Raw genomic sequence first — 169,964 nt, 5'->3', positions numbered from 1 at the left:
TTGACCGTAGCAACGACGGCCAGGACCACACGGTTTTGCCGTACGCACGGCCCGCCATTTCGCCGCAGTTTTTCCAGCCCTGTCGACGGAGCCGGAAACTTACAGACGAGACGAAGCCTGGCAGCGCCGTCGTCCGCACGAAGCCTCGGGCTCACAGGGACTACCCGCCCTGCCCGCACCTCTCATGCCGACGCTGCCGCGTCCACCGCAACCCCGGCTCGCGACAGTGACGACACATAGTCGCCCCTCTTGGGTGAGCCGGGATGGGCGACACATACGCCGAAACCGAATTTCGGTAAAGCGGAATATTTTCGGCAACGCGGATTGACAGCGGGCGACACAGGCACGGTGCAACTGCCGCCGATGTGAGGCACGATCCGATCCATGCCTGTGGGTATCATTGTGCAGCGTCCGGCGGACGCGGATCAGAACGTTGCGAATCTGCAACGGTTCCCCACGATCTGAAGCCGGACAAAACAAACTCCCATTCCGGCCACGAACCGCTCTCACAAGGCCGTGAGTTAGCAGGGGAACGACGATGCGTGCACAACGCGTTTGGAAAGTGAATGGAGACGCCAGCATCGGGCAGCTCCAATCGAGACTGGACGATCTGAACAAGCGTCTCGTTCAGCTCGAAAACCAGCATCCGGAGACTTGGAAACTCGAAGAACTGAGAGCGAGCGCGCTCAGCCTGTCGCGCGAGATCGACGACATCCGCTGCGCCGAGGCGACGGCGGCATTGAGCGAGTTGCTGCGGAAGTAAGTCCGGCCGATTCGCTTCTTGCGCACAGGAACCAAGATCCATCGCCGCCATTTCCATGCAGAGCATGGAGCACGATCATGACCAGGCACCTGACGCGAACCCATCTCGCACGCGGCGTCGCCGGCGCGGATTCCACGCTGGTCCTGCGCGCGACAGCGGCCTTCGCCCTCGCGCGCCATCTCGCGCTGTGAGGGATTTCGCATGACGTCCGATCCCGAGGAGCAGGTGCGGCTGCAAGGTTTTGGCGAGATGACGTTGCGCACGGCGATCGCGACGCTGACGGCGCTCGCGCCGCGCGAGCGATCGGAGGCCGCGATCTACCGCGTGCGTGACGGCGTGCGCCTCGCGCAAAGCGAGATCGCCGAATTCGCATCACACTGGGATATCGAGCCCGCGCCCAACGTGCGATCGCCAGGACTGGCCCCGGAGCAGCACTGGCCGGACATTGTGCGCGGCATGGTGCGCGAGGCCCCGCTGCCGGCGCTGATGGTGGCGTTTCTGGTCGGCGTGGTGGTGGCGCGGCGGTGACCTGTAGGATGGCAGAGCGAAGGGAAACCCATCCTACAAGCTACGAGCGGTAGTCCTCTGACCTACCCGGCAATGTCGGAGCGACGTTAGCTCTTGGAGAGCCATGCTCCCACAGCCAGCGGCCCTGCCCGGCCAAATCGGCCGTGGACCCGATCCCGAAATCGTTGCAAAAAGGCGTTCCGAGGTGCCGGCGGCCGGTCCGCCAAGCCTTTGGAAAACGTCGACTTTTGGAAGAATGGTCGGAGTGGCAGGATTCGAACCTGCGACCCCTGCGTCCCGAACGCAGTGCTCTACCGGGCTGAGCCACACTCCGACAAGAAGGCGGCTTATAGCGTCGGGTTTGGCGCACCGCAAGCGGCCGGCATGAGGAATTTTGTCCCTGTGAAAACGGGTCTTGAAACGCTGATTTTACCGGCCGGCGCGGCCGGCGCCGAGGCCGCGGCCCGCACGCTGGCCGCCGGCGGGCTGGTCGCGTTTCCGACCGAGACCGTCTACGGGCTCGGGGCGGATGCGGCCAATGCCGCCGCGATCGCCCATCTCTACGCCGCCAAGGGGCGGCCGGCGTTCAATCCGCTGATCGCCCATGTCCCGGACATCGCCGCCGCGCGGCGGATCGGCCGGTTCGACGCGCGCGCCCTGAAGCTCGCGGAAGCGTTCTGGCCGGGACCGCTGACGCTGGTGGTGCCGAAGACGGAGGGCTGCCCGGTGGCCGATCTCGCCACCGCGGGCCTCGACACGGTCGCGATTCGCATTCCCGCGCACCCGGTGGCGCAGGCGATCCTCCGCGCCTTCGGCGGCGCCGTGGTGGCGCCGTCCGCCAACATCTCCGGCCATGTCTCGCCGACGCTGGCCGCTCATGTCGAGAGCGACCTTACGGGACGGATCGACCTGATCGTGGACGGCGGGCCTGTTACGGTCGGCGTCGAATCGACCATTGTCGGCTGCCTCGACGCGCCGATGCTGCTGCGGCCCGGTGGGCTGTCGCGCGAGCGGATCGAGGCGGTGCTGGGTACGCCCCTGGCGCGGCCGCCGGTGGAAGCCGAGAGCGACGACAGCCAGCCGCTGGCGCCGGGCATGCTGGCCTCGCATTACGCGCCGCGCGCCCATGTGCGGCTTCGCGCGCAGGACGTTGCGCCCGGCGAAGCGCTGCTGGCGTTTGGCTCTGAGCGCCTGCCCGGCGTTGATACGGCCGTCGCTGTCATGAATTTGTCGCCCACCGGTGATCTCGATGAAGCCGCCGCCAATCTGTTCGGCTATCTTCGCAGCCTCGACGCGAAGAGCCCGCGGGCGATTGCGGTGATGGCGATCCCCGAGGAAGGACTTGGCGAAGCGATCAACGACCGGCTGCGACGGGCTGCAGCAGCGCGATAAGAGTGGAAGTAGAGACGAGACAATGAACATCAATCAATCCGCCACGCCTCCGCTTGCGCCTGAGCTGATCGAACAATTCCGCAAGATCGTGGGCGAGCGCCATGCGATCACCGATGCGACCGACATCGAGCCCTACGTCACCGAGGAGCGCAATTTGTTTCACGGCCGCTCGCCGCTGGTGCTGCGGCCGGGCTCGACGGCGGAGGTCTCCGCGATCTGCAAGCTCGCCTCCGAACATAAAATCGCGCTGGTGCCACAGGGCGGCAACACCGGGCTTGTCGGCGGGCAGACGCCGCACAACGGCGAGGTCGTGGTGTCGCTGCGGCGGCTCGACAAGATCCGCGAGGTCGACACCGCCTCGAACACCATGACGGTCGAAGCCGGCGTGGTGCTGCAGATCGCGCAGCAGAAGGCGTCCGACGTGGACCGGCTGTTTCCGCTCTCGCTCGGCGCCGAAGGCAGTTGCACCATCGGCGGCAATCTCTCGACCAATGCCGGCGGCACCGCGGCGCTCGCCTATGGCGTCGCGCGCGAGATGGCGCTGGGGCTGGAGGTCGTGCTCGCCGACGGCCGCGTGCTCAACGTGCTGTCGAAGCTAAAGAAGGACAATACCGGCTACAATCTGCACAATCTCTTCATCGGCGCAGAAGGCACGCTCGGCATCATCACCGCGGCGACGCTGAAGCTCTTCCCGAAGCCGCGTTCAGTCGAGACCGCCTATGTCGGGCTGAAATCGCCGGCGGCGGCGCTCAAGCTGCTGACGATTGCGCAGAGCGAAGCCGCCAATGCGCTGACGAGCTTCGAGCTGCTGTCGGAGATGGCGGTCGATTTCTCGGTGCGCCACGGCATCGACGTGCGCGATCCGCTCGCTGAAAAGCATCCCTGGTACGTGCTGATGGAATTGTCTTCCCCCGGCGACGATGCCCGCACGCCGTTGGAGACGATTTTGGCCCGCGCCCTGGAGGATGAGATCGTCGACGACGCCGTGATTGCGGCCAACCTCACCCAGCGCAACGGCTTCTGGAAGCTGCGCGAGGAAATGTCGTCGGCGCAGAAGCCCGAGGGCGGCTCGATCAAGCACGACATTTCGGTGCCGATCGCCACCGTGCCTGCGTTCATCGAGGAAGCCAACGCCGCCGTGGTGAAGCTGATCCCGGGCGCGCGGCCGGTGCCGTTCGGCCATCTCGGCGACGGCAATCTGCACTACAATGTCAGCCAGCCGGTCGGCGCCAACACCGCGGATTATCTCGCGCGCTGGCACGAGATGAACGCCGTGGTGTTCGCGATCGTGCTGCGCATGGGCGGCTCGATCTCGGCCGAGCACGGCATCGGCGTGCTCAAGCGCGACGAGTTGCCCGAGGTCAAGGACAAGACCGCGATCGAGCTGATGCGCGCCATCAAGGCGATGCTCGATCCGCACGGCATCATGAATCCGGGGAAGGTGCTGTGACCGTGCTTGCGATCGACGCCATCAAGGACGCCGATATCGAGACCGTCGTCGCGCTGTGGCAACGCTGCGGCCTGACGCGGCCATGGAATGATCCGCATGCCGACATCGCGCTGGCGCGGCGGCGCGAGAACTCGACCGTACTGATCGGCCGCGATGATGACGCGATCGTCGCTACCGTGATGGTCGGCCATGACGGCCATCGCGGCTGGGTCTATTACGTCGCGGTCGATCCCGACGGCCGCAAGCGCGGCCATGGCCGCGTCATCATGGCCGCGGCCGAGGACTGGCTGCGCGCGGCGGGAATTTCGAAGCTGCAACTCCTCGTCCGCCGCGAGAACGCGCAGGCCAATGCGTTCTACGGCTCGCTGGGCTTCGAGCTATCGTCATCCGTGATGTTCCAGAAGTGGCTCGACGGCCGCGCGACCACGCCAAGCAACTGAGATCAAGCAAATGACCATTTCCGACCGCGTCCGCATCAAGGACGTCCGCGTGCTCTCGGACGGCTGGACCACGCTGAAGAACACCACGTTCGAGTACCGGCGCGCCAGTGGCGAGTGGCAGACGCAGCACCGCGAGACCTATGAGCGCGACAACGCCGCCGCCGTGCTGCCGTATAACCGCGCTGGGCGTACCGTGATCCTGGTGCGGCAGTTTCGCCTGCCGGCCTTCATCCGCGGCTACGACGATCTCCTGATCGAGGCCGCCGCCGGCGTGCTTGACAACGCCGAGCCCGAAGAGCGCATCCGCGCCGAGGCCGAGGAGGAGACCGGCTACCGCCTGCACCACGTCCACAAGGTGTTCGAGGCCTTCATGAGCCCCGGCGCGATCACCGAAAAGCTGCATTTCTTCGTCGCCGAATACGAGCCTTCGATGCGTGTCAGCGACGGCGGCGGCCTCGAGCACGAGGGCGAGGACATCGAGGTGCTGGAGCTCTCGATCGACGAGGCGCTGGCGATGATTGCCGACGGCCGCATCATCGACGCCAAGGCGATCATGCTGCTGCAATATGTGGCGCTGCACGTGTTCAAGTGACTTACCCTCCCCTGGAGGGGGAGGGTCGATCGCGCGAAGCGCGAGCGGGGTGGGGTGATCTCTCCACTCGGGCACTGTTGGATGTGGTGAGACCGTCACCCCACCCCGTCTCACATTTTCGCTGCGCTCAATGTGAGCCGACCCTCCCCCTCCAGGGGAGGGTAAGTGGCACCGCGCGTGCCGCACCATCCTCACCTGCAATTCTGTCCTGCATCCTCCCTTCCCCCCGTTGAGCAACCCCAAAACTATCTCTAGTCTGTCGCCAACCAAGAACCAGGAGACGCGCCCATGTCCACGCCGCGCGACGACGAATTCGGCTTTGCGCCCGACTACGACTCCCCCGTCCCGTACATGCAGCGCACCCGCGACTATTACGCGGCGATCGGCTACACCACCGCGTATCGCTGGGCGCATTATACCGAAGCGCCGTTCCAGCCGCTGAAGAAGCCGCTGGCAAACTCGCGCGTGACCATCATCACGACCGCTGCGCCGTATGATCCCGGCAAGGGCGATCAGGGGCCGGGCGCGGCGTATAATGGCGGCGCAAAGTTCTACCAGGTCTATGACGGCGACACGTCGAAAGAGCACGATTTGCGCATCTCGCATATCGGCTACGACCGCAAGCACACCTCGGCCACCGACAACGGCACCTGGTTTCCGCTGCCGCAGCTCCTGAAGGCCTCCGCCGCCAGCCGCATCGGCGAGGTCGCCCCGCGCTTCTTCGGCGCGCCGACCAACCGCAGCCATCGCGTCACGCTCGACACCGACGCACCGGACATCCTGGCGCGCTGCCTCGCGGACAAGGTCGATGTCGCGGTGCTGGTGCCGAACTGCCCGGTCTGCCACCAGACCACCGCGCTGGTGGCGCGGCACCTGGAGCAAAACGGCATCCCGACCGTGATCATGGGCTGCGCCAAGGACATCATCGAGCACGCCGCCGTGCCGCGCTTCTTGTTCTCCGACTTCCCGCTCGGCAATTCCGCCGGCAAGCCGCACGACGTCGCCTCGCAGGCGCAGACGCTCGAGCTGGCGCTCAAGCTGCTGGACAGCGCGAGCGGCCCGCAGACCACGATGCAGTCGCCGCTGCGCTGGAGCGAGGACGCCTCCTGGAAGCTCGACTACAACAACGTCGCGCAGCTGTCGCCGGAAGAGCTGGCGCACCGCCGCGCCGAATTCGACAAGCAGAAGGAGATCGCGCGGGGCAACCGCGCCGCCTGACGTCCTCCGATAACATAATCAAAAAGGGGAGAGCGACGTGACGCGACCGTTCGAGGGCGTGAAGATTCTGGACTTCACGCAAGTGCTCGCCGGCCCTTATGCGAGCTACCAGCTCGCGCTGCTCGGGGCTGAAATCATCAAGGTCGAGCGGCGCGAGGGCGAGGACATGCGCCGCACGCCGCTCAGCCGCGAATGGGCCGACCGCGGCCTCGCGCCGGCGTTCCAGGCCGTCAACGGCAACAAGCGCAGCCTGACGCTCGATCTGCAGAAGCCGGAAGCGATCGCGATCGTGAAGAAGCTCGTAGGCCAGGTCGACGTCGTCATGGAAAATTTTCGCCCGGGCGTGATGGACAAGCTCGGCATCGGCTATGAAGCGCTCTCGGCGATCAATCCAAAGCTGATCTATTGCGCGGTCTCCGGCTTCGGCCAGACCGGCCCGGATCGCCTGCGGCCCGGCTATGACGGCAAGATGCAGGCGCTGTCCGGCATCATGGCGATCACCGGCCATCCCGAGACGGGGCCGACGCGCGCGGGCTTCGCAGTGTGCGACGTGCTGTCGGGCGCCACGGCCGCGTTTGGCGTGTCGAGCGCACTGTATCAGCGCGACCGCACCGGCAAGGGGCAGTTGATCGATGTCTCCATGCTGGAGGCGACGATGGCGTTTCTGTCGGGACAGATCGCGGACTGGTCGGTCGCCGGCCATCGCCAGACACTCTCGGGCAATCAGGCGGTGAGCCGCAGGACGACGGCGAATTTGTTCAAGTGCGGCGACGGCCACATCCTGCTCGCCGTCAACAACGAGAAGCAGTACCGCGCGCTGATGAGCGCGCTCGGCCGCGAGGACACGCTGTCAGATCCGCGCTTTGCCGACTGGTTTTCCCGCAACGATAACGAACCCGCGCTGCGCGCCATCATCGAAGCGGCACTCGCGGCCAAACCGGCGCGCGAATGGGAGACGATCCTGGAAGACGCCGGCGCGCCCTGCGCCAGCATCTGGAAGGTCGAGGAGGTGATCGACCATCCGCAAATCAAGGCGCGCGGCGCGATCCAGGAGCTGGACACGCAATACGGACGCCTGCGCTTTGCCGGCAGCGGCTTCAAGCTCGCCCATGGCGGCGGCAGGCTGGACCGGATGGCGCCGGAGCTCGGCGCGGATACGGACGCGGTGCTGGGCGAGCTGGGGTTTGATGCGGCGGAGATTGCGGCGCTGAGGGCGCGGGAGATTGTTTAAGACTCCGCTGCCGTAGGGTGGCTAGAACAACGAGCCCTGCCCGTCATCGGATGAGCTGGCCGCCGCTTTCCGCGCTGCCTTCTTTGGTTTCGCCGCTTCTGCTTCTGCCGCCATCTCCTCCGCGCTGATCGGCAGCAGCAACTGATCGTCGTCATTGGCGACGCGGTTGACGCGGGTGGAGACCGGGTGCCAGGCGAACTCGCCGATGCGCGGTGCCGTCATCAGCGGCAGGATCGCATCGACCTCGTCGCCCCTGATGTCGAGCCAGCGCTCGAAATCCCGTGGGCTGATGGTGACGGGCACGCGGTCATGCAGGGCGGCGAGATCCTCGCCCGCCGCGGCCGTGACGATCGCGACCGTGTCGAGCTCCTCGCCGTTCGGCCCGGCCCAGGTCTCGAACAATGCGGCAAAGCCGAGCGGCGCACCGTCGGCGCGGTGGATGAAGAAAGGCTGCTTGCGGCCGTCTTCCACCTTCCATTCGTAATAGCCATCGGCCGGGATCAGGCCGCGCCGCCGGCGAATCGCGCGTTTGAAGGCGGGCTTCTCCAGCACCGTCTCGGAGCGCGCATTGATCAGGAGTGTAAAGCCCTTGGGGTCCTTGACCCAGCCCGGCAGCAATCCCCAGCGCATCAGGCGAAAATGCCGCGCGCCGTTCTCGGCCAGAACGACCGGAATCGGTTGTGTCGGGGCCACATTGTACCGGGGCGGGAAATTCGGCTGCTCGACATAGCCGAACAGTTGCCGCAAAGCCGCGGGGGCCGAAGTTATGACGAAGCGTCCACACATCCCAGGGTATCTATATAGGGTCCGTTCAGGTCCTTTTAACCCCGAACGTTAACACTGCGGCAGATGAGCTCAACGGCCTCCCAACCCGCGCGGACGCATGTACAGACGGGCCCCGAGGCCGCCGCCTGGGCCGAGCGGCTGCGCGTGGCCAATATCAACCCGCGGACCGGGCTTGCCACCGACTATCTCAACCATTTCAATGAAGCCGTGATGCTGCTGGAAATGGTTCCGGACATGCCGGAATGCGCGGAAGATTTTTTGACCTGGTCGCCGCTGTCCTATGCCGAGCATTTCACGGCATCGAATTTCAAGGCGCGGGACCTGGCCATCGAGGCCTATGAGAAGGCCAACCCCAACGTGCGCGCCCAGTTCGACCACATCACCGATACCATGACCTCGATCCTGACCGCGGTCGGCTCGGCCATGCGCGAGGTCGAGAAGGACACGACCCGCGTCCGCCTCGCCGAGCAGGCCACGCTCTGGGTCAAGCCGCTGATCGCCGCCTGCGGCGGCATCATCAATGGCGGAGCGGAAGCCGACGTCGACACCATCATGGCGAACTGAGCCAGGTCCTTAAGAATTAGGTCCTTTAAGAATCAGGTCCTTCAAGAAAATGGCTTCGGTCGTCCAGCCCACCCATCCCCAGCTCGCCGTCAGCGCCGCGATTTTCCGCGACGGCAAGGTGCTGCTGACCCGCCGCGCCCGTTCGCCCGCCAAGGGCTTCTATTCGCTGCCGGGGGGCCGGGTCGAATTCGGCGAATCGCTGCACCAGGCCCTGAGCCGCGAGGTCGACGAGGAGACCGGGCTCGACATCGCGATCGTCGGCCTCGCCGGCTGGCGCGAGGTGCTGCCCGCCGCGCCCGGTGCCGGCCATTACCTGATCATGTCGTTTGCCGCCCACTGGGTGGCGCGGGAGCCGATCCTGAACGACGAGCTCGACGACTTCCGCTGGATCTCCCCGGATGCCCTGGCTGGCCTCGGCGACCTCAAGCTGACCGGAGGGTTGGAAGAGGTCATTCAGTCCGCTGCGCGGCTGATTGGAGCCTGACCGAGCCGCGGGCCCCGCAGGCGGGAGACGGAGCGCACCGCCCGCGTGGCTCACCTTGCGTCCCCAGCCCCGACGGGGCATACACCCCGCCGATGTCCACGCGATTTCTGGCCATTTTTGCCCTGATTCTCGCCTGCGCCTCCGGACCCGCGAGGGCCCAGGACGTGGCGGCGCCGTTCGACGCCGATTTGCAGCGGCTGGCGGAGATCCTCGGCGGCCTGCACTATCTGCGCGGCATCTGCGGGTCCAACGAGGGCAACAAATGGCGCAACGAGATGCAGGCGCTGATCGATGCCGAAACTCCCTCCGGGGAGCGCCGCACCCGCATGATCGCCGGCTTCAACCGCGGCTATAACGGCTTTCAGCAGACCTATCGGAGCTGCACGCCGGCCGCGACGGTGGCGATCCGCCGCTATATCGAGGAAGGCTCGAAGATCTCGCGCGATCTCACGGCGCGCTACGCGAACTGATTCCTTTCGGCCTCACTCCGGACCGTAACTCCCTCATCGACTGCCGCAGCAGGGCCTGCACGGTTCGAGACGCGCGCGAAGAGCGCGCTCCTCACCATGAGGGCTTGGCTGTCGAAGGCGCGACGGGAACCCTGTCATCGACTTTGTTCACAGCCGTTAACCGTTCCTAAAGATGTGGCCTAGCGGTCGTTAATGCGCGTGCTACACCTCTCGCACAGCGCATCGCCGTGGATCGCGCCCCAGCCCTGATCGAGTTTCATGAGCCAGCCGATTTCCTACGCCCCCGACCGCGCGCCGCTGCCCGATCACGAGCAGAAGCAGGCCGCACTGAGTTATCTCAACGAGGCCTGGGCCGAAGCGCGCCACGAGGGCGTCGACGGCGACTGCCTCGCGCAGGCGAGCCTGTTTGCGGCCTTTGCCGAGCTCGTCGGCACTTATGGCGAGGACGCGGTCGCTAAGTTCGTCGAGGGTTTTCCGGGCCGCATCCGCAACGGCGAGTTCTCGGTCACCCTCGCAAGGCAGTAAGCTTTACGCGAAAATGACCCCGCCACACGGGCGGGGCCAGTCAACGGATGAATGACTTTGCGAACGGATTCGGCGAAAGCCTTCGCGAAGTCTGCCGTGTTTATCGCATAGAAGCCGCTTGCCGCGGACAAGCATTAGTCTCGCAATGGCCGGGAGATATTCCCGCGGCAATCAGGAACCTGCTCCCTCCCCTCACGGCTCGACCTTGAGAGTCGCTTTCATGTTGGGATGATAGCGGCAGTAATAGTCGGTCACTCCCGCCTTGTTCAGAACGGATGTCGCCGATTTCTTCGGCGGCAGTGTCACGTCGAAGTCGCCGTTCTTCGCCGTGGCGGTGTGGGCGAAGACGTCCTTGTTGATCCAATTGATGGTGTCGCCGACCTTGGCCGTCACATCGGCCGGAGATATCTCGAGATTCTCCATCGTGATCTCGATGGTCGCGGCATGCGCCGGGGCGACCATCGCCGCAAGGACAAGTGCTATGGCGATCGAAGCCAGTCGCTCCAGCATCATGGCCTCTCCCCTATTTCAGCTCGGCCGCGACGTGCTCGGCGTGCTGCTGATGTCCCTGGAAGATCTTCAGCCCGGTTTGTAGCAGGCTCTTCAGCTCGGCATTGTTCGCGGACGGAATCAGCTGGGTCTCCAGCGCGCCGTTGACCGCCTTGTGGTAGGCGATCTCGTTGGCGACATAGGCCTTGTCGAAGGCGGCGCCGTCCAGCTTGTCGAGCTCGGCCAGCTTGTCGCTCGCCTGCTTCGACAGCGCCTTGCTGGTGTCGTTGTCCTCCGGCGTGACGTTCAATTTCTTGACCAGCGCCAGCGCCTGCTTGTTGACCGCCTCGTGGTCGCGCAGCATGTCCTCGGCAAACGCTTTGACGTCCTTGCTCTTCGCCTTCTTCTGAGCCTGTTTGGCCGCGTTGATGTCGATCACGCCGGCGGTGTAGGCGATGTGGGCGATCTGCGGATCGGTGGGCTTGTCGGCTGCGCTGGCGCCTTGCAGCAGCGCGGGGCTCGACAACAGAATTGCCGCGGCGACCGCCGCGCTCCGTCGGGTGAACATGGCTCGATACTCCTGTGGTGCCGGACGTTCGCCGGCGCGTTGCTTCACAGGGATTGGATGCGAGTTTCGCGCGAACGTTCCCGAAAAATTACGCGCCGAAGCCAAGGCGCCTGAGCACGGCCTCCGTCAGGCGCTCGCAGCGCTGTCCGGCGAACGGAAACGCATCCATCACGACGGGGCCGATCTTCTTCTCGACGTTCTCGCGCAGCAGGGTGCGCGCACGGTGCAACCGCGTCTTGACGGTCTCGGTCTTGATGCCGAGCAGCTCGGCCGTCTCCTCCATGCTCATGGCTTCCATCACCCGCGCGATGAAGACCATGCGGTAGACGTCGGGCAATTCATCGACCGCGTGTTCGACGACGCGCTGGATCTCGCGTTGGGCCATGGATTTTTCCGGATCGGTTGCGGCAGACGAAAGGGGAAACCGGATGATCTGTGCTTCCAGCGTTGCCTCCGGGACCGATCCCAGCTCGACCTGCGGCTTCCGACTGCGCAAGCGTCCGAGCGCCTCGTTGATCGCAATGCGCGACAACCAGGTCGACAGCGCGGCTTCACCCAAAAAACCGTCGAGATGCGTGAAGGCGCGGACGTAGGTTTCCTGCACCACATCCTCGGCCTCGCTGTCGCCGCGTAGGATGCCGCGGGCGAGCCTGTAGAGCCTGCGGTTGTTGGCCTGCATGATCTCGCGGAGCGCGGCCTCGTCACGGCGCCGCGCGCGATCGATCAGCTCGGATTCCGACGTCCTGAGGCCGGCGGACAGGCCGGCTGCGGTCCCTGGCATGGCGGCACCTCGATCTCCATTGGTTCCGGACATTGGATGCCGGCTCAGGGGAAAGGTTCCCAGATTTCTTGCCCCGGATCTTACCCTCCCCTTGAGGGGGAGGGTAAGAAAGGCGCATCTAATCCGTCTCAATCGGCAGCGCCGGATCCCTCGCCCATTCGCCCATCGAGGCGTCGTAGAGCGTCAGTCTGTCGTAGCCGAGCTGCGTCAGCAGGAACAGGTCGATCGTCGCCGAGATGCCGCCGCCGCAATAGAGAATCACGCTCTTGTCGCGCGTGACACCCTGCGCCGCGAATTTCGCTTCGGCGTCCGCAAGGCTGGTCAGCGTCTTGTCGGCGTTCACGAGCGTTGCGGCTGATACGTTGATGCTGCCGGGAACGCGGCCCGGCCGGCCGTAGCGGCTCGGCTCGAGGCCGCGATGAAACTGCGGCCCGAGCGCGTTGACGATGACCGTCGAGGGATCGCCGATCCGCGCCTTCACGGTCGTCTTGTCGACGAAGAAGCCCGCGCGCGGCGCGGCCTTGAAGGTGGTGGCCGGATATCCCCTCGGGGCGCCTGTCTCAATCGGCCGCCCCTCTTCCTTCCATTTGTCGAGACCGCCGTCGAGCACATGGGCATCGACGCCGAGCGAGCGCAGCATCCACCAGAACCGCGTCGCCCACATCATCGTCCCGATGCTGTAGAACACGATGGTCTTGCCCGCATCAGCGCCGTGGCGGCCGAAGGCGGCCTCCAATTGGGCGACGCTGGGCATCATGAAGAATTGTTGCGCGGAGGTGTCGGAGAACTCGCCCTGCAGGTCGAGGAAGTCGGCTCCCGGAATGTGTCCGGCTTCGAACGTCTTGTCGCCGGGGACTGCGCGATAGGGTACGTCACTGCCGGGTGGGACAGCCTCGTTGTAGGTCGTGCAGTCATAGATGCGCAAGTTTGGATCGCCGAGGATGGCGGCGAGTTGCTCGCTGGTGATGAGGGCACTCTGGCTCATTGGATAGTCTCCCATCATACGCACACTATCCCCGTCACCCTGAGGTGCCGGAGCGTAGCGGAGGCCTCGAAGGGCACGGCCACTAGCGGGGCCGCTCATCCTTCGAGGCTTGCCACGCAATGCAAGAGCATTGCATGGCGCGCACCTCAGGATGACGGATCACAACGAGCGCGGCAAGCTACCGCTTCAAGGTCTCCAGAAACCGCACCGGCTCGCCCTGCGCAGGCGTCACCAGCTCGCCCTGCCACATCACGCGGCGGCCGCGGATGAAGGTGCCGACGGGCCAACCGGTGACGCGAACGCCGTCATACGGCGTCCAGCCGGCCTTGGACGCCACCCATTTGTTGGTGATGGTCTCGCTGCGCTTCAAATCGACGATGGTGAAATCGGCGTCGTAGCCGGCGGCGATGCGGCCCTTGCAGGCCATGTTGTAGAGGCGCGCGGGGCCGGCGCTGGTGAGATCGACGAAGCGCGCCAGAGAAAGCCGACCCGCGTTGACGTGATCGAGCATCAGCGGCACCAGCGTCTGCACGCCGGTCATGCCGGAGGGCGAAGCCGGATAGGTCTTCTGCTTCTCCTCCAGCGTATGCGGGGCGTGGTCGGAGCCGAGCACGTCGATGATGCCCTGCTCGATGCCGCGCCAGATACCGGCGCGGTGATCGGCGCCGCGCACAGGCGGATTCATCTGCGCCAGCGTGCCGAGCCGCTCGTAGCATTCGGGCGCAACCAGCGTGAGATGGTGCGGCGTCGCTTCGCAGGAGGCGACGTCCTTGTGGTCGCGCAGGAACTCGATCTCTTCCTTGGTCGAGATGTGCAGCACGTGGATGCGCTTTCCAGTCTCGTGCGCGAGCTTGACGAGGCGTTGCGTCGCCATCAGCGCCGCGGTCTCGTCGCGCCACACCGGATGCGAGCGTGGATCGCCCTCGATGCGCAGCGATTTGCGGTCGTTGAGGCGGTATTCGTCCTCGGCATGGAAGGCCGCGCGGCGGCGGATCACCTGGAAGATGCGGCGCAGGCTTTCGTCGTCCTCCACCAGCAGCGCGCCGGTCGAGGAGCCGATGAACACCTTGACGCCGGCACAGCCCGGCGCGCGCTCCAGCACCGGAAGGTCCTGCACGTTCTCACGGGTACCGCCGATGAAGAAGGCGAAATCGCAATGCATGCGGTGATGGGCGCGCTTCACCTTGTCGGTGAAGGTGGCCTCCGTCACCGTCAATGGCGAGGTGTTCGGCATCTCGAACACGGCGGTGACGCCGCCCATCACGGCGCTGCGCGAACCGGTCTCGAGGTCTTCCTTCTGCTCCAGCCCGGGCTCGCGGAAATGCACCTGCGTGTCCATCACGCCGGGCAGGATGTGCAGGCCCTTGCAGTCGATGACCTCCGCGGCCGAGGCTTGCGACAACGGGCCCAGCTCGGCGATGCGGCCGCCCGTGATGCCGATATCGCGAACATTCTCGCCGTCCTGGTTGACGACCGTGCCGTTCTTGAGGATCACATCGAAACGCTGGGTCATGGCTGAAGGCCCTTGTCATCCCCAAGCGCAGGGCTCGAGGTCTTGTCGTTTATGCCTCGCGGGCTTACGTTCCGGAGCAACATGTCGCAAGAGATTTTCGCATGAAATCAGCGTTTCTTCCCGACCGGGGCGTGGTCAAGGTCGCGGGCGAGGATGCGCGCAACTTCCTCAACGGCCTGGTCACGACCGACCTCGACAGGCTGAAACCGGGGCTGGGGCGATTCGGCGCTCTGCTGACGCCGCAGGGCAAGATCATCGTGGATTTCCTGATCACGGAAGTCCCCGCGGGTCACGGCGGCGGGTTCCTGATCGACTGTCCGAAGGCGCTCGCCGAAAGTCTCGCCACCAAGCTGAAATTCTACAAGCTGCGCGCCAAGGTCACGGTGGAAAACCTCGATCTCGGCGTGCTCGCCGCCTGGGACGGCCAGCCTGCGGCGCAGCCCGATCTTGCCTTCGCCGATCCGCGCGATGAAGGGCTCGGCTATCGCATCCTGATCCCCGAAGATCTCAAGGAGAAGCTCTCCGACCTCATCGGGGCCGAACTGGTCGAGGCGACCGACTACGAGGCGCACCGCATCGCGCTCGGCGTGCCGCGCGGCGGGCTCGATTTCATGTACAGCGATGCGTTTCCGCACGAGACCAACATGGACCGCCTTGCCGGCGTCGATTTCGACAAGGGTTGCTATGTCGGCCAAGAGGTCGTCTCGCGCATGCAGCATCGCGGCACCGCGCGCACCCGCAGCGTGAAGATACTGCTCGATGGCCCCTCGCCCGAAGCCGGCGCGACCATTCTCGCCGGCGACAAGCCGGTCGGCACCATCGGCTCGACATCAGGCGGCAAGGGCATTGCCCTGGTGCGCATCGACCGTGTCGCAGACGCGCTCGATGCCGGCCAGCCCCTCACCGCTGGCGGCCTCGCCTTGAAGCTGGCAGAACCTGACGTCGTTCGCATTCCAGCGAAGCAGCCCACCGCATGAGCCGAGCCCCTCGTCTGCATCCCGACGGAAAGACCCGTTGCCCCTGGCCGGGCGATGATCCGTTCTATGTTGCCTATCACGACACCGAATGGGGCGTGCCGGAGTATGACGACCGCGCGCTATACGAAAAGCTGATCCTCGACGGTTTCCAGGCCGGCCTGTCCTGGATCACGATCCTGCGCAAGCGCGACAATTTCCGCAAAGCCTTCGACGATTTCCAGCCGGAGAAGATCGCGCGCTACAATGCGAAGAAGGTGCACGCGCTGATGAACGATGCCGGCATCGTGCGCAACCGCGCCAAGATCGACGGCACGATCGCCAGCGCGAAGTCGTATCTCGACATCATGGAAAAAGGCCCGGGCTTCTCAAAACTGCTGTGGGACTTCATGGACGGACGGCCGCTCGTCAATCATTTCAAGACCACCGCGAGCGTGCCGGCCTCGACGCCGCTGTCGGTGCAAATCTCGAAGGATCTGTCCTCGCGCGGCTTCAAATTCGTCGGCCCGACCATCGTCTATGCCTTCATGCAGGCAACCGGCATGGTCAACGACCACCTCGTCGACTGCCACTGTCACGCCAGCTGCAGCAAGACGCAGCGCAAGCCGCGCCTCAAGGTCAAATGACGGCCAAGAAGACCGCACGCGACGTGGCGTCCCGCGCCTGGCAGCGCATGCTGTCGGGACGGCGGCTCGATCTGCTCGATCCCTCCCCACTCGATGTCGAGATCGCCGACATCGCGCATGGGCTGGCGCGCGTCGCGCGCTGGAACGGGCAGACCGTTGGCACACACATCTTCTCGGTCGCGCAGCACACGCTGCTGGTGGAAACCGTGATGCGGCACGAGATGCCGCGCGTCGACCAGCGCGTGCGGCTCGCAGCGCTGCTGCATGATGCGCCCGAATATGTCATCGGCGACATGATCTCGCCGTTCAAGGCGGTGCTCGACGGTCATTACAAGGCGGTGGAGAAACGCCTGCTCGGTGCCATCCATGTCCGCTTCGGACTGCCGCCGGTGCTACCTGAGGAGGTCACGCTGGCGATCAAGGCCGCCGATCGCGGGGCGGCCTATCTGGAAGCGACCGAGCTTGCCGGCTTCAGCGAAAGCGAGGCGCGGCGTCTGTTCGGCAAGGATCCCGGCCTCTCCGACAGCGTCCGGCGCGACTATCTGACGCCGTGGACGGCGGCCCGGGCCGAGAAGCAGTTTCTGGAGCGGTTTGGCGCGGTGTTCGCGTGAGCATCATCCCTTCGTAGGGTGAGCAAAGGCGCGCTTGCGCCGTGCCCACGTGCTTTCGCGTTTGCGACAAAGATGGTGGGCACGCTTCCGCCCTCGCTCTTCGAGCTACGGCGGACATGTCGCTTTGCCCACCCTACGGCACCGGCTATAATCGCGGCAAAAAGGTCCGCCATGATCCACGTCTGTTCCCTCGCCGCGCTTCCCGAAACCGTCCGCCTCACCAGGGCCAGCCACGTGCTGACCGTGATGGCCAATGTCGAACAGGTGGCACGGCCGGTGTCCGTGCTGCCCGCCAACCATCTCAAGGTGTCGATGGACGACATCACCGAGGAGATGGACGGTTTCGTCGCGCCGTCCGAGACCCATATCGATCAGGTGCTGAACTTCGTGCGCGGCTGGGACCGCAGCGCGCCGCTGGTGGTGCATTGCTATGCCGGCATCAGCCGCTCCACCGCGAGCGCGTTTGCGGCGGTCTGTGCACTCAATCCGAACCGCGACGAGCTCGAGATCGCCAGGAAGATCCGCACAGCCTCGCCGATCGCCTCGCCGAACCGGCGCATCGTCGGCCTTGCCGATCGTGCGCTGGGACGCAACGGCCGCATGCTGCGCGCGCTCGACGAAATCGGCCCGGGCGCGATGATGGTCGAGGGCCGCCCCTTCGTGATCGAGCTCGAATGACAGCTGCGCGCCACATCGCAGGTGCGCCCCCTCTCCCGCTTGCGGGAGAGGGTTGGGGAGAGGGTATCTCCGCATTGGGACAACCCCCTAGAGGAGAAAGCCCTCACCCGGCGCTACGCGCCGACCTCTCCCGCAAGCGGGAGAGGTTACAGCGAGTCTGCGGCGAGATCTGCTCAACCAACGAAGACATTCTTTCCGCAACCCCCGCGATATCAGCCGCATGAGCGAGACGCTGCTGACGCCGATCGAGATCGGCCTGACCGCGGCGATCGTCGCGATCGAGGGGCATGAGCCGCTGATCCTCACCGCGCGTGGCAGTGACGGGCTTGCCGGCCTGCCGTTCGGCCCGTTCGACGCGCTCGCGCACCGCACCTTCGACATCGGCCTGCGCGCCTGGGTCGAGGAACAGGCCGGCTTGCGCCTCGGCTATGTCGAGCAGCTCTACACCTTCGGCGATCGCGGCCGCCATGCCGAGGCCGGCGACACCGGCGCGCATATGGTGTCGATCGGCTATCTCGCATTGACGCGCGCGGTGGACGGCGAGCTTGCGGCCAATGCGGCGAGCTTCGCGCCATGGTATCGCTTCTTCCCCTGGGAAGACCGGCGCGAGGAGCCGCCTGCGATCATCGCCCGCGACATCATTCCCGCGCTGACCGAATGGGCTGCGGAGGAGACGCCGGAGACGACGCGCGCGCTGCCGCGCAAGGATCGCGTGCGGTTCTATTTCGGCCTTGACGGGGCGGCCTGGGACGAGGAGCGCGTGCTGGACCGCTACGAGCTTTTGTACGAGGCCGGGCTGGTCGAGGAAGCGCGACGCGACGGCCGCCCTGCGGCATTAGCGCGCAAGACGCTTCCCCCGCTCGGGACCTCGATGCAGTTCGACCACCGCCGGATTCTCGCCACGGCGATCGCGCGGCTGCGGGCAAAACTGAAGTATCGTCCTGTCGTCTTTGAACTTTTGCCACCCGAATTCACACTTACCGAACTGCAGCATACGGTCGAGGCAATCTCCGGCCGGCACCTGCACAAGCAGAATTTCCGCCGCCTGGTCGAAATGGAAGCCCTGGTCGAACCGACCGGGGTGATGTCGACACAGACGGGCGGACGGCCGGCGGCGCTCTATCGCTTCCGGCGCGACGTACTCCAGGAGCGGCCCGCGCCGGGCTTGCGCGTGCGCTCCCGGCGCTAACCCGACATACTACGTGACCGGCCCCTGCCCGCCGGTCGCCTGGAGGCTTTATGTTCGACGGCCCGTTTGACGTCTTTGCGTGGATCATTGCGATCGCGGCCTTCCTGATCGCGATCAAGGCCTCCAGCCAGGCGGCCGAGCTGCGCCGGCGACTGAATTCGCTCGAAGAGATGTTCTACGCGCAGCGGCAGGTGCAGCCGCCGCCGCTCATGCCCGTGCAGGAGCAGGCCCCCGCGCCCGCGACGACGGCCGCCGAGCCGCCGCCGCTTGCGCCCGAAGCCGAAGCGGCGCCGCCTCCACTCGTCACCGAAGAGCTTTCACCGCCGCCGCTCGAAGCGAGCCCCGCGGCTGCCGCACCACCTCCGGTGCCGGCCGCGGCCCCCGGCTTCGAGGAGCAGCTCGGCACCCGCTGGGTGGTGTGGATCGGCGGCCTTGCGCTCGCGCTCGGCGGCTTCTTCATGGTGCGCTATTCGATCGAGGCCGGCCTGCTCGGCCCGGGCGTGCGCGTGTTCCTGGGCGGCCTGTTCGCAGCTGCGCTGCTCGGGGCCGGCGAGTGGTCGCGGCGCAAGGAGAGCATTTCCAACATCGAGGCGCTGCCGATCGCCAACATCCCGGCGATCCTCACTGCGGCGGGTACGGCGGTGGCGTTCGCGACCATCTATGCCGCCTATGCGCTCTATGGCTTCCTCGTGCCCGCGACCGCCTTCGTGCTGCTCGGCATCGTGGCCATGTGCACGCTCGCCGCCGCGCTGCTGCACGGGCCGGCGCTGGCCGGCCTCGGCGTGGTCGCCGCCTTCGTGACGCCGCTCCTCGTCTCCAGCGGTAAGCCGGACTATTGGGCGCTCTACATCTACCTCGCCATAGTCACCGCCGCGAGCTTCGGCCTCGCGCGCATCCGGCTATGGCGCTGGCTCGCGGTCACGACGATCGCCTTTGCCGTGCTCTGGATCTTGCCGGGTCTCGACACCGAGCAGGTCCAGGTCGCGCCGCACGCCTTCCATGCCATTGCAGGCTTCGTGCTCGCCGCGCTGCTCGTGGTCTGCGGCTTCATGTTCGGCCCCAGCATCGAGGACGGCGAGATCGAGCCGGTCTCCTCGACCTCGCTCGGCGCTTACCTGTTCGGCGCCATGCTGATCGTGCTGTCGAGCGCACACGCGGATCTGGCGCTGATCGCGTTCACGATTCTCGTTGGCGCGACGCTTCTCGTCGCCTGGCGTGCGCCGGCGGCCACCGGCGCGCTTGGCGCGGCCGCAGCGACCGTCTTCATCGTGTTCGCCGAATGGGCGGTGCGCGCCAACCCTGATATGCTGGTGCTTCCGGGCGGCGCGATGTCCGGTATCGGGCCGACCGCGACCGACAGCTCGGTGACGCTGCATCTGGTGATGGCCGCGATCTTCGCCGTCGGCTTCGGCGTTGCCGGCTTCCTCGCGCAGGGCCGCTCGAACTCGGCAATCATTCCCGTGGTGTGGTCGGCGGCAGCCGTCGCTACGCCGATCGCGATCCTCATCGCGCTCTATGCCCGCATCGCCCATCTCGACCGCTCGATCCCGTTTGCGATCCTGGCGGTGCTGCTCGCCGCCGCCTTCGGCGCCGCAACAGAAGCGCTGACCCGCCGCGAAGATCGACCGGGCGCGGCGACCTCGACCGCCCTGTTCGCGACCGGCACGCTCGGCGCGATGGCGCTGGCGCTGACCTTCGCGCTGGAGAAGGGCTGGCTCACGATTGCCCTCGCGCTGATGTCGCTCGGCACCGCCTGGATCTCGATGCAGCGGCCGATCCCGTTCCTGCGCTGGCTCGCCGCCATCTTCGCCGGCATCGTCACCGCGCGCATCGGCTATGATCCGCGCATCGTCGGCGACGCCGTCGGCACCACGCCGATTTTCAACTGGCTGCTCTGGGGTTACGGCCTGCCTGCGGCCTCGTTCTGGGCCGCGAGCATCTTCCTGCGCCGCCGCGCCGACGATGCGCCGCTGCGCATGGTCGAGACCGCGGCGATCCTGTTCACCGCGCTGCTCGCCTTCATGGAGATCCGACACTTTGCGACCAATGGCCGGATGACCTCGCCGCCGTCGCTGCTCGAATTCGCGCTGCAGGTCTGCGTCACGCTCGCGATGGCGATCGGGCTGGAGCGCTTGCGGCTGCGCAGCCGCAGCATCGTGCACAATGTCGGCGCGGTCGTGCTGACGGCGATCGGCGGGCTCATCAGCGTGTTCGGCCTCCTGATCCTGGAGAACCCGCTGATCTGGCGCGTCGACGTCGGCGGCGCCGTGTTCAACCTGCTGCTGCTCGGCTATGCGCTGCCGGCGGTGCTGATGCTGCTGCTGTCCTACGCGGTGGTCGGGATGCGCGGCAAGGTCTACGCCAACACCATCGTCGGCGGCGCGCTCGTGTTCGCGCTTGCCTATGTCACGCTGGAGATTCGCCGCTTCTATCACGGCCCGATCCTCTCCACCGGCGCGACGACGGGCGCCGAGCAATACACTTATTCGATCGGCTGGCTCGCCTTCGGCGTGGTGTTGCTGGGCGTCGGCATTCTCGTCAACTCGGAGCGTGCACGGCTGGCCTCGGCTGCCGTCATCGCACTGACGATCCTGAAGGCCTTCGTCATCGACATGTCGACGCTGACAGGCGTCTACCGTGCGCTGTCGTTCATGTGCCTCGGCGTCGTGCTGGTCGCCATCGGCTGGCTCTACCAGCGCATCCTGTTCCGGCGGCAGGTCGCACCGCCGCCGGCTCCGCAGGCGAGCGCGTAAAGATCAGGCCGCGCGGACCGATTCCAGGAACTGCGCGACCTCAACCTTCAGGCGGGTGCTGTCGGTCGCCAGCGATTTCGCCGCCGAGAGAACTTCGCCTGAGGCCGAGCCGGTGTCGATCGCGCCGCGCTGCACGTCGGTGATGTTGGAGGAGACTTCCTGCGTGCCGAGCGAGGCCTGCTGGACGTTGCGCGAGATCTCCTGCGTCGCGGCGCCCTGCTCCTCGACAGCGGCGGCGATGGCCGAGGACACCTCGGACAACCGCTCGATGGTGCCGCCGATCTCCTGGATGGCACTGACCGATTCCTGCGTCGCAGCCTGGATGCCCGAGACCTGCGCCCCGATCTCGCCGGTGGCCTTCGCGGTCTGCTCGGCCAACGCCTTGACCTCGGAGGCGACCACGGCAAAGCCGCGACCGGCTTCGCCGGCGCGCGCCGCTTCGATGGTCGCATTCAGCGCCAGGAGGTTGGTCTGGCCCGCGATGGTGTTGATGAGCTCGACGACGTCGCCGATGCGGGAGGCCGCCTGCGACAGCGCGTTGACGCGGTCGTTGGTCCGCGCCGCCTGCTCGACGGCTTCCGCGGCCATCCGCGCCGAATCCTGCACGCGGCGGCTGATCTCGGTGATCGAGGACGACAGCTCCTCCGAGGCGGACGCCACCGCCTGGACGTTGGTGGAGGCTTCCTCGGACGCAGCGGCAACGACGGTTGCGAGTTCCTGGCCGCGCTGCGCCGTGCCGCTCAGCGTGGCCGCGGAGGCCTCGAGCTCGGTCGAGGCCGACGACACGGTCTCGACGACCTCACCGATCATGGCCTCGAAATTGCGCGTGATGGCATCGACGCGGCGGCCGCGTTCGATCTTGGCTTCGGCGTCGCGTGCGGCCGCCTCATCGGCGGCTTTCTTGGCGATCAGTGCCTCCTTGAAGATCTGGAGCGCATCCGCCATCGAGCCGATCTCGGTCTTCTCGCCGCGATGCGGCACTTCGGCCGAGAGGTCTCCCTGGCCGAGCGACTGCATCGGACGAATGATCGAGGCGATGCCGCGAGAGACGTCGCGCACGAGATAATAGGCGGCGCCGATCGCGATCACGACCGAGAGCACGATGATGCCGACCAGGACGCGGAAGATCGTGGCGTAACTGTCGGCCGCCTGCTTGGTCTCCAGCTCGGCGCCCTGGTTATTGAGCTCGATGCCCTTCTGAAGCAGGGGATCGGCGGCCTGGGCCATCTTGGCGACCTTGGTCTGCAACATCTCGTTGGCGTCGGTCGGGAAGCGGCCGACGCTCTTGCGCGACAGCGCCATGGTCTCCTGCACGCCGTTCAGATATTCGCCCCACGCCTTGCTCCATTGCTCATAGAGCGCGCGCTCTTCGGCGGCAGTGATCAGCGGCTCGTAGACCTTGCGCGTCTTCTCGATGCGCTCACGCAACGAGCCGAGGCGCTTCTCGGCGGCTTCCTTGCCTTCGGCGGTGTCCTGCATCAGGTGCAAACGGAGCGCGACGCGCAGCTCGTTGATGTCGGCGCGCATTGAGCCGAGCGCACGCACGCTCGGCAGCCAGCTCTCCGCGATCTCGACGGTATGAGCATTGATGTTCTGCATGGTGCCGATCGCCGTCACGCCGACGCCGGCGAGTGACAGCACGAGGACCGATAACACGGCCAGAAGCTTGAAGACGATTGACAACTTCGACATCACACAAATCCCGATGATACCTAGCAACGCGCAAATGACCTGCGCCGCTGTCGTCGCGACGGACGAGAGGGCGGAAGTCAGTTCAACAATGCTGGCTGGTTCTTATTCCGTGAGACTAGGCCCATGATTGCAAACACGCGTTAACAGGAACCTACGTAAAACTACGGCATGGCCCGCGCGGTCGCTATTATGGTTGCAACCTCCTGCGGCTGCACGGGCCTCTGCGCTGCAGCCCAGGCGTACCGCGCTTGATGCGTTGCAGCATTCGACCGACGCAGTTTGCGCCGTTATGCCGCCCGCACCGACTCCAGGAAGCGCGCGACCTCGCTCTTGAGCCGGTTGCTCTCCTGCGACAGCGACTGCGCGGCCGAATGCACCTGCGCCGAGGCAGCCCCGGTCTCGCCGGAGCCGCGCTGGACGTCGGCGATGTTCGACGAGACTGCGGAAGTACCTTGCGCGGCGTGCTGGATGTTGCGGGAGATCTCCTGCGTGGCGGCACCCTGTTCCTCCACCGCAGCGGCGATGGTCGACGAGATCTCCGACATCCGCGCGATGGTGTCGCCGATCTCCTTGATCGCGCCGACGGATTCGTCTGTCGCGGACTGGATCGCGCCGATGTGCTGACCGATCTCGCCGGTGGCTTTCGCGGTCTGCTCGGCAAGCGCCTTCACTTCGGTCGCGACCACCGCAAAGCCCTTGCCGGCCTCCCCCGCCCGCGCCGCTTCGATCGTCGCGTTCAGCGCCAGGAGGTTGGTCTGGGCGGCGATGGTGTTGATCAGCTCGACGACGTCGCCGATGCGGGAAGCGGCCTTGGTCAGCTCGGCGACGCGCGCATTGGTGCGCTGGGCCTGCCCGACGGCGACGTCGGCGACACGCGCCGATTCCTGCACCTGGCGGCTGATCTCGGTGATCGATGACGTCATCTCCTCGCTCGCGGCCGACACCGACTGCACATTGGCGGACGCCTCCTCCGAGGCCGCCGCCACGGCGGTGGCAAGCCCGTTGCCGCGCTCGGCGGCGTGGGTCAACGTGTTCGACGACGCTTCGAGCTCGGTTGCCGCCGACGACACCGTCTCGATGATCTCGCCGACGGCGCCTTCGAACGTATCGGCGAGCCGCTGCATGTCGAGCTTGCGCTGCTCGCGCCGACGCGCGTCCGCTTCGGCCTGCTCGGCGCGCAGCCGCTCGGCTTCCGCCATGTTGGTCTTGAAGACCGCGACCGCGCCAGCCATCTCGCCGATCTCGTCCTTGCGGCCGACGCCTGGGATTGCGACTGAGGTGTCACCGCTTGCCAGACCGGTCATCGACCGAACCATGGCGATCAGCGCGGTCGAGATCGAGCGGCCGGTGAAGAAGGACACGCTCCCCACCAGCAGGATCGAGCATCCGAGTGCGACCCACATCCACAGCTTGATCGAGGCCCGCATCGACTCTTCGGCGGCCTTCGCCGCGTCGTATCGCTGACTGACGGTCTTTTCGATCTCGTCGAGGACGGGCTCGATGGTGCGGAACTCCTTGGACATCGCCGAGCCGTGCGCGGCCAGATCCTGCGCGCCGGCTGCCCACGCCACGAAGTCATCCCTGTATTTGGAGAGCTTCTTGCCGATATCGGTCTTGAGCGCCGGCAGGATCGCCGAAGCCTCGACTTGCCCGGAGAATTCCGTCGCCGTCTTCTTCAGGGCGTCGAGATATTTCGGGTCGCGGCGCAACATGAAGTCTTTCTCGTGACGACGCATCGTCAGCATGCCGCTGGTGAGCCTGGGATCGTCGACCTCCTTGAGCTTGGTCTCGATGTCGTGCACCGCCGTGCGCAACGAGCCTGACAACTCCAGGGTTTCGTTCAATCCAAGCTTGACCTCGGCCCGTTCGACGGCCGCGAATTCGCTCACATATCTCTCGAATCCGGTGCGGACCAGTGACGCCTTTTCCCCGACCGCCGCGTATCCTGCCGCACGCGCCGCGCTGCCGAGGCGATCAAGATTGCGGGTAATGTCGGAAGCAAGTTCGGCATGACGCTTCGCAAAAGACTGATCGCGGCGGAGCTGGAAATCCTTCTCGGCCCGGCGCGCTTCGAGCAATTGCTGCGAGATCCGCTGGTTCAGATCGGACAGCCGGCGCGCGTCTTCAGCAGCGTCTCGGGACGTGTCCTGGGAGAGGCTGCCAATCTGGTAGATCGTGCCGAAGGCGACGAGCCCGATGAGGCCGAACAGTCCGATCGCCATGACCTTGTGAGTGAGGCGAATGGAAATGCCACTCATGAATGTGCTCCAACGATTGAGACGCAGTACGCGAAGGACGACTCAGCATCCGGGAAATTGCGGCAATCATGACTGCGCCGCTTTTCCGGAAGGTTAACCCTGCGCGCGACGGTCGCGGCGACGAGATACGCGCGCGAGCAGCCGCCACGCATTCACGCGCGATGGTTGCAAGCATGACTTGCCGAAAGACGCCACCGTCAGGCGGCGCGCACGGTGCCGAGAAACTTGCCGACCTCGAGCTTGAGGCGGTTGCTGTCGCCGGACAGCGATTGCGCCGCCGCCAGCACCTGCGAGGACGCCGAGCCGGTCTCGCTCGCGCCGTGCTGCACGTCGGTGATGTTGGACGACACCTGATGAGTGCCCTCCGCCGCCTGCTGCACGTTGCGGGAAATCTCCTGCGTCGCCGCGCCCTGCTCTTCGACGGCAGCTGCGATGGTCGAGGAGATCTCCGACAGCTTCTCGATGGTGTCGCTGATGTCCCTGATGGCGCCGACTGAATACTCGGTCGCAGTCTGGATGCTGGCGATCTGCTGGCCGATCTCGCCGGTCGCCTTCGCAGTCTGCTCGGCGAGCGCCTTGACCTCGGAGGCGACAACGGCAAAGCCGCGGCCCGCCTCGCCGGCGCGCGCGGCTTCGATGGTCGCATTGAGCGCCAGGAGATTGGTCTGGCCGGCGATGGTGTTGATCAGCTCGACCACGTCGCCGATCCGCGCCGCCGCCTTCGACAATTCGCCGACGCGGTCGGTCGTGGTGCGGGCCTGGCTGACCGCTTCGCTTGCGACGCGAGCGGATTCCTGCACCTGGCGGCTGATCTCGGTGATCGACGACGACAGCTCCTCGGTCGCCGACGCCACCGACTGCACGTTGGTGGACGCCTCTTCGGAGGCGGCAGCAACCATGATGGTGAGCTCCTGTCCGCGCGCCGCAGTCGACGTGAGCGTCGACGCAGACGCTTCCAGTTCAGTCGCGGCCGATGACACGGTATCGACGATCTCGCCGATCGCCGCCTCGAAGCCATCGGCCAGCTTGGACATCTCGGCCTTGCGTTGCGCGGCTGCAGCCTGATCCTGCCTGATCTTGGCCTCGGCCTCCTCGCGCGCCTTCTGTTCGGACACGATCTTGAACTTCTCGACAGCCGCCGCGACACCACCGACCTCGTCCTTGCGGCCGAGACCGGGCAGCACCACGGAAAAGTCGCCGCCGGCGAGCTTGTCCATGGCCACCGTGAGCGCGCGGATCGGCCGTGCGATGGTCAGGAACGACAGCAGCCAGGAGCCGAGGAGGACGAGCGCCGTGAAAGCGCCGATGACCATTGCGATATGCTCGCTGGACGCCATCTCCCGCGCGGAGGCCGCAACCTCCTCTTCGCTTCTGTGCCTGGCGACGTCGGCAATCTGATTGGCAGCCTGGTCCATCTCGCCTGCGATCGGCAAGGTGACCTCGCGGGCAAGACGCGTCCCCTCATCGACGAGCTTGGCGAGGCGAGCAGCGGCATCCTCGCCCGTGAGAGCCAGGGCGGCACCGCGCACGGATGCGAGCTGCTGAGCTCCCTTGAGATAGTTCGCCGTGAGCACCTTGAGCTTCTCGATCCTCGCGCGGTTTTCCGGCACGCGCGAGAGCGTGAGCATTGCGTCGGCAACCTTCACCAAATGACCGGCGCGTTCGGCCAGCGCGTCGCGCGCCTTCTGCAGTTCATCTGAATTGTTGGCGAGGCGGATGTCGCGTGCGGCGAGCTGCATGGTGCGCGCCGCGAGCTTGGATTCGACTGCCTCGCGCGCCAGCTCCTGCTGCTCGGACGCCGTCTGGCTGGACCGGCGCACGTTGCCGTTTCCGATCACCTGACCCGCGATCATCGCGAGGACCAGGAGGATGCCGAGCGCCGATGAGATCGCCAGCTTGGTCCCAATCCGCAAATTCTGAACGAGGCTCAACATGGGCATGCTTCCCCCTAGGGAATGCGCGGCCGAGTCATTGCCAGCCGCCCTCGGCGTTGATCGCCCTTGTCCGAAAAGTATGCGTTCGCCATTCCAATTTGGTTAACGCGACCTCCGGGCAAATACTGGATCGGTAGGAAAACCCCTTGAATTTCAGCACGGTATGCGCGCTTAACAGGTTAATCACACGCAGTGATAGGAGCCCCGCTCTGCTGCGTTACGCTCTCGCCGACGAGGCTGATGCGAAAGACCGGCTTCTTGTCCTCGTCGAGCAGCTCCATGCACCACTCTGCGTTCGGCTTCAGGCCTCGCGCGATGCCGCCGAGCAGATTGGCGCAGACCTCGGTCATCTCGGTCCAGGCGGCTGTGCGATCCTCGAACTCGTACGGCTGGTCGGCGGCGCCGGAATAGCGACCGGTGCTGATGCGGAAGAAGTACAGTGACATCGTTGAACCCTTTTATCGGGCCGCGCCCCCCGGCCGTCCGCAAACTGGGGCGCGAACAGCTACCAACGCATGAAAGCCGCCGTCCGTAGGACTACGGCGCGGCGGCTTGGCGTTCGATGGACGTCTTCAACGACAAAGTGCGCGGACCGTCCCGCGCAGCCCTCTCACTGGGTGGAACGGCGCAGCTCCAGCGGGCCCTCGTTCCTGGCGGGCTCCGACTTGATCTCCGACTTCACCGGCTCGAGCCGGCTGCTCTCGACACGCGGCGTCTCGACGCGCGCGGCGACTTCGGTGTTGGTCGCGCCGACGGAACCGGTGTGCTCTGTCCTGTGCAGCGAGCGCGGACGCGCCGCAGCGCGCGCCATCAGCATCTGGTTGCCACCCTGGTGATGGAAGTCGCAATAGGCGAAGCCCATCCCCGACACCGAGCCGCGGAAGCTGCGATCGTCGGTCTTTTCCAGGTTGAAACACGGCTCGAACGGAATGCCCTTGATCGAGGCGCAGACGTTCTGGCCACGGATTTGGAGCGTATTGCCGGGCAGGCGGAGATGTTTGACCGGGCCCGCGCCGGAGAACTGCACCGCGCCGGCCGCGCCGAGATCGTCCAGGATGCGGCCCGCGCCGCGGGTGCCGTCGAAACAGGTGAAGGCAAACACCTTGCCCGCCACGAAGCGACGCGCCTCGTCGGCGTTCATGCCTCCGGCAAGGGCCGGCGCAAACGTTGCTGCCGCCGTGACAGCCCCCAACACAATACGCGCAAGCATGCTCAACTCCGAACCAACCCCCGCAGCGGGCGATGCCTTATCTCTTTACCCGCTGCTTACCATACTAACCATGGCGACATTGAAGCAGCTTGGTTGGTAAAGTCTGAACGCCGTTAGACAATTTTTACCACGGTGCGGCCGCGGACCTGGCCCGCCAGGATTTTAGCGCCCCACTCCGGCACCTCATCAAGAGGGATTTCGTGAGTGATTTCAGTTAGTTTGGTCCGATCCAGATCTGACGCCAGGCGCTGCCACGCGGCTTTCCGCGGCTCGATCGGGCACATCACGGAATCGATGCCGAGAAGGCACACCCCGCGCAAAATGAAAGGTGCGACAGACGACGGCAGGTCCAGGCCGGCGGCCAAGCCGCAGGCCGCGATCGCCCCGCCGTATTTCGTCATCGACAGCAGATTCGCCAGTGTGGTCGAGCCGACGCTGTCGACGCCACCCGCCCAGCGCTCCTTTGCGATCGGCTTGGCCGGCGCCGACAATTCATTGCGGTCGATGATTTCGGCTGCTCCGAGATGCTTCAGATAGTCAGCCTCCGAGGCGCGGCCGGTTGAAGCGATGACGTGGTAGCCGAGCTTCGAAAGCACGGCGATCGCGACCGAGCCGACGCCGCCCGCGGCGCCCGTCACCACCACAGGGCCGCTCTTCGGCGAGAGACCGTGCTTCTCCAGTGCCAGCACCGACAGCATCGCAGTGAAGCCGGCGGTGCCGATCGCCATGGCATCGCGTGCCGACAGGCCTTGCGGCAAGGCCACCAGCCAGTCGCCCTTCACCCGCGCCTTCTCGGCATAGGCGCCGAGATGGGTCTCGCCCATGCCCCAGCCGGTGCAGACGACCTTGTCGCCGGCCTTCCATTGCGGATGCGAGGATTGCTCGACCGTGCCGGCGAAGTCGATGCCAGCGATCATCGGGAAGCGGCGCACCACCGGCGCCTTGCCGGTGAGCGCGAGGCCGTCCTTGTAGTTCAGCGTCGACCATTCCACGCGGACGGTGACGTCGCCGTCCATCAGCTCGGCTTCATCGAACTGCGTCAGCGCGGCGGTGGTGCCCTTGTCCGCCTTGTCGATCCGGATCGCCTTAAATGTGGCCACGACTGAACTCCCTGACTTTGTTTGTCGGGGATGTTTAGCCGATCACACAGGCTGCGCAACCGCCCGAACGACAGGTTTCTCCACGATCGGAAGATTGATCAGCGCGGAAAGCACGCCGAACAGGATCGAGAGCCACCAGATCGGCGTATAGGAACCGAAGCGCTCGAACACGATTCCCCCTAACCAGACGCCGAGGAAGCCGCCGACCTGATGGCTGACGAAGGCAAAGCCATACAGCGTCGCAAGCCAGCGCGTGCCGAACATCAGCGCCACCAGCGCCGAGGTCGGGGGCACCGTGGACAGCCAGGTCAGGCCGGAGACCGCACCGAAAGCGATCGCCGAGAACGGCGTGATGGGGAACGAGATGAAGGCGAGGGTCGCGAGCGCACGCGTGAAGTAGATGGCCGAGAGGATGTAGCGCTTGGGCAGCGAGTTCTGGAGATAGCCGACGCTGAGCGAGCCGATGATGTTGAACAGGCCGATCGCCGCGATCACCCAGCCTCCGATTTGCGTCGAGATGCCGCGATCGACCAGGAAGGCCGGCAGATGCACGGTGATGAAGGCGAGTTGGAATCCGCAGGTGAAGAAGCCGAGCACCAGCAGCACATAGGAGCGGTGACCGAAGGCTTCGGCGAGCGCCCTGGTGATGGTCTGCTCATCCGCCGGCGTCGCATTGGCCGTCGTTGCGGCCGGCGGCGTCGAGAGCGCAAGTGACAGCGGGATGATCAGCAGCATCAGGAAGCCGAACACGGAGAGCGCCTGCTGCCAGCCGAAATTGTCGATCAACGCGACGCCGATCGGTGCGAACAAAAACTGCCCGAACGATCCAGCCGCCGTGCCGGCGCCAAGCGCGAGGCCGCGCTTCTCGGCGGGCAGCAGCTTGGTGAATGCCGACAGCACCAGATTGAACGAGCAGCCGGCGAGTCCGAAGCCGACCATGACGCCAGCGCCGATGTTGAGCGACAGCGGCGTCGAGGAATAGCGCATCAGCAAGAGGCCGCCGGCATAGAGCAGCGCGCCGACGCACATCACCCGGAACAGGCCGAAGCGATCGGCGACCGCGCCGGCGATGGGCTGGCCCAGTCCCCACAGCAAATTCTGAAAGGCGATGGCGAGGCCAAATACGTCGCGGCCCCAGGAGAATTCATGGCTCATCGGCTGCACGAAGAAACCGAGCGCCGAGCGCGGACCGAAGCCGAGCATACCGATCGCACAGCCGCAGAGAATGATGACGGCGGGGGTACGCCAGCTGGAGGACCGTGAGGCCGGCGCGAGTTCGCCCACTGATGTCGACATGGTAGTCCCCGTCTGTCATTGGCGGACTGCAAAGAGCCGACCGCGAACGCGTCATTTAATGCATTTGCATGAAAACCCCAAATCAAAAACGATTGCATTCCACGGGGAGCTGCCGCGGGAGCATTGCATTTCAATCTGGCCTCGCCCGACGCGTCGGACGACGATCTGACGAGATTGTGTGCGGCAGGGCCTAGCCGTCCTCGGCAGAGCGTGCTATTTCTGATTTACTCATATTGAGCATATATGAGGATCGATGAAACCCGCTCCGGCCCCTCGGCCGGATTACTCAGGCTCTACATATACTCATATTGAGTATAAATGACATGCGAGGGATGCTTTGATGCCGATCACTGAAATCTACGGTCCAGACGATTTTGCCAACCGGCCGCAGGGCCATCTCGCGTCCTCTCCCCGCCCCGCACCGGCGCCCACAGCGCGCGCGCTGCCGACGCCCTCGCTGGAATGGACGGCGGAGGTCGAACGCGCCACCGCCCCGCTCTATGAGCGCGTGAAGCACGTCATCCCCCCGATCGAGTGGCCGCTGATGGCACCGACGATCCTGGCGATCATCGAGCTGAAGCGCGCGCGGGGTGCGGTGATCCTCGCGCACAACTACCAGGCGCCGGAGATCTTCCACTGCGTCGCCGACATCGGTGGCGACTCGCTGCAGCTCGCGGTGGAAGCCACCAAGGTGGAGGCCAATGTCATCGTCCAGTGCGGCGTGCACTTCATGGCGGAGACATCAAAACTGCTCAACCCGGACAAGACGGTGCTGATCCCGGACTCGCGCGCCGGCTGCTCGCTGGCCGCCAGCATCACCGGCGCCGACGTTCGGCTGCTCCGCGAAAAATTTCCGGGCGTGCCTGTCGTCGCCTATGTCAATACGTCCGCAGAGGTGAAGGCCGAGGTCGATATCTGCTGCACCTCGTCGAACGCGGTGCAGGTGGTCGAGAGCCTGAACGCGCCAACCGTGATCTTCCTGCCCGATCGCTATCTCGCCACTTACGTGGCCTCGAAGACCGACGTGAAGATCATCGCCTGGAAGGGCGCCTGCGAGGTGCACGAGCGCTTCAAGGGCGAAGAGCTGCGCGCCTTTCGCGAGGCCGATCCGTCCGTCCAGATCATCGCGCATCCGGAATGTCCGCCGGACGTGCTGGCGGAAGCCGACTTCACCGGCTCGACCGCGCACATGATCAACTGGGTGCGCGAAAAGCGGCCACGGCGGCTGGTGATGATCACGGAATGCTCGATGGCCGACAATGTGCGCGCCGAGCTGCCCGACGTCGAGATGCTGCGCCCCTGCAATCTCTGCCCGCACATGAAGCGCATCACGCTCGCGAACATTTTGGACAGCCTGCTGACGCTCCGCGAGGAGGTGACGATCGATCCCGCGCTTGCGGATCGCGCAAGGCGCTCGGTCGAGCGGATGATCAATCTGAAGAACTAGCGACACATGCAGCGTCACACACAGCTGTCGCCCCGGACAAGCGAAGCGCAGATCCGGGACCCCCGCGCGAGCGCTCGCGCTCGTCGCGCTGACCACAGGGAAATGCGCTGCGAAGAAAGCCAACGCGCAGCTTCGCATCACAACATCCGCCGCGGCGTATGGGTCCCTGCTTTCGCAGGGACGACAGTGGAGTGAAAGGATAAAGCCATGACCAACACCATCCGCAAACTCACCCGCACCGATGACATCGTCATCGTCGGCGGCGGCCTTGCCGGACTGTTCTGCGCGCTGAAGCTGGCGCCGCGGCCGGTGACCTTGATCTCGGCCGCGCCGCTCGGACAGGGCGCATCATCCGCATGGGCGCAAGGCGGCATCGCCGCGGCGGTCGCCGAGAGCGACACGCCCGAAGCCCACGCCGCCGACACCATCGCGGTCGGCGGCGGCCTCGTCGACGAGGCGGTTGCACTTGGGATCGCGCGCGAGGCCGCGCCGCGCATCCACGATCTCTTGAGCTATGGCGTCCCCTTCGATCGCGATCTCGAAGGCAGGCTCGCCGTGGGACGCGAAGCGGCACACTCCGCACGCCGCATCGTGCATGTGCGCGGCGATGGCGCGGGCGCTGCGATCATCGCGGCCTTGAGCGAAGCGGTGCGCCGTACGCCGTCGATCCGCATCATCGAAGGGCTCGTCGCCGAAGCCCTCTTGACCGAGAGCGGTACCGTCGCCGGTCTACAATTGCGCGAAGCCGACAATCCCGCGGCACGGCCGTTCCTGCTCGCTGCGCGCGCGGTGGTGCTTGCCACCGGCGGCATCGGGCATCTCTACGCCGTCACGACCAATCCAATGGAAGCCAGCGGCTCCGGCCTCGCCATCGCCGCGCGTGCCGGTGCCGTGATCGCCGATCCGGAATTCGTGCAGTTCCATCCAACCGCCATCATGGTCGGCCGCGATCCGGCACCGCTCGCGACCGAAGCACTGCGTGGCGAAGGCGCGACGCTGATCAACGGCAATGGCGAGCGTTTCATGATTGCGCGTCACCCGCTCGCGGAGCTTGCGCCACGCGACATCGTGGCGCGCGGCGTATTCGCCGAGATCGCGGCCGGTCGCGGCGCCTTCCTCGATGCGCGGCAGGCGCTGGGCGCGCGCTTCGCCGACAAATTTCCGACCGTGCATGCGAGCTGCATCGCCGCCGGCATCGATCCGGCGGCGCAGATCATCCCAATTGCCCCGGCCGCGCACTATCACATGGGCGGCATCGCGGTGGACGGACGCGGCCGCAGCTCGATCGACGGACTCTGGGCTGGCGGCGAAGTGTCGTCGACCGGCGCGCACGGCGCCAACCGGCTCGCCTCGAATTCGCTGCTGGAGGCGGTGGTCTACGCCGCGCGCATCGCCGACGACATCGCCGGCCGCTCGATCCCCGCGCCTGCCCGCCTCCCCGACGCATTGGTGACACTGCGCGGCGGCGCATCGTCAGCTGCGGCCGTGAAGCAACTGCGGGCGATGATGAGCGCCCATGTCGGCGTAATCCGCGAGGGCGATGGCCTCACCGAGGCCGTGCACCACTTCGCCGCGCTCGAACGCGAGGCAACCAGCATCGCGCTGCGCAATATGGCGACGTCCGCCCTGCTCGTGGCCGCCTCGGCGTGGAGCCGCCACGAGAGCCGCGGCGCGCATTTCCGCTCCGACCATCCGGCTGAGGTTCCTGCGCGGGCGCAGCGAACGATGACGACGCTCACGGCGGCGTGCGAGATCGCGGAAAGCCTGAACTTCCTGCCGCGCGTTGCGCAACCCATGATCGCTTGATGGAGTCCCCATGATCACCCCGACCTCACTGCTCAACCCCGACGCCTTTCTCTCGCCGCTTGCGATCGACGAAGCGGTGCAGCGCGCGCTCGACGAGGACCTCGGCCGCGCCGGCGACATCACCTCGCTGGCGACGATCCCGGAAGCGACCAGGGCACAGGCGATCCTGGTCGCCCGCCAGTCCGGCGTAATCGCAGGCCTGCCGCTGGCACTCGCGACATTGCAAAAGCTCTCCTCCGACATCGAGGTGCGCGCGCATGTCCGTGACGCCGCACGCGTTGCCCGGGGACAGCAGGTGCTGACGATCTCCGGCCCTGCGCGCGCCATTCTCACAGCGGAGCGGACGGCGCTGAATTTCGTCGGCCGCCTGTCGGGCGTCGCGACGCTCACGGCCGACTATGTCGCCCGCACCGAAGGCACGAAGATGCGCATCTGCTGCACGCGCAAGACCACGCCGGGGCTGCGCGCGCTGGAGAAATACGCCGTGCGCTGCGGCGGCGGCTTCAACCACCGCTTCGGCCTCGACGATGCGATCCTGATCAAGGACAACCACATCGCGGTCGCCGGCGGCGTTGGTGCGGTGCTGGAGCGCGCCCGCACCCATGCCGGCCATCTCGTCAAGATCGAGATCGAGGTCGATACGCTGGCGCAATTGCGCGAGGTGCTCGATACCGGACTTGCTGACGCCGTTCTGCTCGACAACATGGACCTTGCAACATTGCGCGAGGCCGTGCGGATCAACGAGGGCCGTCTCGAGCTGGAGGCGTCCGGCGGCGTGACCCTGGACTCGATCGCGGCCATCGCGGCGACCGGCGTCGACTACGCTTCGGCGGGCGCGCTGACGCATTCGGCGCCGAACTTTGATTGCGCGCTGGATATTGAGATGTGAGATCACCGCTCTGAGCCCAGGGCTGGCTGCACCTCTCCCGCTTGCGGGGGAGGTCGGCGCGAAGCGCCGGGTGGGGGCTCTCTCCACACTGGGTTCTCGCCTGTGGAAACACCCCCTCCCCGCAAGCGGGAGAGGGAGCGCACCTTCACTGCCGCGACGATTGATTGCCTCAGCGCCGCTCGCTCGCGCCCATCTCGGCAGAACTCTTGGCTTCCTGCGCGAGCTCGGCTGACAGCGCGGCGGTCTGGGCCGGGGTGCCCCAGCTTGGTTCCTCGCTGCCGTCGCCCCAGGCGCGTGGCCGATAGAAGGTGTGCACGCCGGTCTTGTACATCTTCTTCATCTCGGCGACCCAGGACGGACGCACCCAGTAGGCATGATAGTGCGTGGACTTGCCGACCTCGGGCAACCAGATCTGGCCGTCGAGCATCGCCTTCGCGATCTTCTTGGCGCGCTCCCACATCTCGGGCTCGCGGATCACGTCGGCATTGTTGTCGCAGGCGAAGGTGAACTGGCAGGCGAGATGGCGGTGCTTGTTCTGATAGACCGCTCCGCACACGGTGTCGGGATATTTGCCGGAGAACACACGGTTCATCACGACTTGCGCGACGGCCATCTGGCCGCGCACGGCCTCGCCGCGCGATTCGAAATAGACGGCTTCCGCAAGGCACTTCTCGGACTTCGCGCGCGACTTGTCGTCGAGCGCGAGACGCTCCGCCGGCGATCGGGCGCGCTGGTTGTCGGCGTTGACCTCGCCCTTCGGCGCGACGCTCTCGCCGCTCTCGATATCCTTGGCGATGTCCACCGTCGGCGGCGACAGCGAGGCCGTCACCTTCATGTCGGGATCGGGCATCACGATCAGCGGCTCGGCGCCGGGCTGCCAGCTCTCGATACTTTCGAGATTGCCGCCGAGCGAGGAGCTGCCGAAGAACAGGTTGGAGGTCTTGACGCTGAAGGGATCCCGCACCGGCGTCGTCGGCGCAGTGGTCCGCTTAAGCGCCTCGAGCGGCTGCACCGCGAACGCGCGCGCGGCGTCGCTGGCGCGCGGTGGATTGGAATATTGCGGCAGCGGTGGCGCGCGGAGCGCTTCCTGGAGCTCGGGATCGAGCGCGGCCGCGGATTCCGGCGACATCGCCTGCGGCAGCGCGGCGGTCTTGGCGCCGAACACCGAGCTGTTCGACGTCGCGGGATCTTGCTGCGCCGGTGCCGCAGCGGGCGCTTCGAGAGTCTCGGTCGGTGTCACGGTGGCGAGGCGATCACCCTTCATGGAGCGATCGACCTTGGGAAAGTCGGAAGCCTGGTAGCGCGGCGCAGCCTGCAGCGCCGGATTGCGGCTGATCGCGCCGGTGACGTCGCGACCATCGAGGCTCGCCAGGCGAACCATCGCGCTCTGCGGAACCGAGGTGCCGATGGGGCGGGAAAAACTGTAGGTCGCGAGCTGGATCGAGGACGCCGCGGAGAACACCTGCTTCTGCCAACGCTCGGCGACGCCGGGTTGGCGCGCCAGCAAAGAGGCAATATCCTGATAGCCGGTCTCTCTCGGCATCAATGCGAAGATGCAGAGACCGATGCCGAAGGACGCGAACCGCGCGCCCTTCGGATGGTTACGCAACACAGACATCGATACGCTCACGCTACGCTTACGCCAGAAAAATCGAAACGCAGTACATCCGTGCAATTCGATCTTTATCGTAAGTATCCAATTTAGGTTGCCGGGGCGTTAATCGGCGTTGCGCGTGCGGCACACTCAAGCGATTGCAGGTGTTTTCACGGGGTGATCGCGCACGGTGGTAAATGCGTCGTCACGCGAAGCGGTAAACAACCAGTCAACGCGAATGGTGAAGGAACTCTTGCTGGCGCGTATCATTACGGGACGCGCGCGTGGTTCTTAGTTCCACCTCGTCATTGCAAGGAGCTCTTGCGACGAGGCAATCGAGGCTGCCGCCGTGGAGAGATTCTGGGTTGCTTCGCTGCGCTCGCCATGACGGGTTGGCGAGAGCATCGCGAAAACAAAAAGAGGCGGGGTTTTGGCCCCGCCTCTTTCATCCCAGCATTCTAGTTCTGCTTACGCCTGGCTGGCGATCGCCTTGCCGAGTGCGGCTTGCGCCGCTGCGAGCCGGGCGATCGGCACGCGGTAGGGCGAGCAGGAGACGTAGTCGAGGCCGATGTTGTGGCAGAAGGCGACGGAAGCGGGATCGCCGCCGTGCTCGCCGCAGATGCCGACCTTGAGCTTCGCCCGCGTCTTGCGGCCGCGCGCGACGCCAATCTTGACGAGCTCGCCGACGCCTTCCTGGTCCAGCGCGACGAAGGGATCGACCGACAGGATGCCCTTCGCCACATAGGGACCGAGGAAGCTCGCCGCATCGTCGCGGCTGATGCCGTAGGTGGTCTGCGTGAGGTCGTTGGTGCCGAACGAGAAGAACTCGGCCGACTCTGCGATCTCGGCCGCGAGCAGACAGGCGCGCGGCAGCTCGATCATGGTGCCGACCTGATAGGTCAGCTTGGTGTTGGTGTCGCGCATCACCGCCTGCGCGGTCGCATCGATCCGCGCCTTGACGAGGTCGAGCTCCATCTTGGTCGCGATCAGCGGCACCATCACCTCGAGGCCGACGGCCTTGCCGGTGCGCTTCTCGGCTTCGACCGCCGCCTCGAAGATCGCACGCGCCTGCATCTCGGCGATCTCCGGATAGGCGATCGCGATGCGGCAGCCGCGGAAGCCGAGCATCGGATTGAACTCCGAGAGCTCGCGCGCGCGGTCAGCCAGGCGCCGCGGGTCGGTATTCATGGCGCGTGCCACTTCCTCGACCTCGGCGTGGGTGTGCGGCAGGAACTCGTGCAGCGGCGGATCGAGCAGACGAATCGTGACGGGCAGGCCCTTCATGATCTCGAACAGCTCGACGAAGTCGGCGCGCTGCATCGGCAGCAGTTTTGCGAGCGCCGCGCGGCGGGACTGCTCGTCCTCGGAGAGGATCATCTCGCGCACCGTGCGGATGCGGGTCTCTTCGAAAAACATGTGCTCGGTGCGGCACAGGCCGATGCCTTCGGCGCCGAACTTGATCGCGGTGCGCGCGTCGTCGGGCGTGTCGCCGTTGACGCGGACGCCGATCTTGCGAACCTGGTCGGCCCAGGCCATCAGCGTGCCGAACTCACCGGACAGCTCCGGCTCGATCATCGGCATGCGGCCGGCCAGCACCTGGCCGAGCGAGCCGTCGATGGTGATGACGTCGCCGGTCTTGAAGGTGCGCGAACCGATGCTCATGGTGCCGCGGCCGTAATCGACACGGATGGTGCCGCAGCCGGAGACGCAGGGCTTGCCCATGCCGCGCGCGACCACCGCCGCGTGCGAGGTCATGCCGCCACGCGTGGTCAAAATGCCTTCGGCGGCGTGCATGCCGTGGATGTCTTCCGGGCTGGTCTCGATGCGGACCAGAATGACCTTGCGCCCGTCGGCCTGAAGCTTGGCGGCCTCGTCCGAGGAGAACACGATCTCGCCGGAAGCAGCACCCGGGGATGCCGGCAGGCCGGTCGCGATCACGTCGCGCTTGGCGTTGGGATCGATGGTCGGATGCAGCAGCTGATCGAGCGAAGCCGGATCAATCCGCGTCACCGCTTCCTTCTTCGAGATCAGGCCTTCATTGGCGAGCTCGACCGCGATGCGCAGCGCTGCTTTCGCGGTGCGCTTGCCGCCGCGGGTCTGCAGCATCCAGAGCTTGCCGCGCTCGACGGTGAACTCCATGTCCTGCATGTCGCGGTAGTGCTTCTCGAGCTGCGTGTAGATCCGGGTCAGCTCCTTGAAGGCCTCCGGCATCGCCGCTTCCATCGACGCCTTGTCGGAGCCCGATTCCTGGCGCGCTTCCTCGGTGATGTCCTGCGGCGTGCGGATGCCCGCCACCACGTCCTCGCCTTGCGCGTTGATCAGGAACTCGCCGTAGAGCTTGCTCTCGCCGGTCGAGGGATTGCGGGTGAAGGCGACGCCGGTCGCCGAGGTCTCGCCCATGTTGCCGAACACCATGGCCTGCACGTTGACCGCGGTGCCCCAGGATTCCGGAATGTCGTGCAGCTTGCGATAAGTCACCGCGCGCGCGTTCATCCAGGATGAGAACACCGCGCCGATCGCGCCCCAGAGCTGATCGTGCGGGTCCTGCGGGAAGTCCTTGCCGGTTTCGCGCGCGACGGCGTCCTTGTACTTGCCGACCAGCTCGACCCAGTCCTCGGCGGAGAGGTCGGTATCGAGGGTGTAGCCCTGGCCGTCCTTGAAGGTGTCGAGGATTTCCTCGAAGTGATGATGCTCGAAACCGAGCACCACGTCCGAGTACATGGTGATGAAGCGGCGATAGCTGTCATAGGCGAAGCGGCGGTCACCCGACAATTCCGACAGCGCTTCCACGGTCTGGTCGTTGAGGCCGAGGTTGAGAACGGTGTCCATCATGCCCGGCATCGAGGCGCGCGCGCCGGAGCGCACGGAGACGAGGAGCGGGTTCTTGGCATCGCCGAAGATCTTGCCGGTCAACTTGCCGACATAGTCGAGCGCCTTCTCAACCTGCGACTGCAACTCCTTCGGATAGGATTTGTCGTGGGCGTAGAAATAGGTGCAGACCGAGGTCGGTAGAGTGAAGCCCGGAGGCACCGGCAGGCCGAGATTGGCCATCTCGGCAAGGTTCGCGCCCTTGCCGCCGAGCAGGTCGCGCATCTCCGTGCGGCCTTCGGCCTTGCCGTCACCGAACGTGTAGACCCATTTGCCGGCCTTGCCCGCGGCTGGCGCCGCCTTGGCTGGTGCAGCCTTCTTCGCTGCAGGCTTCGCGGCGACCTTCGGCAGAGCCGCCTTGGTCACAGCCTTCGCAGCCGGCTTGGCAGCAGCTTTTGCGGCCGTTTTGGCGACCGGCTTTGCCGCAGCTTTGGCGACAGGCTTGGGTGCGCTCTTGGCAAGCGTCTTGCGGGCTGCCGGCGCGGCTTTCGCCTTGGCGGAAGACTTTGATTTCGCTGGAGTTTTATTGGGCTTCGAGGCGGCTTTGGCCATAGCTTGCACACAACCTGCGAGAGGAATGGGAATTCGCGGGCCTTACACCATTTTGGGCGGGCCCGCGCAAGTCGGACAGTTCCGGAAAATGAACCCCTAGAGGCGGAGCCATTTCAGGAGCCCGAGCCCGATCGCACCGTTCACAATAAGGAAGATCGCGACGATCAGGTTGAGGAGTCGCGGCATGATCAGGATGAGCACGCCCGCAATCAACGACAGGATCGGCGAAATGTGGGCGACGGTGATGTGCATGAACTATCTTTCTGTGGAGGTGGGGCGAATCGCGGGCGGATCATAGCCCTCCCGGTTCCGCGAGTAGAGACGCGCAAGACGCGTTGCGAGTTCCGGCACCCACGAAAACTGCCTGAAATTGCCGCGAATGCGGCAGGCCTTTTCCCGGAACATTGCCAAGGGTGCATGCATTGGCCAACCGGTCGCGCCATTGACGCGTCCGAAAATAAAATCACGTCGAAGGAGTTGTCCATGCGGAACAGGATTCTCGCTCTTGCAGCGCTCGCGGCCGCGATCGGCTCGCCACTTGCGGCGCAGGCGCAAAGCGGTGTCACCGTCGGACGCGCGCCCGCCGTGGTCGACAGCGCGCCGACCATTGCGGCCGATCAGCGGCCGGCCTTCCGCGACTATGTCGTCGAGCAACGTGTGCCAGCCTTCCGCATCCCGGATCGCATCGTGGTCGGCGCCACCCTACCCGAAAGCGGCGTCACTTATTATGACGTGCCGCAACGCTTCGGTGCCACCACCTATCGCTACACCGTCGTGAACGGCGAAACCGTGCTGGTCGAGCCGCGCTCGCGCCGCATCGTCGAGGTGCTGGACTGACGCCGACTGGCTGACATCGACTAGATGTCCGGCGCGTCACATCAGGCTGGCGCGAGCAGTGTTAAATCGGACATCAGGCCCCGCCCGGTCTTCCCCCCGCCGGGCGGGGCTCTTTTTGGGCAGGCGTTCGTGTTGACGCTCGTGTCCCGGACAAGGCGCAACGCGCAAGCGATGCGGCGCAGAGCCGGGACCCAGAAGCTCCGCGTACGCGGCCGGCATGGGCCCCGGCTCTGCAGCGCACCGCCAAGTGGCGCTGCGCTGCGTCCGGGGCACGAGAGCGCAATCGTCGCGACCTCAATCCTGGATCTTCGAGAAATCGGCCACCGCACGCGTGGCGCTGCGGATCTCGTTCAGCAGCTTGAGGCGGTTCTCGCGCACCTTCGCATCGTCGTCGTTGACGCGAACCTTGTCGAAGAACGCATCGACCGGCGGACGCAACTTGGCCATCGCGCTCATCGCGGCGGCGAAGTCTTCCCTGGCGACGGCGGCGCTCGCTTCCGCCTGCACCTCGCCGATCGCCTTCGCCAGCGCCTTTTCCTCGGCCAGGCTGTAAAGCGCAGCATCCGGCGCACCGTCGAAGCTGCGCTTGTCCTTCTTCTCCTCGATCGAGAGGATGTTGCTGGCGCGCTTGGTCCCGGCGAGCAGGTTCTTGCCGTCGTCGGTGTCGAGGAATTTGCCGAGCGCCTCGACGCGGCGGACGATCATCAGCAGATCATCCTGGCCGCCGAGCGCGAACACGGCGTCGACGAGATCGTGACGCGCGCCCTGCTCGCGAAGCTGGACCTTCAGGCGGTCGGCGAAGAAGGCGAGCAGGTCGCTTGGGAGCCTCTGCGCATCGGCAGGCTTCACCAACAAGCCCGCAAGTGCGGAAGCCGCGACTTTCGTGAGCGAGAGCCGCAGGCCGTTTTCGGCGATCAGCCTGATCACGCCCAGCGCCGCACGGCGCAACGCATACGGGTCCTTGCTGCCCGTCGGCTTTTCCTCGATCGCCCAGAAGCCAACAAGCGTATCAATCTTGTCCGCCAAAGCCACCGCAACACTCACCGGATCGGTCGGCACGCGATCTGCAGGCCCTTGCGGCTTGTAGTGCTCCTCGCACGCCGCGGCGACGGAGGCATCCTCGCCCTGCGCCAGCGCGTAGTACTTGCCCATCAGGCCCTGCACTTCAGGGAATTCGCCGACGACTTCGGTGAGCAGATCCGCCTTGGCCAGATGCGCGGCGCGCGTCGCCTTGGCGACATCGGCACCGACCAGCGGCGCGATCTCGGCGGCGAGCCGCTCAATGCGCTTGATACGCGCGGCCTGCGTGCCGAGCTTCTCGTGGAACACGATCTGCTCGAACTTCGGCAGACGATCTTCCAGCTTCGTCTTCAGGTCCGTCTCGTAGAAGAATTTCGCATCCGACAGGCGCGGACGGATCACGCGCTCGTTGCCTGATACGATGACCTTGCCGCCGTCGGTCGCCTCGATATTGGCGGTGAGGACGAACTTGTTGGTCAGCTTCCCGGTCTTTGTATCCTTGACCACAAAGCACTTCTGGTTGTTGCGGATGGTGGCGCGGATCACTTCGTCCGGGATCGCGAGATATTCCGCTTCGAACGAGCCCATCATGACAACGGGCCATTCGACGAGGCCCGAGACCTCGTCCAGCAGCACCTGATCTTCGACCAGTTCGAAGCCTTGTGCGAAGGTCAGCTCCTTGGCGTCGGCGAAGATGATGTCCTTGCGCGCCTGCGGATCTAGAATGACCTTGGCGGCTTTCAGCTTCGCCTCATAGTCCTCGAAACGGCGCACGGAAATCGCGTCCGGCGCCATGAAGCGATGGCCGTAGGTGGTCTGGCCGGTCGCGATGCCGTCGACCTCGAACTTCACGACATCAGGCTCTTCCGTCTCGAGCCCGAACGTCGCGGTGATCGCGTGCAGCGGGCGCACCCAGCTCAGCGATCCCGGCTTGCCCGAGCGCGCGCCCCAGCGCATCGATTTCGGCCAGGGGAAGGTGCGGATGATGACGGGCAGGATTTCCGCGAGCACGTCGATCGCATCGCGGCCGGGCTTCTCGATCAAGCCGATGTAGAAATCACCCTTGGGGTCGCGCTGGATTTTTGCTTCATCCAGCGACTTCAATCCCGTCGCCTTCAGGAAGCCCTGCACGGCCGCGTCGGGCGCGCCGACTTTGGGTCCGCGGCGTTCGGTCTTGAGGTCAGGCTGGCGCGCGGGGATGCCGTGCACGGTGAGCGCGAGGCGGCGCGGCGTCGCGAACGCCTTGGCGCCCTCATAAACCAGGCCTTCGGCGACGAGCTTGTCGGTGACCATGCGGCGCAGATCGTCGGCCGCCTTCCCTTGCATGCGCGCTGGGATTTCTTCCGAGAACAGTTCAAGCAAAAGTTCGGGCATCAGGCCGCTCCGCCCGCTTCAGTATGGATCCAGGCCTCGCCGCAGGCTTTTGCCAATTCGCGTACACGCAGAATGTAGCTCTGCCGCTCCGTCACCGAAATCACGCCGCGCGCATCCAGCAGGTTGAAGACGTGGCTGGCCTTGATGCACTGGTCGTAGGCCGGCAGCGCCATCAGATGCGCCTCGCGCTTGTCGTCCTTCCAACCTGCATCGAGGTACTTTCGGCAGGCCGCTTCCGCCATCTTGAACTGCTCGAACAGCATCGCGGTGTCGGCAACTTCAAAGTTGTGCTTCGAATATTCCCGCTCGGCCTGCAGGAAGACGTCGCCATAGGTGACCTTGGCATCGCCGTCGCGGCCGTTGAAGTTGAGGTCGTAGACGCGGTCGACGCCCTGCACATACATCGCGAGGCGCTCGAGCCCGTAGGTGAGCTCGCCCGCGACCGGCGCGCACTCGAAGCCGGCGACCTGCTGGAAGTAAGTGAACTGGCTGACTTCCATGCCGTCGCACCAGCACTCCCACCCGAGGCCCCAGGCGCCCAGCGTCGGGCTCTCCCAATCGTCCTCGACGAAGCGGATGTCGTGCACGGCGGAATCGATGCCGATCGCGGCGAGCGACTTCAGGTACAGCTCCTGAAGGTTCGGCGGCGACGGCTTCATGATCACCTGGAACTGGTAATAATGCTGCATCCGGTTCGGATTCTCGCCGTAGCGGCCGTCCTTGGGCCGGCGCGAGGGCTGCACATAGGCGGCGTTCCAGGGCTTTGGCCCGAGCGCGCGCAGCGTGGTCGCCGGATGGAAGGTGCCCGCGCCCATCTCCATGTCGTAGGGTTGCAGGATCACGCAGCCCTGCTCGGCCCAGAACCGCTGGAGCGCGAGGATGAAGCCCTGGAACGAGCGTTCCGGGCGCATATGGGCGGGCAATGAGGCGTCCATCGTCAGATCAGGCTCTCGCGGGGGGTTTTGAATCGCGCGGGACCGTATCGACGGCGGCAGTGGGAATCAAGGCAAAGGGGGCTTTCTTACCTCTCCCGCTTGCGGGAGAGGTCGGCGCGAAGCGCCGGGTGAGGGCTTTCTCCTCTCGGGGGTTCTCGCTTGTGGCAAGACCCCTCCCCAACCACCGAGCGTGCGGAGAGAGCCGCAGCCAGGCGGCTAACCCGGCCGGTAGGCTCCGGTCACGGGGTCACGTTTCAGCGTCTGGATGTTCCCCATATGGGCGGCCTCGGCGACACGCGACAAGCGCATCTCCTCCAGCTCCTGGTTGATCCGGACAGCGGTCTTGTAGGCCCAGCGGACCACGGCAAGCCCACCCAGGACGCCCGCGAAAGCGACGAACGGCGGCATCTGTCGATCCTCGTCTAGTGCTCAGCCCCCACGCACATTGTTGCGCAGTCGGGGCTGCGCCGCAATCGGCAGGCCAAGAGGCCAAATGGCGCGGGAGGGCTCGGCCTAGAACCCGAATTTCGCCCAGATCGCCCGCGTCTCAAGCGCCGAGATCAGATCGTCCGGCAGGCCGGCCATTGATTCCATGGCCGAAAGCTGCCCCGCGCCGGGCGATTTCCGGCCCAGAAAGCCGGAGAGTAGCCCGGTCGGCTGCGCGATCACGGGGGTGAGAACCTTCTCGCCATAGCGGGCACGAAGAGTTGAGCGGAGATCGCCGATGCTGTCGGCGAGCCCGAGCTCGATCGAACTCTCGCCGGCCCAGTATTCGCCCGTGAACAGCGTGTCGTCCGCGCCCTTGAGGCGCGCGCCGCGGCTCTCCTTCACCAGGGAAATGAAGATCTGATGGATTTCGCGCTGGAGCGCCTTCAGCTTGGCGACGTCGTCGGGGTTCTCGGGCAGGAACGGGTCGAGCATCGCCTTGTGCGCGCCGGCCGTATAGAGGCGCCGCTCGATGCCGAGCCGCTTGATCGCCTCCTGGAAACCAAAGCTGCCGCCGACCACGCCGATCGAGCCGAGGATCGAAGAGGGATCGCAGATGATCTCGTCGCCGGCGCAGGCGATCATGTAGCCGCCGGAGGCTGCAACGTCCTCGACGAACACCAGCACCGGCAGCTTCTTCTCCGCCGCGAGCTGCTTGATGCGCAGATAGATCTGGCGCGACTGCACCGGCGAGCCGCCGGGCGAGTTGATCACCAGCGCCACCGCCTTGGCGTGCCGATACGAGAATGCGCGCTCCAGCACCCGCGCAACGCCCGCCAGCGTCATGCCCGGGCGCAGCGGCGTCACCGCACCGATCACACCGGACAGCCGCACCACCGGCACGACCGCGGTACCGGGGCGGAAGCGCGCCGGCAGATATTGCATGAGCTTGTCGGCCAGGCCGGAACTCTCACGATCTTTCAATTGTTCGGCCATGCCGTTACCTCTGATTAACCATTTCTTATCACGCGACTGTCATTGGAAGTGCCTGGAACGTGTTTTGCAGATTTCCCGTCGGGAGGCTGCAATGAGGCAGCGGAGAACACCATGAAAATCTATCTGCTGATGCTGCTGGTCGGTGCGCTGTTCATGGCGATCCGCTTGACGTCCCCGCAAGAGCAGCAGCCGGAATCGCTTCCGCAGTAGGCCGTCACGGTTCCACCAGCGGCAAGACCGCTCTCCCCTCCAGAATCTCCGTCACCTCTTTTTTGGACGCGCCCGACTCGTCGTTCAGCATGAGGCCCGGCAGCAATCGCGTCGGAGCCCGGCCACCTTTGACCGCACGCACCAGCACGCGGATCGCGGGCCGCCCCGCCTCACCGTGAACCGGCAGGATCGAAAGGCTACCGAAGCCGCGTGACAGCGCCGCCAGGACATCGACGATGCCATCTGCGCGCCAGATCAATGTCAGCACACCATTCGATCGGAGGATGCGTCGCGCTGCATGCACCCAGGCATGCAGGGTCTCCTCCGTCGCCACATGCGCGGTGTGACGCGCCTGATCCGGCGAGCCGCGATGCCGGGCCGGATCGTTGAAGGGCGGATTCATCAGCACCGCGTCGACGCTGTCGGGCGACAGCCCGTTTGCCGCAAAGGCCGTGGCGTCGGCAGTGACATCGAGCAGGATGGTCTCGGCGGCAAGCGCATTCGCGGCCGCATTGGCGCGAGCGAGCTCGGCCAGCTCCGGATCGATCTCGACCAGGCTCAGCCCGATACCAGCGACGCGCCGGGCCAGCGCCAGCCCGGCCGTGCCGATGCCGGCGCCGAAATCGACCACGCGGTCCCCAGGACGGGCCTCCGTCGCCGCCGCAAGCAGAATGGCGTCGTGCCCGGCTCTGTGGCCACTCCGCTTCTGCCTCAGGCGCAATTGCCCGCCGAGAAAGGCGTCCTCGGTAATATCTGCGGCCTCACTCATCGCCGCGCAGTTCGTGGCTGAGGCCGGCTTCGGTGAGGAGCTCCCTGGCCTCCTGGGCGTCGTCCTCATGAACAAGGATCCGCCGCGGCAAAATGCCGAGCGAGCCCTCGATGATGCTCATGTTCTGGTCCAGCACCAGGTGATGGATGTTGGCGCCGTCGAGCAGCGCGCCGATCGCCGACACCAGCACCATATCGTTGGTCCGAACCAGTTCACGCAAAACGCAGGTTTCCTTGCCTGAGAGGGGGCTAAAGCGGCAAATGTCAATGGTTCCGCGGGCCTTGCCGCATCCGCCGCCAGTTTCTATTGTCTTTCCGTCAGAATAGCCCCTCCGGGGCAAATATTGGAGACCGGCGTGGCCGTCATCGTACCTTTCGAAACTCCCGGCGCGTCGATCGAAGAGCTGGTTGCCCTTGTCGCCCCTGATATGGAGCGCGTCAACGCCACGATCCTGTCGCGGACCGGTTCGGACGTGACCATGATCCCAGAGGTCGCCAACCATCTGATCTCCTCCGGCGGCAAGCGGCTGCGGCCGATGCTGACGCTCGCCATGGCCAACCTCGCCGGCTACACCGGCGACGGCCATATCAAGCTCGCCGCCTCGGTCGAGTTCATGCATACCGCCACGCTGCTGCACGACGACGTCGTCGACGAGAGCGAGATGCGCCGCGGCAAGCTGTCGGCGCGCATGCTCTGGGGCAACGAGGCGAGCGTGCTGGTCGGCGACTTCCTGCTCGGCCAGGCCTTCCGCATGATGGTCGAGGTCGGCTCGCTCCGCGCGCTCGACATCCTCTCTGCGGCCGCCGCCACCATCGCGGAAGGCGAGGTGATGCAGCTGGCCGCCGCCAAGAACACCGCGACCACCGAGGACGAATATCTCGCCGTGATCCGCGGCAAGACCGCCGAGCTGTTCGCCGCCGCCTGTGAGGTCGGCCCCGTGATCGCCAACCGTCCCAAGGCCGAGCAGACCGCGTGCCGCTCGGTCGGCATGAATCTCGGCATCGCCTTCCAGCTCGTCGACGACGTGCTCGACTATGGCGGCAAGAGCGCAAAGCTCGGCAAGAACACCGGCGACGACTTCCGCGAGGGCAAGATCACCCTGCCCGTCGTGCTCGCCTTCCGCCGCGGCAACGACACCGAGCGCGCGTTCTGGATCCGGGCGCTCGAGCGCGGCGAGATCGGCGATAGCGACCTCGATCACGCCATCGGGCTCATGAACAAGCACCGCGCGCTCGAGGACACGCTCAGCCGTGCCCAGCACTACGGCGCCATGGCGGTGGACGCGCTGGCGCTGTTCCCCTCCTCGCCGATGAAAAGCGCGCTGGAGCAGGTGGTGGCGTTCTGTCTGGCACGATCGCATTAAGCTTTTGCGCTTAGGCGCACGCTCGTCACACCACCGGTGTCGTCCCGGCGAACGCCGGGACACATACCGCGTGATCTATCGATAGGTCACTGGTGCTAGTACCGGTAACAACCAGTCTTCGCCAAACCATTCCCTGTGGTTATGGGTCCCGGCGTTCGCCGGGACGACAGCGGTGAGTTAGGCCCCGACTGTCTCCACATCGTCATTGCGAGCGCAGCGAAGCAATCCAGAATCCCTCCGCGGAAACAGTCTGGATTGCTTCGCTGCGCTCGCAATGACGGGTGTGGCGCGAGACCGCGCACCCCTCTCTCGTGTCGCGGACGCGCCAGCGTGCAACGCTGCTGCGCAGAGCCGGGACCCACGCGACACCCAACTGTCAGCAATCTGGGCCCCGGCTCTGCAGCGCACCGCTGAAGGAGCGCTGCGCTGTGTCCGGGGCACGAGAGCGATTCAGCACGCACTCCGCTGCGCACCTGACTGCCAGCCTCATCTCCATATTTTGACCGCACCTTCCATCCAGGCGGCCCCTGCCTACCCAGTTACTTGCTTTTTGCAAGTTACTACCCTACCTTCCCGCCATGCAGCCCAAATCCCCATCGATCCTGGAATGCCCGGTCGGCCGTGCCGTGGAGACGGTCGGCGAATGGTGGAGCATCCTGATCCTGCGGGATGCGTTTCAGGGCGCGACGAAGTTCGACGAGTTCTCGCAAAGCCTCGGCATCGCGCCGAACATCCTGTCGCGGCGGCTCGCCCATCTCACCGCATCAGGCATGTTCGTGCGCCGCCGCTATCAGGAGCGGCCGCCGCGTTACGAATACGTTCTGACCGACAAGGCGCGGGATTTCTTTCCTGTGATCGCTACGCTGCTCGCCTTCGGCAACAAGCATCTCGCGCCCAAAGGCGAATCCATTCTGCTGGCGAACCGGAGCGACGCTCGCCCGTTCGATCCGGTCGTGGTCGACGCGACCGACATGCAGCCGATCACGCTCGCCAATACGGTCGTCGTCGCCGGTCGCCGCGCCAGCCGCGGGATGCGCGCACGGCTCGCTTCACTCAAGGCCATGAACCCGGCCGTCGCGCCGGCTGGAGAGTAATATGCGTCGGATCGTCGTGACGGGAATGGGCGCGGTGTCGCCGCTCGGCTGCGGTGTCGAAACCTCATGGCGCCGGCTGCTCGCCGGCCAAAGCGGCCTGCGCCCTCTGCCCGAATGGGCGCAGGCGCTGCCGGCGCGCATTGCCGGGCTCGTGCCAGACAAGGCCGACGATGCCGATGGCGGCTTCGATCCCGCGCAGGCCGCCGCACCAAAAGACCAGCGCAAGATGGATCGCTTCATCCTGTTCGCGCTGCTCGCGGCCGCCGAGGCGATCGCGCAGGCGAAATGGACGCCGCAGGATGCTGCCGCGCTGGAACGCACCGCGACGATCATCGCCTCCGGCGTCGGCGGTTTCCCGGCGATGGCGGAGGCGGTGCGCATCACCGAGCAGCGCGGCGTGCGCCGGCTGTCGCCATTCACGATCCCCTCGTTCCTGGCCAACCTCGCCGCCGGCCACGTCTCGATCAAATACGGCTACAAGGGCGCGCTGGGCACACCGGTCACCGCGTGCGCGGCCGGCGTGCAGGCGATCGGCGACGCCGCGCGCATGATCCGATCAGGCGAAGTCGACATCGCGATCTGCGGCGGCGCGGAAGCCTGCATCGACATCGTCAGCCTCGGCGGCTTTGCGGCAGCGCGCGCGCTGTCGAGCGGGTTCAACGAGGAGCCGACGCGCGCCTCGCGCCCGTTCGATCGGGACCGCGACGGCTTTGTGATGGGCGAAGGCGCCGGCATTCTTGTCATCGAGGAACTCGAACATGCGCTCGCGCGCGGCGCCACGCCGATCGCAGAGGTGATCGGATACGGCACGACGGCGGACGCCTACCACATGACATCAGGCCCGCCCGACGGCGACGGCGCGCGTCGCGCCATGGAGATCGCGCTCCGGCAGGCGGGCCTTGCGCCGGCGGATCTGCAGCACCTCAACGCCCACGCAACATCGACGCCCGCCGGCGACGAGAGCGAGCTTGGCGCCATCGCTGCGCTGTTCGGCCGTAACCGCGGCGTCGCGGTCAGCGCGACCAAATCGGCCACCGGCCATCTGCTCGGCGCCGCCGGCGGCCTCGAGGCGATCTTCACCGTGCTCGCTTTGCGCGACCAGATCGCGCCGCCGACGCTCAATCTCGAAAACCCCGATGCGAGCGCTGAAGGCATCGACATCGTCGCCGGCAGCGCGCGGCCGATGCCGATGCAGCACGCGATCTCAAACGGCTTTGGCTTCGGCGGGGTCAATGCCAGCGTGATCTTCCGCCGCTCGGGCTAAACGAGAGCCTTGCAATCGCAGCCCGCTCCGTTACCAAAACAGGATGATCGAAACGAATTTCTGGCTGTTCCTGGCCGCAGCCTGTCTCATCGCCGCTGTTCCCGGCCCCGGCATCTTCTACGTCGCGGCACGGACCTTGTCGGAGGGACGCGCCAGCGGCTTTGCATCGACCGCAGGCACGGCGCTGGGCGGGCTGGTTCATGTCGTTGCGGGCAGCCTCGGCATCTCCGCAATCATCCTCGCCAGCGCCGAATTGTTCGCCGCCGTCAAATTCGTCGGCGCGCTCTATCTGGTCTGGCTCGGCATCAAGACTTTTCGGAGCGCCGGCCGCGCACTGTCGCTCGAGGGAGAAGCCTTCGGCGACAAGCGCGCGTTCCGCGACGGCGTGCTGGTCGAGGCGCTGAACCCGAAGACCGCCGCGTTCTTCCTCGCCTTCATTCCGCAATTCCTCGATCCCGCGGGATCGAGCCCCACGCTGCAATTCATCATGCTCGGCGCGATCTCGGTGGCGTTGAACACGCTCGCCGACGTCGTCGTGGTGCTGATGGCCTCCGCGACACGCACGCAGCTGATTGGACGGCCGCATCTGATGCGGCGTCTCACCCAGGGCTCCGGCGTCTTCATTGCAGGCCTCGGCCTGTCGCTGGCACTGGTGCGGCGGCCGGCGAATGGATAGTGCCCCGGTGCTCGCCCCGCAAAGCCGCTTCTACGAGTCTCATGGCCTGCGGCTGCATTATGCCGATTGGGGCAATGAGGGCGCGCCGCCTCTCATCCTGGTCCATGGCGGCCGCGATCACTGCCGGAGCTGGGACGTCATCGCCCGGTCGTTACGGCCGCATTTTCATGTGGTGGCGCCCGACCTGCGCGGCCATGGCGATTCCGACTGGACCAGGGGCGGCAGCTACGCGCTGACCGAATATGTCTACGATCTCACCCAGCTCATCCGCACCATCGCAGCGCCTCAGGTGACCCTCGTCGGCCATTCGATGGGCGGCATGGTGAGCCTGATCTTTTCAGGGTCATTCCCCGAGCAGGTCTCGAAGCTGGTCGTGCTCGACGGCGTGACCATGCTGCCGGACACGCCAAAACCGCCGGCGCATGAGCGCATCGGCAAATGGGTGGCCCAGCTCGACAAGTTGCACGACCGCTCGCCGCGCCGCTATGCGACCCTCGAAGACGCGGCCGCACAGATGGTGCTTCACAACAGGCGCCTGTCCCGTGACCTCGCGCTGCATCTCGCCACCCACGGCGCACGGCAGAACGAGGACGGCACCTATAGCTGGAAGTTCGATCCCTATCAGCGCGCCTCCGCGCCGCACCGGCTCTGGCCGGACGATCACGTCGCGCTATGGTCGCACATCACCTGCCCGACGCTGCTCTTGAACGCCGGCGAGAGTTTTCTCGCCGGTGCCAGGGCAGCAGGCCTGGAGCGGTATTTCCAGAACGCGCGCGTCGAGACCATTGCCGGAGCGGGACACTGGCTGCAGCATGACAAGCCGCAGGAGGTGTTGGGCCAGATCCGAAAGTTTCTCGGGCTGACCGAGGACTGCGGCGACTAGCTCGACTGCCGTAGGGTGGGCAAAGGCGCGTCAGCGCCGTGCCCACGTTCTTGAAAGTGGTGGGCACGCTTCCGCCTTCGCTCTTCGAGCTACGGCGGACAAGTCACTTTGCCCACCCTACGGCACTGTCGCCGGGGAAATATCTAGCTCAACGTCCCCGCATGCACCCACCAGCCGGGGTGGTCGCGCCGGATCTTTTCGGCCGCGGCATGCGTATCTGCGGGCGAGCCGTAGATCGCAAAGCACGTCGCGCCTGAGCCGGACATGCGGGCGAGCTTGACGCCGGCGGAGCCGCGCAAGGACTCCAGCACGTCGCCGATGACAGGTTCGATACGCAGCGCAGGCTTTTCGAGATCGTTGGCAACGGTTTCGAGAACGTCGACCCAATCGGCAATCGATCCGCCCTCCTCCGGCCAGGCCGGAGCTCCCAGAACCGAGGTGGCGCCGACCAGGAGCTCGCCGTTGCGCAGGCCCAGCTCCTGGAAAACATCCTTGGTCGCCACAGGCACGCGCGGATTGACCATCACGCAAGGCATGCTCGGCAATGCGAGCGGCAGCAGCTGCTCGCCGACGCCGGTCATGTCGCAGGCGCGCGAGAGCAGGCACACCGGCACATCGGCGCCGGTCGCGAGCGCGACCTTCTGCAGGCGCGGATCGTCGAGCGACAAATTATTCAGACGCGCCAACAGCCGCAGTGCCGCTGCCGCATCAGCCGAGCCGCCACCGATGCCGGCGGCAACCGGCAGCACCTTGTCGAGCGCGAAGGCGCCGAGCTTCAGGTTCGGCACAGCATCGGCCAACAGCCTGGCCGCCTTGAAGACGAGATTGTCCGCGGTATCGCCGCAAGCCGCGGCAAGCGGTCCGGTGGTGGCGAGCTTCAGCTCGCCGCCCGGCTCCAGCGTCAGCCGATCGGCGCAATCGGCGAACGCGACCACACTTTCGAGATCATGATAGCCGTCGGCACGACGGCCCACGACGCGAAGGCTAAGATTGACCTTCGCCCGTCCTTCTTCAATCAACGCAGGCATCGGCGACACGCCCCCAACTTCAGTTAGACTAGCCGCCCTTGCCGTCGTCCTTCCTCTTGTCCGCCTGCGCGGCCGAAGAGTTCGAATTGTCGTCGGCGAGGCCATTGGCGATCTTGGCCTCGATCTTCGGCAGCTCTTCCGGCTCGGGCTTGAGATCGCGGGCGTGCGACCACTGGAATTTGGCTTCCAGCGTGCGGCCGACGCGCCAATAGGCGTCGCCGAGATGGTCGTTGATGGTGGGATCCTCGGGCTTGAGGTCGATCGCGCGCTCGAGGTTCTTCACCGCTTCTTCGTAGTTGCCGATGCGGTAATAGGCCCAGCCCAGGGAATCGACGATGTAGCCGTCGTCGGGACGCTGCTCGACGGCGCGCTTGATCATCTTCATGCCTTCGTCGAGGTTCACGCCCTGGTCGATCCAGGAATAGCCGAGATAGTTGAGGACATGCGGCTGGTCGGGCTGGAGCTCGAGCGCCTTCTTCATGTCGGCTTCGGCCTTGGCCCACTGCTTGGAGCGCTCCTCGCAGATACCACGATAATAGTACCAGACGCTGTTGGCCTTGTCGTTGCCGGGCGGCAGCACGTCGACGCCTTGCGAATAGGTCGCGCCGCAGTCGCCGAACCTCTTGCGGCCGCGCTCGATGTTGCCGAGCGCCATGATCGCTTCGAGGTCTTTGGCATCCTCCGATGTCACGCCCTTGAGGATCTTGATCGCCTCGTCGGTGCGGTCGGCGGAATCCAGATCGATGGCAAGCTGGATCTGCGCGTTGCGCTTGAGCGGCGAGGTCGACGGCACGCGCTCATAGACCTTGATCGCCATCTGCGGCCGCTTCACGGACTCGTAGAGATCGGCCAGCGAGAGCAGCGCCAGCGGATGGGTCGGCTGGAGGTAGAGCGAGAGCTGGAGATAGACCAGCGCCAGGTCCTCGCCGCCGCGGCGGGTCAGCGTGGCACCGATGCCGTAGAGCGCTTCGGCGGCGCCGGCCTGGGCGGAATCGACCAGCGGCGGCATTTTCTTGCCGGCCTTGGTCTCGCGCAGGCCTTCCTGGATCAGCGGATGGCGCGCGAGCTTCTTGTCGAAGGCCTGATAGACGGTGGTCGCGGCGGCGGAATCCTTGTTGCGCGACAGCCAGCGCGCATAGGCCTCGGTCACGCGTAGCATGGAATCGTCGAGCTTGTAGGCGCGCTCGAAGCGGGTACCGGCGTCCTTCTCCTTGCCGGAGAGCTCGAGGATCATGCCGGCGTGAAGGTCCTTGAACAGCGGGTACCATTCGGGACCTGCCAGCTTGTCGATGGTGGCGACACCGCCCTTGGCATCGCCCGCACCATAGGCAGCCCAACCCGACAGCAGCGTGGCGACGAGATCGGTGATTGGACCGCGGATCGACTGGTTGATGTTGGTCTGCGCGGCCGCGTACTTCTTCACCTTGAGATCATGCACGCCGACGACGAGACGCGCGACGCGGTTGGTCTTGTCGATGGTGAGGACGCGTTCGGCGAGCTTGACCGCTTCGTCGATGTCGCCGTCGGCGACCGACGAGATGAAGGCGCGGTCGAGCAGCTCGTTGTTCTTGGGATCGGTGCGCAGCGCCGAGCGGTAGAACGCAGCGGCGGAGGCCGCGTCGCGCTCGACGCTGGCATGGCGGGCGGCGAGATAGCTACCGGCACCGGTGAGCGACTTCAGATCGTTTCGGGTCGGAAACTGCGCCGCCGTGTTCTCGGGGTGATCCGGCGTCTGCGCCAGGACCCTGCCGGGGACGGTCGCGATCGCTGTGCCCATGAGGGCGATGGCGGCAACAGTCCAGCGGTTGAAACGATTTGAAAACATCAGGGCTCGCCTTGAGTTGGTAGTGCCTGGGTTTGCAGCAGAGGGCCGTATCGCATGCGAACGCGGCCGGTGGCATCGGGACCCGGAACCGTCCGGCGGACAATGCCGCTTTTGGCGCTTCGCCGCAAGGATTCGGGCCGGGCGATCCCCTCCGCACGCCTTAAATCAGCCAAGAGCGGTCCCAAGACGCTGCCAGTATGGCCTTATCGTGGCCGCGACCGGTGGCCGCAGCGGTGTCCTCACGCGAACGTGCGCCGGATCACCCTCGTGATCAGGTCATTTTGCTTGGCCGGCTCTACATCGCCTCATAGTTCGGACCGCCGCCGCCCTCGGGGGGAACCCAGGTGATGTTACCGTTGGGATCCTTCACGTCGCAGGTTTTGCAGTGGACGCAGTTCTGGGCGTTGATCTGGAAGCGCGGGCTCGTGCCCTCCTCGACCCATTCATAGACGCCGGCCGGGCAATAGCGATTCGAGGGACCGGCGAACACGTCGTGCTCGGAGGTCTTTTGCAGGTTCATGTCGGTGACCTTGAGATGGACCGGCTGGTCCTCCTCATGGTTGGTGTTGGACAGGAACACCGAGGACAGCTTGTCGAAGGAGATCTTGCCGTCCGGCTTCGGATAGTTCTTGGGCGCGTGGCTCTTGGCCGGATCGAGCGTGGCGCGATCGGGCTTGGCGTGCGCCTGGGTGCCGAACAGCGAGGCGCCAAACAGCGTGTTGCACCACATGTCGATGCCGCCGAGTGCGACGCCGAGCAAGGTACCGAACTTCGACCACAGCGGCTTGACGTTGCGGACCAGGAACAGATCCTTGCCGACCGACGAGGAGCGCCACGCATTTTCGTATTCGACGAGTTCGTCATTGGCGCGATCGGCGGCCAGCGCCGCCGCGACATGTTCAGCCGCGAGCATGCCGGTGCCCATCGCATTGTGCACGCCCTTGATGCGCGGCACGTTGACGAAGCCGGCCGCGCAGCCGATCAGCGCGCCGCCAGGGAAGCTCAGCCTCGGCACCGACTGGTAGCCGCCCTCGGTAATGGCGCGCGCGCCATAGGCGAGACGCTTGCCGCCTTCAAAGGTGCCGCGGATCGAAGGATGGGTCTTGAAGCGCTGGAATTCGTCGAACGGCGACAGGTACGGATCGTCGTAGTTCAGATGCACGACGAAGCCGACGGCGACGAGATTGTCGTCATAGTGATAAAGGAACGAACCGCCGCCGGTCTTCAGGTCGAGTGGCCAGCCGAAGGAATGCTGGATCAACCCCTTCTGGTGTTTGGCGGGATCGATCTGCCAGACTTCCTTGAGGCCGATGCCGAACTTCGCCGGCTCGCTCTTGGAGTCGAGCGCGAACTTGGCGATGAGCTGCTTGGTCAGGCTGCCGCGGGCGCCTTCGGCGAACAGCGTGTACTTGCCGAGCAATTCCATGCCGCGGGTAAAGGAGTCCTTCGGCTTGCCGTCCCGACCGATGCCCATGTCGCCAGTGGCAATGCCCTTGACGTTGCCGGCGTCGTCATAGAGTACCTCGGCCGCGGCGAAGCCCGGATAAATCTCGACGCCGAGCGCTTCGGCCTTGCGTGCCAGCCAGCGGCAGACATTGCCGAGCGAGCCGATGTAGCAGTGATGATTGTCCATCAGCGGCGGCATCATGAAGTTCGGCAGCTTGATCGCGCCGCCAGCCGTCATCCAGTAGAAGCGGTCGTCCTTCACCTGCGTTTTCAGCGGGCAGTCGGAATCCTCGCGCCAGTCCGGAACGAGCTTGTCGAGCCCGGCGGGGTCGATCACGGCGCCGGAGAGAATGTGCGCGCCGACCTCCGAGCCCTTCTCCACCACGACGACGTTGAGATCGGCATTGAGCTGCTTCAGCCGGATCGCGGCCGACAGGCCCGAGGGGCCGGCGCCGACGATGACGACGTCGAATTCCATGGATTCGCGCGGGGGAAGTTCTTCGGTGCTCATCTGATCTCAGCCCTTGAGACGGTCCTTGGTCATTTGCGCCCTCTTGTTTCCGATTTTTCCGGGTAGGACAACCACGGAAATGCGTTTCGCCGGGGTGCAAGGCGCCCTAAACGGGACCTCTCCGGTTCTGGTAGGCCAGAACCGGGGAAGTCCCATCTTTTTTGACGCGTTTTCTTCACGCGAACCGGGTGCCCACTTCGCTCGAAAACGCTATGCTATAATAGTCAGACTTTCCCATGATACCCGAACCCGCACCCACCGTCCGCGAGCTTCTTGCCTTCTATCTGGAGGCCGGTGTCGATTGCGCGCTCGCGGAGGAACCGATCGACCGCCTGGCGGAATTGGATGCCCCGCCGCCTGCCCCGCGCGCGGCACCTCCGATCGAGGCACCGCGGCCGGTCGCCGCGCCGGCGGTGATGCGCGGCGAGGCCGCACCCGCGCCCGACATCGCGATCGCCTCGGCGCGCGAGGCTGCACGCACGGCGCCGACGCTGGAAGCGCTGCGCGAGCTGATGCAGAGCTTCGAGGGCTGCGCGCTGAAGCACACCGCGACGCGATTGGTATTTGCCGACGGCAATCCGCAGGCGCGCATCATGTTCGTCGGCGAGGCGCCGGGCCGCGACGAGGACATCGAGGGTCTGCCCTTCGTCGGGCGCAGCGGCAAGCTGCTCGATCTGATGATCGGCGCGATCGGCCTCAACCGCGGCACGGCCTACATCGCCAACGTGATTCCGTGGCGGCCACCCGGCAATCGCACGCCGACGCCGCAGGAAACGCAAATCTGCCTGCCCTTCATCCAGCGCCAGATCGAGCTGGTGAATCCCGACGTGCTGGTGACGCTCGGCAATCCCTCGACGCAGACGCTGCTCGGAACGCGCGACGGCATCATGCGCACCCGCGGGCGCTGGTTCGACTACGAGACGGGCGCGCGCACCATCCGCGCGCTGCCGACGTTCCATCCGGCCTATCTGCTCCGCTCGCCGTCCTACAAGCGCCTAGCCTGGCAGGATCTGCGCGCGATCGCCAAGGTGCTGGCGGGCTGATCCTCTCGTGTCCTGGACGCGGTGCGGCACGCAGTGACGCTCCGCAGAGCCGGGATCCAGAGGGCAACACGGTACAATGCGGAGAGATGGGCCCCGGCTCTGCAGCGCACCGCCGAAGAGGCGCCGCGCAGCGTCCGGGGCACGAGACCTATCCTACGTCCCCTTCGGCCGCACGATGGCCCAGCCGACGCGCAGGAGCTGCTGACGACCGGTCACCAGCCACTCGAAGGCGCGCGGCACCTCCGGCACGATGCCGGGAAAGCGCTTGAGGATGTCCGGCGGCGGCGTGCCGGCGGTATCGGAGGCGCGCCAGACCACGACGCCGCCGGTCTCGCTGAATTTTGCCTGATTGATCCACGGCGTGCGCGCGGGGTCGGCGTCGATGAAGAGATGCGGCCGGCCGGAATGCAGCGTGATCAGGCTCGCAAGCGATGCCTCACCGGCCACCGCACGCAGGCGATGGTTGGTGCGGCGGGCAAAGCTCTCGTCGAAGAAGTCCGAGATCGCACGCGCCGGCATCGAGGTCGCGATCTCGTTAGTGCCGGTCCAGGGCAGCAGCAGGACGGCGAGCACGACGCCCACGGCCGGCGCCACGATGGCGGCGGCCCATACCGTCCGCAGCATCCGCGCACGGCGCATCGCGATGAGATCGCCGGCTGCGACCACCACGGCAAGCCCGGACACAACCAGCACGACGCCGGCGCCGCCGACCACGGATTCGAGCCCGAGCAGGCCGGAGATGAGCACCGCGCCCAGCGCCGGCGCCAGCGCGAAGAAATAGACGAAGTTGCGCGCCAGCGGCTCGACCGGCGGCCGATAGATGATCGGCGGCTCTTCGCCCTTGCCGGCGAACAGCCCGGTGTTGAGGAAGGTCAGCGCCGGGATCGCGGCGGCCCCGAGCACAAGGCCGCCGAACAGCCAGGCCGCATGCAGGGCGCGGGCATTCAGCTCCGCAACTTGCGGCAAGGCCGGCATCACCAGTGTCTCGGCACGCATCAGCCAGACCGCATAGGGCAGCGCCAGCACCGCGACGACAACAAGCGCGAACAGCGGATCGAGCGCGCGCAACGTCCGGCGGCCGCCGGCGGTCGAGACCGCGAAGACGACGAGCAGCAGCAGCAGGAAGATCGCCGCAGGCGTCGTCAGAAGCAGGAGACCGGCCTCGATCGACCAGGCGAACCAGGCATTGCCGCGGCGCTGGCCGATGATCTGCCAGGAGTGCAGCAGCAGCAGCGCCCAGAGCGGCCGGGCCAGGACAAGCGGGCCGAAGTCGAGCGCCGACGAGGAGAAGGCGAGCACCGTCATGGTCAAGAGCACGGCGAGCACCGCCTGCTGCGAGCCGACCACGGCGCGGGAGAGATGATAGAGCGCAATGAAAGTCGCGATCTCGCAGAGCTCGGCGAGCACATAGACGCCGAACATGTGGCCGCCGGCGGCGCGATAGGCGATGTCGGCGAGCCAGATCGGCAAGGGCGGACCGAGATCGGTGCCGACCTGGTATTCGCGTCCGAAAGCCAGGAGCGTCGCCAGCGTGCCGGGCGGGCTGCGGTAGAACACCAGCGCCACAAACAGCCACATCGCGGCCTGCAGCAGCACGGCGATCCAGACGATCAGCCGCGGCCGGGCGCGAATGAGCTCGATGACCAGGGAGGTAAACCGCATGCAACGCCCGAAAGATGCAGCCAACCCGTCCAGCCGGCCGTATTCGCTCACAAACACTTTGATAAGGGGCACTGCGCGTCGTGGCAACGACGGTTTGCTCGTCATGCCCGGCTTGTCCCGCCTGCGCGGCCGAAGCCGCTTCGGCGCGGCGAAGGCCCGGGCATCCACGCTCGTCGTGCCGCGGGAAAGACGTGGATGGACGGGTCAAGCCCGGCCATGACGGATGGAGAAGCTGTGGGACCAACCCTAGAGATTCGCCGAGAGGTCGACCCCGACGCTCGCTTCCACCTGCACCTCGATCTCGGTGACCGTAAACAGATCCTGCACCGGCTCGACGGTCCAGGGCATGTGCTTGGCACGCGCTGCGGCGACCGGGGCGAAGAAGCGGCGGTGATGGACGGAGGGGCCGAGGCGGTCGAGCGCGTCGAGGTGCTCGGGGACGGCGTAGCCCTTGTGCTGCTCGAAGCCGTAGCCGGGGCAGTCCTGCGCCAGCGCGCACATCAAGCGGTCGCGCGTCACCTTGGCGATGATGGAGGCCGCGGCGATCGACAGCACGATGCCATCGCCGCCGATCACGGCTTCGCAATTGCAAGGAGTGTCGAGCCGGTCGCGGCCGTCGACGAAGACGTGCCTCGGCGCCTCCGGCAGCGCCACGACGGCGCGCTTCAGCGCCCACAATGAGGCGCGCAATATATTGTCGCGGTCGATTCGCGAGGGCGAAGCGACGGCGACCGAGACCTGGGCAGTGGCGCAGATCTTGTCGAACAGTTTTTCGCGTTCCTCGGCGGTCAGGCGCTTGGAATCGTCAATGCCGCGCGGAATCCGGTCGGGGTCGAGAATCACGGCCGCGGCTACCACGGGGCCGGCGAGCGGCCCGCGGCCGGCCTCGTCGCAGCCGGCGACCGGCCAGACGCCGCGCTTGATCAGCGCGCGCTCGCGCCGGAAGCTCGGCGGTGCGACCGCGATGATGCCTTTCTTGCCTGCGGGAACGGTCGTTGTTTTGGCCGCAGGCGCTTTGCCGGCCTTGGCGGGCGCTGCCTTCTTCGCAGCGTCCTTCTTTGGCGCGTCTTTGGCCGGTGTCTTGGCGGATGTCTTGGCGGACTTGTCCCGAATCATGGCGGAGATCGTGCGCAAGCGGCCCGGCCGGCGCAACCGGGAACCCCGCGCAATTCCCGTTATTCAGGCCGCCCTATTCCGCCAGGTGCACCCGCCGGTCCTCGCCGACCCCGATACCGGGTGCGACCACGACCTCCCAGGGATGGCCGTCGGGATCGGCAAAATAACCGGAATAGCCGCCGTAATCGGTCTCGTGCGCGGCCTTCACCAGCTTTGCCCCCTTGCCGAGGGCAAAGGCCAGCACTGCATCGACCTCCTCTCGGGTCCGGCAGTTCCAGGCGATCGTGATGCCGCGGAAGGTCGATGGCCTCGGCTGATCCGGCAACGCCGCGTCGGCCGAGAGCTGATCCCAGGGATACAGCGCGAGCACCGGACCACCGGTATCGTAGAAAGCGACGGCCTCGCCGGTCGCCTTTAGCCGGCGCGAAAAACCGAGCGCGTCGTAAAAAGCGATGCTGGCACGGATATCGCTCACGCCGAGCGTGATGACAGTGAGCCGCGGCACCGGCGGGTGAAGTTCCTTGACCATGCGATGCCTCTTCCGCTTCCCGATCAGAACAGGCTGAGCTGATCGCCGTTCCGCTTCGGCCGGGCAAAGTGATCGGTCGTCAGCTTGGAGCGCCGCTTGTTGAGGCCGAGCCTGTCACAGGCGATCTCGAAGCGGCGGCCGATGGTCCAGGCCATTGGTCCGGTGCCCTTCATCCGCTCGCCCCATTTCGCATCGTAGTCGCGGCCGCCGCGCATGTCGCGGATCAGCGTGAAAACGTGGCGATAGCGGTCCGGATAGTTTGCCATCAGCCATTCGCGGAAGAGATCGCGCACCTCCAGCGGCAGCCGCAGCAGCACATAGGAGGCTTCCTTGACGCCGGCATGGGCGGCGGCATCGAGGATGCGCTCGATCTCGGAATCGTTCAGTGCGGGGATCACGGGCGCGACCATCACGGTAGTCGGGATGCCGGCATCCGAGAGCTGCTTCAGCGCCTCCAGCCGCTTCGGCGGCGTCGAGGCGCGGGGCTCCATGGTGCGCGCGAGCTTCGGATCGAGCGAGGTGACCGATATCGCGACCTTGGCGAGGTTGCGCTTGGCCATGCGCGCGAGAATGTCGATGTCGCGCACCACCAGCGCCGACTTGGTGACGATGCCGACGGGATGGCCGGCACCCTCGAGAACCTCGAGGATGCCGCGCATGATTTTGCGCTCGCGCTCGATCGGCTGATAGGGATCGGTGTTGGTGCCGATCGCGATCATCCGGGGCTCATAGCCGGTCGCGGCGAGCTCTTTCTCCAGCAGCGCCGGCGCCTCGGGCTTCACGAACAGTTTCGACTCGAAGTCGAGCCCTGGCGACAGGCCGAGATAGGCATGTGTCGGGCGCGCGAAGCAATAAACGCAGCCATGCTCACAGCCGCGATAGGGATTGATCGAGCGATCGAAGCCGATATCGGGGGAATCGTTGCGGGTGATCACCTTGCGCGAGGTGTCGACGCCGACACTGGTCTTGAACGGCGGCAGCTCTTCCAGGCTCTGCCAGCCGTCATCGAAGGCGACGCGCGCCTCGGCCTCATAGCGGCCGCTGGCATTCGACTGTGCACCCCGCCCTCGCCTGCGCGCGCGGTCGATGGCGACGCCCAGCTCCGGAAAGTCAGAGTCCACACCCGCCGGCTCGGAGGGCGCCGTGACCGGCGGGTGCTTGAGAGCATGAGAGGATGCTGCTGGACTCATGAAGCCAAGATAGCACGACACCGGAACAAATCAAGAACACAAACAAAAAATGGGAAAACAATCCCATGCACAGTAGCCGCCCAAATTTCGAGCGCGGTCCTTTGACCTCACGCAACACGCCGGTCGCAACGATTTCGTTTGATGCCGGCCAGGGATCAATCGTCGTGGAACAATGTTGGTGACGATCGGCGGGTGAAGGTCAGCAGGAACATGACAAATCAACAACAATCGGCCGCGGCAAGCAGCAACCTCGACCTGCTCGATCGCTACTGGCGCGCCGCGAACTACCTCTCTGTCGGGCAAATCTACCTGCTCGACAATCCGCTGCTGCGCGAGCCCTTGCGGCCCGAGCACATCAAGCCGCGCCTGCTCGGCCATTGGGGCACAACGCCCGGCCTGAATTTCATCTACGCCCATCTCAACCGCGTCATCCGCGCGCTCGATATCAGCGTGCTCTATATCTGCGGTCCCGGCCATGGCGGGCCAGGCATGGTCGCCAACACCTATCTGGAAGGCAGCTACAGCGAGATCTATCCCGACATCGCGCGCGACACGGACGGACTGCGCAAGCTGTTCAGGCAGTTCTCCTTCCCAGGCGGCATTCCGAGCCACGCGGCGCCGGAAACGCCGGGCTCGATCCACGAGGGTGGCGAACTCGGCTACGCGCTGGTGCACGCCTATGGTGCGGCATTCGACAATCCCGACCTGGTCGTCGCCTGCGTCGTCGGCGACGGCGAAGCGGAAACCGGCCCGCTCGCGGCCTCCTGGCACTCCAACAAGTTCCTGAACCCCGCCCATGACGGCGCGGTGCTGCCTATCCTGCATCTGAACGGCTATAAGATCGCCAACCCGACCGTGCTCGGGCGGATGCGGAACGAGGAGATCCGCGAGCTCTTCCGCGGGTTCGGCCACGAGCCGCTGTTCGTCGAGGGTGATGATCCCAAATTGATGCACCAGGCCATGGCGGACGCGCTCGACGTCGCGCTCGCCAGCATCCGCTCGATCCAGCAGCACGCACGGGACGGGCGCAAGGCAGTCGAGCGGCAGCGCTGGCCGATGATCGTACTGCGCAGCCCGAAAGGCTGGACCGGCCCGAAAGAGGTCGACGGCAAGAAAGTCGAGGGTTTTTGGCGCGCGCATCAGGTGCCGGTGGCGGGCTGCCGCGAGAACCCGGCGCATCTCAAAGTGCTCGAAGACTGGATGCGCAGCTACGAGCCCGAAAAGCTGTTCGACCAGAGCGGCGCGCTCATTCCAGAACTTCAGGCGCTCGCGCCCGAAGGCATTCGCCGCATGGGCGCCAATCCGCATGCCAATGGCGGCCTGCTCAAGAAGGAGCTGAAACTGCCGGACTTCCGCAGCTTCGCCATCGAGGTGCCGCGGCCCGGCGGCGCCATCGGGGAAGCGACGCGCGAGCTCGGCAAATTCCTGCGCGACGTCATCCGCCTCAATGCGAAGGAGCGCAATTTCCGCATCATGGGACCGGACGAGACCGCGTCAAATCGGCTCGATGCGGTGTTCGAGGCGACCGAGCGGGTCTGGATGGAGCCGATCGAGCCCTATGACGTGCATCTCGCGCAGGACGGCCGCGTGATGGAAGTCTTGAGCGAGCATCTTTGCCAGGGCTGGCTCGAGGGCTATCTGCTCACCGGACGCCACGGCTTCTTCTCCTGCTACGAGGCCTTCATCCACATCGTGGATTCCATGTTCAACCAGCACGCCAAATGGCTGAAGGTGACGCGGCATCTGCCATGGCGGCGCCCGATCGCCTCGCTCAATTATCTCCTGACCTCGCATGTCTGGCGGCAGGACCATAATGGCTTCAGCCATCAGGATCCCGGCTTCGTCGACCTCGTCGCCAACAAGAAGGCCGATATCGTTCGTATCTATTTCCCGCCCGATGCCAACACGCTGCTGTGGATCGCCGATCACTGCCTGCGGACCTATAACCGCATCAACGTCATCGTCGCCGGCAAGCAGCCGGCGCCGCAATGGCTCTCGATGCAGGAAGCAGCCACGCATTGCGATGCCGGCATCGGCATCTGGACCTGGGCGGGAACGGAAGATGCAACGGGTGAGCCCGACGTGGTGATGGCCTGCGCCGGCGATGTACCGACGCTGGAGACGCTCGCCGCCGTCGACCTCTTGCGCAAGGCGCTGCCGGACCTAAAGATCCGCGTCGTCAACGTCGTCGACCTCATGACGCTGCAACCCAGGGATCAGCATCCTCATGGGCTTTCGGACCGCGACTTCGACAGCCTGTTCACGACGGACAAGCCCGTCATCTTCGCCTATCACGGCTATCCCTATCTGATCCATCGGCTGACCTATAACCGCACCAACCATGCCGGCATGCATGTGCGCGGCTTTGCCGAGGAAGGCACCACGACGACGCCATTCGACATGGTCGTGCTCAACGAGCTCGACCGCTACCACCTCGCGATCGAGGCGATCGAACGCGTGCCCGGGCTCGCGGCCAAGGCTGCGCAGGCCAAGCAGCAATTCCGCGACAAGTTGATCGAGCATTCGCGCTACGTGCGCGAGCACGGCGAGGACATGCCCGATGTCCAGGGATGGGTCTGGCCCAACAGCTCCGGCGGCAACACCCCCGCCGAAGCCGGCGATTAGCCATGCCGGACACGATCCTCGTCCTCAACTCGGGATCGTCGAGCATCAAGTTCGGCCTGTTCGAGATCTCGGCTGTTGAACCCAGCCTGCTCTGCAAGGGGCTGCTCGACGAGCATGAGGCAAAACCCCGGCTGGTGGTGAAGAGCCCCGCTGGCGAAGACCTGTTCGAGACACGAAGAGAAGCGGCGGATGCCGATGGCGGCCATCTGTTCGCCGATGTGCTCGCCTTCATCGAGGACCGGTTTGTCGGACATCATCTGCGCGCCGTCGGCCATCGCATCGTTCATGGCGGGCCGGACTATTCAGGCCCGGTCGCGCTGACGGACGACGTCACCGCGAAGCTGGAGGCATTGACGCCGCTGGCGCCGTTGCACCAGCCGCGGTGCCTCGCGCCAATTCGCGCGCTCGCGGCGATCCGGCCAGCGCTGAGGCAGATCGCGTGCTTCGATACCGCGTTCCACCACGGCCTGACGCCGCCCGCGAGCCGCTTCGCGATTCCGAGGCGCTACGAGGAACGAGGCGTGCGACGCTACGGATTTCACGGCCTCTCCTTCGAATATGTCGCGGGACGCCTCGCCGAGATTGCGCCGGAGGTCGTCGCCAAGCGCACCGTCATCGCGCATCTGGGCAACGGCGCCAGCCTGTGCGCGTTGCGCAACGGCCGCAGCGTCGACACCACCATGGGACTGACGCCGCTCGACGGCCTCGTGATGGGCACGCGCTGCGGCACGATCGATCCCGGCGTGATGCTCTATCTGCAACAACACGAAAAGATGTCGATCGAGGATGTCCAGCACCTGCTCTATCACCAGTCGGGCCTGCTCGGCGTCTCCGGCATCTCCGCGGACATGCGCACGCTGCTTGCGAGCGGCGAGATTGCCGCGCGAGACGCGGTCGATCTCTTCACCTTACGCGCGGCGCAGCAGGTCGCGATGATGGCGACCACGCTTGGCGGCCTCGACTGCCTGGTCTTCACCGGCGGCATCGGCGAGCACGCCAAGGAGATCCGCAGCGCGATCGGCGAACGTCTCGCATGGATGGGCGTGCGCATCGATGCGGCGGCGAACGAGGAGGCACGTGAGCGGATCAGCGCTGGCGACGGTGCGGTGGAGGTGTTCGTCATTCCGACGAACGAGGAACTGGCGATCGCGCGCCACTGTGCAGCGGTGCTGCGAACTCAAGGGACAATATCGTAGGGTGGGCAAAGGCGCAAAGCGCCGTGCCCACCCTACGACACCCGACTCGTGGAGATGCGAGGCACAACAGCGCGCGGAAAAAAGCGCTCAATGCGTTCCCGACCATATCTGAAAACACCCGATCGCGACCTCGATCACGATCAGGACCACGACCGCGATCTCCAGGCGGAGCGAGCGCTGGGTGTCGATGATGTCGGTCAGCGCGTTGGCGGTCTCCGACACCGCGGTGAGCTTGCGCTCCAGCGTGTCGAGGCGTTCTTTCAGCTCGTACTCGTCCTCGAGGCGGGAATAGAGCCGGTCGAGCTCGGGCTTCTCCCAGAGCACGTCGGGCTTCTCGGCGATCGCGACACGCCCGGCGACGCGCTGCTGCACCAGCAACGCATTGCCGATCAGTTGCAGGATGCCCTTGCGACGGCGCGGCGTGCGGCCGTGCTCGGCGAGCTCCCGCGCAAACGGCTCGATCACATCGAAGACCGCGGCGACGCGGCGCTCGTCGCGCGCCAGCGACGTGCTCTTGGCGAGCGCATCCGCAACCAGCAGCAGCCGGTCGTCCGAGAACTTTGCGAGGCAGATCGGCCCGCCCGGCTGGATGGCCTCGGCGCTTTCATCCTTGCAGAGCTGTGCCTGCGCAATCTCTTCCTCGTACGGGCTAAGCTCGCCGATCACCCGCGGCTTCAGGCTGTCGATCAGCACCTTCTCCTCGGACGGGAGCAGACCGATCAGCACCACGACGCCGTAACGGAAGATCACGGCAAGGCCGGCATGGACGCGGAAGGCGGCGGGCGTCGACGAGACCAGCGCGCCGATCTCGAGACCGGCGGCGTTGATGCGGTCGCCCAGCATCAGCGCACGGATCCGCAAGGTCGGCACTGCCTCCGGCTTCGGCGATGTCGACGCCGTGCCAACAGCGAGTTGATCGGCGTTCACAGGAAGCCTCCGCCGGCACCAAAGTCACACATTTCGCGTTCGAACCTTTCTTGCAGGGCGCCCCATCCCTGCAGGAGCCGACTACCCGCGCGCCGCGCAATGTCGCCGTAAAACTCCGGATTATTACCCCCGGGACGAGCTTGTGCCGAAACATTCGGCAACATTGCCAACCCGCGCGCGACACATTTGGCTGCGAGGACTGGCTGCAGTTTACCATCGCACGCCGAAGCGCGGCCGGAAAGTTGCACTCGGCAACGCCACGTGTTTATGACAACATCATAACAAGCTACGCTTCTCCCGAAGTGCAGACATTGAAGCCTCAATCATGCTGAGCGTCATCATTCCGACCGAAGGCGTCGAGCAGACCGCGGTGGCGACTCTGTCCGCGCTGGTCCCCGGGGCCGCCGCCGGCGTCATCCGCGAGGTGCTTCTGGTCGACGGCACCCGCAACGGCGTCATCGAGCGCGTTGCGGACGTCGCAGGCTGCCGTTTCGTCGGCTTCGAAGGATCCTCGCAAGGCGCCGCGCTCGCGGCCGGCGCGCTCCAGGCCCGCTCGCCGTGGCTGATGTTCCTGCCCGCAGGCGCCGTGCTCGAAACCGGCTGGATCGAGGAAACCACCCAGTTCATCCAGGCGGTCGCGACCAGCGGACGGGACCGTGCTGCTGTGTTCCGCTATGCGCGCTCGCCTTACGCCGATACCGGATTGCGCGACGTCCTCCGGGCCGTGGTGCGCCGGCTGATCGGCCCGCTCGGCGATCAGGGCCTTTTGATTGCGCGCGATCATTACGACCGGATCGGCGGCTACCCGCCGCAGGCCCGCCGGTCCGAGGCTCGGCTGCTCCGCCGGCTCGGCCGCTCGTCCCGGACCGTGCTGCGCAGCCAGATCGTCATGGTCGGCTGAAGCCACCTGATACTTGCCAAAGTCAAATAATTATTTGACAATGGCAAACATCGAGGTGCCGTCATGCCATCAAGCTCTCCCCCATCAGCCCTTGCGATCGAACAGGTCGCCGACGATCGCATCGCAGCGGTCCGCGCCTTCAACCGCTTCTATACCCGCAAGCTCGGTGTGCTCGACCAACATCTTGGCAAGAGCCCGTTCTCGCTCAGCGAGGCCCGGGTCCTCTACGAACTCGCGCATCGCGACGAGCTCGCGGCAAAGGAGATCGGAAACGAGCTTGGCCTCGACCCCGGCTATCTCAGCCGCATCGTGCAAAGCTTCGACGAAAAGGGGCTGATCACGCGAAGGCCCCTGCCGGCAGATCGCAGGCAATACCAGCTCAGCCTCACCGCCAAGGGCCGCCAGACCTACGCCAAGCTAAACCTGAGCTCGCAAAACGAGGTCGCCGCAATGCTGGCCCAGCTTTCGGCCAGCGATGCAACGCAGCTCACGCAGGCCATGGCGACCATCGAGGCCGTGCTGGAGCAACGTCGAACCCAGCCTGCGGCCTTCATGCTGCGCAGCCATCGCGTCGGCGACATGGGCTGGGTCATCTCCAAGCAGGCCGCCGCCTATGCCGCGGACTACAACTGGGACATCAGCTACGAAGCGCTGGTCGCCGAGATCTGCGCACAGTTCATCAAGAACTACGATGCCGCGCGCGAACACTGCTGGATCGCGGAAGTGGGCGGCGAGCCGGTCGGCTCGATCTTCCTGGTCAAGGCCACCGACGAGATCGCCAAGCTGCGCCTGTTGCAGGTGGAGAAGAAAGCGCGCGGGCTCGGTGTCGGCCGCGCGCTGGTCGAGCAATGCATCCAGGGTGCACGCGAGCGCGGCTACAGCAGGATGACGCTGTGGACGCAAAGCATCCTGGTTGCCGCACGCGGCATCTATCAAAGTGCGGGCTTCAAGCTCGTGAAGGAAGAGAAGCACCATAGCTTCGGTGCCGATCTGGTCGGCGAGACCTGGGAGCGGGATCTCTGATTTTGCGTCGAGCGCGATGCGCATGAATGTGCCCTCGCCCCTTGTGGGAGAGGGCAGCGACGCCGGCAGACACAGGCTCACTTGGGTGAGGGGTGTGTCTCAGCGTATTCCGTGCGGATAGATACCCCTCATCCGGCGCTTCGCGCCACCTTCTCCCACAAGGGGAGAAGGGAGAAAGCAATCACACCGTCGCGCCTTGCGCCTTCGGCCTTCGCAGATGCTCGTCCAGCCGCGGCATGATCTCGACAAAATTGCAGGGGCGCGTGCGGTAGTCGAGCTGAGCGGCCAGGATGCCGTCCCAGCCGTCGCGGCAGGCGCCGGGCGAGCCTGGCAGACAGAAGATGTAGGTCGCACCCGCGACGCCGGCGGTGGCGCGGCTCTGGATCGTCGACGTGCCGATCTTGGCGTGGCTCAGCAAGTGGAACGCGATCGAGAAACCGTCCATGCGCTTTTCGAACAGCGGCTCGATCGCCTCCGGCGTGACGTCGCGCCCGGTGAAGCCCGTGCCGCCGGTGGTGATGACGACGTCGATGCCGGCATCCGCGATCCAGCGGCGAACGACGGCGCGGATCGCTTCGACATCATCGGTGACGATCTCGCGGGCGGCGAGGCGATGGCCGGCCGCGGCAAGGCGGTCGGCGAGCGTCTGGCCGGACTTGTCATCCGCGAGCGCACGGGTGTCGGACACGGTGAGCACTGCGATGTCGAGCGGGATGAACTGTTTTGCTTCGTCGATGGAGGCCATTGCTCGCTCCTATTTCCCCAATCACCGCCGTCATCCTGAGGTGCGCGCCGTGCGGTGCAAGCGCACCGGTCGGCGAGCCTCGAAGGATGGGCCTGGGCCTCGTCCTCCTCCAGGGCTCGCCGAAGAGACGAGCACCTCAGGATGACGCCACTACTTCTGAATCCCATGATGCGCAATGGCGCATCATAATTCACGCTGCGCCCGGGGCGCGGACGCTTGTGGCAACTACTGCCCGCCGCCGAACGTGTTGCAGGCCTGGACCGTGCCTTGCTGATAGCCGGTCATGAACCACTGCTTGCGTTGCGCGGCCGAGCCGTGGGTGAAGGAGTCAGGCACGACGCGTCCCGTGGCCTGGCGCTGCAGCGTGTCGTCGCCGATCGCGCTCGCCGTGGTCAGCGCGGCGTCGATGTCGCCGGGCTCGAGGAAGTTCGGACGCTTCTTCGACTCGCGATTGACCCAGACGCCGGACAGGCAATCGGCCTGCAATTCGACCTTCACCTGGAGCGCGTTGGCCTCCGCCTTCGAGCCCGCCTGCTGCTGCAGCCGCGTCACGCGCGGAATGATGCCGAGCAGGTTCTGGATGTGATGGCCGGCTTCGTGCGCGATGATGTAGGCGGTGGTGAAATTGCAGGCGGACTTGCCGGAGCAGCCGCGGAAGCGCGTCTCGACCTCGCGGAAGAACGAGGTGTCGAGGAAGATGGTGCGATCCGGCGGACAATAGAACGGCCCCATCGCCGACTCTGCCCGGCCGCAGCGGCCGCCATTGGTGACGTTGCGGAACAGCACGACCTTCGGACCGGTGTAGGACTGGCCCGAGGCCTGGAAGATCTCGCTCCAGCGATCGTCGATCTCGCCGAGAATGCCCGAAATCATGCTGCCCATCTCGTCCGTCGGCGCGCCACGCTTGGCGGTCGAGGACGACTGGCGGTCGGTCTGGTAGCTCGGCGCCTGGCCGCCGCCGGTGAGAATCTCGGCGCCGCCGATCAGGATGCGCGGATCGATGCCGAAGGCATAGCCGACGAGGCCGAGCACGATGATGGTGCCGATACCGAGCCCGCCGCCGCCCATGGGCAGGCCGAACCCGCCGCCTCCACCGCCGCCACCACCTTCGTCGCGACGATCCTCGATGTCGTCGCTGCGGCGGAAGTCATCGTAACGCATGGCGGCCTTCCCTTTGGAGCCCCCGATCCCCGGGGCCTCTGATTCAGTGTCGTCGGCTTCGTCGGCGCGCAGGAGCGCGAAAGCTCAACGCGCCACACACGTAAAATTTCCGTTGCCTTTATCAATATCGTGGCCGGCAAAAATTGCCTAGTGCGGCAACATGCCGATGCCAGCAATTTTTTCCGAGGGTCGAGCAATTTTTTCCGAGAGAAATTTGGACCTTTTTTGGCGCCCGGGCTGATCCCGCAACGCGAAGAATTGCGAAATACACTGCAAAACACGATAAACGCGCGCGACGATCGGCGCGCCGGACGCGATGCGGGGACTGCTCACGAAAGCGGCGGGTTAAGTCGATTTTTACTTTGCCGCTTCAATGTAACGGTCAGTCGGTTGTTTGGTCCCGCGTCGCCGACAGCGTCGCCTGAGTCAGAGTTCTTGAGTCATGGTAGAGTCGCGTCGCGGGGCGTCTGCAAGGGCGCCCCGCACAAATTTTGAGTCTCCGTCGCATCGTATCATTCTGGGCGATTGCGTCGCCGAGATGTCGAAGCTTCAGGCTGGTTCGGTCGATCTCGTGTTCGCCGATCCGCCCTACAATCTCCAGCTCAAGGGCGATCTCAAGCGCCCCGACGAATCCCATGTCGACGCCGTCGACGACGACTGGGACAAGTTCGATTCGTTCTCCGCCTATGACGACTTCACCCGCGCCTGGCTGCTTGCCGCGCGCCGCGCGATGAAGCCGTCGGCGACGATCTGGGTGATCGGCTCCTATCACAACATCTTCCGCGTCGGCGCGATCATGCAGGACCTCGGCTTCTGGCTCCTGAACGACATCGTCTGGCGCAAGTCGAACCCGATGCCGAATTTCCGCGGCCGTCGCTTCACCAACGCGCACGAGACCATGATTTGGGCCGCGCGCGACGAAAAGGCCAAGGGCTACACGTTCAATTACGAGGTGCTGAAGGCCGCGAACGAGGACGTGCAGGCACGTTCTGACTGGCTGATCCCGCTCTGCACCGGCGAGGAGCGCCTCAAGGGCGCCGACGGCAAGAAGGTGCATCCGACGCAGAAGCCGGAAGGCCTGCTCGCGCGCGTGCTGCTGTCCTCGTCCAAGCCCGGCGATCTCGTGATCGATCCCTTCAACGGCACCGGCACCACCGGCGCGGTCGCAAAACGCCTCGGCCGCTCCTATATCGGCTTCGAGCGCGACAGGACTTATGCGAAGGCCGCGGAAGTCCGCATCGCCAAAGTCGAGCCGCTGCCGGAGGAGAGCCTCGCCCCGTTCATGACCGCGCGCGAAGCGCCGCGGGTCGCGTTCTCCGAGCTGATCGAGCGCGGCATGATCATGCCCGGCACGAAGCTGTTCGACGCCAAGAAGAAGCTCGGCGCGCTGGTGCGAGCCGACGGCGCCATCATGTTCGGCGACAAGGTCGGCTCGATCCACCGCATCGGCGCGGTGGCGCAAGGTGCGCAAGCCTGCAACGGCTGGACCTTCTGGCACGTCGAGACCAAGAAGGGTCTCAAGCTGATCGACGAGCTCCGCGCCGAAATCCGCGCCGGAATGGCGGCGGAGTAGGTTCCTCTCTCCGTCATTCCTGGGCTCGCGAAGCGAGAACCCGGAATCCACCCAACCGCGTCCAATGCCGCCCAATGGATTCCGGGTTCGCGCCAAAAGGCGCGCCCCGGAATGACGGCGGCAGTGGTTGAATGCCGTCGCAGCCAGGACTAAACTTCCCCGGTCAGCCCCCGTCCAGACCGGTCCGGCTCCCATGCGACGACAGTCCGAGACATTGCTGTTGGTGCCGCTGCTGCCGATCTTCCTGCTCGGCATGTTTCCGATGTTCCTGATCGCCCTGCTCGGATTCTTCGGCCTCGCGCTGTTCGGCGTGCTGGTGATCTGCGTCGGGCTCGCCAGCAGCAACGAGGCTCACGACAATTTCAATCACGACGTCATCGTTCACGGCTATGCGCGCGGATCGGAGCGCGCGGCGCGGGCCTCCGACATGCATCTGGCCACGCGGCTCGGCCTGCGGCTTGAGGCGGTCGGCGCCGCGATGGTCATTACGGCGGCAATCGGCCTTTGTTACGCCGGCTGATCTGCGTGGCGCGCAGATACCGCCCGGCAAACTCGCCGGTTGCCCACCCGCAACGGGTTCAGGCAAGACAGGCGGCGCGGCCATGACGCTGCGTTCGCGCCTTGCAACAAACATTGGGGAGATCGATGCTCAAATTCTATTTCAACGGATCGCCGAACCCGACCAAGGTCGCGCTTTATCTGGAGGAGTCCGGCTTGGCCTTCGAGCCGGTGAAGATCGACACCCGCAAGGGCGAGCAGTTCACGGCGGAATTCCTCAAGATCAATCCGAATGCCAAGGTGCCGGCGATCGACGATGGCGGCACCATCGTGTTCGACAGCAACGCCATCTTGCTCTATCTCGCCGAGAAGACCGGCAAGTTCCTGCCCGCCGCGAGCGTGCGCGGCGAGACGCTGTCATGGCTGATGTTCATCGCCACCGGCGTCGGGCCGTATTCGGGTCAGGCCGTGCACTTCAAGCATTTCGCGCCGAAGGACCAGAACCACGATTACGCCCATAACCGCTACCAGTACGAGACCGATCGCCACTACAAGATTCTCGACGCTCACCTCAAAGGGCGCAGCTACATGGTCGGCGACAGCTATTCCATCGTCGACATGGCGCTGTGGGGCTGGGCACGGATGCTGCCGTTCAAGCTCGGCGACGACGCCTTTGCGCGCTACCCGAACGTGAAGCGGCTGGTCGACGAGATCTCGGCCCGCCCGGCGGCTGCGCGCGCGATCGCCCTGAAGGACAAGTTCACCTTCAAGGCCGAGATGGACGACGAGGCGCGCGCCAACATGTTCAGGCACATGGCGACCAAGGTCGCCTGATCGCGCCCCGCCGTTCTTCGAGGCCACGCGCATGCGCGTGGCCTTTTGCGTTTGAGATTCAGGCGGCGTGGACCGAGTTCAGGAACTTGGCCACTTCGAGCTTGAGGCGGTTGCTGTCGGCCGACAGCGAGCGCGCTGCCGACAGCACCTGCGATGAGGCCGACCCGGTTTCGGAGGCGCCGCGCTGCACGTCGCCGATGTTGGACGACACCCTCTGCGTGCCATGAGCCGCCTGCTGGACGTTGCGGGAAATCTCCTGCGTTGCCGCGCCCTGCTGCTCCACGGCGGCCGCGACCGTCGACGAAATCTCCGACAGCCGCTCGATGGTGCCGCTGATCTCCCTGATGGAACCGACCGATTCCTCCGTCGCGGCCTGGATGCCGGACACCTGCTGGGCGATCTCGCCGGTGGCCTTCGCAGTCTGCTCGGCGAGCGCCTTGACCTCGGAGGCGACCACGGCGAAGCCGCGGCCGGCTTCGCCCGCGCGCGCCGCCTCGATGGTGGCGTTCAGCGCCAGGAGATTGGTCTGGCCGGCGATGGTGCTGATCAGCTCGACGACGTCGCCGATCCGCGCGGCCGCCTTGGAGAGCGCGCCGACCCGGTCATTGGTCCTGCTCGCCTGACCGACGGCCTCGACCGCGATACGGGCGGATTCCTGCACCTGGCGGGCGATCTCGGACACCGAGGAGGACAGCTCTTCGGTCGCCGAGGCAACCGCCTGCACATTGGCCGAGGCCTCCTGCGAGGCGCTGGCGACCTCCGTCGACAGGTCCTGGGCCCGCGAGGCGGTCGTGGTCAAGGTGCCGGCGGAGGCTTCGAGCTCGTTCGATGCCGACGACACGGTGTTCACGATCTCGCCGACCGCCTGCTCGAACTGATCGGCGAGCCTGACCATGTCAGCCTTGCGGCTTTCCTCCTGCCGCGCCTCGACCTCGGTCTGCTCGGCGCGCAGGCGCTCGGTCTCGACCATGTTGTCCCTAAACACCTGGATCGCCTTGGCCATGTCGCCGATCTCGTCGGCCTTGCCGCGTCCGGGGATCTCGACCTCGAGATTGCCGCCCGCGATCAGTCCCATCGCGCGCGTCATCGAGGTCAGGGGACCGACGATGCTGCGGGCGATCAGGAAGGCGACGATGCCGCCGAAGAGGATGGCGAGGCCGCCGGCGATCTCCTGAATGGTCGTCGTACCGGCGATCACGGCTTCGGCGGTCATACGCGATTCCTGGTAGTCCTTCTTCAGGGTCGTTTCCGCGGCCTTGAGCCTGCCGACGCTGTCGACGATGAGGGGCGCGAGGCTCTTGTGGTAGATCTCGTCGGCCTGAAGCATCGCGGCGGATGTCGTCTCGAACGCCGATTTGTAGATTCCAAGCGAGGTCTTCACCGGCGCGAGCGTGGATCGCAATTCCGCTGCCTGCGGGCTCTTTTCGAGAGCCGCGAGCCGTTGCGCCGCCCTGTCTACGCTCGCCCTGAAATTCGCGGGTCCCTGCGCGTCGCGCAAGGCCAGGAAACGCCAGTTTGCGACCCGAACAAGGAGGATCCTGGATTCGAGGTCAGCGACGAGGGCCGCGGTGTCTTCGTCGACGGCTGCGCGCGCCGCATCGACCAGCTTGCCCATCTTGACGGCCAGCTCTTCGCCGCTCGGCAGCAACGTGGCCTTGCCCGTCCTCGCCTCGTTGACGGCGTCGCCGAGGTTGTCACGCAAGCGTCGCATCTTGGCAATGTCGTCGATGAGGCCGCTATAGAGCGCTCGCCGATCCTCCGAGAGCGTCCCCTTGGCGCCGACCCGCAACAGCTCGGTCGCCGCGGTTTCCCGCTCTTGCGCCTCCTTCATCGCGGGCTCGTTGGCGTCGTAGACGTAACGCAGATTGGCCCGCTGGATCGCCTGAAGATGGGTCGATATTTCCAAAACCCGCGCCGTGCTGTCCGAAAGTGCGGATTGTCTCGCGACCTGATCCTGCACCGCCCGCAAATTCCAGACGGCAACCACCGCCATCGCGAGACCAACCGCCACCAAGGCCATGAAGCCTGCGTACAGGCGTCCCCCGATCCGCAAACGAAACTTCGGCATTCCCACTGTCCACCCAGATGCATTTCACTTCGAGCGGCCGAACAAGTCCGGCAAATCGTCACGACCACCCTGGCAGCCGCGCGTCTTTGCGACCCACGCTGCACCGCGACACAATGGGGGACACTCGTTAATTGAACCTTCAAATTTTTCGCGCGATCTGGATCTGCGGGCGCGAAAACTGCTGCTTTTGTCAGCAGCTATGCAAAGTTCGCGTACGAATCCCGAGCGACATGCAGAGCGCTGCATGCGTTCACAGGACGAACGACTATGGGGCGCCGGCCTGTTGCAACTTGCCGAGCGCGTTCTCGACGACTTCCAGCGTGTACGGCTTCTGAACCACCGGCGCGGAGGCCAACTCCACCGGAAGCGGCGCGCGATCGCCATAGCCGGTTGCGAAGATGAAGGGCACACCAATCTCCTTCAGCTTCTGCGCCACCTTGATGCTGCTCTCGCTGCCGAGGTTGAGATCGAGCAGGGCAAAGCTCGGCCGGCTGCGCTCGATCGAGCGCAGCGCCTGGTCGACGGTCGCGGCGATGTCGACATGACGCGCGCCGAGATCGAGCAGGATGACCTCCGCCGCCATTGCGATGATCAGATTGTCCTCGACGATCAGCGCGGTCTCGGAGATCCGGGGCCGGCTGGACTGTTGTTCCTCAAGACGCATGGCGGCTCCTGCTATCGACGGCACCAGCTCGACGAAATTGGGGGGAATGACGAAGGTCGCCTGCACGCCCAGAAGGTCGAAGCGGATTTCCGCATCGCCTTTGAGATCGAACGGCACCGAGCGCTCGATGATCGTGGTGCCGAAGCCGCGCCGCGACGGTGGTTGCACCGGTGGCCCGCCGCTTTCCTTCCATTCGATCACGAGGCTCGACGAGGGATCGAGGCGCCAGATCACCTCGACGCTCCCTGTGGAATCGGCGAGCGCGCCATATTTGGCGGAATTGGTCATCATCTCGTGGACGACGAGAGCTAGCGTGGCAAACGCCTTGGGATCGAGCGCGACGTCCGGGCCGCCCATCTTGATCCGGCCTGCGCGCGCCCCGAGATAGGCGCCGGCTTCGGATTCGAGGAGGGTCCGCAGCGCCACCGGCGCCCAGTTCAGGTTGGTGATCTGGTCATGGGCGCGAGCCAGGGCCTGGATGCGGCCGCCGAGAACGCTCGCAAACTCCTCCACGCTCGTCGCCGTGTCCTTGCTCTGCGCCACCAGCGCGCGGACCAGGCTCAGGATGTTGCGGACGCGGTGATTGAGCTCGGCGATCATCAGCTCCTGCCGCTCCTGCGCGCCGCGGCGCTCGCGCGCGGCGAGATCGGACAATTGCAGGATCACTTCCAGCAGTGTGACGCGCAGGCTCTCGGCGATGCGGATGTCGGCTGCCGACCACGGTTTCGACTGGCCCGCAACCGTCTCCTGCCAGAGCTCGAAGCTCTTGCGCGGCGTCAGGCGCGGCCCGTTCGGACCTTCGTCGTAGACCTTGTCGGGAGCGCCGGCCCAGTTCACGGAACGCGTGACCTCGCGCCGGAAGAAGATCAGGCAGTCGCGCGGGGTCCGCGAGATCGGGATGGCCAGAAAACCCGCCGCGCGGTCGCGAAAGGCCTGGCCGGCGGCATAGACCTTGCCGATCTCGGCGCTGGCGAAGATCCGGCCGGGCGAGGTCCGGTTGATGAAGGCGACGAGGTCCTTCACCTCGTCTTCGGTCGGCGTGTCGCCCTCAAGCGCGATCTTGTTGTCAGACCAGACCGCGACGCCGTCGCACCCGATCATCTTGCGGTAGTCGCCGAGAAAGTCGACGATCGCGCGCCGGCTGTGCTCGTGCGAGGCCGCGATCTCGATCAAGCGCTCCTGGACCTGGTGGGCTCGCGTCTCATAGGCGACATCGCCCTCGCGCTCGCGTCCCTCGACGATCCAGGAGAACATCTGCCCGAACAGCTCGGAGGCTGTACGCTTGTCGAACGAAATGTACCGCGGCGAATAATGATGACAGGCGAACAGACCCCACAGCTTGCCATCGCGCAGGATCGATACCGACATCGAGGCCGCCACCCCCATGTTGCGCAGATATTCGATATGGATCGGCGAGACCGAGCGCAGCACGCTCATCGAAAGGTCGAGCAATCCCGCATTGTGCGTGGCGGTCGACATCAGGGCGGCCGGCCTGGCATTGACGTCGGCGATGATGCGCAGCCAGTTGCGCTGGTAGAGGGCGCGCGCCTGCCTTGGGATATCCGATGCAGGATAACGCAGGCCGAGGAAGGATTCGAGCCCTGCTTCTGCGGTCTCCGCGATCACCTCGCCCGATCCATCCGGGTGAAACTGGTAGACCATGACGCGATCGAATCCGGTCAGCACCTTGAGCTGGCGCGCGGCCTCCCGCGCGAGCTCGGTCATGCCGCGTGTCTTGCGGATCCGTTCGAGCATCAGGCGGACGAGCTCGCCGGAATTGACCCCGGGCTCGTGGACGCTCGGCTCCGCCTCGACGATGAGGTAGACGCCGGAGAAATGGATCGAGAGATCGTAAAGCGGCTTGCCCGCCTGGAGCTCGACGCCGAACAGGCGCTCGGTCGCATCCGGCCCACTCAAATAGTCGACGCGGCCGCGGATGGTCTCGACAGCGGCTTCGGAGATGACGCTCGTCAACGGCTGCTGGAGGAGATCGGCGATGTCGCTTCCGAGGAAGCTACCGACATTGTCCGAGGCCATGCAGATCGTGAAATCCGAGAGCACAGCGAGCATGAAGCCAAACGGCTGCACGCTGCCGGGAACGTGGATCGGCTCGCGATCGCAATTGGTGAGATTGACCACCTCGTTCATGCCCGGTCCGCCGCCTGCTCGAATGCGGCAAAGGCATTACGTGCCGCCGCGATCACCTCGACCTCATCGCAGGCCTCTTCGCTTTGAAGCTTCGACAGGAAACTCTGCCACAGGCGCTTGCCTGCACCATGACTGAGATAGCTGGTGGCCTCCGTCATGCGCAGGTCGGCGGCCTCTGCGACCTCTTTCAGCAGGAACTTGGCCCCGAGCCGAGAGCCCTCCAGCACGTACATCGTACCGAGCACACCGCTGGGCGTCAGCGGCGGCACCGATACGGTGGATTGCGCGGCGCTGCCGAGCCGCCCGAGGTCGGCCGCGATCGCGGCGCTGCGCGACCGCTCCGGCCAGTCCGGGAATATCCTGGCGACGCCTGCCGCGACAAGCGCGGCCTCGAGCGGAAGAAGCGCTCCGGCGCTGGCTTGCAGAAAGCGGCGATAGCCCGCCAAGACAGTGAGATCGAAAGACGAAAGTTGCGCATCGAGCTCCCGGTGCGCAGCCGCAGTCGCATCTCTCAGTCGCTCACGCAGTCCATGGAAGCCGGGGTTCACCTGTGTCGAGACGTCCGAAACCCCAGCCAGCATGAAATTTCCAAGTGCACGCAATGTAGGGGCGCGATTGCCCCGGAAGCGAGAAAAACGCCGGCGGAACACGAAGGTTCCGCCGGCTCTGGAAAATCTGGAGAAGCGCGGGCCGTCGACCTTCTATCTCCATCGACGGGGCTTGTGCAGCTCGTACGTGATCTCCGCCCTGGTCATGCCGCAGTCCAGAAGCTCCCGCGCGCTCATGGCGGCGAGTTGATCCCGAGCCCGGGACCGTTCGCGCCTGATACGGACCATCTCGACCAGCGCCCGCCACGCCCGCACGACCATCGCCGGCTCCGCCTGATGAAATCGGCCGGTGGACGTGACGTGCAATCCGCTCAGCTCGCGGCCCTCACCGGCGCCTGCGGAAAAGAACCGAGCGCCCGCTCGGTCAGGATCGAGTCGCAGTACTCGCGGATCTCCTTGATCTTGCCGTCCTCGAGACGAAACACCAGGCAATAGTCATTGTCGTAGCGCACGCCTTCGGGCGTGACGTTGTCGCCCTTGGCCTCCACGACGACCACATCGCCGTCGGCGATGAAGCGGTGCGCGACCGTGCGCGTGCGGTCGCGCAGGCGGGTGCGCACATAGCCGTGCAGATCGTTGAGGATCGACTCCCTGCCTGAGAAGGTGCGCGACCAGGAATACTGGCCGGTCACGACCCATTTGGCATCTTCGGCAAGGCTTGCAGCGAACAGGGCGCGATCGCGCGCAGCCGGATCTGGATTGGCGGCGGCGGCGAAAATATCCTGCATCAGCTTCTTGTTGGCGCTCGCGTTCATGGCGGCATCTCCGTTTGGTGGGAACGCGGAGATCATCGCCGCAGCATCAGAATTCTTCAAATCGATAGAGAATATGATATCTATTCGCCCGATGAATTTGAATTCGCTTGACCTCAACCTGCTGACCGCGCTCGACGCCCTGCTGCGCGAGGCCAGTGTCAGCCGCGCCGCGCTTCGGATGGGCCTGTCGCAGCCGGCGGCCAGCCACGCACTGCAGCGCCTGCGCGACATCCTTGGAGATCCGCTGCTGGTGCGCACCGGTGCACGGATGGAGCTGACGCCGCGGGCGCAGGCCCTGCGCGCGCCGCTGGCGCAGGCGCTCGATCAGGTGCGCGGCCTGTTCGTGCCCGATGACTTCGATGCCGCACGCAGCGAACGGCAATTCCGCCTGATGATGCCGGATCTCGCAGTCGAGCTGCTGATGCCGCCGCTGATGGAGAAGGTGACGCGGGCCGCGCCCAACGTCCGCATCGACATCGTGCCATGGCGGGGATCGGCGATTTTCCACGCCGAGTTCGCCCGCACCATCGACCTCGTGATCTCGATCGGAAACGCCTTCAAGGGCTTTCACCGCCAGCTACTCTACGTCGACAGCGACGCGCTGGCGGTGCGGCGCGGCCACCCCTTGGCCGCGAAGCTGAAGCGGCGCGAGACGTTCCTGGCCGCGCGCCATGTCGGCGTGATCATCCGTGGCAGCAACGAGGATCTGATCGACACCTGGCTGCGCGCCAAGGGCATCGAGCGGCACATCTCGCTTGTCGTGTCAGGCTATCTCGAAGCGCTGCACGTCGCCGCCCGCACCGATCTCGTCGCCTTCGTGCCGAGCCGGCTGATCGCTGCGCTGTCGAAGCAGCTCGGCCTCGTCACAGTGACGCCGCCGCTCGACCCCGGGATCGACGAGCAGTTCATGTTCTACCCGACTCGCGCGCAGATGGACCCCGGCTCGATCTGGCTGCGGCGGCTGATGCTGGAGACGGGGCGGGAATTGGAGAAGCGGAAGGCTGGGTAGGATGCTGCTTCACCAAACACGGCGTCGTCCCGGACAAGCGCAGCGAAGCGGAGCGCCGATCCGGGACCCATAACCACAGGATGCGGTTTAGCGAAGACTGGTCGTTCGGGATTGCTACCGATCGCAATCGATAGATTCCGCGGTATGGGTCCCGGGTCTGCGCTTGCGCTTGCCCGGGACGACACCGCGTATTTGTCACGCCTTCTGCGCGTCCATCACCTTGCGCACCGCGGGACGATCCGACATGCGCTTGAAATGGTCGGCGATCTTCGGCGTTGCGTTGATGTCGACGCTGTCGCCTTCGAGCCAGGTCGAGAGTGTGTAGAGATACGGATCGCAGATCGTGAACTGATCGCCCATCACCCAGGGCCCCCGAAACATCTTCTGCTCGATCAGGGCGAAGCAGGCGGCCATGGTCTTCGGGACCATCGCCTTCATGTCGGCGAACGAGCTCTCCTGCGTCGCCCAGCGCGGACCGCGCATCTTGTGGGCATGATTGATGTGCACGGTCGAGCAGAGGTAGGAGTTGAACGACTGCACCTGGGCGAAGTCGAAGGGATCATCGAGCGGTGCGAGCTTCGCCTTGGGAAACGTCTGCGCGAGATAGGCCAGCATTGCCGGCGTCTCGGTGAGGACGCCGCGATCGGTCACCAGCGCCGGCACGCGGCCCTTCGGGTTGATCTTGAGATAGTCCGGGCTGTTCTGCTGGTTGTCCTTGAAGCTCAGCCGTTCAGCCGCGTAGTCGGCGCCGGCCTCCTCCAGGGTGATGTAGGTGGCGAGCGCGCAGGTGCCGGTGGCGTAGTAGAGCTTGAGCATGTCGGACCTCATGGGAAAGCCCGAGGTTAACGGCCCTCCGCCGCCCCGTCCATAGGGGACCTCTTCGCAGTTGCCCACGGCCGCCCGGCCGTGCGAAGACGCCGTCAATCGGAGGGGATTTTGTCATGACCGTACTCATCGCCGGTGGCGGCATCGGCGGGCTGACGCTTGCGCTCAGCCTGCACCAGATCGGCGTTCCCGTAAAAGTGTTCGAGAGCGTCGCGGAACTGAAGCCGCTCGGCGTCGGCATCAACGTGCTGCCGCATGCGGTGCGCGAGCTGATCGAGCTCGGGCTGATGGACAGACTGGACGCCAGCGGGGTGCGGACGCGCGAGCTCGCCTATTTCTCCAAGCACGGCAAGCCGATCTGGAGCGAGCCGCGCGGGCTGGAGGCCGGCTACAAATGGCCGCAATTCTCGATCCATCGCGGCACGCTGCAACAGCTCCTGCTCGACACCGCGATCGAGCGGCTCGGCCGCGACAACATCCTCACCAGCCACCATCTGACCGGCTGGACCGAGACGGCAGACGGCGTGCGCGCCGACTTCATCGACCGGGCAACCGGCAAGGCCGCCGGGACTTACGACGGCGCGATCCTGATCGCCGCCGACGGCATCCATTCCGCCGCGCGCGAAAAGCTCTATCCCAATGAAGGTCCGCCGATCTGGAACGGCCGCATCCTCTGGCGCGGCGTCACGCCGTCCAAGGCCTTCCTGACCGGCCGCACCATGATCATGGCCGGCCATGAGATCCTGAAATTCGTCTGCTATCCGATCAGCAAGGCGCCGGACGCGGCGGGCAACCATCTAATCAACTGGGTCGCCGAGCGCCACATGCCGCCGACCTATCAGTGGCGGCGCGAGGACTATAATCGCACCGCGCGGCTGGAGGAATTTCTGCCCTGGTTCGAGAGTTGGCAATTCGACTGGCTCGATGTGCCCGGCCTGATCAAGAACTGCCCGCACGCCTATGAATATCCGCTGGTCGACCGCGATCCGGTCTCGCAATGGACCTTCGGCAAAGTCACGCTGATGGGCGATGCCGCGCATCCGATGTATCCGATCGGCTCGAACGGCGCCTCGCAGGCCATCCTCGATGCCCGCACCATCACCCGCGAGATTCTCGCGCATGGACCGACGACCGCGGCGCTGCTCGCCTATGAGGCCGAGCGCCGGCCCGCGACCACCGACCTCGTCCTGCTCAACCGCAGGAACGGACCCGAGCAGGTCATGCAACTGGTCGAGGAGCGCGCGCCCGACGGCTTTGAGGTCGTCACCGACGTGCTGTCGCAGAAGGAACTGGAAGACATCGCCGCCAACTACAAGCGCGTTGCGGGCTTCCAGGTCGAGGCGCTGAACGCGAAGCCGCCGATCGTCAGTGGAGATGCGAAGCGCGCGAGCGCCTGAAGGCGGGGCGGTAAGAGTTGTCCAACCGCCCCGCGTCCGTCACGGCCCATCAATATCCATACTGTCCGGAACACACCCAATTGCCGTAGGCATCGTAGCAACGGTTATTGTAGTAGCCGTATGCACCAGCCGCCGCCGCTCCAACTCCGACTGCCGCGGCTCCGTATGCGGCTCCCCGGTAGACGCCTCTACGCGCCGCAGTACGTGCTACGGGGTAACCTGCTATCGGCCGGGAGACGTGAGCGCGGCCGTAGCGACCAGCGTGAACGGCACCGCCTCTGTAGTGCGCGCCTCCTCCGTGAAACCCCCCTCCCCGATAGGCGCCACCTCCTCCGCGGCCGCCGCGGGCGAGTGCGTCATCGGGAACAAGGCTTGCGCCGACAAGAGCGGCTGCGGCCAAGCCAACCAGAGCATATCGAAACATGGGCGTTCTCCCGTCATTGGAGTGCCGGTTCTATCCGCAGGGTGATGCCGTCAACGGGACAGGCACTTGCCCCATCATTTGGCGCGCCCTGCATGTCCAATTGACCTAGATCAACGCCTGTCTGTTTCAAAGACCCGAATTGGTCCAGCGCTTTCAGGCCGAGGCTGAAGACCATGAGCGGCCGCAACCGCCCGCTGGTGCGCTTCGATCTAAGCCAATCCTTGGATGCGAGAGAAATTTGTCCATTCGATAGACGCGAATAACCGAGGCTGCGATCATGAAGTTCCGGGCGGAGTTGCTTGCGGCGGCTATCTTGCTGGCCGAAATGCACGCAAGTCATGCGGCGATACGGATCGCCGGCGATCGTGGCGGGCTAATCGACACCTATGTTGACAGATATGAACGCCTGCGCACTTCCGGCGAGACCGTCATCATCGATGGACTTTGTGCCTCATCGTGCACCATCGTTCTCGGTGCAGTTGCCGCTGACAAAATCTGTGTGACCTCGAAGGCCGCTCTCGGCTTCCACGCTGCTTGGGATTTCGGTCGGAAGGGAAGGACGATTACCGACCATGACGCTACCAATTACCTATACTCCATGTATCCCGGGCCGGTGCAGCGTTGGATCGCGGCGCGCGGCGGGTTGAGGCGGCAACTCATCTTGCTGCGCGGCAAAGCACTTCAGGCGCTGTATAAGCCTTGCGCGCAGCACTCCGCGACACGGCCCCGACGGTAACGACTACCGCACCACCCTTGCCGCTTCCAGCAGCCGCTCGGTCGCGCTTGCCGTTGCCAGCACCGTGCCGTTCTCCGCCATCAACTTGGCCTCGACGAACGCAATCGTCTTGCCGAGCTGCGTCACCTTCGCCTCCCCGATGATCGGACCGGGCTTGGCGGGGCTGAGGAAATTCACGGTCATGCTGATGGTGGTGGTGTAGAACCGGCCCTCACTCATCACCAGCACCGCCGGGCCCATGGTGTCGTCGAGCATGGCCGAGAGCATGCCGCCCTGGATGAAGCCCGCCGGATTGCAGAACTCCGGCTTGCCCTCGAAGCCGAGCTTGATCCAGCCCTCCTCGGGGCGGGCATCGAGCAGGCGCCATCCCAAGAGCTCCGCACAGGGTGGCCTTGGAAAATTGTCGAGCGCGGTCTTGACCATTGGCAGCCTCCGTTTCGCACCCCGATAGCGTAGCCCTGCTGCCAGCGTGCTGTCAGGAGGACGAGCCCGCTGAAAGGTTGAGCGCGTGCGCAATGACCTTGCGCATGACATTGGGCAGCGCCTCGTCCGCAAGGGTGGCGAGCGGCACCCAGCGCATACCCTCGGGCGCACGGGTACGGGCTGCGGCCTTCGCCGTGTAGACCACCAGCTCCAGCGGAAAATGTGTGAAGACGTGGGTGACGACGCCCATTTTGCGCTGCCAGCGCGACAGCCCCTTCAGCGCCGGCGCCTGCAGCTTCGCCGCCGCGTCGTCCTGGCCGGCGAGCCAGTCCGAGCCGGGCACTTCGGTCATGCCGCCGAGCAGGCCCTTTTCGGGCCGGCTGCGGACCAGCAGCTCCTCACCGCGTGTGACGACGAAGGCCGCTCCGCGCCGCAACGTTCCGCTCTTCTTCGGCGCCTTGCGCGGAAAGGTCTCCTGCGTGCCTTGGTGGCGCGCCGTGCAATCCTCGTTCAGCGGACACAGCGAGCAGGCCGGCTTTTTCGGCGTGCAGATCGAGGCGCCCAAATCCATCAGCGCCTGCGCACTGTCGCCGGCGCGGGAGTTTGCAAGCAGCGTCGCCGCCAATTGCTGGATCAGAGGTTTCGCCTGCGGGAGCTCATCTTCAACTGCAAAGAGCCGCGACACCACGCGCTCGATATTGCCGTCGACCGGCATGGTGTGGCGATCGAAGGCGATCGCAGCGATCGCCGCCGCCGTGTACGGCCCGATGCCCGGTAGCGCACGCAGCCCCTCCTCGGTGTCGGGAAAGATGCCGCCATGCTCGCGCGTCACCGCGACCGCGCAGGCGTACAGGTTACGCGCGCGCGAGTAATAGCCGAGCCCGGCCCACATCCGCAGCACATCATCCTGCGAGGCCCGTCCGAGCGCAGTGACATCCGGCCAGCGCGCGACGAATTTTTCGAAATAGGGCCCGACCGCCTTCACCGTGGTCTGCTGCAGCATGATCTCCGACAGCCAGACGCGGTATGGGTCCGAGGTCTCGCCGGGCGCGGCCCGCCACGGCAACCGGCGCCGGTGGCGGTCGTACCAAGCGAGCAACGCCACCGGGCGCGACGAGGTCTCCGCCTGACTGGGTTCCGATTTCGCCTTCAGCGCCGATTTAGGGCTCATGCTCCCACTGTAGCGGTGTGACCTCAATCTCTCCACGTCATGCCCGCGCTTGTCGCGGGCATCCACGTCTTTCTTCGCAGGGGAACGTGGATGGCGGGGACATAGGCGGACGGAAGCGACGCCGTCCTTCGGACGGCTATGCCCGGCCATGACGACGAAGTCTCTGCGGCCGGCGCGTCAGAAGTGCTATAAGGACCCATGTCCAAATTCCCTCCCAAACCGGGTCCCATCAGCGCCAAGCCGCTGGGCGTCCTGCTCAACGACGTCTTTGCCGAGGCCTATGCCAAGCAGGGCTTTGCCGCACGCGAGCTGGTGACGCGGTGGGCGCAGATTGCAGGCCCCGAGATCGCGGCCCATGCCGAGCCGCTGAAGATGCAATGGCCGCGCCCGGTGGAGGGCCAGCCGCAGGAGCCGGCGACCCTGGTGCTGCGGGTCGAGGGGCCGATGGCGCTGGAGATCCAGCATTCCGCCGACATCATCCTGGAGCGCGTCAACCGCTTCTTCGGCTGGAGCGCGGTCGGCAAGCTCGCCTTCCGCCAGGCTCCGCTGTCGCGCGCGCGCCGGCCGGTGCGACCCGGCCCGCCCGATCCTAAATCGGTGGCCAAGGTGGCGGAGAGCCTTGGTGACATCGAAGATGAACAACTGAAGACGGCGCTGGCGCGGCTGGGGGCCGCCATCAAGCGAAATTGAGCCTTATTTCGCGGTCAATCTGAACCCGTCTCTACCGCTCGCCATTGCCTCAAGCTACGTTTCAAGCTAGCGACAGGCCGCCCGGGCGGGAACTTCATAGACCCTGGGGCGACATTTTTGCCAATTCGGGAGCCGACCTTGATCATCACCCGCCGCGCCTTCACCACGATGCTGTCGCTGACCGGGCTTGCCGCCGTCGCCGGGTTCTCGCCGCTGCGGCTCATCTCCGACGCCATGGCGCAGTCGGCTGCCGACGTCGCCAAGCCCGTGTCGCTGCCCGACATGGCGCTCGGGCCCAACGATGCCGCCGTCACCATCACCGAATACGCCTCGATGACCTGCCCGCACTGCGCCGCCTTCAACGAGCAGGTGTTCCCGAAGATCAAGAAGGAATACATCGACACCGGCAAGGTGAAGTACATCTTCCGCGAGTTCCCGCTCGACATCAAAGCCGCCGCGGGCTCGATGCTGTCGCGCTGCATCGCCAATGGTGATGGGCCGAAATACTTCGCCGTCACCGACATGCTGTTCCGCCAGCAGAACGACTGGGTGGTGAAGAACACCACCGAGACCCTGACGCGGATCGGCAAGCAGGCCGGCCTCACCCAGCAGCAGGTCGAGGCCTGCCTGAAGGACCAGGCGCTGCTCGACAAGATCGCCGCCGACCAGAAATATGCCAGCGACGTTCTGAAGGTGGATTCGACGCCGACCTTCTTCATCAACGGCGAGAAGATCAAGGGCGAGGCCTCGTTCGAGGAGTTCGCCAAGAAGATCAATCCGCTGCTGAAGAGCTGATTCGCTCGTCAAGATCCTGATTCGCATCTCGAAAGCCGTATCTTTCCCGGCATAAATCCCTTGGGAAAAGCGGCTTTGGCCGGTTGCCCTCGCGGGGCACCGCGGCCATTGTCCAGCCGCATGAGGCGCCTCGCGCGACTCACCCCGGATAGCGACACTGTCTTCCATGGTAGTGTCCCGGCAGGGGGATTCGCGCCTGCCAACAGAGATGCGTGCTTATGAAAATCACCCGCCTGCGCCTTCACGGCTTCAAGTCCTTCGTTGAGCCCACGGACTTCGTCATCGAGCCCGGCCTGACCGGCGTGGTCGGACCCAACGGCTGCGGCAAGTCGAATCTCGTCGAAGCGCTGCGCTGGGCGATGGGTGAGACCTCGTATAAGTCGCTGCGCGCCGCCGACATGGACGCGGTGATCTTCGCCGGCTCCGGCAACCGTCCCGCGCGCAACCACGCCGAAGTGACGATGACGATCGACAATGCCGATCGCACCGCGCCGGCGGCGATGAACGACAGCCAGCTGCTCGAAATCTCCCGCCGCATCGAGCGCGAGGCGGGGTCGGTCTATCGCATCAACGGCCGCGACGTACGCGCCCGCGACGTGCAGATCCTGTTTGCGGATGCCGCCACCGGCGCGCGTTCGCCGGCTCTCGTCCACCAAGGCAAGATCGGCGAGATCATCCAGGCCAAGCCCGAGCAGCGCCGTCGCGTGCTGGAAGACGCTGCCGGCGTCGCCGGTCTGCACGCCCGCCGCCACGAGGCCGAGCTGCGGCTGAAGGCGGCCGAAACCAACCTGACCCGCGTCGAGGACGTGATCGGCCAGCTCGCAGGACAAATGGAAGGCCTGAAGAAGCAGGCCCGCCAGGCCGTGCGCTACCGCGAGGTCGCGGCCAAGGTCCGCAAGGCCGAAGCTACGCTCTTTCATCTGCGCTGGATCGGCGCGCATGCCGACGTCAACGAATCCGGCCAGACCCATGACATCGCCGTCCGCGAGATGGCCGAGCGCACCCAGCACCAGGCCGAAGCCGCCCGCATCCAGGCGATCCGCGCCGCCGAAATGCCGGCGCTGCGCGATGCCGAGGCGCGCGCCGCCGCAGGCTTGCAGCGCCTGACTAATGCCCGCGAGCTGCTCGACCGCGAGGAAGAGCGCGCCAAGGAGCGCGTCGCCGAGCTCGAGCGCCGCCTCGCCCAGTTCGAAGGCGATATCTCGCGCGCCCAGCAGCAAACCATGGACGCCGACGTCGCGCTGCAGCGGCTCGACACCGAAGATTCCGCGCTGAAAGAAGAGATCAAGTCGCGCGTCGAGAAGCGCTCCGGTGTCGACGAGCGCGTCGGCGAAGCCGAGGCGGTGCTGACCGAAACCGAGCAGCAGTTCGCCGAGCTCACCACCGCGCTCGCCGACCTCACCGCCAAGCGCAACCAGCTCGAGGCCAACGTCCGCACCCACCGCGACAAGCTCGCCCGGCTCGACCAGGAGATCGCGAACGTCGCAGCGGAAGAGCAGAAGCTTGCCGCCGAGACCGGCGGCTTCGGCGATCTCGACGAGCTGACCGCGACGGTCGAGACCGCGGAGCAAACGCTGGCCGCCTCGGAAGCCGCAGCGCAAGCGAGCGAAGCCGCCCACGTCGCGGCACGCCAGACGCTGGAATCCTCGCGCTCACCGCTGGTCGAGGCCGACAAGCGCGCACAGCGGCTCGAAACCGAGGCGCGCACGATTTCCAAGATCCTCAACGGCGAGACCAAGAATCTGTGGCCGCCGATCATCGACGGCATCACCGTCGACAAGGGCTTTGAAAAGGCGATCGGCGCCGCGCTCGGCGACGATCTCGATGCCCCGATCGACCCGTCGGCGCCGATGCGCTGGACCAATGTCGGACAGACCGACGGCGATCCGGAGCTGCCCGAAGGCGCCGTGCCGCTCGCCAATCATGTGCAGGCGCCGGCCGAGCTGACGCGCCGTCTGGCCCAGATCGGCGTGGTGCCGCGCGAGCGCGGTGCCGAGCTGGTCTCTCAGCTCAAGACCGGCCAGCGGCTGGTTTCGCCCGAGGGCGACGTCTGGCGCTGGGACGGTTTTGTCGCGGCCGCTCACGCCCCGACCGGCGCAGCGAGACGCTTGGCCGAGCGCGCCCGCCTCGTCGACATCGAGAACGAGCTGGAACAGGCCCGCATCGACGCGCAGATCAAGCGCCAGGCGCTGGAGAACGCCGAGTCCGAGCTGCAGATGGCGGCCAGCACCGAAGGCGCCAGCCGCGAAGCCTGGCGCGCCGCGCAGCGCGAGCTGAACGTCGCGCGCGAGCGTCATGCCACCGCCGAACGCGAGATCAGCCGTCACGCCGCGCGCAAGGCGACGCTGTCGGAAGCCCATAGCCGTCTCGCCGCCGACCGCGCCGAGGCCGAAGCTGCGTATGAATATGCCGAAGCCGGCATCTCCGAGCTGCCGTCGAGCGAGGACACCGAGACCCGTCTCGCCGCGGTCCGCAGCGACATCGAAGGCCATCGCCGCATGGCCGCCCAGGTCCGCGCCGAGGCGCAGGCGCTGGCGCGCGAGGCCGAGCTCGCCGACCGCCGCGTGCAGGCAATCCTGGCCGAACGCACCGAGTGGCAGAACCGCAAGGAGAGCGCGGCCTCCCACATCGACACCATCCAGGCCCGTATCGCCGAGCTCACGATCGAGCGCAGCGAGCTCGAAAACGCGCCGCAAGTATTCGCGGAAAAGCGCAGCGCGCTGATCACCGAGATCGAATACGCCGAGAACGATCGCCGCATGGCCGCCGATGCGCTCGCCACCGCGGAGACCGCGATGGCAGAGACCGATCGGGTCGCCAAGCTGACCTTGGAGGCACTCTCCAGCTCGCGCGAGGCTACCGCCCGCGCCGAGGAGCGCATGGAAGGCGCGCGGCGCCGGCTCGAGGACATCGAGCGCGAGATCCGCGACATGCTGGAAGTCGAGCCGCAGGCCGTTGCCGGCCTCGCCGAGATCGAGCCCGGCGCAGAGCTGCCGCCGCTGCACGACATCGAGGAAGACCTCGAAAAGATGCGCCGCGACCGCGAGCGCCTCGGCGCCGTCAATCTGCGCGCCGAGGAAGAGCTGCGCGAGGTCGAGACCCAGCACACGGGTCTCGTCACCGAGCGCGACGACCTGGTCGAAGCCATCAAGCGGCTGCGCCAGGGCATCCAGAGCCTCAACAAGGAGGCGCGCGAGCGGCTTCTGACCTCGTTCGAGGTGGTCAACAACCACTTCAAGCGCCTGTTCGTCGAGCTGTTCGGCGGCGGCGAAGCGGCGCTGCACCTGATCGAGAGCGACGACCCGCTGGAAGCCGGCCTCGAAATCATTGCCAAACCGCCGGGCAAGAAGCCGCAGACGCTGTCGCTTCTCTCGGGCGGTGAGCAGGCGCTGACCGCGATGGCGCTGATCTTCGCGGTGTTCCTCACCAACCCTTCGCCGATCTGCGTGCTGGACGAAGTCGACGCGCCGCTCGACGACCACAACGTCGAACGGTACTGCAACCTGTTGCACGAGATGACCGGCTCGACCGACACGCGCTTCATCATCATCACGCACAATCCGATCACGATGGCGCGGATGAACCGCCTGTTCGGCGTCACCATGGCCGAGCGCGGCGTCTCGCAGCTGGTGTCGGTCAGCCTGTCAGAGGCGGTGGACATTCTCGACCAGAACGTGGCGTGATATCCTTGGCGTCATTCCGGGGCTCGCGAAGCGAGAACCCGGAATGACGTGAGGTTGACGATGATCTCGCCCACGCTCCCTCCTGAACTCAAGGCCGCCCTCGACGGCAAGCTGCAGGGCTTCTCCCGCACCGACGCTGCACAACGGTCGCAGAAAATCTCGACCGCCTATCGCGCCGGCGGCGGCTCCGGCACGATCAAGTCGGACGCCGATGCGCTTGCCTATGCGCTCGCGCGCATGCCGGCGACCTACGCGGCCGTGGCCGCCAGCCTCAATGCGCTCACCGAGATTGCGCCCGATCTCGCCCCCGAAACGTTACTCGATATCGGCGCGGGCCCGGGCACCGCGAGCTGGGCCGCCGCGGAGGCGTTTTCCTCGCTGCAAGATTTCACCCTGCTCGACGCCAACGCCACGCTCAGCCGGCTCGCGCTCGAGCTGGCGCGCGACAGCTCGCGATTGGCGGAGTGCCGTTATTTGCCGGGCGATGCAGGCGCGAATCTCGCTGAAGTTTCCGAAGCCGATCTCGTCGTCGCGAGCTACGTCATCGGCGAATTGAGCGAAGCCGATCAACGCAAGCTCGCAGAAGCCATGTGGACCAAAGCGCGTCACGCGCTGGTCGTGATCGAGCCCGGTACGCCCGCCGGCACCGCGCGCATCCTCGCGCTGCGGCAGCAGCTGATCGCGGCTGGCGCTTACGTCGTCGCCCCCTGCCCGCACGAAAAGCCCTGCCCGCTCACCGCCCCCGACTGGTGCCATTTCAGCCAGCGCCTGCCGCGCTCGCAGGCCCATCGCCAGATCAAGGGCGCCGACGTGCCATTCGAGGACGAACGTTTTATTTACGTCGCGCTGACCCGCGCGCCGCCGACTACCCGCGCCGCGCGCGTGCTGGCCCCGCCGGATGTCGCCAAGGCCGAGATCGCGGCCAAGCTCTGCACCGAGGATGGCGTCGCCATCACGAGGGTGCCTCGTCGCGACAAGACCGCCTATGCTGGGGCACGGCGCTGGCGCTGGGGCGACGCCATTCTGTCCGAAAGTTAACCTCGTTCCGGACTTTCGCCTTGAACTCGGGCGGTTCCTCATTCGACCAAGTCTTACCTTCCCTCTGCGCCGGGCTCTCATCTCGCGCCGATTTGGTCTACCCTAGCGCCCTGCTTCTTCCCCCCTTCAGGAGTTCTCCATGTCGACCGGCTGGATCGTTCTCGGCGTCATCGTCGTCCTCGCGCTATTCGCCTTCAGCGCCTACAACCGCCTGGTGGCGCTGAGCCAGCGCGTCGGCCAGGCCTTTGCCGATATCGACGTGCAGCTCAAGCAGCGCCACGACCTGATCCCGAACCTGGTCGAGACGGTGAAGGGCTACGCCTCGCATGAGCGCGGCACGCTCGACGACGTCATCAAGGCACGCAATTCGGCGATGTCGGCGCAGGGGCCGGCGCAGGTATCCGCGGCCGAGAACCAGCTGTCCGGCGCGCTCGGCCGGCTGATCGCGCTGTCGGAGGCCTATCCCGACCTCAAGGCCAACGCCAATTTCCAGCAACTCGCATCCGAGCTTTCCGACCTCGAGAACAAGATCGCGGCGAGCCGCCGCTTCTTCAACAACGCGGTCCAGGAATACAACACCGGCATCCAGCAGCTGCCCGCCGCTTTGTTCGCCGGCATGTTCGGCTTCACCAGGAAGGACTTCTTCGATCTCGGCGCCAGCCGCACAGAGGTCGAGGCCGCGCCGCAGGTGAAGTTCTGATCTTGAGCCGATAGGCCGGCAGGGCACCCGCGTCATGGCCGCGTATGGTCTCTACACGCACATCGCCTCGAACAAGTTTCGTTCGATGCTGCTGCTCGCCGGCCTGTTCATGCTGGTCTACGTGCTGGTCTATGCTGGCGCGTTGGTCGCCGAAGTCGTCATCAACGGCAATGAGACCGTCGTCTTTTACCTGAGGCGCGCCCTCCACGATCTGATCGTGGCCGCACCGGTTGCGACGATCGTGGCGGCGGTTTGGGTCGTGATCGCCTATTTCTTCCACCAGTCGATGATCGACGCGGTGACCGGCGGCCACGACGTCACGAGGCAGGAGGAGCCCCGGCTCTACAATCTGCTGGAAAACCTCTGCATCTCGCGCGGCATCACCATGCCGAAGCTGAAGATCATGGAGAGCCCGGCGCTGAACGCGTTCGCGACCGGCCTCAATCCCAGGCAATATTCCATCACCGTCACCACGGGTCTCCTCAACGCGCTGAACGACAAGGAGATCGAGGCGGTGCTGGGACACGAGCTGACCCACATCAAGAACGGCGACGTGCAGCTGATGGTGGTCGCCGTCATCATCGCCGGCGTGGTCGGCTTCTTCGGTGAATTGTTCTTCCGCCTGTTCACCAATTTCAATTGGAGCTCCGGCTCCGGCGGCTCATGGTCCTCGGGCTCCTCCTCGTCGTCGCGGTCGTCCTCCTCGTCGAGCGACAACAAGAGTTCCGGCGGCGGCGCGGTAATCGTGATCATCATCGCGATCGTGCTGATCGTTGTGGCCTGGCTGCTGTCCCAGGTGGTCAAGCTCGCACTGTCACGTTCGCGCGAATATCTCGCCGACGCAGGCTCCGTCGAGCTGACGAAAGATCCCGATGCGATGATCTCGGCGCTGCGTAAGATCGAGAATCGCGGCGAGCTGCCCGGCGCAACCTCGGCCGTGATGGAGCTCTGCGTCGACAATCCCCGCGAGGGCTTTGCCGATCTGTTCGCGACCCATCCATCCGTGCAGTCCCGAGTCGACGCGCTGGTCAAGTTTGCCGGCGGCCACGATCCGGGCCCGCTGCCGCCGACCGAGGAAACGGACGAGCCCGAGGCGCAAGCAGACCAGCAGGACACCCCACCGCCGCTGCGTCATGGCCCGTGGGACGACGCCAGCGGCCCGGCCGCTCCTCCGCCGCCCCTGCCCGCACCCGGCTCCTCGGAGACCGCGAGCAGCAAGCCTACAGGCGATCTCATGGGTCCCTGGGGCCGTCATTAAGCACGCAATGTCCCGCCATGCGCGGCGCGTTTCACCGCGATTGGGAAAAACTTCGGGAATTGCCGTATCGACATGCCGAGGATTTGAATTCTCCCTTGTTTCTGCCATGTTCGCGCCCAACAGCAGACTTGGGACATCCTTGGGGCATCCTTGGGACATCGATTTGGGGCCCGGCCGATTGCGACCTCGCGATCGGGGGCGCGCGTTAGGGGACAGCAATGGCAAAGCCGGCAGTGGTTGTGGTGGGCGCGGACAAGGGCGGGGTCGGCAAGACCACGGTATCGCGCACCTTGCTCGATTATTTTTCCGCCAACAACGTGCCGACGCGCGCCTTCGACACGGAATCGCCGCGCGGAACCCTGAAGCGCTTCCACCCCGACATCACCGAGATCGTCGACATGACGACGACATCGGACCAGATGAAGATCTTCGACACGCTCAACGCGGTGAGCCCGTCGGTGACCGTGATCGACGTTCGCGCCGGCCTGCTCTCGCCTGCGCTGGCTTCGCTGCGCGACATCGGCTTCCTCGACGCCGCCAAGGCCGGCCAGATCACCTTCGCAGTGTTCCACATCCTCGGACCCTCGATCGCCTCGCTGGAGGAGATCGCCGAGACCGCCGGCTTCATGACCGGCGCAAAATATTTCCTGGTGAAGAACTTCATCAACGACACCCAGTTTTTCCAATGGGACCAGGCGACCTACAATTCCTACTTCCACCGCATCAAGGACGCGACCGAGCTGACCATCCCCAAGCTCAACGAAATGGCCTATGAGCAGGTCGAGGTTTCGTCCGTCCCGTTCCTGAAATTCGTCGCCAACAAGGGCATCAGCGACGAAGCCGCGAACTATTCGTTCGTGCTGCGCGGCTATGTCCGGCACTGGCTGGCGAATGTCTGGAGCGAGTTCGACCGGATCCGGCTGACCGATATCGTCGGCTCGAAGCCCGTCACCCGCAACAGCGAAAAATAGTTGCGCAAGCAGGGCTGATACGGCTGGATTGGTCGCCAGGTTCGACTGATATAGCTGCCGATGCCCGCAACGCCCGTCTACATCATCTGCTCGCCCCGCCCGCAGGTCGGCAAGACACTGCTGGCGCGGCTGCTTGCCGAATTTCTGCTGCTCAAGAACGGCAATGTCGCGGCCTTCGACGTCAATCTGAAGGAACCGTCGCTGCTCGACTACCTGCCAAAGATCACGGAGACCGCCGACGTGATCGATACCTACGGCAAGATGCAGCTGATGGACCGCGTCATCGTCGATGACGGCATGGCCAAGGTGATCGACCTCGGCTTCCACGCCTTCGACGAGTTCTTCAAGATGACCGACGAGATCGGCCTCTTGAAGGAGGCCGCCCGCCGCCATGTCGCACCGCAGATCCTGTTCGTCGCCGACACCGACCGCGCCTCGGCCCGCGCCCACGAGATGCTGCGCGGGCAGATCCCGCGGATGAACCTGATCACCGTGGACAATGAGTATGTCGTGCGCGGCGAGCTGCCGGCCGCGATGGCCGGCGGCCGGCTGTTCCGCCTGCCTGCCTTGCCCGGCTTCCTCAAGACCTATGTCGACCGGCTGAACTTCTCCTTCACCGGCTATCTGCGCCAGGAGAAGGACGCCTCGACCGAGCTGCACCAGTGGACCCGGCGGAATTATTTTGCCTTCCGCGAGCTCGAGCTCAGCCTGATCCTTCAGCGATCCTAGATAATTTCACCCGGATAATATTGACTGGGGGCTGAAGCGAGCTTATTGAGGCGGGCATCGGTATCCCCTCAGCAAGGCCCGTCACCGTGAGCATCGACCGGAAAGCAGCGATCGCCGCCTACAAGGAGCGAAAGACCATCGCGGGCATCTTCGTCGTGCGTTGCGCGGTCTCGGGCGAGGCCTGGGTCGGCCAGGCGCCGAACCTGGAGACGATCCAGAACCGCATCTGGTTCTCGCTACGCCAGGGCAGCCACACCTGCCGCAGCCTTCAGGCTGCCTGGAATGCGCATGGCGAGGCCGGCCTGACCTTTGGCGAATGCGAGCGCCTGGAGGATGAGGAAACCGCCTATGTCAGGAACGCGCTCCTGAAGGAGCGCCTGCTGCATTGGCGGGATGAACTGAAGGCCGAGGCGATCTGAAGATCGCGGCGACCTCTCAGTGTCCCCCGAACGTCATCAGCGTGCGCACAGGCACGTCCATGGCGCGCAGCTTGGCGGCGCCGCCGAGCTCAGGCAGATCGATGATGAAGCAGGCGGCGACGACGTTGGCGCCGATCTGGCGCAGCAGCTTCACCGCGCCTTCCGCGGTGCCGCCGGTGGCGATGAGGTCGTCGACCAGGATAACGCGCTCGCCGGGATGGATGGCGTCGACATGCATCTCCATCTCGTCGATGCCGTATTCGAGCGAATAGGCGATGCGCACGGTGGTGTGCGGCAGCTTGCCCTTCTTGCGGATCGGCACGAAGCCGGCCGAGAGCTGGTGCGCCACCGCGCCGCCGATGATGAAGCCGCGCGCTTCCATGCCGGCGACCTTGTCGATCTTGTTGCCGGCCCAGGGATTGACGAGCTCGTCAACCGCGCGGCGGAAGGCGCGCGCGTCCGCGAGCAGGGTCGTGATGTCGCGGAACATGATCCCCGGCTTGGGGTAGTCGGGGATGGTCCGGACGCTCGCCTTGATGTCGTGGTCAAAGGTCATTGGTGCCTCTCAATCGACACGCGCATCCAACCGGAACGCGTTTTCAACAATACGCAAGCCCACCTCATTGCCGAGCGACATCAGCGATTCCGGGTGGAATTGCACGCCGGCGACCGGCAGGGTCTTGTGCTCCAGCGCCATGGCGACGCCGTCCTCGGTGCTGGCGGTGACGGACAACACCTCCGGCATGCTGTCGCGCTCGACGAAGAGCGAATGATAGCGGCCGATGACGATCTCGTTCGGCAAATTGCGCATCAAGCGTCCGCCGCGCACCTGCACCCGCGAGGGACGGCCGTGCGCAGGATGGGTGAGCTGGCCGAGCTCGCCGCCGAAATATTCGCCGATCGCCTGCACGCCGAGGCAAACGCCGAACATCGGCAGCTTCTTCTCCAGCGCCGCATCGATGGTCTTCTTGATCCCGAAATCTTCCGGTCTGCCGGGGCCCGGCGACAGCACCAGCAAATCCCATGTCTTCCGCTTGAGCATGTCGAGTGCATGCACATGCCGGACAACGGTGACGTCGGCGCCGACCTGGCGGAAATAGTCCGCGAGCATATGGACAAAGCTGTCGTCGTGGTCGATCAGCAGCACTCGCTTGCCCGAGCCGGTCGCATCGGGGGCAAAGGTCGACAACGGCTTCGGCGGATCGCCGCGCAGCGCCTGGAACAGCGCGGCGGCCTTGACCTGGCATTCGCGGTCTTCTGCGGCCGGATCGGAATCGAACAGGCAGGTGGCGCCGACGCGCACTTCGGCCAGACCATCCTTCATGCGGATGGTGCGGATGGTGAGGCCAGTGTTGATGCTGCCGTCGAAATTCACCGCGCCGATCGCGCCGGCATACCAGCGCCGCGGCGAGCGCTCATGGTCCTCGACGAACTGCATCGCCCACAGCTTTGGCGCACCGGTCACGGTGACGGCCCAGGCGTGGGTGAGGAAGGCGTCGAGCGCGTCGAAGCCGGGACGCAGCATGCCCTCGACATGATCGACGGTGTGAAACAGTTTTGAATAGGTCTCGATCTGGCGCCGCGCCAGCACCTTGATCGTGCCGGGCACGCAGACGCGCGCCTTGTCGTTGCGGTCGACGTCGGTGCACATGTTGAGCTCGAACTCGTCCTTTTCCGAGTTCAGGAGCTGGCGGATCTGCTCGGCGTCGCCGATCGCATCGGTGCCGCGCGCGATCGTGCCCGAGATCGGGCAGGTCTCGACCCGGCGCCCGTCCGAGCGCACGAACATTTCCGGCGAGGCGGAGACGAGAAATTCGCCCTCACCCAGATTCATCAGCGCGCCGTAGGGCGACGGGTTGATGACGCAGAGGCGCTGGAAGACTTCGGCCGGCGAGCGGTCGCAGGGCTCGGCGAACAGCTGCCCCGGCACCGCTTCAAAGAGATCACCGCGGGCAAAGGCCGCGCGTGCGGTCTCCACCGTCGCCTGATATTCGCCGGGCGCGTGATCGGCAAAACCCTGCCGCGGCGTCTTCAGGTAAGGACTATCGGCGGTCTCGCGCGGCAGGCCCTCGGTGGACTTGCCCTTCCAGGCAAAGTCATAGCTCAGCACGACGCCGCGGCCGGTGGCCCGGTCATAGGCCAGCAGGCGATCGGGCACGTAGAGCACGATGTCGCGCTGGTCCTGCTCGCGCGCGCGCTTCTGCACGAGGTCCTCGATCTGGAACACGAGGTCGTAGGCGAAGGCGCCGAACAGGCCGAGCAGCCCGTCGTCATTGGCCGAGAAGGCGGCGACGAGATCTCGGACCAGCGACATCACGCTGGCACGCCGCGTGCGTTGATCTTCCTCGACCGGTGCATCGCCGCGGATGATGTGGCCGGCCAAGCGCGTCGCGGTCTTCTCGGAGATCACGACGCAGGGCTCGCGCAACACATCAGTCAGGAAGGCGATCAGCACCTGCCCACGCTCGTTCAGCGCTTCCAGCTTGAAATTGACGCCTGATGTTTCGAGCTTGAGCGGTGGATCGGAGAAGCCGAGGTCGAAGCTCTCGTAGCGGCCGGGTACAGTCGTGCCCGAGGACAGCACCACGCCGCGGCGGCGGTCGAGCAGATTGATGAGGTCGTCGAGCCGGCTGGCGCCGCCGGTGAATTGCTCGGCCACGCGCGTGATCGCGAGACCCGCGCGGGTCACGTAATCGCTTCTGGCCGGGAGGGCAAAGACTGTCCTGTTCATGTGATCCTCTTGGGGTCCTCTTACGAGACTTGCCGAGGAAACGCCACACAGGACAAACGATCGGGCCGCCGCACTGCGTTGGCGACCTCAGACGATTTGGGAAAGGAAAATCGCACCGGCCACCTCGTTAGGAGGTGCGCCACCAAAGACGGGCTGGGCGGACGGCGGTGCTCATGGGGCGGATACTCACCATGGCGCGGGGGCGGCGTCAAGGGTGCGCGTCCCAGCCAAAAGTCGTCGTCCCGGACCGCAGATCCGGGACCCATCACCACAGGAAGCGGTTTGACGAAGACTCGTGGCTCCGAGCCCGAACCATCACTTTTCCCTGGGGGTATGGGTCCCTGCTTTCGCAGGGACGACACCGAAATTGCAGCGCTCCTTGCGCTCCTAGTTACCCCAAATGCTTCCGGAAAAACTCCGTCGCCCTGCCCCAGGCGAGCTCGGCGGCCTCGCGGTCGTGTACGGCCTGGCGCTGCTCGTTGACGAAGGCGTGCTCGGCGTCATAGCGGAACAGCTCCAGCGACTTCCCGGCGGCCTTCATGGCCTTCTCGAAGCCGCCCACCAGCTCAGGCGTGCACCAATCGTCCTTGTTGGCGAAATGGGCCTGGAGCGGGATCTTGACGTCGGCGGGCTTGGCCGCCTGCTCCGGCGGGATGCCGTAGAACACGACGCCGGCCGCGAGCTCCGGCACATGCACCGAGCCGATGATGGTGACGGCGCCGCCGAGACAGAAGCCGGTCAGCCCGACCTTGGCGCCGTTACGCGACAGATATTGCGCCGCGCCGCGCACGGTCTGCGTGGTGGCGTCCATGAAGTCGAGCGAGTTCATCTCCTTGTTGGCGCTGTCCGTGTCGTGATACGGCACCACCTTGCCCTTGTAGAGATCAGGCGCCAGCGCATCGAAACCGGCCAGCGCGAAGCGGTCGCACAGGCCCTTGATCTGGTCCGACAGGCCCCACCATTCCTGGATCACGACCACGCCCGGCGCGTTGCCGCGCGCGGCGTTGGCAAGATAGCCCGAGGCGTCCTTGCCGTCCGGACGCTTGAAGGTGATGGCGGTTCCCATGGTGTCCTCCGATGAGTTCTTGGGGGAGCGGTTGGTGGCATTTTGGCGGGTGCATGCGAATGACGCAATCACCGCGCAAACAAACTCTCGTGCCCCGGATGCTGCGCAGCGCGCCGCCCCTGCGGCGTGATGCGCTGCTGATCCGGGGCGCAGCTACGAGCATTCCGGGTCCCGGCTCGCGCTTCGCGCGTCCGGGACACGGACCCAACAAAAAAGCCCCCTTGCGGGGGCTTCTTCATTTCTCGTCGCATCAGAGCGCTCAGTGGGAGCTGGCCCAGACCTTCTTCTTGGTGAAGTACATCAGCCCCGCGAACAGGATCAGGAACACGAAGACCTGGAATCCGAGGCGCTTGCGCGCTTCCATGTGCGGCTCTGCGGTCCACATCAGGAAGGTGGTGACGTCCTTGGAATATTGCGCGACCGTGGTCGGCGAGCCGTCGTCATAGGTCACCTGGCCGTCGCTGAGCGGCTTCGGCATCTTGATGGCGTGGCCCGGGAAGTACTTGTTGTAGTACGAGCCCTCCGGAATGGTGACGCCTTCCGGCACCTTGTCCTCGAAACCCTGCAGCAATGCCGAGACGTAATCCGGGCCCTGCTCCTGGAACTGGGTGAAGAAGTCGAAGATGAACCAGGGAAAGCCGCGCTTATAGGAGCGCGCCTTGGTGATCAGGGACAAATCGGGCGGCGCCGCGCCGCCGTTCGCCGCGCGAGCGGCCTGCTCGTTCGGGAACGGCGAGGGGAAATAATCCGCCGGACGCCCCGCACGCTCGAACATGTCGCCGGCATCGTTCGGACCGTCCTTGACCTTGTATTCCGACGCGAAGGCCGCCGCCTGCGCCACCGAATAGCTGGGCCCACCGGGCTCGGCGAGGTTGCGGAAGGCCACATAGGACAGGCCGTGGCAGCTGGCGCAGACCTCCTTGTAGACCTTCAAGCCGCGCTGCAGCGCGCCGCGGTCGAACTTACCGAAAGGGCCGGAGAACGACCATTTGTTGCCCGGAGGCGTATCGCTGCCTTCAGACGCCTTCGCGCTGTCGACCGAGCCTGCGAACAACGAACCGGCGAGCGCCAGCATGATCGCGGTCGAGACCATCGGCGTCGATCGGCTGCCGGTCTTGGCCAGCACCGCATCCGAGATCGAGTTCGGCACCGGCCGCGGCTTCTCGATGCGCGAGAGCAGCGGCAGCACGATCAGGAAGTAGGCGAAGTAGCAGACCGTCAGGACCCGGCCGGCAATGACGTAGATGCCTTCCGGCGGCTGCGCCCCGAGATAGCCGAGCAGGATGCAAACCACGACGAAGATCCAGAAGAACTGCTTGGCCAGCGGGCGATACTTCGACGACCTCGTCTTCGCGGCGTCCAGCCAGGGCAGGAAGCACAGGATGATGATCGCACCGAACATCCCGATGACGCCGGCGAGCTTGTTCGGGATCGAGCGCAGGATCGCGTAGAACGGCAGGTAATACCATTCCGGCACGATGTGTGGCGGGGTCACGCCCGGGTTCGCCGGAATGTAGTTGTCGGCGTCGCCGAGATAGTTCGGCATGTAGAAGATGAACCAGGCGTAGAGCAGCATGAAGCAGGCGACGCCGAACATGTCCTTGATGGTGGCATGCGGCGTAAACGGCACCGTATCCTTTTCCGTCTTCGGCTCGACACCGTCGGGGTTGTTCTGACCGGCGACGTGCAGCGCCCAGACGTGGAGCACGACGACGCCCGCGATCAGGAACGGCAGCAGGTAATGCAGCGAGAAGAAGCGGTTCAGCGTCGGATTGCCGACCGAATAGCCGCCCCACAGCAGCGTCACGATGCTCTCGCCGACATAGGGTATGGCGGAGAACAGGTTGGTGATGACCGTGGCGCCCCAGAAACTCATCTGGCCCCAGGGCAGCACGTAGCCCATGAAGCCGGTCGCCATCATCAAGAGGTAGATGATGACGCCGAGGATCCACAGCACCTCGCGCGGCTCCTTGTAGGACCCGTAATAGAGGCCGCGGAACATGTGAACGTAGACGGCGACAAAGAACATCGATGCGCCGACCGCATGCATGTTGCGCAGCAGCCAGCCGTAGTTCACGTCGCGGACGATCAGCTCGACCGACTTGAAGGCGAGATCGGCATGCGGCGTATAGTGCATCGCCAGGATCACGCCGGTCAGAATCTGCATCCCCAGCATGAAGGAAAGGATGGCGCCGAAGGTCCACCAATAGTTCAGGTTACGCGGGGTGGGATAGGCAACGAACGAGGAGTGCATGAGGCCGAGGATCGGCAGGCGCCGCTCGATCCATTGCAGGGCCGGATTGCTCGGCTGGTAGTCGGATGGTCCGCTCATGATGCGATCCTGAGGAAATAATACGACGAGACGGCGCGAAGCTTCGGACGAGGGTCCGAGGCTCAGCCGATCTGGATTTTGGTGTCGGAAACGAACTGGTACGGCGGCACCGGCAGGTTCGCGGGCGCGGGCCCCTGGCGGATGCGGCCGGACGAATCGTACTGCGAACCATGGCAGGGGCAGAAGAACCCGTCGTAATTGCCCTCATGAGCGATCGGGATGCAGCCGAGATGGGTGCAGATGCCGATCACGACCAGCCACTGCTCATGGCCGGACTTGACCCGGGCCTCGTCGGACTGCGGATCAGGCAGGCTCGCCACGTTGACGGCGCGCGCCTCGTCGATCTGCTTCTTGGTGCGGTGGCTGATGTAGATCGGCTTGCCGCGCCAGAACACCTTGATGTCCTGCCCCTCGGCGACCGGGCTGAGATCGACCTCGATCGGCGCACCGGCGGCGATGGTCGAAGCGTCAGGATTCATTTGGGAGATGAAGGGCCAGAGCGCAGCTGCGCCCCCTACTGCTGCAGCTGCCCCCGTTGCAACGAATAAGAAATCACGGCGTGTCGGATGGTCCGCCGAAGACGCTGTCGTCACGATTCCAACCCTTTCTTCTTATGCCACCGGTGGAACCGCTCCAGGAGCCCCCAAGGTCCCCGGAACAGTCTGCCAGCGCCCGCGGCCCCCCGCGGCGGCAGAACTTCGCCCATTCACCTCTAAACGGGTGAAACAGCAGTCCAGAATCGTTCTATTGGCACCCTTGCCGGGCGAGCGCAAGCCCGCTATCGGCGCGGGAGCGTGCAATGCACGAATTCCGCGGCCAGCGATGTTTTATTGAGACATTTCCGGTCCGCATCGCCCTCGATACAGCCCTCGCACAGCCCATGCAGATAGCGCTTTTCCAACCCGACATCGCCCAGAACACCGGCACGATTCTCAGGCTTTGCGCCTGCCTGGGCGTCGCCGCCCATATCATCGAACCGGCGGGTTTCCCGGTCTCCGACCGCTTGTTCCGCCGGGCGGGAATGGACTACCTCGACCATGTCAGCCTGACCCGCCATGACTCCTGGTCGAAATTCGAGGACTGGCGTGCGGCACATGGCTACCGCCTGCTGCTGTTCACCACGAAAGCTGCCACCGACTACCGCGATTTCCGTTACCAGACGTCGGACATCCTGCTATTCGGGCGCGAGAGCGCCGGTGTCACCGACGCGGTGGTCGAGGCCGCGGATGCGCGGCTGGTGATCCCGATCAAGGCGGGGCTGCGGTCGCTCAATGTCGCCATGACTGCGGCCATGGCCGCCGGCGAGGCGCTGCGGCAGATCCGGAACCCGCAAGTCTGACAGATTGAGGAGAGACGATTGAGTTACGCGGTCAAGGAAATCTTCCTGACCCTGCAAGGCGAAGGCGCCCATGCCGGGCGCGCGTCCGTGTTCTGCCGTTTTGCCGGATGCAACCTCTGGAGCGGCCGCGAGGCGGACCGCCTTGAGGCCACCTGCAAGTTCTGCGACACGGATTTCGTTGGAACCGACGGCACCCTCGGCGGCCGCTACGGCTCGGCCGCGGACCTCGCCGATACCATCGCCGCGCAATGGACTGCGGCCGCCGCCAACCGCTACGTGGTGCTGACCGGCGGCGAGCCGCTGCTCCAGGTCGACGCCGCGCTGATCGAGGCGCTCCACGCCCGCGGCTTCGAGATCGGCGTCGAGACCAACGGCACCATCGCAGCGCCGGAGGGGCTGGACTGGATCTGCGTCAGCCCCAAGGGCGGCAGCGAGCTGGTGCAGCGCGAGGGCCACGAGCTGAAGCTGGTCTATCCGCAGGCCCTCGCCGCGCCCGAGACCTTCGAGCACCTCGCCTTCGAGCGCTTCTCGCTGCAGCCGATGGACGGACCGGAGGTCATCGAGAACACCGCGCGCGCGATCGACTACTGCCTGCATCATCCGCAATGGCGGCTCAGCGTGCAGACGCATAAATCGCTCGGCATCAGATAGAACGCGACCGGGAATGCAGATGGATATGTCAACGATCGACGACCGCAAGGGCCGCGCCCGCACCTGGTTCGAGGCCTTGCGCGACGACATCTGCGCCAGCTTCGAGCGGCTGGAAGATGACGCGCCGCAAAGTCTCTATCCGGGCGAGGCCGGCCGCTTCAAGCGCACGCCCTGGCAGCGCACCGACCATACCGGCGCGGCTGGCGGTGGCGGCGTGATGTCGATGATGCATGGCCGCCTGTTCGAGAAAGTCGGCGTGCACTGCTCGACCGTACACGGTGAGTTCGCGCCCGAATTTCGCGCCCAGATCCCCGGCGCCGCGGACGATCCAAAATTCTGGGCCTCCGGCATTTCGCTGATCGCACATATGCGCAATCCGAACGTGCCCGCCGTGCACATGAACACCCGCTTCGTGGTCACCACCAAGGCCTGGTTCGGCGGCGGCGCCGATCTCACACCGGTGCTCGATCGAAGGCGCAACCAGGACGATGCCGACAGCATCGCCTTCCACGCCGCGATGAAGCAAGCCTGCAATCAGCCGAACGGCGTTGCCGACTACGACAAGTACAAGAAATGGTGCGACGAATATTTCTACCTGCCGCACCGCAAGGAGGCGCGCGGCATCGGCGGCATCTTCTACGACTGGCACGACAGTGGTGACTGGGACGCCGATCTCGCCTTCACCAAGGACGTCGGCCGCGCTTTCCTCAAGATCTACCCTGACATCGTCAGGCGCAATTTCGCGGCAGGCTGGACCGCCGCAGACCGCGAGGAGCAACTGATCCGGCGCGGCCGCTATGTCGAATTCAACCTGCTCTACGATCGCGGCACCATCTTCGGGCTGAAGACCGGCGGCAATGTGGATTCGATCCTGTCGTCGATGCCGCCGGAGGTGAAGTGGCCATGACTGTTTCGAGGCCGCTGCCGCGCGCCATGCTGATCGACATGGATGACACCATCCTGTCGGCCTATGGCCGGCCCGAGATCGCCTGGAACACGATCGCGAACGAGTTCGCCGAAGAGCTGGCGCCGCTGCCGCCGCCGCAAGTCGCAACCGCAGTGCTCGCCTTTGCGCGGCAGTTCTGGTCGACTGCGGAGCCGATCTGGCGGATGAAGCTCGGCGAGGCGCGGCGGCTCACGGTGCGCGGCGGCTTCGCCGCGCTCGCCGCAAGCGGCCATCGCGCCCTGCCCGACGATCTCGCCGATCGCATCGCCGACCGCTTCACCACCTATCGCGAGGAAGCAATCTTCGTCTTCCCCGGCGCGCACGATGCGATCGACGCGTTCAGGGCACGCGGCATCAAGCTCGCGCTGGTCACCAACGGCGCCGCCGACATGCAGCGTGCCAAGGTCGAGCGGTTCGAGTTGACCCATCGCTTCGACCATATCCAGATCGAGGGTGAGCACGGTTTCGGCAAGCCGGAGGAGCGCGCCTATCTGCATGCGATGGAGGCGCTGGGCGTTGCCGCAAAGGACACCTGGATGATCGGCGACAATCTGGAATGGGAAGTGGTGACGCCGCAGCGCCTCGGCATCTATTCGATCTGGATCGACGTGCACGGCGACGGCCTGCCCGAAAGCTCGACGGTCAGGCCCGACCGCATCATCCGCTCGCTGACCGAGCTGGTGCCGGGCCGGCCGTAACCCGGGCCCGAAGCAAAATATCGAAAAACAACCCCATGCACAGTAGACGGCCCTTGCAAAAACAAGGGCTTACGGATTTTACGAACGCCTCCGGTCCATCAGGCAAAGCAGGGCTATGATGGCATCATTGCGGGACTGGCGATGAAGGCCTCTGTCAACAGCTCGTCTGATTCCAAATCATGCTGGAGCGCGTGTCGCTAAAGCGATCATTCGCTCTCTTCGGCAGACAAGGGCGACAGTTTGACGCGACTGTGAGCCGCAATTTCGGACCGCGGTGGATATAGTCGAACACAGCATGCACGCACCTGCGATGGAACAATCGAAACGTTCCGCCACATCGCGTCACACCGCTCCGAATTTCCGCCACAACGCGATGAGTGGCTGGCGCACATCGCGCTCCGGGGCTTCTATGCTTTGCCTTGCGCGGCGCTCGCGATTGCCGCTCCCCGCTCAAGTCGGCACCATCGCGAAAATCTAGCAGTGGAGATATCCGCCTGCGTCGGCTAAGCAATTGAGAACCAGCGGACGACCTCTCTCCACCTCGCAGTTTGGGGCAATGAACGCAAATGTTCCTCCTTGCCGTTCTCGTCCTTCCTTTCGCCGGAAGCTTCGTTGCCGCCCTCTTGCAGGTCAATGCGCGCAACGCCGAGGCATGGCTTGCCGGGGGAGTCGCACTCGCCGCGTTCGGCCTCACTGCCACGGCTTATCCCGATGTCGCGAATGGTGGCGTTATCGTATGGCGGACGGAGTGGGTCGCCGAACTGGGACTCGCGTTTGCGCTGAGACTTGATGGCTTCGCATGGGCCTTCGCAATGCTGGTCACCGGGATTGGCTTTCTGGTGGTGCTGTATGCCCGCTACTATATGTCGCCCAGCGATCCCGTTCCGCGCTTCTTTTCCTTCCTGCTCGCGTTCATGGGCGCAATGCTGGGGATCGTATTTTCCGGCAACCTGTTGCAACTGGTTTTCTTCTGGGAACTGACCAGCCTGTTTTCGTTTTTGCTGATCAGCTACTGGCATCACAATTCGGCTGCAAGGGACGGCGCAAGAATGGCGCTGGTGATCACTTCGAGCGGCGGACTTTGCCTCTTCGCCGGCGTGCTGCTGATCGGTCACATCGTAGGCAGCTATGACCTGGACAAGGTGCTCGCTTCCGGAGACGCGATCCGTTCGCACGCGCTCTATGTCCCTGCACTCGTGCTGATCCTGCTAGGCGCGCTGACCAAGAGCGCCCAATTTCCGTTTCATTTTTGGCTGCCACACGCGATGGCGGCTCCGACGCCCGTATCCGCCTATCTCCATTCGGCAACGATGGTGAAGGCCGGCGTGTTTCTTTTGGTCAGGCTCTGGCCGGCCCTGGGCGGATCGAACGAATGGTTATGGCTGGTGGGCTCGGCTGGTTTGATCACCTTTCTCTTGGGCGCATTTCTCGCGGTGTTCCAGCAGGATTTGAAGGGGCTGCTGGCCTACTCGACGATCAGCCATCTCGGCTTGATCACGCTCCTGACCGGACTGGATACGCCGTTCGGGCAGATCGCAGCGATCTTCCACATCATGAACCATGCCACGTTCAAGGCGTCGCTGTTCATGGCCGCGGGCATCATCGATCACGAAACGGGCACGCGCGACATTCGCCGCTTGAGCGGTCTCTGGGCGTTCATGCCGATCACGGCGACTCTGGCCATGGTCGCCGCCGGGTCGATGGCCGGTGTGCCGCTGCTGAACGGATTCCTGTCGAAAGAGATGTTTTTCGCCGAAACGATCGAGATTCATGACAACTCGCTGGTCGATCGCGCGCTTCCCTATATCGTCACCGCCGCGAGCACTTTCAGCGTGGCCTATTCGCTCCGGTTCATTCGCGACGTGTTCTTCGGCCCGGCCCCCGTCGGCCTTCCGCGCACGCCTCACGAGCCCCCGCTCCTGATGCGACTTCCGGCCGAGCTTCTCGTGCTTGCATGTATCGTCGTGGGCATCGCCCCCGCGTTAACCGTTGCACCTATCCTCGATACCGCTGCTGGAGCAGTTCTCGGTTCCCAGATGCCGGAGTACAGCCTGAGAATATGGCATGGCTTTACCCCCGAGCTGCTGATGAGCATCCTGGCGATGGTGGGTGGGGTGGGCGTCTATATGATGCTGCGCTCCTACCTCCTCGTCAACGAAGGGCCGCCCTTGCTCGGCCGTATCAGCGGCAAGCAGATTTTTGACTGGATGATGGTGACGTTATCCTGGCGGCTTGCACGCTGGCTGGCGAGTAAGCTCGGGACGCGACGCCTCCAGCCACAGTTGAGGATCCTGGCCGGCGTAGCATTCGTCGCTGCCCTGCTGCCACTCTATTCACGTGGCATCATGCTGACGAATCCCCTAGGGGCCAAGTTTGACCTCGCCTTTGCACTGCTCTGGTCGGTGGGCGCTGCCTGCGCCATCGGCGCGGCGGTCCAGGCCAAATTCCATCGCGTCGTCGCGCTGATCCTGCTCGGGACCGCCGGTCTCGTGACCTGCGTCAGCTTCGTGTGGCTGTCCGCTCCCGATGTCGCACTGACGCAGATCGTCGTCGAGACGGTGACGACGGTCCTCCTGCTGCTCGGCTTGCGATGGTTGCCGAAACGCGTCGCACCGGTCGGCGCGAGCCAGGCCTCCGGCAGGCTTCGATGGCACCGCGTGCGTGACTTCGCCATCGCGCTCTTCGCCGGCGTCGGGCTTGCCGCGCTCGCGCTGGCGGTCATGCAGCGCCCGGATACTGACAGCATCTCGCGATACTTCGTCGAAAACGCATACACGAAAGGTGGCGGAACCAACGTGGTCAACGTCATCCTGGTGGACTTCCGCGGATTCGATACGCTGGGTGAGATCACGGTGCTCGCGGTCGTTGCACTGACCGTCTACGCGCTGTTGCGCCGCTTCCGTCCGGCGCCCGAGAGCATTCCCGTTCCGGAACAGCAGCACGCCCAGGATAGCCACGACGAGGCGCATCCCGATCGACAGAAGGGAGACACGGCCAAGGATACGACGGAGACTGCGGCGCTGATGATGGGGCTGCTGTTTCCGGTGATCGGCGTCGTGGCGATCTTCCTCCTGTTGCGCGGGCATGACCTTCCGGGCGGAGGCTTCGTGGCAGGCGTCGCAATGGCGACCGCATTCATCCTGCAGTACATGGCTCGCGGCACGGCATGGGTGGAAGCTCGTCTTCACGTCATGCCCGTGCGCTGGATGGGCTTCGGGCTCCTGCTGGCGGGGTGCACGGGAGCCGCCGCCTGCGTCGTCGGATACCCCTTCCTGACCTCGTACTTTGCGTATGCCGAGCTGCCTCTGGTCGGCCGCGTCCCGATGGCCAGCGCCTTCCTTTTCGACATCGGCGTGTTCTCGCTCGTGGTCGGTGCCACGGTGCTGATGCTCATCGCACTCGCGCATCAATCGCTGCGTCGCTACGGAGGTCCACTCCAGACCGGCCAGCGCCTGCCGGGCGAGCGGTCGAAGGAGGAACTGGTCTGATGGAGCTCGTGCTGGCGATCGGTATCGGTACACTTGCGGCATCCGGCGTGTGGCTGATCCTCCGGCCGCGCACGTTTCAAGTCATCATCGGGCTGTCGTTACTCTCTTACGCCGTCAATCTCTTCATCGTGGCCATGGGGCGGGTGCGAAGCGGGGCTCCGGTGCTCATCGCAAAGGAGATCGGCGATGTCGCCAAGCATGCCGATCCGCTCCCGCAGGCGCTCGTGCTGACTGCAATCGTCATCAGTTTCGCGACCACCGCGCTGTTCCTGGTGGTCCTGCTCGCATCGCGCGGCCTTGCACGGACCGATCATGTGGACGGCCAGGAGCCGGAAGCGTGAGCGGCGCTGCAAGTCTGGTCATCGCGCCAATCCTCCTGCCTTTGCTGGCAGGTGCCGGCATGCTGCTGTTCAACGGAGAAAGACACCGGGCCATCGTCGCTGCCCTCAACGTCGCCGGAACCGTCGCACTCGTTTGCATCGCGGTGATCTTGCTCGGAATGTCCGATGCAGGAACCAGGGAAGTCTATCGTCTGGGCAATTGGCCGGCTCCGTTCGGAATCGTCCTCGTTCTCGATCGGCTGTCCGCTCTCATGCTGCTCCTGACCAATGTCCTGGCGCTGGCCTCGGCCGTGTTCTCTCTTGCCCGTTGGCACCGGGCAGGCGCGCATTTCCATTCTCTGTTTCAATTCCTGCTGATGGGCCTCAACGGTGCCTTCCTCACGGGCGATCTTTTCAACCTGTTCGTGTTCTTCGAGCTGTTGCTGGCGGCATCATACGGCCTTCTGCTGCACGGTTCCGGCCTTGCACGGGTGAAGGCGGGGCTGCATTACATCGTCGTGAACCTGGCGGCGTCGCTGTTGTTTCTGATCGGGGTCAGCCTGATCTACGGCGTCACCGGGACGCTCAACATGGCTGATCTCGCGGCAAGAGTGCCCGCCATCGCCGCCGAGAACCGGGGCTTGCTGGAAGCAGGTGCCGGCGTGCTGGCGGTCGCCTTCCTGCTCAAGGCCGGCATGTGGCCTCTGAGCTTCTGGCTGCCGACGGCCTACGCAGCCGCAAGTCCGCCGGTGGCGTCGATCTTTGCGATCATGACGAAGGTCGGGGTGTATATTTTGCTGCGTCTGTCGCTTTTGCTTTTCGGCGAAGGCGCCGGCGCATCGGCCGGCTTCGGCAGCGAGTGGTTGTTGTGGGGCGGCTTGGCGACGACCCTCTTCGGAGCGATCGGCACGCTGGCATCGCAGGATACCGCACGCCTCGGCGGTTTCTCGGTGCTCGTATCCTCCGGAACGGTGCTGGCCGCCACGGGGATGGGACAGGTCGGCATCACCAGTGCAGCGCTCTTTTACCTGGTCAGCTCGACGCTCGGCATCAGCGCCTTCTTCCTTCTCGTCGAGCTCATCGAGCGCGGCCGCGAACCTGGAGCGGACATGATCGCCGTCACCCGGGAAGCCTATGGAGAAGAGGACGAGACAGACGAAGCGGAAGAGGATGTCGGCACCGCCATCGTAGCCACGATGGGCTTACTCGGCATCGCATTCATCGGCTGTGCGCTGGTCATCGCCGGGCTGCCTCCGCTGTCCGGCTTCATCGCTAAATTCGCGCTGCTCGCGGCGGCGCTCAATCCGGCAGAAACGCAGCAAAACGGCGCCGTTCCCGGCAGCGGATGGGCGCTTCTCGTCGTGCTGATCTTCTCTGGTTTCGCGACGTTGATCGCGATGGCCCGCGCGGGAATCCGCATCTTCTGGGCCTCGCCCGATCGCACTGTGCCGCGCGTGCGCGTGATCGAGATGGCGCCGATCATGTTCCTGCTGATCATCTGCGCCGCCCAAACGGTCCTGGCCGGTCCCGTCATCCGTTTCATGCAGGCTACGGCACAATCTCTGCACGCGCCGGCAGGCTACGTCGACGACGTCCTGGAGGCGGCCCCCCAAGGCAGCCGAAAAGCGGAGGGCAAATGACACGCTTTCTGCCTTTTCCGATCGCGAGCTTCTGCCTTCTCGCATTGTGGCTGCTGCTCAATCAAGCAGCCACGCTCGGGCACATCCTCCTTGGCTGCATTATCGCGCTCGTCGGCGGGCGGATCCTCACCGTGCTGGAGTTACCGAGCATGCGGGTCAGACGCCCCCGCGTCATCCTGCGACTGTTGGGACTGGTAACGCTCGACATCGTCCGCTCCAATCTGGCGGTTGGACAGATCGTTCTCGGTTTTGGACGGCGACAGCGAAGGTCGGGGTTCGTGAACATTCCCCTCGACATGCGCAACCCCTACGGGCTGGCCTCGTTGGCTTGCATCATCACTTCGACCCCAGGAACGCTGTGGGTGAATTTCGACGCTCAGAAGGGTTCGTTGATGATCCATGTTCTGGACCTCGTCGATGAAGACGAGTGGATCCGCACAATTAAGGACCGCTACGAACGCCATCTGCTGGAGATATTCGAATGAGCCAGCTCATGCTGACCTACTCGCTCGTTGTCGCGCAAGTGCTGCTGGGATTGGCGATCGGCTGCGGCGCTTTCCGCATCTTCTTAGGGCCGCGGGCACAGGATCGCGTCCTGGGCTTCGACACCTTGTCCGTGAACGCGATGTTGTTGCTTCTGACGATCGGGATTCGATCCGGCGAAGCGCTTTATTTCGAGGCGGCCCTGGCCATGGCCCTGTTCGGTTTCGTCGGGACGGTTGCCCTGGCCAAGTTTTTGCTCCGCGGCGAGGTGATCGAATGAACGGCATCGAACAATTGCCGCCCTGGGCTGCGGTTCTCACGGCAGCTCTTCTGCTCATCGGCGCGGGCGTCACGCTTGTCGGTTCGCTCGGTCTGTTGCGGCTCGGCACATTTTACCAGCGAGTCCATGCGCCGACGCTCGGGACGACGCTCGGCACCGTCTTCATCGCGGCCGCTTCGATGGTCTACTTCTCGGTGCTGCAGAGCAGGCCGGTGTTGCACGAAATCCTGATTGTAGGGCTTGGCGTCGTGACCACTCCTATCGCGTTGACTGTGCTGGTCGGCGCAGCCCGATTCCGCGACACCGCCGAACAAAGTGCGCCGGCGCGCGAACGAGAGAATAATTAGGACGAAGCGCACGGCCCCGCACACGACCACGCGCTGATTGCAGGCGGATCGGCCAAGGCCGGCTAAATGTCGCATTCAATTCTCGCGGCGAATGCCTACGTCTAGTGCGTGGATGATGCTGAGCTGCACGACACGCCAGCAATGCAGGATGCCGCTCGGCAATCGGCGACATTCTCAACAGAGGCCGTGATGACCAAAGTGCGACGAGATCGAATTCAAGGGAACCGGCTGCAGATCGGCCGGTGACCCGGGCGATTGCGGATCGCCCGGGTGCGGCAACTCGACGATTCCAAACCAAGCCGGGAGTTCCTCATGTCGGTATTTTCAGCGCTGCTCGTCCTGACCTCGTGGATGATGTTCATCTGGATTTGTGATCCCGACGGATTCCGCGCGGCATTTGCGCGCCGTCCGCCGCCGATCCCTCGCGATCCGAAAAGGTGACGTTGGAGGGTGCTTTGTCCCCTCCCGCCGCCGTGCACACCATAAGCTTTTGACCGTGACGCGTTGCAGCGCTCCGCAGCTTGCGGCGCGCCCGCGCGTTCCGGGTCATGAGCTGCTCCCAAAGCAATCCGGTTGCCATCGAAGGCGCGAATTCGGCGCGCCATCGTTGGCCAATATGAGGGTCCTGACATGATCATCGTCGCTGCGACGGATTTCTCTACGCGCTCCCATCGCGCTCTCCGGCAAGCCGGCCTTCTGGCTCGCTCGCGCCGTGCCGAGCTGCACCTCGTTCACGTCGTTGACGAAGACCAGCCGGCCGATCTGGTGCGCATGGAAGAGCGGGAGGCACAACGGGTGTTGGTGGAGCAGATCGGGTCCATGCCCGAGCTGCATGACGCTCGCTGCCATCCAACCGTCGTCAAGGGCCATCCCTTCGACGGGATACTGCGCGCGGCCGCGGCAGTCGGCGCAGATCTCATCGTGATGGGCGGCCATCGCAAGCAATTTCTGCGCGATATCTTTACAGGGACCACCATCGAACGTGTCATTCGCGGAGGAAAATATCCCGTGCTGATGGTGAACAACGAGGCCCAGCGGCGCTATGAACGGGTTCTGGTGCCGGTCGACATGTCAGAAACATCGGCTGAAGCAATCCGCATCGGCCTGTCCACCGGACTTCTGGAAGAAGACGGAGCGACGCTTCTTCACGCCTTCTCGCCGATGGCAAAGACGCGATTGATCAGCTCTGGGGCTAGCTCGGCCGTCATCACCGGATATGTCGAGAGCGAGCGCCACAGGGCCATGGAGGAACTGACCAGTTTTCTGGTGACCAACGAGTTCGGCACGCGGCGATGGTCGCTTCGGGTCGGCGAAGGCGGACCCATGCAGGTCATCACCCATGCCGTCGAGGAGAAGCGGCCCGACATGCTCGTGATGGGTACGCACGGCCGATCCGGATTGCTTCGGGCGTTGATCGGGAGCGTAACGGAGGAAGTCCTGCGCTCGCTGAACGTGGACGTCCTGGTGGTGCCCCCCGCCAGCCCCAAGCTCGGGATGGCGAAGGAGGCAGTCGCGCCCGAACCGAAGGCGTGAGACGTGCCGTCGCTCATCCATCGTGCAGTCCACAGGGCCGAGAGGGGCGCCGAACCTAGCGGCGTCTTCGTTCGGCGTCGCGGGTAGCCGACCTTGGTGAGGTTCGTTTGATCGGCCCGCGCGTGATTTTCGGCGGATCGCTGGCTGGAAACGTTTGCTGCAATTGTCGATCGAGTTCCTCGTCGAGTTCACGCTTCTCCCGCTGCTCCGGCGTCTCGTACTGCTTGGGCATAGCCTGATCTCCACGTCTGGCGCTTGGCTACCAACCGGGTCTGCCACCAAGATTGTGACGTCAAAGTCCAAAGTCAATGCGACGAAGCGAAGGTCGTTGAGTTCAAGCGTCAACGATATTCAGACGCGTACTCGGCCCTGAAGGAGGCGGCTACCCGATCAGCTGCCTCGCAGCCGCCGAGATCATCACCAGCCCGCCCGTGATCACCGCGACGTCGAGGATCGCGGCGTGGATGTGCAGCGGCATCCGCTCGACGAAGGCCTTTGCGAGGAACGCGCCGGGGATTGCGATCGCGCCGATCAGCAGCGCGAAGGCGAGCACCTGCGCGGTGACTGCGCCGGCAAGACCAAACACCGAGATCTTGATGAGGCCGGTGCCGAGCGAGATCATCGCGTCGGTCGCGATCACGGCCGCGCCCTCGAGGCCTGCGGCCATCAGCAGCGACAGCAGGATCACGCCGGAGCCCGAGGTGCCGCCGACCAGCACGCCATAGCCGACCGAGCCGGCGGCAAGGCCGCTGTCGCCGATCTTGACCTTTCGGCGGCGGAGCACGCGGCCCAGCGGCACGCTCAGGATCAGCATGGAGCCGATCACGAGCGCAGCGCCCGCATTGGTGAGGCGCGTGTAGCCGTAGGCGCCGAGTGCGGTCGTCAGCGCGGCGCAGGCGAGCACGATCAGCGCGCGGCGGCGGTCGGCGTAGCGCAGATAGGCAACGGCTCGGCTGGAATTGGTGAAGAGTGCGGAGATCGCGATGATCGGCACCACGGGCTCGGCGCCGACCAGCGGCACCAGCACCAGCGGCATCAGGGCGCCGGTGCCGTAGCCGGCGAGACCACCGATGATCGAAGCAAACAACGCCATCAACGCGACCAGCAGGAGCTGAAAGATCGAGATGTCGGCGAAGCCTGAGACGATGGTCACGTTCTCTCGTCGCGGCTGATGCGTGCCGCAGCTTGATCGGCGATGGAGGCGAGTGCGGCTTCCTCTAGGGGAAAATCCGCCGCAAGCCAAGCGTCCTCGGCGAGCGTCAACACATGTCCGAGCGCGGGTCCTTCGGCCAGACCACGCGCGATGAAGTCGGCGGCCTTCAGCGGAAATTTCGGCGCAGTCCAGCGCTGCGGCAGTTCGGCGAGCGCGCGCCACCGCATCGAGGTGACGTCGCCGCCAGCACGCGCCCAGCCGAGCAACACGCGATCGTGATAGCGCTCGGGGCCGAGCCGATAGAGCAGCCGCCGTGCATTGGCCTCATCCTTGGTGGCGAAGCGCCACCAGCGGTGGCCCATCGAATCCAGTGCCTTGGTCTCGGCATTGGAGAGCCGCAGGCGCGCGGCGACGCGCTTGGCATCCTCGGTCACGGCGACGGTCAGCGCGGCGAGGCGCCGCGTGCTGCTTGCAGCGAGGCCGAGTTCGCGCTCGATCGCGATCATCGCCGACAGCGGCCCGGTATAAGCAACGCCGCCGATCAGCGCTTGCAGCAATCCGCCCTCGGCCATGGCCAGCACGGCCGCGGATGCGCCGCCGGCCACCAGCAGCTTCAGCATCTCCATGCGCACCCGCTCGGCCGAGAGGCTGGCAAGACCAGCACGCCCCCGGATGCAGGCGAGATAGCCGTCGCGGTCGGGATCGCCGGCACCAAAGGCGGCGTGAATGCGGAAGAAGCGCAGGATGCGCAAATAATCCTCGGCAATGCGCTGGTCGGGATCGCCGATGAAGCGCACGCGACGCGCCTTGGCATCCGCGATGCCGCCGACATGGTCGTACACGACGCCGCGCGCATCAACCGACAGGCCGTTCATGGTGAAATCACGCCGCTCGGCGTCCTTGACCCAGTCGCGGCCGAACGCGACCTTGGCCTTGCGGCCGAAGGTTTCGGTGTCCTCGCGCAGCGTCGTGACTTCATAGGGGTGGCTGTCGATCACCAGCGTGACGGTGCCGTGGTCGATGCCGGTCGGTACGCTCTTGATGCCGGCGGCCTTGGCGCGCCGGATCACCTCCTCCGGCCGCGCGGTGGTCGCGATGTCGATGTCGCCGGGCACAAGACCGAGCAGCGCGTTGCGTACGGCGCCGCCGACCACCCGCGCCTCCTCGCCGTCACAGTTGAGCAATTGCAGGACACGCGCGGTCCCGCCTGCGGTCAGCCAGGGCGCATCGGCAAGAATCGGCGCAAATATCGGCTCCGCGCTCATCGTGCGGCCCCTATTTTTCCACGCCCGGCACCAGCCGGCCATTCTCGATATGGGCGGGAACGTAGGTCGAATCCGGGGCGGCGCCGGAGAAATGCGCAAGTCCGATCAGGCCCGCGATCACCAGCACGATCGCCGCCAGCGCAAGGCGCGCGACGACCGCGACCGGCCAGGAGGAACGCGCGAACAGGCCGGACCGCGTCGCGGCCAGGAACAACGCGTAGACGGCAAAGGGAATGAGGAAGATTCCGATCTCGGTCAGAACCGTCCGGATCATGATGAATAGATCCGCTCATACAGCACACGCAGCATGCCCGCCGTCGCACCCCAGATGTAGCGTTCCGCGAACGGCATCGCGTAGTAGAACCGCTCCATGCCGCGGAATTCCTTGCTGTGCACCTGATGGTTCACCGGGTTCATCAGGAAGGATAGCGGCACCTCGAACGCATCATCAACCTCGGAATGGTTGATGGTGAGCTCGAAGCCGGGCCTGACCCTGGCGACCGTCGGCAGGATGCGGAAGCCGAAGGCGGTGCCGTAGAGATCGAGATAACCGATCGGCTCGACGAAGTCTCTGGACAGCCCGACCTCCTCCTCGGCCTCGCGCAGCGCCGCATCCAGCGGCGAGGAATCGGTGGCGTCGATCTTGCCGCCGGGGAAAGCGATCTGGCCGGCATGGTCGTTGAGATGCGCCGAGCGCTGCGTCAGCAAGATGGTCGGCTCGGGATGATCGACCACCGCGATCAGGACCGCCGCGGGGCGCACCGGCTGCTCGCGCGCGACGATCTCGAGCATCTTGTCGGTGCCGGGATCGCCCGAAGCGGGAATGATGTTCGGATCGTAGAGGCCGAGCGGAACGTCGAAGCCGAGCTTCGCCCTGGAGCGGGCGAAGAAATCCGCCGCGCCGAGCGGGACCGGATCGGTCGTTAGAATAGGCTTGTTCAAAGCGCGGCCCTCACCTGCTCCGCATCGGCCATGGGGAAGAATTCGCCTGATGATTCGACGCCGAACATCGGCTGGCCATCGACCATCCGCTCCTCACCCATGTCAACCAGATCGTAATAGAGCGCCCTTGTGACCTTGGCCCAGAGCTCGGCGCGAACGTGCAGATATGGCGTCAGCCCGCCGTCCCTGGCCTGCTCGAAACGCAGCCGGTGCGCGGCATCGCAGGTGACCCAGTCGTCGACATTGGTGCGGAAGCGCAGCACGCGATGGTTGCCCTCGCCGTCCTTCTGCATCTCGACCGCCATGAAGGGCGCGTCGTCGACGCGGATGCCGACCTTCTCCACCGGCGTGACCAGGAAATGCTTGTCGCCCTCGCGCTTCAGGATAGTCGAGAACAGCCGCACCAGAGCGGGGCGCCCGATTGGCGTCCCCAAGTAGAACCAAGTACCATCGGAGGCGATTCGGATGTCGAGATCGCCGCAAAACGGTGGATTCCACAGATGCACCGGAGGCAAGCCCTTCTTGGGGCCTTCGGCATTGGCAGCACTTTTGGCGGCGGCAGTCAGCCCCTCAAGACCGCGATCGGCGCTCTGCCCTTGGTTCGCCATGGTTTGCCCTGACTTTGTCCTTTGGCACGATTGGTGCAGGTCTACGTTGTGATCGGGTGCACGGTTCCACCCCGGATTAGTCCAGTGGGGGAGGTCGCCACTTCGTGATGCCGTACATAACCCGAAGCCGATAAGGTGGGGATAGGTTAATTCAACGAATACATGGCCTTCCTGCAAGTCTAGCATAGGCCCATGAATTGACGCGATGATCTGACGTGATGATCCGTGATGTGGTGACGTGACGACGTAAGCAAGCCGCGTGGCAGGCTGAAGGAGCTAAACGGATGGCGGAGAGTGTCGAGAAACTCGAGGACGGGATCGTTCGTTCGGCCGAGCAGGTGTCGAGCCAGATTCGCGCGGCGAAGGATGCGATCGCGTCGGTCATCTTCGGCCAGGATCGCGTGATCGAGAACACGCTTGTCACCATTCTCTCCGGCGGCCATGCGCTGCTGATCGGCGTGCCCGGCCTTGCCAAGACCAAGCTGGTCGAGACGCTCGGCGTGACGCTCGGCCTCGATGCCAAGCGCATCCAGTTCACGCCCGATCTGATGCCGTCGGACATTCTCGGCGCCGAGGTGCTGGATGAGAGCACCGCAGGGAGGCGCGCCTTCCGCTTTATCGCAGGTCCGGTGTTCGCGCAGCTCTTGATGGCCGACGAGATCAACCGCGCCAGCCCGCGCACGCAATCGGCGCTGCTGCAGGCGATGCAGGAGCAGCACATCACCGTCGCCGGCGCGCGCCACGATCTGCCGAAGCCATTCCACGTGCTCGCGACGCAGAACCCGCTGGAGCAGGAAGGCACCTATCCGCTGCCCGAAGCGCAGCTCGACCGTTTCCTGATGGAGATCGACGTCGACTATCCCGACCGCGACGCCGAGCGCCGCATCCTGTTCGAGACCACCGGCGCCGAGGAAACGCTGGCGAGGGGTTCGATGACCGCGGACGCGCTGATCACGGCGCAGCGGCTGATCCGGCGCCTGCCGGTCGGCGATTCCGTCGTGGAGGCGATCCTGTCGCTGGTGCGCTCGGCCCGCCCGGGTCCGGACGCCGGCGAAGCCGGCAAGTTCATCGCCTGGGGCCCCGGCCCGCGCGCCAGCCAATCGCTGATGCTGGCGGTGCGCGCGCGTGCGCTGATCGACGGACGGCTGGCGCCCTCGGTCGACGACGTGCTCGACCTCGCCGAGCCCGTGCTGAAGCACCGCATGGCGCTGACGTTCCAGGCGCGCGCCGAAGGCCGCACGATTCCGGACGTGATCCGGCAATTGAAGACACGGATCGGTTGATGGCAGCGGAGAACGGGCACACAGCGAAGGAGATCATTGCGATCCGACGTGCCGATGGCGAAAGCCGCACGCTCGCAGCTTCCTTGCCGCGCCTGGTGCTCGAAGCCCGCCGTATCGCCGCCAACGTCATCCACGGCCTGCATGGCCGCCGCCGCGCCGGCTCCGGCGAGAATTTCTGGCAATACCGCCGCTTCGTCTCCGGCGAGCCGGCGCAGAACGTCGACTGGCGCCGCTCGGCGCGCGACGACCATCTCTATGTCCGCGAGCTCGAATGGGAAGCCTCGCACACGGTGTGGATCTGGCCGGATCGCTCGCCGTCGATGGCGTTCGCCTCGAAGACCGCGCGCGAGTCCAAGCTCGAGCGCACGCTGATCGTCGCCTTCGCGCTGGCCGAGCTGCTGGTGTCCGGCGGCGAGCGCGTCGGCATTCCCGGCCTGATGGCGCCGACCGCGAGCCGCAGCGTGATCGACAAGATGGCGCAGGCGATGCTGCATGACGATGCCGACCGCCTCAGCCTGCCGCCGTCCTTCGTGCCGGCGGCGCTGGCGGAGATCATCGTGCTGTCGGATTTCTGGTCGCCGATCACGGAGATCAAGACGACGCTCACAGGTCTCTCCGGCTCCGGCGCGCATGGCACCATGGTGCAAATCGTCGATCCCGCCGAGGAATCGTTCCCCTATTCCGGCCGCGTCGAGTTCGTCGAGCCGGAAGGCTTCGGCGTGATCACCGCCGGCCGTGCCGAGAGCTGGGCGCAGGATTACACCGCGCGGCTCGCGCTGCACCGCGACCAGATCCGCGCAGAGACCAACAAGCTGGACTGGCTGTTCACCACGCACGCCACCGACCGCTCCGCCGCCGAGCTGCTGCTGTTCCTGCATGCCGGCATGCAGGTGAGCAAGTCGGGCGCCCGCACCACGACGATCAAGGTGGGGCCGGCCGCATGATGGGACTGCCGCTCGCCTTCACCGAACCGCTGCTCCTGATCGGCCTCGTCAGCCTGCCCGTGCTGTGGTGGCTGCTGCGCGTGATGCCGCCGCGGCCGCGCCGCATCGAGTTTCCGCCGACGCGCCTGCTGTTCGACATCGCGCCGCGGGAGGAGACGCCCTCGCGGACGCCGTGGTGGCTGACCGCGTTGCGTCTCCTGGCTGCGGCTCTCGTCATTTTCGCGGCCGCCGGCCCGATCTGGAATCCGCAGACAGGCGCAGCCGACAGCAAGGCGCCGCTGATGATCATGCTCGACGACGGCTGGAGCGCGGCGTCACACTGGGACGTCAGGATCAGGGCCGCCGACGAGCTGATCGCCAATGCCGACAACGACCGCCGCGCCATCGCGCTGGTGCCGCTGTCCGAGCCGAACCGCGACATCACCCTGATGCCGGCGGGCGCCGCGCGCGTCGCGCTGCGGCAGCTCGCGCCAAAGCCCTATTCGATCGACCGCGTCGAGACGCTGGCTGCCGTCGACCGCTTCCTGAAAGCCACCGGCGATTGCGAGATCGCCTGGCTGTCCGACGGCGTCGACACCGGCCGCGGCGAGGACTTCGTGGCTGGCCTCGGCAAGACCATCGGCGATCGCAGCCTGACCGTGTTCGAAGGCGGTACCTCCGCGCCGCTGGCGCTGGTCGCGGCCGAGAACGCCGCGGCGAAGATGACGGTGAAGGTGCTGCGCACCGACAGCGGCGTCGCCATGGGCACCGTGCGCGCGCTGGACCAGAAGGCCTCGCCGATCGGAGAGGCCCGCTACACGTTCGGTCCGCAGGACAAGGAGACCGACGCCGCGTTCGATCTGCCGGTCGAGCTGCGCAACGACATCACGCGGCTCGAGATATCGGGCGAGCGCTCCGCCGGCGCGGTGCAACTGCTCGACAAGCGCTGGCGCCGCCGCGCCATCGGCATCGTCTCGGGTGCTACCAGCGAGACTGCGCAGCCGCTGCTGGCGCCGACCTTCTACCTCACCCGCGCGCTGGCGCCGTTCGCCGACGTCAGGCTCGCCGACAAGGGCTCGCCGCAGCAGGGCATCACACAATTTTTGGACCAGAAGCTGCCGATGATCATCCTCGCCGATGTCGGCACCATCGCGCCGGAGCTGCGCGAGCGCCTCAATGCCTGGGTCGACCAGGGCGGCGTGCTGGTGCGGTTCGCCGGTCCCCGCCTGGCGCAGGCCGAGGACGATCTCGTGCCGGTCAAGCTGCGCAAGGGCGGCCGCACGCTGGGTGGCAGCCTGACCTGGGAGAAGCCGCAGCATCTTGCGACCTTCGCGGCCGACGGCCCGTTTGCCGGCGTCGCCGTTCCCAAGGACGTCACCGTGAGCCGCCAGGTGCTGGCCGAGCCCGATGCGGTGCTCGCCACCAAGAGCTGGGCCTCGCTGGAAGACGGCACACCGCTGGTCACCGGCGAGCATCGCGGCAAGGGCCTCGTCAGCCTGTTCCACGTGAGCGCCGACATGCGCTGGTCGGATCTGCCGATGTCGGGCACCTTCGTCGAAATGCTGCGGCGGGTCGTCGACATGTCCGGCTACACGTCCAAGCCCGGCGCCGGCGTCGCCAGCGAAGCGACCACCGAGACGGTGGCGCCGCTGCACATCCTCGACGGCTTCGGCGCCTTCGGTCCGCCGCCGGCCACCGCAAAGCCGTTGCCTGCGGATTACCGCTACCGCGCCACATCCGATCATCCGCCGGGCTTCTATGGTCCCGCCGAAGGACCGCTCGCCGTGAACACGCTTGCCAGCGCCGACCGCATCGCCGCGCTGAACACCGCGGGCCTGCGTGCCCGGCATGCCACCTACACCAATGCCGAGCCGCGCGATTTGCGAGGCTGGCTGCTGTCGACGGCGCTGGCGCTGTTCCTGGTCGACGCCATCATCGTCGCGGTGCTCGGCGGCGGCATCGCCGCGCTGCTGCGCCGACGCGCAGCGCCCGCAATGATCATCCTCGCTTTTGTGCTCGCAGGCCTTACCGCGCTCTCGCCGACGCCCTCGCGCGCCGACAGCGCCGCCGACGAGTTCGCGATGAAGGCGACGTCGCAGACCCGCCTCGCCTATGTCGTGACGGGCAATGCCGATGTCGATTCCATCGTCAGGGCCGGCATGTCCGGACTGACGCTGTTCCTGGCGCAGCGCACCGCGCTCGAGGCCGGCGATCCCGTCGGCATCGATCCCGCGCGCGACGAGCTCGCCTTCTTCCCGCTGATCTACTGGCCGATCGTGCCGGGCGCGCCGAAGCCGGCGCAGGACGCCATCAACAAGATCGACGCCTACATGAAGCAGGGCGGCACCGTGCTGTTCGACACCCGCGACGCGATCGAGGCGCCGCCCGGCGCCAACGGCGCCGCGCAGACCCCGGGCATGCAGACGCTGCGCGAGATCCTGTCCTCGCTCGACGTGCCCGAGCTCGAGCCGGTGCCGCGCGAGCATGTGCTGACCAAGACCTTCTATCTGCTGCGCGACTTCCCCGGCCGCTTCGTCACCGGCCAGACCTGGGTCGAGACCCTGCCGCGCGACGAGGACGAGGACAGCGCGCAGCGGCCGGCGCGCGGTGGCGACGGCGTCTCGCCGATCATCATCACCTCGAACGATCTTGCCGGCGCCTGGGCCGTGCGGCCCGACGGCCAGGCCATGCTGCCGGTGACCGGCGGCGACACCCGCCAGCGCGAATTCGCCTACCGCGCCGGCGCCAACATCGTGATGTACACGCTGACCGGCAATTACAAGGCCGACCAGGTGCACGCACCGGCCCTGATCGAACGGCTGGGGCAATAGGATTGAGATGAATTACGGCATCGCATTCACGCCGCTTGTCCCCGCGATCGTGCTGTGGCTCGCGCTCGCCGCGATCGTCGTCATCGCGCTTCTGCTGCTGGTTGCGCGCGCGCGCGGCGCCGCCGTGCGCGTGGCCGCGCTGGCGCTGTTCCTGCTGGCGCTCGCCAATCCCTCCTTCACCCGCGAGGACCGCGATCCCCTCACCTCGGTCGCGGCCGTCGTCGTCGACAAGAGCCCGAGCCAGAATTTCGGCAACCGCAATCGCGAGGCTGCGCAAGCGCAGGAAGCGCTGGTCGACAGCCTGAAGAAGGTCAAGGGGCTGGAGGTCCGCGTCGTCGAGGCCGGACAGGCCGACGGCGAGACCGACGGCACCAAGCTGTTCGGTGCCCTCGCCTCGGCCTTGTCGGACGTGCCGGTCGACCGCGTCGCCGGCGCGTTCCTGATCACCGACGGCCGCGTCCACGACATTCCGGCCAGCGCCGCCGCGCTCGGCTTCCAGGCGCCGGTGCATGCGCTGATCACCGGCCAGAAGGACGAGCGCGACCGCCGCATCGCGATCACGGCGGCGCCGCGCTTCGGCATCGTCGGCCAGACGCAGACCATCAGCTATCGCCTCGACGACCAGGGCGTCACGGGCGAGCGCGCCAAGGTCACGATCCGCAGGGACGGCGAGGTCATCAACGAGCGCACGCTCTCGAGCGGCCAGGCCGCGAGCGTCGACGTCGACATCAAGCATGCCGGCCCGAACATCGTCGAGATCGAGGCCTCGCCGCTGGAGAGAGAGCTGACGCCGGTGAACAACCGCGCCGTCGTCGCCATTGACGGCGTGCGCGACAAGCTGCGCGTGCTGCTGGTCTCGGGCGAGCCGCATTCGGGCGAGCGCACCTGGCGCAATCTGCTCAAGTCCGACGCCAGCGTCGACCTCGTGCATTTCACCATTCTGCGTCCGCCGGAGAAGCAGGACGGCACGCCGATCAACGAATTGTCGTTGATCGCGTTTCCGACCCGCGAGCTGTTCCAGCAGAAGATCAACGAATTCCAGCTGATCATCTTCGATCGCTACGCCCGCCAGGGCGTGCTGCCGATCGCCTATTTCGACAACATCGCGCGCTATGTGCGCGGCGGCGGCGCGGTGCTGGTCTCGGCCGGCCCCGACTACGCCTCCAACACCAGCATCTGGCGCACGCCGCTGGATTCGGTGCTGCCGGCAGAGCCGGTCGGCGTGACGGAAAAGCCGTTCTATGCGCACCTGTCCGACGTCGGCAAGCGCCACCCCGTCACGCGCGCCCTGGAGGGCTCCGCGAGCGAGCCGCCGCGCTGGAGCCGTTTCTTCCGCACCGTCGACACCCGCAATTCCGTCAACCCGCCGGTGATGACGGGAGCCGACGGCAAGCCGCTTCTATTCCTGTCGCGCTTCGGCGAGGGCCGCGTCGCGCTTCTGCTCTCCGACCACATCTGGCTGTGGGCGCGCGGCTATGAGGGCGGCGGCCCGCATCTGGACCTGCTCAGGCGGATGTCCCACTGGCTGATGAAGCAGCCGGACCTCGACGAAGAGGCACTGCGCCTCCAGGTGCAGGGCAAGAACCTCGTCGTGGTGCGTCAGACCATGGCCGACAGCGTCCAGCCGGTGAGCGTGACCTCGCCGTCCGGCGTGGCGCAGGATCTGACGCTGAGCCCCGGCGATCCCGGCGAATGGCGCGCCAGCCTTCCCGCGAGCGAGCTCGGCCTGTGGCAGGCTACCGACGGCACGCTGAAGGCGCTGATCAATGTCGGCCCGACCAATCCGAAGGAGTTTTCGGAGGTCACCTCCACCGTCGAGACCTTGAAGCCGCTGACACAGGCGACCGGGGGCAACGCCGTGCGCGTCGCCAGCGGCGCCGACGTCGAGCTGCCGCGCATCCTGCCGGTGCGCTCGGCCAGCGTCTTTGCCGGCGACGGCTGGATGGGCGTGCGGATGCGCGACGCCAGCGTCGTCAAGGGCGTCGGCGTGCTGCCGATCTTCGCCGGCCTGATCGGCCTGTTGCTGCTGCTCGGCGCGTTTGCCGTGACCTGGGTCCGCGAGGGGCGGTAGTTGCCCGAAGCTTGATTGGACGAGACTCGCGTAGCGCCGCGACGGCGGTGCGCTCCCTCCCCCCTTGTGGCGGAGGGCTAGGGAGGGGGTAGCCCAGGAAAAGGGGCCGGTTGTTGACGATGCATCGGGCCTGGTGCGCGACGGTAAGAGTCCCCGTGTGGCCCCCCTCCCTGCCCCTCCCCCACAAGGGGGGAGGGAACGGAGAGAGCAACGCTGTCCGCTGAACTGGACTTGAATCCATCGTGCTCTAGTTGCCCGAACGACACATCGGGCCGGCTGCCTGCACAGGCAGGCCTGCCCCGCCGTTGACATCCGCCGACCTGTCGCGCGATGTTACATTATAACGTCGCGACGTCAGGGAATTGATGTGCCGCGACGTGGGGGTGGTTTTTCCAGATGAAGTGGTTCCGGTCGAATATCAGGCACGGCGCCCGGCTCGCGTTGTTCGCGATGCTGGTGCAGTTCGCGCTGACGTTCGGGCATAGCCACTGGTTCGCGCAGGCTGCGCCGCTTGCCCAGGCTTCGCTCCAGCAGACCGATAGCGCCAACGGCGTTGCTGCGGTCGACCGCGCCGCGGTCCAGAAGCAATCGCCCGCCGCTCCCGACCGCGAGCATCCCGGCGAGGACAATTGCGCGATCTGCGCCGTCGTCGCGATGGCGGGCACTGTCATTTCGGCAACGCCGCCCGTGCTGCTGCTGCCGCAGGCGATCGAGTTGCTCCACCGCACCACTGATGCCGAATTTCTCCATCTGAAATCGGCCGGCACGGCGTTCCAGCCGCGCGCCCCTCCCGCGTCCTGACTCTCAACATCGCTTGATCACGCCCGGGCTCGCCGCGCATCGGCAATGCCCGGGAGACGTTGAAGTCGAATTCCGTCGCGCCGCGACGGCAGGCCGCCTCCGATCAGCACACAATCATGCGGACGGCGCCTGACTGGAATCAGGACCATGTCATTTCAATCGCGACGCGCGCAGCGTCTTGGCGGAGCAAGCCTGCTCCTGCTCGGCGCCGCCGCCACGCCCGCTTTCGCCCAAACGCCTGCGCAAGACAAATCGTCGACCGAGATCCCCGCCGTCACCGTGACGGCGCCGAGCCCCATCGTGCGCAGAGCGGTGGTGCCGTCGCGCAATCCGGGCCGCGGCACGCGCACCGCGCGGGTGCGCAGCCCCCAACAAGCGGCGGAAGCAGAGCCGGCAGCCGCCGTGCCCGCCGCGCCTCAGCAGGGCGTGCTGCCTGTCGTGACCAACCAGTTCGCGACGGTCACGGTGGTGCCGAACGAGGAGATCCGCCGCGAGGGCGGCGGCCAGCTCGGCGATCTCCTGTTCTCCAAGCCGGGCATCACCGGCTCGAGCTTCGCGCCCGGCGCATCCAGCCGGCCGATCATCCGGGGTCTCGACGTCAACCGCGTCGGCATCGTCGAGAATGGCACCAATTCGAACGGCGCGTCCGATCTCGGCGAGGATCATTTCGTGCCGATCGATCCGCTCGCGACCAACCAGATCGAAGTGGTGCGCGGGCCCGCCGCGCTGCGCTACGGCTCGACCTCGATCGGCGGCGTCGTCAGCGCCACGAACAACCGGATTCCGGATGCGGTGCCGTCCTGCGCGCCGTCATTTCAGGCTTACGGCCTGCCGACCAAGGCGCCGCTAGCGACCGCCGCGACCTCGCCTTGCGTCACCGCCGAGACCCGCACCGCGTTCTCTTCGGTCGACCGCGGCGTCGAAAGCGGCGTACTGCTCGACACCGGCGGCGGCAATTTTGCGTTCCATGCCGACGCCTATGGCCGCACGACCTCGGACTATTCCATCCCGAGCTATCCCTATCTGAACGATCAGTCGCGCCCCGTGAACGGCCGCCAGCCGAACTCGGCGACGCGCTCGGACGGCGCCTCGATCGGCGGCTCCTACTTCTTCCAGGGCGGCTATATCGGCGCATCGATCACGCAGAACGACTCGCTCTACCACATCCCCGGCATCGACGGCGCCGACCACAAGACGCGGATCGACGGCCACCAGACCAAGATCAACGTCAAGGGCGAGTACCATCCCGACGCCGCCGCGATCGACGCCGTCCGCTTCTGGGCCGGCGCGACCGACTATCGGCACAATGAGATCGGACTTGCCGATCCCGCCGACCTCAACAGCGACGGCATCAGGCAGACCTTCACCAACAAGGAGCAGGAAATCCGCACCGAGGTGCAGCTGATGCCGTTCAACGCGCGCTTCGCCGAAGTGACGACGGCGCTGGGTTTCCAGGTCGGGCATCAGGAATTGAGCGCGCCGAGCCCGGATAATCCCGGCATGCTGTTCAACGGCCTGTGGGACCCCAACAACAGCACGCGCGTCGCCGGTTACGCCTTCAACGAGTTCAAGTTCACTGAGGCGACGCGGGCACAGATCGCCGGCCGCATCGAGCATGTCGAGCTGCACGGCACGACGCCGGACTTCCCGGCCGATTATTTGCCCGACGGCACGCCGCAGGCGGCGATCGCGCGCAATCCGTCCTTCACGCCCAAGAGCGGCAGCATCGGCCTGCTGCAGGATCTGCCGGGCGGCATGGTCGGCAGCATCACCGCGCAATATGTCGAGCGCGCGCCGAAGGCGGCCGAATTGTTCTCGCGCGGCGGCCATGACGCGACTGCGACCTTCGACATCGGCAATCCCAACCTCACCATCGAGACCGCGAAATCGGTCGAGCTCGGCGTGCGCAAGGCGACGGGGCCGTTCCGGTTCGAGGCGACGGTCTACTACACGCATTTCGACAATTTCATCTATCGCCGCCTCACCGGCGTGTCCTGCGATGACGACTTTGCCTCGTGCGGTGCGCCGGGCGCCGAGCTGAACCAGGCGGTGTATTCGCAGCGCAATGCCAACTTCCGCGGCGGTGAATTCCAGTCGCAGCTCGACGTCGGCGCGTTCCAGGGCGGCATCTGGGGCATCGAGAACCAGCTCGACGTGGTCCGCGCCACCTTCAGCGACGGCACCAACGTGCCGCGGATTCCGCCGGTGCGGATGGGCGGCGGCGTGTTCTGGCGCGACGACAACTGGCTGATGCGCGTCAACCTCTTGCACGCCTTCGCGCAGAACAATGTCGCCGTGATCGCGGAGACGCCGACGGCGGGCTACAATCTGTTGAAGGCCGAGGTCAGCTACAAGACCAAGCTCGACCGCAACTGGTTCGGCGCGCGCGAGATGATGGCCGGCATCGTCGGCAACAATCTCCTCAACGAGAACATCCGCAACTCGGTGTCCTACACCAAGGACGAGGTATTGATGCCCGGCATCGGCGTGCGCGCGTTCGCGAACTTCAAGTTCTGACGGTAATCAAGCCGGGGCCCGCGGGCCCCGGTACACCGTCACTGCGAGCGAAACGAAATCCGGGCTACGGAATCTGTGCGAGCCGCTTCTCGAAGCGCCACTGATCCACGGGGAAAGGCCCCTTCGAGGTTTCCGACATCATCACGAAGGTGCCGGCGTTGCGCCAGCCGCTCTTCTCGTAGAATCGGGCGGCGCGCATGTTGCCGACCGCGCAGGCGAGCCACGCCAGCTCCACACCACGCGCGGCGAGCCGTGCTTCCGCATCGGCGATCAGCGCCGCAGCCACGCCCGTCCCGTGGGCGGTTGGCGACACGAAGAGCTGGTACAGTTCATCGCCCTTGAGGGCGCACAAGCCGAGCGGCGCACCGGAGGGGCCGACGACACAGATGTCGGCAAGCCTGACCGCGAGGCGATCGCGAAAGCTCGCCAGCGTGCGGAGGCGAACCAGTTCGGGCGGCGCAAGATGCGCATGCGACCCGTGCCAGGCATCGTGCCACAGCTGCGCGAGGTGGTCGATCTCCGTGGGATCGGCTGGACGCACCTGCATTGGCGATACTCCGTATGAGCGTCGTAGCCTGGATGAGCGAAGCGACATCCGGGGGCGTTGCATCAGCATCGACAGGTTTCCCGGATAACGCTTGGCTCATCCGGGCTACAAGCTACGAGGCTCACGCCTATCCTGCCCGCGCCTTGCTCCAGTCCGGGCCGACCGGGCCCGATACGCCTTCGAAGGCACCGTCGATGAGCTCGAACACCAGGATGCGGGCGGCGTCGACCGGGCCGGGCATGGTGACGCGGCCTTTCGGGACCGGCTTGAAGCCGACACGGCTGTAATAGGGCTCGTCGCCGACCAGCAGCACGAGGCGGTGACCTTTCGCCTTCGCGTCCTTTAGCGCCCGCTCCATCAGCAGACGGCCGACACCGCGGCCGCGGAACGGCGGCTCGACCGTGAGCGGGCCAAGCAGCAGCGCCGGCGTCTCGCCGACCAGCACCGGCAATTGCCTGACCGAGCCGACCAGCAGCGTGCCGATGCGGGCGGTGAAGGACAATTCGAGCAGATGGTCGACGTGCTCGCGGATCCGGTAGGCGCTGAGGACGAAGCGGCCGGGACCGAAGGTACGTTCGTGCAGCCGCTCGATCGACTGGGCATCGCCAGCGGCCTCGGGGAGAATGGTCAGTGAAAGATCGGTCATGTCAATTCGCGGGATAGCACCTGAACGCAGCGCGGTCCATCGGGCAACAAGGCGCTCAGCTCCTTTTCAAGGTCGACGGGAGAGGTGTTCTGAAACCCTCGGCTTGCATTCGTTCAACTCCAACTCCTGACGCATCAGGCCGTCCTCAGCGCCACGTCGCAATCGGGGGCTTGCCGTCCAGCACTTCGGCGATCCGCAGCCGCGTCCCTCGCGTGGTGCCGTCGGGCAGCGCCGTGAGCGCGAAGAACCCGCATTCGACGATCTCGCGGTTGGGCTCGGGCTGGCGGTCCTGCCTGAACTGCTTGACGACGTAGACCGCGACGTGGTCGCGGCGGGAAACGTGGCTGTTGAGGAAGATGCCGTGCAGTACGGCCTCGCCAGTGAGGTCGATGTCGCCCTCCTCCTTGAGCTCGCGCCGCATCGCCTGCTCCATGCTCTCGCCGTGGTCGACGCCGCCGCCGGGCAGGTACCAGCCGCTGACGTAGCTGTGCCTGACCAGAAACACCCGATTCTCGGCATCCAGCACCACGGCGCGGACGCCGAGCGTCATGCCGCGGACGATGAGGAAATAGGCGTGGAAGACTCGCCGCAGCAGCGGCTCGAATTTTCGTCGAATGCGGTCCAGACGATCTCCCATCAGGCTTCCTTTGAGGCCGCTGTCCCGGCGCCGCTTGCACAGTCCCCGCGACCTTGCCATTACAACGTAGCAATAGCGAGGCAATCGCACGCCATGACTCACAACACGCTGGCCCCCTTCACGCTCGCCCATCTGTCCGATCCGCATCTAGCGCCCTTGCCGAAACCGCGACTGATCGAGCTCGCCGGCAAGCGTGTGCTCGGCTACGTCAACTGGACGCGCAACCGCCACAAGTACCAGCGCCGCGAGGTACTCGACGCGCTGGTCGCCGACATGAAGGCGCAGGCGCCCGACCACATCGCGGTGACGGGCGATCTCGTCAACCTCGCGCTGGAAGCCGAGTTCGCCCCTGCCCGCGCCTGGCTCGAGGGCGTCGGCCCGCCCGACCGCGTCACCACGATTCCCGGCAATCACGACGCCTATGTCCGCGCCACCTCGCATCGCTTCGGCGAAACGTTTGCGCCCTATCTTGCCGGCGACGACGGCGGCATCGGCTTTCCATCCGTGCGCCGGCGCGGGCCGCTCGCGCTGATCAGCCTGTCCACGGCGGTGCCGACCCTGCCGCTGATGGCGACGGGCACGCTCGGGCGCGATCAGCTCGACTCTCTTGCAGCAATGCTCGAACGGCTCGCGGCCGAGGACGTCTTCCGCGTGCTGCTGGTGCACCATCCCCTGAAGTCCGATGCGCGGCAGAAGCGGATGACAGATTCGGCCGCGCTGCTGGCGCTGCTCAAGCGCCACGGCGTCGAACTGATCCTGCACGGGCACGACCACATTCATTCGACGATGTGGTTCGAGGGTCCCAACGGCAACATTCCCGCGCTCGGCGTACCCTCGGCTTCCGCGCTCGCGCACGGGCGCTACCCGGCCGCGGCCTACAACCTTTTCACGATCGAGAAGGACAATGCCGGCTGGCGTTGCGAGCAGACGGTGCGGAGCCTTGGGGCTGGGTTTCAGATGGGGCAGATCAAGCATACGCGGTTGATTTAGCTCGCCGTCATCCCGGGAGAGATCCGTAGCCCGGATGGAGCGCAGCGTAATCCGGGACAGTGCATCTTTCGCGACCGGTTTCTCGGATTGCGCTGCGCTCCATCCGGGCTACGAGCGGTGGTCTTCACCAACTCTGCAGGGCCGCCAGCACGGCGAGACCGAACAAGGCGGCGGCGCCGAGCACGAAGCCGAACACGAACGGCCACAGGCGTGAGCGGCGCGGCGGCGGCGCGACCTCGGGCTTCGGTTCGGGCGGGACCACCATCGCATGCTCGCGCTCGACCATGCGGCGCGCGACATAGTCGGTGACGGCCTCGACGATCACAGTGGTGTCGTGCGATTCGGCGAGCACGATGCGGCCGAAGCGGGTGTCCTGGACGAAGCGGTACATCCGCTTGTCGCGCCCCATCACGATGTGGGCGACGACGTCGATCCAGAGTCTGGGCGTATCGCCCTGGCTGATGCCGCGGTCGAACAGGTCGATCCTGTCGGGCACCTGCGCGAACAGGGGATCGAGCGCGTCGTTGAGAATCTCGAGCCGCGCCACCTCGGCGTCCCTGAGATCGACGACGACGCCGGTCCGGTCGGCGGCCTCGATCCGCGCGCGCAGCAGCGCATCGCGCAGCCGCACCGGGCGCGGCTGGCCGGGATGGGTCCCGCTGGTTTCGGGCTCTGACATTGTCGGCCTCGTCCTCGACTTTCCTCCATTAACCTATCAGCAACCACGAGGCCCGCAAAGGGTCCATAATTCCAGATACTTACGGCACCCACAGGCGATTGACCTGTGCCAAAAACAGACGATCCCACCCAGGCAGCGCCTGGATGGGACCATCCGTCCTTGGACGTCTTCTTAATTCAGGTCGGCAGCCAGGCCCTTAGGCCGAGACGCGCGACGGCTCTTCCACGATGGAGAAGCGGACGCCGGCCTTGTGGCGGTTCTCTTCCGAGACCGTGCGCCAGGCGTCCTCGGCCTCCTTGCGGGTCTTGAACGGACCCTGCACCTGGGCAGAGCCTTCCACGAGCTTGTGGAAGTTCATCGAACCGAACTCGCCGCCGATCACCCAGAAATTGCTGCCTTTGGTCATTGTCAGTCTCCTGTCCAATAGCGTGCTGCGTTAGCCGAACTGGTTCATCGTGTTGTGGGCGCCGCCCGCCTTCAGGGCTGCCTCGCCGGCGAAGTATTCCTTGTGGTCGTCGCCGATGTCGGAGCCGGCCATGTTCTGGTGCTTGGCGCAGGCGATGCCCTGACGGATCTCGGCGCGCTGGACGTTCTTGACGTAGCCGAGCATGCCCTGGTCGCCGAAATACTCCTTCGCCAGATTGTCGGTCGAGAGCGCCGCCGTGTGATAGGTCGGCAACGTGATCAGGTGATGGAAGATGCCGGCACGCTTGGCCGAATCCGCCTGGAAGGTGCGGATGCGCTCGTCGGCTTCCTGCGCCAGCGGCGTATCGTCGTATTCCGGCTTCATCAGCTCGGCACGGTTGTACTTGCTGACGTCCTTGCCGGCTTCCTTCATCGCGTCGTAGACCTGCCAACGGAAGTTCAGCGTCCAATTGAAGGACGGCGAGTTGTTGTAGGCCAGCTTCGCGTTCGGGACGACCTTGCGGATGCGATCGACCATCTTGGCGATCTGCTCGATATGCGGCTTCTCGGTCTCGATCCAGAGCAGGTCGGCGCCGTTCTGTAGCGAGGTGATGCTGTCCAGCACGCAGCGGTCTTCGCCAGTGCCGGGACGGAACTGGTAAAGGTTCGAGGGCAGCCGCTTCGGACGCATCATCTTGCCGTTGCGGTTGATGATGACGTCGCCATTGCGGGCGTTCTCCGCGGTGATTTCCTCGCAATCGAGGAAGCTGTTGTACTGGTCGCCGATGTCACCGGGCTTGTGGCTGACGGCGATCTGCTGCGTCAGGCCGGCGCCGAGCGAATCGGTGCGGGTCACGATGACACCGTCTTCGACGCCGAGCTCGAGGAAGGCGTGGCGGCAGGCGCGGATCTTCGCGATGAACACTTCGTGCGGCACGGTGACCTTGCCGTCCTGGTGGCCGCACTGCTTCTCGTCCGAGACCTGGTTCTCGATCTGCAGCGCGCAGGCGCCCGCTTCGATCATCTTCTTGGCGAGCAGATAGGTCGCCTCGGCGTTGCCGAAGCCGGCGTCGATGTCGGCGATGACGGGGACGACATGGGTCTGGAAGTTGTCGATCTTCTCGATCAACTCCTTCTCACGGGTCTTGTCGCCTTCCTTGCGCGCCTTGTCGAGCAGGCGGAAGATGTCATTGAGCTCGCGCGAGTCGGCCTGACGCAGGAAGGTGTAGAGCTCCTCGATCAGCGCCGGCACCGAAGTCTTCTCGTGCATCGACTGGTCGGGCAGCGGGCCGAACTCGGAGCGCAGCGCCGCGATCATCCAGCCCGAGAGATACAGATAGGTGCGATCGGTCTTGCCGCCGAAGTGCTTCTTGACCGAGATCAGCTTCTGCTGGGCGATGAAACCGTGCCAGCAGCCCAGCGACTGGGTGTACTTGGTGGGGTCGTTGTCATAGGCGGCCATGTCGGCGCGCATCAAGGCCGCGGTGTAGCGGGCGACGTCGAGGCCGGTCCTGAAGCGGTTCTGCAGGCGCATGCGTGCGACGGCCTCGGCCGTCACTCCGTTCCAGGTCGGCTGGGTCTTGAGGAGCGCCTGGGCCGCCTCGACCTCGTTCTGATACGAACCCGGGCCCTGAAGGGTGCTGATGCCGCGCGGCTGGTAGTTCATGTGCCTGATCCTTTCGCTGACGATAGCGATGGTTGCCATCGACATTCTTGACAGTGCATTGCGAGATGCGTGTCAGGAGCTAAACGCGAAAACAGAAACTTCGTATAGATGGCTTGTTTTTTATTGGTGATGTCATGTAACATCAGAACATGTAACGGATGTTATTTTGTAAAGTTTGTAAAAATTATAGGTCAGCTAGACTGTCCTTAATGCGCACGGAGTCCTGAGACATGCCCGCCAATTCCGGCAAGAAACTCTTCGTCGGCCCGCGGTTCCGCAGGATTCGGCAGCAATTGGGGCTGTCGCAGACCCAAATCGCCGAGGGGCTCGGGATCTCGCCGAGCTATGTCAACCTGATCGAGCGCAACCAGCGCCCGGTGACGGCGCAGATCCTGCTCCGGCTGGCCGAGACCTATGACCTCGATTTGCGCGACCTCGCCACTGCCGACGAGGACCGCTTCTTCGCCGAGCTCAACGAGATCTTCTCCGACCCGCTGTTCCGCCAGATCGACGTTCCCAAGCAGGAGCTGCGCGACCTCGCCGAGCTCTGCCCCGGCGTCACCCATGCGCTGCAGCGGCTCTACGCCGCCTACACCGAGGCGCGCCAGGGCGAGACGCTGGCGGCGGCGCAGATGGCCGACCGCGACGTCGGCACGCGCTATGAGGCCAATCCGGTCGAGCGCGTGCGCGAGCTGATCGAGGCCAACCGCAACTATTTTCCGGAACTCGAGCAGGCCGCGGAGGCTCTTCGCGATGAGCTGAACGTGCCGGCCGAGGGGCTCTATGCAGCGCTCGCGGCGCGCTTACGTGAAAAGCATTCGATCCAGACCCGCGTCATGCCGGTCGACGTGATGCGCGAGACGCTGCGGCGTTTCGACCGCCATCGCCGCCAGTTGCTGATCTCCGAACTGGTCGATCCGCCCGGCCGCGCCTTCCAGCTCGCCTTCCAGCTCGGCCTCGGCGAATGCGCGCAGCATCTCGAGAGCATCATCGGCCGCGCCGGCCCGCTCGACGACGCGCCGCGCCGGCTGTTCCGCATCACGCTCGGCAACTACTTTGCAGCGGCCGTGATGATGCCCTACCCCGCGTTCCTCGCCGCGGCCGAGGCGCTGAATTACGACATCCACGTGCTGGCGCAGCGCTTCAATTCCGGCTTCGAGCAGGTCTGCCACCGCCTCACCACTTTGCAGCGGCCGAACGCGCGCGGCATTCCGTTCTTCCTCTTGCGCGTCGACAATGCCGGCAACGTCTCCAAGCGCTTCTCCTCCGGCACCTTTCCGTTCTCGAAATTCGGTGGCACCTGCCCGCTGTGGAACGTGCACTCGACCTTCGACACGCCCGATCGCCTGCTCAAGCAGGTGATCGAGCTCTCCGACGGCACGCGCTATTTCTCGATCGCGCAGATGGTGCGCCGCCCCGTCGCGCCGCACCCGCTGCCGCAACCGCGCTTCGCCATCGGTCTCGGCTGCGAGATCCGCCACGCCGCGCGCCTGACCTACGCCGCCGGCATCGACCTCGAGAAGACCGAGGGCACCCCGATCGGCGTCAACTGCCGCCTCTGCGAGCGCGAAAACTGCGCCCAGCGCGCCGAGCCGCCGATCACGCGCACGCTGATTTTGGACGAGACGACGCGGCGGGTGTCGAGCTTCGCGTTCTCGAATGCGCGGGAGTTGTGAGGGGCACTCTCTCCTCCGTCATGGCCGGGCTTGACCCGGCCATCCACGCGCTTCAGCGTGCGAGGAAAGACGTGGATGCCCGGGACAAGCCCGGGCATGACGACCGAATATGCGGCCGCTGCTCGCCACTATCGCAAACAAGGCCCTACGCCAGCGTATGCACGATCACCGGCCCCGCAGCCGCGCTCGCATGCCCCGCAAGCAACGGCCCCAGATCCTTCTCGATCCAGGCGATCGCGCGCCGGTTCGCCTCCTCCGCCTGCTCGAACTTGTCGAAGATCGAGATCGCTGTCACCGTGTCGTCGCCGGCATAGACGACGTAATAGGCACGGAAACCGTCGACGTCGCTGATGATCGGAACGGCGCCGTCCTTGATGCGGCGCGCCAGCTCTTCCGCGCTCCCGCTTTTCGCCTTGGCCTGACGGATGGCGGCATACATGGGCATCCTCCCTTCCGGCTGTCTGGATCTACGGGCCCTGTGCCCTGCCATGAATCTACACCTTGGCGCCCATCCCGTCATCCTGTGAGGAGCGCGCCCTTGCGCGCGTCTCGAAGGACGAGGCGGGCACGAGAAGCCGTTACCCACCCCGCCGCTCCGACACCAACCTCAGCCACGCCGCTGAATGAAACGCGCTCATCAAGAGATACATCGGCACCATTCCGCCGAGCAGAGACCCCTGCCCGGCGGCGCACAGCAGGTCTGCCGCATCGGCGCCGCGCACGGTCGTCAGCACGGCCATGATCGCGAAGGTTGGCGTCGCCGCCAAGGCCAGCCACTTGGCGAGATGGCGCGCAGCCACCACGCCATCGCGGCCGGCGCCGGCGGTTGCGTTGAGCGGACTAGTCACGTCCTTGCGCGGCCTCGTCGCGAAAGGCCTTCTCGCCGGCGTCCGAGATCTCGACCCATTTCTTGTCGGGCGCCGCGCCTTCGGTGTAGCTGTCGTGCCAGTTCCACCATTTGTAGGTTGGCGTCTGCGGATAGCCTTTTGGCGAGTCTTCCCAGACCTCCTGGCGGCCGAGCGGCGTGATGTCGAGATAATTCCAGGTGCCGCCCATCTGCTCGTCGCCGCGGCTCTTGACGAAATAGGTGCGGAAGATGCGGTTGCCGTCGCGGTAGAACACGTTGGTGCCATGCCATTCGTCGACGCCGAAATCGGCATCAAAGCTGTCGGTGACGGTGACCCACGGCATGGTCCAGCCCATATGCTTCTTCAGCCTGACGATGTCGGCTTGCGGCGCCCGCGAGGCGAACACCAGCGTGGTATCGCGGGCGTTGAGATGCGCGACATGGGCGACCTGGTCGGCGACCATGGAGCAGCCGCGGCAGGCGTGATCAGGCCAGCCGAACACGCCGGGCTCGAAGAAGGCGCGGTAGACGATCAGCTGCCGCCGGCCCTGGAACAGGTCGAGCAGGCTGACCTTGCCGCCGGGCCCCTCGAACGCATAGGTTTTGGAAACTTCCATCCACGGCATGCGCCGGCGCTCGGCGGCCAGGGCGTCGCGGGCACGGGTATGCGCCTTTTCCTTCACGAGCAGTTGCTGACGGGCGGCCTCCCAGTCCTGCGGCGACACCACCGGCGGTGTTTGCATGCCTGCCTGTCCGTTATTCCGTTCGTTTTGGGCTAATGTCATCATGACTCTCCGAATTCCTTGCTTGACGTCTTGCCTGGGCGATCACCGCGCGTCTCGCGGAACCGCTCGCCCTTCACTGCACCTTGTCGGCCGTCAACGAATTCTGGCACCTCGCGGTTGCGCGGTGGGAGTAACAAGTGTGGCGGGATTGACATGGAGTCGCTGATCACGGCCGCAGCGCGCGCGCTCGAGGCCGGCGATCCGCTCGGCGCGCTGAACCGCGTCGCGCTGCGCAACGATGCGCCGTCGCTGGCGCTGCGCGGCATCGCCATGGCGCAGCTCGGCGATCTCGCGAAGGCGAAGACGCTGCTGCGAAGCGCGGCGCGCGCGTTCGGTCCGCGCGAGGCGGTGGCGCGCGCCAGATGCGTGGTGGCCGAAGCCGAGATCGCGCTGGTTTCGCGCGATCTGAGCTGGCCGACGAAGACGCTCGCGGCGGCGCGGACGACGCTCGAAAAGCACGGCGATGTCGCCAATGCCACGCATGCAGGCCACATCGAGGCCCGCCGTCTTCTTCTCGTCGGACGGCTCGACGACGCCGAGCGTATCCTCGCCGAGCTCGGCACCTCCTTACTCCCGCCTGCCCCGCAGGTCGTCCGCGAGCTCGTGGTCGCCGGCATCGCAATACGGCGGCTCAGAACCAAAGACGCGCGCGCGGCGCTTACCCGGGCGGCCGACGCAGCGAGCCTGGCGGGCATCCCAGGGCTGACAGCCGAGGTCGAGAGCACAAACCGCGTGCTCGATACGCCCGCGGCACGCCTGATCACGCGCGGCGACGAACGTCCGTTGCTGCTGGAGCAGGTCGAGGAGCTCGCGACCTCGGACGCGCTGGTCGTGGACACCTTCCATCATTCGGTGCGCAGGCGAGGCACGATCGTATCTCTCGGGACCCGCCCGGTGCTGTTCGCGCTCGTCCGCCTCCTGGCGCAGGCCTGGCCCGCTGACGTCTCGCGCGAAGCGCTGATGTCAGGGGCGTTCGGCGCCAGGCACGTCGATGAATCGCATCGCGCCCGCTTGCGCGTGGAGATCGGCCGCCTCCGCGCCAAGCTCAAGCCTGTGGCCGATGTGACTGCGACGAAGCAGGGCTTTGCACTGACGCCGCGCAAGACGCGGCAGGTCATGGTGCTGGCGCGGCCCGTCGAGGAGAAGCACGCCGCTGTCCTCGCCTTCCTCTCCGATGGCGAGCCGTGGTCGAGCTCTGCGCTCGCGCTGGCGCTGGGAACCAGTGCGCGCACGGTGCAACGCGCGCTCGACGAGCTGGCGCGATCGAACAAGGTGCAGTCGTTCGGACATGGGCGGGCGCGGCGCTGGATGATGCCGCCCGTCCCCGGTTTCCCGACAGGCTTGTTACTCCCCACGCCGCTGCTGAAGACGTAAGGTAGGAGCACATCACAGGGAGCGAGCACATGAAGCGTTCAGCCGCCGAGATCGTCAGGGAGTACGGCCCTTTTGCCGGCGTCGAAGCCGTGCACGGCGTCACCTATGACGGCACCCATGTCTGGTTCGCATCCGGCGACAAGCTGAACGCGGTCGATCCTGATAGCGGCAAGGTCGCGCGCTCCCTCGATGTCGCGGCCCATGCGGGAACGGCGTTCGACGGAAGGCACCTGTTCCAGATCGCCGAGGATCGCATCCAGAAGATCGATGCCGCCTCGGGCAAGGTGGTCGCCAGCATTCCGGCTCCCGGCGGCGGTGGCGACTCCGGCTTGGCCTGGGCCGAGGGCTCACTGTGGGTCGGGCAATATCGCGAGCGCAAGATCCATCAGGTCGATCCGGACACCGGGAAAGTGCTTCGCACCATCGAGAGCAAGCGCTTCGTGACCGGGGTGACCTGGGTCGACGGCGAGCTCTGGCACGGCACCTGGGAGGGCGAGGATAGCGATATCAGGCGGATCGACCCTGCCACGGGCAGGGTGCTCGAGCAGCTCGACCTCCCCGCGGGGACGATGGTGTCAGGGCTGGAGTCCGACGGCGGCGACCGCTTCTTCTGCGGCGGTGGCCCTAACGGCAATGTGAGAGCGGTCCGCCGTCCCCGGCGCGGCTAGCCCCCGACGATGGTCGGAATGCACGGCAGCGATGCGGTCGCTGCCGTTAACCCATTCGCCCCAATTCCACCCCATCGGTGCGCTCTAGCGCCCTCCTCGCCTGCCCTGTAGAATCCCTGCCGGGGCGGCTTGGGGGATCGATGCGACTGACGTTGAATCTGAAGACCATCACGATCGCCGTCGTAGTGCTCGCGGCGTCGTTCTTCATCAGCTTGAAGGCCATGGACTGGCTGTCGCCGCGCGCGACGAATTCCGCGCCGCCGGTGGCGCAACTGCCGCCGTTGCCGCCGGTCGCGAAGAGCTCGATCGTCGTGGCGCCCGTCGCCATCGGGCTGTCGGCGATCCGCGACCAGGCCGAGAAGGCCGCGCCGCGCAATTTCGCCGGCAAGGCCGACAACCCGATCTCGCAGATCCTGGAGAACGCCGACATCGGCTGGACCGCCGTGCGCGGGCCGATGGCAGCTGCCGGCGACAAGGACGTGCTGACGATCTCGACACCGCTCAGCGGCAAGCTGAACGTGACGGGCTCGCTGTCCTCGAAGGCCACAGGCGCACTCGGCGACGCGCTCGGCAGTGTGCTCGGCGGTGACGCGGCGAAACGGATCGGCGCCGTCAACATCAAGAATTTGAACGCCAGCGCGGAGATCAAGGGCAACGTGGTCGTCACCTCGCGCCCGAAGCTCGCGGCCAACTGGCATCTGGAGCCCAATCTCGGCGCCCAGGTCAATCTCGGCGACACCAACCTCAACGTCGCCGGCGCCAAGGTCAACGTGCCGGCGCAGGTCAAGCCGCTGATCGACAAGAATGTCGGCGAGCAGATCAACATCGTCTCCGAACGCATCCGCAACGATCCGAGCCTGCGCGAGAATGCGAAGCTGCAATGGGCCAAGGCCTGCCGCTCGATCCCGCTGCAGGGCCCCGGCGCCTCGGGCGCACTGCCGCCGCTCTGGCTGGAGATGAAGCCGATCCGCGCCATTGCCGCGCAGCCGCGCGTCGATGCCCAGGCTGTGACGCTGCTGATGGGCCTGGAAGCGGAGACGCGCGTGACGTCGACGCAGACTAAGCCGGACTGCCCGTTCCCCGACAAGATCTCGATCGTGCCGCCGACCGGCACCGGCGTGAACATCGGCGTTCCCATCGACGTGCCCTTCACCGAGATCAACAAGCTGATCGCCGCCCAGATGGTTGGCCACACCTATCCCGAGGACGGCTCCGGCCCCGTCGACGTCACCGTCAAGAGCGTCAACGTGGTCCCGTCGGGCGAGCGCCTGCTGATCTCGCTTTTGGTGCGCGCCAAGGAAAAGAAGAGCTGGCTCGGTCTCGGCGCCGAGGCGACCGTGCACATCTGGGGCCGGCCGGTGCTCGACCAGGCCCAGCAGACCCTGCGGCTCACCGACATCCAGCTCGCGGTGGAGTCGGAAGCCGCTTTTGGCCTCTTGGGTGCCGCGGCGCGCGCGGTGGTGCCGCAGATGCAGCAGGCGTTGCTGCAGAGGGCGACGCTTGACCTGAAGCCGATTGCGGCGAACGCGCGCGAGAAGATCGCTGGCGTCATCGCGGACTTCCAGAAAAGCGAGGATGGTGTCAAGGTCGACGCCAAGATCGACAGCCTGACGCTGGCCGACATCGCCTTCGATTCCAAGACGCTGCGCGTGGTCGCGGAAGCCGGCGGCACGCTGAATGTGTCGGTGACGAAGCTGTCGGGGATGTAGCTCGCTTCGCTCGCCGTACCTGGGCGCCTCTTCGTCGGTTGCGCCGCTGGCATTCTGATCGGAGGGTGCTAAGCTGTTCCTCGCAGCCTCGAATGAGGTGCTGACAGCACTGTAGTGAGTAACGCGAGGGACAAGATGGAAGCCGGCATGGTCACGCCTGCGCCGGCACTGGTGCGCTTTTCCGGCATTCAGAAGACCTATGATGGCGAGCATCTCGTGGTGAAGAACCTCGATCTCGACATCAGGAAGGGCGAGTTCATCACGCTGCTTGGCCCGTCGGGCTCGGGCAAGACGACCACGCTGATGATGCTGGCCGGCTTCGAGGTTCCGACCCATGGCGAGATCTACCTCGCAGGCCGGCCCATCAAGAACATGCCGCCGCACAAGCGCGACATCGGCATGGTGTTCCAGAACTATGCCTTGTTTCCGCACCTGACGATCGCGGAGAATATCGCCTTCCCGCTGTCCGTTCGCAAGACGAACAAGGCGGACGTGCAGGAGCGCGTCAACGCGGCGTTACGCATGATCAAGATGGAAACCCTGGCGCACCGGCGGCCCGGACAGCTGTCGGGCGGTCAGCAGCAGCGCGTGGCGCTGGCCCGCGCGCTGGTCTTCAATCCGCAGCTCGTGCTGATGGACGAGCCGCTGGGCGCTCTCGACAAGCGCCTGCGGGAGCAGATGCAGCTGGAGATCAAGCAACTGCACGAGACGATGGGCATTACCGTCGTTTACGTCACCCACGATCAGAGCGAAGCGCTCACCATGTCGGACCGCATCGCCGTGTTCAATGACGGCATCGTGCAGCAGATCGACCGACCCGACGCGCTGTACGAGCACCCGGTGAACAGCTTCGTCGCCCATTTCATCGGCGAGAACAATGTGCTGGCCGGCACAGTCGAGACGGTCGACAAGGATTATTGCCGCGTCGCGCTGGCGGGTGGCGGCGCTGTCACCGCACGGGCGGTCAATGTATCAGGCGCGGGCGCATCGACGTCGCTGTCGGTGCGGCCGGAGCGGATCACCATTATCCCGGACGGCACCTCCAGCGACAGACCGAACCGGCTGCCGGCCAAGGTGCAGAACACCATCTATCTCGGCGACCACGCGCTGGCCGTGCTCGATGTCTCAGGGAATGCCGAGTTCATGGTCAAGCTTCAGCCGGGCGCGCATGACAGCCTGACACACGGTGCAAACGTGTTCGTCACCTTTCACCCCGAGGACTGCCTCGCCCTCGATCCCGTCTGATCCCGCGATCGAACTCAATGCAATGCACATGAAGAAGGAACCATGACCATGCTGAAGCGCAAGATTGGCAAGATTGCTCTGGGTTTCGCCGCGGCCTTCACCGCCAGCGCCGCGCTGGCCACGGTCGGGCAGGCGCGTGACCTCACCGTCGTGTCGTGGGGCGGCGCGTATCAGGATGCCCAGAAGAAGGCCTATTTCGAGCCGTTCAAGAAGGCGGCCGGAATTGCCATGAACGATGAATCCTGGGACGGCGGCGTCGGCGTGCTGCGCGCCAAAGTGCAGGGCGGCGCCGCCACCTGGGACGTCGTCCAGGTCGAGAGCGACGAGCTCGCGGTCGGCTGCGAGGAAGGCCTGTTCGAGAAGATGGACTATTCCAAGATCGGCGGCGAGGCCGCCTACATCCCGCCATCCGTCAATCCCTGCGGCGTCGGCGCCATCCTCTACGATTTCGTGCTCGGTTACGACAAGGACAAGCTGAAGGAGGCCCCGAAGGGCTGGGCCGATTTCTTCGATACCAAAAAGATTCCGGGCAAGCGCGCCCTGCGTCAGGGCCCGAAGACCACGCTGGAGATTGCACTCATGGCCGACGGCGTCGCACCGAAGGACGTCTACAAGGTGCTGGCGACCGACGAGGGCGTCGAGCGCGCGTTCAAGAAGCTCGACACCATCAAGGGCGACATCGTCTGGTGGAAGGCCGGTGCCCAGCCGCCGCAACTGCTCGCCTCCGGCGAAGTCGCGATGACCTCGGTCTATAATGGCCGCATCGACACCGCGAACAAGAACGAGAAGAAGAATTTCGGCATGGTGTGGGACGGAGCGCTGTTCACCCTCGACAGCTGGGTCATCTTGAAGGGCAGCCCGAACAAGGACGCCGCCTACAAGTTCCTGGACTTCGCAGGCAAGGCGGAGAACCAGTCGAAACTGTCGGAGAATATCTCCTATGGCACCTCCAACAAGGACGCCGCCGGCAAGCTGCAGCCCGCCGTTCTGAAGGACCTGCCGACGGCGCCCGACAACATCAAGAACGCGGTCGAGATCAACGTCGGCTTCTGGCTCGAGAACATCGACCGCCTGACCGAGCGCTTCAACAAATGGGCCGCGAAATAGCGCGCGGCTCAAGGCTCGACCAATGACGGAAGCGTCCCTGACCGGCGCCAATGCGTCGACCGAGGTGCCGCTCAAGCGCCGATTGAGGCGCGCAGAGCGGACACGCCAGGTCAAGGCGTTGGCACTGGTCCTACCGCTTCTCGTCTTCCTGCTCTTCACCTTCGCGGGCCCCATCGCCGGCATGCTGTGGCGCGCGGTCGATGACCGGGAGGTGCGTCAGGTTCTGCCTCAAACCGTCGCGGCTCTCGCCAGCTGGGACGGCAAGGACCTGCCGGACGAGGAGACCTTTGCTGCGCTGGCAAGTGACATCCTGGCGGCGCGTACCTCCGGCACCATTGCGATTGCGGCCAAGCGGCTGAACTACGCACTCAACGGTTTTCGCACGATCCTGACCAGCACGGCACGCAATCTGAAAACGATGCCGGAGCCCGGCACGGCCAAGGAGACGCTGGGCAAGATCAATCCGGCTTGGCGCGAGCGCGCCACCTGGACGACGATCAGGGATGCCAATGGGCCCGTCACGGGCTTCTACCTTCTGGCGGCGCTCGACCTTGTCAGGAACGTTGACGGCGCGATCGTCGCCGCTCCGCCGGATCAGGCCATCTACCGCAGCCTGTTCACCCGCACCTTCATCATCAGCCTCAGCGTCACCGCGCTCTGCCTGATCCTCGGCTTCCCGGTCGCCTACCTCCTGGCGACGCTGCCGCCGGGACGATCAAACCTGCTGATGATCTTCGTGCTGCTGCCGTTCTGGACGTCGCTCCTGGTCCGCACCTGCGCCTGGATCGTGCTGTTGCAAAGCAAGGGCGTCGTGAACGACAGCCTGCACTGGCTCGGCATCATCGACGAGCCGTTGCGCCTGATCTACAACCGCTTCGGCGTCTGCGTGGCGATGACCCACGTGCTCCTGCCCTTCATGATCCTGCCGCTCTACAGCAGCATGAAGGCGATCTCCCCCGCCTACATGCGTGCCGCGGCCTCGCTCGGCGCGCCGCCGGTCACCGCCTTCCTGCGAATCTACCTGCCGCAGACCCTGCCCGGCATCGGCGCAGGAAGCCTGCTCGTCTTCATCCTGGCGCTCGGCTACTACATCACACCGGCCCTCGTCGGCGGCGCCGCCGATCAAATGATCAGCTACTTCATCGCGCTCTACACCACCGAAACCGCCAATTGGGGTCTTGCTTCGGCGCTCGGTGCGGTGCTGCTGCTCGCCACCCTTCTGCTGGCACTGGTCTACGGCAAGCTGGTGCAGGGACAGCAGGTCACGGGAGGCATGAAGAATTGAGCGACAATGCTTCCCTTCGCACGCCGAGCCAGCGCATTGCGTGGACTGCAACCATCATTGTCTCCACGCTGGTGTTCATCTTCCTGATCGCGCCGATCCTGGCGATCATGCCGCTGTCCTTCAGCTCGGGCTCGTACCTCACCTATCCGCTTCCTGGCCTGTCGTTGCGCTGGTACGACGACTTCATCAGTTCGCCGCGCTGGATGAATTCGCTGAAGAACAGCATGATTATTGGCGTAGCCTCGACGCTGCTGTCCATGGTGCTCGGCACGCTCGCGGCGCTCGGCCTGGCGCAGTGGAAGAGCCGGCTCAAGCCGCTCGTGCTGGCCTTCGTGCTGTCGCCGGTCGTCGTTCCCGGCGTCATCACCGCGGTCGGCCTATATTTCTTCTTCGCGCCGATCGGACTGACCGGCAGCTATCTCGGCTTGATCCTGGCCCACACCGCGCTGGCGACGCCCTTCGTGGTCATCACGGTCGGCGCGACGCTGCAGAGCTTCGACACCAATCTTTCGCGCGCCGCCGCCTCGCTCGGCGCCTCGCCGCTTCAGGCGTTCCGCCGCGTGATCCTGCCGCTGATCCTGCCCGGCCTCGCCTCGGGCGCACTGTTCGCCTTCGCGACCAGCTTCGACGAGGTCGTGATCGTGCTGTTCATGGCAGGTCCCGAGCAGCGCACCCTGCCGCGCGAAATGTTCAGCGGCATCCGCGAGAACATCAGCCCGACGATCACGGCAGCGGCGGTCATTTTGACGACGGTCTCGGTGATGCTCCTCGCCACCCTCGAAGGCCTGCGCCGCCGCAATGAGCGGCTTAAGGGTGGCGGCTGAGCGGCTTCTTCCCTCTCCACGATTGCAGGCTGAGGGGAAGTCTTCGCAAGGACGACGGCAGTATCGTAGGGTGGGCAAAGCGACTTGTCCGCCGTAGCTCGAAGAGCGAAGGCGGAAGCGTGCCCACCATGTCCCTCGATCATGCTGAGATGGTGGGCACGGCGCAAGTGCGCCTTTGCCCACCCTACGATCCTGAGCTCGCTGATCCTGCTGGGCCTCATCAGCTGCGGGGAGAGGCGAAGGGAACACCGCGCGCCCCTTCTCTTTTTGCATTCCGCTATGGCGCGCATCGCTTAGCTGCCGCGGCCGATTGTCGTTAGAACAGTCCCCGCAACAAAGCCCGAACAACAACACACAGGGAGAACAACATGCAAAAACTCATCGCCGCCGTCGCGGCCGGTCTCGCCCTCGCCGCAACATCCGGCACGGCGCAGGCGCAGATTTCCGACGACATCGTCAAGATCGGCGTGCTCACGGATATGTCGAGCCTCTATGCGGACGCGACCGGCAAGGGTTCGCTCGCCGCCGTCGAGATGGCGGTCGCCGATTACGGCGCCAAGGTCGCGGGCAAGCCGGTTCAGGTGGTCGCCGCCGATCACCAGAACAAGCCCGACGTCGGCGTCAACATCGCCCGCAACTGGTACGACAACGACAAGGTCGACGCGATCTTCGACGTTCCGACGTCGTCAGTGGCGCTGCCGATCTCGGCGCTGACGCGCGAGAAGAACAAGATCAACATCAATTCCGGCGGCGGCTCGTCCGACATCACCGGCACCGCCTGCTCGCCCAACACCGTGCACTGGACCTACGACACCTATGCGCTATCAAACGTCGCCGGCAAGGCGATGGTCAAGCGCGGCGAGGATAGCTGGTTCTTCGTCACCGCCGACTACGCCTTCGGCATGGCGCTGCAGCGCGACGCCGCCAACGTGGTCAAGGAGAGCGGCGGCAAAGTGCTCGGCGAGGTCCGCCATCCGCTCAATTCGTCGGACTTCTCCTCCTTCCTGCTCCAGGCCCAGGCCTCCAAGGCCAAAGTGGTCGCATTGGCCAATGCCGGCGGCGACACCACCAACGCACTGAAGCAGGCGTCCGAGTTCGGCCTGACCCAGGGCGGCCAGAAGATGATCGCGCTCCTGCAGGAGATTACCGACACGCATTCGCTCGGCATCAAGGCAACCCAAGGCCTGATCGTCACCGACGCCTTCTACTGGGACATGAACGAGGAGACCCGCGCCTTCTCCAAGCGCTTCAACGAGAAGGTCGGCCACATGCCGACCATGATCCAGGCCGGCCTCTATTCGGCGACCATGCACTATCTGAAGGCGATCGACGCCATCAAGAGCGACGAGGCGCCGAAGGTGATGGAGCAGATGCGCAAGACGCCGGTCAACGACTTCTTCGCCAAGAACGGCAAGATCCGCATCGACGGCCGCATGGTCCACGACATGTATCTGTTCGAGGTCAAGAAGCCCGAGGAATCCAAGGGCGAGTGGGACCTCTACAAGCTGATCGCCACCGTGCCCGGCGACGAGGCCTTCCGTCCCCTCGACAAGGGCGGCTGCCCGCTGGTGACGCACTGAGCGAGCATTCGCCGTCATTGCGAGCGGAGCGAAGCAATCCAGAATCTCTCCGCGGCAACAGCCTGGATTGCTTCGTCGCAAAAGCTCCCTGCAATGACGGTGCCCGAAAAGACACGACAGCGCGCCCGGCGAATACCAGGCGCGCTTCGTTTAGGCAGTTACGCGGGCTGCATTACTCCGCGTACTTGAACTCCGGCATGTTCTTCAGCTCGTCCTTGCTGGCATTGAACACAGCGTGGTCCGGATACCACTTCGAGGTGGACGACGTCGTGGTCGCAGCCGGCCTGTCGGTGCCGGTCGCAGCGCCTGTCGTGGTGGATGCGGCGGGCTTGGCGCCCGGGTTCGTGCCGGTGCCGGTATAGGCGACAGCCTCATTGACGAACTTCAATTTCTCATAGGGCACAGCGACCAGATGCTCGCCCATGCCGAGGAAGCCGCCGACGCCGATCACGGCAATCTTGACGTTGCCGCTCTTGTCCATCAGCAGCTCGTTGATCGAGCCGATGTTCTCGTTGGCCTCGTTATAGACCTTCAGGCCCGACATCTTCGACGTACGCCACTCGCCGGAAGCGGTCGTGGTGGCCGTCGTCGCGGTGGCCGCGGTCGGCGCCTTGTCGGTGGTGGCGGTCGGCGATTGCGCGAACGCAACGGTCGCAAGTAGTGCGGTGCCGGCGAGGCCGGCGGCGATGAATTTCGTCAGCATGTTGTCCTCTCCTTCACAGAAAAAACTCGTGTGGAGAAAACAGCGCTGATCACACGCAGTTCCGTGCGCGCCGCAATTTCGTCGCGCTATGCGCGAGCGCGAAAACCTCGCGGGGACTGTTCCTGCGTCACCCAGGAACATTTTGCGGTGCACGGTTCCCCGCCGACGATCGTGCGCCCTGGGTGAAGCACGATCGTGGCGAGGACCCGCGCCGACCCGCGTCGCTCAGGGTCAGCTCTTGTAGTCGATCAGAAGCGCGGAGAAGTCGGAATTGCCGGACGAGCCGCCGTTGGCGCCGTAGGACGAGCTCGATGATTGCGACTGCTGCAGCGCCTGCAGGAACTGCTGGAGGATCTCGGCGGTGGTCTGGTTGCTGGACGTACTGCTGGTCGAATCCGTGGACGACGCCGAATCCGAAGAGCTGTCGTCCGGCGGCGGACCGGGCGGAGGACCGCCTGCGCCACCGGCGCCGCCCGCCCCGCCCGGACCGCTCGCGAAGGCGGACTGAAACACGTTCTTCAGCTCCTCGGCCTGGTCCGAGGTCAGCGTGCCGTTCGACACCTCGTTCGAGATGAGGTCGCCGATCTTCGACTGCATCTCGTCCTTGGAGGGCCGCGTGCCGCTGGACTGGTCGCTCGACCGGCTCTGCTGGAGCGCTTTATCGATGTCGGTCAGCGCCGTCGAGAGCGCGGATTGATCCGACGACGAGATCGTGCCGGCGGACACTTCCGATTGCAATTCCTGCTGCAGCCGCTGCAGCGGCGAGGGGTGGTTGTTGGCGGAGGCCGCCGAAATCGAGGTCATGATGGCTCCGTGGATTTTGCGGGGTTTCGTCGCGGACCACGCCACGCTATGGTTAACGACCTTAACGAGACCTTGCCCTTTCGCGACGGCGCGATTGCCGCCTGTTGCGGGAAGCCCGGCAGAAACAATCCGAAACAAAAATCTTCGCCATTTGGCCCGAATCCTGGACAAACAAAGCGCATGGCCATTTCCAATCCCAACATCCTGGTCGTCGAAGACGACCGCGAAACCCGGACGTTGATTGCGAAGTACCTGCGCAACAACGCCTGCAACGTCACCGCCGTGAGCGACGGCCGCGAGATGTCGCGCGCCATGGCCGATCACCGCGTCGACCTCATCATCCTCGATGTCATGCTGCCGGGCGAGGATGGCCTCAGCCTGTGCCGCAAGGTGCGTGCCGAGGCGCAGACGCCGATCATCATGCTGACCGCGCGCGGCGAGGATGTCGACCGCATCGTCGGCCTCGAGATGGGCGCGGACGACTATCTGCCGAAACCGTTCAACCCGCGCGAGCTGCTCGCCCGCATCAACGCCGTGCTGCGCCGCCAGGCCGCGGCTCAAGCGGCAAGCTCGATCGAAGGCGCGAGCGCGCTCACCTTCGAGGGCTGGCACATCGACCTGCGGCTGCGCGAGCTGCGCAATCCGGAAGGCGCGCGCGTCGCGGTGACCAGCGCCGAATTCGATCTCTTGCGCACGTTCTGCGAACGGCCCGGCCGCGTGCTGTCACGCGACAGCCTGCTCGACCTCACGCAGGGCCGCAACACCGGATCGTTCGAACGGTCCATCGATGTGCTGGTCAGCCGCATCCGCCGCAAGATCGAGCCCAATCCGGCCGATCCCACCCTCATCAAGACGGTGCGCTCCGGCGGCTATCTGTTCACGCCGCGAACGCAGGTGGCGAGTCCTCAAGGCGCTCAAGCAGCGAGCACTGAAGCGGTTGCGGCGCCCCTGAGCAATTGAAGCGGACGCCGACGATGAAGCCGTTCGGATTCTTCCACCTCAAGGGGATCGGCGGGCAGATCGCCGCGCTGGTGCTGGCTTCGACCGTCGCGCTCCATCTCGTCGTCACCACCGCCTTCCTGATCAGCCGGCCCGACCGCCCCGACACGCCGCCGGACGGCGCGCATCAGCTGACCGATGCCGCGCTGCTGCTCGGCTCGGCCGAGGCCAGCGAGCGTCCGCGCCTCGTCGCCGATCTCGCGCGCGCCTTCCCCAAGCTCGGCATCGAAATGCTCGCGCCCGGCACCGCAAGCGTCGAAGAGAGCGACAATCAGCACCTGCGCGGGATGCGCCGTCATCTCGGACGCGGCTACAGGGCGGTCCAGCTGACCTCGGGCGGCACAAAATCCCGCGTCGGCGTCGAGTTGCGCGACGGCACCATGATCGCCGGACATGTCGATGGCGGCCCGCGCCCGTGGTTCTGGGGCGCCCCCTGGCTGACGGCGCTGATGACCGCCTTCATCTGCGTCAGCGTGCTCGGCCTGTGGGCGGCGCGCGCGCTGGCAGCACCGCTATCGTCCTTCGCCAAGGCCGCCGAGAATTTCAGCCTCGATGGCGGGGCGGAGCCGCTGCCGGAGCGCGGCCCGGAAGAGATCCGCTCGGTGGCGCGCGCGCTCAACCGCATGCATGAGCGGATCGCACGCCTGATGTCGGATCGCACCAGGATGCTCGCCGCGATCAGCCACGATCTGCGCACGCCGATCACGCGGCTGCGCCTGCGCGCCGAGTTCATCGAGGACGAGGGCAACCGCAAGCGCATGCTGATGGACCTCGACCAGATGCGCGCGATGCTGGAATCGGTGCTGTCGCTGCTGCGCAACGACCGCAAGGTCGAGGCGGTTACGCTGGTCGACATCGCCAGCACGCTGCAGCTCGTCGCCGACCAGTTCAGCGACATGGGCCATGTCGTGCATTATGACGGGCCGGCGTCCGCGACCGCCGCCGCGCGGCCCGACGATCTGCATCGTGGCGTCACCAACCTGGTCGAGAACGCCGTGCGCTTCGGCGCCGAGGTGATGATCCGCCTCGACATCTCGGGCACCACGCTCGTCATCGACGTCGAGGACGACGGCCCCGGCATTTCGGATGCGCGCAAGCAGGAGGTGCTCGAGCCGTTCGTGCGCGGCGACGATGCGCGCACCATGGACGAATCCACCGGCTTCGGGCTCGGCCTGTCGATCGCGCGCGCGATCGCACTCGCCCATGGCGGCGAGCTGTCGCTGCACGACCGCGCGCCACATGGACTAATCGTACGGATGCAATTGCCGCTCTGGCAGCAGCCGCGGCTCGCCGCCTAACTCAAGCCGCGAGCGGCGGGTGCACGATGGCGGTCTCGTCGAAGATGGCCACGGCCTCGAAGCGATAATTGCAGGCTTGGCAATTCCAGAGATAGGAGACGCGCCCCTCGCCCGGCTCGATCCAGTCAGGCTGCGGGATCGGCGTGCCGCATTGGGCACACGGGTTCTGTCTGGGGATGTTGCCGGCATACAGCCTGGCCATGTTTGAATTTGTCATGGCACCTCTCCCGATTTGCAGCGTCTTCTTACTCGCTTTCGCTGGCACGCGCGAATAGACAGGCGTACTGCCGCGAGCGGGGGTCGTCCGCCCCCGAAGCTCTCTTGCGCCAGCTTTGAGTCGTAACAGCGGCTCGGCACTGCAAAAACGGGCGATGGCGGCGTTTGGTCACATCATCGCCGCGTTCGGAAGGCCTAACGACGACTGGGCTCAGGTCACTCTAGGGGACCTCAGGGATATCTGATGAAAATTTTACGCATTGCCGCGCTGCTCGCGGCCGGATTGACATTGCCGCAGGCCGCAATCGCGGGTGAAGCTGAATATGCCGAGATGGTCGCGGCCCATGCCCGCGCCAACGGCGTGCCGGAAGCGCTGGTGCACCGCGTGATCATGCGTGAGAGCCGCTACCAGCCGCACCTCGTCGGCCATGGCGGCACCATCGGGCTGATGCAGATCAAGCTCGCGACCGCGCGCGGCGTCGGCTACACCGGCGATGCCGCCGGCCTGCGCGATCCCAACACCAACCTCACCTATGCCGTGAAATACCTCGCGGGCGCCTATCGCGCCGCCAATGGCGACCATGCCCGGGCCGTTCGTTATTTCGCCGGCGGCTATTACTACGCCGCCAAGCGCCAGCGGCAGGAGACCGTGCAGCTCGCCAATATGGGCGATACCAATATGGGCAATATGGGCCAACCCTGGCTCGAGCCGAACGGCAATCCGCAGCCGATGTTCGGGAACGTCCCGCATAAGAAGCTGGCCCAGCGCGTCCGCAATGCGCGGGCGCAGGCCCTGAAATAACTCCCGTGTCCCGGACGCGCTGCGACGCGAAGCGTTGCTGCGCAGAGCCGGGACCCAGCATCCCATGCATCAGCATGGGCCCCGGCTCAGCAGCGCACCACTGCGTGATGCGCTGCGTCCGGGGCACGGCTGCGGTTCCCGTCAAGACGCGTTGACCACCCCGCCCCACTGTCCTACATTAGAGCCGTTCCGAGGGGTGCTCCGAGGAGGAGCTGAGATACCGCTAAATGGGCAATAACGCCCAGGACCGCGGTGACCCTTTGAACCTGATCCGGGTCATGCCGGCGAAGGGACAGGGATGTTGCAAACGACCAAGCGACCGGACTCACCGGTATCCATCATCGGCGCAGGCATCGCCGGAGCCTGGCAAGCCCTGCTGTTCGCGCAGGCCGGCCATGCCGTGACCTTGCACGAGCGCGGTGACGAGGCGATGACGGACGCCACCAGCCATTGGGCCGGCGGCATGCTCGCACCCTATTGCGAGGCCGAGGTCGCCGAACCCATCATCAGCCGCCTCGGGCTGCGCTCGCTCGACCTTTGGCGGCGCGAGCTGCCGGACACGCCGTTCAACGGCTCGCTGGTCGTCGCCCATCCGCGCGAACGCAACGATTTCGAGCGTTTTGCGCGCATGACCGAGGACCACCGCCGGCTCGATGCCTCAGGCCTCGCCGCGCTCGAGCCGTCGCTGGAGGGCCGCTTCCGCGACGCGCTGTTCTTCCCGGCCGAGGGCCATGTCGAGCCGCGCCGCGTGCTGCCGCAGTTGCACGATCGCATCCGCGCCGCCGGCGGCACCATCAAGTTCTCCAGCGACGTCGCAGCCGGGGATCTCGACGGCATCGTGATCGACTGCCGCGGCCTTGGCGCCCGCGACGAACAGAGCGAGCTTCGCGGCGTCAAGGGCGAGATGATCCTGATCGAGACAGACGAGGTGCAGCTGGCGCGCCCGGTGCGGCTGATGCATCCGCGCTGGCCGCTCTACGTGATCCCGCGCGAGGACAATCTGTTCATGCTGGGCGCGACCTCGATCGAGGCCGAGGACACCGGCGTCAGCGTCCGCTCCGCGCTGGAGCTGCTGGGCGCCGCCTACGCCGTGCACCCCGCGTTCGGCGAGGCCCGCATCGTGGAGTTCGGCTCCGGGCTTCGTCCCGCCTATCCCGACAATCTGCCGCGCATCGGCATTCGCGGCCGCAGGATCAGCGTCAACGGCCTCTATCGTCACGGCTTCCTGATCGCGCCGGCGCTCGCCGAGCTGACGCTTGCCTATGTCGAGCGCGGCCAGATCGACAATGAGGTGATGCAATGCGTTTGATCGTCAACGGCGAGCAGCGCGAGGTGACTTCGGGAAGCGTCGATGCGCTGCTCTCGGAGCTCGACTACGAGGGCACGCATTTCGCGATCGCGCTCAACTACGACGTCGTGCCGAAGAGCCGCTGGGCCGAGACGAGCTTGAAGGCCGGCGACGAGATCGAGATCATCACGCCGCGGCAGGGAGGGTGAGGGAGATGCCTGTCGTCACAAACGACGCCGTCATCCTGAGGTGCGAGCCGTCTTCGGCTCGCCTCGAAGGATGGCCGCAAGCGGCGCTGTCATCCTTCGAGGCGCGCAAGTGCGCGCGCCTCAGGATGACGGTCTGTGCAAGTCGCCCGCAAGGAAATTGAAGCCATGGTGACCTTCTACGGCAAATCCTTCGCCTCCCGCCTGCTGATCGGCAGCGCGCTCTACCCCTCGCCTGCGATCATGCAGTCCGCGATCCGTGCCTCCGGCTCGAACATCGTCACGGTGTCGCTGCGGCGCGAATCCGCCGGCGGCAAGACCGGGGACGCGTTCTGGAATCTGATCCGCGAGCTCGACGTCACCGTGCTGCCGAACACCGCGGGATGCCGCAGCGTGCGCGAGGCGGTGACCACCGCAAAGCTCGCCCGTGAACTGTTCGGCACGAGCTGGATCAAGCTCGAAGTCATCGCCGACAACGACACGCTGCAGCCCGATGTCGTTGGCCTCGTCGAAGCCGCCGGCATCCTGATCAAGGACGGCTTTGAAGTGTTCCCCTATTGCACCGAGGATCTCTCGGTCGCCAACCGCCTGGTCGATGCCGGCTGCAAGGTGGTGATGCCGTGGGCCGCGCCAATCGGCAGCGCGAAGGGCATCACCAATCGCGATGCCTTGAAGCTGATGCGCGAGCGCCTGCCCGACATCACGCTGGTGGTCGACGCCGGTCTCGGCGCTCCCAGCCACGCCGCGCAGGCGCTGGAGCTCGGCTATGACGCCGTGCTGCTCAACACCGCGATCGCAAAAGCCGCCGACCCCGTCGCGATGGCGAACGCCTTCCGTCTCGGCTGTGATGCCGGCCGCACCGCTTATGAAGCCGGGCTGATGAACGCCCGCGACTTCGCCTCCCCCTCCACCCCTGTCGTTGGGACTCCGTTCTGGCATGCCGTATCCTGATCGATTTTATCCCGTCGTCGACAGCCTCAAATGGGTCGAGCGACTGACAAAGCTCGGCGTGGGCATCATCCAGCTGCGCGCCAAGGAGCTCAACGACGCCGACGCGCTGCAGATCGTCACCGATGCGCTGGCGATCACCAAGGACACGCAAGCCAGGCTGGTCGTGAACGACTATTGGCGCGCCGCCGTCGTCGCCGGCGCGAAATATCTGCATCTCGGCCAGGAGGATCTGGCGGAAGCCGATCTCAAGGCCATCCGCGAGGCTGGCCTCTCGCTCGGCGTCTCCACCCATGACGATGCCGAGCTTGAAACCGCACTCGCGGCCAAGCCCGACTACGTCGCGCTGGGCCCGATCTTCTTCACCACGCTCAAATCGATGCGCTTCGAGCCGCAGGGCATTCCGAAGATCACCGAATGGAAGAAGCGCATCGGCGCCATCCCGCTGGTCGCGATCGGCGGCATCAAGTTCGAGCAAGCCGCGGAGATCTTTGCGGCGGGCGCGGATTCGATCGCTGTGGTGTCCGACGTCACGCAAAACGCCGACCCCGATGCCCGCGTGCGTCAGTGGCTCGGCCTGTCCACGGAGGCTGCGTGATGCATGTCCGCCCCTCTTCATCCCGTCACCCCCGCGCAACGGCGCAGCCGTTGTCGCTGGAGGTGGCCGCTTTTTCAGCGGCCCTCGAAGGGCGACGGCCCGGCTCTTTCATCCTTCGAGGCTCGCTTCGCGAGCACCTCAGGATGACGACATCAAACACTGCACAACAGAATTAAACCGGAGGATCCCATGAACATCCGCTCCAACCCCGAAAAAACCGTCCCCGCCGTCACCACCGGCCCCCTGCCCTCCTCGCGAAAAATCTTCGCCTCGCCGGACGCCGCGCCCGATCTGCGCGTGCCCTTGCGCGAGATCATCCTGTCCGAAGGCGCCGGCGAGCCGAACCTGCCGGTGTACGACACCTCGGGCCCCTACACCGATCCGTCCGTGACCATCGACGTCAACGCTGGCCTTGCCCGCAATCGCAAAGCCTGGGTGCTGGAGCGCGGCGGCGTCGAGGAATATCAGGGCCGGCAGATCAAGCCGGAGGACAATGGCAGCGTCTCTACCGACAACGCCGCGCGCGCGTTCAGCGCCTATCACCAGCCGCTGCGCGGCCTCGACGGCCACAAGATCACGCAGCTCGAATTCGCCCGCGCCGGCATCATCACCAAGGAGATGATCTACGTCGCCGCCCGCGAGAACCTCGGCCGCAAGCAGCAGCTCGAGCGCGCGGAAGCAGCCCTCGCCGACGGCGAGAGCTTCGGCGCCGCCGTGCCCGCGTTCATCACCCCGGAGTTCGTTCGCGACGAGATCGCGCGCGGCCGCGCCATCATCCCCTCCAACATCAACCATTCCGAACTCGAGCCGATGATCATCGGCCGCAACTTCCTGACCAAGATCAACGCCAATATCGGCAACTCCGCGGTGACGTCTTCAGTCGAGGAAGAGGTCGAGAAGATGGTGTGGGCGATCCGCTGGGGCGCCGACACCGTGATGGACCTCTCCACGGGGCGCAACATCCACACCACGCGCGAATGGATCTTGCGCAACTCGCCGGTGCCGATCGGCACCGTGCCGATCTACCAGGCGCTGGAGAAGTGCAACGGCGATCCGGTGAAGCTGACCTGGGAGCTCTACAAGGACACGCTGATCGAGCAGTGCGAGCAGGGCGTCGACTATTTCACCATCCACGCCGGCGTCCGCCTGCAATACATCCACCTCACCGCCAACCGCGTCACCGGCATCGTCTCCAGAGGCGGCTCGATCATGGCGAAGTGGTGCCTGGCGCATCACAAGGAGAGCTTCCTCTATACGCATTTCGACGAGATCTGCGACCTCATGCGCAAGTATGACGTCTCGTTCTCGCTCGGCGACGGCCTGCGCCCCGGCTCGATCGCGGACGCCAACGACCGCGCGCAGTTCGCGGAGCTGGAGACGCTCGGCGAGCTCACCAAGATTGCGTGGGACAAGGGTTGCCAGGTCATGATCGAAGGCCCCGGCCACGTGCCGATGCACAAGATCAAGATCAACATGGACAAGCAGCTCAAGGAGTGCGGCGAAGCGCCGTTCTACACGCTTGGACCGCTGACCACCGACATCGCGCCGGGCTATGACCACATCACCTCGGGCATCGGTGCCGCCATGATCGGCTGGTTCGGCTGCGCCATGCTCTGCTACGTCACGCCGAAAGAGCATCTCGGCCTGCCCGATCGCAACGACGTCAAGGTCGGCGTCATCACCTACAAGATCGCCGCCCACGCCAGCGATCTCGCCAAGGGCCACCCCGCAGCCCAGCTGCGCGACGACGCCCTCTCCCGCGCCCGCTTCGACTTCCGCTGGAGCGACCAGTTCAACCTCGGCCTCGACCCCGACACCGCCAAGAACTTCCACGACGAGACCCTGCCCAAGGAAGCCCACAAGGTCGCCCATTTCTGCTCGATGTGCGGCCCAAAATTCTGCTCGATGAAGATCACCCAGGACGTGCGGGACTACGCGGCGACGCTGAACGATCCGAACTCGGTCGGCATGTCGATGGCCGGCACCGCCGAGGACGGCATGGCCAAGATGAGCGCGAAGTTCAAGGAGATGGGCTCAAGCGTTTATCTGGATGCGGAGAAGGTGAAGGAGAGTAATCGGGTGTTGTGAGGAGCATCGTCGCCCGCTCTTCGGGCGCCCAAGAGCGAGATAGGCCGAGCAAGTATTCGGCCTATCGAAGCTCGTGGGATGACGGGCCCCAATCGCCATTCACTTGCAGGAACGCTCCCATTTTCGCGTCTCAGGGATGAACGTCCTGAAAAATCTTCTGCACGGTATGCATCGCTCATCTTGGCGACTAAAGGTCATATCTGCTGGACAGGTTGAAGCAGCTATTTCACCTCCCGATGGACCGCTGCCGGACTTCGTGGATGTCGAGCCTCCCCCGCTCGGACAGACGATCGTCACGTTGCCCTGGGTCACAATGTTCGGACTGCAGCTTCCCTTCGACTCTTGGCTGGTCCCTGTCTGCGCCCGCGCATAGTCCGCTCCCAATGCGAACAGGATAACGATGCTCGGAGCTATCGCAAATAGCAACACACGACGCGTTGAATGATCCACTCGGCGCGTCTCGCTATTTGCTCTGAATAACCACGTCGCCTTTGGTGACAATATTCGGGCTGCTATCTCCAGATGATCTCTGTTCAATCTTCTGCGATTTCTCACAGGTTTGCTTGATAGCGGCCTCAGCCATTCGCGTCCGACAATTCCTGACGTTAATCAGCTCGGACCCAAGTTGCTCGCGTAAAACGTTCTCATATCCCGTTAATTGAGTTTCGGCCTTCAGTTCACCGCCCGCAGAGCCGAGCATCCTTCGAAGCAGTCCTTTTGCCTCAGCATTGAGCTCCCCTGAGCTTGTGACCAGCCGGGACGATCCTTTGGTTGAAATCTCACCACAAATGTCTTGCGCAAATTCCTTAGCTTCGCCCAAACAGCTAGCGCTCGCCGATTGCAGGGGCACCATGCAGAGCAAGAGAACCAATACGTCAATCCTCACGAACCGATCCCTTTCGCTTCCGCCGCGATCGACCTTACCTTTTGCGAGCAATGCACGCAATGCGCATCTCTTAGGTGAATTCTGTAGACCGGATTGCGAAAATTGACACCTGACACGATTCCCCACCGCCTCCCCGACCAGCTCCGTCCCAATCTCCGTCTCGTCTTCGTCGGCACCGCCGCCTCGACGCGCTCGGCCGAGCTCGGGCACTATTACGCCCATCCCGGCAACCGCTTCTGGCGCGCGATCCATGAGGCCGGGATCACGCCGCGGCGCTATCAGCCGGGCGAGTTTGCCTCGCTGATCGAACTCGGGATCGGCTTCACCGATCTCTCCAAATCGGGTGCCGGGATGGATCACCAGATCGCGGCGGAGGCGATCGACGTACCGGGGTTCAGGGCGAAGATGGACAAGTATCGGCCGCGGACGATTGCGTTCACGAGCAAGAAGGCGGCGAGCTTGTTTTATGGCAGGCCGTCGAGTGCGATAGCGCTGGGGCGGCAGGCGCGCGATGAGAGCCTGCCGGAGATCTTCGTGCTGCCCTCGCCGTCGGGTGCGGCGTCCGGGCATTGGACGATTGAGCCGTGGCGCGAGCTTGCGGCTTGGATCGGTGCGTAGGGTGGGCAAAGGCGCGTCAGCGCCGTGCCCACGATCTTTCCGTCGGTCGAGCAGGACGTGGGCACGGCGCGCGAAGAGCGCGCCTTTGCCCACCCTACGAGACCGACGATGTGGTTTGCTGTGTAGATCGGTCAACAATAGCGCGTCACATTCCGCTGTCGTCCCCGCGAACGCGGGGACCCATAACCCCAGGGAGTAGTTTGGCGGAGACTCGGCGGTTCGGTACTGAGAACAACCCACCGATAGATCACGCGGTATGGGTCCCTGCTTTCGCAGGGACGACACCGTTGGTTTGGCCGCATGCGCGACGAGATCAGATCTTTGTCGGAATCCGCCCTCGTCGTTCGTCCTCTGCAAGCCAATCACCCGGAGCTCCAGATGCCCCCCACCCTCACCGCCTTCGAAAACTCCCCCGACCGCGGCCGGGGACAGGCGCGCGACATGCGGGTTCGCTGGGCGTTCGAGGAGGTCGGGCACCCCTACGACGTTCGCCTCGTCTCGTTCAAAGAAATGAAGGAGCCGGCGCATCGCGCGCGGCATCCGTTCGGGCAGATCCCGACCTATGAGGATGGCGATCTCACTCTGTTCGAGTCGGGTGCGATCGTGCTGCATATCGCCGAGCGCCACGATGGCTTGCTGCCGAAGGACGCCAATGCGCGCGTCCGCGCGATCGCGTGGATGTTCGCCGCGCTGAGCACGGTGGAGCCGCCGATCGTCGAGCTCACCATGGCCATGCTGTTCGAGCGCGACAAGAGCTGGTACGCGGAGCGGCTGCCCGGCTTGCAGGATCACGTCCGCGTCAGGCTCGGCGAATTGTCCCGCCACATCAGGGATGCCGAATGGCTCGACGGCGCCTTCAGCGCCGGCGATCTCATGATGGTGACGGTGCTGCGGCGGCTGAACACATCTGGCCTGCTCGACGAATATCCTGAGATCGCCGCCTATGTCGCGCGCGGTGAAGCGCGGCCGGCGTTCCAGCGAGCGTTCGATGCGCAGCTTGCGGTGTTTAGGGCTGTATCACAGCCGTAGGGTGGATTTAGCCCGGGCTGCGCGAAGCGCAGTCCCTCGGCGTAATCCACCTCTGTCTATATCGGCGGACACAGAAGAGGTGGGTTACGCCGCGCGGGCCGCGCTTCGCGCAGCCGCTCGGCTAACCCACCCTACGATCGCGTCCCGCCGCCTCACTGAAACCGATACGTCATGGCGAACGTCGCCAGATGCGTTCGCATCGCGACGTCGTAGGTGTTGACGGACGGGTCGAACTCGGGTCGGCCGCTCGACCGTGCGACGGTGAAACCGGTGCTGCCGTAGTCGACATAGCGGTATTCGGCGCGCGCGAGCCAATTGCCCCACAGCACCGTCTCCAGGCCGCCGCCGAGCGTCCAGCCCATCTTCGTGGTCGACGAATTGATGATCGGCGACGACAGCGCGAAGAAGCCGCTGCAATTGCGGCTGGTGCAGGTCGAGGTCAATTCGAAGTTCTGCCACGCCGCGCCGGCTGTGGCATAGAGCATGGTGTGGGGGTTGACGAGATAGCCGGCGCGCGCGCGCAAGGATGCGTCCCAGCGGCTGCGGATCGAAAGGCTCTCGCCCGGCGCCTGGGAGTCGGCGAGATGGATGCTGGTAAAACCTTCGCGCATGGTGGTGCGGTCGGCGAAGCCGACGTCGCCCTCGACGCCGGCGGTCCATTGCGGGGCGAGCTGCCAGAGATAGCCCGCATAGGGGCTGGCGCGAAACGCGGTGTTGTCCATCGGGCGGTTGTTGGCGCGCTTGGCGAGGTCGAACGCAGAGCCGCCGATCGTCTCCGACGTCGCGGTCAGGTCGGTGCGCGTGGCGCGCGCACCGAGGCCAAGGCCGAGATACGCACCCGTCCAGGACGGCAGCATGGCGGCCTGCGCCTGCAGCGGATGCGAACCGGCGCCGGTGACGGGAGCACCGAACTTGTAGGCGAGGCCGACGCTCGCCGTGTGGGTCCGCAGCCTGGTATCGAAATTGTCGACCGTCAGCGTGGGCCCCGCGCCGCTTCTGGTGCGCGCGAGGGCGAACGGCGTGGTTCCGAAATCGGCGTAGCGATAATCGGCGCGCAGCAGCCAGTTGTCCCATAGCGCGGTCTCGAGGCCGCCGCCGAGCGTCCACCCCGTCTTGATGGCGGAGTTCGAGACCACGGCGGGCAGCGCATTGTTGCAGGTGGCGCCGACACAGACCGAGGTGACGTGGAACTGCTGCCAGGCAAGTCCGCCCGTCACATAGACCAGTGTCGCCGGCGTCAGCAGATAGCCGGCGCGGCCGCGCAGGCTCGCATCCCAGCCGGCCTCGAGCGCGAGGCTGTCGACGAGGAAGGTGGACGAGCCGGCCCGCGGCGAGGCGCGAAACCCCTGGAGGATGGTGGTCTGGCGACAAAAACCGACATCGCCTTCGACGCCGACGACCCAGCTCGGTGCCACCTGCGAATTGAAGCCGGCATAGGGATTGACGCGAAGACCCGGGCCGTCGAACGGCTGACTGACGACGGCATCGCTGATGTCACGGGGAACGCCGTCCTCCAGCACCGATGTGGTGGTGAGGTCGGCGGCGGTCGATCGGAAGCCGAGGCCGAGGCCGGCATAGAAGCCGGTCCACGACGAGACCGCGACCGGCGGCGCCTTGGTGAACGGCTTTGCCGCGAGGTCCGCAGCCCGTGCCGGTGCTGCGAAGGCGAGCCCGACCAGAAGCGCACCGCCGCAAGACAATGCCGGCATGTTTCGGCGGGTCGATGAACATCGCATGGCGGGCCCTGGCGCAATCATTTCAGGCCGAATCCATACTGCGAACGGGCGATATTTCGCGTCCTCCGATCGAACGACACCGCCCACAAGGCGCCGGACTGTTGCAAGCCTGTCACTGCGGCGATACGACTCCGGGTGGAAGGGAGCCGCCCATGCTGACCCTCTATTCCTACCCGCAACTGTTCGGCGTCGCCGACAACAATGGCTACGGTCTGAAAGTCTACGCCTTCTTCAAGCTCGCAGGCCTGGAGTTCGTGCACGAGCACATCTTCGATGCCTCGGCCGCACCGCGCGGGCAGCTGCCTTACGTCGTCGACGACGGCGAGAGCATCGGCGACAGCGAGACCATCATCGCGCATGCGATCGCGAAATATCGTCTCACCATCGATGCCGGACTCTCACCGGAGCAGCGCCGCACCAATCTCCTCGTCACGCGCATGCTGGACGATCTCTATTGGGTGATGTCGTATTCGCGCTGGAAGGACGAGCGCTTCTATCCGGCGTTCCGCGACGGCTTCATTGCGCAGCATCCGCAGATCAATGCGGAAGGGTTCGAGAAGGCGAAGGCGTATAATGCGCAGCGCTATCATTACCAGGGCATCGGCCGCTACAGGCCCGATCAGGCTTACGCGCGCGGGCTCGCCGATTTGCAGGTGCTGGCCGAGATCGTGCCGGCCGCGGGCTTCGTGCACGGCGCGGCGCCAACGAGCATCGATGCCGGCATCTACGGCTTCATCGCCAACATCTATTATTTTCCGATCCCGACGCCGCTGAAGGCGTTCGTCGACGCGCAGAATAATCTCGTCGCGCATTGCGAGCGGATTCATGCGATGGTCGGGACATCGTAGGGTAGGTTAGCGCAGCGGCTGCGCGATGCGCGGGCCGATGCGCGTAACCCACCTCTTCTCTTTCCGCGGTGACAGACGTGGTGGGTTACGCCAAGAGGCTAACCCACCCTACGGAACCGTCCCTACCGCATCGTGATCGCGAGGCCGCTGAGATCCGCATTCGCCATCAACCCGACCTGCGTGCCCGTCAGCTCCAGCACGGCGCCCTTCTGGTTGGTGAGCACGATGGCGCGGGCGCCGCGGCCGACGGCAAGGCCGGCACCGGCGGCGCCGTAGACGCCGGCAACATCGGAGGGACGGTTGATGTTGGAGACGCGGCCGCGCAGCACCGTCTTGGAACCGCCGAAAACGAGACCGTAGTCGAGCCCGCCGGTGGAGAGCCCATAGGAGCGGCCGCGGAAGTTGAGCACGCCCGAACCGCCGGAGCCGCCGATGATCCAGCCCGCCTTGTAGATCGTCAGCGTCACGAAACCGCCGTCGGCCCGCGCCGCGGTCGACAGCCCGGCCAGGGCGGCAATGGCGACCAGCGCGGCGCGGAAGGTGGATGCGATCTTCATGGAGGTCTCCGGGGGCTATTTTTCAAGGGGGGAATCGAATCAGACGCAGCGAATCTACCCGATCGATCGCGGCGGCAAAATGATGGGGCTGCCCTGAGACGCAAGGTGCAGCGTCGTACTCAACCGTCATCGCCCGGTTCAACCGGGCGATCCAGTATTCCAGAGGCGGCGGTGATTGAGCCGAGAGGCCGCGCGGTCAATGCCGGGGCATGACGGCGGAGGTTCGGGCACAAGGTCGCGCATCGCCATCATCCCATTCTGCCCTTGTTTTGCCCGACGGAGCAACTTGACTGTTTCGCCTTTACCGAATTACAAAAAAACTCAATGATCTCCAAATGATCTCTACTGTGCATGGGGTTGTTTTCTCGTTTTTGTTCTTGCCCGTCTCCGCAACCCAATTGCAAGTCTCCCGCATGTCGCTACGCTCATGCGGGCTACGCGCCCGTTCCTACATTCGAGGTGATGCCATGCCGATCCAGCATTTCGCGCCCCCGCCGCATGTGAAGGCGCCGCCGCTGTCCTTTGCCACGCGCGTCGGTGATCTCCTGTTCGTCTCGGGCATTCCGGGCTTCGATGCCAATGGTGCGCTACCCGACGGTTTCGAGGCGCAGTTCGCCAATGTCGTCGTCAACATCAAGCGCGTGCTGGACGAGGCCGGCGCCGGTGTCCGCGACCTCGTCAAGGTCAACGTGCTCTTGACCCGCGCCTCCGACGTCGCCGCCATGAACGCGCTCTATGCCGGCGCCTTCGGCCCGCCGCCCTATCCGGCCCGCACCACTTGCGTGGTGCAGGCCCTGCCCGACCCGAGGATGCTGATCGAGATCGAGGCGGTGGCCTCGCTGGCGAAGTGAGCCACTGAGCGTGTGGCTTGCCGGGCACGCGGCCGAACCAAATGCTTGGGGAACAGCTGACATGTCCGTGAACGGCAGCTCCCCGGCTTGCAAAGGACCTGCTTTTACCGCACGAATTTTTGCGTCCTACTTCCCCACAAGGAGATATTTCATGCGTCGCGTTCTCGCCCTCTGTGCCGTTGCCGGCATCGCCACCTCCGTCTTTGCCGTGCCGGCCTTGGCGGCGGTCGGCTATTACGTGATCCGCTGGGACAACACCGGCATCTGCCAGGTCTGGAACGAGGACCTGAAGTACAAGCCGTTCCAGTGGGGCGTGTCGACCTACAAGGTCGTCAGCAAGCCGCTCCCGACCTTCGCTGCTGCTTCCGACGTCCAGATCAAGATGCGCGCCGAGCGCCGCTGCATGCTCTGAGCTTTTGCAACGGACCGGATTTGGAGGGCGGGTCGCGCGAGCGATCCGCCTTCTTCTTTTTGCGGGACCCGCGCGTTTTCCGGCCGAAATCGGCCATGTCCCGCCCGCGCGCTTTGAACCTGGCCGGCCTGCGGAACTACTCACATCTTGTCCGGGGCGCATCCCCAAGACGTCCCGCACCAGCCTTCCCCGTCATTGCCGGGAGGCACATCACATCATTCATTTGAGGAGCTGATCATGCGTCGTATTTCCGTGCTGTGCGCTGCCGCCGGTCTTGCCGTCACCGCCTTCGTCGCGGCGAGCCCTGCGGAAGCCAGCTATCACCTGATCCGCTGGCAGGACACCGGCCTGTGCCAGATCTGGGACGAGAGCATCCCGACCACGCCGTGGCCGGCCGGCTATCATCGCGCCAGCGCAACCGTGCCGACCTTCATCGACGCCCTCGCGGTGAAGGATGCCGCGCTGAAGAATGGTCAGTGCACCTGGTAAGATTTCGATCGGCGGACGAAGAGCGGGCAAGGACCATGCGTTCTTGCCCGCTTTCTATTTCCGAGATGCCGTAGGGTGGGCAAAGGCGCGCACTTCGCGCGCCGTGCCCACGCCTTTCAACGACGGGCAAATGGTGGGCACGGCGCGATGCGCCTTTGCCCACCCTACGAGACCTGCGCAAGCAGAGGCAGGACCTCTCACGCGTCCTTGTGCGCGCCGGGATGGATCAGGACGTCGCGCGCGGCGGCGAGGTCGATGAAGGCTTGCGTGCTGCCGCCGTGGTCGGGATGCATGCCCTTGGCGGCGCGGCGATAGGCCTGGTTGATGTCCTCGCAGGTGAGCTGCACCGCGAGCGGCAGGCCGAGCATCTTGCGGGCGCGATCCTCGCTGGACAGCTGTTTCGGCGTGGCGTTGCGACGGCCGAAGCGCGGCGCGGTCAGATCATGAACGACTTCGAGAACGACGCCGATGCGGCGCTGGGCCGCCAGCGTGACGCCGTGATCGTCATTGTCGACCGCCTGGCGCAGCACCGGAAGCGCCTGCTCGGCGGCCTGGCGCAGCGTGGCATCGACGCTCATCCGCGCGATCTCGGCCACGAGCCGGCCCGCCTCGGCCCAATCGGCCGAATGCGCCGACCGCAGGCGTTCGAGGGCGAGTTTCCAGGAGTCGTGTCGAGAGTCGAGCCGTTCCATCATGCGCGCAACGTTTAGCAATGAAGATCAGTATGCCAAGGCTGCGGTTTCCGACCCCTTAATTTCGAGTTAGCGTTTCGTGAAACTTCGAAACGAAATCGGGAGGAAAATGTCACAAACCAGGCCAAGCGCAGATGCGTGGCCGGACCCGGCGCCGGTCAGTTGAATTGATACGCGAGGCCGAACGTCGCAACGTGGCTGCGTAGCGCGACGTCGAAAGTGTCGACGGTGTTCTGCCGCGCGAAGGTCGACGTTCGGCTAATCGTTTGGGTCGACGTGCCGAAATCGGCGAAGCGGTATTCGGCGCGCGCCAGCCAGTGATGGCCGAGCGCCGTCTCCAGGCCGCCGCCAATTGTCCAGCCGACCTTGGTTGCGGAGGTCGCTATCACGGACGGCGAGAGGTTGAACGTGCGCCGGCAGGGTGCGCTCCCACAGGTCGAGATTACCTCGTCATGCTGCCACGCCGCGCCGCCGCTCAGGAACAGAAGCGTCGCCGGCGTCACCAGGAAGCCGACACGCGCGCGCAGGCTCGCATCCCACGTCGTCTTCAGCACGAGTGAATCTGCGGCCTCGTGGAAAGTGCCGAAGGCGGGCGACACCGGAAATCCGGCAAGCGTGGTGGTCAGGTCGGCAAAGCCGGCGTCGCCCTCGACACCGGCGACCCAACGGGAGGCGAATTGCCAGTTGATGCCAACATAGGGGCTGGCGCGGAACGCAGTGCCGTTGAACGGCACGACATGCTCCGCGACCGAGACCGGTGCACCGCCAAACAATTCCGATCTTGCCGCCGCGTTCGCCTGCAGCGCGCGGGCACCGAGACCGAGACCGAGATAGGGGCCGGTCCATGACACAGCGATCGGCACGGCCTTGGCGATCGACCCGGCCTGCGCCCGTGCCGCGATCGGATCGCCAAACTTGTAGGCCACGCCGAACGAGGCGTTGTGAGTCTGCATCTTCAGATCGGAAATGTCCGACGTCGGATTGAGGGGCGAAGCAGTAGAGCCGCCTCGGGCAATGGTGAACGATGTTGCGCCGAAATCGGCGTAACGATATTCGGCGCGTGCAAACCAGTTGCCGCCGAGCGCGGTCTCGAGGCCGCCGCCGATGGTCCAGCCGGCCTGGATACGCGAAGCGGAGATCACGGCGGGCGAAAGAAAAAAGAAGTCACAAGCGCCGCTGACGCAGGCCGAACTGATCTCGGCGTGCTGCCAGGCGATGCCACCGGTCGCGTAGGCCAGCGTCGCGGGTGTCAGCAGGAACCCGAGACGGGCACGCAGGCCGATGTCCCAATCGGTCTTTACGGTCAGGTTGTCGTCCGGCCGGGCAAAGCCGGCGAAGCCGGGCGAGAAAGCCAGCGACGGGCGCTTGGTGGATTGGTCGGCGAAGCCGACATCGCCTTCGACGCCCGCAACCCATTGCGGCGCGAATTGCCAGTTGAATCCGGCAAAGGCACTGGTGCGGAAGCCCAGTCCGTCGAGGGACGCGCCGGTCGGCCGCCCGTCCGCCAGATTTTGCGGGAGGCCGGCAACCGTCTCCGATGTGGTCACGGCGTCGGTGCGCGAGGCACGGGATCCGAGCCCGACACCAGCATAGAATCCGCTCCAGGGCGACGCGGCCGCCGGCGGGATCTTGTAGGCGGGCGTGGCGCCCATATCCGCCGCCAAGGCAGGCCCCACCACCGCGAACGCCATCAGCGCCGCGCTTCCGCATGTCACTTTCTTCACGCGCCCAATCTCCGTCGGCGGAATCGCCGCTGCCCCACTTGTTCGAGAAGATGTGAAGCCAACGGCTCCAGACTTCTTGGATGCAAGCGACCGCGGATTGGACAAAAACGAACCGGCGAGCTTCCTGCTCATGCCGTGGCAACTTTGCCACATACGGCAGGCAGAGCGCCGCGATTGCATGAGCGGCGAGCGCCGCGCGACGTTTCCGTCGTGTCGGTTTTCAAATAGACTCCTGGCCAACACTCAAAAACAAGCAGCCGAGGAAACCCTATGCCCCTTCTCCAGAACCACATCGCCGCCGTCACGGGCGCCGGTTCCGGCATCGGCCGCGCCATCGCCGCCGGCTACGCCCGCGAGGGCGCGCAAGTGATGCTGCTCGACGTCAACGCCGACACCGTCGCGGAGGCCGCCCAGGAGATCCGCAAAGCGGGCGGCAAGGCCGAGAGTTTTGCGCTCGACGTGACCCGGCGCGAGGACTGTTTTGCGCTCGCCAAGCAGATCGCCGACCAGGTCGGGCAGGTCTCGATCCTCGTCAACAATGCCGGCATCACCCGCCGCAACGCCTTCACCGCGGAGACCGAGACGGTGGCGAAGGACTGGAACGACATCATCTCGCTCAACCTCAACGGCGTCTTCAACATGACGCAGGCCTTCCTCGCACCCTTGCGCGCGAGCAAAGGCCGCATCGTCAATATCGGCTCGATCCAGTCCTTCGTGCATCTGCGCACGCCGAGCTCGGCGGCCTACACGACCTCGAAACACGGCGTGCTCGGCTTCACCAAGGCGCTCGCGGTCGAGCTTGGCAAGGAAGGTGTGCGCGTCAACGCGATCGGGCCGGGCTTCATCGAGACCAACATCAACGCCAATGTGCGCGCGACCAATCCGGCGCTGGTGCAGGCCTTCGTCGACCACACCCCGCTGGCGCGCACCGGCAAGCCCGAGGATATCGTCGGGCCCGCGATCTTCCTCGCGTCGGATCTGTCGGCCTATGTCACGGGAACGATCGTGATGGTGGACGGCGGCTACCGGACGGTGTGAGGCGCGACTCACTATCCCCGTGCACGGGATCATCGTCCGCCTTGTAGGCAATTGCGCCACTGGACCGGACGATGACACCGCTGTGTGGAAGAGATAGTCCCGCATCACGATGCATCTGGCGCCAATCGCGGCGGCTTAGCGGCATTCCTGGGGTCAATTGGTGCGTTCGTCCGCGATTAACCTTTCATTAACCAAACCCGCCCACCGTACATCTACGGCTTGGGGGTCGTTGGTTCTCGATCCGCTTCCAAAGATGGCAGCGGGCGTTGATCGGGAGGTGTGTTGATGACCACTGTTCATGTCGCTGCGTCCGAGTCGGGCGCGCAATTCCTTGCCCCTAACCAGATCGTTCCGCTTCTGATCGGCGCCACCGTCGACGAGGTCGAGCGCGAGCTCGTGCTCCAGACGCTGGCGCGCTGCGACGGCAACCGCACCCGCGCATCGCGCGTGCTCGGCCTGTCGGTGCGTACGCTGCGCAACAAGATCAGGATCTACGCGGCGTCCGGCATCGAGGTGCCCGCCTATCAGGATTAGCGTCCGAGGACGCGCCGCTGAATCAATCCGCCGATGATGACCGCAAGCGCGATCATCACGACCGAGGCTGTCAGCGCCGCGTGCGGCCGATTGATGTTGATCAAGCGTGGTGAGCTGTTCCGGCGGAATTGCTGCTGTCGTCAAACGCCGCTAAGTAGCTTGCTTCCGGTCAAGGGAGCAGCGGCGTGGCAGACGAACAGAAACGGCAGGGATCTCTAGGGCCGCGCGGACGGCAGGGCGAGCCGGGACGGCCGGGACCGCAGGGTCATCCCGGCCGGCGCGGTCCCGACGGCGCGCGCGGCAAGCCGGGTCCGCAAGGCAAGCCGGGGCCGATCGGAAAGGCGGGACCTCAGGGCAAGGCCGGTCCGCAAGGCAAGCAGGGCGAGGTCGGCCCGCGTGGGACCGCCGGTGCGCAGGGGCCTGCCGGACCGCAGGGGCCGGCGGGGCCGCAAGGCCCGCGCGGCGAGGCTGGGCCTGCCGGTCAACTGCCCTCGATCGAACAGGTGCTGCCGTGGCTCGAGCAACTGTTTGACGCCTGGGACGAGCGCCGCCGCCAACGCGAGCGCGACGCCGCCGAGCGCGAAGCGCTCGAGGCCGCCGTGCAGGAGCCCGATGAGGCCATCGTCGACGACGAGAGCGAAGACGGCGAAGGCGACGAGCACAGGAAGAAGAAGAAAAAGAAGAAGTACCGGGATTAGCGATGCCGGTGCCCCGGACCCAGCGCAGCACGCAGTGATGCGCTGCTGAGCCGGGGCTCATATCGCGAGACCTGCGCCGACGATGTCTGGGTCCCGACCCTGCGGAGCGGCACTTCGCGCCGCACCGCGTCCGGGACACGAGCTACATCAAGACGCGCCGGAAGCGTCATCCTTGCGCGGCAGCATGCCCATGCGCTCGAACTGCCAGCGCATGGTGCGATACCAGAGATAGCCGACCGCCGCGCCGCACAGGGCCAGGATGATCACGCTGGCGCTCGAGAACGAGCCGCTCCACCACATCATCCACGCGGTCCATAGCAGCGTGAAGACGATGGCACCTGCTTTCAGCGGAAGAAGGGGGCGGCTCATGATCCTGCTCCGGGCTGTCAAAATCCCGGCGGACATCATTGCAGGACGCGGCGCCCCATTCCGTGAGCCAGATCACGGAACGCGTTGCCGGCGCCTCTAAAGCGCGATGCGATTAGATGAATCGTCATCGCACTTTTCCGGATCATGCTCTAACCGAAGCGCAGCCGCGAGCGCTCCCTGGCCCTTTCC

The 169,964-nt window shown here is 65.4% G+C and carries 162 protein-coding genes, 1 tRNA gene and 1 riboswitch (1 of these 164 cut by a window edge); of the genes, 92 read left to right on the top strand and 71 right to left on the bottom strand.

The features are described 5' to 3' along the window. The first annotated feature begins 538 nt into the window (after positions 1-538). A complete protein-coding gene (locus RAD04_RS24150; protein ID WP_018323393.1) occupies positions 539-763 on the top strand; it encodes a hypothetical protein in 225 nt (74 codons plus the stop codon). A 201-nt stretch (positions 764-964) separates the two neighbouring features. Then, positions 965-1,291, top strand: coding sequence for a hypothetical protein (locus tag RAD04_RS24145; protein WP_461625756.1), 327 nt, complete (start codon positions 965-967; stop codon positions 1,289-1,291). Between the two features lie 236 nt (positions 1,292-1,527). On the opposite strand, the gene RAD04_RS24140 is transcribed toward RAD04_RS24145, so the two are convergent. Next, positions 1,528-1,604 (bottom strand) — tRNA-Pro (locus RAD04_RS24140). A 50-nt stretch (positions 1,605-1,654) separates the two neighbouring features. Between RAD04_RS24140 and RAD04_RS24135 the strand changes: the two genes are divergently transcribed. The 6 genes from RAD04_RS24135 to RAD04_RS24110 all read left to right on the top strand — a co-directional run bounded on the left by RAD04_RS24135 (position 1,655) and on the right by RAD04_RS24110 (position 7,593). Then, a complete protein-coding gene (locus RAD04_RS24135; protein WP_461625755.1) occupies positions 1,655-2,662 on the top strand; it encodes an L-threonylcarbamoyladenylate synthase in 1,008 nt (335 codons plus the stop codon). Between the two features lie 22 nt (positions 2,663-2,684). Then, positions 2,685-4,112, top strand: coding sequence for an FAD-binding oxidoreductase (locus RAD04_RS24130; protein ID WP_461625754.1), 1,428 nt, complete (start codon positions 2,685-2,687; stop codon positions 4,110-4,112). Beyond that, positions 4,109-4,552 carry a GNAT family acetyltransferase gene (locus RAD04_RS24125; protein WP_461625753.1) on the top strand — a complete coding sequence of 148 codons (444 nt, stop codon included), beginning with the start codon at positions 4,109-4,111 and terminating at the stop codon, positions 4,550-4,552. The genes RAD04_RS24130 and RAD04_RS24125 overlap by 4 nt, the downstream gene beginning before the upstream one ends. 10 nt (positions 4,553-4,562) lie before the next feature. Further along, positions 4,563-5,144, top strand: coding sequence for an NUDIX domain-containing protein (locus tag RAD04_RS24120; protein WP_092262493.1), 582 nt, complete (start codon positions 4,563-4,565; stop codon positions 5,142-5,144). A gap of 288 nt (positions 5,145-5,432) precedes the next feature. After that, complete coding sequence (locus tag RAD04_RS24115; protein WP_461625752.1) at positions 5,433-6,362, top strand: glycine reductase; 930 nt, start codon at positions 5,433-5,435, stop codon at positions 6,360-6,362. Positions 6,363-6,399: 37 nt separating this feature from the next. Continuing rightward, a complete protein-coding gene (locus tag RAD04_RS24110) occupies positions 6,400-7,593 on the top strand; it encodes a CaiB/BaiF CoA transferase family protein (RefSeq protein WP_461625751.1) in 1,194 nt (397 codons plus the stop codon). Between the two features lie 21 nt (positions 7,594-7,614). On the opposite strand, the gene RAD04_RS24105 is transcribed toward RAD04_RS24110, so the two are convergent. Further along, a complete protein-coding gene (locus RAD04_RS24105) occupies positions 7,615-8,379 on the bottom strand; it encodes an SOS response-associated peptidase (protein ID WP_461625750.1) in 765 nt (254 codons plus the stop codon). 63 nt (positions 8,380-8,442) lie between these two features. Here RAD04_RS24105 and RAD04_RS24100 point away from each other — a divergent pair, with 63 nt between their 5' ends. The 4 genes from RAD04_RS24100 (at position 8,443) to RAD04_RS24085 (ending at position 10,422) form a co-directional block, all read left to right on the top strand. Then, entirely contained in the window at positions 8,443-8,943 is a 501-nt protein-coding gene (locus RAD04_RS24100; protein ID WP_104465685.1) for a hypothetical protein, read from the top strand. 49 nt (positions 8,944-8,992) lie between these two features. Beyond that, positions 8,993-9,427 carry an NUDIX hydrolase gene (locus RAD04_RS24095; RefSeq protein WP_461625749.1) on the top strand — a complete coding sequence of 145 codons (435 nt, stop codon included), beginning with the start codon at positions 8,993-8,995 and terminating at the stop codon, positions 9,425-9,427. A 92-nt stretch (positions 9,428-9,519) separates the two neighbouring features. Beyond that, on the top strand, positions 9,520-9,897 hold the full coding sequence (locus RAD04_RS24090) for a TIGR02301 family protein (RefSeq protein ID WP_104465683.1): 378 nt from the start codon (positions 9,520-9,522) through the stop codon (positions 9,895-9,897). Between the two features lie 258 nt (positions 9,898-10,155). Then, a complete protein-coding gene (locus RAD04_RS24085) occupies positions 10,156-10,422 on the top strand; it encodes a hypothetical protein (RefSeq protein WP_018323382.1) in 267 nt (88 codons plus the stop codon). A gap of 192 nt (positions 10,423-10,614) precedes the next feature. On the opposite strand, the gene RAD04_RS24080 is transcribed toward RAD04_RS24085, so the two are convergent. From RAD04_RS24080 to RAD04_RS24060, 5 genes are all read right to left on the bottom strand, one after another. Then, complete coding sequence (locus RAD04_RS24080) at positions 10,615-10,935, bottom strand: cupredoxin domain-containing protein (RefSeq protein ID WP_461625748.1); 321 nt, start codon at positions 10,933-10,935, stop codon at positions 10,615-10,617. Positions 10,936-10,945: 10 nt separating this feature from the next. Further along, a complete protein-coding gene (locus tag RAD04_RS24075; protein WP_461625747.1) occupies positions 10,946-11,479 on the bottom strand; it encodes a DUF4142 domain-containing protein in 534 nt (177 codons plus the stop codon). 88 nt (positions 11,480-11,567) lie between these two features. Next, complete coding sequence (locus tag RAD04_RS24070; RefSeq protein ID WP_461625746.1) at positions 11,568-12,260, bottom strand: RNA polymerase sigma factor; 693 nt, start codon at positions 12,258-12,260, stop codon at positions 11,568-11,570. A gap of 118 nt (positions 12,261-12,378) precedes the next feature. After that, positions 12,379-13,245, bottom strand: a complete 867-nt coding sequence (locus tag RAD04_RS24065; protein WP_461625745.1) for a sulfurtransferase — start codon at positions 13,243-13,245, stop codon at positions 12,379-12,381. 178 nt (positions 13,246-13,423) lie between these two features. Next, the gene (locus tag RAD04_RS24060) at positions 13,424-14,758 is read right to left on the bottom strand and encodes a dihydroorotase (RefSeq protein WP_461625744.1); all 1,335 of its coding nucleotides are present in this window, start codon (positions 14,756-14,758) and stop codon (positions 13,424-13,426) included. A gap of 101 nt (positions 14,759-14,859) precedes the next feature. On the opposite strand from RAD04_RS24060, the gene ygfZ reads away from it, so the two are divergent. The 6 genes from ygfZ to RAD04_RS24030 all read left to right on the top strand — a co-directional run bounded on the left by ygfZ (position 14,860) and on the right by RAD04_RS24030 (position 21,589). Then, positions 14,860-15,735: a CAF17-like 4Fe-4S cluster assembly/insertion protein YgfZ gene (gene ygfZ / locus RAD04_RS24055; RefSeq protein WP_461625743.1), complete on the top strand. Its 876-nt coding sequence runs from the start codon at positions 14,860-14,862 to the stop codon at positions 15,733-15,735. Continuing rightward, entirely contained in the window at positions 15,732-16,358 is a 627-nt protein-coding gene (locus RAD04_RS24050) for a DNA-3-methyladenine glycosylase I (RefSeq protein WP_461625742.1), read from the top strand. Before ygfZ ends, RAD04_RS24050 begins: the two co-directional genes overlap by 4 nt. Beyond that, positions 16,355-16,969 carry a YfbR-like 5'-deoxynucleotidase gene (locus tag RAD04_RS24045; protein WP_461625741.1) on the top strand — a complete coding sequence of 205 codons (615 nt, stop codon included), beginning with the start codon at positions 16,355-16,357 and terminating at the stop codon, positions 16,967-16,969. The genes RAD04_RS24050 and RAD04_RS24045 overlap by 4 nt, the downstream gene beginning before the upstream one ends. A 171-nt stretch (positions 16,970-17,140) precedes the next feature. After that, entirely contained in the window at positions 17,141-17,647 is a 507-nt protein-coding gene (locus RAD04_RS24040; protein ID WP_461625740.1) for a tyrosine phosphatase family protein, read from the top strand. 220 nt (positions 17,648-17,867) lie between these two features. Next, a complete protein-coding gene (locus RAD04_RS24035) occupies positions 17,868-18,836 on the top strand; it encodes an NUDIX hydrolase (protein WP_461619731.1) in 969 nt (322 codons plus the stop codon). A gap of 50 nt (positions 18,837-18,886) precedes the next feature. Then, entirely contained in the window at positions 18,887-21,589 is a 2,703-nt protein-coding gene (locus tag RAD04_RS24030) for a DUF2339 domain-containing protein (protein ID WP_461625739.1), read from the top strand. Between the two features lie 3 nt (positions 21,590-21,592). Here RAD04_RS24030 and RAD04_RS24025 read toward each other — a convergent pair whose 3' ends face one another. The 7 genes from RAD04_RS24025 to RAD04_RS23995 all read right to left on the bottom strand — a co-directional run bounded on the left by RAD04_RS24025 (position 21,593) and on the right by RAD04_RS23995 (position 31,079). After that, positions 21,593-23,281 carry a methyl-accepting chemotaxis protein gene (locus tag RAD04_RS24025; RefSeq protein ID WP_461625738.1) on the bottom strand — a complete coding sequence of 563 codons (1,689 nt, stop codon included), beginning with the start codon at positions 23,279-23,281 and terminating at the stop codon, positions 21,593-21,595. 287 nt (positions 23,282-23,568) lie between these two features. Further along, complete coding sequence (locus RAD04_RS24020; protein WP_461625737.1) at positions 23,569-25,539, bottom strand: methyl-accepting chemotaxis protein; 1,971 nt, start codon at positions 25,537-25,539, stop codon at positions 23,569-23,571. A gap of 197 nt (positions 25,540-25,736) precedes the next feature. Beyond that, on the bottom strand, positions 25,737-27,473 hold the full coding sequence (locus tag RAD04_RS24015; protein WP_461625736.1) for a methyl-accepting chemotaxis protein: 1,737 nt from the start codon (positions 27,471-27,473) through the stop codon (positions 25,737-25,739). Positions 27,474-27,652: 179 nt separating this feature from the next. Then, the gene (locus RAD04_RS24010; RefSeq protein WP_028141644.1) at positions 27,653-27,919 is read right to left on the bottom strand and encodes a DUF6894 family protein; all 267 of its coding nucleotides are present in this window, start codon (positions 27,917-27,919) and stop codon (positions 27,653-27,655) included. Positions 27,920-28,083: 164 nt separating this feature from the next. Continuing rightward, positions 28,084-28,683, bottom strand: coding sequence for a hypothetical protein (locus RAD04_RS24005; RefSeq protein WP_091967312.1), 600 nt, complete (start codon positions 28,681-28,683; stop codon positions 28,084-28,086). Between the two features lie 113 nt (positions 28,684-28,796). Continuing rightward, complete coding sequence (acuI, locus tag RAD04_RS24000) at positions 28,797-29,783, bottom strand: acrylyl-CoA reductase (NADPH) (RefSeq protein ID WP_461625735.1); 987 nt, start codon at positions 29,781-29,783, stop codon at positions 28,797-28,799. A 42-nt stretch (positions 29,784-29,825) separates the two neighbouring features. Beyond that, positions 29,826-31,079: an MFS transporter gene (locus RAD04_RS23995; protein ID WP_461625734.1), complete on the bottom strand. Its 1,254-nt coding sequence runs from the start codon at positions 31,077-31,079 to the stop codon at positions 29,826-29,828. A gap of 340 nt (positions 31,080-31,419) precedes the next feature. Here RAD04_RS23995 and nadA point away from each other — a divergent pair, with 340 nt between their 5' ends. The 3 genes from nadA to nadC all read left to right on the top strand — a co-directional run bounded on the left by nadA (position 31,420) and on the right by nadC (position 35,221). Continuing rightward, complete coding sequence (nadA, locus tag RAD04_RS23990; protein WP_461625733.1) at positions 31,420-32,526, top strand: quinolinate synthase NadA; 1,107 nt, start codon at positions 31,420-31,422, stop codon at positions 32,524-32,526. Positions 32,527-32,733: 207 nt separating this feature from the next. Next, entirely contained in the window at positions 32,734-34,332 is a 1,599-nt protein-coding gene (locus RAD04_RS23985) for an L-aspartate oxidase (protein ID WP_461625732.1), read from the top strand. Between the two features lie 10 nt (positions 34,333-34,342). Continuing rightward, positions 34,343-35,221 carry a carboxylating nicotinate-nucleotide diphosphorylase gene (gene nadC, locus RAD04_RS23980; RefSeq protein ID WP_461625731.1) on the top strand — a complete coding sequence of 293 codons (879 nt, stop codon included), beginning with the start codon at positions 34,343-34,345 and terminating at the stop codon, positions 35,219-35,221. Positions 35,222-35,390: 169 nt separating this feature from the next. On the opposite strand, the gene RAD04_RS23975 is transcribed toward nadC, so the two are convergent. From RAD04_RS23975 to RAD04_RS23965, 3 genes are all read right to left on the bottom strand, one after another. After that, on the bottom strand, positions 35,391-36,839 hold the full coding sequence (locus RAD04_RS23975) for a cell wall hydrolase (protein WP_461625730.1): 1,449 nt from the start codon (positions 36,837-36,839) through the stop codon (positions 35,391-35,393). A 444-nt stretch (positions 36,840-37,283) separates the two neighbouring features. Beyond that, positions 37,284-40,235 carry a pyruvate, phosphate dikinase gene (ppdK, locus tag RAD04_RS23970; protein ID WP_461625729.1) on the bottom strand — a complete coding sequence of 984 codons (2,952 nt, stop codon included), beginning with the start codon at positions 40,233-40,235 and terminating at the stop codon, positions 37,284-37,286. Between the two features lie 96 nt (positions 40,236-40,331). Beyond that, positions 40,332-40,487 carry a DUF3096 domain-containing protein gene (locus RAD04_RS23965; RefSeq protein WP_080670142.1) on the bottom strand — a complete coding sequence of 52 codons (156 nt, stop codon included), beginning with the start codon at positions 40,485-40,487 and terminating at the stop codon, positions 40,332-40,334. Between the two features lie 231 nt (positions 40,488-40,718). On the opposite strand from RAD04_RS23965, the gene RAD04_RS23960 reads away from it, so the two are divergent. Beyond that, positions 40,719-41,072, top strand: coding sequence for a DUF1236 domain-containing protein (locus tag RAD04_RS23960; RefSeq protein ID WP_091967335.1), 354 nt, complete (start codon positions 40,719-40,721; stop codon positions 41,070-41,072). Positions 41,073-41,366: 294 nt separating this feature from the next. On the opposite strand, the gene glyS is transcribed toward RAD04_RS23960, so the two are convergent. The 6 genes from glyS to RAD04_RS23930 all read right to left on the bottom strand — a co-directional run bounded on the left by glyS (position 41,367) and on the right by RAD04_RS23930 (position 47,022). Next, complete coding sequence (gene glyS, locus RAD04_RS23955; protein ID WP_461625728.1) at positions 41,367-43,466, bottom strand: glycine--tRNA ligase subunit beta; 2,100 nt, start codon at positions 43,464-43,466, stop codon at positions 41,367-41,369. After that, positions 43,466-44,401 carry a glycine--tRNA ligase subunit alpha gene (locus tag RAD04_RS23950; RefSeq protein ID WP_038948278.1) on the bottom strand — a complete coding sequence of 312 codons (936 nt, stop codon included), beginning with the start codon at positions 44,399-44,401 and terminating at the stop codon, positions 43,466-43,468. The genes glyS and RAD04_RS23950 overlap by 1 nt, the downstream gene beginning before the upstream one ends. A 216-nt stretch (positions 44,402-44,617) precedes the next feature. Next, positions 44,618-44,809 (bottom strand): hypothetical protein, encoded by a 192-nt coding sequence (locus RAD04_RS23945; protein ID WP_008131462.1) that lies wholly within the window; start codon positions 44,807-44,809, stop codon positions 44,618-44,620. Between the two features lie 105 nt (positions 44,810-44,914). Continuing rightward, positions 44,915-45,823, bottom strand: a complete 909-nt coding sequence (locus RAD04_RS23940) for a S49 family peptidase (protein WP_461625727.1) — start codon at positions 45,821-45,823, stop codon at positions 44,915-44,917. A gap of 214 nt (positions 45,824-46,037) precedes the next feature. Next, a complete protein-coding gene (locus RAD04_RS23935; RefSeq protein WP_461625726.1) occupies positions 46,038-46,802 on the bottom strand; it encodes a tRNA1(Val) (adenine(37)-N6)-methyltransferase in 765 nt (254 codons plus the stop codon). Continuing rightward, positions 46,795-47,022, bottom strand: coding sequence for a putative signal transducing protein (locus RAD04_RS23930; protein WP_018323354.1), 228 nt, complete (start codon positions 47,020-47,022; stop codon positions 46,795-46,797). Before RAD04_RS23930 ends, RAD04_RS23935 begins: the two co-directional genes overlap by 8 nt. 135 nt (positions 47,023-47,157) lie before the next feature. On the opposite strand from RAD04_RS23930, the gene RAD04_RS23925 reads away from it, so the two are divergent. The 5 genes from RAD04_RS23925 (at position 47,158) to RAD04_RS23905 (ending at position 52,082) form a co-directional block, all read left to right on the top strand. After that, positions 47,158-48,165, top strand: a complete 1,008-nt coding sequence (locus RAD04_RS23925) for a polyprenyl synthetase family protein (protein WP_026202916.1) — start codon at positions 47,158-47,160, stop codon at positions 48,163-48,165. A gap of 578 nt (positions 48,166-48,743) precedes the next feature. Then, positions 48,744-49,259, top strand: a complete 516-nt coding sequence (locus RAD04_RS23920) for a winged helix-turn-helix transcriptional regulator (protein ID WP_461625725.1) — start codon at positions 48,744-48,746, stop codon at positions 49,257-49,259. A gap of 1 nt (position 49,260) precedes the next feature. After that, positions 49,261-50,523: a beta-ketoacyl-ACP synthase II gene (gene fabF / locus RAD04_RS23915; protein ID WP_461625724.1), complete on the top strand. Its 1,263-nt coding sequence runs from the start codon at positions 49,261-49,263 to the stop codon at positions 50,521-50,523. A 43-nt stretch (positions 50,524-50,566) separates the two neighbouring features. After that, a complete protein-coding gene (locus tag RAD04_RS23910) occupies positions 50,567-51,199 on the top strand; it encodes a LysE family translocator (RefSeq protein ID WP_461625723.1) in 633 nt (210 codons plus the stop codon). Continuing rightward, positions 51,192-52,082 (top strand): alpha/beta fold hydrolase, encoded by an 891-nt coding sequence (locus RAD04_RS23905; protein ID WP_461625722.1) that lies wholly within the window; start codon positions 51,192-51,194, stop codon positions 52,080-52,082. The genes RAD04_RS23910 and RAD04_RS23905 overlap by 8 nt, the downstream gene beginning before the upstream one ends. 143 nt (positions 52,083-52,225) lie before the next feature. Here the strand turns inward: RAD04_RS23905 and RAD04_RS23900 are convergent, their stop codons facing one another. The 3 genes from RAD04_RS23900 to RAD04_RS23890 all read right to left on the bottom strand — a co-directional run bounded on the left by RAD04_RS23900 (position 52,226) and on the right by RAD04_RS23890 (position 56,892). Continuing rightward, positions 52,226-53,110, bottom strand: coding sequence for a 4-(cytidine 5'-diphospho)-2-C-methyl-D-erythritol kinase (locus tag RAD04_RS23900; protein ID WP_461625721.1), 885 nt, complete (start codon positions 53,108-53,110; stop codon positions 52,226-52,228). A 28-nt stretch (positions 53,111-53,138) separates the two neighbouring features. Then, on the bottom strand, positions 53,139-54,935 hold the full coding sequence (locus tag RAD04_RS23895) for a tetratricopeptide repeat protein (RefSeq protein ID WP_461625720.1): 1,797 nt from the start codon (positions 54,933-54,935) through the stop codon (positions 53,139-53,141). A 295-nt stretch (positions 54,936-55,230) separates the two neighbouring features. After that, positions 55,231-56,892: an electron transfer flavoprotein-ubiquinone oxidoreductase gene (locus RAD04_RS23890; protein ID WP_461625719.1), complete on the bottom strand. Its 1,662-nt coding sequence runs from the start codon at positions 56,890-56,892 to the stop codon at positions 55,231-55,233. Between the two features lie 236 nt (positions 56,893-57,128). Between RAD04_RS23890 and RAD04_RS23885 the strand changes: the two genes are divergently transcribed. Next, positions 57,129-57,935, top strand: coding sequence for a uracil-DNA glycosylase (locus RAD04_RS23885; protein ID WP_461625718.1), 807 nt, complete (start codon positions 57,129-57,131; stop codon positions 57,933-57,935). Between the two features lie 153 nt (positions 57,936-58,088). Here the strand turns inward: RAD04_RS23885 and RAD04_RS23880 are convergent, their stop codons facing one another. From RAD04_RS23880 to RAD04_RS23865, 4 genes are all read right to left on the bottom strand, one after another. Next, positions 58,089-59,597 (bottom strand): glycosyltransferase family 39 protein, encoded by a 1,509-nt coding sequence (locus tag RAD04_RS23880; RefSeq protein WP_461625717.1) that lies wholly within the window; start codon positions 59,595-59,597, stop codon positions 58,089-58,091. 246 nt (positions 59,598-59,843) lie between these two features. Then, positions 59,844-60,713, bottom strand: a complete 870-nt coding sequence (locus RAD04_RS23875) for a ribonuclease HII (RefSeq protein WP_461625716.1) — start codon at positions 60,711-60,713, stop codon at positions 59,844-59,846. 73 nt (positions 60,714-60,786) lie between these two features. After that, positions 60,787-61,242 carry a VOC family protein gene (locus tag RAD04_RS23870; protein ID WP_461625715.1) on the bottom strand — a complete coding sequence of 152 codons (456 nt, stop codon included), beginning with the start codon at positions 61,240-61,242 and terminating at the stop codon, positions 60,787-60,789. Between the two features lie 23 nt (positions 61,243-61,265). Next, positions 61,266-62,432, bottom strand: coding sequence for a PA0069 family radical SAM protein (locus RAD04_RS23865; RefSeq protein WP_461625773.1), 1,167 nt, complete (start codon positions 62,430-62,432; stop codon positions 61,266-61,268). 210 nt (positions 62,433-62,642) lie between these two features. Here RAD04_RS23865 and RAD04_RS23860 point away from each other — a divergent pair, with 210 nt between their 5' ends. Together RAD04_RS23860 and RAD04_RS23855 are read left to right on the top strand one after the other, a co-directional pair. Next, positions 62,643-65,057, top strand: a complete 2,415-nt coding sequence (locus RAD04_RS23860) for a phosphoketolase family protein (RefSeq protein WP_461625714.1) — start codon at positions 62,643-62,645, stop codon at positions 65,055-65,057. Positions 65,058-65,059: 2 nt separating this feature from the next. Continuing rightward, a complete protein-coding gene (locus RAD04_RS23855) occupies positions 65,060-66,253 on the top strand; it encodes an acetate/propionate family kinase (protein WP_461625713.1) in 1,194 nt (397 codons plus the stop codon). 87 nt (positions 66,254-66,340) lie between these two features. On the opposite strand, the gene RAD04_RS23850 is transcribed toward RAD04_RS23855, so the two are convergent. Beyond that, the gene (locus tag RAD04_RS23850) at positions 66,341-67,180 is read right to left on the bottom strand and encodes an RMD1 family protein (protein WP_461625712.1); all 840 of its coding nucleotides are present in this window, start codon (positions 67,178-67,180) and stop codon (positions 66,341-66,343) included. 325 nt (positions 67,181-67,505) lie between these two features. Between RAD04_RS23850 and RAD04_RS23845 the strand changes: the two genes are divergently transcribed. Continuing rightward, positions 67,506-68,081, top strand: coding sequence for a glycosyltransferase family protein (locus RAD04_RS23845; RefSeq protein ID WP_461625711.1), 576 nt, complete (start codon positions 67,506-67,508; stop codon positions 68,079-68,081). Between the two features lie 63 nt (positions 68,082-68,144). Then, positions 68,145-69,104 carry a bifunctional helix-turn-helix transcriptional regulator/GNAT family N-acetyltransferase gene (locus tag RAD04_RS23840; RefSeq protein WP_461625710.1) on the top strand — a complete coding sequence of 320 codons (960 nt, stop codon included), beginning with the start codon at positions 68,145-68,147 and terminating at the stop codon, positions 69,102-69,104. 181 nt (positions 69,105-69,285) lie between these two features. Here the strand turns inward: RAD04_RS23840 and moaB are convergent, their stop codons facing one another. Together moaB and ypfJ are read right to left on the bottom strand one after the other, a co-directional pair. Further along, the gene (moaB, locus tag RAD04_RS23835) at positions 69,286-69,849 is read right to left on the bottom strand and encodes a molybdenum cofactor biosynthesis protein B (protein ID WP_092261518.1); all 564 of its coding nucleotides are present in this window, start codon (positions 69,847-69,849) and stop codon (positions 69,286-69,288) included. A gap of 225 nt (positions 69,850-70,074) precedes the next feature. Beyond that, on the bottom strand, positions 70,075-71,010 hold the full coding sequence (gene ypfJ, locus RAD04_RS23830) for a KPN_02809 family neutral zinc metallopeptidase (RefSeq protein ID WP_091956065.1): 936 nt from the start codon (positions 71,008-71,010) through the stop codon (positions 70,075-70,077). Between the two features lie 442 nt (positions 71,011-71,452). Between ypfJ and RAD04_RS23825 the strand changes: the two genes are divergently transcribed. From RAD04_RS23825 to RAD04_RS23815, 3 genes are all read left to right on the top strand, one after another. Next, positions 71,453-72,583 (top strand): DNA methyltransferase, encoded by a 1,131-nt coding sequence (locus RAD04_RS23825; protein WP_461625709.1) that lies wholly within the window; start codon positions 71,453-71,455, stop codon positions 72,581-72,583. Positions 72,584-72,776: 193 nt separating this feature from the next. Next, a complete protein-coding gene (locus RAD04_RS23820) occupies positions 72,777-73,103 on the top strand; it encodes a hypothetical protein (RefSeq protein WP_018323332.1) in 327 nt (108 codons plus the stop codon). Positions 73,104-73,228: 125 nt separating this feature from the next. Next, positions 73,229-73,915, top strand: coding sequence for a glutathione S-transferase family protein (locus tag RAD04_RS23815; RefSeq protein ID WP_461625708.1), 687 nt, complete (start codon positions 73,229-73,231; stop codon positions 73,913-73,915). A 58-nt stretch (positions 73,916-73,973) separates the two neighbouring features. Here the strand turns inward: RAD04_RS23815 and RAD04_RS23810 are convergent, their stop codons facing one another. The 5 genes from RAD04_RS23810 to RAD04_RS23790 all read right to left on the bottom strand — a co-directional run bounded on the left by RAD04_RS23810 (position 73,974) and on the right by RAD04_RS23790 (position 80,158). After that, positions 73,974-75,983 carry a methyl-accepting chemotaxis protein gene (locus RAD04_RS23810; RefSeq protein ID WP_461625707.1) on the bottom strand — a complete coding sequence of 670 codons (2,010 nt, stop codon included), beginning with the start codon at positions 75,981-75,983 and terminating at the stop codon, positions 73,974-73,976. A gap of 265 nt (positions 75,984-76,248) precedes the next feature. Next, positions 76,249-78,795, bottom strand: coding sequence for an HWE histidine kinase domain-containing protein (locus RAD04_RS23805; protein ID WP_461625706.1), 2,547 nt, complete (start codon positions 78,793-78,795; stop codon positions 76,249-76,251). Further along, positions 78,792-79,343: a biliverdin-producing heme oxygenase gene (locus RAD04_RS23800; protein ID WP_461625772.1), complete on the bottom strand. Its 552-nt coding sequence runs from the start codon at positions 79,341-79,343 to the stop codon at positions 78,792-78,794. Before RAD04_RS23800 ends, RAD04_RS23805 begins: the two co-directional genes overlap by 4 nt. 153 nt (positions 79,344-79,496) lie before the next feature. Next, complete coding sequence (locus tag RAD04_RS23795; protein ID WP_461625771.1) at positions 79,497-79,631, bottom strand: DUF1127 domain-containing protein; 135 nt, start codon at positions 79,629-79,631, stop codon at positions 79,497-79,499. An 83-nt stretch (positions 79,632-79,714) separates the two neighbouring features. Beyond that, a complete protein-coding gene (locus tag RAD04_RS23790) occupies positions 79,715-80,158 on the bottom strand; it encodes a nuclear transport factor 2 family protein (protein ID WP_461625705.1) in 444 nt (147 codons plus the stop codon). A gap of 91 nt (positions 80,159-80,249) precedes the next feature. Here RAD04_RS23790 and RAD04_RS23785 point away from each other — a divergent pair, with 91 nt between their 5' ends. Then, positions 80,250-81,167 (top strand): LysR family transcriptional regulator, encoded by a 918-nt coding sequence (locus RAD04_RS23785; RefSeq protein ID WP_461625770.1) that lies wholly within the window; start codon positions 80,250-80,252, stop codon positions 81,165-81,167. A 195-nt stretch (positions 81,168-81,362) separates the two neighbouring features. On the opposite strand, the gene RAD04_RS23780 is transcribed toward RAD04_RS23785, so the two are convergent. Next, a complete protein-coding gene (locus tag RAD04_RS23780) occupies positions 81,363-81,983 on the bottom strand; it encodes a glutathione S-transferase family protein (RefSeq protein ID WP_091956347.1) in 621 nt (206 codons plus the stop codon). 125 nt (positions 81,984-82,108) lie between these two features. On the opposite strand from RAD04_RS23780, the gene RAD04_RS23775 reads away from it, so the two are divergent. Beyond that, entirely contained in the window at positions 82,109-83,389 is a 1,281-nt protein-coding gene (locus RAD04_RS23775) for a flavin-dependent oxidoreductase (protein ID WP_461625704.1), read from the top strand. Between the two features lie 701 nt (positions 83,390-84,090). Then, on the top strand, positions 84,091-84,549 hold the full coding sequence (locus RAD04_RS23770; RefSeq protein ID WP_461625703.1) for a hypothetical protein: 459 nt from the start codon (positions 84,091-84,093) through the stop codon (positions 84,547-84,549). Between the two features lie 3 nt (positions 84,550-84,552). Here the strand turns inward: RAD04_RS23770 and RAD04_RS23765 are convergent, their stop codons facing one another. Then, positions 84,553-84,972 (bottom strand): PaaI family thioesterase, encoded by a 420-nt coding sequence (locus tag RAD04_RS23765; RefSeq protein ID WP_461625702.1) that lies wholly within the window; start codon positions 84,970-84,972, stop codon positions 84,553-84,555. A 52-nt stretch (positions 84,973-85,024) separates the two neighbouring features. After that, positions 85,025-86,143, bottom strand: a complete 1,119-nt coding sequence (gene mutY / locus RAD04_RS23760; protein WP_461625701.1) for an A/G-specific adenine glycosylase — start codon at positions 86,141-86,143, stop codon at positions 85,025-85,027. Between the two features lie 198 nt (positions 86,144-86,341). Between mutY and RAD04_RS23755 the strand changes: the two genes are divergently transcribed. The 9 genes from RAD04_RS23755 (at position 86,342) to RAD04_RS23715 (ending at position 96,426) form a co-directional block, all read left to right on the top strand. Further along, complete coding sequence (locus RAD04_RS23755) at positions 86,342-86,833, top strand: DUF721 domain-containing protein (RefSeq protein ID WP_461625700.1); 492 nt, start codon at positions 86,342-86,344, stop codon at positions 86,831-86,833. A gap of 138 nt (positions 86,834-86,971) precedes the next feature. Continuing rightward, a complete protein-coding gene (locus tag RAD04_RS23750) occupies positions 86,972-87,628 on the top strand; it encodes a DsbA family protein (RefSeq protein ID WP_091956077.1) in 657 nt (218 codons plus the stop codon). Positions 87,629-87,846: 218 nt separating this feature from the next. Further along, entirely contained in the window at positions 87,847-91,311 is a 3,465-nt protein-coding gene (gene smc / locus RAD04_RS23745) for a chromosome segregation protein SMC (protein WP_461625699.1), read from the top strand. A gap of 60 nt (positions 91,312-91,371) precedes the next feature. Continuing rightward, a complete protein-coding gene (locus RAD04_RS23740; RefSeq protein WP_461625698.1) occupies positions 91,372-92,349 on the top strand; it encodes a small ribosomal subunit Rsm22 family protein in 978 nt (325 codons plus the stop codon). A gap of 139 nt (positions 92,350-92,488) precedes the next feature. Further along, positions 92,489-93,049, top strand: a complete 561-nt coding sequence (locus RAD04_RS23735; RefSeq protein WP_018323315.1) for a LemA family protein — start codon at positions 92,489-92,491, stop codon at positions 93,047-93,049. Positions 93,050-93,083: 34 nt separating this feature from the next. Further along, positions 93,084-94,307, top strand: a complete 1,224-nt coding sequence (locus RAD04_RS23730) for a M48 family metallopeptidase (protein ID WP_461625697.1) — start codon at positions 93,084-93,086, stop codon at positions 94,305-94,307. A gap of 218 nt (positions 94,308-94,525) precedes the next feature. Next, on the top strand, positions 94,526-95,278 hold the full coding sequence (locus tag RAD04_RS23725) for a P-loop NTPase family protein (protein ID WP_018323313.1): 753 nt from the start codon (positions 94,526-94,528) through the stop codon (positions 95,276-95,278). A gap of 60 nt (positions 95,279-95,338) precedes the next feature. Continuing rightward, the gene (locus RAD04_RS23720; RefSeq protein ID WP_028141698.1) at positions 95,339-96,007 is read left to right on the top strand and encodes a P-loop NTPase family protein; all 669 of its coding nucleotides are present in this window, start codon (positions 95,339-95,341) and stop codon (positions 96,005-96,007) included. Between the two features lie 86 nt (positions 96,008-96,093). Beyond that, a complete protein-coding gene (locus RAD04_RS23715) occupies positions 96,094-96,426 on the top strand; it encodes a GIY-YIG nuclease family protein (RefSeq protein WP_461619689.1) in 333 nt (110 codons plus the stop codon). 16 nt (positions 96,427-96,442) lie between these two features. Here RAD04_RS23715 and RAD04_RS23710 read toward each other — a convergent pair whose 3' ends face one another. The 5 genes from RAD04_RS23710 to petA all read right to left on the bottom strand — a co-directional run bounded on the left by RAD04_RS23710 (position 96,443) and on the right by petA (position 103,148). Further along, positions 96,443-96,982, bottom strand: a complete 540-nt coding sequence (locus RAD04_RS23710; protein WP_461625696.1) for an adenine phosphoribosyltransferase — start codon at positions 96,980-96,982, stop codon at positions 96,443-96,445. A gap of 9 nt (positions 96,983-96,991) precedes the next feature. Beyond that, a complete protein-coding gene (locus RAD04_RS23705) occupies positions 96,992-99,157 on the bottom strand; it encodes an anthranilate synthase component I (RefSeq protein ID WP_461625695.1) in 2,166 nt (721 codons plus the stop codon). A 391-nt stretch (positions 99,158-99,548) separates the two neighbouring features. Further along, the gene (locus RAD04_RS23700; protein ID WP_095426928.1) at positions 99,549-100,223 is read right to left on the bottom strand and encodes a dienelactone hydrolase family protein; all 675 of its coding nucleotides are present in this window, start codon (positions 100,221-100,223) and stop codon (positions 99,549-99,551) included. A 259-nt stretch (positions 100,224-100,482) separates the two neighbouring features. Further along, positions 100,483-102,555 carry a cytochrome b/c1 gene (gene fbcH, locus RAD04_RS23695; protein ID WP_095426908.1) on the bottom strand — a complete coding sequence of 691 codons (2,073 nt, stop codon included), beginning with the start codon at positions 102,553-102,555 and terminating at the stop codon, positions 100,483-100,485. Positions 102,556-102,617: 62 nt separating this feature from the next. Beyond that, entirely contained in the window at positions 102,618-103,148 is a 531-nt protein-coding gene (gene petA, locus RAD04_RS23690; RefSeq protein ID WP_026232845.1) for a ubiquinol-cytochrome c reductase iron-sulfur subunit, read from the bottom strand. A 287-nt stretch (positions 103,149-103,435) separates the two neighbouring features. On the opposite strand from petA, the gene RAD04_RS23685 reads away from it, so the two are divergent. From RAD04_RS23685 to RAD04_RS23630, 12 genes are all read left to right on the top strand, one after another. Then, the gene (locus RAD04_RS23685) at positions 103,436-103,894 is read left to right on the top strand and encodes a tRNA (cytidine(34)-2'-O)-methyltransferase (protein ID WP_461625769.1); all 459 of its coding nucleotides are present in this window, start codon (positions 103,436-103,438) and stop codon (positions 103,892-103,894) included. A gap of 18 nt (positions 103,895-103,912) precedes the next feature. Continuing rightward, on the top strand, positions 103,913-104,545 hold the full coding sequence (gene queE / locus RAD04_RS23680) for a 7-carboxy-7-deazaguanine synthase (protein ID WP_461625694.1): 633 nt from the start codon (positions 103,913-103,915) through the stop codon (positions 104,543-104,545). Positions 104,546-104,564: 19 nt separating this feature from the next. Next, entirely contained in the window at positions 104,565-105,452 is an 888-nt protein-coding gene (gene hemF / locus RAD04_RS23675) for an oxygen-dependent coproporphyrinogen oxidase (RefSeq protein WP_461625693.1), read from the top strand. Next, positions 105,449-106,189: an HAD family hydrolase gene (locus tag RAD04_RS23670; protein WP_461625692.1), complete on the top strand. Its 741-nt coding sequence runs from the start codon at positions 105,449-105,451 to the stop codon at positions 106,187-106,189. Before hemF ends, RAD04_RS23670 begins: the two co-directional genes overlap by 4 nt. Positions 106,190-106,755: 566 nt before the next feature. Continuing rightward, complete coding sequence (locus tag RAD04_RS23665; protein WP_461625691.1) at positions 106,756-109,677, top strand: monovalent cation/H+ antiporter subunit A; 2,922 nt, start codon at positions 106,756-106,758, stop codon at positions 109,675-109,677. After that, the gene (locus tag RAD04_RS23660) at positions 109,677-110,018 is read left to right on the top strand and encodes a Na+/H+ antiporter subunit C (RefSeq protein ID WP_461625690.1); all 342 of its coding nucleotides are present in this window, start codon (positions 109,677-109,679) and stop codon (positions 110,016-110,018) included. Before RAD04_RS23665 ends, RAD04_RS23660 begins: the two co-directional genes overlap by 1 nt. After that, positions 110,015-111,637, top strand: coding sequence for a monovalent cation/H+ antiporter subunit D (locus tag RAD04_RS23655; protein WP_461625689.1), 1,623 nt, complete (start codon positions 110,015-110,017; stop codon positions 111,635-111,637). Before RAD04_RS23660 ends, RAD04_RS23655 begins: the two co-directional genes overlap by 4 nt. Continuing rightward, entirely contained in the window at positions 111,634-112,122 is a 489-nt protein-coding gene (locus RAD04_RS23650) for a Na+/H+ antiporter subunit E (RefSeq protein ID WP_461625688.1), read from the top strand. The genes RAD04_RS23655 and RAD04_RS23650 overlap by 4 nt, the downstream gene beginning before the upstream one ends. After that, positions 112,119-112,400 (top strand): K+/H+ antiporter subunit F, encoded by a 282-nt coding sequence (locus RAD04_RS23645; RefSeq protein ID WP_461625687.1) that lies wholly within the window; start codon positions 112,119-112,121, stop codon positions 112,398-112,400. Before RAD04_RS23650 ends, RAD04_RS23645 begins: the two co-directional genes overlap by 4 nt. Continuing rightward, positions 112,397-112,747, top strand: coding sequence for a monovalent cation/H(+) antiporter subunit G (mnhG, locus tag RAD04_RS23640; protein WP_461625686.1), 351 nt, complete (start codon positions 112,397-112,399; stop codon positions 112,745-112,747). Before RAD04_RS23645 ends, mnhG begins: the two co-directional genes overlap by 4 nt. Positions 112,748-113,017: 270 nt before the next feature. After that, on the top strand, positions 113,018-113,188 hold the full coding sequence (locus RAD04_RS23635) for a hypothetical protein (protein WP_154694107.1): 171 nt from the start codon (positions 113,018-113,020) through the stop codon (positions 113,186-113,188). 189 nt (positions 113,189-113,377) lie between these two features. Continuing rightward, entirely contained in the window at positions 113,378-114,280 is a 903-nt protein-coding gene (locus RAD04_RS23630) for a universal stress protein (protein WP_461625685.1), read from the top strand. 55 nt (positions 114,281-114,335) lie between these two features. Here RAD04_RS23630 and RAD04_RS23625 read toward each other — a convergent pair whose 3' ends face one another. The 6 genes from RAD04_RS23625 to RAD04_RS23600 all read right to left on the bottom strand — a co-directional run bounded on the left by RAD04_RS23625 (position 114,336) and on the right by RAD04_RS23600 (position 118,248). Further along, positions 114,336-114,512 carry a hypothetical protein gene (locus RAD04_RS23625; RefSeq protein WP_461625684.1) on the bottom strand — a complete coding sequence of 59 codons (177 nt, stop codon included), beginning with the start codon at positions 114,510-114,512 and terminating at the stop codon, positions 114,336-114,338. Positions 114,513-114,662: 150 nt separating this feature from the next. Next, positions 114,663-115,433 carry a TSUP family transporter gene (locus RAD04_RS23620; protein ID WP_461625683.1) on the bottom strand — a complete coding sequence of 257 codons (771 nt, stop codon included), beginning with the start codon at positions 115,431-115,433 and terminating at the stop codon, positions 114,663-114,665. Beyond that, positions 115,430-116,698: a CCA tRNA nucleotidyltransferase gene (locus RAD04_RS23615; protein WP_461625682.1), complete on the bottom strand. Its 1,269-nt coding sequence runs from the start codon at positions 116,696-116,698 to the stop codon at positions 115,430-115,432. The genes RAD04_RS23620 and RAD04_RS23615 overlap by 4 nt, the downstream gene beginning before the upstream one ends. 10 nt (positions 116,699-116,708) lie before the next feature. Beyond that, positions 116,709-116,972 (bottom strand): DUF6111 family protein, encoded by a 264-nt coding sequence (locus RAD04_RS23610; protein ID WP_018323296.1) that lies wholly within the window; start codon positions 116,970-116,972, stop codon positions 116,709-116,711. Continuing rightward, on the bottom strand, positions 116,969-117,640 hold the full coding sequence (locus tag RAD04_RS23605; RefSeq protein WP_461625681.1) for a CoA pyrophosphatase: 672 nt from the start codon (positions 117,638-117,640) through the stop codon (positions 116,969-116,971). The genes RAD04_RS23610 and RAD04_RS23605 overlap by 4 nt, the downstream gene beginning before the upstream one ends. After that, positions 117,637-118,248 (bottom strand): DUF1285 domain-containing protein, encoded by a 612-nt coding sequence (locus tag RAD04_RS23600; protein ID WP_461625680.1) that lies wholly within the window; start codon positions 118,246-118,248, stop codon positions 117,637-117,639. The genes RAD04_RS23605 and RAD04_RS23600 overlap by 4 nt, the downstream gene beginning before the upstream one ends. Before the next feature lie 284 nt (positions 118,249-118,532). Between RAD04_RS23600 and RAD04_RS23595 the strand changes: the two genes are divergently transcribed. The 6 genes from RAD04_RS23595 to RAD04_RS23570 all read left to right on the top strand — a co-directional run bounded on the left by RAD04_RS23595 (position 118,533) and on the right by RAD04_RS23570 (position 128,674). Continuing rightward, the gene (locus tag RAD04_RS23595; protein WP_018323293.1) at positions 118,533-119,531 is read left to right on the top strand and encodes an AAA family ATPase; all 999 of its coding nucleotides are present in this window, start codon (positions 118,533-118,535) and stop codon (positions 119,529-119,531) included. Further along, entirely contained in the window at positions 119,531-120,475 is a 945-nt protein-coding gene (locus RAD04_RS23590) for a DUF58 domain-containing protein (RefSeq protein WP_461625679.1), read from the top strand. The genes RAD04_RS23595 and RAD04_RS23590 overlap by 1 nt, the downstream gene beginning before the upstream one ends. Further along, entirely contained in the window at positions 120,472-123,285 is a 2,814-nt protein-coding gene (locus RAD04_RS23585; protein ID WP_461625678.1) for a DUF4159 domain-containing protein, read from the top strand. Before RAD04_RS23590 ends, RAD04_RS23585 begins: the two co-directional genes overlap by 4 nt. Positions 123,286-123,292: 7 nt before the next feature. Further along, a complete protein-coding gene (locus tag RAD04_RS23580) occupies positions 123,293-125,356 on the top strand; it encodes a hypothetical protein (RefSeq protein ID WP_461625677.1) in 2,064 nt (687 codons plus the stop codon). Positions 125,357-125,752: 396 nt separating this feature from the next. Beyond that, entirely contained in the window at positions 125,753-126,157 is a 405-nt protein-coding gene (locus tag RAD04_RS23575; protein ID WP_461625676.1) for a DUF2946 family protein, read from the top strand. 147 nt (positions 126,158-126,304) lie between these two features. Next, complete coding sequence (locus tag RAD04_RS23570) at positions 126,305-128,674, top strand: TonB-dependent receptor (RefSeq protein ID WP_461625675.1); 2,370 nt, start codon at positions 126,305-126,307, stop codon at positions 128,672-128,674. Between the two features lie 64 nt (positions 128,675-128,738). On the opposite strand, the gene RAD04_RS23565 is transcribed toward RAD04_RS23570, so the two are convergent. The 3 genes from RAD04_RS23565 to RAD04_RS23555 all read right to left on the bottom strand — a co-directional run bounded on the left by RAD04_RS23565 (position 128,739) and on the right by RAD04_RS23555 (position 130,504). Then, the gene (locus RAD04_RS23565; protein ID WP_461625674.1) at positions 128,739-129,221 is read right to left on the bottom strand and encodes a GNAT family N-acetyltransferase; all 483 of its coding nucleotides are present in this window, start codon (positions 129,219-129,221) and stop codon (positions 128,739-128,741) included. Positions 129,222-129,348: 127 nt separating this feature from the next. Continuing rightward, complete coding sequence (locus RAD04_RS23560; RefSeq protein ID WP_461625673.1) at positions 129,349-129,867, bottom strand: GNAT family N-acetyltransferase; 519 nt, start codon at positions 129,865-129,867, stop codon at positions 129,349-129,351. Between the two features lie 145 nt (positions 129,868-130,012). Then, a complete protein-coding gene (locus RAD04_RS23555) occupies positions 130,013-130,504 on the bottom strand; it encodes an NUDIX domain-containing protein (protein ID WP_461625672.1) in 492 nt (163 codons plus the stop codon). Positions 130,505-130,612: 108 nt separating this feature from the next. Between RAD04_RS23555 and RAD04_RS23550 the strand changes: the two genes are divergently transcribed. Beyond that, positions 130,613-131,494, top strand: coding sequence for a metallophosphoesterase family protein (locus tag RAD04_RS23550; RefSeq protein ID WP_461625768.1), 882 nt, complete (start codon positions 130,613-130,615; stop codon positions 131,492-131,494). Between the two features lie 124 nt (positions 131,495-131,618). On the opposite strand, the gene RAD04_RS23545 is transcribed toward RAD04_RS23550, so the two are convergent. The 3 genes from RAD04_RS23545 to RAD04_RS23535 form a co-directional block, all read right to left on the bottom strand. Continuing rightward, positions 131,619-132,173 (bottom strand): hypothetical protein, encoded by a 555-nt coding sequence (locus RAD04_RS23545; RefSeq protein ID WP_461625671.1) that lies wholly within the window; start codon positions 132,171-132,173, stop codon positions 131,619-131,621. A 196-nt stretch (positions 132,174-132,369) separates the two neighbouring features. Further along, positions 132,370-132,579: a DUF4170 domain-containing protein gene (locus tag RAD04_RS23540; RefSeq protein ID WP_018323282.1), complete on the bottom strand. Its 210-nt coding sequence runs from the start codon at positions 132,577-132,579 to the stop codon at positions 132,370-132,372. Positions 132,580-132,609: 30 nt separating this feature from the next. Next, a complete protein-coding gene (locus tag RAD04_RS23535) occupies positions 132,610-134,244 on the bottom strand; it encodes an isocitrate lyase (protein WP_461625767.1) in 1,635 nt (544 codons plus the stop codon). Positions 134,245-134,474: 230 nt separating this feature from the next. Here RAD04_RS23535 and RAD04_RS23530 point away from each other — a divergent pair, with 230 nt between their 5' ends. After that, positions 134,475-135,920, top strand: a complete 1,446-nt coding sequence (locus RAD04_RS23530; RefSeq protein WP_461625670.1) for a helix-turn-helix domain-containing protein — start codon at positions 134,475-134,477, stop codon at positions 135,918-135,920. A gap of 145 nt (positions 135,921-136,065) precedes the next feature. On the opposite strand, the gene RAD04_RS23525 is transcribed toward RAD04_RS23530, so the two are convergent. From RAD04_RS23525 to RAD04_RS23515, 3 genes are all read right to left on the bottom strand, one after another. Continuing rightward, positions 136,066-136,359, bottom strand: a complete 294-nt coding sequence (locus RAD04_RS23525; protein WP_014497428.1) for an antibiotic biosynthesis monooxygenase — start codon at positions 136,357-136,359, stop codon at positions 136,066-136,068. Between the two features lie 139 nt (positions 136,360-136,498). Then, entirely contained in the window at positions 136,499-136,768 is a 270-nt protein-coding gene (locus RAD04_RS23520; protein WP_461625669.1) for a hypothetical protein, read from the bottom strand. Further along, the gene (locus RAD04_RS23515) at positions 136,761-137,552 is read right to left on the bottom strand and encodes a DUF899 domain-containing protein (protein WP_461625668.1); all 792 of its coding nucleotides are present in this window, start codon (positions 137,550-137,552) and stop codon (positions 136,761-136,763) included. The genes RAD04_RS23520 and RAD04_RS23515 overlap by 8 nt, the downstream gene beginning before the upstream one ends. 153 nt (positions 137,553-137,705) lie before the next feature. Here RAD04_RS23515 and RAD04_RS23510 point away from each other — a divergent pair, with 153 nt between their 5' ends. From RAD04_RS23510 to RAD04_RS23475, 8 genes are all read left to right on the top strand, one after another. Next, positions 137,706-138,926, top strand: coding sequence for a helix-turn-helix domain-containing protein (locus RAD04_RS23510; RefSeq protein WP_461625667.1), 1,221 nt, complete (start codon positions 137,706-137,708; stop codon positions 138,924-138,926). A 29-nt stretch (positions 138,927-138,955) separates the two neighbouring features. After that, on the top strand, positions 138,956-139,594 hold the full coding sequence (locus RAD04_RS23505; protein ID WP_461625666.1) for a Vgb family protein: 639 nt from the start codon (positions 138,956-138,958) through the stop codon (positions 139,592-139,594). A gap of 140 nt (positions 139,595-139,734) precedes the next feature. Next, positions 139,735-141,303: a DUF4403 family protein gene (locus RAD04_RS23500; RefSeq protein WP_461625665.1), complete on the top strand. Its 1,569-nt coding sequence runs from the start codon at positions 139,735-139,737 to the stop codon at positions 141,301-141,303. A 135-nt stretch (positions 141,304-141,438) separates the two neighbouring features. Then, positions 141,439-142,548, top strand: coding sequence for an ABC transporter ATP-binding protein (locus RAD04_RS23495; RefSeq protein WP_461625664.1), 1,110 nt, complete (start codon positions 141,439-141,441; stop codon positions 142,546-142,548). 48 nt (positions 142,549-142,596) lie between these two features. Further along, positions 142,597-143,655, top strand: coding sequence for an ABC transporter substrate-binding protein (locus tag RAD04_RS23490; RefSeq protein ID WP_461625766.1), 1,059 nt, complete (start codon positions 142,597-142,599; stop codon positions 143,653-143,655). Positions 143,656-143,677: 22 nt separating this feature from the next. Then, positions 143,678-144,940 carry an ABC transporter permease gene (locus RAD04_RS23485; protein ID WP_461625663.1) on the top strand — a complete coding sequence of 421 codons (1,263 nt, stop codon included), beginning with the start codon at positions 143,678-143,680 and terminating at the stop codon, positions 144,938-144,940. Further along, on the top strand, positions 144,937-145,764 hold the full coding sequence (locus tag RAD04_RS23480; protein WP_461625662.1) for an ABC transporter permease: 828 nt from the start codon (positions 144,937-144,939) through the stop codon (positions 145,762-145,764). The genes RAD04_RS23485 and RAD04_RS23480 overlap by 4 nt, the downstream gene beginning before the upstream one ends. Positions 145,765-146,132: 368 nt before the next feature. Then, positions 146,133-147,344, top strand: coding sequence for an ABC transporter substrate-binding protein (locus tag RAD04_RS23475; protein ID WP_461625661.1), 1,212 nt, complete (start codon positions 146,133-146,135; stop codon positions 147,342-147,344). A gap of 172 nt (positions 147,345-147,516) precedes the next feature. Here RAD04_RS23475 and RAD04_RS23470 read toward each other — a convergent pair whose 3' ends face one another. Beyond that, complete coding sequence (locus tag RAD04_RS23470; protein ID WP_461625660.1) at positions 147,517-148,047, bottom strand: PRC-barrel domain-containing protein; 531 nt, start codon at positions 148,045-148,047, stop codon at positions 147,517-147,519. 231 nt (positions 148,048-148,278) lie between these two features. Continuing rightward, complete coding sequence (locus tag RAD04_RS23465; protein WP_461625659.1) at positions 148,279-148,851, bottom strand: hypothetical protein; 573 nt, start codon at positions 148,849-148,851, stop codon at positions 148,279-148,281. A gap of 180 nt (positions 148,852-149,031) precedes the next feature. Between RAD04_RS23465 and RAD04_RS23460 the strand changes: the two genes are divergently transcribed. Continuing rightward, a complete protein-coding gene (locus tag RAD04_RS23460) occupies positions 149,032-149,811 on the top strand; it encodes a response regulator (protein WP_461625658.1) in 780 nt (259 codons plus the stop codon). A gap of 14 nt (positions 149,812-149,825) precedes the next feature. Next, positions 149,826-151,148: an ATP-binding protein gene (locus RAD04_RS23455; protein WP_461625657.1), complete on the top strand. Its 1,323-nt coding sequence runs from the start codon at positions 149,826-149,828 to the stop codon at positions 151,146-151,148. Between the two features lies 1 nt (position 151,149). On the opposite strand, the gene RAD04_RS23450 is transcribed toward RAD04_RS23455, so the two are convergent. Then, positions 151,150-151,365, bottom strand: coding sequence for a hypothetical protein (locus RAD04_RS23450; RefSeq protein WP_461625656.1), 216 nt, complete (start codon positions 151,363-151,365; stop codon positions 151,150-151,152). 243 nt (positions 151,366-151,608) lie between these two features. Here RAD04_RS23450 and RAD04_RS23445 point away from each other — a divergent pair, with 243 nt between their 5' ends. The 6 genes from RAD04_RS23445 (at position 151,609) to thiC (ending at position 157,294) form a co-directional block, all read left to right on the top strand. Next, complete coding sequence (locus RAD04_RS23445) at positions 151,609-152,166, top strand: transglycosylase SLT domain-containing protein (protein ID WP_461625655.1); 558 nt, start codon at positions 151,609-151,611, stop codon at positions 152,164-152,166. Between the two features lie 182 nt (positions 152,167-152,348). After that, a riboswitch (TPP riboswitch) is annotated at positions 152,349-152,477 on the top strand. Continuing rightward, positions 152,465-153,475: an FAD-dependent oxidoreductase gene (locus RAD04_RS23440; RefSeq protein WP_091966120.1), complete on the top strand. Its 1,011-nt coding sequence runs from the start codon at positions 152,465-152,467 to the stop codon at positions 153,473-153,475. It overlaps the preceding riboswitch by 13 nt. After that, positions 153,466-153,663, top strand: a complete 198-nt coding sequence (gene thiS / locus RAD04_RS23435; protein WP_461625654.1) for a sulfur carrier protein ThiS — start codon at positions 153,466-153,468, stop codon at positions 153,661-153,663. Before RAD04_RS23440 ends, thiS begins: the two co-directional genes overlap by 10 nt. A gap of 165 nt (positions 153,664-153,828) precedes the next feature. After that, positions 153,829-154,611 carry a thiazole synthase gene (locus RAD04_RS23430; protein WP_461625765.1) on the top strand — a complete coding sequence of 261 codons (783 nt, stop codon included), beginning with the start codon at positions 153,829-153,831 and terminating at the stop codon, positions 154,609-154,611. Further along, the gene (locus tag RAD04_RS23425; RefSeq protein ID WP_461625653.1) at positions 154,598-155,206 is read left to right on the top strand and encodes a thiamine phosphate synthase; all 609 of its coding nucleotides are present in this window, start codon (positions 154,598-154,600) and stop codon (positions 155,204-155,206) included. Before RAD04_RS23430 ends, RAD04_RS23425 begins: the two co-directional genes overlap by 14 nt. A gap of 189 nt (positions 155,207-155,395) precedes the next feature. Further along, positions 155,396-157,294 (top strand): phosphomethylpyrimidine synthase ThiC, encoded by a 1,899-nt coding sequence (gene thiC / locus RAD04_RS23420; protein WP_461625652.1) that lies wholly within the window; start codon positions 155,396-155,398, stop codon positions 157,292-157,294. Between the two features lie 463 nt (positions 157,295-157,757). On the opposite strand, the gene RAD04_RS23415 is transcribed toward thiC, so the two are convergent. Continuing rightward, complete coding sequence (locus tag RAD04_RS23415; protein ID WP_461625651.1) at positions 157,758-158,240, bottom strand: hypothetical protein; 483 nt, start codon at positions 158,238-158,240, stop codon at positions 157,758-157,760. Positions 158,241-158,282: 42 nt separating this feature from the next. Between RAD04_RS23415 and RAD04_RS23410 the strand changes: the two genes are divergently transcribed. Beyond that, complete coding sequence (locus RAD04_RS23410; RefSeq protein ID WP_461625650.1) at positions 158,283-158,798, top strand: mismatch-specific DNA-glycosylase; 516 nt, start codon at positions 158,283-158,285, stop codon at positions 158,796-158,798. Between the two features lie 378 nt (positions 158,799-159,176). After that, positions 159,177-159,827, top strand: a complete 651-nt coding sequence (locus RAD04_RS23405; RefSeq protein ID WP_461625649.1) for a glutathione S-transferase family protein — start codon at positions 159,177-159,179, stop codon at positions 159,825-159,827. Positions 159,828-159,979: 152 nt separating this feature from the next. Here the strand turns inward: RAD04_RS23405 and RAD04_RS23400 are convergent, their stop codons facing one another. Next, complete coding sequence (locus tag RAD04_RS23400) at positions 159,980-161,536, bottom strand: outer membrane protein (protein ID WP_461625648.1); 1,557 nt, start codon at positions 161,534-161,536, stop codon at positions 159,980-159,982. A 179-nt stretch (positions 161,537-161,715) separates the two neighbouring features. Here RAD04_RS23400 and RAD04_RS23395 point away from each other — a divergent pair, with 179 nt between their 5' ends. Further along, positions 161,716-162,411 carry a glutathione S-transferase family protein gene (locus tag RAD04_RS23395; protein WP_461625647.1) on the top strand — a complete coding sequence of 232 codons (696 nt, stop codon included), beginning with the start codon at positions 161,716-161,718 and terminating at the stop codon, positions 162,409-162,411. Between the two features lie 122 nt (positions 162,412-162,533). Here the strand turns inward: RAD04_RS23395 and RAD04_RS23390 are convergent, their stop codons facing one another. Continuing rightward, positions 162,534-162,968, bottom strand: coding sequence for a hypothetical protein (locus tag RAD04_RS23390; RefSeq protein WP_461625646.1), 435 nt, complete (start codon positions 162,966-162,968; stop codon positions 162,534-162,536). A 467-nt stretch (positions 162,969-163,435) separates the two neighbouring features. Here RAD04_RS23390 and RAD04_RS23385 point away from each other — a divergent pair, with 467 nt between their 5' ends. From RAD04_RS23385 to RAD04_RS23375, 3 genes are all read left to right on the top strand, one after another. Further along, positions 163,436-163,819, top strand: a complete 384-nt coding sequence (locus RAD04_RS23385; RefSeq protein ID WP_183260661.1) for a RidA family protein — start codon at positions 163,436-163,438, stop codon at positions 163,817-163,819. Between the two features lie 151 nt (positions 163,820-163,970). Beyond that, a complete protein-coding gene (locus RAD04_RS23380) occupies positions 163,971-164,231 on the top strand; it encodes a hypothetical protein (protein ID WP_461625645.1) in 261 nt (86 codons plus the stop codon). A 237-nt stretch (positions 164,232-164,468) separates the two neighbouring features. Then, complete coding sequence (locus tag RAD04_RS23375) at positions 164,469-164,720, top strand: hypothetical protein (RefSeq protein WP_038947729.1); 252 nt, start codon at positions 164,469-164,471, stop codon at positions 164,718-164,720. Positions 164,721-164,917: 197 nt separating this feature from the next. On the opposite strand, the gene RAD04_RS23370 is transcribed toward RAD04_RS23375, so the two are convergent. Continuing rightward, on the bottom strand, positions 164,918-165,415 hold the full coding sequence (locus RAD04_RS23370; protein ID WP_461625644.1) for a J domain-containing protein: 498 nt from the start codon (positions 165,413-165,415) through the stop codon (positions 164,918-164,920). Between the two features lie 155 nt (positions 165,416-165,570). After that, positions 165,571-167,136 (bottom strand): outer membrane protein, encoded by a 1,566-nt coding sequence (locus tag RAD04_RS23365; RefSeq protein ID WP_461625643.1) that lies wholly within the window; start codon positions 167,134-167,136, stop codon positions 165,571-165,573. A gap of 270 nt (positions 167,137-167,406) precedes the next feature. On the opposite strand from RAD04_RS23365, the gene RAD04_RS23360 reads away from it, so the two are divergent. The 3 genes from RAD04_RS23360 to RAD04_RS23350 all read left to right on the top strand — a co-directional run bounded on the left by RAD04_RS23360 (position 167,407) and on the right by RAD04_RS23350 (position 169,406). Further along, positions 167,407-168,174 (top strand): SDR family NAD(P)-dependent oxidoreductase, encoded by a 768-nt coding sequence (locus RAD04_RS23360; protein WP_461625642.1) that lies wholly within the window; start codon positions 167,407-167,409, stop codon positions 168,172-168,174. A gap of 285 nt (positions 168,175-168,459) precedes the next feature. Then, entirely contained in the window at positions 168,460-168,708 is a 249-nt protein-coding gene (locus tag RAD04_RS23355; RefSeq protein ID WP_461625641.1) for a helix-turn-helix domain-containing protein, read from the top strand. Positions 168,709-168,893: 185 nt separating this feature from the next. Further along, entirely contained in the window at positions 168,894-169,406 is a 513-nt protein-coding gene (locus RAD04_RS23350; RefSeq protein WP_461625640.1) for a collagen-like protein, read from the top strand. A 147-nt stretch (positions 169,407-169,553) separates the two neighbouring features. Here the strand turns inward: RAD04_RS23350 and RAD04_RS23345 are convergent, their stop codons facing one another. Both RAD04_RS23345 and RAD04_RS23340 read right to left on the bottom strand, forming a co-directional pair. Then, on the bottom strand, positions 169,554-169,775 hold the full coding sequence (locus tag RAD04_RS23345) for a hypothetical protein (protein WP_461625639.1): 222 nt from the start codon (positions 169,773-169,775) through the stop codon (positions 169,554-169,556). A gap of 149 nt (positions 169,776-169,924) precedes the next feature. After that, positions 169,925-169,964, bottom strand: partial view of a DUF2277 domain-containing protein gene (locus RAD04_RS23340; RefSeq protein ID WP_461625638.1) — the final stretch only. The gene runs 227 nt beyond the window's last position; 40 of the gene's 267 nt are visible here — the last part of the coding sequence; its start codon lies beyond the right edge, outside the window; its stop codon occupies positions 169,925-169,927.

Source organism: Bradyrhizobium sp. 25ACV (genome assembly GCF_054863005.1).
The sequence above is the reverse complement of the archived record's forward strand: the minus strand, read 5'-3'. Positions and strand labels throughout refer to the sequence as shown.

Bases quoted from the DNA above. Each gene is read 5' to 3' on its own strand.
- RAD04_RS23590 (WP_461625679.1), top strand. From the start codon at position 119,531: ATGGCAGCGGAGAACGGGCACACAGCGAAGGAGATCATTGCGATCCGA.
- RAD04_RS23450 (WP_461625656.1), bottom strand. From the start codon at position 151,365: ATGACAAATTCAAACATGGCCAGGCTGTATGCCGGCAACATCCCCAGA.
- RAD04_RS23740 (WP_461625698.1), top strand. From the start codon at position 91,372: ATGATCTCGCCCACGCTCCCTCCTGAACTCAAGGCCGCCCTCGACGGC.
- RAD04_RS23345 (WP_461625639.1), bottom strand. From the start codon at position 169,775: ATGAGCCGCCCCCTTCTTCCGCTGAAAGCAGGTGCCATCGTCTTCACG.
- RAD04_RS23710 (WP_461625696.1), bottom strand. From the start codon at position 96,982: ATGACCTTTGACCACGACATCAAGGCGAGCGTCCGGACCATCCCCGAC.
- RAD04_RS23630 (WP_461625685.1), top strand. From the start codon at position 113,378: ATGATCATCGTCGCTGCGACGGATTTCTCTACGCGCTCCCATCGCGCT.
- RAD04_RS23495 (WP_461625664.1), top strand. From the start codon at position 141,439: ATGGAAGCCGGCATGGTCACGCCTGCGCCGGCACTGGTGCGCTTTTCC.
- RAD04_RS23380 (WP_461625645.1), top strand. From the start codon at position 163,971: ATGCGTCGCGTTCTCGCCCTCTGTGCCGTTGCCGGCATCGCCACCTCC.
- hemF (WP_461625693.1), top strand. From the start codon at position 104,565: ATGGATATGTCAACGATCGACGACCGCAAGGGCCGCGCCCGCACCTGG.
- RAD04_RS24025 (WP_461625738.1), bottom strand. From the start codon at position 23,281: ATGTCGAAGTTGTCAATCGTCTTCAAGCTTCTGGCCGTGTTATCGGTC.
- RAD04_RS23445 (WP_461625655.1), top strand. From the start codon at position 151,609: ATGAAAATTTTACGCATTGCCGCGCTGCTCGCGGCCGGATTGACATTG.
- RAD04_RS23810 (WP_461625707.1), bottom strand. From the start codon at position 75,983: ATGCCGAAGTTTCGTTTGCGGATCGGGGGACGCCTGTACGCAGGCTTC.
- RAD04_RS23390 (WP_461625646.1), bottom strand. From the start codon at position 162,968: ATGAAGATCGCATCCACCTTCCGCGCCGCGCTGGTCGCCATTGCCGCC.
- RAD04_RS23360 (WP_461625642.1), top strand. From the start codon at position 167,407: ATGCCCCTTCTCCAGAACCACATCGCCGCCGTCACGGGCGCCGGTTCC.
- RAD04_RS23920 (WP_461625725.1), top strand. From the start codon at position 48,744: ATGCAGCCCAAATCCCCATCGATCCTGGAATGCCCGGTCGGCCGTGCC.
- smc (WP_461625699.1), top strand. From the start codon at position 87,847: ATGAAAATCACCCGCCTGCGCCTTCACGGCTTCAAGTCCTTCGTTGAG.
- RAD04_RS23725 (WP_018323313.1), top strand. From the start codon at position 94,526: ATGGCAAAGCCGGCAGTGGTTGTGGTGGGCGCGGACAAGGGCGGGGTC.
- mutY (WP_461625701.1), bottom strand. From the start codon at position 86,143: ATGAGCCCTAAATCGGCGCTGAAGGCGAAATCGGAACCCAGTCAGGCG.
- RAD04_RS23965 (WP_080670142.1), bottom strand. From the start codon at position 40,487: ATGCACATCACCGTCGCCCACATTTCGCCGATCCTGTCGTTGATTGCG.
- RAD04_RS23820 (WP_018323332.1), top strand. From the start codon at position 72,777: ATGCGACGACAGTCCGAGACATTGCTGTTGGTGCCGCTGCTGCCGATC.
- RAD04_RS24070 (WP_461625746.1), bottom strand. From the start codon at position 12,260: ATGCCAGGGACCGCAGCCGGCCTGTCCGCCGGCCTCAGGACGTCGGAA.
- RAD04_RS23865 (WP_461625773.1), bottom strand. From the start codon at position 62,432: ATGAGTCCAGCAGCATCCTCTCATGCTCTCAAGCACCCGCCGGTCACG.
- RAD04_RS23500 (WP_461625665.1), top strand. From the start codon at position 139,735: ATGCGACTGACGTTGAATCTGAAGACCATCACGATCGCCGTCGTAGTG.
- RAD04_RS24005 (WP_091967312.1), bottom strand. From the start codon at position 28,683: ATGCTTGCGCGTATTGTGTTGGGGGCTGTCACGGCGGCAGCAACGTTT.
- RAD04_RS23905 (WP_461625722.1), top strand. From the start codon at position 51,192: ATGGATAGTGCCCCGGTGCTCGCCCCGCAAAGCCGCTTCTACGAGTCT.
- RAD04_RS23845 (WP_461625711.1), top strand. From the start codon at position 67,506: ATGCTGAGCGTCATCATTCCGACCGAAGGCGTCGAGCAGACCGCGGTG.
- fabF (WP_461625724.1), top strand. From the start codon at position 49,261: ATGCGTCGGATCGTCGTGACGGGAATGGGCGCGGTGTCGCCGCTCGGC.
- RAD04_RS23375 (WP_038947729.1), top strand. From the start codon at position 164,469: ATGCGTCGTATTTCCGTGCTGTGCGCTGCCGCCGGTCTTGCCGTCACC.
- RAD04_RS24095 (WP_461625749.1), top strand. From the start codon at position 8,993: ATGGCTTCGGTCGTCCAGCCCACCCATCCCCAGCTCGCCGTCAGCGCC.
- RAD04_RS23510 (WP_461625667.1), top strand. From the start codon at position 137,706: ATGGAGTCGCTGATCACGGCCGCAGCGCGCGCGCTCGAGGCCGGCGAT.
- RAD04_RS23775 (WP_461625704.1), top strand. From the start codon at position 82,109: ATGACCGTACTCATCGCCGGTGGCGGCATCGGCGGGCTGACGCTTGCG.
- ygfZ (WP_461625743.1), top strand. From the start codon at position 14,860: ATGAAATCAGCGTTTCTTCCCGACCGGGGCGTGGTCAAGGTCGCGGGC.
- RAD04_RS23465 (WP_461625659.1), bottom strand. From the start codon at position 148,851: ATGACCTCGATTTCGGCGGCCTCCGCCAACAACCACCCCTCGCCGCTG.
- RAD04_RS23545 (WP_461625671.1), bottom strand. From the start codon at position 132,173: ATGTCAGAGCCCGAAACCAGCGGGACCCATCCCGGCCAGCCGCGCCCG.
- RAD04_RS23370 (WP_461625644.1), bottom strand. From the start codon at position 165,415: ATGATGGAACGGCTCGACTCTCGACACGACTCCTGGAAACTCGCCCTC.
- RAD04_RS23460 (WP_461625658.1), top strand. From the start codon at position 149,032: ATGGCCATTTCCAATCCCAACATCCTGGTCGTCGAAGACGACCGCGAA.
- RAD04_RS23885 (WP_461625718.1), top strand. From the start codon at position 57,129: ATGATACCCGAACCCGCACCCACCGTCCGCGAGCTTCTTGCCTTCTAT.
- RAD04_RS23475 (WP_461625661.1), top strand. From the start codon at position 146,133: ATGCAAAAACTCATCGCCGCCGTCGCGGCCGGTCTCGCCCTCGCCGCA.
- RAD04_RS23565 (WP_461625674.1), bottom strand. From the start codon at position 129,221: ATGCAGGTGCGTCCAGCCGATCCCACGGAGATCGACCACCTCGCGCAG.
- RAD04_RS23515 (WP_461625668.1), bottom strand. From the start codon at position 137,552: ATGACATTAGCCCAAAACGAACGGAATAACGGACAGGCAGGCATGCAA.
- RAD04_RS23720 (WP_028141698.1), top strand. From the start codon at position 95,339: ATGCCCGCAACGCCCGTCTACATCATCTGCTCGCCCCGCCCGCAGGTC.
- RAD04_RS24145 (WP_461625756.1), top strand. From the start codon at position 965: ATGACGTCCGATCCCGAGGAGCAGGTGCGGCTGCAAGGTTTTGGCGAG.
- ypfJ (WP_091956065.1), bottom strand. From the start codon at position 71,010: ATGCGTTACGATGACTTCCGCCGCAGCGACGACATCGAGGATCGTCGC.
- RAD04_RS23975 (WP_461625730.1), bottom strand. From the start codon at position 36,839: ATGTCTGTGTTGCGTAACCATCCGAAGGGCGCGCGGTTCGCGTCCTTC.
- RAD04_RS23730 (WP_461625697.1), top strand. From the start codon at position 93,084: ATGGCCGCGTATGGTCTCTACACGCACATCGCCTCGAACAAGTTTCGT.
- RAD04_RS23935 (WP_461625726.1), bottom strand. From the start codon at position 46,802: ATGAGTGAGGCCGCAGATATTACCGAGGACGCCTTTCTCGGCGGGCAA.
- RAD04_RS23795 (WP_461625771.1), bottom strand. From the start codon at position 79,631: ATGGTCCGTATCAGGCGCGAACGGTCCCGGGCTCGGGATCAACTCGCC.
- fbcH (WP_095426908.1), bottom strand. From the start codon at position 102,555: ATGAGCGGACCATCCGACTACCAGCCGAGCAATCCGGCCCTGCAATGG.
- RAD04_RS24135 (WP_461625755.1), top strand. From the start codon at position 1,655: ATGAGGAATTTTGTCCCTGTGAAAACGGGTCTTGAAACGCTGATTTTA.
- RAD04_RS23950 (WP_038948278.1), bottom strand. From the start codon at position 44,401: ATGGACGCCTCATTGCCCGCCCATATGCGCCCGGAACGCTCGTTCCAG.
- RAD04_RS23625 (WP_461625684.1), bottom strand. From the start codon at position 114,512: ATGCCCAAGCAGTACGAGACGCCGGAGCAGCGGGAGAAGCGTGAACTC.
- RAD04_RS23535 (WP_461625767.1), bottom strand. From the start codon at position 134,244: ATGAACTACCAGCCGCGCGGCATCAGCACCCTTCAGGGCCCGGGTTCG.
- RAD04_RS23735 (WP_018323315.1), top strand. From the start codon at position 92,489: ATGTCGACCGGCTGGATCGTTCTCGGCGTCATCGTCGTCCTCGCGCTA.
- RAD04_RS24015 (WP_461625736.1), bottom strand. From the start codon at position 27,473: ATGTTGAGCCTCGTTCAGAATTTGCGGATTGGGACCAAGCTGGCGATC.
- RAD04_RS23765 (WP_461625702.1), bottom strand. From the start codon at position 84,972: ATGGTCAAGACCGCGCTCGACAATTTTCCAAGGCCACCCTGTGCGGAG.
- RAD04_RS23405 (WP_461625649.1), top strand. From the start codon at position 159,177: ATGCCCCCCACCCTCACCGCCTTCGAAAACTCCCCCGACCGCGGCCGG.
- RAD04_RS23490 (WP_461625766.1), top strand. From the start codon at position 142,597: ATGCTGAAGCGCAAGATTGGCAAGATTGCTCTGGGTTTCGCCGCGGCC.
- RAD04_RS23960 (WP_091967335.1), top strand. From the start codon at position 40,719: ATGCGGAACAGGATTCTCGCTCTTGCAGCGCTCGCGGCCGCGATCGGC.
- RAD04_RS23395 (WP_461625647.1), top strand. From the start codon at position 161,716: ATGCTGACCCTCTATTCCTACCCGCAACTGTTCGGCGTCGCCGACAAC.
- RAD04_RS23355 (WP_461625641.1), top strand. From the start codon at position 168,460: ATGACCACTGTTCATGTCGCTGCGTCCGAGTCGGGCGCGCAATTCCTT.
- RAD04_RS23875 (WP_461625716.1), bottom strand. From the start codon at position 60,713: ATGATTCGGGACAAGTCCGCCAAGACATCCGCCAAGACACCGGCCAAA.
- RAD04_RS23425 (WP_461625653.1), top strand. From the start codon at position 154,598: ATGCCGTATCCTGATCGATTTTATCCCGTCGTCGACAGCCTCAAATGG.
- RAD04_RS23785 (WP_461625770.1), top strand. From the start codon at position 80,250: ATGAATTTGAATTCGCTTGACCTCAACCTGCTGACCGCGCTCGACGCC.
- nadA (WP_461625733.1), top strand. From the start codon at position 31,420: ATGCCGATCACTGAAATCTACGGTCCAGACGATTTTGCCAACCGGCCG.
- RAD04_RS24060 (WP_461625744.1), bottom strand. From the start codon at position 14,758: ATGACCCAGCGTTTCGATGTGATCCTCAAGAACGGCACGGTCGTCAAC.
- RAD04_RS23525 (WP_014497428.1), bottom strand. From the start codon at position 136,359: ATGTATGCCGCCATCCGTCAGGCCAAGGCGAAAAGCGGGAGCGCGGAA.
- RAD04_RS24080 (WP_461625748.1), bottom strand. From the start codon at position 10,935: ATGATGCTGGAGCGACTGGCTTCGATCGCCATAGCACTTGTCCTTGCG.
- RAD04_RS23770 (WP_461625703.1), top strand. From the start codon at position 84,091: ATGAAGTTCCGGGCGGAGTTGCTTGCGGCGGCTATCTTGCTGGCCGAA.
- RAD04_RS24090 (WP_104465683.1), top strand. From the start codon at position 9,520: ATGTCCACGCGATTTCTGGCCATTTTTGCCCTGATTCTCGCCTGCGCC.
- RAD04_RS24050 (WP_461625742.1), top strand. From the start codon at position 15,732: ATGAGCCGAGCCCCTCGTCTGCATCCCGACGGAAAGACCCGTTGCCCC.
- RAD04_RS23855 (WP_461625713.1), top strand. From the start codon at position 65,060: ATGCCGGACACGATCCTCGTCCTCAACTCGGGATCGTCGAGCATCAAG.
- RAD04_RS23895 (WP_461625720.1), bottom strand. From the start codon at position 54,935: ATGTTTTCAAATCGTTTCAACCGCTGGACTGTTGCCGCCATCGCCCTC.
- RAD04_RS24120 (WP_092262493.1), top strand. From the start codon at position 4,563: ATGACCATTTCCGACCGCGTCCGCATCAAGGACGTCCGCGTGCTCTCG.
- glyS (WP_461625728.1), bottom strand. From the start codon at position 43,466: ATGCCCGAACTTTTGCTTGAACTGTTCTCGGAAGAAATCCCAGCGCGC.
- RAD04_RS23755 (WP_461625700.1), top strand. From the start codon at position 86,342: ATGTCCAAATTCCCTCCCAAACCGGGTCCCATCAGCGCCAAGCCGCTG.
- RAD04_RS23860 (WP_461625714.1), top strand. From the start codon at position 62,643: ATGACAAATCAACAACAATCGGCCGCGGCAAGCAGCAACCTCGACCTG.
- RAD04_RS23870 (WP_461625715.1), bottom strand. From the start codon at position 61,242: ATGGTCAAGGAACTTCACCCGCCGGTGCCGCGGCTCACTGTCATCACG.
- RAD04_RS23705 (WP_461625695.1), bottom strand. From the start codon at position 99,157: ATGAACAGGACAGTCTTTGCCCTCCCGGCCAGAAGCGATTACGTGACC.
- RAD04_RS23900 (WP_461625721.1), bottom strand. From the start codon at position 53,110: ATGCCTGCGTTGATTGAAGAAGGACGGGCGAAGGTCAATCTTAGCCTT.
- RAD04_RS23685 (WP_461625769.1), top strand. From the start codon at position 103,436: ATGCAGATAGCGCTTTTCCAACCCGACATCGCCCAGAACACCGGCACG.
- RAD04_RS23530 (WP_461625670.1), top strand. From the start codon at position 134,475: ATGCCCGCCAATTCCGGCAAGAAACTCTTCGTCGGCCCGCGGTTCCGC.
- RAD04_RS24045 (WP_461625741.1), top strand. From the start codon at position 16,355: ATGACGGCCAAGAAGACCGCACGCGACGTGGCGTCCCGCGCCTGGCAG.
- RAD04_RS23880 (WP_461625717.1), bottom strand. From the start codon at position 59,597: ATGCGGTTTACCTCCCTGGTCATCGAGCTCATTCGCGCCCGGCCGCGG.
- RAD04_RS23555 (WP_461625672.1), bottom strand. From the start codon at position 130,504: ATGGGAGATCGTCTGGACCGCATTCGACGAAAATTCGAGCCGCTGCTG.
- RAD04_RS24105 (WP_461625750.1), bottom strand. From the start codon at position 8,379: ATGTGTGGACGCTTCGTCATAACTTCGGCCCCCGCGGCTTTGCGGCAA.
- RAD04_RS24075 (WP_461625747.1), bottom strand. From the start codon at position 11,479: ATGTTCACCCGACGGAGCGCGGCGGTCGCCGCGGCAATTCTGTTGTCG.
- RAD04_RS23665 (WP_461625691.1), top strand. From the start codon at position 106,756: ATGTTCCTCCTTGCCGTTCTCGTCCTTCCTTTCGCCGGAAGCTTCGTT.
- RAD04_RS23670 (WP_461625692.1), top strand. From the start codon at position 105,449: ATGACTGTTTCGAGGCCGCTGCCGCGCGCCATGCTGATCGACATGGAT.
- RAD04_RS23790 (WP_461625705.1), bottom strand. From the start codon at position 80,158: ATGAACGCGAGCGCCAACAAGAAGCTGATGCAGGATATTTTCGCCGCC.
- RAD04_RS24020 (WP_461625737.1), bottom strand. From the start codon at position 25,539: ATGAGTGGCATTTCCATTCGCCTCACTCACAAGGTCATGGCGATCGGA.
- RAD04_RS24115 (WP_461625752.1), top strand. From the start codon at position 5,433: ATGTCCACGCCGCGCGACGACGAATTCGGCTTTGCGCCCGACTACGAC.
- RAD04_RS23660 (WP_461625690.1), top strand. From the start codon at position 109,677: ATGGAGCTCGTGCTGGCGATCGGTATCGGTACACTTGCGGCATCCGGC.
- RAD04_RS23470 (WP_461625660.1), bottom strand. From the start codon at position 148,047: ATGCTGACGAAATTCATCGCCGCCGGCCTCGCCGGCACCGCACTACTT.
- RAD04_RS23575 (WP_461625676.1), top strand. From the start codon at position 125,753: ATGAAGTGGTTCCGGTCGAATATCAGGCACGGCGCCCGGCTCGCGTTG.
- RAD04_RS23890 (WP_461625719.1), bottom strand. From the start codon at position 56,892: ATGAGCACCGAAGAACTTCCCCCGCGCGAATCCATGGAATTCGACGTC.
- RAD04_RS23455 (WP_461625657.1), top strand. From the start codon at position 149,826: ATGAAGCCGTTCGGATTCTTCCACCTCAAGGGGATCGGCGGGCAGATC.
- RAD04_RS23945 (WP_008131462.1), bottom strand. From the start codon at position 44,809: ATGCCGCCGTTCGTCGCTTTCGCGGGCGTCCTGGGTGGGCTTGCCGTG.
- RAD04_RS23780 (WP_091956347.1), bottom strand. From the start codon at position 81,983: ATGCTCAAGCTCTACTACGCCACCGGCACCTGCGCGCTCGCCACCTAC.
- RAD04_RS23400 (WP_461625648.1), bottom strand. From the start codon at position 161,536: ATGCCGGCATTGTCTTGCGGCGGTGCGCTTCTGGTCGGGCTCGCCTTC.
- RAD04_RS23430 (WP_461625765.1), top strand. From the start codon at position 153,829: ATGGTGACCTTCTACGGCAAATCCTTCGCCTCCCGCCTGCTGATCGGC.
- RAD04_RS24150 (WP_018323393.1), top strand. From the start codon at position 539: ATGCGTGCACAACGCGTTTGGAAAGTGAATGGAGACGCCAGCATCGGG.
- RAD04_RS23585 (WP_461625678.1), top strand. From the start codon at position 120,472: ATGATGGGACTGCCGCTCGCCTTCACCGAACCGCTGCTCCTGATCGGC.
- mnhG (WP_461625686.1), top strand. From the start codon at position 112,397: ATGAACGGCATCGAACAATTGCCGCCCTGGGCTGCGGTTCTCACGGCA.
- RAD04_RS23560 (WP_461625673.1), bottom strand. From the start codon at position 129,867: ATGACCGATCTTTCACTGACCATTCTCCCCGAGGCCGCTGGCGATGCC.
- RAD04_RS23645 (WP_461625687.1), top strand. From the start codon at position 112,119: ATGAGCCAGCTCATGCTGACCTACTCGCTCGTTGTCGCGCAAGTGCTG.
- RAD04_RS23805 (WP_461625706.1), bottom strand. From the start codon at position 78,795: ATGAACGAGGTGGTCAATCTCACCAATTGCGATCGCGAGCCGATCCAC.
- RAD04_RS24040 (WP_461625740.1), top strand. From the start codon at position 17,141: ATGATCCACGTCTGTTCCCTCGCCGCGCTTCCCGAAACCGTCCGCCTC.
- ppdK (WP_461625729.1), bottom strand. From the start codon at position 40,235: ATGGCCAAAGCCGCCTCGAAGCCCAATAAAACTCCAGCGAAATCAAAG.
- RAD04_RS23815 (WP_461625708.1), top strand. From the start codon at position 73,229: ATGCTCAAATTCTATTTCAACGGATCGCCGAACCCGACCAAGGTCGCG.
- moaB (WP_092261518.1), bottom strand. From the start codon at position 69,849: ATGGCCTCCATCGACGAAGCAAAACAGTTCATCCCGCTCGACATCGCA.
- RAD04_RS24085 (WP_018323382.1), top strand. From the start codon at position 10,156: ATGAGCCAGCCGATTTCCTACGCCCCCGACCGCGCGCCGCTGCCCGAT.
- RAD04_RS23825 (WP_461625709.1), top strand. From the start codon at position 71,453: ATGGTAGAGTCGCGTCGCGGGGCGTCTGCAAGGGCGCCCCGCACAAAT.
- RAD04_RS23610 (WP_018323296.1), bottom strand. From the start codon at position 116,972: ATGATCCGGACGGTTCTGACCGAGATCGGAATCTTCCTCATTCCCTTT.
- nadC (WP_461625731.1), top strand. From the start codon at position 34,343: ATGATCACCCCGACCTCACTGCTCAACCCCGACGCCTTTCTCTCGCCG.
- thiS (WP_461625654.1), top strand. From the start codon at position 153,466: ATGCGTTTGATCGTCAACGGCGAGCAGCGCGAGGTGACTTCGGGAAGC.
- RAD04_RS23700 (WP_095426928.1), bottom strand. From the start codon at position 100,223: ATGGGAACCGCCATCACCTTCAAGCGTCCGGACGGCAAGGACGCCTCG.
- RAD04_RS23910 (WP_461625723.1), top strand. From the start codon at position 50,567: ATGATCGAAACGAATTTCTGGCTGTTCCTGGCCGCAGCCTGTCTCATC.
- RAD04_RS24100 (WP_104465685.1), top strand. From the start codon at position 8,443: ATGAGCTCAACGGCCTCCCAACCCGCGCGGACGCATGTACAGACGGGC.
- thiC (WP_461625652.1), top strand. From the start codon at position 155,396: ATGAACATCCGCTCCAACCCCGAAAAAACCGTCCCCGCCGTCACCACC.
- RAD04_RS24065 (WP_461625745.1), bottom strand. From the start codon at position 13,245: ATGAGCCAGAGTGCCCTCATCACCAGCGAGCAACTCGCCGCCATCCTC.
- RAD04_RS24030 (WP_461625739.1), top strand. From the start codon at position 18,887: ATGTTCGACGGCCCGTTTGACGTCTTTGCGTGGATCATTGCGATCGCG.
- RAD04_RS23985 (WP_461625732.1), top strand. From the start codon at position 32,734: ATGACCAACACCATCCGCAAACTCACCCGCACCGATGACATCGTCATC.
- RAD04_RS23600 (WP_461625680.1), bottom strand. From the start codon at position 118,248: ATGGCGAACCAAGGGCAGAGCGCCGATCGCGGTCTTGAGGGGCTGACT.
- RAD04_RS23995 (WP_461625734.1), bottom strand. From the start codon at position 31,079: ATGTCGACATCAGTGGGCGAACTCGCGCCGGCCTCACGGTCCTCCAGC.
- RAD04_RS23615 (WP_461625682.1), bottom strand. From the start codon at position 116,698: ATGAGCGCGGAGCCGATATTTGCGCCGATTCTTGCCGATGCGCCCTGG.
- RAD04_RS23840 (WP_461625710.1), top strand. From the start codon at position 68,145: ATGCCATCAAGCTCTCCCCCATCAGCCCTTGCGATCGAACAGGTCGCC.
- RAD04_RS23440 (WP_091966120.1), top strand. From the start codon at position 152,465: ATGTTGCAAACGACCAAGCGACCGGACTCACCGGTATCCATCATCGGC.
- RAD04_RS23595 (WP_018323293.1), top strand. From the start codon at position 118,533: ATGGCGGAGAGTGTCGAGAAACTCGAGGACGGGATCGTTCGTTCGGCC.
- RAD04_RS24010 (WP_028141644.1), bottom strand. From the start codon at position 27,919: ATGTCACTGTACTTCTTCCGCATCAGCACCGGTCGCTATTCCGGCGCC.
- RAD04_RS23385 (WP_183260661.1), top strand. From the start codon at position 163,436: ATGCCGATCCAGCATTTCGCGCCCCCGCCGCATGTGAAGGCGCCGCCG.
- RAD04_RS23540 (WP_018323282.1), bottom strand. From the start codon at position 132,579: ATGACCAAAGGCAGCAATTTCTGGGTGATCGGCGGCGAGTTCGGTTCG.
- RAD04_RS23650 (WP_461625688.1), top strand. From the start codon at position 111,634: ATGACACGCTTTCTGCCTTTTCCGATCGCGAGCTTCTGCCTTCTCGCA.
- RAD04_RS23570 (WP_461625675.1), top strand. From the start codon at position 126,305: ATGTCATTTCAATCGCGACGCGCGCAGCGTCTTGGCGGAGCAAGCCTG.
- RAD04_RS24035 (WP_461619731.1), top strand. From the start codon at position 17,868: ATGAGCGAGACGCTGCTGACGCCGATCGAGATCGGCCTGACCGCGGCG.
- RAD04_RS24130 (WP_461625754.1), top strand. From the start codon at position 2,685: ATGAACATCAATCAATCCGCCACGCCTCCGCTTGCGCCTGAGCTGATC.
- RAD04_RS23485 (WP_461625663.1), top strand. From the start codon at position 143,678: ATGACGGAAGCGTCCCTGACCGGCGCCAATGCGTCGACCGAGGTGCCG.
- RAD04_RS23505 (WP_461625666.1), top strand. From the start codon at position 138,956: ATGAAGCGTTCAGCCGCCGAGATCGTCAGGGAGTACGGCCCTTTTGCC.
- RAD04_RS23580 (WP_461625677.1), top strand. From the start codon at position 123,293: ATGAATTACGGCATCGCATTCACGCCGCTTGTCCCCGCGATCGTGCTG.
- RAD04_RS23940 (WP_461625727.1), bottom strand. From the start codon at position 45,823: ATGGCCGAACAATTGAAAGATCGTGAGAGTTCCGGCCTGGCCGACAAG.